This is a genomic window from Cellulosilyticum sp. WCF-2 (assembly GCF_003990395.1).
GTDB lineage: Bacteria > Bacillota > Clostridia > Lachnospirales > Cellulosilyticaceae > Cellulosilyticum > Cellulosilyticum lentocellum.
The window spans coordinates 2,924,012-3,154,697 of the sequence record NZ_CP034675.1 but is presented as its reverse complement, the minus strand read 5'-3'; the positions used below and the strand labels follow the sequence as shown (position 1 = coordinate 3,154,697).

Genomic DNA, 230,686 nt, shown 5'->3' with positions numbered 1-230,686 from the left:
TGCCTATTAAAATACAATATCAAAAAGAGGATAATAACTATATACGACAAGATATTACTAATAGTAATAATGTACAAGTCAATAATGTTTTAGTGGATCCCCAATCGGGAAGTTCCTATGAAGTAACAGAGATAGAAACAAAACAAGGTGTTTATGTTATTAATGGGAAAATTGCTCAGTTTAAGACTATAGAAATCGAATTAGTAAGTGGAGAATATGCTATTGTTAAGTATGACGGAAATACACAACTTAAAGAAATGGATAAAATGATTTCAAATCCTAAAAGTATAAAGATTGATCAATTACTAGAAGATATGAATGTTCAAAATGAATAATAAAGGTGAGGATGAAATGAAAGAAAAACTGGAAATGATAAAGAAAGAAATGGAAGAATCAGCAATAAAAAGCGGGAGAAAAGTAGAGGATATTACATTAATTGCTGTTTCAAAAACGTATCCTTTGGCGTCTATACAAGAAGCAATAACTTTAGGATGTAAAGATTTTGGTGAAAATCACGTACAAGAATTAGTACAAAAAATGGATGAATTAAATGAATCTGTTCATTGGCATTTAATAGGTCATCTCCAAACTAATAAAGTTAAATACATTATTGGAAGAACAACTCTTATTCATTCTGTAGACCGTTTAAAACTGGCTGAAGAAATAGAAAAACAATCAGCCCAAAAAGGGTATATAACAGATATTTTGATAGAAGTTAATGTAGCAAAAGAAGCTTCAAAGCATGGTTTCTTAGTAGAAGAGGTAATACCTATTATGGCAGAATTAGCAAAAATGAAACATATCAGAGTGAGAGGATTAATGACGGTAGCCCCTTTTGTAGCTAATCCTGAAGAAAATAGACCCATATTTAGGAAACTTTACGATTTATCGGTTGACATACAAAAGCAAAAGTTTGATAATATAAGTAGCGATATATTATCAATGGGGATGAGTAATGACTATAAAATAGCAATAGAAGAAGGTGCTACCATGGTACGTATCGGCACGGCTATTTTTGGAAATAGAGATTACACTAAATAAATTTTTTTGGGAGGAATACAAATGAGCGGCTTTATGTCAAAATTTAAGAATATTTTTATACCAGAAGATGAATTTGATGAAGATGAGTTAGAGGAAATGGAACAAGAAGTTGAGCAAGTTAATAGAAATGTTATGCATCAAACTCATATACCACCAATGAATACACCTAAGGTTGTTTCTCTTAATCAGCCTAATCGTATGGAATTACTTAATTTTACCATGTTAAGTTATGATATGACAGGTGAGATTTGTGGCTACATTAAAAATAGAAAACCTATCATTGTTAATATGGAAAAACTAGCTGCTCATGAGATGCAACGTGCAGTGGATTATTTAACAGGAGCTTGTTGTGCACTTAATGGAACAGTTGAAAAAGTAACGGACTGTATTTTTATTTTTGCACCAGAGCATGTTAATATTAATCCAGAAAAATTAAAACAACGTAGTGTGTTTCCGCCTACAATCTAATACTGATGAAGCTATCGTTAAATCATATAAATGATCCAGATGAAAAACGCTTTGTAAAAATGATGCTTGAATATAGCAAACGATCAGAGCAGCAATTTAGACCCATTTTTACGGATTTTTATAATAAAGAATGGTTGTTAAGTATGATAGATCGTTATATAGAGGAATCTACAAAACAAATGTGTTATTTTTACGGTGGTTTTGAAGAAGCAGAAAGACAAGTATTAGGTATTGCTCCTTATGAAATTCAAGAGGAAGATTTTCCTATTATGGCCTTAGAACTAAAGGTTAAGACTGGGATTGGAAAGGTACTTACACATAGAGATTACCTAGGTGCTTTATTAGGTCTAGGAATTGAAAGAGAGACAATAGGAGACATTGTAATAAAACCATTTGGGGCATACATCATTGCTAATGAGTCTATGGTTTCCTATATTAATAGTAATTTACTAAGTATTGGGAAATATCAAAATATTGAACAGCAAGTAATCCCTTTTTCACAATTGCAGATTAATCCTCCTCAGATTAAAAGTTATGAAACAACTGTAGCTTCTTTACGATTAGATGTTATAGTGGCAGCGGGTTTTGGATTATCTAGGGGTGTCTGTACAAAACTTATTCAAGCAGACCGTGTAAAATGTAATGGTGTGACGAGTACAAATAAGCAGCTTATAAAAGAAGGGGACCATATTACTGTTAGAGGATATGGTAAAATTAAGCTTAAGCAAATAAGTGGATTAACAAAAAAGGATAGGATTCATATTACAATAGAAAAATATGTATAGGGGGAAACAACATGTTATCACCAGTGGACATTCAAAACAAGGAATTTAGAAAAAGTAAAATAGGTGGCTATCATATTGAAGAAGTCAATGACTTTCTTGATGAAATATTAAAAAGTTATCAAGAGGTAATTAATGAAAACTATGCCCTAAAGGATAAGATCAATGCTTTAAATGAAAGTGTACAATATTATCGTACTATGGAATCTACGATACAGAATGTACTTGTTTTAGCAGATAAAACAGCACAAGATACAAAAAGTGCAGCTTATGAAAAAGCAGAAGAAATTAAAAAAGAAGCTGAACAAAGAGCTGAAAAGATGACTAGTCTGGCTGAGGAACGCGTTGCCAGAATTGTGGAGCAAGGTAGGCAAGAAGCTTTTGAATTAAGTCAAAAAGTTGAAGATATTAAGAGGCAATACTTATCTTATAAAGCACAGTTTAAACAACTACTTCAATCACAGATGGAATTATTGGAACAAGGTGATGCTAGAGCAACTATTGCTCAAGATGATTTAGTACAAGCTTTTGCTGCTATTGAAAAAGAGACCGTAGCAAGTGTAGAAGTACCTCAAACAGAGGCAACAGAAGAAGAGTATTTTACGAAGGAATATATTCCTGTGTCAGATGAAGAAATATCCTCTTTACTGAATAAATAAGTATGATTATTGTAAAGAGTGATATACTAAATAGATGAATGCTGTATATTTAAATGACTACATAAAAACGTGCTTGATGAGCACGTTTTTTTCTAGTAGGCTAAGGAGGAAAGTATGATAGTTGCAATAACACTTATTATAATAGCCCTAGTGGGAATAGATCAGTTAACAAAGATTTGGGCTGTGTCTACATTAATGAATCAAGAAGACATTAAAATATGGGAAAATGTATTTCATTTCCATTATGTGAAAAATGAAGGAGCAGCTTGGGGAATATTAAGTGGTAAACAGGGATTTCTTATTATCATAACAAGTATTATTATTATAGGGATGCTCATATATATCAGACAGCTCCCAAAATCAAAATGGGGAAATTGGGGAAGAGTTGCCTTTGTTTTAATTATTAGTGGTGCAATTGGGAATTTGATTGATAGATTGTTTTTAGGTTATGTGCGTGATTTTATATATTTTATTCTTATTAATTTTCCCGTTTTTAATGTGGCAGATATGTTTGTAGTAGTAGGAGTAGCCCTACTAATGATTGTTCTGTTGTTTGGAGACTTAGAAGAAAAAAAGGCAAATATAGAGAAGGAAAATGTTGAAGAGGAAATAAATTAATGGCAGAAAAGATTGAGCATATTGTAAATAGTGAAACAAAAGGAAGAGTAGATAAATATTTAGCAGAAGTGTTTCCTGAATATACGCGTTCCTTTATACAAAAACAAATAGAAAAAGGTGGTATTCTAGTTAATCAAAAAGTGATTAATAGCAAGTATCAAGTTAAAGCAGATGATCATATTATAATGACTATACCAGATCCTATAGAGGTAGATATTATACCAGAGCCAATTGATATTGAAATTGTTTATGAAGATGATGATTTAATGATTGTCAATAAGCCTCAGGATATGGTTGTTCATCCAGCTCCAGGTAACTATTCTGGTACGTTAGTTAATGGTTTACTTTACCACTGTAAAGATAAATTGTCTGGAATAAATGGAGAAATTAGACCAGGTATTGTACATCGTATCGATAAGGATACTTCTGGATTACTGATGATTGCAAAAAATGATAAGGCCCATTTAGGATTGTCAGAATTACTAAAAGACCATCACATTACTAGAAAGTATCATGCTATTGTTTATGGTGGTTTTAAAGAGGATGAGGGAACAATTGAAGAACCTATTGGACGTTCAACGCAAGATCGAAAAAAAATGGCCATAGTACGTGATGGACGGTATGCCAAGACGGATTATAAAGTACTTGAACGGTTTAAACAATTTACTTATATTGAGCTTACACTTCATACGGGTAGGACTCATCAAATACGTGTTCATATGAAGCATATAGGTCACCCACTCTTGGGAGATCCTGTATATGGCCCTACAAAAATGAGCTTTGGTATTAATAAGCAGATGCTTCATGCAAAAGTAATAGGGTTTACGCACCCTATTACTCATAAAGAAATGTATTTTGAAAGTGAGTTACCAGACTACTTTGTACGAGTAATTGACAAACTAAGAAAATTATGAGAAAATAAGTCAAATCATATTCCTTTAAAGTAGCACGTGAGGCTAATAAGGATACACAAAAGAAATAAGGCCATATTAGATGGGCAATTCATGTGTAATACTCAGAGACCTTTCGATAAAAGGTCTCTTTATTATTTATCTAGAAATGTGAATGCTTTAGTTTAAGCGACCAAAGATACAGGAATAATGAGATTATTTTATTGAAATAATAACGGATAAAAGGATGGATTTTTATATGGATGAAATAAAAGTTTTAATGGATGAGGCAGCAATGAATCGTGCTGTAACACGAATTGCTCATGAAATTATAGAAGCCAATAAAGGTGCTAAAGACTTGATTTTAATAGGTATAGAAACAAGAGGAGTACCTCTTGCCAGAATCTTGTCAAATAAGATTAAATCTATTGAAAATAGTGAAGTGCCTGTGGAGAGTATTAATATTACTTTTTATAGAGATGATTTAGAAAAGAAATTTGACCAACCGTTTACTGAAGCACATTCAATTACTTCAGATATTAATGGAAAAGGGGTCATTTTAGTAGATGACGTTATTTTTACTGGAAGAACTGTACGTGCAGCAATGGATGCTTTGATGGATATAGGAAGACCAAGCTTTATTAAATTAGCTACACTCATTGATCGTGGACATAGGGAGCTTCCTATTAGACCTGATTTTGTTGGAAAAAACATTCCGACTTCCAAAAAGGAAATTGTCCAAGTACGTTTAAAAGAAGTGGACTCAGAAAGTGTTGTACGTTTAGTAAGTAAAGGTTAAGAAGGGAAAGAGGCATGCGAAGATGAAGGAGCGGTAAAAAAATCTTTTAGCCTTGTTTTGAGATGATTTAGCAGTTGTAGTAGCAGGTTTACTTGGTGGACTAGCTATTACAACTTATGGAGAAAATACAGGAGGACTGCTGCTACAGAAGTTTATAGCCCAGGAATTTTACATATTGCAGCACTTTTTAGGGTTGTTCCTAATAAGATTTCTCAACAGATATTTAATACGTATACAACTGCATGATAAAGGACTTATACTTTCTATTTAAAAAAGGTATAAGCCTTTTTGTTTTAGGAGAAAATAAAAAAAAGGTGAATAAAATCTTTTAATTAAGGCATTATTATCTGGTATAATTATTTTAGAAAGTACAAAATTATACATAAAAATGAAATAATATAGACATCAAATGTCATTTTGGTTATAATGGAATAAAATACTATAAGCATGAGAATATGTTGTGTTAAAGGGGAATTGCTATGGAGGAGTATATTACATCATTTTTGTATTATTTAAAGCATATTAAGCGTGCTTCAGATAATACGGTGCAATCTTATGAAAGAGATTTGAGATATTTTGAACGTTATGTTGAAGAACAGGGGAAAATAGAGATTCAGTCTTTGACAGATCAGCAAATTAAAGTCTATTTAGAGCATATGAAAGATAAAGAGAAATCAACTGCAACTATTTCCCGTACTCTTGCATCTATTCGTGCCTTTTGCCAATATCTTGTAAAAGAACAAGTGCTAAATGAGAATCCAGCTAGATTAATAGCTTTACCTAAGATAGAGAAAAAAGCGCCTCGTATTTTATCGCAGGAGCAAATTAGCTCTTTATTAGAACAACCTAATAAAAAAGATACTAAAGGAATACGTGATCGAGCCATGCTTGAACTGCTATATGCTACAGGGATCCGTGTATCAGAGCTCATTTCACTTAAAACAACAGATATTAATTTGCAACAAGGGTATATTATATGTAGGGATGCTCAAAAAGAACGAACCATTCCTATTGGTAAATCTGCCATTTCAGCGTTAAATATGTATTTGGGGGAAGTAAGACACATTTTAATCCGTAGTGCAAATGATAAAACGTTATTTGTTAACTGCAATGGCTATCCTATGACAAGACAAGGTTTTTGGAAGATTTTAAAGACCTATGCTAATGCTGCACATATTCAAGGTGAGATTACTCCCCATATGTTAAGACATTCTTTTGCAGCACATTTAGTGCAAAATGGTGCTAATTTAAAATCCGTGCAGCAAATGCTAGGGCACTCAGATATTTCAACTACACAAGTTTATATGCATCTGAATAAAGAAACAGAGGAGTTAATGGATGTGTATAATAAAACACATCCAAGAGCATGAAACTAGGAGGTAATCTCCTAGTTTTTTTGTGCAATTTTTTTGCAGAATGTGGTACAATAAAGGTTAATCAATATGAAGCTAAGTGATAATAGTGGAAAGTTTAAGTAATCACTTAAGAATTAGGAGGTAAGAGATGAAAAGAGCAATATGGATAGTCTTAGACAGCGTAGGAATGGGAGCAATGCCTGATTCAAAACAATATGGTGATGGAGATGTAAATACAATTGCACATGTGTATGAGCATTGTAATGGACTAGAATTAAATCATATGATAAGTTATGGATTAGGGAATATAGAAGGGATGAAAGCACTCCCTAAATATGAATCACCAAAAGGCAGTTTTGCAAGAATGAGTGAATTATCTAAAGGAAAAGATACAACGACAGGTCATTGGGAAATGGTGGGTATTTATACAGAAGTACCATTTCCAACTTATCCAAATGGTTTTCCAGAAGAAATTATGAAAGCCTTTGAAGAAAAAATCGGTAGAAGAACTTTGGGGAATTGTACAGCATCAGGTACAGCTATTATTGAAGAATTAGGTGAAGAACATGTAAAAACAGGATATCCTATTGTTTATACATCAGCAGATAGTGTTTTTCAAATTGCAGCTCATGAATCTGTTATTTCATTAGAAAAGCTATATGAAATGTGTGAAATTGCACGTAATTTATTAAAAGGTAAGCATGAAGTTGCGCGTGTTATTGCAAGACCATTTACAGGAGAAGAGGGCCATTTTACACGTACAGCTAACAGACGAGACTATGCTATTTGTCCACCAAAACCTAACCTTTTATCTTACTGTGAAGAAGGTGGTGTGCCAGTGGTAGCAGTTGGAAAGATTGAAGATATTTTTAATAGTCAAGGCATCACCGAAGCTATTCATACAAAGGATAATAATGATGGTATTGCTGTTACATTAGAATGCATGACAAAACATCAAGAAGGCCTTATTTTCGCTAATTTGGTTGATTTTGATATGAAATGGGGACATCGTAATGATCCAGCAAGTTATGGTAAAGGTTTAGAAGCCTTTGATAAAGCATTACCACAAATAGTGGAAGCTTTAAAGGAAGAGGATATACTTATTATTACAGCAGATCATGGTTGTGACCCGACGGCACCAGGAACTGACCATACAAGAGAATATGTCCCACTTTTAGTAATTGGTAAACAAATAAAAGAAGGTATTAATTTAGGAACAAGAAAGAGTTTTGCGGATATTGGGCAAACTTTATGTGAGTTATTTAATCTTCCACAACTTAAGATAGGTGAAAGTTTCTTGAAAGAAGTTTATAAGTAATAGAATGGGAGGAAAGTAAGAAAATGAGAATGTATGACATTATTGATTGCAAAAAAAGAGGGCTGGCTTTAACAAAAGAAGAAATAGATTTTGTAGTACAAGGTTATACAAAAGGTGATATTCCAGATTACCAGGTATCAGCTTTATTAATGGCTATTTATTTTCAAGGCATGTCTTTAGAAGAAACAGCGTGTTTAACTATGGCTATGGCTAGTAGTGGAGATCAAATAGATTTATCTCCTATTCAGGGCATTAAGGTAGATAAACATAGTACAGGTGGTGTAGGTGATAAAACAACGATAGTATTAGCACCTCTTGTAGCAGCTGCAGGAGCAAAGGTAGCTAAGATGTCGGGACGTGGTCTTGGGCATACAGGAGGGACCATTGATAAACTGGAATCATTTGAAGGCTTTAAAGTAGAGTTAACAGAAGAACAGTTTTTCGAGAATGTGAATGCACACCATATTGCTGTAGTTGGTCAAAGTGGAGATTTAGCGCCTGCAGACAAGAAACTTTATGCGCTTAGAGATGTAACAGCAACTGTAGACAATATGTCACTTATAGCCAGCTCTATTATGTCAAAGAAGATTGCTTCTGGAGCAGATGCCATCTGTTTAGATGTTAAGTGTGGTACAGGGGCATTTATGAAAAAATTAGAGGATGCAAAAGCATTAGGAAAAGCTATGGTAGATATAGGCAATCATGTAGGGCGCCAAACCATGGCTGTTGTATCTGATATGAATCAGCCATTAGGATATGCAGTAGGTAATGCCTTAGAAGTAATGGAGGCGATTAATACATTAAGAGGTAAAGGACCTGAAGATTTGACCTTATTAACGATTACCTTAGCTAGCCATATGCTTATGCTAGCCGGTTTGGCAAAAGATGTGGAAGCTGCTAAAAATCAGATTCAAGACCTATTATCTACAGGAGCTGCTATCGATAAGTTAAAGGAATGGATTAAGTTACAAGGGGGAGATGAGCGAGCAGTAGACGATTTTAGCTACTTACCACAAGCACCATACCATAGAGATTTTTATTTGAATCAAATAGGTTATGTAGAAGCTATCAATGCAGAAGCAGTAGGAAAAGCTGCGCTTGTATTAGGTGCAGGTAGAGAAACAAAAGAAAGTAGTATTGATTTAGCAGTAGGCATTGTTATTCATAAAAAAATAGGTGATAAAATAAATGTCGATGAACCAGTTGCAACCATCTATTATAATAATGAACAAAAATATAATTTAGCAACTTCAATCTTAGAAAAAGCTTATAAAATAAGTGATCAACAAATAGAGAAACCGGATTTAATTTACGATATTATTCATTAAAGATAACAATACTGTTCTCTTGTATAAGTCTATAGGTATAAATTGTATGGAATTACAAATACTACAGACAAAAGATAATAAGGAGGACAGTTATGAAAAGTAAACGTGTAGGAGTTATCTTTTTATTACTTATCGTCATGTGTTGTTCTCAGGTTTTTGCAGCTGCAACACCTAAGAAGAATACCAATCAAACTTTAGCAGCAACAGCTAGAAGTTATATACTCATGGAGGAATCGAGTGGTAAAATTTTATTAGAGCGAAATGCAGATGAGCCTTTACCACCGGCGAGCATTACAAAAGTAATGACCTTGTTACTCATTAATGAAGCAGTAGATACCGGAAAAATTAACTGGGAAGATAAAGTAACTATTAGTGAGCATGCAGCACATATGGGTGGCTCTCAAGTCTTTATGGAACCTGGAGAAGAACAGACTGTGCGTGATTTAGTAAAATGTATTTGTATTGCTTCAGCTAATGATGCTGCTGTTGCTATGAGTGAATATATTGCTGGAAGTGAAGAGCAGTTTGTGGAGATTATGAATAAACGTGCCGCAGAATTAGGAATGACCCATACCGTTTTTAAGAATGCTTGTGGTCTTCATACTGAAGGACATGTATCAACGGCAAGGGATATTGCCTTAATGTCAAGAGCGTTAGTAAATGGGCATCCTGAAATCACCAAAACGCTAACAACTTGGATGGATACAATTACTCATAGAACAAGAAGAGGAGAGTCGGAGTTTGGTTTATCCAATACCAATAAAATGCTTAAATGGTATAAAGGGATTACAGGGTTAAAAACGGGTTATACCCCAGAAGCAAAACATTGTGTAAGTGCTACTGCAACAAGAGATAATATGGGATTAATCGCAGTTATTATGGGTGCTGCAGATGGTAAAACACGTTTTCAAGAAGCAGGGCAGCTTTTAGACTATGGTTTTGCTAATTACAAAGTAAAAGTTGGGCCAACTATTGGTACAATTATAGGTGAGACACCTATTAAAAAAGGCGATGTTTCTAAAATAAATGTAGCTACTAAAGAAACGAAAGCTTTTGTCGTACCTAAAAGTAATACAAATAGTGAACTCACTTATGAAGCTCATTATAGAGAGCCACTGATAGCACCTATTTCTAAAGGGGCTATAGTAGGAGAAATGACCTATTATTTAGATGGAAATGAAGTGGGAAAGGGACAGCTTATATCTGCAACAGATGTTAAGAAGGCTACACTTAAACAGATGGTTCCTTATATGTGTAAACGCTTTTTTAAATTATCCAAGTGAGAAAAAGCATAATAAGAGAGTAACTCTTATTATGCTTTTTCTGACGCTATATTTAATGCTTGCATAAATAGTGACAAGCGACTACACTTAGTATATAACAAAAGTTGACAGGAGGCTCCTTAAGTGGCTGTATTGTTTAAGTTACAGGATTTTGAAGGTCCATTAGATTTATTACTTTATTTAATAGATAAAAATAAAATGAATATTTATGATATAGAAATATCTTCTATTACAGATCAGTATATGACCTATTTAGATGAAGCGGAAGAAGTTGAATTGGATCAAATGAGTGATTTTATTGTGATGGCTGCTACATTGCTTTATATTAAATCACGCATGCTTTTACCAAAACATCCAAAACCAGGAGAAGAAGTAGAAGAAGACCCAAGAGAAGAACTCGTACGAAAATTATTAGAATATAAGAAGGTAAAATATGTATCGGAAAAATTAAATGCATGTCAAGGAGAGAGTAGTCAGTATTGTTTTAGAAATAAGCCAGCAGAAATTGATATTCCAGAGAGTACAATTGATTACGATGCCATTCTAGAAAATGTTAGTTTAAAATTATTGTATGACACTTTTGAGCAACTCATGAAGCAAAAGGAATGGGAACAACATACAAAAGAAGAACGTAAAATTGATCATAACATTTTAAAGAAGGATACTTACACCATCGAGCAAAAAAGTATCTACATACGTAATCTTATTGCTTTAGAGGGAAAGACGACCTTTTTTACCATTTGTAAAAAGGAAATGCCTAAAATAGAACTTATTGTTACTTTTATGGCTTTATTAGAGCTAATTCATAAGAAAGAAGTAACTGTTTTACAAGAAGAACCCACAGGTGATATTGTTATAAAAGGAGGAATAGTGGATGAAGAAGACAGAGCTTGAAAGTAGTATTGAAGCCCTGCTTTTTTATGCAGGAGACATTATCTCACAAAAAAGATTGTGTGAAATTTGTAATACAGAAGCTTTTTCGGTCCACATGGCCATTAATCACTTAAATGATTATTATGGACAAACGAATAGTGGGATTGAAATTATAGAAGTTGATGATGGCTATCAAATGTGTACATCACCTAAGCACACAGAAATCATTCAACTTTATAGACAGAAGCCGGTTAAAAATCTTTTAACACAAGCATTGATTGAGACACTAGCTATTATTGCTTATTCGCAGCCTATTACAAGAACACAGATTGAGGATATAAGAGGTGTACGATGTGAGCATGCTATGAGTAAGTTGATGGAATATGGACTTATTGAAGAGGTTGGAAGATTAAATGTTATAGGGAGACCGATTTTATTTGGTACAACTAATGAATTCCTACGTCATTTTGGATTTAGAAATTTAGAAGAACTACCTAAAATTAAAGAAGAGCTTTTAGAGAAGTTTAAAGAAGAAGTAAGAGAAGAAATGAGTTATTATGAAGATCATGAGGCTATGAAAGAAGAAGTAAATTTGGCTTTAGATGTTGAGGAATAGCACTATTTAAAAAATGCATAAAGTCTATAATATAAGGGAAGATTTAGAATGAGACAACATTGAGTGCTTAAATGAAACTAGAGGAGTGAAAGCATGAAAAAGAAAATCATCTTATCTTTTATATTAATAGGCAGTATGTTAGTAAGCTCACTATGCTATGCAAATAGCGAACTGCCAAAAGTGCGTGCTAAGGGTGCTGTTTTAATCGAACAAGAAAGTGGACGTGTCTTATATGAAAAAAACGGTTATGAACCCTTAGCTATGGCAAGCACTACAAAGATAATGACTTGTATCCTTGCTATAGAAAAAGGTAATCTCTTAGATGTTGTAACAATATCCAAGAGAGCAAGTAGTGCCCCACCAGTTAAGCTACATTTAAAGGTAGGAGAAAAACAAAGATTAGGAGATTTGCTCTATGCTTTGATGCTACAATCTGATAATGATGCAGCAGTAGCAGTAGCAGAACATATTGCAGGATCGGTAGAAGCATTCTGTGAACAAATGACCGAGAAAGCTAAAGAGATAGGAGCTGAACATACTTCTTTTAAAACACCTAATGGTTTAGATGCTGAAGGACATTATGCAAGCGCTTATGATATGACTTTAATTGGAGCTTATGCACTAAAAAATCCAGAATTCGTTAAGTTTATAACAACGGCTACCATTCAAATTCCTACTATTCCTACAGAAGGAAGCCATACTTATGGGTTACAAAATAAGAATCGTTTTTTTTATTCTTATGAGGGAGCTAACGGTATTAAAACAGGCTTTACTAATAAAGCAGGTCATTGTTTTGTAGGTGCAGCTTATAAAAATGACATGCAACTCATAGGAGCTGCTTTAGGATCTGGTTGGGGAAAAGCTGGTAAAACACAAAAGTATACAGATGTCATTAACATGATGAACTATGGCTTTAAGTATTATAAAAAATATACGCTTGTTGAGCCACAAAGAAATATAGCCAAGGTTGCAATTGAAAAGGCACTGATAGAAAGTTTGTCTTTAGATTGTGATGAGACGATTATACTTCCCTTAACAGAGGTAGAAAAAGCAAATGTTTATATAAAAAAAGTAGTACCAACGCAATTAGTAGCACCCGTTCATAAAAGGGATATAATAGGAGAAGTACAAGTCATATGTGAAGGGGTTACTTTAGCTAAAGTACCACTTCTAGCAAGTGAGGAAGTACCAAAGGCGACACTACTTGATTATATTAAAAAATGGATTAAAGGAAATGACTAAATAAAGAAGGGGTATTATGAGATTACAAAAATATTTAGCAAGCTGTGGCATTGCATCTAGAAGAAAATGTGAAGAACTTATTTTAGAAGGGAAAGTATCGGTTAACGGACAAATCATACAGACTTTAGGAACACAAGTAGAAGAAGATGATGAAGTCTACTATAATCATAAGCGTGTGCAATTAGAAGAAAAGCATGTTTATTATATGTTAAATAAGCCGGCAGGATATGTAACAACAGTGCAAGATGAAAAACAAAGAGCAACGGTTTTGGATTTAATGAAAGGTGTTAAAACAAGAATTTTTCCGGTGGGGAGACTGGATTATAATACCTCAGGTCTATTATTATTGACCAGTGATGGTGCTTTAACTTATGGACTCACCCATCCAAAGCATCACGTTAATAAAACTTATGAAGTTAAGCTTAGTGGAAAAGTTACTGAACGTAGCTTGGATATGTTAAGAAAGGGGGTTATGATTGACCACCGAAAAACTTATCCGGCTGAGGTAGAAGTAGTAAAACAAAATGCAAAGCATACATGGCTTAAGATAACTATTCATGAAGGTCGTAATCGTCAAATTAGAAAAATGTGTGAAGCAGTAGGCTATCCGGTAGTACAACTAAAAAGGCTGTCAGTGGGAAGTATTCAGCTAGGTTCACTTAAAGTGGGAGAATATAGAGCTTTAACAAAAGAAGAAGTAGATTATTTAAAAAGTATTGCAATAATAGAAGAAGTATAACTAAAACACCAGTATCAGTAGATTGTTTCTCTGCTAATACTGGTGTTTTAGTTATAAAATTATTGAGTAGTAAAATCTAAAAAAGATATAGGAGTAAATAATCAGAGAAATTTGTTAAGGATGCGTAAAGATTACAAAAAATCGATCAAAAATATAGTTTTTGATTGAAAATTGCTATTGATAAAAAATATAATATTACATTATTTTAGTAAAAACTTATAAAATTCTATATTTAGCTTGAATGTTGATTGTCAGTTTAGTAAAATAAAGATGGCGATTTTTACACTTTGTTTTAAAAATTTTTCAATGGAGGGTACCAGATGAGCACTTTAGAAAAATTATCTGAATTAGAATCTCGTAGGGCCGCTATAATCACAAAAAGCAATGACGTAGCTAAAAAAGTAGCACTTGCACAGGGAAAATTAGCTGCAAGAGAACGTATTAGTATATTGCTAGATGAAAATAGCTTTGTGGAAGTAGGTACTTTCATAACAAGTAGAAGTACTGCTTTTAACATGAGAAATAATGAAACACCTGCTGATGGTGTTGTAACAGGTTATGGGACAGTTAATGGTAATCCTGTTTATGTGTACAGCCAAGATGCAAGCGTTTTAGGTGGTGCACTAGGTGAAATGCATGCAAAAAAAATAGTTAGAATTTACGAAGAAGCCCTAAAAGTAGGTGCGCCAGTAGTAGGATTCTTAGACACAGTAGGTGTCAGATTACAAGAAAGTGTAGATGCTTTAGAAGGTTATGGCATGATTTATGAAAAAATGGTAGAAGCATCAGAAATTATTCCACAAATAGCAGTTATTGCAGGTGATTGTGCTGGCGGTGCAGCTTTTATTGCGGGTTTATCTGATTTTGTATTTATGAGCAGTAAATCAGCTCGTGTCTTTTTAAATAGTCCTAATACTTTAGATGATAAAACAGCTAGTTTTGATGCTATTGCAACAGCTAAAGTACATTTTGAAGAAAGTGGACTTGCTACCATTATCGAAGAGCAAGAAGAAGTTTTAATTGAAGATGTTATACGCTTACTTTCTTACTTACCTCAAAACAGTGGGGAAGAAGGGCCATTTTATGAAGTGATAGATGATATTAACCGCGTAGATGCAAGTCTTAATGGTTTTAATTTTGAAACACAAGAAGTAAAAGATATTGTTACTTCTATTGTAGATGGAGGAGAGCTATTCGTATTAAATGAAGCTTATGGAAAAACAGCATTAACAGCTTTTGCACGTATGGATGGTGGAACGGTTGGTATTATAGCCAATACAGATACTCGTATGGATTATTCGGGGGTAAAGAAAATAGTTCATTTTGTTAGAGTATGTGACACCTATAATATACCGATTATAACACTTACAGATATAGAGGGTTTTACTTCTACTGTTGCAACAGAAAAGTTAGGAATCATTAAAGCATGTAGTGAGATGACGAAGGCGTTCGCAGAGGCAAGTGTGCCAAAAGTAAATGTTATTCTTAATCATGCTTTTGGAAGTGGTTATTTAGCTATGAATAGTAAGTCATTAGGGTGTGATATGACTTATGCATGGCCAACTGCAACAGTAGCAAGTTTAAATACAGAAAGTGCTATGAAGATTATGTATGCAAAAGAATTAGCAGAAGGTACATTATCCAATGAAGCATTTGCTGAAAAAGCTGCAGAATATGATGAAATACAAGCAAGTGCCTACGCAGCGGCAGCTAGAGGATTAGTAGATGATATTATTGAGCCAGCAGCAACGCGTAAACGTATTATTGCTGCTTTGGAAGTTCTTGCAACTAAAGAACGTTAAAGGTATGCAAAGCACCCAACATAAAGGTAGGTGAAAAAAGATGAATCAAAGTATCAGCGCTTTTTTAGAAGGGATTCCTACATTTATACTTAGTATTGTAATTGTATTTACAATGCTTGCACTGCTTATCGGTGCCATCGTCTTATTAGGGAAAATGGTAGGAATGTTTGCGAATAAGTCTAACAATGTAAAAGTAGTTGAATCTGAAGCTAGTGTTATAGAAGAAGTAGTTGTAGCTATAGAAGAAAACAGCCAAGATGAACTTGAATTAATAGCAGTTATTACTGCCGCTATTGCTGCAAGTATGGGAACAACTAGTGACCAACTTCAAGTAAGATCATTAAGAAAAGTTCAAAGAAAAGCACTTTAATTTAAGGAGGCCGTTAATGATGAGAAAATTTCAAGTAACTGTAAATGGTAATACATATGAAGTAGAAGTAGAAGAATTAGGAGGAAGCTTTACACCAGTAGCAACACCAGTAACTCCAGTAGCAGCAACACCAGTAGCTGCAGTAACACCTAAAATGGTAGCACCTAAGGCAACTGTAGTGCCTGCTAATGCAACTAAGATTGTTGCACCAATGCCAGGTAAAATTGTAGATGTTAAAGTTTCAATAGGACAAAGTGTAAAAGAAGGAGATTTAGTAGCTATTCTTGAAGCTATGAAAATGGAGAACGAAATATTTGCACCAAGTGCAGGAACTGTAGCTTCTGTTAACGTATCAGCAGGTACAGCAGTTGAAACTAACGATGTCATTGTTACACTCAATTAGTTCCAAACGACTCAAAAAGAAGGAGGAACGTTTCTATGTTTAGTGAATTTGCAACAGCTATACAAAAGTTCATTAGTGAGATGGGGATTACCACTATTGTAACAACGAATGATGGCTGGAAATATATTGTAATGATTGGCGTAGCTTGCGTGTTACTTTATCTAGCTATTGCTAAAGGTTTTGAACCTTTATTATTAGTTCCTATTGCATTTGGTATGTTGCTAGTTAATCTTCCTAACACGGGGATTCATATGTACAATGGGCATGGGGGAGTTAAAGAACTCTTTGAATTTCTAGGTGAGGGTAATGGTGGATTACTAGATTACCTTGGACTCGGAAAAGAATTAGGTATTTTTCCACCACTTATTTTTGTTGGTATTGGTGCTATGACAGACTTTGGTCCACTTATTGCGAACCCTAAAAGTTTATTACTTGGTGGTGCCGCACAATTAGGTATTTTCTTTGCATTCTTGGGAGCACTCCTTCTAGGATTTGATCCTAGTGAAGCCTCTTCAATTGGTATTATTGGTGGTGCAGATGGTCCAACAGCTATTTATTTAACAACTAAATTGGCACCACATCTATTAGGATCTGTGGCTGTAGCGGCCTATTCCTATATGGCACTTGTACCAGTTATTCAACCACCTATTATGAAAGCATTAACAACTAAAGAGCAACGTATGGTTAAAATGGAACAACTTAGGCAAGTATCTCGATTGGAAAAAATTGTATTTCCTGTTGCGGTGACTGTTATTGTTTCTTTACTTTTACCTTCAGCAGGAACCTTGGTAGGTATGTTAATGTTTGGTAATTTATTAAAAGAAGCAGGTTGTACCAATCGTCTAGCTGAAGTAGCTAGCAATGGGCTTATGTCTGTTATTACAATTATGTTAGGACTTGTAGTAGGCGCAACAACTTCTGGAGATACCTTTATTACATGGGATACTATTAAAGTTGTTATTCTTGGACTTACCGCATTCTGTGTAGGAACTGCAGGTGGTGTTTTATTTGGGAAAATCATGTATTATACAAGTGGTAAGAAAATCAATCCACTTATTGGAGCAGCTGGTGTATCTGCAGTTCCAATGGCAGCACGTGTAGCTCAGAAGGTCGGACAAGAAGAATGCCCAAGCAACTTCCTTTTAATGCATGCTATGGGACCAAACGTAGCAGGTGTTATTGGTTCAGCCATTGCAGCCGGCATTTTATTATCTATTTATGGTAATTGATTGAATGAGAAAATAGCATATGAGCATATACATATATAGGAGGTTATAAGATGGCTAATATTAATCCAAGACCAGTTAAAATCATGGACACAACACTTCGTGATGCCCATCAATCCTTAATTGCAACGAGAATGACAACAGAGCAGATTTTACCTATTGTATCTAAAATGGATAAAGTAGGATTCCATGCACTTGAAGTATGGGGCGGTGCAACCTTTGATGCTTGTCTTCGCTTTTTAAAAGAAGATCCATGGGAAAGACTTCGTAAAATTAAAGACCAGGCACCTAACACACCACTTCAAATGTTATTTAGAGGTCAGAATATTTTAGGTTATCGTCACTATGCCGATGATGTTGTAGAATACTTTGTACAAAAAAGTGTAGCTAATGGTATTAATATCATTCGTATTTTTGATGCACTTAATGACATGCGTAACTTACAAACTGCTGTAAAAGCAGCTAATAAAGAAAAAGCCCATGCACAAGTTGCGATTTCTTACACGATTAGTGATGTACATACCATTGATTATTATGTTGGATTAGCAAAAGAAATAGAAGAAATGGGTGCTAATTCTATCTGTATTAAAGATATGGCAGGATTATTAGTACCTTATCGTGCAGCAGAGCTAGTAAGTGCTCTTAAAGAAGCGGTCCCAACATTGCCTATTCAACTTCATACACACTATACAAGTGGGGTTGCAGCAATGACTTATATGAAAGCGATTGAAGCAGGGTGTGATATTATTGATACAGCTATGTCTCCACTTGCTATGGGAACCTCACAACCAGCAACAGAAGTACTTGTTAAAACTTTTGAAGGTACACCTTATGATACAGGGATTAATTCAGAAGCGCTTAGTGAAATTACTGAATACTTTAGACCTATACGTCAAGAAGCTCTTGCTAGTGGGTTAATGAGTACAAAGGTATTAGAAGTAGATATTAATACATTACGTTATCAAGTACCAGGAGGCATGCTTTCTAATCTTGTATCACAATTAAAAGAGCAAAATGCTGAAGATAAATATTATGAAGTATTAAAAGAGATTCCAAGAGTACGTGCAGATTTTGGCTATTTACCACTTGTTACCCCAACAAGTCAAATTGTTGGTACGCAAGCTGTACTAAATGTACTTGCTGGCGAGCGCTATAAAATGGTTTCAAAAGAGTCTAAAGGTATTGTAAGAGGTGAATATGGTCAAACACCTGTACCTATTTCAGATGAAATTGTTAAGAAGATTATTGGAGACGAAAAACGCATTACTTGTAGACCAGCCGATCTTCTCGAACCAGAATTAGATAAGCTTGAAAAAGAGATGGCTATGTATAAACAACAAGACGAGGATGTTTTATCATATGCTTTATTCCCACAAGTAGCTACTGACTTCTTCAAGTACAGAGAAGCACAACAAACAAAGGTAGATATGCAAGTTGCAGATACAAAAAATGCGGCTTATCCAGTATAAATAAGATACTTTATTATTAAAAGGGGTAACCGAAAGTTTATAAACTTTCAGTTACCCCTTTGCTATGGGCGCAAAACTATGTAAAATAAAGAGGGTATTAATTTATTTTGTAATCAAGATATGATATAATAGATTAAAAATATTATTTAGGCGAGAAGGCTAAGGAAGGGCTTATAAAATGAGTAAGAATGATTTAATCCATAGGATTAGAAAGAATATGCCAAAGTTAAGTAAAGGTCAAAAATTAATTGCCAATTATATATTAGAACATTATGAAAAGGCTGTGTTTTTAACAGCAGCTAAATTAGGTTCAATTGTAGGCGTAAGTGAATCAACCGTTGTAAGATTTGCTAATGAATTAGGTTATGATGGTTACCCAAAATTTCAAGATGCATTAGAAGAATTAGTAAAAAGTAAGTTAACGGCTATGCAACGTTTAGAAGTGACTACAGACCGTATTAATACTAATGAAGTACTGAAAAGCGTTCTTCAAATGGATGAGGAGAAAATTCGTTATACGAGAGAACAAATAGACAATGAAGCGTTTAATCAAGCCGTTGAAAAAATAATAGGTGCAAAAACGATCTATGTATTAGGAGTAAGAAGTTGTGCTGGACTTGCTAGCTTTTTAGGTTTTTATCTTAACATTATATTTGATAATATTAAAGTGATTAATACAAATAGTATTAGTGAAATGTTTGAAGGCATTCACCGTATAGATGAAAAAGATGTTGTGATTGGGATTAGTTTTCCAAGATATTCAAAGCGTGTTATGAAGTGTTTAGAGTTCGCACAAAGCAAAAAAGCAACTGTTATTGCTATTACAGATAGTTATATTTCTCCTATTGCCAGCTATTCTGATTATGCACTTATAGGATGTAGTGAGATGGTTTCCTTTGTAGATTCTTTAGTAGCACCTCTAAGTATTATTAATGCTATTATTGTAGCTATTAGTTTACGTAAAAAAGATGAAATATCAGTTAATCTTGAAAAACTGGAAAATATATGGGTAGAATATGAAGTATATGACGATACCGAACGGGATTTGTGGACTGTACCTCAAGAAGAACAAAAAGAAAAATTTGATTAATGAATTAAAGTGAGGGGATATAATGAGCTTGGTAAGCATACGTGGTGCGATTACAGTAGAAGAAAATACAAGAGAAGCTATTTTGGAAGCAACTCATGAGATGTTAGAAGCTATTTTAAAGAATAATGAGCTTAGATTAGATGAACTTATCCAATTGCATTTTAGTTGTACTAAAGATTTGGATGCAGCATATCCAGCAGTAGCTGCTAGAGTACTAGGAATTACAGAAGCATCACTTATGTGTTTTCAGGAGATGTATGTAGTTAATTCGCTTAACCAATGTATACGTGTAGATGTTTTAGTAGATGCAGCACATTTGAGCAAAAAGACTGTAAAACATCAATATTTAAGAAAAGCGACTAATTTAAGGCCGGATTTAGTGAATAAGGAGTAGAAATAAGATGAGTACATTTTCAATTGCCATAGATGGACCTGCAGGCGCAGGGAAAAGTAGTATTGCAAAGGAGTTAGCAAACCAACTGCAGTGTATTTATATTGATACAGGAGCTATGTATCGTTCAGTTGGTTACTATTGTATTAGTCAAGGGATTGACTATACTAATGAAGAGCAGGTAGAACAGGCCTTAAGTGAATTGCATTTAAAACTTACTTTAGAAGAAGAGGGACAACAAATTTTTCTAAATGAAAAAAATATAAGTTTACTTATTCGAAATAATCAAGTAGCGGCTGCTGCATCTAAAGTAGCTACTTATGCCGCAGTACGTAAGGCTCTTGTTAAAATGCAACAAGAGATGTCTAAGAGCACATCAGTTGTAATGGATGGACGTGATATAGGAACAGTTGTATTACCTCATGCAACATTAAAAATCTTTTTAACCGCATCTGTAGAAGAAAGGGCTCAAAGACGATATAAGGAGTATGTACAAAAAGGTGAAAAGCCTTGTTTAGAAACATTAAAAGTTGAAATTAAAGAAAGAGATTATCAAGATTCTCATCGTAAGATTTCGCCTTTGAAAAAAGCCGAAGATGCAATAGAAGTAGATACAACTTATATGACAATTGATGAAATTGTAAAACAAATTATAGATTTATTAAAGAGACGTTTATAGGAGGGTAGATAGTTGGAAATTATTATTGCAAAAACAGCTGGATTTTGTTTTGGTGTAAAGCGGGCTGTTGATATGGCATTTGAATATGCAAGTAGTCAAGGGACATATACGTATGGGCCTATTATTCATAATGAGGTAGTTATTAAGTCATTAGAAGATAAAGGGATAAAGCCAATTGAGACCATAGGAGATGAACCAGTTAAGAATTTGATTATTCGTTCTCATGGTGTTAGTCCTAAAGTTTATATAGAAGGCAAAGAAAAGGGGATAGCAATTGTAGATGCAACTTGCCCTTATGTAAAAAAGATTCACCGTTATGTACAACAGTATTTTGAAAAGGGCTATGGGATTATTATAGCAGGAAATAAAGATCATCCTGAAATTCAAGGGATTAATGGATGGGCTAATGAAAGTTGTTTTATCGTAAAAGATAAAGAAGCTTTAAATGAGCTTCAGTTAGAACATACAAATAAAAAATACCTTTTAGTGGCTCAAACTACTTATAAAAAGCAGGTAGTAGATGAGATAGTAGGTGTATTAAAGGAAAAAGGCATTGATTTTGAATACATTAATACTATATGTAATGCTACTAAAGAAAGACAAGAAGAAGTGATAGAAATTGCTAAACAGGTAGATGTGATGCTTGTTTTAGGAAGTAAAAAGAGTTCTAATTCTTTGAAGCTTTTTGAATTGAGTCAAAGGCACTGTGATAAAAGTTATTTTATAGGAGATGTAAGTGAGCTAATGTCAGAACTATTTAGTGACTGTGAAAAAATAGGAATTACAGCAGGGGCATCTACGCCTGCCTCTGTCATTCAAGAAGTGATTAGTTTTTTAGAAAAAATAACACACTAAAGGGGTAGAATGATGAACTATGAGGGGTTTAAAGAACAGGTTTTAATTTTAACAGGAATTGACCTGTCAGCTTATAAAGAGAATCAAATGAAGAGGCGAATAGATGCGCTTATTAGAAAGCATTTATGTTCAGGTTATGATGAATACTTACATGTGTTAAAGAAAGACCGCAAGGTACTTGAAGATTTTGTGGCTTATTTAACTATTAATGTAACGGAGTTTTTTAGAAATCCTTCACAATGGGACATTTTAGAGAAACATATTTTTCCACTTTTATTAGAAAAGAAGCGAACACTAAAAATATGGAGTGCGGCTTGTTCTACAGGAGATGAACCGTACTCTTTAGCTATGGTACTTTCTAAAATAGTGCCACTTAATCAGATTCAAATTCTGGCTACAGATATTGATAAAGAAGTATTGGCTAAAGCACAAGAGGGATTTTATACCAATCGTAATATGACTAATATGCCCAAAACATTTAGGGACTTATATATAAAAGAAGAAAATGGCGGTTATCGTATTTCTGATCAGATAAAAAAGTGTATCACTTTTAAGCAACATAATTTGTTAAAAGACCCTTATCCGATAGGAATGGACCTTATTGTTTGCCGTAATGTACTTATTTATTTTACAGAAGAAGCTAAAAAAGAGATTTATCATAAATTCAATGAAGCTTTAGTGGATGAAGGAATTTTATTTGTAGGAAGTACAGAACAAATTATTATGTGTCAAGATTATGGATTTGAACCTAATAAAATTTTTTTCTATCAAAAAAGCAAATCAAAAAAGTAGGAATGATTAAAAGGAGTAAATCAAGTGAGTGAGGACAATCAATTAGACAAAAAGCCTAAAACATGGGATGAAGCAATTAAAGAATTAGGTGCATTCATTAAGGCTTCAAAGGAACAAGAACAACAGCAAGAAAGTAAATCTGAATAAAATTAAAAACTTCTTAAGAAAGGAAATGCCCCTATACTTAAGAAGTTTTTTTGTTGGAAAAAAGTAAGTAAAAGACTTGAGCTGCTAAAATAGAGGCAGAAAAATCATTTACTCTTAGATAAGGGCTATTAGCTGAATCATACCAAATAGGAATATCAAGCTTATAAGTTGTATAAAGAGGAATGTAATCATCTTCTTTGTATATAGTACATTCTTCTTTAGTAGCTTTTCTCTTATCTGATGAAGCTACAAAATGCGCAAGTGTACGATGAAGTAGCTGTCCTTGAGAAGGAATATAATAGTAGTCCTTATAAGGCGTAAGATACTGCTTTAGTTTAAGATAGGAAAATGCTACTTTAATACCTAGTATTTGTGTTCCTGATTCCCAACATAAGGTTATATTCTTATAGCAACCTTGGAAGTTCGTAGTAAAGAGGTAGGGCACCTTGGCAGAAAAATCCAAAGAGACAGATGATTTTAGCGTATCAATGAAGTGAAAATGCTTTAGATGATAGAGTGTTTGATAAAGTTCATAAAAACTTAATAGAGCAGAGAGTTCATCTTTGTTATGAGCCAAAATAATCGTTTTATAAATAGTTTCACCACAGGCTTGATAAGTCCTATAAACTTTAACTAAAGCTTTTCCAGAAGTAGTAGAATGACGTATAACACCTAAAGCATCTTCTAAGTTAATCCTAGTAGCACCAAAGTGTTGTAAACTTTTTTTCATATCAATAAGGTGAAGACTTTGGAGCATAGATGGGTTAAGTTGGTGAAAAGTACATCTGGCTAATAGAAAGGGCCAATCGAAATGCTTACCACCGTAGGTATAAACGTGAGAAAACCTTTGAGTAAATTCTAAAAAACAGCTTAAAATTTCCTTTTCTTCTTCTGGTAATTGAAGCATCCATTGATGGTGAGTTAGTTCATCAGTTTCATTGAGAAAGGTAACGCCAATACAAACAATGTAATCTATGTGCTTATTCAAACCACTTGTTTCTATATCAAGTAAAAAATGTTTTTTATGAAGTAGGGGGGGAATCATTATTTTACACCTCTTTATCTAGAAGGTCATTTAGCATATTAGCAAGGCTTAAGTCTAGATGAAGCATATGTGAGGCATTTTGATAGTCTTTATAAGCAGTAGAATCAAACTGGTAGTTTTTCTTTAGAATAGCTTTGATTAAAATATTCTTAGGTGTATGTGCCATATCGATGAATTCAATCATATTTACTTTATAACCAACAGTTTCCAAAATTTGTGCACGAAGTCCATCTGTTACAAGGGCTGCAATTCGCTCCTTTAAAATCCCATGCTTTAAAATAGGATTTAAGTCATCATTCTGAATTTGTGTATAGGCTTCATGATGGCAACAAGGAACGGCGAGAATAATCTTACTTCCCCAACGAATAGCTTTTTCAAGAGCTGCATCTGTTGCTATGTTACAAGCATGAAGGGAAACTACCATATCTATGGGTTGATTGGTTGTATATTTTCCAATATCACCTACTTGAAAGTAAAGTTTTGTATAACCAAGCTTTTTGGCTAAGTCATTACAGAAGGCAATAACATCTGCTTTTAAATCAAGCCCAATCACTTCTACTTCCTTTTCTAAAAGAACAGTTAAATAATGATATAAGGCAAAGGTCAAATAAGATTTTCCACAACCAAAATCAATAATACGTAGCTTTTTTTCAGGTACTTCGGTAATACTATCAGCTACTATTTCTAGGTAACGATTAATTTGTTTATATTTATCATATTTTGAAGGCTTAATTTGCCCCTGGTCATCCATGAGTCCCAGTTCTTTTAAAAAAGGCATAGAAGAGGGCGTGTCTAAAATATATTTTTTTTGTCTATTATGAGAAAGAGAAGCAGGAAGAGTTAAGCTAGGTGGAGATTTTTTTATCGTGGCTTTTCCCTTCTTATTAATTAAAGCATGGTAGTCTTCAGTTGTAGTGAAGAGTTGAAACTGTTTGAAAATGTGACAGTTTTCGGAAATCCAAATTTGGAGTTCAGCTAAAGAAAGATTTTGATGATATTCTTTGGTACCTATTGTTTTGGATATTTGATAAAATAAAGTTTCTTTAATCAGTATAGGTCGCATAACAATTTTTTTACAGTCAGACGTTTGACGTGGATTACTCCAGATGCAACGAATAAAAGTCTGATTTTCTGTTACCTGTGAAATAAGGTCTATTAATGTATTCATAAATTTCTCCGTTATCTTTGTAAAATATTAGAATTTTATGGTGCAAATTATAGCACAAATTCATAGTGATAGCAATAATTAGCTACAGCTAAATAGCTGTGCTATAATACTAAGGAAAAGAGGTGAAAGTATGTTTGATGCAGACTATAGAGCATTAAATAATGAACAAAAGCAAGTAGTGGATACATTAGATCAAAACCTATTAGTTCTGGCACCAGCAGGAACAGGTAAAACAAAAGTAATTGCCTTACGTACAGCTTATTTAGTACAGCATCAACAAGAACCGGAAAAAATTCTGTGTTTAACCTTTACCAATAAAGCAGCTAAGGAAATGAAAGAGCGTATTCAGCTTTACATACCCGAACAAATAAAAAAAATGACGATTAAAACTTTTCATTCGTTTTGTTATCATCTTATTAACCATGAAAAAGAGAACTCTCACTTTTCCTTTCCATGTACGCTAATTGATGAAGCGGATAGCTTAGCGATTATAGAAAAGATTATACAAACTAATAAGCTTAATGATGACTCTGTATATTATCAACAAATCATAAGTTTTTTTGAAGATATAAAAAGGCATAGTTTAACTTTTCCACTAGAAGAACGCTATCATTATAAGATGATTGTAGAAGATTATTTTAAGTCTCAAGACCAGTTAGGACAATTAGGGAGAAGAAGAGAAGATTCATTTTTAAGACGTTTTGGTTTAAAGCTCTTAAATACGTATAGACGTTATTTGTTAGAAAATAATTGTATTGACTTTATGGATCTTATTGTGGAGGCGAAATACTTATTAGAACAGCCGGAAATATTAGCTAAATGGAGAAAACAATACGATGTGATTCAGGTTGATGAAATGCAGGATACTAGTAGTAGAGAGTATGATATCTTAAAATTATTAGCTGGCAGACAGCTTTCTTTATTTGGAGATTTTAATCAAACCATTTATGAATGGCGAGGTTCTAATCCTCATCAAATGACGGCAGAATACAGACGGGACTTTAGTCCATTAGAAATTCATCTAAAGATTAATTATCGTTCTACTAAAAATCTCTTAGAAGCTGCTAATGGCTATATTTCTAGTAGTAGGTTATATCCTATGCAATGTATTGCTAAGGCAAGTAATGAAGGAGAAAAGATTACAATTCTAGAGGCAGGAACAAAAGAAGAAGAAATCAGTTTATTAGAAATAGCTATTAAGGAAAGTATGGAAAATACCAATAGTATAGCAGTACTTACTAGAACCAACGAATATGCAAAGAAAATTGCCTATTCCTTTAATAAAAGAGGGATTGAATGTACAGTTATAGAAGATACTAAGTTTTTCAGAAAGAAAGAAGTCAAGGAGCTATTAGCTTTTTATGATTATAGTATAAATGACAGAAATGGCCATGCTTTATTGAAGTTAGGACAACATCCTTATTTAAATATGCCTAATTGGTTATTAGGAGAGTTAAGAAACTCAAAATCATGTTATATGTATCTTCATGATTGGTTTAAAAGTGATTCAAAAGATCCTTATGCTATTTTATTTGAGGCATATACTCATAATAACATTGTTGTACTAGATGTAGAATCTACGGGGTTATCAACAATTAAAGATGATGTTATTCAAATTGCAGCCATTCGTTATGGTAAAGAAGGTGTAGTAGATCAGCTTGATATTTTATTAAAACCGACAAAGTCGGTTGGAGAGTCGTATTATGTTCATGGGTTCTCTGATGATCTATTACAAAAAGAAGGAATGGAACCGAAGGAAGCCTTAAAGCAGTTCGTTCATTTTATTCAAGGTGCAGTTCTTGTAGGGCATAATGTGAATTATGATTTGCAGATTATCAAAAGTATGATGAGTCGTTATAAGTTAGAGCCTATAGGAGAATATCAAGTATATGATACTTTAGATTTGGCTTATAAGGTTTATCCTAAGTTAAGTAATCACAAATTAGAAACACTCTCAAAATTGATTGTAACAGAAACAATACCTACACATAATGCCATGCAAGATATTTTGGCTACCAGTGAAGTGCTTAGCCATCTTTTAAAGCATATCGAAGAGAAAAAGCAGGAACGCTTAGAAAAGATAGAAGCTTATGGCTGTTATGTCAATGAATACAGAGAAAAGCTAGCTACTATCAAAAGTTATTTATTAACACACAATTTAACTGATGGATTAACCTTCTTAATGAATGAGTGTGATTTTAAAGGTTATTATCATTCATCTCAGATTGAAACCATCAGAAATTTATATCGCATCATCAATGAACTAGAGGACCAAACACTTTCTTATGAAGATAACATTATTAATCTATTAGCTTTTTCAGCATTACATTATAGTGAAATAGAACAAAGTGATTTATTTAAAGGGCGTATTCCTATTATTACAGTACATCAAGCCAAAGGCTTAGAATTTGATGAAGTGTATATTGCAGGATGTAATGATAAAACTTTTCCTTCTTACAGGAGTCTTAAGGAACACCAATTAGGAGAAGAAATGAGGCTTTTTTATGTAGCGCTTACAAGAGCCAAAAAGAAACTCTATATTTCTTATCATCAAGAAGCACCAAAAAGCATTTTTATTGATCAGATTAGTGAGGACTATAAAACGCTGAAAAGATATGGAGGAATATCGAAAAATACGATATAATGTAAATAGTAAAAAAATGAAGCAAATAGAAGGAAATGAATAAGGAGAAGAAAAGTGGATAAAGACTATAAGATTGTAAAAATGGAAAAACAAAAAAGCATAGCACTTATTGCTCATGACAATAGAAAAAGAGATATTATCGAATGGGTACAAAATAATAAGGATAAATTGAGTAGGCATTTTCTATGTGGGACTGGTACCACAGCTAAGCTTATTGCTGCAGAAACAGATTTACCTGTTACTGCATTTAATAGTGGTCCACTAGGCGGAGATCAACAAATAGGTTGTCGTATTGTAGAGTGCAAAATAGATTTTATGATCTTCTTTTGGGATCCTCTTGCATCACAACCACATGATCCTGATGTAAAAGCCTTGCTTCGTATTGCTGCACTTTATGATATCCCTGTAGCAACTAATCAATCAACAGCAGACTTTTTAATCCAATCTCCATTAATGGTAGAAACTTATGATCGCAAGATTATTGACTACGCAAAGCGCATTCATTCGCGTACACAAGCCTATGCAAACAAGGAAGAATTAAAGTAAATAATAGATGATTCTATTAATTTAAAATTATTGTTAATTAGTACTTTCTATTGCACAAATAATGCCTTCTATGATAACATAAGTATAGATAATTTATGTATACAGTATACAAAAATTATCTATACTTAATTAATTGACATTATAAATTACTTCAAAGGGGGTGAAGTAGAAGAGGTCAGTCAATCGGCTAATCACTTCTACAGTGCATATGACATACTGGAGAAATTTCAAATCAGGTGCATGGGAAAACGAAATTAATGTAAGAGATTTCATCGTTAACAACTATACAGAATATACAGGTGACGATAGTTTCTTAGCTGGTCCTACACAAGACACATTAGATCTTTGGAATGAACTTAGTGAACTTATGGTAAAAGAAAGAGAAAGAGGTTGTTTTGCAGATACTAAAACAGTAGCAACAATCACTTCTCATGCAGCAGGTTATATTAATAAAGACAAAGAAAAAATCGTTGGTCTTCAAACAGATGCACCACTTGTAAGAAGCTGTCATCCATTTGGTGGGATGAGAGTTGTAGAAAATGCTTTAAAAGCATACGACTATGAAGTAGATCCAGAAATGAAAGAAATCTTTACAAAATACAGAAAAACACATAACCAAGGTGTATTCGATGTTTACAATAAAGATATTCGTACAGCACGTAAAGTAGGTGTTGTTACTGGTCTTCCAGATGCTTACGGTCGTGGACGTATTATTGGTGATTACAGAAGAGTTGCTCTTTACGGAATCGATAAATTAATCGAATTCAAAATGAAAGATAAAGAAGAACGTTCTAAAGTATTTACAGCAGAAACAATGAGAGATTGTGAAGAATTAGCAGAACAAATCAAAGCCTTAAATGAACTTAAAGAATTAGGCCAAATGTACGGATTTGATTTATCTAGACCAGCTGAAAACTTTAGAGAAGCGACTCAATGGTTATACTTAGCTTATCTTGCGGCAACTAAAGAGCAAGATGGTGCAGCTATGTCAATTGGACGTACATCTACATTCCTTGACATTTATGCAGAAAGAGACTTACAAGAAGGTAAACTTACAGAACAAGAAGTTCAAGAAATCATTGACCAATTTATTATGAAACTTCGTATCATCAGATTCCTTAGAACGCCAGAATACAATGAACTCTTCTCAGGAGATCCAACATGGGTAACAGAATCACTTGGTGGTATGTTAGAAGATATGAGTGCCTCACTTGTAACTAAAAATAGTTTCCGTTACCTTCACACACTTTACAACATTGGACCAGCTCCAGAACCAAACTTAACAGTACTTTGGAGTGAACATTTCCCACAAGGTTACAAAAACTTCTGTGCAAAAGTATCTATTGATACATCAGCTATCCAATATGAAAGCGATGATTTGATGAGACCACAATTTGGTGATGACTACGGTATTGCTTGTTGTGTATCTCCAATGAGAATTGGTAAACAAATGCAATTCTTTGGAGCTCGTGCTAACCTTGCTAAAGCTGTACTTTATGCAATTAATGGTGGGGTAGATGAAAAAACTGGTATCAAAGTAGTACCAGGTATCGAGCCAATGACAGGTGATGAATACTTAGATTACGATAAAGTAATGAAAAACTACCAAATTACTAAAGCATGGGTTGCTAAAGTTTACACAGATGCCCTTAACATCATTCACTTCATGCATGATAAATATGCTTATGAAAGAATTGAAATGGCACTTCATGATACAGACATTTTAAGAACAATGGCATGTGGTATTGCAGGTCTTGCAGTAGCAGCTGACTCATTATCAGCTATTAAACATGCTAAAGTTAAACCTATCAGAAACGAAGAAGGTATTGCAATTGACTTCGAAATCGAAGGGGAATACCCAGCATACGGAAACAATGACGACCGTGCTGACTCAATTGCTGTATCATTAGTAGAAGACTTCATGCAAGAAATCAGAAAACACACACCATACAGAGACTCTGTATACACACAATCTGTTCTTACAATTACATCAAACGTAGTATATGGTAAGAAAACAGGATCTACTCCAGATGGACGTAAAGCTGGCGTGCCATTCTCACCAGGTGCAAACCCAATGAATGGTAGAGAAACAAAAGGTGTTCTTGCAGCCTGTGCATCAGTAGCAAAATTACCATTCGAACATGCTAATGATGGTATTTCATACACATTCTCATTAGTACCATCAACACTTGGTAATAATGAAGCAGACCGTATTACAAATATGGTAGGTATCTTAGATGGTTACTTTGGCCAAACAGGACAACACATCAACGTAAACGTTCTTAATAAAGAAGTATTACTTGATGCAATGGATCACCCAGAAAAGTATCCACAACTTACAATTCGTGTATCAGGATACGCTGTAAACTTTATTAAGCTTACAAGAGAACAACAATTAGATGTTCTTAGCCGTACTTTCCACGAAAAAATGTAAGGTTAAAAATGAAGTAATTTCAAAAGCGCTAGTAGATAATCTGCTAGCGCTTTTAGTATGCAGGATATTTAGAGGGATCTATAAGTTGATTGACAAAAATCTAGAAGAAACGTATGATTTAAAGCAGAAGTAATTTAAAGTTACTAAGCGTAAGAGAGGAACTAAAATGATTTATTTAGATTATGCAGCAGATACACCTGTACGAGAGGAAGTATTGAAAACCTTCTGTGAAGCAACAAAAACTTATGTAGCTAATCCTAATGCAGGCCATAAGTTGGGAAAAGAAGCAAAATTAGCTATTACAGAAGCAACAGAAAAGATAGCTAGCTATCTAAAGGTTAAACCAGAAGAAATTATATACACTTCTGGAGCAACAGAAGCCAATAATTTGGCTATTAAAGGAATAGCTAATGAATATAAACGTTATGGAAAGCATATGATTACTACTTATTTAGAACATTCATCTGTAACTGGGCCTATGCTTTATTTGGAGCAGCAAGGTTATGAAATTGATTATGTTGATCTGTTACCTAATGGTAAAGTAGATACAGACCACTTAAAGGAGCTATTAAGACCTGATACTATTTTAGTTTCTATTGGTGCTGTTGATAGTGAGTTAGGTGTTTGTCAAGATATATCAGACTTAGGGGAAATGATTTCAGAGTATCCTAATTGTCATTTTCATGTAGATGCAACGCAAGCTATAGGAAAAATACAAGTAGATTTAGAAAAGGTTGATTTAATAACACTAGCACCTCACAAGTTTTTTGGATTACATGGTATAGGTATTCTTATTAAAAAGGAAACAATTCATATAGAGCCATTGATTCACGGCGGTATTAGTACAACAACCTATCGTAGCGGAACACCTACAGCTGCTCTTATTTTATCAGCTGAAAAGGCAATACATTTAATAAAAGAAGATCAAAAGATATATTATAATAAGGTAATGATGTTAAATCAGTTGATAAGAAAAAAGCTAAAAGGATATAATGATGTTATGATTAATAGTCCTGAAGCAGCCTCACCTTTTATTTTGAATTTGAGTATTAAAGGCATTAAACCTTATGTGTTTCAACAGAAACTAGCGGATAGAGAGGTTTTTGTTTCAACAAAATCTGCTTGTTCTACAGCTAATACACCTTCACGTCCAGTTTATGCTTTAACAAAAGACCGTAAACGAGCACTGGCTACATTAAGGATTAGTTTAAGCTACTTGACAACAGAGGAAGAAGTAGAAGCTTTTATTCAGATTTTTGAACAATGCTATAATGAACTTAAAAAGTAAGGATGAAATAATGGAAAAATATAAAGAAATAGAAAAAAGTATTATAAAAAAATATCGTAAAGAGATTTGGAAGCGTTTTGTAAATGGTATTAATGATTATAACCTTATTCAGAATGGAGATAAAATAGCTGTATGTATTTCCGGTGGTAAGGATTCAATGCTCCTAGCTAAGTGCATGCAGGAACTTCAGAGGCATTGGCAAGTTAAGTTTGAGTTAGTGTTCTTGGTTATGGATCCTGGTTATAATCCTTATAATAGAAAAGTAATAGAAGATAATGCAAAGCTGTTAAATATTCCTATTACTATTTTCGAATCACCTATATTTGATGTGGTAGCTGAAGTTGAGGATACACCTTGCTATTTATGTGCCAGAATGAGAAGAGGTTACTTATATAAAGAAGCTAAAGACTTGGGATGTAATAAGATTGCATTAGGGCATCATTTTGATGATGTAATAGAAACTATTTTGATGAGTATGCTTTATAGTGGGCAAATTAAAACGATGATGCCAAAACTTCATAGTACTAATTATGAAGGGATGGAACTTATTAGACCACTTTACTTAGTTAAAGAAGCAGATATTGTTGCATGGGTGCGATACAATGAGTTAAGTTTTATTCAATGTGCTTGTCGCTTAACTGAACACTGCAGTGTAAGTGGGCAAGGAGGAGGATCTAAGCGTCAAGAAATGAAAAATTTAATTAAGAAATTTAGGCAAATTAATCCTCATATTGAAATGAATATTTTTAGAAGTGTACATGACATTAATTTAGAAACTGTTATTGGATATCATAAAAAAGAAAAATCCTACCAATTCTTAGATGATTATGAGAAAATACTAAATGAAAATGATTAATAAAATAGACATATATTGCTACCTATAGGCAATATATGTCTATTTTTGTTTTATATAAAGTGGATTTTAAATAGAAAAACTTAAATTTATTGAAGTTTAATTTTGAAAAGTATAAAATAAATGTAAGATTGAATCTATACATCGTGAATGGGGAGGAAAATATGCAGATTAGAAAGATACCTATACACTATGCCAGAGCCAATATGACGATAGCAGAAAATATCTATGATAGTATGGGACTTTTGCTTGTTACTGAAGATACCGCATTGACTCCTAGAATCATTATAAAATTAAAGCTTCATGGTGTTAATCAAATAGGTGTTTATGATTATAGAAAAGAAATAGACACATTTGTTGATGAACAAATGACTTATTTAGATCGTGTTCGACAGACTAAAACATTTAAGAGCTTTCAGGTTGATTTTTCTAAATCAGTTGATGAATTCAGAAAGGATATTAATGAAGTTGTTACTAATAATAAAGAAATTGATATTCCTAAATTGACACATGAACTAGATCGATTACTAGCTCAAAATGTAACGGGATCAAGTATGTTTGAAATGCTACAGTGTATGCGAGAGTATGATGATTTAACGTATGTACACTCCCTGAATGTAGGATTGATTTGTCATGTTATTGGAGGGTGGCTCAATTTCTCGAAGGAAGATAACTATCTATTAAGTTTATGTGGACTGCTACATGATGTTGGGAAGTTATGCATTCCTAAGAAATTGATTACAAAGCCTGGTAAACTAACAGCAGAAGAATTTACTACTGTTAAAGCTCATGCCTATAGGGGATATGAAATTTTAAAGAAACAAAATATTGATGAACGTATTAAGTTGGCTGCACTAATGCATCACGAAAAATGTGACGGTACAGGATATCCAGATGGTTTGAAAAGTGAGCAAATCATTGATTTTGCTAAGATTGTAGCAGTAGCTGATGTATACGATGCAATGACAGCTAACAGGGTCTATAGAGCAGGGCTTTGTCCATTTGATGTTATAGAACTTTTCGAATCCGATGGATTGCAAAAATTCGATCCTAAATTTTTGCTTCCTTTTTTAGAGCGTACATCTGAATCCTATATTAATCATGATGTGTATCTGAGTAATGGACAAAAAGCGAGAGTGATTATGATTAACAAAGCGGCGCTATCAAAACCAGTCGTACAAGTCTCACAGCAATTTATAGATTTGTCACAACGTCCAGGTCTTCATATTAGAGCTATTTTATAAGTAGTTAGACAATTAATAAAAGGGTATCAGTTAGATATCCTTTTATTAATTGTCTAATAATTGTGTTTCGCGAACAGTTTAAGGAGATATAAATAAATCAAACACAAGGATTTTCTCTCCTCAATTTATATAAAACTTATAAATAATTGATTTAAAACCAACATCAAGAAAATGTTAAGGATAAATTCGTTCTATTGAGACATTCAAAAACATATGATATAATTCCATGAAAATTGATAATATAATAAATTATTACAACAAGAAGGATGAAAAGATGAGAAAAACGAAAATAGTTTGTACACTAGGACCTGCTACAGATGATGAACAAATATTAAGAGAGTTAATTCTTGAAGGTATGAATGTTGCGCGTATTAATTTTTCACATGGTACTTACGAAAAACATCAACAAACTATTTCATTAGTGAAAAAGTTAAGACAAGAACTGAATTTACCAGTTGCTTTATTATTAGATACAAAAGGGCCTGAAATTCGTATTGGTGATTTTGAGGAAAGAGAAGTAGAGCTTAAAAAGGATCAAGTTTTTACATTGACAACAGAAGCACTTAAAGGAAATGAAACAAAAGTATCAATTTCCTATAACGAACTTATTAAGGATGTTTCAGAAGGCATGACGATTTTATTAGATGATGGACTTATTGAACTTAAAGTAACCAGTAAAACAAATAAAGATATTATTTGTCATGTTGAAAATGGGGGAATTTTATCTAGTCATAAGGGAGTTAATATTCCAGGGGCTCATTTATCTATGCCTTTTATCAGCAAGCAAGATTACTCAGATATTGTATTTGGAATTGAGCAAGGTGTAGACTTTATAGCAGCTTCTTTCACAAGAACAGCTGAGGATATTATACAGATTCGGAAAATACTAAGTGATTATCAATGTAATACCATTAATATTATTGCTAAGATAGAAAATAGACAAGGTATTGAAAATATAGATGATATTATTCGTGTATCAGATGGTATTATGGTAGCCAGAGGAGATTTAGGGGTAGAAGTACCTATTGAAGAAATTCCAGTTATTCAGAAGAAAATTATTAGCAAGGTATGTAATGCAGAGAAACCTGTTATTACTGCTACACAGATGTTAGATTCTATGATGAAAAATCCTAGACCTACACGTGCAGAAGTTACAGATGTTGCCAATGCTATTTATGATGGAACCAGTGCTATTATGTTATCAGGCGAAACAGCGGCAGGTAAATATCCAGTTGAAGCATTACAAACAATGATTAAAATTACAGAAAGAGCAGAACAAGATATTAATTATAGACAGCGTTTTAAAAATAGAGATTGTTTGACTAATCCGGATGTAACTAACGCTATTTCTCATGCTACTTGCACAACTGCACATGACATTAATGCAGCAGCTATTATTACAGTAACAAAATCTGGTAAGACTGCTCGAATGATTGCAAAGTATAAACCGGATTGTCCCATTATTGGTTGTAGCACATATGAATATGTTTGTAGACAAATTAATTTATCATGGGGTGTCATGCCATTACTTATAAAAGAAGAAAAGAATACAGATGACTTATTTGAGCATGCTGCTGAAGCGGTTGAAAGAGTAGGCTATGTAAAGCCAGGAGAAATTGCGGTATTAACAGCCGGAGTACCTTTAGGTATAGCTGGAACGACCAATCTTATTAAGGTACAAGTCATAGGACATATTCTTTTAAAGGGGAGAGGAATGATTCATAAGACTGTTTGTGCCAGCTTATGTGTTTGTAAAGATGAAGAAGAAGTGAAAAGTGATTTTAAACCGGGAGATATTTTAGTAATGCCTAAAACAAGTAATCATATTATAGAAGAACTTAAACAAGCTGCTGGCTTAATTATAGAAGAAGATGGCATGAATTCACACGCGGCTATTGTTAGTTTAAGCTTAGATATTCCTATTATTTTGGGGGCACAGGGAGCAACTGAAATATTAAAATCTGGAGCAATTGTCACATTAGATGGAGAAACGGGCGTAGTTTCATGTAATTAATTGATAGAAGAAGAAGGAGAAAGCACTATTTTAATGTGTGCTTTCTCCTTCTTCTTCTATCATACGGTAACCAATACCTACTTCTGTAAAAATGTACTTAGGATCGCCTGGATTTTGTTCAATTTTCCTTCGAATATTAGCCATATTAACACGTAGGATTTGATTATTACTACCAGCATATGGACCCCAGATTTTTTTTATCATATAGTCATAAGTAAGTACTTTACCTGCGTGTTGTGCTAAAAGAGAAATGAGCTTGAATTCAATTTGGGTGAGGTGAACTTTTTCATCTCCAACTAAGAGCATATGCTTATCATAATCAATGGTTAAATCACTAGCTTTGAAAATATTAGCGCCTTGATTGGTTTTACTGATCTTTAAGCTATGGCGAATAGCTGTACGAATTCTTGCTAAAAGTTCAGAAGTGCCAAAGGGTTTGGTAATATAGTCATCTGCCCCTAAATCAAGGGCTTGAACTTTTTCTGCTTCCTGTGATCTAGCTGAAATGACTATAATAGGCGTAGAAGACCATTCGCGTACAGAAGTTAATACCTCTAGCCCATCCATATCAGGTAGACCTAGATCTAGCAAAATAAGATCTGGACAGTGTGAAGGGATAATAGCCAGTGCTTCCTTACCTGTTTGACATCTTAATGTTTTATATTCATGGGCATTAAGAGTTGTAGCAATGAAATTACAAATATTTTGTTCATCTTCAACAATGAGTATAGACGTTTTGTTCATGAATACTTCCTCCTTGGCTTGGTAGTGTAAAGATGAATTCAGCACCACCAGCAATATGATTTTGAGCAGAAATTCTTCCACCATGAGCGCAAACTATAGTTTTACAAATAGATAAGCCTATTCCCATACCTTTAGAAGAATCACTTTGAGCTTTTGGATTAAGAGCATTTCCATCAAAAATACCTTCTAACTGTTCTTCAGCTAATCCTATGCCATGATCAATAATTCTAAAGGTTACATGAGTAGTATCATCCGTTACAATAAGCTCAATAGGTTTTTTACTATGAGCATATTTAAGGGCATTTTCTAACAAGTTGAGAATCACTTGTTCAATAAGTGTAGCATCCATAGGAATCATTAAAAAAGTATCAGGGACTTTAACATTAACATTACTTTTAGGATAACGCTTTTTTAATCTTAAAATAGCCTCAGAGACCACTTCTTCTAATGGTTCAGGTGTTTTATTCACTTTAACTTGACCTTCTTTAATACGAGTGATGGATAGTAAATTTTCAACCATATGAAGAAGCCAATTAGCATCTTCAAGAATATGTTTAACTAAGTCGTCTTGTTCTTCATCATTTAAGTAAGTCTTATTTTCCAAATAAGTTGCTCCAGCACCAATAATACTTGTTAAAGGAGTACGCAAATCATGAGATACAGCACGAAGTAAATTGGCTCTCATTTTTTCTTTTTCTGTCTCCAATGCTAGTTGATGATGTTCATCCACTAAATGCTGACGTTCAATAGCCATAGCTACTTGTGTAAGCATGAGCTTTAATAAAGTCAATGTATTATTTTTATAGAGAGTAGTAGGAAAATGATAAATACCAATAACTCCCCAAATGTGTTCATGAGAAATCAGTGGAAGATAAAGACCGCTGCCATAGGCAATATCTGATGATGAAAAGTCTGAATTTTGTACCTTAGAAAAGGCCCAATGTGCCCTTTCTAGTTCATGGGGTGTTGTTAACATCTCACGATCTTCATCAGAATAAAGTTTTTCTATATAATTTATTTTTTTTAAAGGATCAGTTTTATGAAAAATAACTGAGCTTTTAGTAAAATCGATTACTGTATTTAAAGTAAGTTCTATAATCTGATCCACACGATCACTTATCAATAGCTGATTATTAATATCATTAAGTTTATGTGTCATTTCTTCACGTTCGGAAATAATTTTATTACGTTCTGTAACATGAGCTGTCATACCACTTGTAATGAATGCAATAGTTAGTAGACCTAAGAATGTAACGGGATAGCCATTAATTGTAAAATCAATTTGTAAAAAAGGATATGTAAAAAAATAATTGACTCCAACAACTCCAATAATAGAAGCTAATATTCCCCAAAAGTATCCCGATGTGAAACGTGCTGTTAAAAAAATAGCTAGTATATAAATAATAGCTACATTTGTATGATTTGCAGTTACCTTAGTATAAAGGTAAGCTAGAAGTGTAGCACCCACTAAGAGACTAAATGTTTTGATACTATTACGCAGGACACTCATATGAAATCCTTTCTCTGCATGTAATCTACAGTTCTTATAATATTGTTTTTAATTGATGCAAATATTATGTTTTATTATACTATATCTTTTATAAAAATGCCAAAACTAATCAATAAATATAACGTTAAGAATAGGCAAATCTTGTTTTCTATCTCCAAAGGCTTTATAATAAGTTTTAGCAATAGATGTTTGAAAAATCCAATAGTTTATTAAATTGGGGGGATAGTCATGAAACACTTTGTTATAACAATCGCTAGAGGCTATGGTAGTGGTGGGCGTGCCATAGGTAAATTATTAGCTGATGAACTGGGGATTAGTTTTTATGATCGTCAATTATTAAGATTAGCATCAGATGAAAGTGGTATTAACGAAGCCCTTTTTGCTAATGCAGACGAAAAGGTTAAGAATAACCTATTATTTAATGTGGCTAAAAATGTGTATAAAGGAGAAATTATTCCACCAGATCGCGATGATTTTATCTCTAATGAGAATTTGTTTAATTATCAAGCTAAGATGATTAAGCAGTTAGCAGAAAAAGAATCTTGTGTTATTATTGGACGTTGTGCAGATTATATTTTAAAAGATATGAATAATGTCATTAGAATATACGTACATGCACCTTTAGAAGATTGTATTCGGACAGTAGAACAAATGAAGGTCTGTTCGAAGAAGAATGTTAAGAATTTTATTCAAACAACGGATAAAAGAAGAGCAGCATATTATCGTTACTTTACGGGTAAAGAATGGAATGATGCTGCTAATTATGATTTGTGTATTAATAGTAGTAGCTTAAGCAGAGAACAGTGTGTCGCCTTAGTAAAAGCTTATATCGATATAAAATGTCCAGATGAGTAAAAGTAAAATTTAGAACATACAAAAAGAAGCAGTATAAGAATATTTCCTTAGCTGCTTCTTTTTGTATGTTTTTCGATAAAAATAGATAAAACGAGTAAGGTTTTCAACAAAAGTTGATATTAGTTAGGTGAGCTACTTCAATACAAATTGTTTTTCAGTTACAATAGGTTTCAGTATAACAAAATGATGACTTGAAAGAAGGGAACAAGATGGGAGAATCAAAACTATCTACTAAAGACAAAAAGTTTAGAGAGTTTGCTTTAACAGGAAATATGTGGCGTGTTATTTTTCATGTTTGTATACCATTAGCACTTTATCAAAGTTTAAATCAAATTTTCAAGATTTTAGACTCTATGATGGCTTCTCATATTAGCGGCGAATCTGTTTCTGCTGTTGCTTATTTATCTCAAATTAATTTAATGCTAACAGCTGTTGGTGGTGGGTTAGCTGTAGGTGCAAGTCTCAAAATAAGTGAAGCTTATGGGGCAGGTGACTATGACCTAGTTAAGGCAAGAGTGAGTAGTTTATTTGGCTTATGCGGTATACTAGGGTTAGGCGTTTTATTTTTTATTTTGCCGTTTACAACACCTCTTTTAAAGCTAGCCAACACACCAAATGAGCTTATTAATTTAGGGAGCCAGTATTTTAAAATTGAGTTAATGGGAATGGTTGTTAGTTTCTTTAATAATGTTTACATAGCTATTGAAAGAGCCCGAGGTAATTCAAAACGTATTTTATATTTAAATTTTGGAGTTATCGTTATTAAATTATCACTAACGGCATTTTTTATTTATGTGCTTAAGTCAGGCATTACAATGATTGCAGTGGCTACTTTAATATCACAACTAGCAATGTTTGGAAGTGCCATCTATCACATGTTAGACCGTCACAGTATTTTTAGTTTTTCTTTTAAAAATATTACTTTAAAAGGCAAGGTGACAAAACCTATGATAAGACTATCCATACCGGTTATTATTGAAAAGGTTGCATTTCAATTTGGAAAAGTCGTTATTAACTCTATGAGTACGGCTTATGGTGTTTTAACAGTAGGGGCATTAGGTATTTCGAATAATATGGGAGGCTTAACTACTATGCCTCAAAATGGTTTTCAAGAAGGGGGCGCAGCTGTTATTAGTCAGAATATAGGTGCGCATCAATTAGACCGTGCTTTAGATGCCTTTAAAAAGTTATTTGTCATTAATACGATTATTGGATGCATTGGTTATGGTTTAACTACTGGTTTTCTTCATGTTTTAAGTGGTCTATTTGCAGGTAATGATCTTGTATTTAGGCAGCTTATTGAAGAAGTTTATAGTTTTGAAGCATTTGGTGCCATTCCTTTAGGAATGAATGCAGCTGTTATGGCTCTGCTATATGGTTTTGGTTATACTAAACTAACATTACTGATTAATTTTTGTAGGGTATTTGTGTTTCGTATTCCAATTTTATGGGGGTTACAACAATTTACTCAAATTGGCAGCAAAAGTGTAGGAATTGTTATGATGGTTAGTAATATTTTAGTAGGGATAATGGCGGTAGTTGTAGCCAGCATAGTGATTCGAGATATTTGTAAGCGATATCAACTTTGTTTTTGGAGAATAAACAAGGAAATAGAAGGAGTTTAAATTAGATACGATAATGGGAGAGGCAAAGTAAATGCTTTTCTAATCAAGGCATAATGGATGATAAATAGTTCATAAAATAAATAGAGTACTTATAGAAATGGTGAAATAAAATGCATAAGCTATTGGCTTGCTATATGAAAAAGAAATTAGGAAGATGCCCTTATGAAATACTGATGCAAATAAGTGATGACATTGAGCGTTTAAAAAAGGCGAGGAACTATTTAAATCAGCAATACGTAGTATTAATAAATCAGATGGAACAGATGCAATTTTTTAAGCCTTATGATAAAGGAATGCTCTACTTAGATGGTTATTCTTGGGGAAATGACCAAGAGAATCTAGGAGTACCTACTTATTTACAAAGATTCAGTATAGGTGAAAGAGGTTGGCATAGTAAAGTATGTTCTTTTTGTAATCAAAATTGTGAGGCACAACTTTTGGCTAAAAAGAGTATGAAGTCTTTTTTATCTGGTAAATTAACGGTAGAATTGCATAATTATAATGATATTTTATATCTTTATGAATCCATCATGTATTATCATCAGCAGCAAAGGAATATATCTTCCTTTTTTGTACGTTTTTCTTTTGAATTACATCATAATATGGCATTTTATTATCCGTTTTATTCAAAGCAATTAGATGGCAAAGAAATTAACGATATGGTAATTTTTGAAAAAAGCCAACAAAAAAATGACTATCAAAGGTATCAACTCCGAATAAAAAAGGAAAATGCTTATACGGCACTTGAAAAGACAGGAGAACTTTATTTAGATAAGAGAGGAGAATTGATTCAGTTATGCCAATTAATAAGTTGGATGGATGAAAATAGTGGATTTAAGCTAAAGTGCTTGTATGAATTATTAAAAGAAATAAAGGAAGATGTTCCTAAAGTAATAAGTATATATGGAAAATTAGATGAACTTTCTGAGCAAGAAAAAAAGGTAAGCATACAGTATTTTAGAAAAGAAGGCTTCAAAATTTTAGGTGCATTTCAAAATGAGACTCAGTATGAAAGTGAGAATTTTATTTATCGCGTAATAGAAGTATAGAGGGGGAAGGGGGAATGTGTTCAGTATATTTCTATACTGCTATTCCTTTACCAATTGGGTTATCTTTTTCTCTTAGATCAGTTCATCTCGTATTAATTTTTGTTTTTATATGTCACAAGTACCCGGTAGACATTGAAAGATGATGTTTTATCATGTAAAATGAGAAAGAAACAACGATTAGATGAAACGCGCTAGGAGGAAAACGACATGAGCGAGAGAAAAGTCATTAATGTCTCAACAAAGGAAGCACAACGCCAAAATGAGATTATCAATATACTTGCACAACACATAAGCGGGAAAGGTCTTCAGTATTGTATTTCAACCTTTGGATGTCAAATGAATGCAAGAGACTCAGAAAAGATTGAAGGTATGTTAGAGCAAATTGGTTACACTAAAACAGAAAATGAAGAAGAAGCTGATTTTATTATTTACAATACTTGTTGTGTACGTGAAAATGCAGAACTAAAAATTTATGGCCGTTTAGGAGCTCTTAAGGGAAGAAGAAAAAAAAATCCAAACTTTATGATTGCCCTATGTGGTTGTATGATGCAGCAAGACATAGTATTGGATACGCTTAAAAAGAAATTTAATTTTATTGATATTATTTTTGGAACGTATAATATTTATAAATTACCAGAACTTTTACAAACACGTTTAGAAACGAAGCAAAATGTTATAGATATTTGGGATTCTTATCAAGATATTGTAGAAGACCTTCCAGATTCTAGAAAGTATGACTTTAAAGCTTGCGTTAATATTATGTATGGCTGTAATAACTTCTGTACTTACTGTATTGTTCCTTATGTAAGAGGGAGAGAGCGTAGTAGAAAGCCAGAAGATATTGTTACAGAAATCAAGGCATTAGTATCTGAAGGTGTTAAAGAGATTATGCTTTTAGGACAAAATGTCAATTCTTATGGAAAGACATTAGATGAACCAATAAGCTTTGCTGAACTTTTAAAACAAATTAACGCTATTGAGGGATTAAAACGTATTCGTTTTATGACATCTCACCCAAAAGATTTAAGTGATGAACTGATTGAAGTAATGGCTAGCTGTGATAAGATTTGTCCAAGCGTTCATTTACCTTTCCAATCAGGAAGTACTAAATTATTAAAGAAAATGAATCGTCATTATACAAAAGAAAGCTATTTAGAATTAGTAAGGAAAATTAAAGAAGCTATTCCCAGAGTCGAACTAACGACAGATATTATTGTAGGTTTCCCTGGTGAAACAGAAGAAGACTTTTTAGATACCATGGAAGTTGTAGAAAAAGTACATTATGCAAGTGCCTTTACTTTTATTTATTCAAAACGTACAGGAACACCAGCAGCTACTATGGAAGACCAAGTGCCAGAAGATGTGACAAAAGAACGTTTTAATAGATTATTAGCACTTGTAAATAAACAGTCTGCTGCTACCCTTCATAAGTATGTTGGACAAACTGTAGAAGTACTCTTTGAAGAAGTAAGTAAACAAGATGACAATGTTTTAAGTGGACGTACAGATACAGGACTTTTAGTAAACACACCGGCACCTAAAGAATATGTTGGTAAATTTGTTAAAGTTCATATTGTGGATAATAAAACCCACTATTTAATTGGAGAGTTGGCGAGATAAATATGTTAAAAACACAAGTAACGCCTATGATGGCGCAGTATTTAACTATAAAAGAAGAAAACCCAGACTGCTTACTTTTTTTCAGACTAGGGGATTTTTATGAAATGTTCTTTGAAGATGCTAAAACTTGTTCAAGAGAATTAGAAATTACTTTAACAGGAAAAGATTGTGGCTTAGAGGAAAGGGCACCTATGTGTGGTGTACCTTTTCATTCAGCAGAAACGTATATTTCACGTTTAGTAGAAAAAGGTTATAAAGTAGCTATATGTGAGCAAATTGAAGATCCTAAGCAAGCCAAGGGCTTAGTAAAACGCGGCGTTATTCGTATTGTAACACCTGGGACTATATTAGAAGGTGCCACAGTAAGTGAGGGTAAAAACAACTATATCACTAGCATTGTTGGTATGGCAGGAAGCTATGGATTAAGTGTTTGTGATGTGACAACAGGTGAGTGGCTTACGACGACTATTATAGGAGATCAAAGTAAGCGAAAATTACTAGATGAATTAGCGAAATTTGCACCTGTAGAATGCTTATTATCAGAAACTCTCTATCAAGATGATGAGATTCGTGAATTTATGCGTACACGTTTTAATTGCTTAACTGAGCAAATACCAGCCCATACTTTAGATACTACTTTAGCACAACGTATTTTACTGAAACATTTTAATATTTTATCTTTAGGTGGAATTGGCTTAAGTGAAGACGGTGTGGAAACTTTAGCTACAGCTAGTTTGCTTGCTTATTTACAAGAAACGCAAAAAACGGATTTATCTCACTTGATGACGTTATCTATTTATAATGTGGATGCTTTTATGTTATTAGATATCGCCACAAGGCGTAATCTTGAATTAACAGAAACGTTGCGTGAAAAAAGAAGAAAAGGTTCCCTTTTGTGGGTACTTGATCATACCAAAACAGCTATGGGTTCTCGTTATATTCGAAAATGTATAGAGCAGCCTCTTATTAATGCAGAAGAAATTAATCATCGTCTAGATGCCACAAAGGAACTTAAGGAAGCTCCTTTATTACGTGCGGATTTATTTGAGGCATTAGATCATATTTATGATATTGAACGTTTAATGAGTAAAGTTTCTTTTGGAACGTGTAATGCTAAAGATATGATTGCTTTAAAACAATCTTTAGAGGTACTGCCAACTATTAAGGGTTTATTAGTAGACTGCCAGGCGCCAGGGTTAATCTCCCTTAACCGTCAGTTAGATGACATGAGTGATCTTTACCAGCTAGTTGACAAGGCACTTATAGAGGAAGCACCTATTTCTGTGAGAGAAGGAAACATGATTAAAACCGGCTATAATGAAGAAGTCGATCATTTACGTCAAGTCAAGACCGAAGGTGCTTCTTGGCTTATGGAAATAGAAGCTAGAGAAAAAGAAAAAACAGGTATTAAGAATCTTAAAATAAAATACAATAAAGTTTTTGGATACTTTTTAGAAGTGACACAGTCCTATAATCATTTAGTACCTGATTACTTTATTCGCAAACAAACCCTTTCTAACTGTGAACGCTATATCACAGAAGAGCTGAAAAAAGTAGAAGAAGAAGTATTAGGTGCAGATGATAAACTTAATTTATTAGAGTATCAGTTATTTACAGAAATAAGAGATGCAGTTTTAAAAGAGATGCCACGTTTATTAACGACTTCGGCTCAAATTGCAGCTTTAGATATGTTTTGTTCTTTAGCGGATGTAGCAGATACTTATGGATATGTAAAGCCAGAGATGACAACTGGCTATAATCTTTGTATTGAAAAAGGGCGTCATCCAGTTGTAGAAAAAATGTTAGGAGAACAACACTTTATTGCCAATGACGTCATTTTAGAAGAAGAGCATGCCGAGATGATGCTATTAACAGGGCCTAATATGGCTGGTAAATCCACTTATATGCGTCAAGTAGCTCTGATTGTTTTAATGGCTCAAATAGGAAGCTTTGTGCCAGCGGATTCAGCAACTATTGGTGTTGTTGATCGTATTTTCACACGTGTAGGTGCTTCAGATGATTTGGCATCAGGACAAAGTACCTTTATGGTGGAAATGATGGAGGTGGCAAATATTTTGCATCATGCAACAAAGAATAGCTTACTCATCTTAGACGAGATTGGAAGAGGAACAAGTACATTAGATGGTTTAAGTATTGCTTGGTCTATTATAGAACATATTACGACTGAAATAGGTGCAAAAACTTTATTTGCCACCCATTATCATGAGCTCACTGTTTTAGAAGAAACTATGCCAAATCTTAAGAACTATTGTATTGCAGTTAAAGAAATAGGAGAAGATATTATTTTCCTTCACCAAATCGTAAAAGGTAGTGTTGACCATAGCTATGGGATTCAAGTGGCTAAGTTAGCGGGTGTACCTGGTGCTGTTTTAGAGCGTGCAAAAGCTATTTTAAAGCAACTGGATAGTGGTGAGAAGCAAGTGATTATACCACCTAGTGTTCAAGGGACTTTGGGGCAGCTATCTGAAAAGGTAGATAAGATCAAGGATGTAGTAAAAGAACAGGTAATAACGACAGAGGCTTATCAGATCAATGAAACAGAAGTTACATCTAAAAAAGCTTCTAAAGACCATAAAGAAAAACAAAATGGTTTTGGCCAACTTAATTTATTTGATCAAGGTGAACACGAGGTCATTACTGCTTTAAAAGAAGCGGATTTAATGAATACAACACCATTTAAAGCTTTAGAACTTTTATATGAATTACAAAGGAAGGTTAAATCTCTTTAAGAGGTTTGCCTTCCTCCTTATTATATGGCGAAGAAAGGAGGATACAAATGAGAGCAATTAAAATACTAGATACACATACCATTAATAAAATTGCGGCAGGAGAAGTAGTGGAAAGACCTTGTTCTGTTGTTAAAGAATTAGTAGAAAATAGTATTGATGCCAAAGCTAGTTCCATTACAGTAGAAATAAAAAATGGTGGTGTTGACTTAATTCGTGTGACAGATAATGGGGTAGGTATTCCAAAAGATCAAGTAGAAGTAGCTTTTTTACGTCATGCAACAAGTAAGATTACTTCGGCAGAAGATTTGTATGAAGTGATGAGTTTAGGGTTTAGAGGTGAAGCGTTAGCAAGTATTGCAGCTGTTTCCAATGTAGAACTTTTAACCAAGGAAGAGCAAGAGTTAACCGGTAAGCGTATAGAGATAAGTGGAGGGAAGATGTCAGCTGCAGAAGAAGTTGCCTGTCCTAATGGGACTACCTTCATTATGCGTCACTTGTTTTTTAATGTTCCTGCTAGAAAAGCTTTTTTAAGTAGTAGTAGTTCAGAGGGAGCAAAAATTTCAGATTATATGTATAAATTAGCATTAGCACATCCGGAGGTAAGTTTTAAATATATTCAAAATGGAAAAACTATATTTACGACTTCAGGAGACCATGAGTTAAAGCATGCTATTTTAAATATTTATGGAAAAGAATATGCTAGAAATACGCTAGAGTGCTACTATAAAAGCGATACTATAGAATGTATGGGGTTAATTGGAAAGCCAGTTTTAAATAGGGGAAATCGTAATTATGAGCATTTTTTCATTAATGGCCGCTATATTAAAAGTCAATTATTACAAGGTGCTGTAGAAGATGCTTATAAAACTTTAGTGATGGTAGGTAAATTTCCTTTTTCAGTGCTTCACTTGTATTTGGACCCTTCTTTAGTAGACGTTAATGTTCATCCTACTAAATTGCAAGTCCGTTTTAAAAACCCAGATACTATTTATAAAGCGGTTTATGAAGGGGTTAGCCATGCGTTAAGGGAAGCTTATTTAGTACCACAAGTGGCTACTGAGCCAGGGCCAAAGGAAGCTAAAGTTGAACCGGTTATTGAGCAAGGTATCATAGATACTTTTTTTGCACCACGTAAAGAAAAGGAAGAAGTAACACCTCAAAGTCTTTTAAAACATAATCCTACTGATTTTCAAAGAGAAGATGTAAATCCCCCTTCTATTAGTCGGTTATTTGGCAATAGAGATAGTCAGCATGTTTCTCCTCAAGCCATTGATACTTATGAGAAACAGCTGAGTCAAGTTTTTAAAGAAGAAATGATTCATCAAAGTACTACAGAACCGACTGATGAAATGATTCACGAACTGGAGAAGCCTAATAAAGAATATGGTATTAGTCGTTTTGAAGATGTACCTTTACCACCTAAGATTCAAGTTGAAGAAAAACCTACTTCACCAGCCATTTTACCTACAGATTATCGTATTGTAGGACAAGTATTTAAAACCTATTGGTTAATCGAATATCATGAGAAGGTATTTATTATTGACCAACATGCAGCTCATGAAAGAGTATTATATGAGCAATTTATGGCAGAGTTTAAAGCAAATGAGGTCGCAACGCAGCTGCTTTTAATGCCTGAGACTTTAATGGTAACACCGGTAGAAATGACTCTTTTAAATGAACATGAAGAACTTTTTAAAAAATTAGGATTTCAATTTGAAGCTTTTGGAGAAAATGCTGTTGCCATTAGAGAAGTACCTTTTATTTTGAATGAGCCATTATCACCGGCTGTATTCAAAGAAGTATTAGATCGTTTAACTCATGATAAGCTTCAGGATATTGCGGAGCTTAAAGCAGAAGCCATTATTCGTATGTCATGTCGTAGCGCTATTAAAGCTCATGACCAAATATCTGATCGTGAGTGTCGTAAGCTAATCGAGTTATTATTAGCTTTAGATAATCCTTTTACTTGCCCTCATGGTAGACCAACATTGGTTGCACTCACTCAAGTTGATATTGAGAAAATGTTTAAGAGAATTTAATGTAATCTAAGAAAGGTAGATTTATGAAACGACCACTTATTTTAATTGCAGGGCCTACTGCTTCAGGTAAAACACAAACGAGTGTTCTGTTGGCAAAGGCAATTAATGGGGAAATTATATCAGCTGATTCCATGCAAATTTATAAAGGAATGGATATCGGAACGGCTAAAGTAAAGCCAGAAGAAATGCAAGGTATTCCTCATTATATGATTGATGAATGGGAAGCGAATTTTCCTTGTAGCGTGGCTACTTTTAAAGAGCGTGTCAAAAGTTATTTAGAAAAGATTTATCAAAAGGGGAAAATACCTATTTTAGTAGGAGGTACAGGTTTTTATATAAATGCTATTTTATTTGATACTCAATTTGAAGAAACTTCACCAGATGAAGACTATAGAGAAGAGCTTCAGCATTTTGTAAATGAAAATGGTGTAGATAAGCTTCATGAGATGCTGAGAGAAGTAGACCCGATTAGTGCTGAAAATATTCATGCTAACAACATTAAACGTGTAATTCGTGCTTTAGAATATTATAAAGAAACGGGACATCCTATTTCAGCCCATAATGAGGAGGAAAAGGAAAAGCGTAAGGGGAATGAATCACCTTATGCCTATACTTTCTTTGCATTAACTATGGAACGTAGCAAGTTATATGAAAGAATTAACTTGCGCATTGACCAAATGGTAGAAGAAGGTTTAGTTGAAGAAGTCAGACACTTTTTTGAAGCAGGTTATAGTGAAGACTTACCTTCTATGAAAGCCATTGGTTATAAAGAATTCTTTCCTTATTTTAAAGGAGAGGAGACCCTAGAAGCCTCTATTGAACAGCTTAAGCAAAATACAAGACGCTATGCTAAAAGACAGCTGACTTGGTTTAAACACCAAGCTAATCCTATTTTCTTATCAGTTGATCAGCTAGGATTTAATCCCGAGACAATTGTGTCAGAAATGTTATCAAAAATTAATCTAAATAATAAGGATTTGGAAGTATAATCCTTTAAAAGATAGGCCATAATTACAATATATTATTGCAAAATTATGTAATTTACTGGACAAGCAATAAAATATAATATACAATGAAATCAATTCATTCAAGCCTTTAGGAGGGGAACACCGACTATGAGTAAAGTTATTAATTTACAAGACGTCTTATTAAATCAATTAAGAAAAGATAAAATATCAATTATTGTATTCCTTACTAATGGATTCCAACTTAAAGGAATCATTAAAGGATTTGATAATTTTGTTGTGATTCTAGAAAGTGAAGGCAAACAACAAATGATCTATAAGCATGCCATTTCTACTTTGGTACCATCAAAACCAGTTAATTTAAATGCAGCAGAGTAATGAAACGTTGAGTATCAATGGGTATAGTTATTAGTAGACTGCATATTTTAGTGTGAAAGTTTGCCTATGCATATAATGGCAACAAATGATTTTTGGTCGAAAAAAACCGAGTCACTTGTTGTCATTTTTAGTTTTTGGAGGCAAATTACGTGAAAAAGAATAGAATCCAATATGACAGTATTGAATTAAGACAAGGTATAACATAAGGTAGTAAAAGCTAAACCGACGTAAATGTAAGTCATTACCACTACCAAGATGAACCCCTCAGCAGAAATGTTGGGGGTATAATTTTTGTATATATTATTTTCTTGACCATGCATTTAGTTTATCCCAAATATCTTTCATTCCAAAACCCAAAATGATTTCAAACAACAACAAAAACAAGATATAGATTGGAAGAACAAGTAATCTTTTTAATTTTAGATTATTCATAGTTCACCTCTTTTAAGGAATAGGGTACATAAAATATATTGGAGTTTATAGCTAGGTCTTAAGCTAATAACTATTATATCATTATGTGTATTTAAAATATACTAAATATTATATACGATTATAAGTAGAAGGGTACATAACGAAAAAGATTTGGAATAAATGTGGTGAGACAATCGAATATAACATAACTTCTACCTGTAGAATAAACACTTCATATAACAGAAATATTTCACCCGAGAAACGTAAATTTTACTCATCATATGTTAAGGAAACAATTAGATAGTTATAGGCTTATAAATTTGAATTTGTCGTTGCATTTGAGAAAGGACATATTATGAATAAAAACATTGATATTAGTAATGTAATTTTGAAAACTCAGCGTATGATATTGCGTCCTTGGAAAGATACTGATTTGAATGATTTTTACGAATATGCCAAAGTAGATGGAGTAGGGCAGTTAGCAGGTTGGACACCTCATAAAAATATTGAAGAATCAAAGGTGATACTTGATATATTTATTGAAGGTAAGAAAACTTTTGCTATTGAATATCAAAACAAGGTAATTGGTTCTTTGGGGATAGAGTGCTATAACGAAGAAAATTACCCTAAATTTAATTCTTTTCAAGGGAGAGAAATTGGTTATGTCCTTTCCAAAGATTTTTGGGGACAGGATATTATGCCAGAAGCAGTAAAGGCTGTTATTCAATATCTGTTTGAAGTCGAAAACTTGGATTTTATCCTTGTGTGTCATTCTGACAGAAATAAACAGTCTGCAAGAGTTGTTCAGAAATGTGGATTTAAGTACATTAAAACCATAAAATATGATGCTATAGAAAACTCTATTCACAGCATTCTATACAATCCTAGTAGAAAGTAGAAAGGTAGCAAAAAATTTCAGTTTATCCATGGGTCTATTATCTAAAACTTATCTAGATGGGTAATATTTTAATACTTTGTAGAGTGTGTAATTTACTGGTTGGTGATAGCAGTGTGAGGGATTGGTAGGAGGTGCATTCTATATGGATTATGAAAATTATATGGAACTATATGAGGCAATATATTTTTTTAGTAGATTGGATTGTTGTATTGATAATAGGCTACCAAAACAATTAATTGAAGATAAAATGAAAAAATTGGGATTAAATGAAAGCATATATAAAGCAATTATTAGAATATTGATGGTAAACAATTTACTTGATTATGATGGAAGATGTTTTGTGTTAACTAATGAAAATAAGGCAAAGTACTTGCATATTCTTAATAACATAATTAGCAAAAATCAAGATGACCACTATTCAGCATTATTTAATAAAGGAATTAATGAATCCCAGTTTTTTTTCGATAGTATTACTGATGCAGAGTACGAGATTTATTCAAGGTACAATTATCACATAACATTCAAAATAGGAAAAGAATTAGCCAAACATGTAAATTTGGCTAATATGAAAATACTAGAATTGGGTGGAAACAGTGGTGGTCTAGGAGGGGCTCTTTTATTAATGAATAAAGACTGTTCTTATACAATTGTTGATACTAAAATCCCTTGTATGCTAGGAAATGAATTTAAGAAATTAAATAATGTTGACATTACATATATAGAAGGTAATATTTTTAAATTAATGTTAACAAGTGCATCATATGATTATATTATACTAATGAATTTGCTTCATGATTTTGATGATAGAAGATGTTTAGATATTTTGAACAATTGCATGAAGTATTCTGATGGTAATACAAAGATTTTGGTAATTGAGGATATCTTGAGAGAAGAATTTGAACCCAAAGAGGTAGTTATGCATGGCTTGAGGTTATCAGTTGAATGTAGAGGCGGTAAACAACGAATTATAAGAGAATTAGTAGGCTTATTTTCAAATATAAACTACAAACTTGAAAAAATGATACAACTAGATACCATTCATACGATGCTAGTTATGGGACTTTGTGATAATTGAAAAATCACTTATGGAGAGAATATATGCCCCTACTAGTTAAACTAAGATAAAAACTTATACTAAAGACCACGACCCACCAATAAGAGGTACAAAATGCCTAAAATGAAAAAATTTTCATTAAGTATTAAAATCAGAACATCACTATTGATAATGAAATTAAAAAGTAGTAAAGCGAATACAACGCTAGGAGATGATGAGTACGTGAAAGGTGAAAAAATTATTTTTAAAGGAAATACATTTAAAGTAATAGGATATATTGTATTCAATTTTTTCTTAGCATAGTTTGTTTTTTATGCATCATTGTAGAGAGGGTACGCTAAAGAGATATTTTACATATAATATAAAAGGTAGGTGATATCATGGCTCGGCCAATAGAGAGCATAACATTTTGGTACCATCAAAACCAGTTAATTTAAATGCAACAGAGTAATAATTTTTGAAAGCAAAGGCTTTCAAAAGCATATTATTTATGCCATGATCTTTTGATTTTAAGAATAAGATAGATGCGTAACAAATGATTTTAGTGAAAACTACCTTTAGTCATTAGTTACGTTTTTTTATTGAATAATATCTTGTATTAAAGCTGAAATATCTCTATAATTGATACGGAATAAGTAATGAAAGGTGTGGAATTTTGGAGCTTGATCAATTGTATTGTGTTAAAAAAACAGATTTTCCAGTACTAGAAAATCTGTTGACAGCTTGTTTTGAGAATGACCCGTTATATACGCTTCTTATTCCTGATGAAGAAATAAGAAAGAAGTTATTACCTGAACTATTTAAGTGTGATTTAGATGAATTTTTTAATACTTGTAAGGTTTATGCTGATAGTGAAGATATGAATGGTATTATTATTGTATCTGATGAGACGGAGCCATTTCATATTTTAAGATATTTGATAAGTACTTATTATGCTACTTTTAAAACAGACTGTTACTTAATTAAAGAGGATCCTTCTCTAAGAGTACTTTGGCATTTCTTAAAAGGAAAAGATTATTTAAATTCTAGGTGGACAGAACATATTAAACAAAAAGAACGTTTACATATTATTTATTTAGCAGTACATCCATTAAAACAACATTGTGGTATTTCAAAACTCTTGCTTACAGAAGTTTTAGATTATGCAGATGCACATAGTTTATTAGTTTCTTTAGAAACACATAATGATAAAAATGTAGCTTTTTATCAGCACTTCGGGTTTAAACTTTTTGAGGTGGTAGAAAAATCTATTCATTTAAAGCAATACTGTATGATTCGATAGAAATATTAATGAAAAAGATACCAATACTTTAAAAGTCTATACAAGAACGTATAGATTTTTTTAGATTGAGGCAATACTTAGCATAAGAAAAATCCTCAAAATGAAAGGATTAACTTATGTCCTTGGAATATATTCTTAAACGTGTTATTCGTGAGAAAGGTAGTCGTAGTGATTGTAGTATTTATTTATCTATTAGTTTAGCTTATATGGAAAAAGAAAATTGGATAGAAGCTGGTATTTTTTTGAAATTAGCACGCCAGACAAAAGAAAGCTATGAAGAACAGGTTGCAGTAGAATTAATAGATGGTGTTTTGAAAACTGAAAGTACAGAAGCAAGTATGAGGTTATTGGAATCTATTAAGGACGAGGGTTAACAAAAACTTGAACTCATACAAAAAGATGTTATAATGAAATTACATTTAAAATCAGACAAAATTCGCTGATTAAGCCCTCTCTATAGAGGGCTTAATTGATGAATACATATAAAGGAGATACTATGGGTATTTTAGAGGATTTATTAGGTATATCACCAGAAACAGAAGCATTTTGCAAAGTTTGTGAACAAGAGTTGCAATCTATATATGCGGAAATTGATGAGATAATGCATTTAAATGGTGCTAAAGTATTACATGCGATGCAAAAAAATAAGTTAAGTGATATTCATTTTGCAGCGACAACGGGTTATGGCTACAATGATTTAGGTCGTGATACAGTAGAACAAATTTATGCAGATATCTTTAAGGCAGAGGCAGGACTTGTAAGACCTCAGCTTATGTCAGGTACACATGCTTTAACTGTAGCTTTATTTGGTAACTTAAGACCAGGTGATGAATTACTATCACCAGTAGGAAGACCTTATGATACTTTAGAAGGTGTTATTGGTATACGTGAAACACCAGGAAGTTTAGCCGAATATGGTATTACTTATAAACAAGTAGATTTAAGAGAGGATTTTAGTTTTGATTATGAAGGTATTAAAGCAGCAATAACTGAAAAAACAAAACTAGTAACCATTCAGCGTTCAAAAGGGTATAGTTATAGACCAACTTTTTCAGTAGCACAAATAGGAGAGCTTATTACTTTTATTAAAGACATTAAACCAGACGTTATTTGTATGGTAGATAATTGTTATGGTGAATTTGTGGAAACTATTGAACCAACAGAAGTAGGGGCTGATTTATGTGTAGGCTCACTCATTAAAAATCCAGGTGGTGGACTTGCTCCTATAGGTGGCTATATCGTAGGAAAAGAGCAATATGTAGAAAATGCTGCTATGAGACTAACAGCACCTGGACTGGGAAAAGAAGTAGGCGCTACATTAGGATTGAATCAGCCTGTTCTTCAAGGACTTTTTTTAGCACCAGAAGTGGTAGCAAATGCTTTAAAGGGAGCCATTTTAGCAGCGGCTATGTTTGAAAAATTAGGTTTTGATGTTATGCCTAGTTCAAAGGAAACCAGACATGACATTATTCAAGCTATTAATATGCAAACGCCTGAGAAGGTTATTAGCTTTTGTCAAGGAATTCAAAAAGGTGCACCAGTGGATAGCTTTGTAACACCTGAGCCATGGGATATGCCAGGTTATGATGCACCGGTTATTATGGCAGCAGGTGCTTTTATTCAAGGTGCTTCTATTGAAATGAGTGCAGATGCACCTATTAAGCCACCTTATACAGCTTTTTTCCAAGGAGGATTAACTTTTTATCACGCCAGATTAGGAATGATGAAAGCCTTACAGACCATGATTGATCACGGACATATTCAACTTTCCTAAGACATGTGTATTTTAAAATATAAATATATAAATATCATATAAAGTTAAAAGGTGCCATAGTTGATAGACTATTATGGCACCTTTTTAGTAGATTAAAAGGCGAAAGATATAAGTTAAGGATTTATTACTTAAGAGACTCAATCTCAGCTAACCAAAGAGCACTACTTGCATCTGATGGCATGCGCCAATCACCACGAGGTGATAAACCAATAGAGCCAACTTTAGGTCCGTCTGGTAAACAAGAGCGTTTAAACTGCTGAGCAAAGAAACGCTTATAAAAGACTTTTAACCATTTAAGTAAAGTTTCATTACTATACTGATTGTTAAATGCCATTTGTGCGAGATGATAGATTTTAGAAGGCGCATAGCCAAAGCGAAGCATGTAATAAATGAAGAAGTCATGGAGTTCATAGGGACCTACTAGATCTTCAGTTTTTTGAGTAATATCTCCTCTATCACTTGTAGGAAGTAATTCAGGACTAACAGGTGTGGCAAGTACATCAAATAAAATTTCTTGAACTAAAGGTTCACTTTCATAGTAAGCTACATATTCAATTAGATAGCGCATTAATGTCTTAGGGACAGAAGCATTAACACCGTACATAGACATATGGTCGCCATTATAAGTTGCCCAACCTAAAGCGAGTTCAGAAAGGTCACCTGTTCCAACGACGAGACCATTATATTGATTAGATAAATCCATCAAGATTTGAGTACGTTCTCTGGCTTGAGCATTTTCATAGGTAGTATCATGGATACTAGCATCATGTTCAATATCTTTAAGATGTTGTAAAGTAGAAGGTACAATAGAAATCTCCTTTTGAGTGATACCAAGTAATTTCATTAAGCTAATAGCATTATGATAAGTACGGTCAGAAGTACCAAAACCAGGCATTGTTACCCCTATAATGCTACAAGATGGCATATTAAGAAGTTTAATAGCTTTTACGCAAACTAAAAGGGCTAAAGTAGAATCTAAACCTCCAGAAACCCCAATAACAAGATGCTCTGCATGGGTATGTTCCATTCGCCTAGCTAACCCATGAGCTTGAATGGCAAAGATACTTTTACAACGCTGCGTACGTGTTTTTTCTTCTTTAGGAATAAAGGGATGAGGATTAATGTTTTTGTCAGGTTCCTTAACCTTTAAAGCTAAATCAAATTCAATCATTTGATAATTGATTTCTTTAAATGGTAGAGGCGAAGTTGCATAGTTAAAACGTAAACGTTGATTATAAAGGTGTTCAAGATCTAAAGTGGCATAAGTGATTAAATTCTCTCTTGAAAAGAGCTCGGACTCAGCTAGTAAGGAGCCGCCTTCATATATCAATTGATGACCACTAAAAACAAGGTCACTGGTAGACTCATAAATGCCAGAAGATGTATATAAATAACCACACATTGTTTTTGAAGAATGTTGTGCTACTAGTGCTTTACGCTGATTCATCTTACCAACAGTTTCGTTACTCGCAGATAGATTAGCTATAATGGTAGCACCATAAATAGTATGACAGGTACTAGGTGATAAAGGAGACCATAAATCTTCGCATATATCAATACCTAAACAAAAATAGGGAATGCGTTTGGCTTTAAAAAGTAAATGAGAAGAAATAGTAACGGTCTGCCCAGCATAAACCATTTCGGAATGTAGAATTTCATGGGCGGCACTAAACCAACGCTTTTCATTAAACTCATTGTAATTAGGTAGAAAACTTTTAGGTACAATACCTAATAATTTTCCCTTAAATAAGACACAGGCTGTATTAAATAAATGACCTTCATGGGCAATTGGGGCACCTACAAGAATAAGCTGCTCACTAGTAGCAGTTGCATCTAAAAGCTGTTTTATATTTTTTTCAGTTTCAGCTAGTAAATTACTTTGATAAAAGAGATCACCGCAGGTATATCCTGTTAAACATAATTCGGGAAATACAGCAATAGAAGCACCTGCAGTTTCACTTTCTTTTATACAGTTGTATATTTGTTTCAGATTGTAGTTGCAGTCACCGACAGATAATTTAGGTGTAATTGTACAAACTTTAATAAAGTGATTTGTCATTAAAAAACCTCCATTTAATGCGATAGAAAAGTAACATCAATAGTCTTAATATGCCACAAATAAGAAGAATATATCCAGTTACAAAGAGGATAGCTAAACGGTATCACTCTAACAGAGGATTTAGTTCAAAAAAATACACCATACCTATCTAAAATTAGATAGGTATGGTGTATCATATTAGAATAACGCTTAAGACATTAAAACTCTCTAAAAAGTCCAATAACTTTACCAAGAATTTTAACATCCTGACAATAGATCGGATCCATCGTGTCATTTTCCGGTTGAAGTCTGAAGCAATCTTTTTCCTTGAAAAAACGTTTAACAGTAACCTCATCCTCAATTAAGGCGACAACAATTTCACCGTTACGAGCAGAATCCTGATGACGAACGATGATTTGATCTCCATCTAAAATCCCTGCATTAATCATACTGGTTCCTTTGACATTAAGCATGAAAGTTTCTTCATGGCGAGTAAGGTGTTTAGGGAGAGGAAAGTATTCTTCAATGTTTTCAACAGCTAAAATAGGTGCACCAGCTGTTACTTTACCTACAATAGGAACAGCACTAACATGATCCTCTAGCCAATTCATTTCTTCGTCTAAGATTTCAATGGTACGAGGTTTACTAGGGTCGCGTTTAATAAATCCTTTTTTTTCTAAGGTATTTAAATGGCTATGAACAGTAGAGGTGGAACTTAAACCTACTGCAATACAAAGTTCACGTACTGATGGTGGATAGCCTTTTTCCTTTAAGTTTTGTTTAATACATGACAAAATCTGTTGTTGTTTGGCTGTTAATGTTTGATCCATACGTATCCCTCATCTTTACTAAAATATAGTTCATTATAGCATATTTTCTATAGGATAGCAAACATACGTTCTAATAGGGGAGAAAAGAGTTACATATTGTCTAATTTCCGTATAGTATGCACTAGCCGTCTTGTATATTAGATGAGGAACTATCTGTTATTTCTAATTAAGAAGTAGAAGCAAATTATAAATAAAAGGAAGGATAGTGAAATAAGATAACTCATTTCACCATCCTTCCTTTTACTATTTTTTATTAAAAGTAGTTATACGGTAAAATATTTCTGATTAAGCCATACACTAGCAAAATAACAATAGAAATAATTAATCCTATGTTTTCAATTTGAGTAAATGAAATTTTGCCTATTTTGATATAGAGTAGTATGTACTTAATGCCTATTAGAATATAAAAAGGCAATAGGATAAAGATGGCTTTATTATAATAAAAAGCTGTATCAAAATCTAGTGAGAGTATAGCCAAACACATCCTAGTCACACCACATCCTGGGCAATACCAGCCTGTAATATGATGAAAAAGACACGGAATATGTAAAGCACTAAAATGACACCATATAGCATATAGTAAGCCTAAAGCCACTATACAGATAGCAAACTGTAAAACATTTATAGCTCTTTTCTTTTTAGAGGTCATTTTAAACAGCTAGCTTATTAAGTTCATATTGAATAAGTGCATAAGTGATAATGCCACCAAAGAGGAATAAGATTAAGTAAAGAATACCACCATTACTAGCTGGAATGCCGCGTTTTTGTTTAGCAATGTCTAATCTATCCCCCATTTTAAATGCCCAAAATAAACCGTAAATGCCACATGTTACGATAGTAAGTATAAGAGCCATTACACCAGAAGTAGAATATTCACCAGAAGCGGTACTTACATCATCTGTTAAACATACAAACCAGTATAAACCATAAATCCCACAAGTAACAATTGATAAAATAATACATATTGCGATGTTCTTCTCTTTAATCATTGAAAACCTCCTTGGATTTTAATATATTAAAATGATACTATATTTAAACAAATCAGTCAATTATATATGTTCTACATATTTTAGGCGTATAATTTATTCCTCGCGGAGTTTAATAATAGAAGCAGCATAACGTTTGCGGGCATCATCCATTTGGGCATAATGTTTTTTAGTGGTATTCACATCCTTATGTCCTAGGACATCAGCAACTAAATAAATATCACCAGTTTCTTGATAAAGTTGGGTACCATAGGTAGAACGAAGTTTATGAGGTGTTATTTTCTTTAACTGAGTTACTAAACTACTATATTTTTTAACTAGTAACTGTACACTACGTACAGAAATACGTTTATTTTGCAAAGAAAGAAATAGAGGATGATCAATATCCTTACAAGTTTTAGTACGCCTATCGGTTAAATAGTCTCTTAAAATCTTTTCTACTTCTTTACTAAAGTAAATAATAGTTTCATTACCACCCTTGCGAGTGATTTTAATACCATTATAGTTGAAGTCAATATCTTCTATATTAATACCTACACATTCTGAAACACGAATGCCTGTTCCAAGAAGAACGGCTACAATAGCTAAATCTCTTTTTCGAGTAAACTCATGATAAATCTTTTGCTTATCGGTTAATTGTTCACCAGATTCAACCACGTCTAATAACTTTGCGATTTCATCTACATCGAGTTTAATAATGGGTTTTTCATAGATTTTAGGCATATCTACTAAGGAAGTTGGATTATGTAGAATACGTTGCTGTTTGTAAAAGTAATTGTATAGCGTTTTAATGGATGCCAATTTTCTTGCTTTTCCTGTTTGCCCATTTTGATGATATTGTCCATTATTCAAATTCTCCTGAGCTGCAGCAGGTGAAAGTGGTGCATGATGCGTATGTTCTTTATTACTTATTTCGTAGTATGATAAGTATTCTAAATAACGTTCGATATCTCTTGGTGTAATAGATTCTAATTGTTCTAGTGTAATAGCAGCAATAGAAGGTAAGTCTTTTAAACCAGGAATAGATTCATGTAGGAAGTTTAAATAAACTCTAATGTCATAAGCATAAGCGAGCCTTGTATTAGCGCTACTAGTATGTTCTATTCCTCTAAAAAAGTCAAAAATATAGGGGGGAAGCGTTTGGAGTAATTCCCTTGTTTTAAGTGTTACATATTTTTGACGACGTTCTTGATAACTAGCCATTTATTTTCCCTCCTTAGTTTTCCAGCCTTCAATAGTGCTCCTTTGAATAGCACCGAACAAATGTTCTGATAGCCTTGGAATATCTCTTTGCAAACTTGAAATAAGTTCTTTTGTTGTTTCTCTTTTAGTCTGACCGTCAGCAGGACAAGGACTTTTAACGACTGGAAGGCTCTCTTTTTTTACAAATCCTCTAATATCTTTTTCTGGTGCATAAATCAGAGGACGAATAATGTGCAAATCGACTTGATCCATGTAAGTAACAGGTGCCATTGTATGAATACGTCCCTCATAAAAAAGAGACATTAATAAGGTCTCATTAATATCATCCTTGTTATGACCTAGAGCAATTTTAGTACACCCCATCTTTTTTGCTTCTTCATATAAGGCACCCTTACGCATTTTCGAACACAAGGAGCAAGGATTAGACTCTTTACGTTCTTCAAAGATAATTTGTGCAATTTGAGTATTACATACATAAAAAGGGACTTGTATCGTATCAAAAAAAGAGCTTACTTCAGATAAATCGAAGTTATCAAAGCCTAAAGACACCGTTATTCCCATGATCTCAAAAGACTTTGGATAAAATCGTTTAAGATGACTAAGTGCTAGAGCTAATATCAAGCTATCTTTTCCACCAGAAATACCAATAGCAATTCGGTCACCTTCCGCTATCATATTATAATCTTGAACGGCACGTCTTACGTAGCTGAGTAAATGTTGTAATTGCATTGTGTATCCTCCATCAACTATGCGTTAAAGTTTTTATTAGTATAGCACAGATTGCTTATAACTTAAACGGATGTTAGCTCATTGGTTTTTGTGGTATGATACAAGTAATATAAGCTAATTAAAAGGATGTATTAAATATAGAAAAATAATTCAATGGTTAAGTAGTAAAGGAGATATGCCATGAGAATAGATATGCACGTTCATGTAACACCACCAGATATCATTAAGCAGTATCAAAAATTTGGAGAAAAGGAACCTTACTTTACGCTTCTATCTAATAGCCCTCAAAATCGATTTGTAACAGCAGAAGAAGTACTTACACATATGCAGGAAGCAAAGATTGACCATTCTGTTATTTTTGGCTTTAGTTTTCAAGATATGGGACTTTGTCAATATGTGAATGATTATGTAATGGAAGTAACTCGAAAATATAAAGATAAGCTAGTAGGATTTGCGGCTGTTGTGCCACAACATCCACATGTAGAACGAGAGATTGAGAGATGCTATCAGGGTGGCCTTAGAGGGATAGGAGAACTTTTCCCAGCGGGACAAAATTTTCAAATAGATGATGCCAACCAAACAGCAGCAATGGCAAATTGTAGTAAGCATTATCACATGCCTATTATAGTACATACCAATGAACCAATTGGACATGACTATATAGGAAAGACTTCAACTTCTTTAAGAGAAATAGATGCATTTATCAAGCATCATCCAGATCAACCTATTATTTTAGCTCATTGGGGTGGGGGAATTTTTATTTATGAACATATGAAAGAAATTAAGGAGAAATTCAAAAATGTTTATTATGATACAGCAGCAATGATCTTTTTGTATGAACCGGCTATTTATGACACTGCCAAGACAATGGGAATATTAGATAAAGTACTATTTGGAAGTGATTACCCTTTAGTGTCACCTAAGCGCTATGATAAAGGTTTAAAAGAAACTACTTTAACAGAGCAGGAACAAAATGCTATTTATGGAGGTAATGCAAAACGCCTACTAGAAGTATGTGGTATACGACTTTAAGCGTTTTTGAATGATAGGAGAAGAGATGACTTTTGAAGAACTAAAGGAACAAGCAAAAAATTTGTCACTTACACCGGGTGTTTATTTAATGAAAGATCGAGAAGGCTATGTCATTTATGTTGGGAAATCTAAACACTTAAAAAATCGTGTAAGTTCTTATTTTGGAAGCTTAAAGCATGTAAAACCTAGAATTAAACGAATGGTAGCTGCTATAGATACTTTTGAGTGTAAGTATACAGATACAGAGTTAGATGCACTTATTTTAGAAAGTGTACTTATTAAGCAATATAAACCGTTGTATAATCGTCTTTTAAAAAACGAAAAGAAGTATCGCTATATTCATGTAGGAATTGAAGAATCATTAGGTTCTATCACAGCTGTTTATGAAAAGGGTAATACGGGACTTTATTTTGGTCCCTATGACCAAAGTGCTGATTTGTTAACGGCAGTAGAAGCTTTAAGGAATTATTTTGGGCTTCAGTCTTGTAAGCAAGGGGAAGGGGTAGAAGGATGTCTAACTTATAAACTAAAAAGATGTGTAGGACCTTGTCAGGATTCTAATAGAGAAGAGCATCAAAAGGCATTAAAAAGCTTGGTGCTTTTTTTAGAAGGAGAAAATCAATTACCATTGGTGTTCTATGAAACAGCCATGAAAGAAGCTAGTGAGCAGCTAGATTTTAATAAAGCCATTATATATAGACAGAATTGGTATGCCCTAAAACGTTTAGGTTATAGACAGGAAGCCATAGCATTAAGTCTAGCACAAACCAGAGGAATGGCTGTATTACCATGTCCAATGGGAGGATGTAAGCTATACTTACTTAAAGGAACAACTATATTGCAAAGCTTTTATTGGAACATAGAAGATAGAAACCAATTATTAAAAAATTTTATTGAACAGGGCAATAGTTATCTAAGCAAACCCTTTAAGAAGAGCTACGACTTAGATAAAACAAAAATAGATCGAAGCTTAATTATCTATTCGTACTTAATGAATCAGCAAGTAGCTTTTTATGAAACAATTGAAGATAGGAGAGCTATTGAAAAAGTAAGCAATCGCCTTTTAAAGGCATATTTAAGTCAGAGAGAGTAATAAAGAATAAAATTTACTGATACGGAAAAACTAAAGCTTATTGAGTGGTAATCATGTACAGGTTTATTAAATTGGTTAAAATAGGATGGTGACACAATGAATTGGCTTATTCAGGCATTAAGAGATTATCCTGAATTAGCACTTTTCTTGTTATTATTGCAGGAAAGATTTTAGGGTATAATGCAGGACAAGCAGCAGGGCTTACAGTAGTCGTCTTAACCCAATCAGCTGTTATTGGTGTAGGGCAAGGGGCTATTGCAAGTTTAAAGGTGCCACCAGCAGATATCAAGCTTATGTCAGACTTTGTACCTATTGGTTATGCCGTTACTTATATTTTTAGGACCATTGGTAGCGCTTTTTTTTCTTTCAACAATTGCACCCAAGTTATTAGGTATAAACCTTCCAGAAGAATGTAAGAAGATTGATGAAAAATCACAAAAAGTAATTGAAGGCTATGGTATTTATTCTGGTGCTTCTGTTGTAGAATACCGTAGCTTTATTATTGCAGAAAATCATGTAGGGCAAACATGGAATGGCGCACTTATTTGGGAATCAATAGTCGTATTATTTTTCTCATAGACATCAGGATTATTACAGAAGAAGAGAGGATAAACTAGTGATTTTAAAAGGAACAGAAGAAATAAAAGAACTTGTAAAAGAATATAAAAATTTAAGCCCTTTTGAACTAAAAAATAAACTTATTGCTATGGCAAAAAGCACAGAAAAGAAAGGCGTGGCTACTTTTTTAAATGCTGGAAGAGGAAATCCCAATTGGACTGCATCTACACCGCGTCAGGCTTTTTTTACACTAGGTTTATTTGCAGTAGAAGAAACGAAGCGTGATGTAGAAAAAAATGATTTAGCAGGAATGCCTTATGTAAAAGATATTGATATGCACTTTGATGAGTTTGTAGCTAATAATAAGCATTTACCTGGTTTAGATCTACTTTCTGGTGTGATTGAATACGGTGTTAAGGTACATGGTTTTAATAAAAATCGTTGGATTTATGAATTAGTGGATGCTATTATAGGCGATCATTATCCTATGCCAGGCCGTATGCTTCGTTGTATAGAGAAAGTAGTATATGATTATTTAATGCAAGAAATGGGAAGAGTCATTCCTAAAGAAGTAACACATGACCTATTTGCTGTAGAAGGTGGAACGGCTGCAATGTGCTATATCTTTGATAGTATGATGGCTAATCATCTTTTGGAAAAAGGGGATCATATTGCTCTAATGGTTCCTATTTTTACGCCTTATTTAGAAATTCCTCATTTAAGCCGCTATGCACTTAAAGTAACTAATATTCATGCCAGTGAAATTAATGAGGAAGGAAGACACAACTGGCAATATCCAAAAGAAGAACTAGATAAAATAGCAGATAAAACTGTTAAAGCACTTTTTTTAGTTAATCCAAGTAATCCTCCTTCAGTGGCTATCAATGACGAATCAATTATTTATATGAAGCAGATTATCAAAGAAAAAAATCCTAAATTAATGATTATTACAGATGATGTTTATGGTACGTTTACCAATAACTTTAAATCACTAATGACAGAAATTCCAGAACAAACAATAGGTGTGTATTCATATTCTAAGTATTTTGGGGTAACAGGTTGGAGACTAGGTCTTATTGCTATTAGCAAAAAAAATATATTTGATCAGCTTATTAGAGAGTTACCACCAGAAGTCATCTCTGATTTAGATCATCGTTATGGTGCATTAACTAATAATCCAAGAGATATTACTTTTATTGATCGTATTGTAGCAGATAGTAGGCAAGTAGCTTTAAATCATACAGCTGGTTTGTCCACACCACAGCAAGCACAAATGGCAATTTTCTCTGTCTTTGCCTTACTTGACAAAGAAAATTGCTATAAAAAACAAACGCAAGAAATTTGCCATAGACGCCTTAAACTCTTATATGATCACTTAGATTTACCACTTTATTTGCAACCTCATAATACAGCTTATTATAGTGAAATTGATTTACTTGTGTGGGCTCGAGTTAAATACAATGAAGAGTTTGTTAATTATTTAGAAATACATTATGCACCGGAGGATATTCTTTTTCGTCTCGCTCAAGAATATGCCATTGTGTTATTAAATGGTAATGGTTTTAAAGGTCCTGATTGGTCAATCCGTGTTTCATTGGCTAATTTACCAGATGAAGCTTATGCACAAATTGGTGATGCTATTAATGCAATTTTTAATCAGTATGTAGAAGCTTGGAAGCAAACAAAATAAGTGCTTAAAAATCTTGGTATTTATTAGATTTGTAAAACCTAGTTATCTATGCCTAAATCTATAGAAGCATTGATATTAATAGAGTTATCTATATTAAATCTATACAGTATAGATAACTTTATTGATATTGATTTGATATTATGATATATTTTGGTAAATATCAATTTACTTTCAAGTATAGAGGCATTTAGGAGGAGTAAGCAAATGATATCTGCTACAACGGCAAAAATAATAAATATTTTACCTAATAAATTTGTCACATACATATCTAAAAAAATGGTTAATAAATACCTGAAAAAATATGCTAGTATAAACATACAGGGAAGTGAAAACTTAAAAGGATTAAAAACACCAACTATTTTTATATGTAATCATTTAAGCAATTCTGATGGATTAGTTTTAGATAAGGCTTTAAAAGAGATTGATCCAACTTTTGTAGCAGGTATAAAGCTATCAAACAATGCTATTACAAGTATAGGGGTTAATGTAGTAAAGACGACAAATATAAAACCTAATACTGTTGATAAAGATGGTCTTAAAAAAATCGTGAGCCTTGTTAAGCAAGGTGAAAGTTTATTGATTTTCCCAGAAGGAACTAGAAGTAGAGTTGGTAGCTTGATAGAAGCAAAGAGAGGAGTCCTTCTTATAGCAAGAATGACAGGAGCTCCTATTGTACCTATTGGATTATATGGGACAGAAAAACTGTTACCTATAAATAAAGAAGGAGATATGAGTGCAGAAACCTTTAATTATGCAGATGTTCATATCAACATTGGAAAACAATTTGAATTTCCCAAGAGAGCAAAAGAGCAAGATAAAAAGGAATATGAAGATTTTGCCATAAGATATATAATGAAAAAAATAGCAGAATTATTACCTGAGAATTATAGAGGCGTATATAAATGAATCAGTTGATTTGTATTTTAAAAGTATAAAAGTTGCTTAATCAATGGCTTGATAACTGATTTTGCTGAAACTCCAATACTAGTCGAGAAATTTGAAGTATATCCGTATAAAGATGTTACGGCATTTATTGAATTAAGTAATTAAAAAGTATAGATAAAATAAATACTCTTAGAATGAATAAGCTATTAAGTAATCCAAAAGGATTTTATGTTGGTCAGTAAACATGCTAAATATTAATCGTATACAAATCCAATTATAAAGTAGCTTGTTTAACGGTAGAACTATAAGCCTTAAGAGTAGGTTTAATCTTTATCCGCATTACTATTCGTAAAACCGGTGTTTCGCGAAGAGTTAATACTATAGGTAAATCGCTCTTCTAACAAATAACAAAAAAATTCTTTTCTTATATTTTGTCGTTTTTATATCACTATTCTATTATATATGAAAAACAAAAATTTATAGTTTTGTCGTTTTTGATTTATAATGTCTCATTCCTTTGCATTTTAAACATGAAATTTGTTTTTTTATATTACACATATTCCTATAAGTTATAAGGCTTATAATCTATTTATTTGCTTAATTTCTTTAATAAGATGACTTAAGGCATATAAATTTACATACTTTTCACTAGAAATGTTTCTGTATTCCTCAATCAACTTTATTCTTAGTTTATTTTTAATACAATCAGTTTCACATATATTAATGAGTTCGTGTCGCATTAAGACTTTTTAACACATATACGTCTTTCAGCCTATATATTAATACATATGTGTCTGATATTGCGACACAAATCAGTGTACAGGTTTCTTTTCTCTTGCCATAATAAAAGGTCTCCTATAATTTTGATTTTATCATAGAAGACCTAAGATATCTTAATTTACAGAAAAACTTTCAGAGTCTCTAAGTAATAGCTTAATACAGTACTATAAGTATTATCATTAATTACTTTACGTTGAGTAGGTAGACCATATATTTTATACTTATCATCAAAATTCCAGCAAATATAATAATCTGTATCTATTTTATTGCATACCTGAATAGCCTTGCAGCCAGCTTTCAATTTTTGTAGTGCTTTATCAGGATTATTTGATTCCCTATAGTAAATTGATAAAGAAGCCTTTGAGACATATTCAGATAGGCTACCAACAAATTTTGGGTTATATGCCCACTCATCAAGATTATAGACATATAATTCAATTTTCTTTGTTTCTTTTGCTATGTAAGGGATTATTTCATTCTGCTCTTCATAATTTAATTGCCTTGATGAAAGAATATCTGTAACTGCCTTAGTATAATCTATTTCGCTTTTATTCCTGCTAAAGTGAAGAAATCTTAGTTTTTGTGATAAATCTCCAATAGGAGGATAAATTACACCATCATATGAATCATTGAGCTTTCTATATTTAAAATAACTCTTACATATGTGTTTCTTTACTATCTGCGCAATTATTACATCTTTATAGGTTACTAATAGATTAGCAAGCTTTGGCTTGGCAGCAATAATATCAATATCAACTCCATTATTACTGTGATATGCATAGATAGGAATTCTTATAAATTCTACGTAGATATTATCTATTTTATCAATTGTAAGTAATTCTTCATCTACAGGACTAATACCAACTGAATAGACAACTTTTTTCTCACTATCAAAGATATCTGAAATAGCACTATATTGTTTAGTATAAAAGGTTACATCATTTATAGGCACTATTGGTTTTAACTTGCAATTATCATTATAAATACGGTCCACTAATTGGTAATTTGAAATATCAGTTAAGACATTACCTAAAATTCCATCCATATAAACATACTTAAGTAGATCCTGCTTCTTTTCAGTACGACTTAGATTACGTAGCGCATCAATTCCTTGAGACATTAGCCTACAAGAATTTGCAGAGGCTTCAATAAGATCTTTGGTGTATAAATCTGCAATGGTAATATCCAGCAATCTACGTTCTAGGCCTAAAATCTTTGCCATCTCGTCAATTTCGTAAACTTCAGCTTCTAAAAGTTGTAAAACCTTTTCTTCAACTAAGCTTATTGGCAATACACTTCTCTTGGTTATCAATAAAGATGATTTATATACTGGCAGATATACATCATCTGCAAATAAGAATTCATATCCCTCATTTATAGGAACAATATTTTTATATAACTTATCTATAAAGTTTTTCAAAATAATTTTCCTCCTGTGCATGGTATAATTAGACATTCATCATGTTCCTTGATATAGTCTATAATTTCTATAAATTTATTATTTGGATCATCATAATAGTAAAAGAAATCTAGGTCTCCACAGATGATTAATAGCTTCTTTGCTCTTGAAAAAGCTACATTCACTCTTTCTTTTTCCTTTTGAAATCCTATAGAATCCTTAGTACGCACCGTACTATAAATAATAACATCATTTTCTCTTCCTTGAAAAGCATCCAGAGTATTAATATCGATCTTTGCAATTTTATCATATTCATTAGATTTAACTGCTTTTCTAAGTAAGTCTTTTTGTCCGCTATAACCAGTAATGATACCAACATCTAGCCCTTTTAACTCACCAGATTTATTTAGGTCATCCATAACTTCTAGGATTATCCTCTTCTCCTCTTCATTGATATATGAGCCGCCCTTTATCTTCCTTTGCCCTTTATCTGTGTTTGCAGACGTATCGAACCAAATAATGGACTTATCTTTATATCGTGATAATCCATGTAATTTATCTATTTTGTCGCATCCAGTATCAATAGTACCTCCATAAAAAACTAAACTAATCAGATTTCCTATATTTTCAATCATTCTATACTGAGTAGTCAGTATTTGTTTATGTGTCTTGGGCAAACTATCGAACAAGATATCAAAAATTCTATACTCAGGCTTTTTAGTTAATTTTGCAATAGTAGGTGAAACACTATCATCAGCATAAGCAGGTAATTGGTTTTGATCACCTACTAAAATTATTTTCTTCGCTTTAATAATTGAGACAAGGAGTTCTGGTGTAGTTGCCTTTGCTGCCTCATCAATAATTACATAATCAAATTCCATATCTTTTATAAAACCATTAGATAAGAATCCAATACATGTACCAGCTATAACGGTAGCACTTCTTATCATCTGATAATCTATGCAATCTTTTTCAGCAGAACGTTGAATCCAATCTTCTTGAATACTCTTTATCTTATCCCAGCGTGTCTGTTCATGGACATTTGAATTTCCCATTAACATAGTCTGCTTATCTTGAATATGCTTCTTAACATTTGTTTCAATGATGCTGAATAATGCCTCTCTATGAGCAGATATTGTATATTTATTTGATATTTCTGGAGAAATATTTTTCTCTGAACCTATTCTTATTATCTGCATATTATTAGAAATCACCTTATCTAGTCCTTCTAGGATATTATCAACTGCAGTATGTGACTGAGATACAATCAGTATTTTAGGGCTATCATTGGTTTGAACTTCTCTGCGTATAATTTGGCCAATTAGTTCTTTAATTACCTTAGTTTTGCCTGTTCCAGGAGGCCCTTGAATTAAACTTATATTCTCAGAATTTAATGCTTTTACTACAGCCTGTTTCTGTGATTCATTTAGGTTCTTAGCAATAAATATTGGTGGAGTTAGTGTTGGTATTTCTTCTGGCTCTTCTATATTTAATATAATATCTTTTAAGTTGCGTGAGGAATATTCCTCAGTTCTAAGAGCATGAACAGCCTTAAGCTGACGCCTATATGAGCTTGTATTTGCAAGAAAGCTCTCCATTACAGGTGCTTTCTTATCTAGTAAAGCCTTTACGTTCCCTCTGAGTATCTTTTTTGGTAAGGAAAAGATCATTCTTAAACAGTCATCGTTGCATATGATTTCATCGAATACACCTAAGTCAAAGTATACTGATTGACCTCTATCATCAGTACCTTCTATTACATATGAAACATTGGACTGTATTTCATCTATAGATTTACTCTTACAATCGTCTACCTCTAGAATAATATGATTTTCGCTTACTTCATATTCAGAGTAGATGATTTTTGCAACTTTTTCTTTTTCATTTACAATGGACTCATCTAGCCCTTCCTGCCATTTGCCAAAAAGGTTTTCAAACTTATCTTCTTTCATTCTAAACAATTCATTTTCATTTCTTCTATTTTTAAACATAACAAGCAGCTTACCATTATCCTTACCTATTGCCACTTGATTTTTATGCCTAGAATCAACAAAAGTCAGCTTACCTTCGATCTTAAAGCTTCGCTTTATATTGATATTACGTCTGTCTACTGGGATATCACTTATCCTCATTACACTTATCATGCCATTGCTTTCATCTACCGTACATTCCAAAACAAGCTCCAATCCTGTTATTATGTACTTATCATATCGTTCATCATAGTAACCATAGCGTTCAGTAAATTGCTTTTTTAAATATGAATTAACGAAAACAGCCATATTTAACGAATTATCAATGATATAGTTCATTTTTAAATACTGTAATTTGCTGCTATCAATTACGATATTATACTCAAATGCTGTAGTGTTTAATTCGCCAATAAGTTCATTAAAAATATCCATTATATCAAGAATTGATTGAGGGCGAAATGATGGATCATTTTGTAACATGGAACAGATTATGTCTTTTAAATTAGCTTTATATGACAGCTTACTTATTTCATCTATTAGGCTTACTGAATCTTTTGCGCTAAGTAAAAATAATATCTCGCTAAAGATCACACCCAAAGAATAATAATCACTTCTTTCTGTTACATTATTTCCAGAAACCAGCTCAGGGGCTGAATAGTTTTCAGAATACATAGGCATAGTTGTTTCTTTTTCAATAATAGTTTTAATTTTGCTTGAACCAAAATCAATAATGGTAATTTCATGATTTATGTCATTATATATGATGTTTGCAGGCTTCAAGTCTCTGTGAATGACATTATTAGAGTGTGCATTGTTTACTGTTTTTAATATTTTTAAGCAGATTTCGTATTTCTTTAACTGCGAATATTTATTCCAGTCATAACGATCTAGTGTCTTACCTGGGACATAATCCATTAAGATTGCACCGTAATGTCTCTGACCCTTATATTTAATACCAGTGCTAGTATCTCTGATTTTAACTATGCCTTCGCATGAATTGAGGACTTTAAGTGCTTCCATTTCTCTATTAAAAATCAATTTTTGAAAGCTTTCATTAATACCAGCATACAATTTTAAAGCATATGGCTTTTCTTTATTAGCAACTCTAACCTTCAGGACTACGTTCCCAGAATTTGCTGACGTATAAATTTTTTCATCTGCTACATAGTTAAGCATAATTTCCTCCCCAATGTATTAAATAAATAAAGTGCATGATTTTCATACTACATTTTATTATACGACAAATTGCGTGAATATAAAATAAGATAGAACTATTTAGTGTTTAAATATTTTGAAAGTTTTAAGCGTAGTATATGTTATATACAACAAAAGGAAATCAATCTAAATATGCAAAAACACATAGGTTTAAATATAATGTATATATACATTATATTTAAACCTATGTGTTTCAAGGAATTTATAATATTAGATATAGATAACTTAGCTTTCGCGAATAGTAAAATACTATAATAAAATAGCATTTTATAACTATTTTTTTCTGTTCCTTTGTAAGAATAATAATTTATCCTTAAAATGAGAAAATCTTTTTCAAACAGATTCAACTATTTCATTTTTGTTATACATATCTTGCATCTCATTCAATGATACATATTTAACATTTACAACTTCTTAAGGTTGTAAAACAAAATCTTCAATTTGGATATATTAGGTATATAAATAAGTATTTACAATGTAATCTGAATGGAATGTATCTCCTATATATAGTAATTCATTATAATACTAGTATTTTAAATGCTTGTATATAATTATGTGTAATTTGTAAATAGATACTCCTCTCCTCCACTTTTGATTCCTATTTTTGGATAAAGTTCAATTTTGGGATTTACATACAACTATAATTTTGATATACTCAGTAAGAATTAATAACAATTAAACGGTTGAAATTGACTGGAGATATTATGTACTACATAATAACCGAAGAAGCAAAACAGCTATAAGCCAGGTAGATGTTGAAACTCTCAGGTACAATACAGTCAAGGGACGTAAATCTGGAGAGCGTGTCTGCGTAAAATTGACACCACCGACGAGGAAAACCAATAGGTAAGCTTTCAGGTAAAAGGACAGAGGATAAAAGGCAATTATATTTTTTATAATTGCTTTTTATCCTCTTTTTTGTTTGAAAAACTTTAATAATAAGAATGTGAGGTTATAAAATTGTGATTGAAACTCTGATTTTTTCAATAGAAATCATAGGTACCATTGCTTTTGCTCTTTCTGGCGCTTTAAGAGGTATTGAAAAGCAATTAGATTTATTAGGTATTACTATTTTAGGTGTAACGGCTGCTACAGGAGGAGGGTTAATAAGAGATATTTTGCTAGGTTCTCACCCTCCGCTATTATTTGTTAATCCTATTTATGTTATAGTTGCAGCATTAACTGCTGTAATAGCTTTTATCGTAGCATACATAACGCAATATTATCATTATCAATTTAAAAATCATTTGAGTTCAACCTTCGGTTCACTACTCAATTTAGCTGATGCTATAGGCCTAGGCATATTTGCTGTCATCGGTGTTCAAACAGCTATGCAAGGAGGTTTTTTCGAAAATGCTTTTTTAACATTATTTGTAGGAATCATAACAGGTGTTGGTGGTGGTATGCTTAGAGATGTATTAGTTGGAGAAATTCCATTTTTCTTAAAAAAGCATATTTACTTTTTAGCTGCTTTATTAGGAAGTACTTCTTATTATTTTCTTATTAAGTATGATATCAATAATGTTATTGCCATGACTATAGGCAGTTTACTTACCTTCCTTATACGTTTACTAGCTTCTAAATACCGCTGGAATTTACCTAAGATTCCTTCTAAAGCTTGTGCTGATCTAGATCATGTTGAAAATCACTTGTAATTGTTTTAAAGGACTGTATATTATCTACTAAAGAACCAATTTCATGAGAATAGTTAATAACACTAGCACTTACTTCTTCTGAAGAAGCAGAGTTCTCTTCCGCAATAGCAGCTAAAGCTTCTACTGTGGAAGAAGCTGTGCCAATACTATCAGCTTGCTTAGTAAGACTATGGATAAGTTCAATCATGGAACTTGATACAGCTTGTATAGATTGATTAGCCTCGAAACTAATATTTTTTACACCTTCTAGATTTTTGGTTTCATTTTCAAGCTTTAGATATTCTTTTTGTATAGCCTCTATAAATAGCTTTATTTCTGAAATAAATAAAGCTAGATTAGCGTTAACCTCTTGAACAGCTGCTTTAGACTGTTCAGCTAGCTTTCTAATAGATTCAGCTACTACAGAGAAACCACGACCATTTTCTCCTGCTCTAGCAGCTTCAATAGAAGCATTAAGTGCTAGTAGATTTGTTTGCTCTGCAATTTGAGAAACAATAGCAATAATGGCAGTCATATCGTGTACTTTTGTTTCTAGGTAGAGGCCCTTTTCTCTAATTTTATCGAATTCTCCTAAAGTATTAAAAATATGGTCACTGGTATTTTTAACGCCTTGATAGCTATTATTAACTTTAGATAATGCATTTTCTAGCTCATTTTTATTCTGATGCTCACTTTCAACAATTTCCTTAAGTGCCTGAATATTTTGGTTTAACACAAAGGCAGCTTGTTCTGTATTTTTAGCTTGCTCGGTAGCACCATCAGCTACTTGTTCTACTACCTCTGAAATATCATTAGAAGTTCCTTTCATTGAATCAGAGATATTACCTAATGCAGAGGTAAATGAACTCATCTCATCTACCACGCTTTTAATACCTGTAAAATCCTTACGAGTGAGTGCTTTATAGTTATTGATTAATCCATAAAGTTTTTCAAAAGAATCATTCGTTTTAATTTCACCATAAGTACTAAATTCATTATTGCAGAGTAACTCTAATTCTTCTTCTAATATTTTTTGAGGTTTTAAAAGCAAGTGAGTGCTTAAGCCACTTAATACAGCTATTATACCACTTAAAATGAGACTTTTTCCCCATAAACTAGAACCTAATAAAGGAAAAGTAATAGCCAAAGATACGACACCTGTAAAAATAGCATTTTTAATAGGTAAGCTTTTTATAAAACCTAGAGATAAGATGTTATTAAAGAAATAGCGTTTTTTAAAATAGATAGGTGCTTCAAAGGTGATTTTTATCGTTAAGCTATTCTTTGAGCGTTCTAATTCTTCGACTTTTGGTTTTTCACTAAAGTACTGCATAGCACCTTCAAAGAGGCCATAAAAATAATCAAACATAGAACGTTCAGATTCATAGGTTAATAATGCTTCATAATTAGAAATGGCTTTGATTTGTACAAGTGGCGGTTTAGCACCTTTAAATTTCTTTGTCATAATAATATGTACGTCAAAAAGCGCCCTTAAAAAAGAAAACAAATTTTGGGTTTTGAAAAAAGAAGGAAAATCATGATGAAAGGTTTTAATATTTTCATGACCAATAATTTTCCATAGTTCTTTTTCGTTTACTTTTTCCTTTTCAGCAATGGCATGAATTACTTTGAAAATTTGCGTATCATCCACTGTTTCAATAGGGGAAAAAACACGATCCCTCTTCCAATTAACGAGCTCCATAGCTTCGTCAATATGTTGTTCATTATAAAGTTTACGGCAGGTTTTAATCCAAGTCGATACAACGGTTCCTTTCATACTATACACTCCTTCTATCTCATTATGTCATTTTAAATCAGATTTCTATAACACAATTTTAGCATAAATACAATGAATACTAGGGCAGGAAATGAAATCTTTACATAATCTAAACCTAGTATTTAATACATAAAAAGAATTAGTTAGTAAAAAAGTACTATAGTTAACCTATAGTACTTTAAAACATTTATATGTCGGTTCTCCATAAACCATGAAGATTGCAATAAGCAAGGGCTGCAATAACATGATCATCTTCAGTTAAGACAAATTTAGCAATAGGCTCTTGACCTGGTAAAAGGCATTTTCTTTGTCTACCCTTTTCTGTTAGGAGGTAAATCCAATTAATAAGATGTTCTTCTGTCATAGGGTGTGCTATGCTACCTACAGTTACAGTTACTTCATTTCCTGAAATAGTTATAATAGGCAAATGCTTTTCAGTAGTCGCTTCTGTAGTATTAGAGACAAGTTCTGTCATAGCTTCATTACAGCAAATGAGTTTGCCACCACCGTTCTGTATGACACCAATAATATTACCACAGTGCTTACAAATATAAAACTTTTGTTCTCCACACATAAGAACCCCTCCATTATGTATTTTATTACAATAATCCCTAGAATTTTCATTGAATATTTTGAATGATTATTGTAATATAATTCTATTATACAATAACCATTAGTATTGTCAATTTACATATAATATAAAACTTATTTAAAGAAAGGGAGATATTATGAGAAAAATAGCTTTTTTTGATACAAAACCATATGATAAGGAATGGTTTGATACTTTTATAATGAATTATGATTTCGAAATTAAATATTTTGAGAATAAGTTAAATGAGGATACTGTTGCTTTAGCAAAGGGATGTGAAGGCATTGTTGCTTTCGTTAATGATAACTTGAATGAACAGGTCATTAAACAATTAGATGATTTAGGTATATCTATTATTGCTATGCGTTGTGCTGGCTATAATAATATTGATTTTAAAGCAGCGTTTAATAAGATTCATGTTGTTCGTGTACCTGCTTATTCACCTTATGCTATTGCAGAACATGCAATGGCGCTTCTTTTAACACTTAATCGAAAAACACACAAGGCATATAACAGAACCAGAGATTTTAATTTTAGCTTAAGTGGCTTAACAGGTTTTGATTTACATGGAAAAACTATAGGTGTTGTAGGAACAGGAAAGATTGGACAAGTGTTTATCGATATATGCAAGGGCTTTGGCATGAAAGTAGTTGCGTATGATCCCTACCCTATATCTAATGCCGACTTTGAATATGTAGGTTTTGAGCAACTCTGTCAAGTAGCTGATATTATTTCACTTCATTGTCCTCTTACAGAGCAGACTCATCATTTATTAAAGAAAGAAACTTTTGATCAAATGAAAGATGGCGTTGTGATTATTAATACCTCTAGAGGAGCTTTAATTGAAAGTGAGAGTTTGTTAGAAGCCTTAAAGTCACATAAGGTTGGTGCTGCAGGACTAGATGTATATGAAGAAGAATCAGAACTGTTTTTTGAAGATTTTTCTAATGTGATAATACAAGATGATGTTTTGGCTAGATTAGTTTCTTTACCTAATGTTATAGTCACTTCTCATCAAGCCTTTTTAACCCAAGAAGCTTTAAAGCATATAGCAGAAACAACACTAAACAATTTAAAGGCGTACTTTGAAGGTGAACCTCTTCCAAATGAGATATGCTATCAATGTAAAAAATTAAATGGATGCAAAAAAAATCATACAGAACGTTGTTTTTAATCTTTTTTAAGAAATAGGTAATTCTTATAAAGCTAAATCAGAATCTGGAATACAAAAAGTAGCTTATCTTATAATTTAGGATAAGCTACTTTTTGTGCTGATTTATTAAAAGTAAATAGGCCCTTCATTCTGTAAAATATTATTACTAGCATAATAATATTCAGCATTGCTTTAGATTTAGTTAAATTTTTAGAAAGAGAAATAATTGCACTTAAAATCTTTAAAGCAAGCATAGGTACAATTACCTTGATTGCTTGCGTATAGTCCAATTATAACACCGGTAAATCCTCCGGCTATCTCAGAAGATAGATATTTAGTTTGTGCTGTACCAAGATTAATTTTTTCCTTTTCTAGTTGAATAAAAAAACTATACGCCTCGTGATCTGCTTGAATAATAAGTGATACATTATTTATATTTTTTATCTCTAATTGCTCTTCTACAGATTTAATATCACCAATATTTAAGCGTTTGATTACCTCATATCCACCTGTACATTTTCGCAGTGCCAAATCATAATGATGATTTTCATCCATATAGAGAGTAATACCTGCTTCGCCATCTAAAATAGACACATTACAAGAAATAGCTGCTTTAAAATCTTTTTGGCGTAGACCAATAAATGTCGGTGACTCTACCTCATCAAGTGTAATTTTGGTTCCTCTGAGTTTTAATACATTCTCTCCCAATATATAATTTTCATCATTAGGTAATCGAATATAACACCATTCCTTATCCCATTCCGTATTTTCAAAGGTATAACACTTTTTCTCATGTTGAATAAAATTGTCAAAAGTAGAAGGAATATCAAAATATTGTAGGGTTGTTCCTTTGTATCCTGCTGTAAACCAGCCATCTTCTGCAAAGAAAACAGGTGTTAGAAAAACTTCACGTCCTAAATGATGATAAGCTAACCACTGACCTATTTGACGAAATCCAAGATGTATGATCCACCAATTACCTTTATCATCTTGGACCAGGTCTCCATGACCTACACCCTGTATTTCATACCCTCCTAAATTACGATTTGTTAACACGGGATTATATGGGTATGACTTAAAAGGACCATAGGGAGAATCTCCTCGTGCATAAGTTATCATATGACCAAATTCTGTTCCTCCTTCTGCGGCGACAAGGTAATACATCTCATTTATTTTATACATATGTGGGCCTTCAAGAAAACGGCCACCAGTACCTTGCCAAATGGTACGACTAGAAGTGAGCTTTTTCCCTGTAGCAATATCAATTTCACATTGAACGATACCACTTATGCCATTATCGTCTTCGCCATTACTCATAAAGTATGTATTGTTATCTTCAAAATATAAGGACGGATCAATTCCCCCTTGATTCACAAAGAGAGGATCAGACCATTCACCATAAATATCATCTGTCCAGACATAAAAATTCTGTTGAGTCGTAGCATTGGTGGTGGTCATATAAAAGCGTCCATTGTTGTACCTTATTGTAGGAGCAAAAACCCCTCCTGAACTATTTGACTTATCCAGTTTTATTTGACTTTTTCTTGTAAGACAATGTCCAATCTGCTTCCAATTAACAAGATCCTTACTTTCAAAAAGAGGGACACCAGGAAAATACTGCATAGAACTACATACAAGATAGTAAGTATCACCCACCTTACATACACTGGGGTCAGGATAAAAGCCTTTAATGACAGGATTTTTGTATTTCATTTCTCTACCTCCTACTAAGAATATTTAGATACTCAATTAATATAATGCTCCTAAGATAATATGCCAAGCATAGTTTAACATTTTACTGTAAATATTATAAATGTATTTACTGATAATCTTTAGCATAGTACAAGTAAATAGCATTTTATTTGTTTTAAGCTATCTTTATATAAAAGTAAAGGTATAAAAGACACTCACCTAAGTAAGTGTCTTTTATATGAGCCATATTTTTCATTTATCTTTCTTGAAGTGTTACATGAATGGTATCACCTGGTTGCTTATTAATCTGTTGCCTAATATCTTTTCTAATACCAATGATATGGCATGCTGTCTTCATTTTAACTAAGCTTCCCCAATATTCAACACCATCAAAAGTAGCACAGACAGGTACCCTACCTTTTCCAAATTCAGCTTTTACATCAAAAGGTATTTCTATATAGGCACCATTAATATCTGGTACTTTTTTAATTTCTGCATCAAATTCGTATATTTTACTCATATATTGCCTCCATTTTATTACTTGATATTAGTATAAAGGATATGAGGTTATAAGTATACCTTTTCCAAATAGTCTAAGGCATACAGAAGTATCTTTATAAAAAAGGTCTTACTGACTCACAATAAACCGCTTTAGCTTTAACCTCCATAATTTCCTTTTCCGGATATCTAAAAGCAGTTAGTTTACCTCCAAACACACAGCCTGTGTCAATATTAATGGTATGATTCACCATTATTGCTTGAGCTCTTGGTGTATGCCCATAAACAACCAATGCGCGTCCTTTATACTCACTACTCCAATCTATACGCACAGGTAAGCCTAATTCATCTATTTTACCCGTTGTTTCTCCAAACATTGCTAGATCTCGTGTTTTTTTAGATGCTATGCTGTGAAATTGTTCTCTTAATCCTGCATGTGCTACTACTAATCTTCCATTATCAAATACATAGTGTCCCACCAAATGTTCTAGAAACATTTCAACATCTTTTTTAAAAGACTCAGGTTCTTGTCCTAACTGCTCTAAAGTTTCTTTAAGGCCATGAAGGACTTGTACATTAGAACCTTTTAGCTTACGTAGCAACTTATCATCATGATTACCAATGACACAAAATCCCTTCCCACTCTTTACCATTGACATGACTAGTTTTAAAACTTCAGGTGATTTAGGTCCCCTATCTACTAGGTCGCCTAAAAAAACTGCTTTTCTATGTTGAGGAGAATATACTCCTTGTGAGTTGTCTATAATATAACCTAACTTCTCAAGCAATTCACATAGTTCATCATAACAACCATGAATATCACCTATGATATCAAATGGACCATGTATCTCACTTTTATTATTTTCTAGCTGCATGAATTCATAAGATATCTCTTCTAAATCTATTGGCATCTTATATCTTCCTTCTTTCATCTCTTTTAAGCTACGTACAATAACTTTTGTATATTTATAATCTATACCAATTCCTTTTATTTCATTTATGGAATAGCCTACTAAATACTAGCAAAAAATATCAAAAGAAAATAGTTAAAGGAGACTTGCTATGAATTATATTGTTTTCGATTTAGAGTTTAATCAAGATTTCTCAGCACGAAAGGATGTTGTTAACAAAGAAAATCCCTATACTTTTGAAATTATTCAAATTGGAGCTGTTAAGCTAGATGAGAATTTTCATACCATAGATACTTTTAATCGTTTGATTAAACCTACTATTTATGAAGAAATTAATCCTTTTGTTTCTTATCTAACAGGTATTACAATAGAACAATTAGCACAAGAAGAAAGTTTTTCTGAAGTATATAAAGCGTATATAGAATTTATTGGTTCTAGGAAGGCAATTTGTTGTATTTGGGGTACATCTGATATGAAAATTCTATTTAAGAATATCCTATATCATAAATTAGATCCTGCACCCTTTCCAAGAATGTTCATTAATATTCAACCTTACACTTCTATTTACTTAGGCTTGCCTTCAAAAAAATTACTTCGTTTACAAGATGCCGTCAATATGCTTCAAATTCCTACAAGTACGGCTTTTCATCTTGCATTATCAGATGCTTATTATACTGCTGAAATTTTTAAAAAGGTTTATCAACCTTCTATTACACCTAATTGCTATGATCCTTATGAAGCTTCTAAATTATCTAGACCAGCTAAAAAACATATTGATTTTGACGCTTTAATAAAACAATTTGCGAAGATGTATCATAGGCCTATGACAGAAGAAGAACAAGCCATTATTAAAGTGGCTTATCAAATGGGAAAAACAGGACAATTTCTTATAGATTAAATGTATTTTGGGTATATTTCTACCTAATCACATTTTAAATACTTAGATAATTGAACTAAAAAGACTCACCGTGGTTCATTGCAAGCACAAAAATATTCAAGCGCGGTGAGTAATGTTCAATATAATAGATTCATTTTTTACTTACTATTTCAATATTCTCGGTCTCTATTTATAAAATACCTAATCTCTCTTTTGCCTCAGGTAAGACCCTCCAAAATACAGTATAAAAATCTTCTCCTTCGTTTATATGTATACGATAAAAGGTATTTAATACATACTGATTCATTTCTTCTAATTCTGCTTTATCATATACAAATTTCAATCTAAAATGAAGGGCTTTTAATAATTTGTACCATGCCAAGATAAAAGTCTTGTTTTCATTATAATTGGCGATCCCAATCCATTCTTTTACTTTGATCTCTTTTAAGTTAGGCATAACACATGTTCCTACTTGCAAGAAATATTTAAAATCATCATTCTCATAAACTCTGCCAAGTGGAAACAGTCTACAAATATTGGGGCGATGTTCATGTATACCACACCTACCTGTTTCATTCAAAAAACTACAGCGCTCCGTTTCTCCCTCCATCTTGAGATAAGGCAACATCATTTTATTGCTTATTTGGAGTGCAAGTTTATTCCCCAAGAGTTCATCAAAGGATACTTTAGTGTGATTTACTATTTCGTAAACATCAAATGGTGTAAGCTCAACCAAGTCTCCTACTCTATGACAACAAGTATAACACCCATTACATCCAGATGTATCTGCTTTTACATAGTCCTCTATATCATATAATTTACCATCTGAAATACCTTCTAATGTCTTTAGTGTTCTCATAATTTTCCTTTCTTAAATCTTACCTTATAACTATTATGATTTTAACATGTATAGAGTTGTTGTCAATCTATCCTCTAATCAAACTGAAATTCTATTTTATAATGCTAGTACTTTTGTATAAGTGTAACTACAAGTTGTCAAGTTTTCTATCCCACTAGCCATTTATATTTTTCTACACTATATAATGGAATGAATGGTAGAAGAATTGGTGTTTGCTTCACATATGTTTTATATTCAGGATTATCACCATAATTTCTATTTTGTCGTATTTCCAATCTTCTAGCGCCACCAAACATAATATAGACGATACAGATATACCCAAATGATGCCATAGTCCATTGCCATACACCAACATAAACGTTTATGCTTGAAACAAATACACCTGTCCAAAATAATACCTCTCCTAGGTAATTAGGGCAACGCACGATTTTATATAATCCACTATCACAAAAACGTGATGGATTCTTCTTTTTTGCTTTGGATTTTTGTATATCAGCTAAAGACTCTAATAAAATACCACATACCATGATCATAGCACCGACTATGCTAAATACGTCTGTCTTAACTCCGTTTTGTAAACGTAAAAATACCGGGGATATTTGTAGTGCATATAGCAAGGAACAGCTAACCCAAATACTTACTTTTGAAGCTATTTTCATGGTACTACCATCTTTCATTTCTTTTTTCATCGTATGACGATAGGATGCACTTTTTAGTTCTCTAACAAGCAAATATCCACCTAGACGACAACCATAAATCACAAATAGCATACAAGAAACCATAGTTCCTATGCTTAAATCATTGAAAAATAGAATTGGCATAGCAATTCCCATTGCTGCAATAGAAAAACCATATCCCAAAGAAATAAAGTAAACATATTTATAGAATCCAACTGAACTAACCACTAATGCTATAACTATTAATATCAAAAAACTAAGTGTAAATGTACTTGTAAAATTCATAAGAACCTCCACATTTTACTTTATTAATTCTCTCTTATGAAAAAAAGTTTCTTTTATTAAAACCAGCTGTCATAAATCTCCAAGTAGCTTTTTTATTTGTTAACCACTGGATTTTAGCATTATTTTTAGTATTCTTGAGCATTCTATTTACCAAAAATTCAGCTACCACGTGTGGGTAATCTCCCAAGATGTTATAAACTTTCTTTGTCTTTTCCTGCAATTCTATCTTTTCATTGCAAGAAAAAGCATTTGTTAGAAAATCTGTAATCATAATTCCAGGACTTAATCTACCAACAATAACACCTGTCTTAAGTTCTTGCGATTCTTTGGCTAATGCTTCCGTAAAATAAGTAACAGCTCTTTTGCTGGTTCCATAAATAGATAAACCAAGCATTTTAGCATCATTACTTCCATATCCTTCGATATTGTAGATTGCTCCAGAACGTACTTTTGCCATTTCACGCATTACTAGTCGTGATGCATTGATCGTTCCCTTTAAATCAATATCCAGTATGGATGTGATTTCTTTTGCAGATAGCTCCCAAATAGGCTTGTTTGGTTGATTTACACCTGCATTATTGATCCATATATCAATAGAGCCAAATATCTTTTTAGAGTAGTTTATCAGATTTCGTATGTCCTCCTCACTTGTTACATTGCATTTACACACTTCAACTTTAGCGGAGCTTTCAATTTTCTCAAGTTCTTTTTTTGCTTTTTCAAGTACTTCCTGATTGGTTGCACTAAGCATAACATTTAGTCCACTCTTTCTAAAAACCTTAGCCATTTCAAAACCAAGTCCTCTAGAACTTCCTGTAATTACTACTGTTTTCACCTTAATTCACCTCTCTTCCATTAATCTTTTGTGTTATGTATCAATATAAGACGTATTTGATGGACACATTTTTATCCATCTCTAGAACTCTTATTTTGTACTTATAATACTCAAATGTACCATCTTTTCTGTAACTCTTTCTAAATAGTCATACTTCGTCTCTTATATACGATTAACTACGACTCATATTCTCCATATTCACACCCTACATGTGTAGCTACAATATCATCAATGAGCATCAAGCCGTCCCGCGTCTTTTTATAAAGTTTTATGTTTCCTATTCCCGTACCACCATTCCACAACTTCTTATGCCTTTTGCTACCGTCTGGAGCCTCATAGTTAATAAGTAATAAATCAGACTTTAAACAACGTACTTCAGTTTTCATAACAGAGGTTCTATTTTCTTGTCGCACTTTCCACCTCACTTCTGTTGCTGTCTCTTGAAAGGAAAATTGGGTGCGTGGCAATGTCCAAAACTTGGAAAAATTATACTCATACTCATTTCCCTCATACCAAAAAGCTCCCAACAATTTTCGGTTCAGTGGAAAGAAATATATCTTTGGACATCCACCACCGATGTTAAACACACTATTCTTCAACACTTTTCCTGTAACCTTACTCCTCATGCAGTTCGAAGAAAGCCATACCCACGGGCTTGTGAAGTTGCTTCCCCAATTCTTATCCGCATATCCAAAGGATGTTTCTGGTGTCACAATGTAACGTTCTCCGTCTATTTCAACAGTTCCACTATACAAGGTTTTCATTCCCTCTGCATGCCAATACATTTCAAAAGCTTTAATCTTACGAAATAATCTACCTGCTCCATATCCCACATTAAATGCAACTTTCTTATCTAGTTTCAAGTTCCATGTCATGCAACCAGCATCACACATATACTCTGGATGCTCCTTTGCTTCCACTTCGCTTACACCCACACTACCTGTTAATTCCGTATCTGATGCAAAACAGTCCTTTGCCTTTACAGAGAATGGTTTCCTCTTATGAAGTTTTACCTCATCCCATGCAAAAAAACGATGTAGCTGTTTAGGGTTTTTCCCCCAGCTTCCTGCCTTGACCATAAGGTAAGATGGCTTCTTGCCGGCTACTTTATTTTCTGGCAATTGACCTAATACGGCTTTATCACCACCTAATGCAGGATTACATAAAAAATATTCTACAAAAAAAGCTTTTTCTTCACCTGTTTTTTCATGTCTTGCTGTAAAAGAATGCCACCACCAGTCATAGCCATTTTTACAAAAGCACCCATCTAGCATATATTCATTTCTCGATAAGTCATGACGATTAAACATTTCTTCACCTTCTCTTTTTTGTATTCTAATAGTCATCTATAGGTAATGCTTTGAGCACCTTAGCTTCAACCTGATTTTATACTATAGTTAAATGATTTTCAATCAACTCCTAGTTTCTTTTACACTATTTATGCAGTTTTTCTAAAAATACTCATTTATTATCATAAGTTAGGACATGTAGCATACACTGATAGTAATTATTAGTATATGTCTACATACTTTAATGCATGGACATAAAGGAGGAACTAATGCAAATCAATTGGAAACAGCTTTTAATAAGTATAGGCATAAGCCTTGGAATAGGCGCTTTAGCTGGATTTCTCACTCAAAATAGTATGGAAGTTTATAATCAGCTGAAACAGCCTGTTTTATCACCACCAGGATGGGTCTTTCCTATTGTTTGGACTATCCTTTACATTTTAATGGGGATATCTGCTTATCTCATCTATGAATCTAACTCCCCCAACAAGGAAAAAGCTCTTACTATCTATGGCAATGTCATTAAGTTAAGATGACGAAAAAAGATCTCTATACCAATCAAATGGTATAGGGATCTTTTTTTGAAAAAGTAGTTGACAAGACAAAGAAAATGTGTGGCCGCTCTCACTACTGATTGAATAAAGAGGTAGTGAGAGCGGCCCTTGTAATTAAAGGAAACTTAGTTACAAGGAGGACACATATGAAACCCAAACAAATTAAAAAGCTTTTAGTAGATGAAATCCAAAAGTTAGCTGACAATCCGCAAGATTATTGTACCAATCCAGGTAGTGATTTTTTACGCAAAAGAAAATTGCCCATGAATAAAATTTTAGCTGGAATTATTGGAATGGGAAGTGGGAGCCTTACAAACGAATTATTAGATCTATTTGGTGCATCTGCAGATACACCCACTTCTTCTGCGTTTGTTCAGCAGAGGAAAAAGATAAAGCCCGAAGCGTTTAAGAAGATATTTGACGGCTTTTCAAGTAAACTTATAGATAACTTTAATGAAGATATGCCCATACTTGCTGTTGATGGGTCTGATGTACAGATTCCTACCAATCCTGATGATTTAAATTCATTTCATTCTGGAAAAGATGGAAGAAAATCATATAATCTTCTGCATATAAATGCGTTGTATAATATAAATTATTCTATTTATCATGATGTGATAATACAAAAATCTAAAGAAAAGAATGAACATAACGCTCTACAAGAAATGGTTGATCGTTCTGAAATTCCTAAAGCACTCGTGATAGCTGATAGAGGTTATGAATCTTTCAACAGCATGGCTCACATTCAAGAAAAAGGATGGTTCTTTCTTATTCGTGTCAAAGATGGAATTAATGGTATAAAGAATGGATTGGATTTACCCAAAACAGACTGTTTTGATATTGATATTTCTTTAAAACTTACAAGAAAGAAAACGAATGCAGTCAAAGAACTTTTCAAAGACAAAAATCATTATCGAAGTGTTTCTTCAGCCCAACCGTTTGATTATTTACCACTTAAAAACAAGAAATCTGAACCTGCTAAATTCTATGAATTACACTTCCGAATAGTGAGATTTCCTATTTCAGAAACTTCCTATGAAACAATAGTTACAAATCTAAATAGTGAAAAGTATCCTCCTGATGAGGTAAAAAAACTGTATGCTTCTCGTTGGGGGATTGAAACATCTTTTCGAGATTTGAAATATACGATTGGAATGTTAGATTTTCATTCAAAAAAGGTGATGTGTATCCAACAAGAAATCTATGCACATATGATAATGTATAACTTTGCAGAAATGATTACCTCCCACGTAGTCATTGAAAAAAAGCAAAGAAAGCATACATATAAAGCAAATTTCTCAGTTGCAGTGCATATGTGTAGGTTATTCTATCATGGAAAAGCAACATCACCTGATGTAGAAGCCATAATTGCAAAAAATCTCATTCCTATAAGACCTGATAGGCATAGGGAACGAAACTTAATTGTTAAGATTTTTCATGGCTTCCTTTATAGAGTAGCATAAATCTTTGTAAAAGAATATAAATTTTGAGTCAGATGCAAATCTGTCTATTTGTGGTACCTGGAAATAGAAAAAGAAGCTGAAGAAATAAATCTTCAACTTCTTTTCCTAGGGATGCGTTTCTATCACAATGTTAACTTAATGACATTGCTATCTATGGGTGGCAACTTTTCTTTAATTTTCTATGGTCTATCATCTTTTTTAACTTGCAAAATATCCTACTTGCTTTTTTTGTGCTTATTATATTATGGATTCTGATTGTGGTAATGATTAAGTCATTCAAGGAGATTAATCCATTAGCTGCTTGGCTTCAAATTCCCTGTCTGCTCTGGGTTACTTTTGCTGGATACTTAAATCTTATGCTTTATACCCTTAATCAATAATACGACATATAAAAATAGGGTAGCTTCTAATCTATTAGTAGGTACCCTATTTTTATAGTTAGAGAGTTAACAAAAATGACACTAAATAAAGAGTCTATAATTTCCTTTCTATAAATTTTTCAAATTATATTAGGGAAATATTCACGATGTAACATATAGTATGATGTAAAGAGCAAACAAAGAACTCTTTTATGGGTTATTCGTTAATGCTTTACACATAAGTTATACCAAATAAAGTTTCAAACCAGGGTCTTAATGCCTTAGCTTCCTCGTCATAAAGGGTGCACCGGCTAAGACTTTAAGGAGCTCCTCACTCAGCGTTTGAACTTTCATAGCTTATTTTCCTATTCTCTGCAAAGTGCAAGACCTGCTGAGGAGCTTATGTCTATGCCTTTATTGTGACATTGGAAATCAAGCTATAAAAGTAACTAACAAGAGTCTGGGCACAACAAAAAGTCATCATTTTAGATTTTTCTAGAATGGTGGCTTTTTGTTGTGAAGATAAAACAAATATGTATACCTATTGTACTCTAAAGTAATACCAATTACTCTCCAAGTGTTTTCTTTTCCATTTCAATACTCATCAGGTATACATATGTAAGTAGGTTTCTCTCCATTAACTGTATATACAAAAGCATAGTGATTTCCGTCCATACCAAAGAAAATATTATCCTTCTAATGCGAATTTATATTATTTACAAAAAGAGGCTCCAGGTATTGAAACTTATAATAAAACTTCAATTTGACCCGAAACCTCTACTGTTATCCACAGCAAAATTTATTATGGCTGAACAGTTATCTCTTTAAAATATTAAAATATTCTAAAACTTGAATTACAAAATCCTGTCACAAAATCCATCAAATCAAGAAAAACATCCTCCACATCAGAATTACAACTAGAACGTAACTCTATCAGATTATTCATCATACTATTTTTATCCATTCCTGCCTCTTTATATTCTATTAATAGCTCGCGTAAAAATAATATATTACCTTGACTTATACTCATTTTACTTAATAAAGATTGTCTAAAATCCTCATCTATCATCCTTAATTCAGTTCCCATCTTAATACGAGCACTTTCGCTTCTAACCTGATTTTATAGTATAGTTAAAGAATTTTCAATCAACTCCTACTATCTTTTACACTATTTATGCTGTTTTTCCTAAAAATAGGTATAGTTCCCCTTACCCCAATTTTCTCCCACCGTATTCAATTAGGTCATGGCCTTATGTCGTATCAAAAATATACTTCCTAGTATATTTCAATCGATATAGATCTTTCTCTAGCAACCTTACTATTTCTTTTTGTGTTAATAGCTTTACCTCACTTCCACTTAGCCTTCTAAAAATAAATAGTTGTGTAAGATTAGTAGCTATGCTCATTAAATACAAAAGTGCTTCTATCGCGTTTGGGTGATGTATAAAACAATGCTCTAGAGCACTATAAGTTTTAAGTTTATTAAATAAGCTATTTTCTATATCCCACCTCATGTGCATCATCTTGTATAATGTTTGAAGAGGAATATTAAAATCACTTGTAACCAGTAAAACTTGTGAATATTTGTTTGTCTTTGTTTTCTTTCTAAACTTTACAAACCTAAGTGGGTCAGTTACTTCATCCATGTAAAACGATTCTTCATATGCTGTTACTTCACAATCTCTTTTCCCATCTTGCCAAATCTCTTTTATATTACTTTTGTTAATTTTAGTCTTAGCTTCCTTGATACTTATAATATTACTATCCTTTACATGAATAACTGGTATTACCTTATTAGATATACAATGATTAATACAACTGCTATTACAAGCCAAAGCATCATAAACGACTACATCTATCGTGCATTTATGCTCTTTCGTTACTCTGCTCAATAGTCTTTTTGCTACCGTTAGCTCTCCTTCATCCTTTTTACTGCTATCTTCTGAACCTTTATAGAGTTCAAAGTCTATGATCAATCTAGGCTCATTTCCTATTAATGACATAAATGCAGTACTATGAAAATAGTGTGTTTTTTATTTCTTATAGTTGTGGTACAATATTCTTCACAACTTTTCTTATAGCTTCCAAACAATTTAGTACCATCTATAGCTGCAACTGTATAGCCATCTATGGTCCCTTCTTCAAATGTTTTATTTCGCTTGGACTTCTTAATGATTTTACTGTGCATTTTGTATAGTTCTTGATTATCAATAACTTTAAGGGTATCTCTGATAGTATCTATTTGTGGTAATTTCATTTTTCTAGAAATAATATTTATAAAATCATTACTTCTTATTTTATACTTAAGTTCATTAAAACTTTGTATTCTCATTATAAAGCCTAAAAGCACTGGTAGAATAACCTCTCCAGTAGTATATAGAAGGTTTTTTCTTCTATCTGTTAGTGCTTTTAACCCATCTTCTATATGATAAACTTTCTTTACATATTTAATAAATTTCTTTAAGTAATTCTTACTCATCTTTGCCTCGGTTGTCATTTTTTATACACAAGAAATGATTATAGAATATAACTATGCAAAGAGGCAAGAATCTGAAGTCAAAAAGTGCGAATTTACAACTTTTACAAAAAGGGCTTTTAGGTCTTGAAATTTATAATAAAACTTCAAATTGACCCGAAAGCCCTCATTTCCACCCATATTTGTATCTGGATAAATATATGTACCATTCCATTGCCCCCATCAATCAATGTTTTTAAATGCAGGAAGTATTTCAAATTTCATGCCATCACTGAACAAAACTTTTACAACTTGTCCATCAGCTCTAACTTCACTGCGAGGATAAGATGTTAGTATTGCATTTCTTACTGCTTGCAATAAACGTGATTGACCATTGCCCTTTACTAAATCATATCGATTATATTCATTTTGTGGTAATTCAAACAAAACATCAAGATCACTGGAATTAATTGTTGTTCCACGCCCATAAGAACCAACATACAAACTATTTTGTGTCTCACTTTGGCTGTTTCAAAATTCACAATTTATTGCTTTGGTAATAGTATGATAACGCATTGATATAGTATTTCTAGTATCTTGTGGAATAATCTCTCCACGCTTACGTATTGGCAAACTCATCTTATTCCGTCCCCTCCTATTCTTTCATTACCCGAACAAATAAATTCATGTTACTTATAAAAAATCACTATCTTATTTTTGATCTAATCCTTTATATATTTTAGGATAATCAGCAATAAATGTGTATAATATTTTTATTTTTAGTGTTTTTTACGAACAATTCTATAACTCAACAAATTATACTTATCTATACCCGCCACACCTATAAGTACAGATTATCTGTGATACTTCTAATCTATTCTAATTATATTTTATAATATAATTAGATATTGGTATACAATATTATTTATTTTTAATTTTTTTAACTCGTGATATAACTACGAATTACCTGTAGGATACAAAAAATAGGCCAAGCACATATCTATCTCTTCATAGTTTGCTTGCATCTACTCTATTATTACTTTTTCATACTGTATACTTGTCCATATAACAGTCTTACAATCATTTCATATTAACTCAACTATCTTTTTTTATACACATGAAATGATTATAAGACATCTATTGCAAAGAGGCACAAATTTGAGGTGAAAAACTGCGAATTTGACAAAATATATAAAAGACTTTCAGCCATGAAATTTATAATAAAACTTCAAATTAACCGAAAGTCTCCTTAAAACTATTTTTTATAGACAGCATCTTTTGAATCGCTTAAAGTTAAATTTGCTCAAAATAAAGAGATTGTCATTCTACACACTTTATTATTCCTTTGCCCAGTACTCTCCCTCCAATGTTAAGCTTAAACTCATACTCATTTTTTAATTTTCCCTTTATGTGTTCAAATTTATCTCCATATGGAAGTTGAATAATGACTTCATGCCATTGCTCCTTTATAAGAGGTTTATCACACAATATCCTTGAAGCTATCAAGTCTCCATCCATATTAAATGAAGGCATCATTCCAGACCATCCATCTCCTGGCATAGCACCACCATTATCTTTAAATAAATATATATCTGCTATAAATTCTAACAAAACAAAATCAGCTCCATTCTTACTAGTATACCTGTTTTACTTCTAACAATGAATCATTAAAAATTTTCAAAACATCTTCTTGAACAGTTGCATTACCACTCTTCAATATAGCTGTATCTACAGCATTAAAATCTAATTTAATAAATACTTCTTTTGGTATTTTTGCCTTAAAAATTGCAACACTCTCAGGGAAATTATTACTCAGTTTTAATATTTCATCGAATGAGAATCCAAATTGTTTTGAAACAAATCCACTTGGACTGGGTCTAAATATATTTGAGCTCATTATATCTTCAAATTCATCTACACCAACAGCTCTATAGAGTTCTACATACGAATCACTCGTATTAAGCATTTTCGAAACATTTTCAGCAACACTTGAATAGGTTATACCTTTAGCCTGATATTCTGCAGTACTTATTCCATATTTACTTAAAGTAGCAATATCATCACATGAAAAATATTGCATTAGCAATTTTTCTAACCTATCTAAGCCAGCCGCGCCCTCAGATTTTTGTATTGATGTGATTAATCCGTCCGTTGCTCCGAGTTCTTTTAGTTTTGCAACGGTTTTAGGATCTCCCTTTAAAATATATTTTGCAACATCATCTGCATTTTTTCCAAATAATCCAATAGCTTCAGAAACTACACGAGGAACTATTATAGCTCCTGCTAATAACCATCGATTAATTTCTTGCTTTGTTATTATATCTCTTCCTTCAATTAGTTCTATAAAAGTTTTTGCGTCTCCAATTAAGGGCGTTAAATCCAATACTAAGGATAATCCATCTCCTGGAGAAAATGCGCAATTAAATTGTCCAAACTCCTCTGCATCTTCAAATTTAGGTATTAATATTCCATAAGTTCCCTCTTCTAATGTCGCTAAAAATGGATATAACCCTTTATGATTAGCAGCATATACAAGGACATCATCACCTTCTACAAAGCCTGCTTCTTTATACATATCCAATAATTCTATAGTCATTGAATAGTCGCCTATTGAAGTTATAGAACTAAGCTTAATTCTTACTTCATAATAGCCACCTTTTTCAGGTACAAAATCTATTCTATCTTGTATATTATATTTTGTGGTTACTAATTCAGGGTCAGACATTCCAGTAATCCCTATATAATAAACAGATATATCTAAATTAATGTCGCTATTCACATTAATTGTATATGGTCTCGTGACAATATATGGATTAAGAATAAAAGTATGTTCATCCTTACTATGTGCAACTGTTCTTTCGTAAGTATTATAAATATCCACATTTGTTTTATCATAATGCAATGCAGACCATGTATCATGTTCGAAATGATTGGTATGTTCAACATAATCGGTTAATCCATCGGAATCGCTATCTATATCTGTAGGATCAGATAATATCGGTAATACGACTATATCTTGTAATAACTCTGGGAAAGGTATTTGACTTATATCGTACCCATGAGTCTCATAGATTAGAGTCCATATATCTCCTATTTTAGGTAATTCATATCCATCTATTCCATAAGATATTAATTTAGAATCCCAGTATACCTCTTCACTGTCAGTAAGTTGATCCTTGTCAGTATCAGCTGAACCTCCCTTAGCTAAAGGTTCTTTTAATATAATTTCTTTAAGGCTAGTACTTCCTAAAATTTGAAATTCTTTTTGGTCAATAAGATTAGTAATAATAAATTCTTTGAAACCACTTTCGACATCTGCCATAATTCGAAGTGGTACGAAAACACCATTTATTTTTTGTAACCATCTTCTATAAAACGTAGCTGTATTATCTGAAATACTACCTGTTTCTTCCCTTGTTTTATAAGATATTCCTAGGTTAACTCCCGATGTGTTTAACTTTTCTATCATCTCATACACAGTATTAAAACCATGGCAGTTAGCAATACTATATGACTTATCAGTTACTAAAAAGGCAAACTTACTGGCATCTTTTCTAAATGGCAAAGTTGTAACATACCCTAATCCCGCAAGCGGTGTACCTGAAATGTCTGTATCATATCCGCCATAAGCATCAAGCCCATCTATTATCTGCTCTATTTCAGAAAGACTATTGCTAAAGCTTAATACTCTATTTCCTTCTGCTTTTGAAGCCTGTATGCCATTTATTTGGATGGCTGAAGAAGGACTCATATAGTTAATATCTTTAAAGTCAATTATGGATACTTCTACATCTAAATTGTACTCCTCTTTTAATCCTCTAACAATCTCTTTCATACTAGCTTTTAATGATGGCATTATTTTTTGCATTGTATATCCAGTATCTATTACAAAGGCTAGGTCAACTTTTTTTGACTTTGTGTTAGGATATGTAGTGTTAAATAAGTTATTATTTTTCAAATCATATGTTTGAGTATCCACGCTCGCCATTATAGAAGCACTTTGTTTTAGAATATTTACTTCTTGATTAGTTTTAAAAGCTCCTACGTTACTCAACCATTTTTCTAAATTCATAACACAATAGGTACCTTGACCTATCATTTCAGTGCTTATTACATTAGTTTTCACATCAACTATTGTAGGTAGTGGAACTAATATCCCATATTCCTCATTAAAATTAAAAATTTGATATCTTTTTATTCCTGTTACCCTCTGGTCATTTACAATATTGTCTTGTGTAACAAGAGACTCATCTAATTCAAATGATATTTTACCTTCTTCTAATACGCCATCATGATACTTAATGCTAATAGCTTTTCCTACAATTGCATTATTATCTTCTATTGTATGCGCATATTCACTTTGGCCTACTATAGTATTTCCTTTTGCATTTCCAGAAGCTTTTACTTGGATAGATACCTTATAAGGACTATCTTCTGTATTAATAGCTGACAAATTGTCATCAGCTACATCTTGAACAAAAACATATTCTTGATCTGGTGTACCAAAAGTAAAAGGATTTAAAGGATCTAATCCCATACTTATTTCGTCACCATCATTTAAAGTATCTCCATCAGTATCTGCTATTAGCGGGTTAGTATGATAAGTATTTACTTCATCACCATCTATTAATCCATCATTATCACTATCAGGCTTAAAAGAATCTGTCCGAATTGTATATTCTTCAAGATTAGTTAAGCCATCATTATCAAAATCTTCATCTGCATCATTTATTCCATTATTATCAGTATCACTTAATGTAGGATTTGTAATAAAATCAAAGTATTCGTAATTATCAGGTAGTCCATCATTGTCTGTATCTATTTTTGTTAAGTCAGTGGATCTATATTAAATAAGTAGACACGATTTGATATTAGTGATTATATTAAAGTAGACACAAAAGGAGGTGCCCACATGGCAACTAAACAAACTCGTTATGATGAAGATTTTAAAAAATCAATCGTTGCACTTTATCACAATGGCAAAACTCAGACTTCACTCTGCCAAGAATATGATATTTCACAGACTTCTCTCGCTAAATGGATTAAACAATATTCTACTGTTGAGACCGATGATGGCAAAGTCCTAACTGCTAAACAAATTAAAGAAATGCAAAAAAGAATGGCTCAACTTGAGGAGGAAAACCTCATATTTAAAAAAGCGATTGCTATATTCACGCCACACTCTCTGAGCGACTAGATGCTGTTTATAAACTACGCTTTCAGCATGATATCAAAACCCTTTGTCGTGTACTAAACGTAAATCTCAGCACTTACTATAAGCACTTCAACTCTGAATCTGCTCCAAGAGTAAGGGAAAACCTAAATATCAAACGTGTCATTCTTCAGATTTATTCTGACTATGATAAATGTCTTGGTGCTTATAAAATCACATATATCCTCAGTCGTGATTATGGTATAAACATCAGCGTGGGACGAGTGTACCGACTGATGCAATCAATGTCTCTTCCTAAAATGTCTACAGATAAACCTTGTAGAGTAAAACATCACGATCAGGGAGAATGCGATAATCACCTCCATCAGGAATTTAACCAAAAGGCTCCAAATCTTGTCTGGGCTAGTGATTTCACTTACATAAAAGTTAATGGTAAATGGTATTATCTTTGCATTGTCATGGACTTGTTTTCTAGAAAAATCATTGGTTGGCACATAGCTAGCAACCACGATGTCACCTTAACAATGTCAGCTTTTAATAAGGCTTATAAAAGCCGTCATGTTCAGTATGGACTCATATTTCACTCTGACCAGGGATCTGAGGTGCGACAAGAAGTCGCATAATATATTGCATTAATGCTACTCCATCCATTCGGAGTAATCCTATCGTGACTAGCGTGGATGGTAACGTCTGGGTTAGAAAGCTCACGAGACAATGAGGAAGTTCTAGGAGCCTAAATCTGGAATGACTACTAGGATAAGAAAGCTATGGAGAACGTAAAGTGAATCACTGTAGGAATCGTTACGCGGAGAAAGCGAAATAGGCTGTTACGCTTCGACCAAAAGGTACGGAGTCAAGCAAAGGTGTTCTGACTAGCCAATGCGAATGGATAAAGCACTCCCGGTTTAAAGGCGGCTCCTAAGGCTTTCACAATTATGTATTATGCGGAACTTGGTAAACCCTATAAGCTCCCATAAATTACTTATGGGTATCAATCCGCAAGGAAATGAAACGGCTTTGAGGGCAGAAGAAAGAGATAAAAAGCAAATGCCTTTATTGTAATGACAAAGGATAGGGGTTCAAAATTTGCCCCAACTCGAAAGAGTGCAGACTTATCTCATGGTATTTCTTAGCAGGAAAGGAATGTATATCTATGAATTTTAGTTATTCAACGACGGATAAAACCGAGAAGCTAAAAGACACACGCAGATGCTCAGAACAGTGGGAAACCATTGACTGGAAAATAGCAACAAAAGAAGTTAATAGACTACAAGTCAGGATTGCTAAGGCAACAGTTAAAAATGATATTAATAAAGTTAAAAGGTTACAGTATCTTCTTACACACTCATTCTACCCAAAGGCTCTTGCAGTTAAGAAAGTTACCTCTAACAAAGGCAAAAACACCTCTGGTGTGGACAAACAACTTTGGTCTACATCTTCTGCAAAGATGAAGGCAACTCTTTCTCTTACAGATAGGCAATATAAAGCAAAACCACTTAGGTGAGTCTATATTGAAAAGAAAGATAAGAAAAAGAAACGACCTCTGGGCATCCCAACTATGTATGATAGAGCAATTCAAACGCTTTATGCCTTTGCACTAGAACCCATAGCCGAAGTTAAAGGTGACAAGGTATCATTTGGGTTCCGAAAAGGAAGAAGTGCAAAGAATGCTTGTGAACAAATTTTCTGCGTACTTGCAAGAAAATGCTCACCCCAATGGATACTTGAAGGAGATATAAAAGGATGTTTTGACAATATAAACCACGAATGGTTACTAGAAAATATACCTATGGATAAACGTATAATGAAACAATTCTTAAAATCAGGATTCATCTATAAAAGTGTTCTATTTCCTACAGAAACAGGCTCACCACAAGGCGGCTCTATTTCCAGTCTTTATGCTAATATGACACTTGATGGACTTGAAAAACTAATACAAGAACATTACCATCGTAATTCAAAAGGAAAAATAGAAAATCATTATCGAGCCAAAACTCAAAAACAAGAAGACTTAATCAGGAGATTAAATTCAATACTAATAGGATGGACAAACTACCATAAGCATGTCGTCGCAAGTCGTACATTCTCGTATGTAAACAATACACTTTATCTTCTATTAGAACAATGGGCTAAACACAGACATCCCCAGAAGAACAAATGGTGGCGACTTAACAAGTACTGGCACAGTAAAAATGGTAAACCATGGGTATTTATGACTGATAAGAACTATCTTATTAACCTAAGAACAATTGATATCAGACGTCATCCAAAGTTACAAATATCTAGAAATCCTTTTATAGATGAGAAATACTTTATCAAAAGAAGACTAAGACTACAAACTGTTGCCGCCAGAAATGGTTAAGAAATGCTTGAGCCGTATGAGCGGGAAACTCTCACGTACGGTTCTTAGATGAGGCAAAGGGAGCAATCCCTTTTTCTTAATCGATTATACTGCTTTTGCATTTAGAAATCTCTTAGATTCCTATAATGTTGTGCAGTCATTTTCTAAAAAAGGATACCCTTTCGATAATGCTTGTTGTGAGAGTTTTTTCAAATATCTCAAAAAGAATCGCACCAATCGCAGAAACTATCATACCTTAGAGGAACTTCGACTAGATATTTTCGAGTACATTGAAAATCTATATAACAATCGTCTTCCCCACGGTGCGATTGGATATAAAATGCCAAATGAGTTAGACGCAGAATACTGGGATCAGCACGCATAATTGTTGATCTCAACAAATTTTTTCGTTACAAATCGTGTCCAAACTATTGACTATACTCCAATAGTTAGTCTAAACTTCAATGTTATTAATAGGCCTACTATTACCCCTCTACATATCTTTCATTAGTAATCTTACCTTACTTCCTTCACCCTGCCTACCATACCACTCTCAAGCATTACTTTTATACCATGATGATGCTCAGGTGAATTGGTAAGTATCTTTTTCACTATTCCTTCTGTTAGCTTATCAGTACGCTGGTCCTGCTTTTGAACAACTAGAACAGTTGCCCCTACTTTAATATTACTTCTCTTTGTACCATCCATGTTATTAATCCTCCACTACCTTTTCTCTTCTTTCATACACAACATCCATCATGCCATTATAACTTTGTGTACTGACTAATTTCAACCTAAGCTCTTGGTGCACTTTATCAAAAAGGCGAATACCCTCACCCAACAAAGTAGGGATAATCGTAATGTGGTAACGGTCGATTAAATCCTTCTCTATTAACTGATTTGCAATACTAGCCCCGCCACAAATCCAGATAGCCTGTCCTGATTGGTTCTTCAATGCCACTATAACTTCTTCTAAAGGCTGATCTGTAAATACAACCTCTTTTGTTGAAATCTTTTGCTGATGGGTTAGCACATAACTTTTCATCCCTTTATATACCCATTCATCAGGAGATAATTCTGTTACAACTTGATGATACGTCTTCCAACCCATTACTACTGTATCAACTGTTTTAATAAACTCTGGATAACTTCCCATCTCCTTACTACTAACCTCTTGACCACCCAGCCATTCTACACCACCTTTTGCATCTGCAATGTAACCATCTAAGCTCATTGCAATATATAAAATTACTTTTCTCATAATTGCCTTCCTTTATATATTACTTTTTATTAAACCACTCACTAGGTGATTCGTTAAAATAATGAGCTGAAAATTCTACAACTCTATACGTCTGTATTTCGTTAACCCTAAAAGGCTCATTTGACAAATATTCCTCTATCTTTTCAATTGATTCATCTTTCATAACAAATATGCCACCACTCATATCTTTCTTAAGGCCAGACATAAGGATTACACCTTGATCCGTAGCCATTTGGGTATATGCCATATGATCTTTCATAATCGTATCATTTATTAAATGTGCATCTTTCAATGTGCCTTCAACCATAAAATATTTCATCTGTATTCTCCTTTAATACCACTTTAATAGAATTTATTTTAAACCTTTCAACAATATCCTATACTTTTTCGCGTTACTGCTGAATTACGCCAAATAGTTCGTACCCCCGCCCCCTAAAGATATGTTTCCGCAAATACTACTTACCTCTAAAAACACACAAAAAGGCTTAAAGCATAATCACTCTAAGCCTTGGTTTTACTAGGGTTTATTTAGAAAGCTTCACTACAGTCTCAACATGCCTTTGCACAAAGTTAGAAAACTATTTGGCGTTAATAGTAGGAATATACCCCCGGGGTGAATTGAAATCCTCTATTTAATATTATATACCACCATTTTAGGCCAATAAAAACTTGTTCCATCAGTAAATGGATCTGAAGGATTATCAGGAATAAAGTCATATAAGAAAAATAAATAAACAATTTTTTCTATATCCTTAATGTTAATAAGATCATTGCTAACTTCTTTTTCTTCTTCATCAAAATCATCATGACTAACAGTAACTTTTCCATTCTTTTCAAAAACATAAAGAAAACCCTCATATGCTCCATCATTAAGAACCTCTAGTGTTTGATTATTCGAATCAATATTAATGCTAGGTTGCCAAAGCCTTGATACGTCACTAGGATAATAAAAAACATGTATGCTTCTTGGTAGTTGATTAATAGAACTATTAATTTCCATAACTTCTGTCAATTTTTCATCAGCTTTCTTACTTTCTGCCTCATACCTATCAATTTGTTCAGAAATCAATTTAAATTGTTTTTTTGTAAGTCCATTTCTTCCACTCTTATAATCTATTAATGATTTATTTGGGATAAAAATAATATTATTAAGATATTTCTCCTTTAAATTTACAAAAGGAGATAGCATTGTCCCAGGTGGATAATCTTGTGGAATTATTTTATTCTGCTCCTTTATGTGCTTTATGAGCGTTGCTTCTTTACAGACTAAATCCTCCACATTTACTTGTAATCCTTCTTTTTGTTTACGTTCGTTATAAAGAGCTACTAACGTATTATATGCTACCTCATATGTCTCAGGAACATAGATCATTCCTTCTGTTTTAGTAAACCCATCTCTCCACTTTATGTGTTTGGGTCTATCTTCCTCTTGTATTGTTTGTACATCATCCTTGTTCTGCATACTACTCATACCACTTGCTCCATAGATTCCTAATCCAATCAAAGCTATACAACTAATTAAAATAATTTTTTTCACCTATCTCCCTCCAAATTATCATTTATTCCTTGACCGAGTATTCTATATCATCTAAAATCATTTGTACTTCTTCGTCAAGTTCTTGCTCATCTGTACTTATAAGACTATAGCCTACTTGAGAAGGATTACTCTGATACTTCATTATATTGACTGGTATGATTTCATGTGTATTGGGGTCATATTCAAATACTTTCCACAAGGTTCCTTTCCCTGGATTTGTGGGTACCGAAAATACTTTAGGTGTAGAAGAATTACTTGTATATACTTCTACTACTGCGTTTGAAAAAGATAATTCAGAAGAATCACTCGAATGTTTATTGCTATAATCATGTACATAATAAGCATATCTTACTCCTGAAGCAACAGGATTAGTGAGAGTTATTGTCTCTGGTCCATAGCTACTAGTATCATCCACATCTAAATCTACATTTAAGTTGTTATTTGTTGAAGTGTAATTTTTATTTGAATAAAATACATGAAACCTATCTCCGCTGATATTACTTGGGCCTACTAAATGAGCATCTAAATCACTTGGTGTTGCTCCCCAACGCAGTACTATCCTAATTTGATTGCTTTTTAGCCTTCTTGACAGAACCCCATCTTGATTTCTGATTGTTTTATTGCCTAGAACTTTGACATTAATAATTCCCTTAGAATAACGTAACGATTCATCTGGCAGATCTGTACTTATGTCTAATACCTCTAGGGTATAATTTCCTGCTGGTAATACTATTGAATATGCACCATTTTTTGTATTAATTATGTTACTAACTTTATCTCGTGTATTATTAATTCCTTTTCTAACTTTAATTTGCAAATAATGAGATATTGCAGTACCTGTCTGTGCATCTCTTATAGTTCCTTGAACAGTGCCGTTACCCTTACTGTAATTTGATATAAGTTCCAATGCTAAATTATATGTAATCGTATTTTCGCTATCTACAGTAACATATTCTTCTACTTCCATATATCCTGTTTTGGAAATAACCAGCTTATATTCTCCTAATGGTAGGTCTGTAAACATATACATTCCATTAGCATTAGTACTTACTGCTTGAGTAATACCCCAATTCTGTCCTAATCCCCATATTTTTACTGTAACATCAGCAAGTGGAGTATTATTAGACATGTCCATATCATCATCTGCCTTAATAATTTTACCATGTAGTTTAGAACCTGAACATTTAGCTATTTTCAAGTCTAGTGGTACATGGAAATTAGAAGATTTGCTATATTTAGCGGTAATATACCCTGCTTTTTCCACAAAAATTTCATAAGTTCCTGCTATTAGCCCTTGCACTTTAAAAACTCCATTTGCATCTGTCATTACTATCTGTTGTTGACTAATATATTTTTCTTTTGGCACTATTGTTACTTTAGCCTCTGGGACAAGATTATAATTTGTATCTTTTATAGTTCCAGATATATCATATTTTTTTCTATTCATATTTACATATAACTTACGTGTCTCATTACCTATATTTACTTGTATTTTTCTTATACTATATCCATTCTTTAGATAAGTTACAATATATTCTCCTGGTTGCAAATTATTTAATTTATAATTCCCACTTGCATCTGTTTTTGCTTTTAAACTTTTTCCCTTGCCTTCTACTGTAATTTCAACATCTGCTAGTGGTTTTCTATTCTCTAAAATTGCTTGTGGTGTATCCGTAATAGCCTCAGTATCTATTTGTTCTTTCGTTCGGTCGTCATATATTCTACCTGTGATTCCTGCACTTGTCCATTCAAACTCTCTACTATATAAGTTAGTTTTAAATAAGTAATCTTTCCATTCAATTTTTGCATCTCCAATAGTTGTTTTAGCTTTTAACCTTAATGCTAATTCAGCAAAGGCATCAACAGATGTTTTTCCTTTAACACTTCCAACCACATTAAACTTAGGAATAAATTCTATTTTTCCATCCATCTCAGCCGTTGCTCCCATTTCAACGCCTAAACCAAGAGTTGTTGGCATAATTCCTCCTAACATAACTCCAACTTGTCCTTCTAATCCACTTTTTACTGTGGCTTCACCTTTTCCTTCTATATAAAATTCATGTTCTGCAGGTTCTTTTGTTTGACTATAAATTAATTTTTTATCAAATCCCACATCAATTGCATTAGATGTACTTTGCACTTTTTTACTATCAACTACTTCCACTACTGTTTTGTAAGTTTCATTAAACTTATACACGATATCCATCGTGCACTCTATTTTCCCCTCCAAATTCATGGTCAACATAACTACAGCAATAGGGTCAAGTGTATGATCTTGGCTATAACCTTCAATATTAGTTACTGTATATCCAACAGGAAATACAGGTTTCAAATTAATACCCACGCATCCTATCACAAAATTATTACTCATATCTACACCTTGAACTGTGCCTTCTGCTATTGTGTAATCAAATACCGCTAAGCTTAAATCTCTTTTATTTTTAAATTTAGGCAGGCCTTTCGTCAAGTCTTCAATATTAAATTTACCAGCATATGATACGGAAAACTCCGACACATTCCCGCATTCTATAGAATATCGCATCTGTTCTGGTAATATTGTTCCTTTCCACGTATACTCAAACTTAGGTGCCAATTGCCTTAATCCAAATGTTCCTGTAATTTTCATTTGATCATTTTTAGTCTTTAAATCCTTATCATCGTCATAAATCACAGTATCTTTTAATCCAAATAGAAAGTCTATTTTACTATTATTTCCATCAATGATAGGTTTAAATTCATTAGCTATTTGTTTAGCAAAAAATTCACCTCTCGACATATTAGCAGGATTTAAACTCGTCCTTGTTGCAAACGTAACGTTATCTGTATTATTTTCTACAATGCTATTTGAATCTTTTACAACTAAATCCGAATCAAATGTTGAAAAAGCTATAGGGTTTTCCAGGTTAATTTGATCTGCTCTAATACGCATATCAGAATTAAACAAATCCTTTAAACTTGCTTCAGTTGTATAAATGACATAATATAAATCATCATCATATTCTTCTGGTGGATATTTTTCTCTTAAACCACTATCAAAATTATTATAGGTCAAGTCATCTGATAATTTTGCATAGCCTAAAATCACTTTAGCAAATGGCATAGGATTCTCTTCATTGGGTGGAATAAACACAACCTGTCTTTCTGCTAATTCACCCATTTTTAATGCTTCTAAGAGTGGATTGCTATCTTTTACCAATAATACTGTTTGATTCTCAATAGTATCTTCCGATGTATTATTTTCATCTTCCCACACACCTACAATTGTTTCTATTATAGCATCCGCATCTATTCTTGTTGGAATATATAACTCTTCTGCCATTTGAAGTTCAGTACTAACATAGTCAATAACCAATGAGTGGTTTATAGCTACTTGCCCATTAGTAATTGCCTTGATTTGAAGCTGATTTTGTCCTAATGTGATTGGCAAATCAGAAACTTTCCACTCTAATGTTCCTTCAGCAATCCCTGTAACAATCTCATCATCAGAATTAATCAATTCATAATGTATTTCTGTTATTTTTTCCTTTTCCTCTCCTTCGATATATCCATCTATCAATATATCTTCAGTACCAACAATATACTCACCACTATTTTCTTTGTCTTGATTGATTACAATTTTAGAAACATTTTTTTCTATCTGTCCTAATTGGTTTAGCACATAATTAGTAGGCTCACTATCTACATTTCCAGGATTTCCTGAAAAGCCTAATGTAATAGTTTGCTCTGGTGCGATATTAGCATTATATCCCGCATTTTTAATTATGTAATGCTCACCTTCATGCTCTACTATCTCAGCTGTCCAAAATCGTTCTATATTCCTATCAAAGTCAAATTCTAAAGTCCAGTCTTCAATTGCTTCTTCTGTATTATTTGTAATACTAATTTCTCCATTAAAAGCTTGTCCCCAATCACTAATTACTTTAAAGTCAATTGTGTAGTCTGTTTCCCCTACTTCTTGCTTAGCAATTAGTAAATCATAGCTTTCAGGAATATTAATTTCCTCACTACAATTTGCTTGAAAGCCAATATTTACACTACTACCTGGTGTAATATCTTGATTATGCCCCATATTCTTAATAATATAGCTATTAGCTTCATGTGTTACAATCTGAGCATTCCACATATTAGTTATTTCATGCTCAAAGTCAAATTTTAATGTCCAATTTTCTAGTGGTTTATCACTAGTGTTGGTAAGTACAAATTCTCCTTGGAATGCTCCTGGCCATTGATTTACCACTTTAAACTCTACTTCATAGCCATCTCCAACATATTTATTGGGATTAATTTGTATAGCTCCAGGTGTAGTCGTTTGTGTATCTACAAGTGCTGATATAGGTACTGATGCATCTTTTGTTGTTTGTGCAAATAGTTGAACAGGCAATGATGTCATCGTTAGAGCAAATGCAAGTGAAAAGGCTAAAAATCTTTTTCTGGTTTTCAAATAGCAACTCCCCTTTATAATTATTTTCTGTATAATTATAATATTTAAATTAACAAAATTTTGTCCAAAACTGTCGTATGTACTTTTTTCAGTAGAAAGTACTAAATGTATGTAATATTTTGTAGTTGTTATGCTTAATATCAAAATGAACACCATTTTAGGCTTAATTGCCAAGATGGTGCTCACTTCATAGCTATATTAGCTTAAATTTAATTAGTACTTCCTAAACTTTTAATTGTTATTTTTACATTGCATACTTGTACCATCCAATAATGTAATGTACATTTTTCCTTTGCCATCTATTACCTTTATTTGATCTAAAATCTTTAAGCATAAGCTTTCATCAAACTCGCCTGTCATAGATGTTGGTTCCAATATCCGTATAAACATCTTAAACCTGTATTGTTTTAATGCATTACTATCTTCTAACTCAGCTCTCCACTTGTCTAAGAAATGTTGCTTATTTTCTACTAATACATTAACCACCTCCATAAAAGCCTTTTTCAACACTTCTTCATCAACATGCTTACTATCACATCCTTTTACACCTTTAGTCCTATATCTATTACTGCAAATCCAAACCTTTCTTTTATTCTTACCACCATCATTCATCCAAGTCTTTCTACAGTAAACAGTTCCACAAACACCACATATGACTTTGCCCCAAAAAGGTAATCTTGTATCTAACTTCTTTATATTATGTTCTTCACAAAACTTCTTGCGTCTTTCCATCTCTAACTGAACAGCTTCCCATGTTTCAAGTTCTATGATAGCTGGGTGGCTTTCTTCTACATAGTATTTGGGTACTTTACCAGTATTCTTTACACGCTCCTTTGTTAAGAAATCTACTGTATAAGTCTTCTGCAAGATTGCATCACCTTTGTATTTTTCGTTTCTGAGTATGCTCTTTATTGTGCTCTCATACCACTTACTTGTGCCATTCCAGTTTTTAACCTTCTCTTCTTCTAGCTCTCTTGTAATATGGGCTGTACCTTTTCCATCTAGGAAATCCTTATAAATCCTTCTTACAATGACTGCTTGCCTTTCATTGATAATAAGATTGCCTTCACTATCTTTGTCATAACCTAAGAACTTCTTTTCATTAATAGTCACTTTACCTTGTTCAAACCGTCTTCTTACACCCCATGTAGAGTTGAGGCTCAAACTTAAGCTCTCTTCTTGCGCTAAGGAGCTTAGGATTGTGAGGAGCGTCTCACCAGTAGAATCTAAAGTGTTAATACCTTCTTTTTCAAACATAATCCCAATGCCTAACCCCTTAAGCAGCCTTACATAGTTTAAGCAATCAAGGGTATTTCTAGCAAATCGGCTAATGGACTTGGTGATAATCATATCTATTTTATTAGCCTTACAATCATCTATCATTTTATTAAACTGATCCCGATTTTTTGTACTGGTACCTGATATACCTTCATCTGCATAAATACCTGCTAGCTCATATTCTGGATTAGCCTCTATTTTTTCACGATAGAAACGTGTTTGAGCTTCGAAAGAATTTAACTGCATTTCTTGATCCGTAGATACTCTGCAATAAGCCGCTACTCTTTTCTTTATAACTTGGGTCACTTCATTAGTCGTTTCTTCTGTTATTACTGGTATAAGTGTAATGCTTCTTGCCATTCTTCATCCACTCCTTCACAATAGTTTCTCCTTTTATATTAAGCCCATCTAGTATTCGTTCTTCTATAGCAGTCCCTGAGCAGACAGCCTTTCCATTTTTAATATAATTGCTACATTGCCACATGATCTTTTCACATGGCTTTCCACTGTTCCAAACTCTTCGTTGTAGCTTACAGCCACACTTACTGCAAATGAGCAGTCCTGATAATGTGTGTTTCTTGTTATTTACTTTTTTGTTTCTACGTCTTATTTTTAATTCTTTTTGAACCTGTTCCCACATTTCTACCGATACAATAGGTGAATGATTTTCTCTTACATAAAAGCTTTCTCTTTTATTGATATTTCTTTTATTCCTTTTACATAAATGGTCTGGTCTATAATATTTTTGTAGCAAAGCATCACCCTTGTATTTCTCGTTTTTCAATATTTCAAGAATAGTAGTGTCATGCCATTTTGCACCTGTTACTGTTGGAATACCTTGTGCATTTAATTCTTTAGCAATGATAAAGCTTCCTGTACCCACCAAGTAATCCTCATAGATACGCCTTACTATCTGAGCTTCTTTTTGATTAATAACCAAGTCCCCATATTCGTCTTTGTCATATCCTAAAAAGCGCTTTGTACTAATAATGAGCTCTCCTCTTTCAAACTTCTTTCTAATGCGCCATTTAATGTTTTCACTCACGCTTCTACTTTCTTCTTCTGCAAAAGCAGAAAGGGCAGTAAGCATAAGCTCACCACCCATTGATAGAGTATTTAAGTTCTGTTCTTCAAAGTGTACTTCTACACCTAAACTTCTTAACTCTCTTATATATTGCAATACAATAGTCGTATTTCTTGCAAACCTAGAAACTGATTTTACAAGGATTAGATCTATTTTCCCTTGTCTACAAAGTGACATCATCTTTTGAAACTCTGGTCTATTATCCTTAGTACCTGAATAACCTCTGTCTGCAAAAATGCCCGCAAACTCATAGTCTGGGTTAGATTCAATTTTATTTCGATAATGAATGGTTTGGTTTTCTAGTGAATCTGCCTGATCTAAACTATTGGTAGACACCCTAGCATAAGCACAAACCCTCTTTTTAACTATTGGTGTAGCTTCTGGTTCTAGTATAGTAACCTGCATTGTTTTTGCTCCTTTCATTTAAGCTACTACATTCATCACTCTAGTGTTGCTGTAAGTCAAGCATAAAAAATGAGGGTGACCCACTGAGCCACCCCCTTATATCATCAACTATTTAATTGTAACTACAGGCATTTTCTTCTCTTTATCATACCCGATATCTATATGATCATCTGCTAAATCCCGAAGCTTAATGTAATGAGTTTCATCTATATTAATAGTACTCACTTGTTTTTCTTTTCCATTAAGTTGAATGGTTATCTGTGTGATAACTTCTTTTTCTAATCGCTTATTAACATCATTCTTTAACTGTACCCATGCCTCATTGTGCGAAACATAATATTGGGGGCAATTCTTACCTGTCACATCATAATGCCTGATAACATCTGTAAGAGGATTAAGTTTATATCGCTTGCAAATATCAGCTACAAGTTCTATTAAGGCCTCATAAGTAGGTGAAGTAAATTGTCCCTCCCAATCTTTATGGCAAACCTCTATGCCAAGGTGCGTACCATTAGCTGAACTAGCATGATAGGCCATTTCATTTTCAGGTATACAAGCCACAACCTCTCCTTCTAGTCCTACAATGTAATGAGAACTGGCATAGATCATACTACCATTACTATTTTTCTTTCCTACTTTCAGCCCTTCGAAGTAATTACGATTAGCCTGAGCAGAAGAGTTTGGATTGGCCACCCAATGAATTACTACTCCTTTAACAGCTTTTATAGCTATTTTAGGTCTAGAATATTGATTAACCGTTATATAGTTATTCTGGATGTTCATCTTCATCACTATCCTTTTTAAGTTGCTCTAATACTGATTTGATTTTCTTAGGAATAGGAAGCCCCATACGTGTTGCATTTTCTAAAATACTAATACCTTCATTAGAACTATAAAATAATATGATTGCCGTTCTAAGAGCAGTCCCAGTTCCTAATAACTTTGAATCTATAATATGTCCTATTGCTACTAACATAAAGATACTGACTTTTTTAAAAATCCCTTTGAAGCCTATTTCACTAGAAAGTTGACGGTCTACGATAGCAGCCATGACCCCTGTCAAATAGTCTATCAGTACAAAAGCTATTAATGAATAAATGAGTCCATCAAAGCCACCCATTATCCCTCCTATAAAACCGCCTATTGTTACAATGGCTATTCTAATTCCTTCTATTAAATCATTCATCTTCTGAATCCTTTCTATTTTAATCCTAAAACCATGGTTTCACGTAATTGCATCTGCATTCCATCTGACATATTAAGCCTTTTAGCTGACAATTCAAAACTGTATTGGTATTGATAAACTAAAGGTGGATTGATTGTTACATCTTCAAAAATCTCCCATAGCTGTCCTTCAAAGACAACTTGACCATCTACTGTAATTTTCATAGTTGCCTCAGGTGTAGACTCCCAATCATCACCTTCAAAATCATATAGGTCATAGCCACCAATCATGACATAACCTTGACTTGGCATATAAATAAAGCTACTAGATAGCAAAGTTGTATAGCTAAACTCATTAAGGTAAGTAATCACGTTATCATAGTAGCTTAGATTAATAATTTCTAATACTTCAGGTAAAGGAAGCTTATTTCCACTACTACCTCCGCCTATTCCAATACCTGTAGCTAACAAGCCACAAAGTATGCCATTCTTAAATGCTATATCATTCATTTCACTTACCTACCTATATCCAATAATCATAGTTTGATAAAGTTGTAACCCCATACTATCTGTTAGATTCAGCCTCTTGGCTTCTATCTTAAAAGAACTCTGATAGCTAAAACCTCTTACTTTCTCTACAATAGGGTCTGGAAAATATGCAGTTATATCATCTTCAAAGATTACCTTGTTATCAGTAGTAATCTTTAATATAGCCATAGGTGTTTCACCACTATAATCATCTGGATCTTCAAGTTGATAGGCTCCCATCATCACAATGCCACCTTTTTTAGGAATGTAACTAAAATCACTACTGAATATAGGGACATAACTATCAGCACTCAAATAATTAGAGCCTTCTCCTAAATCTCCGCTATAGTAGGCGCAGTTAACAAACATTAATGTATTCATATCTGGTAAGCCGCTACTGGAGGCTCCGCTTGAGATACCAAAGGACATCAGTGTACTTAGAAAGCCTACGTCAAAGTCTTGCATCCATCTTATCCTCCTAACTCCAGCTTACAGGAACAGTTAGGCCTGTTTGAGAATTATAAAGTGTGCTAATTCTTCCTTGGCTATCTTTGGTCCAAGTAAAGGTAGTTTTCGTTTCACCATGTTCTAAGGAAACACCACTTTCACTAAAAGAAGCTTTCGTAAGAGCCACACCAGGTATTTCAACCAGCCCACCCATGTTGATGTTTTGGATAATCGTTTCTCCATCAGCCGCTATGCCTTCTATGCCATTTTCACCTAGTTTAATTTGATGAACAGTTCCTGTACTTGTAATGTATTTGAGTACTAAACCATCTAGCTCTTTATAAATAAAACCTTTGCCTTTATCAGAACTACCGCTTGGATCTGTACCAACACCCCACCTCATAAGAGGATATTGGGTATCACCAATAAGTCCAAAGGTAAAAGTAGCCTTTATGCTTTCACTCAGTACTTTTCTTACTTTAACTTTAAATTTATCAACTTGTGCTTCTGTTAAGCCTTGATAAATGCTAGTAGGAGAGGTGATCGTAAAATATTTATAGGCCTGTACATGGTCATCTATGGCAGTGTAATAAAGCGAATCACCATCCTTATTGTGATAGTCTTGAACTTCTGTTTTACTTAAGCTCTGGGTAACAAACTCCATTTGTTCTTCTTTAATACGAATAAAATTGCGACGACCATCTTCTGGATAGGGCTGTCTTACATCAAGAGCCTCAAAGTTGGTTTCAAGAAACTCTACATTTAAATCTTTAATCCAAGCATTGAGGATATGAGCTGTATTAGCACTAATGACCTCTTGCTTAATAACTTCAACAATAACATTTTGAACTACTTCTTGAACGACCTCTTGGGCCTTCTCATTAAAGAGCTGCTCAATATCTGTGAAGTCCTTCTTGCGTTGGCCTAACTGATAAGTATCTGCAGCGGTAGTAAGACTTTTATTATAACCTACTACTTTATAGATTAGTTCTTGGTCCAATAAGGTGTTATGGAGCTTAACTAATTCACAAAGGCCTAGGTTAAGTTTTTTAACTTTAGGAATGCTTATAGAAATGCTGCAACTAGGTTGATCTACAGTAGCTAAATATTCTTCTGCTAAGGTGTTTAAAGTTCCTAGATCATCTGTATCAAATTCTTGATAGCCTTCTCTAGTAAAACCATATTTTCCGGCATAGGTACTTACTATAAAGCCACTAAGGTCACCTTTTGTATTCTGATAGTGAAGTTTTGTAATAACATCTGATACATCTGTGCTCTCGTCTAAAGTAGTGAAGTCATAGCCTTTAATAAGCGTTTTAATGTTGTCTTGCCAATTGGCTTTCTTAATATTAATTTTTACGTCATTATAAGTGACTTCTGTTTTAGTGGCTTCAAGAAGCTGACTAAGCGCATACTGAGCATTGTTTTTACTAATCTGAAAGTCAAAGCCTGAGATATTATCACAGTCTCCTACTTCTAGAATGGTTGAGTTCACTAGCAGTGATAAAACTTCTACGATAGAGGTACCTGTTAACTCTAGAGTATCCATAAACTTAAACATTAAGATTTGAGTCTGAAGAAGTTCTGCATTATAACTTAGCTCAATCTTTTCTACATCACTATTTCCAGCATCTGTGCACACATAAAAAAGACCATCTACTTGAAAGATGGTTTTAGGGGTAATCGTTATATTATGTTGTTTAAGGTATTTACTTAAGATAGAAAAAGATAACTTGTGATAGCCATTTCTTTCTCCACTTATATTGCCATTTATAACAGGAACGCTGGCATAAGAAGTCACTAGGTTATCCATTGTATAGAGTTTAATCATGTCATCACTCCTAAAGTTCTATTTCTAGTCTTCTTTAAGGCATATAGATATTCAGCAAAGTACTGAGCATTTTCCTTTGAATTGATATTCATGTTCTGGATGATGATATCACCATCTTCATAATAGGAAGTTGTAGATACTAAGCCACTTGTAGAAACTATATTCTGACTAGATACATCTTGTAGCTGTGCTTTTAAAGCAATGCTTGGAATAGCTTGCATAGCTCCTACAATGCTTTCACTCATTTGTTTTGTATTTTTAACTACTTCTGGTATCCCTTTTAAAATACCTTGACCAATACCCTTTTCTACAAAGTCTTTTTGAAACACTCTAATGGCAAGCCTTGATGGCGAGTGCATATCAAAAGCACTAGTAATACTGTTCCAAACACTATTGGCCATATTTTTTGCTGCTTGTACTACAGAACCTACACCATTTGCAATCCCTGTAGCAATTCCTTTCACTAAGTTCAGTCCTACCTCACCCCAGTTAGTATTCTTAAATACATCAATAATTGCTTTAACCAACTTTGGTGTAGCTTCCATTAGTTTAGGAATGGCTTCAATTAATCCCATAGATAATGCAATAACTAATTCAATAGCAGTTTGAACAATCTTATCAATGTTATTTAATATAAACTCCACTAACCCAGTAATAATTTGTATAGCAGCATCAATAAGCATTGGAATAGCAGCAATAATGCTATCTGCCAGTTGTCCTATTAAAATAGGTGCTTGCTCTAGCAAGGTAGGTAGTGCATTAAGTAACCCCTCTACTAACGCTAGAATCATATTAATAGCAGCCTCAATAAAGGCTGGTAAATTATCTAGAATCGCTTGAACTAAATTTAAAATCCCTTCTACCATAACTGGAATTAAAGTAGGCAGGGATTCAGATAAAGCATCTATTAGTGTAATAACTATTTGTAATGTAGCATCTGCTAGTGTTGGCAGTGTTTCCATTAAGAAAGTAATAAAACTAGTTATCAAATCCCCAGCTAAGCTTGCAAAGGCCGGAGCATTCTCCTGAATCACTGAAATCAGCGCATTAATTAGCTGATATGCCCCATCCATGAGCAGAGGTAAAACTGTAGGAATAACATCTGCTAAGGCTGAGGCCAATCCACTAAGTACATCACTTATTATTTTGACTAGATTGGGAAGAATCTCAGTTAACTTATTAACCATGCCTGTAGCAAAGGTATTAATAGAAGTCGTAAAACTTGTTAAAGTATCTCCGCTAAAGCCTTTACTTAGCGCATTAGCAAACTCACTCAGCAAAGGTAGTACTTCTTTGCCTAGTGGAATAAGGAAGTCTGTTTGAAGAATTCTTCCAATGCCACTAATAGCACTACCTAAGTCGTTGTACTTAATCTTATTAATTTTAGCTAAGGTATCAGCGGACTTATCAAACTCTCCATTTACATTAGTTAAAGCAACAATGGCTTCTACGCCAAGATCCTCCCACATGGTGCCGAAAAGTCCTACTCCGGCTGTGTTTTGAACGACCTTATCATCACACTTCATAAGGGCTGAAATAACTTCATCAAAAGCTTTAGAAGCTGTTTCTCCACCTTCTGAAAAACGAGCAGTTAGATTTTCAGTATCTAAACCTAGTGCATCAAAAGCATCTGTAGTTGTTTTACTACCATCCTTAACTCTAATACCAAACTCTTTCACTGCATCTCCTAGTTTATCAATACTAAAAGATCCTGTTTCTGACCCATTTTCAAGCATATTGAACATATCCTCAGCATCTAGACCTAACTGCTGAAAATGTACACTATACTCATTAATAGTATCAAGGAGATCATCATTTGCATTAAGACCTTCTTGAGCACCCTGAGCAATTAAGGTATAAGCTTCTTCTGCTGAAATACCGAACTCTTTCATCATTTGATTAATGGAACGGGTAGTTTCTGATACATCAAAACCAAAGCTATCTCTTAGCATTAAGGCATTGGTAGTGGCAGTTTCTAGCTCTTTGCCTGTCATATTAGTTTGCTGAGCAATGTTAGCCATGGAATTTGCAATATCCTCAAAGTTCTCACCAAAGTTATTACGATAGATTGCCATCATACCTTTTTCAAGGCTTTTCATTTCTGTATCTGTAGCACCCGTTTGTACTTGTAAACTATTAAGTGCTTTCTTGGCATCATCTGCACTTTTTACAGCTGCAACACCAATGCCAGCTGCTGCTGTTCCAATGCCTACTAAGGCAGCAGCAGTTCCTTTGACCGCCATACCACCGATTGATTTAGCTGCACTTCCTGCCATAGAACCCAGTTTGGAGAGCTTACCTTCTGACTTTTCACTAGCTTGCCCCAAATCTTCAATCTCATCAACTGAGTCATTAGCAGCTTCTTCAAGTTGTCTCAGTTGGATACGAGTCTGTTCAATTTCACGATTAAAAGCTCTATACTGTTCATCATTAATCTTACCTTCTCTAAACTGTTTATTAACTTGCTCCTGTGTATCCTCTAATCGTTTCAGTTTCTCGGTGGTGTTAGCTGTTTGTTCTTGGAGTAATTTCATCTTTTGTGCTATAAGCTCTGTGTTACCTGGATCAAGTTTTAGAAGCTTTTCTACTTCTCTTAGCTCTGATTGCAAGTTTCTACTGGTTTTATTAACATCACTTAAGGCCTTTTCTAGTGGTTTAGTATCACCTCCAATTTCAATCGTAATCCCTTTGATTTTACTTGCCATGCCATCACCAACTCTCTATTTTGAGCATAAAGAAAGCACCTACTATTTAAAGTAAGTGCACATTTACCATTTAGTCAATAAATAAACTTTTATCATATACGAAAATGCCATTTTCCCTATCAAGTATGTCATCTCTATCTTCAACTATTTCAAAAAAATGATTTGGATAGAAATAACAATCCATACTCTCATCCATCACAAGATAAGTATACTGTTTATCAGGATTGCGTGAAATACCAATTGCTTTGTATTTTTTATTGTATTTAATATCAAAAAGACTACTATCATACTCATGTGTAATACATCTTACAATTGCCTCTTTATTAGATAAAACTTCATCCACATCCTCAATGATTTCAAAGTCCTCAAAGGGGATAAAATCAACTATTTCATTAGTATTACATGTTACATGAATACTATTTCTTCTCCCTTGCCAATACTCTAAAAAATAAGCATTATAATGTTTGTTAGGTGTAAACTCACACATATTATGTTTCTTTATACAGGTAGGTAATATTTCACAATCCCTACAATATCTTAAACTAGAATCTTCACATGCAAGAATATAACTTTTGGGGTCTCCTATAAATTCAACTACTGCGGGGTACTTTTTCTTCATTAAATCACCTTTATAATTAATTCTACAACCTAAAGACTTATACTCCATTTATCTTGCTTACTTTTTCTTTCTGCAAAACTACCATATGGCATCTTACTTAATTCACCAATTGAGTTATCTAGTTCAAATGCCTGGATCTATATTAAATAAGTAGACACAAAAGGAGGTGCCCACATGGCAACTAAACAAACTCGTTATGATGAAGATTTTAAAAAATCAATCGTTGCACTTTATCATAATGGCAAAACTCAGACTTCTCTCTGCCAAGAATATGATATTTCACAGACTTCTCTCGCTAAATGGATTAAACAATATTCTACTGTTGAAACCGATGATGGCAAAGTCCTAACTGCTAAACAAATTAAAGAAATGCAAAAAAGAATGGCTCAACTTGAGGAAGAGAACCTCATATTAAAAAAAGCGATTGCCATATTCACGCCACACTCTCTGAGCGACTAGATGCTGTTTATAAACTACGTTTTCAGCATGATATTAAAACCCTTTGCCGCGTACTTAACGTAAATCGCAGCACTTACTATAAGCACTTCAACTCCGAACCTGCTCCAAGAGTAAAAGAGAATCTAAATATCAAACGTGTCATTCTTCAGATTTATTCTGACTATGATAAATGTCTTGGTGCTTATAAAATTACATATATCCTCAGTCGTGATTATGGTATAAACATCAGCGTGGGACGAGTGTACCGACTGATGCAATCAATGTCTCTTCCTAAAATGTCTACAGATAAACCTTGTAGAGTAAAACATCACAATCAGGGAGAATGCGATAATCACCTCCATCAGGAATTTAACCAAAAGGCTCCAAATCTTGTCTGGGCTAGTGATTTCACTTACATAAAAGTTAATGGTAAATGGTATTATCTTTGCATTGTCATGGACTTGTTTTCTAGAAAAATCATTGGTTGGCACATAGCTAGCAACCACGATGTCACCTTAACAATGTCAGCTTTTAATAAGGCTTATAAAAGCCGTCATGTTCAGTATGGACTCATATTTCACTCTGACCAGGGATCTGAGTATACTGCTTTTGCATTTAGAAATCTCTTAGATTCCTATAATGTTGTGCAGTCATTTTCTAAAAAAGGATACCCTTTGGATAATGCTTGTTGTGAAAGTTTTTTCAAATATCTCAAAAAGAATCGCACCAATCGCAGAAGCTATCATACCCTAGAGGAACTTCGACTAGATATTTTCGAGTACATTGAAAATCTATATAACAATCGTCTTCCCCACGGTGCGATTGGATATAAAACGCCAAATGAGTTAGAAGCAGAATACTGGGATCAGCACGCATAATTATTGATCTCAACAAATTTTTTCGTTACAAATCGTGTCCAAACTATTGACTATACTCCATTGCTAAATTGCGTACCAATCATTTCAAAATCATCTAGCTCATCCAATGTAAACTCCCACTTTATCTAAATACATTTCTGCTACTCGTATTACTTCTAAAGCATTGTTTATACGTATTTCAATACTTTCTTTAATTATAGTGTTGTTATCTGAAATACTACTAATATTTTTAAGTATTAAATAGAGGTCTGCTTTTAAAATATCAATATTATTGTCAAAAGCATAGATATCATTGTCCTTTAGTGTATGTAATATTTGGCACCCCATATTTCTTACTTTGTCACTCCCCCACACACTCCTTCTCCAATTTTCTAGTCCAAATAAAGAATGGTTATCCGCATCAAATTTCTTTTCTATTCCACTAATATCTGATGAAGGATTTTTAGGACATAAATAAACCATTAAACTCATACCGTATCACCTTTCTCACCAAACAATATTCTTACAATTAAGAATATCACTTTTTATTAATACTATCAAACTATACATATCTTATACCTTCCAGCAATATCCGAACCTTCTCGCAAAATACAAGAATTTTGCCAAATAGTTTGTACCCCCCTCCCCCTAAAGATATGTTCCCACAAACATCACCCTCCACTAAAACACACTAAAAGGCTTCAAGCATAATCGCTCAAAGCCTTGATATTACTAGGGTTTATTTAGATAGCTTGACTACTGTCTCAACGTGCCTTTGGAGTGTAGTAAGGAAACTATTACGCGTAATAGAAGAATGTATCCTAGACCCCCTCTCCTAAATAAGAAGAAACTCCATCAACCAGATGATATTAATGTATCTTCATCTCTGATGTTATTTTTTATACACAAGAAATGATTATAAGACACAACTTACAAAGAATCAAGAATCTGAAGTCAAAAAGTACGAATTTACAAATTTTACAAAAGGGCCTCCAGTTCTTGAAATTTATAATAAAACTTCAAACCGACCCGAAGGCCCTCCCGAAAATCCTCGATTATTTTACTTATCTATGTTCATAAAAAATTCAATTTCTTTAAAAAACAATTCTAACCCTTCTTTTTCACTACTACTATGAAATAAAAGAATATTACACCATGATTTTACAATTAATATATTGTACTTATTTTGAATCCATTCCTGAAAGCCAGGATATACAGTAAAATATTTTTTTTCTGAATCCATATAATGATATGCTTCTGAGAATCCATTAATAAAATGATAAAATTTTGTTAATGACTTTTCTCCTAAATATATTTCTGGCCTTTTTTTTATTTCATTTGTTAGTTCAAGTAAATCTTTTAAAAATACTTCATTTGTTATTTTATTCATAACTAGCTCCTTTAAAAATCTGTAAATTCAATAGTTCTTTCCCCATTTCCCAAAAAGTCTTTTACCCACTTTTCATATTCAATCCCATCGGTATGAATATTATCATATACTTTTCCGTTGAACTCTATTGCTGTATGGAATCCATTCTCACTTATTGTTTTATTTGCTGTATCACTCCAAATAAACCCGTTTTTATCTTTATATGTCAGATTAATTTGACGTCCCTTCATTTTATTTTTCTTTAGTATTCCTTTGATTTTTTTAGCGCAGGGTACACATTCAAAATTTCCGAACTTCTTAGCAGCCTTACTTATTTTTTCCTCTACTTTAGACCTAACCACTTTCTTTAATTTCTCATTATCGCCAGTTGCAATTCCGACTGTCTGTGCTATTAATACAGCTTCTGAAGTTGCATCAGCGATTAATACTACGCCTGTAGCTACCGATAATCCAGATGCAAGTGTTGTTATTCCTCCGCTTGCCCCACTTGAAATTAATCCTTGGGCTATTAACTTGCTACCCATATCAAATCCTATCGTTCCTCTAATTCCATGGGCAACTATCAGTGCAATTTCGGTATAAAACTTTGCACGTAAATAATACTCATTCTTTTCTAAAAGGTACTCACTGTCACCAGCCGTTGCTAATATGGCCTTTTTTAATGCAGTATTTGATGGTAATAAAGAAACTCTAAATACTACATTACCTTTATTGGAATATATAGGAATGCCCCAATTTTCATCATGAAGTAAGGAATCAATAACCCCAGTTATAATACCTGCTGCTTCTGCATGTCGGTCTTCATTCGTCATATCCTCTTCATTTTCCCTTAAAGGATTATAGGGAGATAGCCAAAGGCTTTGTGCTGTATCTATAATAGTATTATAACCAATAATAGCAGTATTTGTAACTCCATTAATAAATACTTTTCCCTCATGAATTTCTGCATCTAATGCATCCTTACTTATTGATATTGTCTCTCCTTCTGCAAGTACCCATTCTTCATTCTCAAATCTATAGATTCTTTGATTATTTGATGTACCCATATCATAAGTAATTCTTCTTAAATTTTCATCACCATTCTTAATAAATCCTATATAATTATCAATACCATTTTTGGTTACCTTTACCCATGAGCTAATAAAATTATTTATAAATGGCATAGTATCCTCGGGATCAGCTATTCCATCATCATCACTATCTATTTCTGTGGGGTCTGATAGTAAAGGTAATACCTTTTGGTCTAATCTATCTGCATATGGGAAGTTTTCACAACTGTAACTATATTTTATGTATATCATACCCCATAGGTCATTAAGGGTAGGAAGTTCATAGCCGTCTGCTGTAATTTTAATTAAGTTAGTACCAGTAAGTTCATTCCCCCAGTTAACCTCTTCACTATCGGTGAGACCATCTTTGTCAGAGTCTGTACTTCCGCCTTTTATAAGAGGATCATCTAAGATTACCTCATCTAAACTATTACTTTTAAGTATCATAAAAGTATCTTGTTCTATTAAATGAGTTAATAAATAGTCAGTAAAAACACTAATATTATCAGTAAAATTCCTTAAGAGTACAAACACACCATCAACTCTAGTGAGCCACCTTTTATAATTTTGAACGGTCATATCTGGTAGGCTACCACTTTCGGTAGGTATAGACATCGTTGAAATACTTAAGCTGATATTTTTCTGTTTCAATACATCTAGTAATTCAAATACAGTTTTGAAACCATGATAATTAGTAGCACTATATGATTTGTCAGTAATAAGTAACGTGAATTTATTTGCATCTGCTCTAAATGGTAATGTAGTTACATAACCTAAACCAGCTAGAGGCGTTGCAGCTATTTGTCTGTCATATCCTCCATATGCATCAAGAGAGTCTATTAATGAGAACATCTCTTCCTTACTATTTGTAAAGCTTAGTTCCCGTTTACCTTCTGCTTCTATGGCTGATATTCCATTTATCATAATGGGATTATAGGAATTAAAATAATTTGCATCCTTTAAATCTATAATGGAAACTTGTAAATCTATATTTTGGCCTTCTAGAGTTTCAATAATCTGTTTTATTCCGGTCTTAACAGATTTCATTATACTTTCCATAGTATACCCTGTTTCTACTACAAACACTAAATCAACTTTATTTTGTTTAGTATTAAAAGTACCTGAAGTTAAACTACGTGCGTTAGCTGAATTCATAGATGCTTGGTCTATAAATGTACTTGTACTATTGAGACTCATTCTTGTACTTTCTGAGTATGTTTGTATGTTTTCATTTAAAACCCCTATATCTAAAAACCACTTTTCAAGGTCAAGGACACAATATGTACCAGTTCCTATCATTTCAGTAACTAAGGTTCCATTATCATCATCATAAGTTGTTGGTACTGGTACTAACATTCCTATTTCTTGATTATAATTAAAGACATAATATCTTTTTAGACCTTCTAAATTGATATCATTAACCTTACTTTCTTCGGATAGAACATCTTCTTTAAGTTGAAAATGAAGCGTTCCCTCTTCTATTATTCCTGAATAATAGTCTATGCTAATAGGGATTCCAACAATAGCATCATTGCTACTTATTGCATGAGCCTGTTGGCTTGTTGAAACAATAATGTTGTCTGCCGCATTACCTGAAGCAATCATATCAATTGATAATTTGTAGGCATTTTCTTCGGTATTAATATACGTAAGTGCTTCCTCTGATGCTGTCTGTTCTATCATGTATTCATTATCAGGAACACCATTAGTACTAGTGGCTAATGGATTAAGGCCTAACTTAATCTCATCCCCATCACCTATGGTGTCACCATCTGTATCATGTAGCAGTGGGTCTGTATAATATTGATTAACTTCATCACCATCACTCAAGTTATCCTTATCTGTATCTGCTACTTGAGGATCTGTTCCTAGTTTCTGTTCTTCTAGGTTACTTAATCCATCTTGATCAAAGTCTTCATCACCATCATTTATACCATTGCTATTTGAATCTACCGCTAACGGATTCGTTCCAATCTTAAAAACTTCATACCCATCTAGAAGGCCATCTCCATCAGTATCAGGGTTATTAAATTCCGTTCCTAATCTCATCTCTAATCCATCAACTAAGCCGTCTTGATCTGTATCTAAATTTTCATCTATCTCATCATAAACGAGTGGATTTGTGTTAAACTTATTAACTTCATCCCCATCTAGCAAACCATCTTCATCTGTATCATTATTATAAGGATCCGTGTCTAATAAGAACTCTTCTTTATTAGTAAGTCCATCCTCATCAAAGTCTTCATCTGCATCACTTATATTGTTTCCATCAGAATCTTGAAGTAATGGGTCTGTCATTAGTTCCCAATACTCATAACCATCAGGAAGGTCATCCCCATCAGTGTCTGCATTTAAAGGATCTGTTCCTAATATATTTTCGTAGTAATCAGGTAAATCATCATTATCAGTGTCTAACTCATAATCAATCTCTTCTTTATCTTTAACTGAGCCAATATAAGATAATTTATAATTACTTGGTTCAATTGTACTATCTTTAAGATTATCTCCACTAAAACCTAAAGTTAGAGTTTGTCCCGGTGCAATATTAGCATTATATCCTTTGTTTTTAATAACATAGTGATTATCAATGTTCTCAACTATAGTAGCAGTCCATAAGTTATTAATATTAGCTTCAAAATCAAAAGCTAAGCTCCAGTCTTCAATAGGTGCTTTAGACTGATTAGTAATACTTATTTCTCCATTAAAGCCATTATTCCAGTTTCCGGTTAGCTTAAATCCAATAGTGTAATCTACATCACTTGCTACTTGTTCTTCCATATCCAGGCTATATTTACTTGGATTATTAATAGTACCATCGCCATTGGCCTGGAAACCGATGGTTACACTACTTCCTGGCTCAATATCTTGATTCCAGCCCATATTTTTAATTACATAGCTGTTATTTTCATGTGTTAAAATTTGAGCATTCCACATATTTGTAATTTCGTGTTCAAAATCAAATTTTAATGTCCAGTTTTCTAGTGGTTTATCAGCCGTGTTAGTAAGTACTAATTCTCCATTAAATGCCCCAGGCCATTGGTTCGTTATTTTAAATTCTACTTGATAACCATCCCCAGTATACTTAGAAGGATTAATTTGTATAGCTCCGGGTGTTGTAGTTTGGGTATCTACAAGTGCTGACATAGGTAGTGGTAAGTCGTTTGTTGTTTGTGCAAATAATTGAATAGGCAATGATGTCATAGCTAGTGTTAAAGTAAGTAAATAGGCTAAAACTCTTTTTTTGGTTTTCAAATAGCAACTCCCCTTTATAATTATTTTCAATATAATTATAATAATTAAAATATTAAAACTTTGTCTGAAACTGTCATATATGTTATTTTCGGTAGAATGTGCTAAAAGCATGTAATATTTTGTGGTTGTTGTGCACAATATGTAAAATAAACACCACTTTAAACTTAATTACAAAAGTGGTGTTTATTTTATGATTCAAATTTAGTCATGCTTTCAAAGTTTTTAATTGTTATTTTCACACTTCATACTCATACCATCCAATAATGTAATGTGCATTGTTCCTTTGTTATCAAACAGTTCAATCTGTTCTAGTATTCTAAGACACAGGCTTTCGTTGAATTGTTCTTGCTTTTCCTCTTGCTCTAATATCCCAATAAACTCATTTAACCTATATTGTTTTAATGCATTACTATCCTCTAACTCACCTTTCCATTTTTCTAAGAAATACTGCTTATTTGTAACTAGTTCATTAAATGCCGCCACAAAAGCTTTTTGTAAAACTTCCTCATTAACATGTTTACTCTCACACCCTTTTACTCCTTTTTCCTTATATCTATTGCTACACATCCACACCTTTCTTTTGGTTCCATCAGGCTGCATCCATGTTTTCCTACTATAAACCGAGCCACAAATGCCACATATAACTTTCCCACCAAAGGGTATTCTTGTGTCTAGATTTTTGATACCATGCTCCATACAAAATTTCTTACGCCTCTCCATTTCTAACTGAACAGCTTGCCAAGTTTCAGGTGCTATGATAGCTGGGTGGCTTTCCTCTACATAGTATTTGGGTACTTTACCGGTATTTTTCACACGCTCCTTTGTTAGGAAATCTACAGTATAAGTTTTCTGTAATATGGCATCACCTTTGTATTTCTCATTTTGCAAGATGCTTTTGATGGTGCTCTCATACCATTTAGTGGTGCCGTTCCAGTTTTTAACTTTCTCCTGCTCTAATTCCCTTGTGATATGAGCTGTGCCTTTCTCATCCAGGAAATCTTTATAAATCCTTCGTACAATGACTGCTTGCGTTTCATTGATGATAAGATTGCCTTCACTATCTTTGTCATAGCCTAAGAACTTCTTCTCATTAATGGTTACTTTACCTTGTTCAAAACGTCTTCTTACACCCCAGGTAGAGTTGAGGCTCAAACTTAAGCTTTCTTCTTGCCTTAGCACGTCAAACTTAATAGTATCTGCACTTTTATGCAATACTATGTATGATTGTACCCCCTGGGGTTGCAAATTATATAGAGGGTGCACTAGAAAATGTAGGGTGAAATCAGTTGCAATATAATAGGAAGAAACTCATACCATAAAAAAGAAGGTGCCCTGATTTTATCAGACTCACCCTTAAACTTGCATCATATTTTTAACCTCTAAGTAATTCTTCAACTAAATTATTAATATATCTAATCCTTTCAGTATAATTACCTTCTATTCTGGATTTGCAAATAATCTCAACAATATCTTTAGATGTTGAAGTAACGATACCATAATTTTTGGCGATATCTAACGCCCCAGATTGATGTCCCAAATTTGAAATATGCCACCCAATAATAGGACCTGTTGATGCCTTAAACCATGATGGTAAAACCTCACCTGCTCTATATGATAAATTATGTACATTATTAAGTGTTTGGACAAACTCTTTCATGTGCCCTACATTGTCTTTGGTTGAATATTTCTTACATTGCCCAATGATTCTAATAGGGCCTTTATTTCCAAATAAAAAATGAGCTTTTACTGGAAATTTTATACTAGCAATAAAATCTATTCCTCCTTCATTCCCAGCAGAGGTTAACTTTACATTTTCAGCTCCTAAAAATTTACATATTACACAGGCTAATGCCTCATATTTTCTATCATCTATACTGTCAATATACTTATATATGTATGGGCGAATAGTATATAAATATCGTCTTGTATCTTTAATTTTAGCACTATTTATACCTATCCATTTTATAGTCTTAGAGTATTCATTAACAATATCAAATAATGGTACTATATTATTAGCTAAATCAAATTCATAATCTTTCTTATACAAAGACCATATTGTATTAAGCTTTTTCTCTACTATACCATCAACTTGAGTCAAATCAGAATCTATTTCATGTATTACTGCCTCTTTTAAAATTTCTCTAAATTCGTATGTATCTGAGCTATATTCCTTCCTATACAAATATCGTATAACATTTGCATTATAATTTATTGGCATATTTCCTTTATTTCTCCTACGGCTTTTTCTAGTGAATTCAATAAGTCTAAGAGTTTCTCACTTTCGTTTTTAATTAACTTAAAGGGAAGATTTTCTAAGGATTTTATACATGCACTTATATTATTAAATGCTTCTTCGCTAGGATTAGAATCTCTAATATATTTTTTGGTATTTGCTAGATTATAGGCTTTTTCTAACTGTCCTTCATTTCTGAAGGCTTCAAATTCAACTGTTGCTTCTCTCAATAAATATGATAACATCCGAATATCATTACTTCTTGCAATTTTTCTTTGACCCCAATCACCATGAACATCTGATCCATCAAGTTGCTCTTCACTTCGAGGATATAGCCAAGATAAAAATTCATTAAAATGTAGGGAGTCCTCAAATTTATACTCTTTATCATTCCATTGTAACCATTCTCTAAAAGGGCCATTACTTCTACTAAAAAGTTCTTGAAAGTATGGATATGCTCTCTCATCCACTTCCCTAGAATAATCAGATTCTTCTGTTGCAATTCTAAAAGCATAATACCCTCTTACCCACTGACCGGCCCCAAAAGCAGTTAATCCGAAACGTTTACCAACTTCTGTTAAATTTAGATCTTCATCTTCCATTAATTTAACTAATAATTTAGCCTTATTAAATGCTGACCAATCATGTATTCCCATAATATGACGTAAACCTTGGAATATCCATGAGGGCTGTTGCTCGGATCCGGTGTATAACAAACAGTTGATTTCTGCTATTGATTCCATCACTTCTCCACTTACAGCTTCAGGATTTTTTTCATGTTTACTCTTAATTAATTTAGTAGCACAAATTCTTCTATTTCCCTCTAATACTACATATTTACCATCTTTAAATTCCTTTACTATCACCCTATCTATAGGTAAAAATCCGTTTGTTTCTATATTTACAATAAGTTTATCAACAGAAAAATCTTGTATTAATTTTTGTTGTGCTATAGTCTGTACATCAACATCATCAATACGATTATCTGAAACTTCATCCCATGTCATGGATGTAAATCTAGGATTATTTGGGTCTAAAAATATATTATCTAAATCTAATATTATGGGTGTTAACTCTTTAAAAATTGTTGTTGTTTCCGTACTCATTCTCTCACCTCTGTATAGTTATTTCTATCGCTTTCATTTTGATAATATATATTTTCTGCTATTTAGAATATTATATCAATTAACTTCTGATAATTCTATGTTTTTCTTAAATTAACTATTCTAACTTATTCAGTCAGATATGTGATGTCTTAGTATGCCAAATTCAAACTAAATAGTTTCTGTACTCTTATGATATATTATGTGTAATTGTACCACGAGGAGGTAAATTTTTATAAGGGACACTGCAACAAGGTTCACCACTAATAATTTTAATGGTGAACCTTATCCTATAATTTATTTAAATCGAATATTTTGACTTAAAATACTTGAAATTGCTTTATTTAATTGGGTATAGGCACTACTGCTATATATATTTTCACATAATTGAAGGTTTGTAAATACATTTGTTGATTCAAGTAAAAAGCCTTTAAACGCGTCTCTATAGTTAAAAGAAGGATATTTATTATCAGATGGTATCAACACATTATCATATACGATATTTTTGACAAATTGCTTGGTATAGTATTTTAAATATCTTGATAATAATTTTTTAAACTGTTCTTCTGCTTTATCATCTAATATTCCTCCTCCAATGACTATTACTTGTGAAACAATACGATCTAACATACTTGGAACAAGTATATAATTCTTTATAATTGCGTACAAATAATTTGGATATTGAATATTAAAAGACTTACAAGTTATAAAATACCACTCGTTAATTGAAGATTCCCATCCTTCACCTTTTTCTAAGTGCCTACGAAGTGCATTATACCCATTGCCATTAGGCGTTATTCCTACATTTTCACTTATATTTTTTAATATTAGGTTATGAACTGTACTCGTATATTTAGGTTCATTATTTAGTAAATCATGCATAATTCCATTTAAATTTTTAATGTCAATGGAAAAAGTAATATCATTTGCATTTGTATCTAATGTTACATACACAAATTCGTTAGGTTTATATACTTGTTCATAAAATGCTTTCAATAATGCTACTGCCTGAAAATAAGGATGATATGTGGATGCAATCTCCTCTGGTAATTGATCATCAGGTTTTAAATATACTGGGAAAACACCACACAATTGCAAACCTTTAGGATTTAATGCTTGTAAAATCTCATCTCTACATATGTTGGATTTATCTTCTATAATTTCTCTAGCTTTAATCCCGTCTAGTTTTACTGGTGTAATATTCGACATAGAAAAAGGATCTTCATTTTGTTCTTGTAAATTTTTACGAATAGAGTCAATTCCTAGATCAACTTTTGGCATAACTACTGCTAATGGTTTGTTCCTCACAAAAGTACTAGCTATTTCATTGAAAAGCTTCTTAATTTTTTTGCTCATCTCAGATTCTATTACTGGATTTATAAATATATAACCCGTACCAGTAAACTCTTTCATATAATCAGATAAGTTTTGGGAAGCATCACTATCACCATCATCATTGTGATATATACCTTTAGTATCTTCAAATGCAAATTCAATGTCACCATTTCGATCTCGCATCTTATTTAATAAATCTTGGTCTGATTCTATAAGGTTTTTAATAGTTGGATCTAATGGAACATATATTGTAATCGTTTCACATAAAACCTCTAGTGAGACTGTATCCTTAGTATCATTAGCTTTAAAAAATAAATCGATGAAATTCTTATGCATGGAAGTTTGCAATGCCTCATCTGTTGGTATTGCAATGTAGTAGAAACTATCATTTTTAGTATAACTATTAAAGCATACCTCAAAATGGGATTTCAATTGTTCGTTTATATCACTACAAATTGTAATCAAATCATTTTTTATACTTGAACATTGATTATCGAGATACATAGTAATTTCTGTGTGTATAGCTGTTCTAATGATATCCGCCCCTGCTTTATCAACACATCCTTGCTGTGCTTCTATTCCAATTTGCTTGATATCTTCAAAATTCAACTTAAAGCACACATCCAATATCCTATTAAAATATTCTTGTCTAATTGCGGTATCTAGTAAGAATATACCTGCAAACATCCCTGAAATGGTGTTCCATATTACCTTTAATCCTGCTTCTAGCTCCTGCTTCATAGCATCAGCAGTATAATTTTTAGGGGTATCAGCCGCTTTTTTTGCAAGCTTAACTAAATTGTTTGCTATATATGCTAGAAACTTAAATTGATTAATTACTAACTTTTTAGGTTCAATGATAAAAATCATATCTTTTTGCAATCTACTAGTATATACGATGACTTTGTTAACAATCGTAGAATTTGCTTCTCCAATTAAACCTTTAAAATATTTCCGTGCCCATGGTGCAATGTAAATGTTTTGATATGAGGTTTTACCAGTACCGCTAACACCTAAAAGTAAAAAGATGTTACCATTAAAAACCCCAAATTTTTCAATACCTTTCATATACATCTTCCTTTCAAAATTAAGAGTAAAGTAAATCCACTGGACAACGCAAAAAAATCGCTTACCTACCAGGCAAACGAATAGAATGAACTTGTATAATTACAATGTTACGTTCAAACCAATTTCCCCAGTGCTAGCTTTCAGGTACTACTCTTGAGCCACCCTACTGACAGTATCCACTTTCTAAAGACAGAATATAATAATTAGTCTTAAATGTCAATAATATTTTTAAATTAATTAATAAATTATTTCTACTCCACACTTAAATTCAAACCTAACTCGCTGATTCTCCAAAGCATATATCCGTTCTACCAATTGGCGTAGCATCTTATCGTCATACTCTGTAATTACCTCCCTCTTACTAGTCATTACTTCCACTAACTCTTTGATCTGCAACTTCCTCATTGCACATTCCTTTTCCTTTGCCAGCATCTCATCTTGCTGCTTAACTAGTTCATTGTACTCATTAGAAATATTAATATACTCCTCTCCAGAGATATTAGTTGAAGGCCTCATCCGAGATTGACTTTCTACTAGGCTTGTCAGAATCTCTGATAACTCTGCAATACGTGTTTCTATTTTATCTTTGTTCTGTAGCTGCTGCTCTAGCACCTTATTAATATTTACTAGCAGTGGTCCAATAAACTCTTCTTGATTTTGGACCAACTCATTCATTACCTTTATAAATGCTGATTGTAGATCAGTTTCATATATTGCTTCTGCTTTGCATTCTTTACCACCGGTTGCTATCCGTTTACCACATCGCCATACCCGTATCTTTTCTCCTGTATATGTCCAAGTACATCTCCTAAAAGTTGTACCGCATTCGCTACATACTATTCGGTGAGCCAAGGCGAACTTGGATTGATAAGTCATGGTTCCACCTTTTGAAGCACCTGGTAGGTTGTTGCGCCTTAATATTTCTTCCTGCACCTTCATGAACACTTCTTTTGTCACAATTCCTGGATGGCTATTTTCTACATAGTATAGTGGAAGTTGACCAGTATTTTTTATTCTCTTTTTTGTAAGGAAATCTTCAGTGTAGCTTTTTTGAAGAATGGCATCACCATAATACTTTTCATTCCGTAAAATACTTAATATCGTTGAATCAAACCACTTTTTTCCTCCACCTGGTGGTGTAACTCTATCCTTAGTAAGTTCTCTAGCTATTTGTTTTGCGCTTTTACCTTCTAGATAATCTTTGTAGATTCGTTTAATAATTTTAGCTTCCTTAGGCACAATAACTAGGTGACCCTGTTCATCTTTGGTATAACCCATGAATTGAGTATAGTTAAGCATTATTTCTCCCTGCTGGAACTTATGGGTTATCCCCCACCGCGTATTCGATGAGACTGATCTGCTCTCTTCTTGTGCCAGGGAAGAAAGTAGCGTGAGGAGAAATTCACCTTTAGAATCCAGTGTATTGACATTCTCCTTTTCAAAAAAGACTGCCACTTTATATTCTTTTAAAATTCTAATATACTTTAAACAATCCAAGGTATTTCTAGCAAATCGAGAAATAGATTTGGTGAGTACCAGATCTATTTTATTGGCCTTACAATCTGCTATCATTTTGTTAAATTGTGCTCGATTTTTAGTACTTGTTCCACTAATACCTTCATCAGCATAAATACCTGCAAAATCCCAACTGGGATTCTGTGCTATAAGGTCAGAATAGTGATTCATTTGTGCTTGATAACTTGTGAGCTGCTCCTCATTATCGGTACTTACTCTACAGTAAGCGCATACTTTAAGTTTAGCTATTTCTTGCCTTCCGGCGATTTCAAACACCGGCCTAGCTGGTATGACTGCTACATTTCTTGTCACAATTCTCATTCCTTCCCACGTTTACTGTAATCCGTATAATTTTTGTGTAGTACAATATTATTTAAAAATACAAAATCCACTTTACCTAATGGGAATAAAGTGACCTGTTTTATAACCTTATTAAATAAATTACTATCAAATTCTTGTGGTACTTCTTTTATTACATATAATAGCTCGCGTAGTTTTGCACTTTCTTCTTCATAATCGTCTAGTACTGTATGGGCCCATACTTCTTTAACTCGTCTATCTAATAAATCCAATATCATCTGTGTATTGGGTGTGCTTTCTTGCAATGCCTCTTTTATTACTAGGTCAACTTTTAATAGCTCATAACTAGTCTTTGTACTTTCTTTTTTAACAGGTACTTTTACAAGACTCTCAAATTTATTGTAAAATTCAGCAAATACTTGTATAAATAATTGCTCAAGTTCTGTATTATCAATGCTTATCCTACAGGATACTTTTCCCTCTGATATATAATTGCCACAACGCCATACTTGTCTTCTATAAGGCTTATTGGGACAAACAATGTGACTTTGACAAGTTTGATTACATTTTCCGCATACTACTATACCAGTAAAGGGATATTTTTTCTTTTTATTATAGGGCGTGTTATTATAATAAGTACTTTTATAACGCCCTTCTTCATATCTATTCTTATTAACTTCCAAATACATATTTTTTGAAATAATAGACGGAAATTCATTTGTTCCTTGATACTTTTTATTTTTAAGAATATATCCTACACTTCTATATTTCCATGTATCTAAAGGTGCTGGAGCATTCTCTTTGATTAACCATTTTGTAATATCTATTTGTGATACACCAGACAAGTACTTTTCAAAAATAGCCTCAACAAAAGGTGCCTCCTTCTCATTCAGTACAATTCTATTTTCTAGATTCAATTTATAACCATAGGGTAGGTGTCTAAACATATCAGTCTCCTATTTTTTCAGGTAACTCTATACCATTTTTTAATTTGAATACGATATTGTTTCTTGAGTAAACTATTATGGTGTCAATGATAGCATCAACTAATTCCTTATCTAAACTAGGAATTACTCCCTGGGTATCTTTTAATCGTGAGATTATCTTATCGGTATCATTTAAATTGCGGATAGTGGAAAAATACTTGTCAGCTAAAACTTGTTTCCTTTTCTTTAATTCATCCATCTTTGCACACAACTCATTGTTTTGAGCAGTATATAGCATAGGTGTTAAATTTCCCTTAGCTGACAAATCAGCAAGTACCCTCATTTGGCTGATTACTTGTTGAATCTGCAGATCATATTCTGCTATCTCTTTATTATCTTTTAATTTTTCAATATTTCTTAGAGTGCTACGATAAGGGACTAATAAATTATCTAGGCTAAAATACAACTTTTTTAGGACTACTATAGTTAATTTTGTAATAGAATCATCGTGAATGGAGCCCCCCTTGCATTTGGTGGTACCGTAGGTCCTTCTCTTACTACTACAATCCCAAGCGACTCTTGGATAAGTGGTACCTGAATTCTGAGTAGTTCTTCTTAATATACAACCACATTTACCACAAATAATTTTACTTGTTAATGGATAGCGATTTTGCATTTTTTTAGCTACATCCTCGGTTAGTCCTTTTGCTAGTCTTCTTTCAATTGATAACTTCTGAGCACGTTCAAAATCTTCTCTCGATATTATAGGTTCATGGTTGTCTTTAATATAATATTGGGGTTGCTCACCTTTATTTCGTTTTCTTTTAAAAGTAATCTCATCTCCTGTAATCGTCTTTTGCATTAACACGTCCCCACAATATTTTTCATTTTTAACCATTCTGTTTATTGTAGAGCCTTGCCATGTTGCATTTGTAATAGTTGGAATACCTTTTTGATTAAGCTCTCTTGCAATAACAGCAGTCCCTTTCCCTGAAAGATATTGCTCAAAAATATATTTTACTAATTTGGCTTCCTCTTGATTTATGACTAATGTCTGTTTTACTGGATCAACGTCATACCCCAAAAATTTCTTGGGAGCAATTTGAAATTTACCTTGACTATATCGCCGCTGATTGGCCCACCGTATATTCTTTGATAAGGAAATCATTTCCTCTTGTGCGATGGAGCTCAATATGGAGAGTACCAATTCGCTTTCCTCTGAAAGTGTATTAATATTTTCTTTCTCGAAAAATACCCCTATTCCTATCTCTTTAAGTTTCCTCACTACCTCAATGCAATCTGCAGTATTCCTTGCAAATCTGGATATGGACTTAGTAATTACTAGATCTATTAGCCCACACTCACAATCATTGATGAGTCTCATAAAATCAGTTCTCTTTTCTTTGCTTGTTCCACTTATCCCCTCATCAGCATATATGCCCACAAAATACCAGTTTTGATTGCTGTTAATATATTGAGTATAGTGTGTAACTTGGTTGGAAAATGAATTTAATTGCTCTTCATGTATAGAACTTACTCTACAATAGGCACAAACTCGAAGTTTACTTTCTTCTATTGTTTCATTTTTTTGAGTAGGTTCAATTACTGTAACCTTCTTCGACATTAGCATTTCCTCCATTTCTTTTAAGGTAGTGACATGTTACCGTACAAAGTAGATAACATCAAGGCTAGATAGAAGCTATTAGTGGTTTCCATTTCTCAATATTTAGAGCATCTATTTTTTTATATTCTGCTTCTGTAATAAGTCCCTGCAGCCAAAACTTGTTTAGAAGGCACACTGTAGCTTGATAATATATCTCATTTTTGTTTATTGAATCCATCAAAATCTCCTTTACAAGCATAAAAAATTAGGGTGACCCAATCGAGCCACCCCCTAAATATCATCAACTATTTAATTGTAACTACAGGCATTTTTTTCTCTTTATCATACCCGATATCTATATGATCATCTGCTAAATCCCGAAGCCTAATGTAATGAGTTTCTTCTATATTAATAGCACTCACTTGTTTCTCTTCTCCATTAAGCTGAATGGTTATCTGTGTGATATCTTCTTTTTCTAATCGCTTATTTACATCGTTCTTTAACTGTATCCATGCCTCATTGTGCGAAACATAATATTTGGGGCAATTCTTACCTGTTACATCATAGTGTCTAATTACATCTGTAAGTGGATTAAGTTTATAGCGCCTACAAATATCAGCAACAAGGTCTACTAACGCATCATAAGTAGGTGAAGTAAATTGTCCTTCCCAATCTTTGTGGCAAACCTCTATCCCCAGGTGCGTACCATTAGCCGAACTAGCATGGTAGGCCATTTCATTTTCGGGAATACAGGCAATAATCTCTCCATCAAGTCCTACAATATAATGAGCACTAGCATAAGTCATCCCACCATTATTATTCTTTTTTCCTACTTTCAGTCCTTCGAAGTAATTGCGATTAGCTTGTGCAGAGGAGTTTGGATTGGCCACCCAGTGAATAACTACTCCTTTAACGGCTTTTATAGCAATCTTAGGTCTAGAATATTGATTAACTGTTAGATAGTTATTCTGGATGTTCATCTTCTTCACTGTCCTTCTTGAGCTGTTCTAATACTGACTTAATCTTCTTAGGAATAGGAAGTCCCATACGTGTTGCATTTTCTAGAATGCTAATTCCTTCATTAGAGCTATAAAATAGTATGATTGCTGTTCTAAGAGCAGTGCCAGTTCCCAGCAGCTTTGAATCTATGATATGTCCTACTGCCACTAGCATAAAGATACTTACCTTTCTAAAAATCCCTTTAAAGCCTATTTCACTAGAAAGCTGATGTTCTACAATAGCAGCCATTACACCTGTTAGATAATCTATAAGAACAAAAGCAACTAATGAATAAATGAGTCCATCAAAGCCCCCCATTATCCCTCCTATAAAACCACCTATTGTTACAATGGCTATTCTAATTCCTTCTATTAAATCATTCATCTTCTGAATCCTTTCTATTTTAGTCCTACAACCATAGTTTCGCGTAGCTGTAACTGCATACCATCTGTTAAATTGTTACGTTTTCCTGCTAGCTCAAAACTTGATTTATACTGAAAGACTTTAGGCGGATTAATGGATAAATTCTCAAAGTAACTGGTAACATCACCTTCATAAGCTATAACACCATCTACTGTTATACGTATATCTGCACTTGGGGAAGCTGACCAATCATCACCTTCAAAGTCATATAAATCAAAGCCACCTATTATGACGTAGCCTTGTCTTGGCATATAACTAAAGCTACTAGATAGCAAAGTGGTATAGCTAAACTCATTAAGGTAAGTAATTACGTTGTCATAGTAGCTTAGATTAATAATTTCTAATACTTCAGGTAAAGGCAGCTTATTTCCACTACTGCCTCCGCCTATACCGATACCTGTAGCTAACAAACCACAAAGTATGCCGTTCTTAAATGCTATATCACTCATTTTATTTACCTACTTATATCCAATAATCATAGTTTGATAAAGCTGTAATCCCATACTATCTGTTAGATTCAGCCTCTTGGCTTCTATCTTAAAAGAGTTCTGATAGCTAAAACCTCTTACTTTCTCTACAATGGGGTCTGGAAAGTATGCAGTTATATCATCTTCAAAGATTACCTTATCATCCACAGTAATCTTTAACATGGCCATAGGGGTTTCACCACTATAATCATCGGGATCTTCTAGTTGATAGGAGCCCATCATCACAATGCCACCCTTTTTAGGAATGTAGCTAAAACCACTACTGAATATAGGAACGTAGCTATCAGCATACAGGTAATTAGAGCCTTCTCCTAAATCACCACTATAGTAGGCACAGTTAACAAACAGTAATGTACTCATATCTGGTAAGCCACCGCTTGATTCTCCATTTGAGATACCAAAGGACATTAGTGTACTTAGAAATCCCATATCAAAGTCTTGCATACTCATGATTGCCTCCTAACTCCAACTTACTGGAACAGTTAAACCAGTTTGAGAATTATAGAGTGTGGTGATTCTACCCGCACTATCTTTTGTCCAAGTAAAAGTGGTCTTTATTTCACCATGTTCTAGGGAAACACCACTTTCACTAAAAGATGCTTTTGTAAGAGCTACGCCAGGTATTTCTATGAGTCCTCCCATGTTGATATTCTGGATAATCGTTTCTCCACCGCTAGCCTCTATACCTTCTATCCCATTCTCACCTAATTTAATTTGATGAGTAGTCCCTGTACTTGTAACATACTTTAGGACAAGTCCGTCCAGTTCCTTATAGATAAAACCCTTTCCTTTATCAGAACTACCACTTGAATCTGTACCAACACCCCACCTCATAAGAGGATATTGTGTATCACCAATAAGTCCAAAGGTAAAAGTAGCCTTTATACTTTCACTTAAAACCTTTCTTACTTTAACTTTAAACTTATTAACTTGTGCTTCTGTTAAGTCTTGATAAATACTAGTAGGAGAGGTAATCGTAAAATACTTATAGGCCTGCACATGGTCATCTATGGCAGTGTAATAAAGCTGATCACCATCCTTATTGTGATAGTCTTGAACTTCTGTTTCACTTAAGCTTTGGGTAACAAACTCCATTTGTTCTTCTTTAATACGAATAAAGTTACGAAGACCATCTTCTGGATAAGGCTGCCTTACATCAAGGGCCTCAAAGTTCGTTTCAAGAAACTCTACATTTAAATCTCTAATCCAAGCATTGAGTATGTGAGCAGTATTGGCACTAATGACCTCTTGCTCAATGACTTCAACAATAACATTTTGAACCACTTCTTGAACGACCTCTTGGGCTTTCTCGTTAAAGAGCTGCTCAATATCTGTGAAGTCCTTCTTGCGTTGACCTAGCTGATAAGTATCTGCTGATGTAGTCAAACTCTTGCTATAACCTACTACTTTGTAAATGAGTTCTTCGTCCAATAAGGTGTTATGAAGCTTAACTAATTCACACAGGCTTAAGTTAAGTTTTCTAACTTTAGGAATACTTATAGAAATGCTACAACTAGGTTGATCTACGGTAGCTAAATACTCTGTGGCTAAGGTGCTTAGGGTTCCTAAATCATCTGTATCAAATTCTTGATAGCCTTCTCTAGTGAAACCATACTTACTAGCAGAACTACTTACTATAAAACCGCTCAGATCACCTTTGGTATTCTTATAGTGAAGTTTTGTAATAACATCTGATACATCTGTGCTTTCGTCTAATGTAGAGAAGTCATAGCCTTTTGTAAGGGTTTTAATGTTCTCTTGCCAATTGGCTTTCTTAATATTAATTCTTAAGCCGCTATAAGTTACTTCAGTTTTAGTGATTTCAAGAAGCTGACTAAGTGCATATTGAGCATTATTTTTACTGATTTTAATATCGAAGCCTGATATATTATCACAGTCTCCTATTTCTAAAATAGTTGAGTTCACAAGTATTGATAAAACTTCTATAATAGATGTACCTGTTAATTCTAGATTATCGATAAACTTAAACATTAAGATTTGCATCTGAAGAAGCTCTGCATTATAACTTAACTCAATCTTTTCTGTGTCACTATTTCCAGCATCTGTGCACACATAAAAAAGGCCATCTACTTGAAAGATGGTTTTAGGGGTAATCGTTATATTGTGTTGTTTGAGATACTTACTTAAGATAGAAAAAGATAACTTATGATAGCCATTTCTCTCTCCACTTATATTGCCATTTATAATAGGAACACTGGCATAAGGTGTAACCAGATTATCCATTGTATAGAGTTTAATCATGTCATCACTCCTAATGTTCTATTTCTAGTCTTCTTTAAGGTATATAGATATTCAGCAAAGTATTGAGCATTTTCCTTTGAGTTGATATTCATAGTCTGAATAATGATATCACCATCTTCATAATGGGAAGTTGTAGATGCTAAGCCACTGGTAGAAACTATATTCTGACTAGATACATCTTGTAACTGTGTTTTTAAAGCAATGCTTGGAATAGCTTGCATAGCTCCTACAATACTTTCACTCATTTGCTTTGTATCTCTTACCACTTTAGGTATACCTTTTAAAATACCTTGTCCAACACCCTTTTCTACAAAGTCCTTTTGAAATACTCTAATGGCAAGTCTTGATGGTGAATGCATATCAAAAGCACTCGTAATACTGCTCCAAACACTATTGGCCATATCTTTAGCGGCTTTAACTACAGAACCTACTCCATTTGCAATACCTCTAGCAATTCCTTTAACTAGATTAAGACCTACTTCAGCCCAGTTGGTATTCGTAAATACTCCTATAATAGCTTGAATTAATTTAGGTGTAGCTTCCATAAGTTTTGGGATGGCCTGAATAAGGCCCATGGCTAAAGCAATAACTACTTCAATGGCTGCTTGGATAATTGTATCTAGGTTATTGATGATAAACTCTGACAAGCTAGTAATAAGACTTGTAGCTGCATCAATAAGCATCGGGATAGCTGCAATAAGGCTATCTACTAGCTTACCTACAATTACAGGTGCTTGTTCTAATAGGCGAGGTAGTGCATTTAGAATACCCTCTACTAAAGCTAGAATCATGTTAATAGCAGCATCAATAAATGAAGGCAAATTATCTAAGATTGATTGAACTAAATTTAAAATCCCTTCTACCATAACCGGAGTTAAGGTAGGAAGGGATTCAGATAATGCATTCATTAAGGTAATAACTATTTGCAAAGCAGCATCAGCCAGTGTTGGGAATGTTTCCATAAGAAATGTTATAAAACCTGTTAGTAAATCACCAGCTAAGCTTGCAAAGGCCGGAGCATTTTCTTGAATCACTGTAATCAGTGCATTAATGAGCTGATATGCTCCATCCATAAGTAATGGCAAAACAGTAGGGATAACATCTGCTAAGGCTGTAGCTAATCCACTAAGCACATCACTGATGACCTTGATTAGATTAGGTAGTATATCATTTAACTTATTAACCATTCCTGTAGCAAAGGTATTAATAGAAGTCGTAAAACTTGTTAAAGTATCTCCGCTAAAGCCTTTACTTAGAGCATTAGCAAATTCACTAAGTAAAGGCAATACGTCTTTTCCTAATGGAATAAGAAAGTCTGTTTGAAGAATCCTTCCTATACCACTAATAGCACTTCCTAAGTCATTGTATTTAATCTTATTAATCTTAGTTAAGGTATCAGCTGACTTATCAAATTCACCATTTACATTCGTTAAAGCACCAATGGCTTCTACGCCAAGATCCTCCCACATAGTACCGAAAAGTCCTACCCCAGCTGTATTTTGAACAACTTTATCATCACATTTCATAAGTGCTGAAATAACTTCATCAAAAGCTTTAGAAGCTGTTTCTCCACCTTCTGAAAAACGAGCAGTTAGATCTTCACTATCTAAGCCAAGTGCATCAAAGGCATCTGTAGTTGTTTTACTACCATCCTTTACACGGATACCAAACTCTTTGACGGCATCTCCAAGTTTATCAATACTAAAAGATCCTGTTTCTGACCCATTTTCAAGCATATTGAACATGTCTTCAGCATCTAAACCTAACTGCTGAAAGTGCACACTATACTCGTTAATAGTATCAAGGAGATCATCATTTGCATTAAGACCTTCTTGAGCACCCTGAGCAATTAAGGTATAGGCTTCATCTGCTGAAATACCGAACTCTTTCATCATTTGATTAATGGAACGGGTAGTTTCTGATACATCAAAACCAAAGCTGTCTCGTAGCATTAAGGCATTGGTGGTAGCAGCTTCTAACTCTTTACCGGTCATATTGGTTTGCTGAGCAATGTTAGCCATTGAGTTTGCAATATCCTCAAAGTTCTCACCGAAGTTATTACGGTAGATATTCATCATACCTTCTTCGAGACTTTTCATCTCTGAGTCTGTAGCACCCGTTTGAACTTGCAAACTATTAAGAGCCTTCTGAGCATCATCTGCACTCTTAACAGCTGCAACACCGATGCCAGCAGCTGCCGTTCCAATGCCAACTAAGGCGGTAGCAGTTCCTTTGACTGCCATACCACCGATTGATTTAGCTGCACTTCCAGCCATAGAACCTAATTTAGATAGCTTACCTTCTGATTTTTCACTAGCTTCTCCGAGTTTTTCAATTTCATCAACTGATTCATTGGCTGATTCTCCTAAGTGCTTAAGTTGAATGCGAGTCTGCTCTATCTCACGATTAAAGGCTCTGTACTGCTCATCGTTAATTTTACCTTCTCTAAATTGCCTGTTAACTTGCTCTTGGGCATTTTCTAATCGTTTAAGTTTCTCGGTGGTATTGGTGGTTTGCTCCTGTAGGAGTTTCATTTTTTGAGCAACTAATTCTGTGTTTCCTGGATCAAGTTTTAGGAGCTTTTCTACATCTCTTAGTTCTGCCTGTAAGCTTCTACTAGTTTTGTTTACATCACTAAGAGCCTTCTCAAGTGGCTTAGTATCTCCACCAATTTCAATAGTAATACCTTTGATTTTACTAGCCATCTTACCACCTCCTCTCTGTTTTAGAGCAAAATAATAGCACCTACTATTCAAAGTAAGTGCTTATTAGTTCTAGTAATTTAATTTAATTTAATTTAATTTTACTTCTAAATTCATCTCTTACTAATGCATACTCGATCAGGTTGTGGATTAAATCTACTAGTTGATTATCATCCATATATAAAAGATTGTCATTTTTAATATTGCCTAAAAAGATTCGGCTATTTTTTTACTAACCACGGAGTTCTTTCATTCATTAATTCTTTTAAGTCATTAATCTTACCCGCACCCCTATTTCCTATAGTAATACGCCCACTATGCCAAACTTGAAAGATATTATTACTGCATATAATATTGTCATCTAATACTAATTGTAAAGCATGATGCGTTTTCTTTTCATCATCAATTGCAACCACTAAAACAGTCTTTTCTGGTGATTCTTCACCATTAGCTCTTTTTTCAGTTCGGGTATATGTGCTAATTGCAAAACTAATAATTTGATGGTCTCCGTTAATATCTTTAATTAATATTGAACGGTATGGTCCTGCAAATATTCCTCCGCCTGCATTTCCATAACTTAATACTCTTACACCATAATCTTTAACTATTTCATAGTTCTTTAGTTTAACTACTGGAAGAGTATGTGTTACATCTAGAAGACATTCCCAGATATTAATTATAAAAGGGATTAACTGTTCAGGTGTATCACTACCTATGCACCAATCCATATATTCCTGAATTATTTCTGGTGTATGCAATTGTGCGTAAGCAGTGCGTTGAGGTAATTCTACATTATTAATTACTTGGTATGCTCCTTGCAACATAACATCATATGTTGGCAATACTCCCAGTTCTAAATAGTCTTTTTGTATATCACAATATTTATAGCCAAGTATTTCAATACCATTTGTTATAAATACATAGTCACATACTAGCTGATCTGCATATTTAAAACCTTGTTGAATGCATATTTCAGTTAATAATACAGTACTTGCTTTACACTCAATTACGGCTAATGGTATTTCTAAATTCTTTTGCAAATCTATTTTATGAATTATAATGTCTGCTCTATCTTTAGTTTTAATCTGATACTCAGATAAAGGAACTTCAAGTGCTATCATTTTTTCTGGAACATTTAGCATATTACACAAGTACCTAGCTATTCGCTGTCGAACACTTTCTTCAGGTGTAACCATAATTAATTTTTTTCTAAAGGGATCTAAATAACAGTTGTGTCCTTTGCGTTGGTATATAGGAGGTAATGGTATTAATGCTAATTCGGCTTGTATATTTACTGACATAGGATTGTCCTTTATAATTTTTATTTTATTATACAATAACAAAAATATATTGAAAAGTAATTTTATTATTTGGAATTGTATTAATGTAAATAACAAGCTATATATTGTTGTTTCATCTATTAACACTAATGTGAGTGCTTTATTCTGCATAGTCTAGAATGAATCAAATATACTTTGTGTTGCATCTACAGTATCTTCATCTAAAATCCTACTATTTGACGCATCATATCTTCTAATGTACTCAAGTATCATTCCAATACTCATCTCATGAAAATCTGCAATGCACAGGCCTCTTTTGATAGCATGAACTATTAATCCTTCTGTGGTAATAGGCTCACTATTTTTATCTTCTACTTCTGTAGCTTTTTTTTCGCTGTTCCAATCAGGTTTGAAAGCATTTCAATAACCTTAGGTAAAATCTCAAGTACAGGAAACTCTTCAAATTCATCTAGCCATTCTACTGGAGGCTTAATGTCTGGATTAGCTGTCTTAGCCATGATCCATAAAATATTAAAGAAGAGTTCAAAGTCAATTTTATCTGTCTTGAACTCTCCCTTCTTATAAGCATCTTCTAACTTAATCAGTTCTGTTAAAAGGTCTTTACCAAATTGCATTTTATATCGTAATAAAGTGGCACCTGTTGTTTTAAGTGCCACAATTTTATCGGCAATCTTAATGCATTTTTCCATTATCCTTCACCTACCTCACTTGCTTTTTGATAAACTGCACCATACCATGCCTCATAAATAGTAGAGGTTGTATCACTTGTTGTTTTTGCTTTGATCAGTGTGCTTCCTGGCAAAGTTCGGCAAGTTAAATTGAGTGTTTCTGTTTTAGGCTCAATACTTTGCCCCTTTGTAGAGCTTTCAATATTAGGTCTGGTTGCTTTACAGTTATACATGACATGCCTGGTTGAACTACTATCTCCATCGAACTCAAATAAAAGTGCAAAAGCAGCAGGTTGTTTGTCATTTTCTTCAAACTGTACTTTGTTGGTGTCAAGTACTTCTTTTAAAATAGTAACCTTAAAGCTGTCTGGAATAAGAGCCATTTCTAATGAACCATCATAACCATTGTTAGCGATAGCCGTAAAATACTCCATATTATCAGCGTAAAAAGGGGTTGTATCTCCAACTGGTGATAAGGTTAAATTGACTGCACCTGGAATAGCAATAGGTGTAGCAAAGGTAACGGTTGTCTTGCCAGCTACTGTTGTCTCTGTAATAGGGCTATAGTGAACATTCTTCAAGCCGTATTTAATTTTGTTACTCATGTTGTTCCTCCTTAAAGTTCGTATCGTACTTCATATAATCTTTCACTCTCTATATAAGTCTCTATCTTTTCATAGAAAAGCTCTTTTTCATTAAGAAGTGTTTCGAGGTGCTTCTCTAATGCAATATCTTTCTTTGCTGTATAGAGCTCAATCACTAAATTCTCAATCTGATGATAAACCCTATTATCAGCACCAAAATTTTGTGTATCCTCTACCAGGTAAACTAGGTAGGGTGGCTCCATGGGTGATTTAAAATGACTATAGGCTATAGGTAAATTCAGTTGTTGTAAGATTTCATAGAGTTCTTGTAATGTCATTCGAGATATTCCCTCACCTTCTCCTCAAAAGCTTGAATGGTTTGTTCTTCAACAGGACCAATATGCTTAATACCAGCCACTCTTCCACCATCACGTTTAGCATGGCCATTTTCAAGTAAGTGGGTTAAATAGTATCGCTTATTATGAAGGACATAGCCTTCGGGTGTTTTCTTTCTTACCCAACTCTTAGCATATTTCTTTTTATGCTTTGGACTAGTGGCCTTAAGCTTTTCTAAGGCTTCCTTAGTTACTTCATCAGCTGATTGCTCTAGGCCTTCTTTTACTTCTTCTGTATAAGCGGCTAATCTATTAGCAAGTTCTAAACTAATATCAATCATTAGTTTCACCTACTTTCTCAGAGCATAGGAGCTGAAGATATTTATTTCTTTCTTCAAAGTTAATGATGGCTTCAATATTAAAAATGCGGTGTCCGAACTGGACAACCCAGTGGGGAAGTAAAGATTCTACATACCGAATAGTGATTTTAATAGTCGCCTCACTATTCACTTGCTTAGCTGAAAAGTATTCCTTGCCTGACAAGGGTTCAATACTTGCCCAGACTGAATGTTGTACTTCCCAACTTTCAATCTCTTGTCCAAGGGTATCCTTGGAAATAACAGGTTTAAGAATTTCAACTTGGTGTCTTAGCTTGCCAATCATTTTTACCATTCCTCCTGTCTGTAACTAAAAAGCACACTCTTAAGGAAAACTAAAATGGCCTTGATATCAGCAATTTCTCGTTGTTCATATAGGCAACCAACTCCATATAAAATAGCTTGTTTAATCGTTTCAGGAACAATCGCAAATTCAGTAAGTGGGCGTCTTAAAACACCTTCGCATAGTTCTTCAATAGTAAAAATAAAAGAGGTGATAAGCTCATCCTCTTCATTGCTGTCTACTCTTAAGTAGAGTTTAACTTCCTCTAATGAAACAGTCATGCCTTATCACCTTCCTTTGCTTAAGCGCCTGTTGTACCTTTCATTTGTAGTACTTGAATAGCTTCAGGCAAGATTAACTTACCATCCACTCTTTGGGTAGCCATAAAGCCTACTTGACCTGTAGCGGCATAAAGCTCGTTAAGTCGCTTGAAGGCTCTGCCTTGGCGATCAGCTACCCAATAATAACTAAAATCACCAAAGGCAATGGCTTTAGCACCGGCTGCCAAAGTTGGGACATAAGCTGATGTTTTAATAGGTCTATTTAAAATAGTATCTGGTGTACCAGCAGTAATGGATGGCTGCCATAAATACTGACCATTATTATCTTTGAGCTTTCTGATAGCTTTAATTGTGGCATCATTCATAAGGAAAGTGGCATTCTTACGATAAGGAGATTTCAAGGCATAGAATAAATCTAAAACTTCATCTACTGTAATAGCTGTAGAACTAGCCGCTGTAAGCCCCACATTCGCCCCACCAGTGCCATTAAAAATGCCAGTAGGTTTACCTGTGCCATCTCCAATGAAGAAGGCTTCCTCTTCCTTAGAACCGATACGTCTAGCAAACTCTCTGGCAATATACTGCTCTAAATTAAAAACTGAATCATTAAGGAGTTCTTCTGAAACCTTAATCATGGTGCCTAGCTTATAAGCACCAATAGCTACTTGTCCGAAGCTATCATCACTCTCTGGAATTTGTCCTTCTTCATCTACCCAAGAAGCCGTTCCTTTAGTAGCTACGACAGGAATTTTTCTATCGCCACTTGATGTGGTAATCACTTTAGCTAATTGACGGAAGATGTTTTCTTCCTCAAGAGCTTGAACAAGGGTGGCCTCAAATTCATCTGGCACTAGGTAGCCACCTTCTCCATCTGTTCCAACTTGTAAGGCATTCTGAATCTCAAAGCTAGATTTGTTTCTCATCGCATTCCAGAAGGAGTGCTTATACTCATCTGTGGCTCTGCCTGTTTTATTTTCATTACCCATATGAGAAGGGGTGTTTTTAATAGGGGTGTTAACAGGTCTTGAAAGTTCTGCATCTAATGCTGACTGTCTTTCCAAACGATCAATCTCTTTTCCAAGGCTAACTACATCTGCTTCCATCTTCTCATAGGTAGCTGTGTCTTCTGCTGATAAAAGCCCATCATCTTTTCTCTTACTATCTAGGAATGCTTTAGTACTTTCCCATAATTTTGCTCGTTTTTCTCTTAGTTCTAATACTTTACTCACGCTATAATCCTCCATTGATGTCTATTTCTAGTTAAGTTCTAGTTTTATGGTTTTAATAGTTCTAAACGCTTATCAAATTGTGCGATAGGCATTTGATTGTTTGGTGGTATTTCTATAGGTTTAGCTATTTTTTCAGCTTCCGGTATTACCCTAGCTTTAGGCATTTTTTTGACCCAAGCGTTAATAATCGTAAGCTTGTCAAACATGAAATCCTTTAAAACATTTTCCTCATGCTCATTGTGATAAAGCACTTCATCTGCAAAACCTAGTTCAACAGCTTTATTTGCACTAAACCATGTTTCTGCATCCATCATGTGTGCAATCTTTGTGCGGCTAAGCTGTGTTTTTTGTTCGTAAGCATTGATGATACTTTCTTTAATCTCACCAAGCATTTCAATAGCTCCTTGTAAATCTGCTGCTTCACCAAACACTGCAGTTGCTGGATTATGAATCATTAGGACTGCTGTAGGCGACATTTGAACATGATCTCCAGCCATAGCAATAACTGAAGCTGCACTAGCTGCAATGCCGTCAATTTTGATAGTAACTTGCCCTGAATACTCCTTGAGCATGGTATAAATCTGAGAGGCGGCAATGACATCACCACCAGGTGAGTTAATCCATACTGCAATGTCTCCTTCATTCTCAAAGAGCTCTGATTTAAACTGCTTAGGTGTAATTTCATCACCGAACCAACTTTCTTCAGCAATACAGCCATCAAAATATAAGGTTCTTTCGTTTTCGCTTTTTACCCAGTTCCAAAACTTTTTCATTTAGCATCTATCCTTTCTGTATTTTTCTTAGCATAGGCACCTACATCCTTGAGCTTCAGCATATTGCCATTAACCATGTAGATGTCACCGCCTTCCTCTGGTGAGATGAGATTCATATTTTCAAGTTCACGGATATCATTGGCGGACATCCAACCATTTTGTCTTGCAATGGCATAACCATTCATACGGCTTTGGTAGTCTCCACGAAGAAGGCCATCTACATTGAACTTGATAGAATACTGACTCTTTTCACCTGGTAGGAGTAACGCTTTCTGCATGGCTTGTTCCCATCTAGTTACCCAGGGGTCTAAGGTATATTTCACAAATTCAAGAGATTGTTGTTCTATATTAGAAAAGCTCGACTTTTCAAGATCACCTACCATGTGGGGAGGTACTCTGAAAATTCGAGCTATCTCATTGATTTGAAATTTACGTGTTTCTAAAAACTGTGCTTGTTCAGGGGAGATACCTATACTTTGATACTTCATGCCTTCTTCGAGCACAGCTACCTTATGAGCATTTTTGGTTCCCTGATAAACACTGTTCCAGCTTTCTCTTATTCGCTGTGGATCTTTAACAATTCCAGGGTGCTCAAGTACACCACCTGGAGTGGCTCCATTTGCAAAAAATGAGGCCCCATATTCCTCTGTAGCTAGGGACATTCCTATAGAATTTTTAGCCATAGCAATAGGCGAATAGCCTATGAGTCCATCAAAGCCTAACCCAGGAATATGCAGTACCTCATAATCTGATAAATAAAAATCTCCATAACCTGCTAAAGAGGGTGTCTCATCACTATCTCTTGTATAAACATAGTAGATGTTGCCTTTACTATCACGATTGACGCTCATCTTATTAGGGAGTAATGGATATAAAGCTAATACCTTACCACTCTGGTCCCTTATAATCTGAGAATAAGCATTGCCCCATAATAAAAGATGACTCATAAGTGTTTCTCTAAACACAAATGAAGTCATCTCTGAGTTCGGCTCATCATGGAGCAAATGATATAGGTTATGGTTTGTTGCTTTTTCTTTTCCTAGTCCAGTGGTTTGGTAAACACTAAGTGGTAAACTTGCTATTGCTTCTGCTAATATTCTTACACAAGCATAGACTGCAGTGGTCTGCATAGCAGTTCTTTCATTAACTGTCTTACCACTTGTAGTGGGGCCAAACAAAAAGGAATATGCATTACTAAATACATTGATTGGTTTATTTCTTAATTTGAATAAATTAGAAAATATATTCATTATAACTCCATATTTTTTAGAATTTTATTTACAAATAAATGAACCTGTGCTACATTATATTTACAAGGTAACATACGTTCATTGAACGAAATAATATATGTTACATTGAAAGGAGATTTTATTATGATTAATGAACCTATTTCTTTTATTGACTTCATCCAGGACTTTACTACAAACAACTGCGTTGCATACAGTAAAACAGCACAATATATATATGAGAACATAATATGCAGAGAAGATGTTCGTATACAAATGGCAGCATTATCTGATGTTGGAATCACAGCATTAAGTGCATGTGCAATTGAAATCGAAAAAACATGTTCTGAACCAACATCTGACCTTAATTTAAGTACTAAAGTCATTAGACAAACAATTGGAAGGATGGTAGCTGCATCACTTAAACCTCTTGGATATGTTCCATATAAACGTGGTAGAGTAAATGCTGGCGAAAATTCCTTTTTTTCAACTGCTAAAGTATATGCATGTACTGGCAAAGCTACACAGAAGATTATTAAATCAATTGTCACGCTAGAAGACTAATATTCCCCTATTATCATACACACTTCCACCATCGTCTTTATGCCTTATAGCTCTATCAAGAGCCATAATCAAAGCCACAGCACCGTCTATTTTTTCGGTGCTTTTTTCTTTATCTGGTTTGATATTACCTGCTGGATCACTCTTGATGAAAATATTGTCCATCATCCATCTTAGGACCGGATTACCACCATGAGCAAGCTTCTTCTCTAAAACAAGTTTCATGAGTTCCTTAGAAGGTGGTGACATATCCTTATACCCTTGCCCAAATGGAACTACAGTGAATCCCATGCCTTCTAAGTTCTGTACCATTTGAACAGCTCCCCATCTATCAAAGGCAATTTCCTTGATGTTATACCTAGTACCTAGTTCCTCAATAAAAGTTTCTATAAAGCCATAATGAACAACGTTGCCTTCTGTTGTTTTTACATACCCTTGTTGCTCCCAAACATCATAGGGAACATGATCTCGCCGTACTCTTAAAGAAAGGGTTTCCTCTGGTAGCCAGAAGAATGGAAGTATTTCATACCTTTCAGTTTCATCTCTTGGTGGAAATACGAGTACAAAAGCTGTGATATCTGTAGTTGATGATAAGTCTAATCCACCATAGCATTCTCTATCCTGAAGATTATCAAGTGAGACAGGAAAAGCACACTCATCCCATTTATTCATTGGCATCCAACGAATAGATTGTTTTACCCACTGGTTAAGACGAAGTTGGCGAAATACATTTTCTTCTGCCGGGTTCTCCTTGGCGGAATTAAAAGCTATTCTTACTTTTTCTATATCAATTGTAATCCCTAAAGAAGGATTGGCTTTATACCAATTTGCCTCGTCAGTCCAGTCATCCTCATCTGATATACCATAAAGTACAGGATAAAATGTAGGATCTATCTTTCTATTCTCTAGAAGGTCATTAGATTTTTGGTGTAATTCATAGCATATGGAATTTCTATCGGTTCCTGCTGTTGTAATAATAAAAAAAAGTGGTTGAGTTCTAGCATCTCCTGAACCTTTGGTCATAACATCATAGAGCTTACGATTAGGTTGTATATGAATCTCGTCAAAGATAAGTCCAGAAACATTGTATCCATGCTTAGTTGAGGTCTCAGCTGAAAGTACCTGATAATAACTAGCTTGGTTTGGATAAACAATACGTTTAGTTGAACCTACTATTTTTGCACGTCTACTTAATGCTGATGATTGTTTAAGCATTTGAGTGGCCACATCAAATACAATAGACGCCTGTTGTCTATCAGCTGCACAACCATAGACCTCTGCTGAAGGTTCCTTATCTGCAAAAAGTAAATATAAAGCAATAGCAGCTGCAAGTTCACTTTTACCTTGTTTCTTAGGCAATTCAATATAGGCTGTTAAGAACTGTCTTGTGCCGTCCGCTTTAACAATGCCAAACAAATCCCTAATAATTTGCTCTTGCCAAGCTATTAGTTCAAAAGGCTTACCTGCCCAACGCCCTTTAGTGTGCTTTAAGCACTGAATAAAGTTTACAGCTCTATCAGCTTTGGTTTCATCATAATGAGAGGTTTGTAGCATAAAGGGTGAAGGTGTGTAGTCTATTAATTTATATCTCTGGTCCATAAGTCTTACCTATGCTTTCAAAATATCTTCCATAACATCAAAGTCATCACCACTCTTATCCGCAACAATCCTACTTCTAGCAGATGGCGTTAAGCCAAATTGCTCACAGCACTTTAGCATAATTTTTAAATAGCTAGAGGCAATATTCACTTGAGGCACTTGTTGCCAATAGCCAGACGGTGTTTTAACGAGACTACCGTGTTTACTGATAAACTCCTCGGCTTCTTTCCAACGAGCATAGGCTTGGCAATATCCTGCTAAAGCCGCCATATCTATTTCAGCCAGTGCCCCTATCTGTTCTAGACCTTTTGCAATTCTTCGCCACTCCTTCTTAGCTTCTGCTTCTAGCCACGATGGACACTTAGGTGCTTTACTAATGGGTTTAGGTTCGTTGATATTTAAAGGTCTTTTACCTGGATTACCTTCCAGAATTTTAAGAGCAGTTGGTTTTGGTTTTCTACCTACTTGAGCCATGGATATCACCTCCTTACCTGTTTGATTTCATAACAAAAGGACCTACCGAAGTAAGTCCCTAATGTGTATCTACTATTTTTTTAGACCTTTATAATTATAGTTGCCCTTTTTGACTTCTTCTAGCTCAGCTTTGACTGCCTCTTCATATAAAGGATCTAACCTTTCTTTCTTTTTACAATCCATACAGATGCATGCTATATTTAGCATACTCATGATTCTGCCTTTGGCTAATGAAGCTCCACATCTATCACAGTGTTTTTGACTAAGAAATTTATCCATAACTATTTCTCCAATGCATTCTGTTTAATATAAATTTCATCCCTAGTGGATATTAAGGCTTCACTAAGTTTTTGTGTAGAAAGTCCATTAGCCTTATAGCCCTCTACAATAACGTGGTAGTATGCCTCACATGGCTCAGAAGGATAGCTTTCATATCGCTTAGCCATAACATAGGCCATAGCTTTTATCTTGGATTTATCCTTGCAAGTAATTTCAACTATCCTTTTGGTATAAAGGCTAGGATAGCCTTCATATCTATCAAGAGCAACTTCACATTCAGAAGTAATCTCCCATAGTACAATAGGTACGCTACTTCCTTTACTCTGTTCAACATTAGCCACTCCACCACGTCCTAAACCTCTAAAGGTAAGCTTATAATCTTTTAAGATGCCAGTTCCTATCACTTTAGCTTTAGGACATCGTATAGCCATTTGTTCTATATTCATATTACTACCATAGGCAGCATAGATTTTAGTTTTCAACTCATTCACCCTTTCATGAAGGGAAGGGCTTAACCCCTCCCAATCTATTCCTCTCAAGCTATTCTTCGCCAAGCTGAATTTCCTGTTAGATTAGCTAGAAAATGATGTCTGCAAGTCTTAAACTCGTCTCCATTTAAGCCAAGTCTTAGCATCCAACATCTGAAGGTGTATTTCTCGTTATCAGTGTAGGTTCTTCTTGCACTGGCAGTCTTTTGAGTCAAGGCTTGGTAGCTGAGGGCTAGGCAAAATTGAATGTAGGCTTTTATCTTGCCTGCGTGGGTGGTGCTATTAAACAGTCTAAACTCTACGGTGCCTTTATTGAAGACGCTGTGCAAGTTAAGTCCGTGATATCTACTTTGGTGGTAATGTCTGTCCCTTTCTTCGAAACCATATCCTTCGTACCAAACATCGGCTAGTTGCTCTAAGGTTTTTGGCTTCTTCTTATTGATGGTTTTAATCAGCTCTTCATTTACCTTTTTGCAATATCTTAATCTCTCAGGATCTATTTGAAGGCTCTTGTAAAGTAGATCTTCTTTGCTTGCCATTAGGTTAATTAAATTCTTAAGGCTTGTTGGTGTATGAGGTGTGGCATCTACATGGATGTGAATGCCGCAACTATTATTAGTGATGGCTCCTGCTTTTCTTAAAGCTCTTACTATTTCTTGTAAAGGCTCGATATCCTTGTAGGTAAGAATAGGGCTAACTAGCTCTACCCTATAATCTGCACTTGCAAAAAAGATTTCTTTGTTTCTTTTCTTCTCCGCATTAATACTTGCGTCTGAAACCACCTTCCAAGTTCTACCTTCGTTATCCATAATGTGGTAGGTATCATAACCGCCCCCGATGTGTTCTAAGCAAAAGCTTTTAAGTTCTTTTTGGATACACTCGGCAGCTTCCTTTCGGGTAATGCCTGTCATTTCAATTTCAATGCCAAACCTTTGTGTTTTCATTGTTTTTCTTCCTTTCAAAGTGTGTTTTCCCTTTCGGTAGTACACATGTTAACTCTGTATGGAAGATAAGTGTAGGCTCTTGTGCCACATACATTTCACAAAAAAACACAGCTTATATTTGTGAGATTTGCTGCTTACCAAACAAGACTTTTGGCCACCGCATAAGCCACTGGAACGGTTACTGCGTTGCCTGCTTGTTTGTAAAGTTGTGCATCCGAAGTAACAGCTTTTGCTTTTTCAAATAATTTATCTGGAAAACCTTGTAATCTGAAGCACTCCTTAGGAGTTAATCGCCGAATACGATAATGTTTATCTAAGGTTCCTTGATTGCATGATGTATCTAAGGTTTGAGCAATCCCTTTTCCAACTCGCCCTCTTCTTGTTTGGCTCTCTGGGAAAGTCATATTAATGCTATCTCCCAGGTTAGCTTCTATATACCCCTTCTTTGTAGCTTCTTTAATTGCAATGCCATGCCTATCCGTTCCTGTTAAAGTAACCATAGGTTCTTCAGTACACTTCATTCTTCTACCGTTCTGTCTTTTATCTATTCTATCTGGTGTGAGGATTGCACTTGCTTCAAGGACTCCACTATTCATAGCAGTTCGATTGACTACTCCTGCAGTATAACGAGAAGTGATACAACGGGAAGTATCGGTTATTTCAACCTTTGTCGTAGACTGATCAATAAAATAAAGGCCAGTTTTAGCACCTTCTCCTCCACCATTTCCCTTTAATGTACATGATAATCCGTTTGGATTATAAACCCTTTCACCTTGATAACCACCTATAATTTGCTTAAGAGCTGCTGCACTTTTTCCTGTGAGAGGTAATATTTTTCGTCTACCTCTGCTTCTAAGACTTGCGATAATAAACACACGTTCTCTATTTTGTGGGACACCAAAGTATTTAGAGTTAAGCAATTGCCACATTGCATCATACCCTGCTTCATCCAATTCAGTGAGAACGGTGGTAAAATCAAATCCTTGATTAATTGAGAGCAAATTCTTAACGTTTTCAATGAGTAGATAGGTAGGTTTATCTTTTTCTTCTTTGCTTTTGATGAGGTCAATAATGTTAAAATAGATGCCACTTCGTTTACCACTGAGTCCTCGTTGCTTTCCTGCAATAGAGATATCTTGGCAAGGGAATCCGAAGCACCAGATATCAGCATAGGGAACTTCTGCTCCAATAAGGTTTGTAACGTCATCTCTATACCACTCTCCTTCTGTATTAAACATAGCTTTATAGGATTTGACTGCAAATTTATCTTTTTCACAAAAACCTTTGCATTGATAACCAGCAAGCTCAAGTCCTAATCGAAAGCCGCCTATTCCAGAGCAAAAATCAAGGAAGGTCCTTATCATTTAAACCTTCCCTTTCTATATCTGCATATTTTATTTTTGCTCCGTTTCTTAACAGATAAACCTCATCAGCAGTTTCTTTGTATTCGATATAGCGCTTCACAATAACATCCACAAACTTTTCATCTAATTCAATCGTATAGCAAATACGATTAATTTCCTCACAAGCAATAAGAGTAGAACCACTTCCACCAAAGGGATCTAGTACAATGCAATTGCTCATGCTACTGTTTTGAATAGGATAGGCAATGAGAGGTACCGGCTTAGTTGTAGGGTGTAACTCACTCTTGCTAGGTCTGTCAAAATTCCAGATTGTTGTTTCCTTTCGTCCAGCATACCATTTATGCTTACCTGATTTTTTCCATCCATAGAGAATAGGCTCATTCTTCCACTGGTATGGGCTTCTGCCAAGAACAAAGGAATGTTTTACCCACTGGCACACACCAGATAAATAGAAACGAGCATCTTGAAAGGCTTTTCTAAAGATAAGGCCTTTTGTATCTGCATGAAATACATAAATAGAAGCATCCTCTTCCATATTTTCTGCCATACGACTAAAAGCAGCTAAGAGAAATTGATAAAACTCTTCATCCTTCATCTTATCATTTTGAATGGTACCAGCTTTACCCTCGTAGTCAACGCCGTAAGGGGGATCTGTTACTACCAGATTAGCTTTTTTACTTTCCATGAGTTTAATATAAGTTTCGGGCGAGGTACTATCACCACATACCAATCGGTGTCTACCTAGTAACCAAACATCACCTTGTTTAGAAATAGGATTTTCAGTGAGCGCCTCATCTATGTTGAAGTTATCCTCCTTGATTTCCTTGTCATGAAGGTTGTTGAATAGTTCTTCTATCTCAGGTGGTTCAAAACCAGTAAAGGAAATATCATAGTCTAACGCTTGTAGGTCTTTGATAAGTTCCGCTAATAGTGCTTCATTCCAGGAACCTGTCACCTTATTAAGAGCAACATTTAGTGCTTTTTCCTTAGTCTTATCTACTTCAACAATTACACAGTCTACTTCACTAAAACCTAAATCTTTCAATACTTTCAATCTCTGATGTCCACCAATAATAGTTAGATCTTTATTGACAATGATGGGTTCCACATATCCAAACTCGATAATACTGCTTTTGATTTTTTCATATTCCTTATCCCCAGGCTTTAAATCCTTTCTAGGATTATAGCCTGCTGGAGTAAGGTATTCTATTTTGAGTTTTTTAAATTCCATGTTGTTCTTCTCCAAATCTATCCTTGATGTAACATTGATGACTACAATACTTTCTCTTGAGATTGCCATATGCACTAAAAGGTTTATTACATTTAGAGCAGATGTAATGATAAGTTGCAGTTTCCTTAAATGTTCTTTCCTCCTGGTGTTCTGCCCACCATTTTCTGCGGCATTCCTCTGAGCAAAACTTACGGGTTCTTCCCTTTCCTTTTTTGCGAATAGGATTACTGCAGTACTGGCAAAGATCATGTTTTTCTTTGATCACTTCTGCATTAAGCTCCACCAACTGGCTAGGACCATTCAAGTGATGCCTAACACAATAAGACTTGATTGAATCACGGCTTAGGTCTAGTTGCTTGGCGATACTTTTATAACCCATCCCCTCGAGTCTTAATTTATAAATGGCTTCCTTTTGCTCGTTTGTCATAAGAAAATCACCTTTTCCATTTTGCGATTTTATTGGCATAATAAAAGCCACAAACCTCTTGAAAATAAAAGGCTCATGGCTTTTAAGTTATATTTAATAATTTGGCATAATTCATAAAGAGTGGCAATCTAGAATTTTCAATATCTAGCAGTCTATTCTGCGACTTTTTTATTAGCCCCTCCCTTTTTATATTGCGAAAATTTGCGTGTGAGGGCACACCGGTCTCCAAGGCATTGAGCCACAGAGGTTTAATGCCCCCTCCCCCTGTATTTAATCACACTTTTAATCCAAAGGGGGTGCAACACATGTCTGGCAAACGATTTATTTATTTTAAATACATCTACGAGAAGGGGGCACGTCTTTATTTTAGTAGTGGTAGGTCTGATACCTATCCTCTGTCAATGTTTTCTTATCATGGCACTGCTTACACAGTGGTTGCCAGTTAGTCTTATCCCAGAACAAAACCTGATCACCTCGGTGAGGAATCATATGATCTACAACTGTAGCTGGTGTAAGTTTATTGTTCTGCTGGCACCGAATGCAGAAGGGATGTTCTTGCAAGAACTGCTTTCTAGAATTTCTCCATCTACTATCATAGCCACGCTCATTGGCTGTAGCCCTTTCATGTAATACTTTGTGTTCATCACAATAATCTGTGCTTGTAAGCTTAGGACAGCCTGAATGCTTACAAGGTTTCAGAGGTTTGTGTGGCATAACTCATAACACTCCTATTTATGAAAAAAACTCATAGTTGAAATCCTATGAGTTAAATTTATATATCTATACTATATCACGGTTATAACGGACAAAACGGACAGGTTTAAAATAATTTCTCAAATAAATCTCTACTATAGTCTTTTATATCTACTACTCCGAGCATATTAAATTTGTTTTTTACATTCTCAAAATAGTTTTCAATATTCTTTTTCTCTATTATTCTATTTGAGGGTTCTGTTTCACTCACACCTTTACGTGCTTCTAACCAAGGAAATTCTGAATGTGTCATTAGTTCTAAAACTTTACCACTATAGCATCCAAAGCCCTTTGCAATCATATCAAGCAGTTCTTTTTCTTCCCACTTTAAATTCAATGATTCTTCATCATACCCCGAGTTATTATCAATGGTGCTACAACCAAAGTCTTTATATTGAACATATACCTCTCTATATACTGGACCGTGTACCCAAGCCTCACAATCATCTTCAAATAAGAATTCTCCATAAAAAGCCCTGTAGAATCCTTGAGTATAATAAAGGAGTTTTTGTAAAGCCAAAGGAGTTATATCTGATAATGATGCAATTAGATACTTCGCTACACATTCAATTCTATTAGACTGCTGGGTAGTATTATTAGAACAGGAATTCAGTCTCTCTATTGCCAATTTACATTTATTATAGGTTCTCTCTGCAATATGGTCCCTATTCTCTTCTAGCACTCTTTCCATGTAATCACTACTTTGTAGAAGCTCTAATAAGGTGTCTGAATATTGTTTCGTGGGAAGCGCTCCTTCTAGATATCTAGTTAATGTTATTTCTCCCCAACCTAATAGTTGTGAAAGTGGTCTTTTACCAATATCATATTTTTCTAAAATTTCGCCTATCTGTTTTTTAGTAATAATGTTTTGACTTACTCTATAGGCTGTATCTAATTGTTCTAGATTAAAATCATGTAATTCTTCTACAAATACCTCTTCGTGGCATTCTGAACAAACTGCTTTTTTACCTACAAACTCAATAAGCTTACCTTTAATTTCTTTGTACATTTTCTCATCTTTGATTTGATAGTCTTTCATATCATAACAAGACTCACAAAAAATCTTCATACTAAATACCTCCTTTGAAATAGAGCTACCTATATCTATTTTCTAAATAAATAGGTTATAGGTTCATTTCGTTTATGAAAAGATATAACAATAGCAAAGTCATCATCCTTGATTTGAATAATATTCGTTTTAATGTATATATCAACATATTCAAGTTCGCCCCAATAATCTAACTCATATTCCTTACAAAAGACATATAATCTTTCATGTTCATAACCAGGGTTATAATTAGCAGCTGCATAGCAAAAGTCATCATATTGTAAATTCAGCAAAATTTCTTTAGCTTTGTATGAATTAATACGATAGTCCATCATAAAGTCAATATTTTCTTGCCTGTTAGCATTTTTGGATATAGTATATCTTCCTTTGGATACTAATTGCTTAAATATATCCAGATAGTCTGTTATCTCTTGCTTAGTAAAGTTAAGATATTTTCCGTTAAGAGGTTTTTTATCCAATTATAAATGCCTCCTTTGTCTTTAGTATATCTAAATTGTATCTCGATTATACCTACATGTCAATTGAAATGTATCAATTGATACATTTTATTACATCGGTATCTTTTTTAAAAATCTATCATGAATCTTACGAACACTATCTGCATTTGCATATGAGCTAATGCTTCGAGCCACTTGTTGCCAACCTAAGCCACTTATATATCTTAGAGAAAGAATCATTCTTAATTCACTATCCTCAATGCTTTGAATATATCTATTTAATCTATTAAACTCATAAAAACATTTCTTTAGATTGAGTTGTAGTAATTCTTTTAGGTCGGCTAGCTCTGCTACATATTTGCCAATATTATCTGAAACACCTGCAACATGAGGCATTCCTGTTATTTGTTTTGTGGTTGAGGTCGCGAGTCCCTCGATTTCTGCAATTCTAGTTTTTAGATGCTCTATTTCACGATTGAGATAATAGAGTTGTGATAGTTCCTGTTTTGTCATTACCTTCACCTCTTATTCTAGCTTTAACTGCTTCCATCAGTGCATTCTGACTTTTATCTTTTGTTCCTAAAGCTTTTATAACATCCTCATCAATAGTTCCTTTAGTTATAATGTGATGGATCACTACCGTTTCGGCTTGTCCTTGTCTCCATAGTCTGGCATTAGCCTGTTGGTATAATTCTAAACTCCAAGGTAAGCTAAACCAGATAATAGTACTACCTCCACTTTGAAGATTAAGACCATGTCCAGTAGCAGCAGGATGTGCAATAGCTATAGGAATATCTCCTTCATTCCATTTAGTAATATCTTCAGAGGTATTAATCTCTTGCACTTTAAAGTGCTTTGAAATTCGCTCTTTATCATGCTGATAGCCATAAAAGATTAGAACGGGCTTTTCATTAGCAGCTTCAATCAAATCCTCTAAGGCCTCTAGCTTTCGATTATGAATTAACTTTACTTGGTGGTTTTCATCATAAACAGCTCCATTGGCCATCTGTAAGAGTTTATTACTTAAAGCTGCTGCATTGACTGCATCGATATCTCCTTCAGAAAAAGATAACAACATATCTTTTTCTAGGGCTTGATAAAGCTTCATCTCAGAGATTGACAAGCTTACTTCAACTCTGTTATCAATACGGTCAGGCATTTTCAAATAATCACAAGCTTTCATGCTTATACAGATATCAGAGAGCTTTTTATAGATTTGCTCTTCTGCTCCTAGTCTTGGCTTATAACTAAAAATGACTTCTCGGCTTCGCTTGTCTGGTTCAAAGTAGATATTTCTGTATTGTCCAATGAACTTACCTAACCTTTCACCCATATCCAGTAAATAGATTTCAGCCCATAAGTCCATTAAACCATTAGGAGCAGGCGTACCTGTTAATCCTATGATTCTTTTAGTGAGTGGCCTGATTTTACGTAAAGCCTTAAACCTTTTAGAGCTGTAGGACTTGAAACTTGAAAGCTCATCAATAACCACCATATCAAAGTCCCACTTATGATTTTTAACAAGCCATTCTACATTTTCACGGTTAATCACATACAGTGCTGTCTTTTCTCCTAAAGCTTTAAGTCTTTCCTTCTCTGATCCTAAAACTTTAGAAATGGTTAAGAGCTTAAGATGTTCCCATTTCTCACATTCTTTACTCCAGGTATCCTGTGCTACTCTTAACGGAGCAATTACTAAAACCTTGTAAACTTTGAAGTAGTTATACATAAGCTCATCCAAAGCTGTTAATGTAATAACACTTTTTCCAAGGCCACAGTCTAAAAACATTCCACAAATCTTATCTTTGATGATTCTACTCGTTGCATAGCTCTGATAGTCATGTGGTACATATTTCATCTAGTACTTCTCCTATCTGTTCTTTTCGGTCAATACAATAAACTAGAAAGCCTAATGCTTCTAGCTGCTGTTTGCGTTTGAGCTGAAGTGGTCTCATTTTCTTGCCTTTAGCTTTCAGTTCAACAAATGCTATATTCCCATGAGGGAGGAGTACCAAACGATCTGGTACTCCATTAACTCCTGGGGATACAAACTTATAAGCTATGCCACCTCTTGCTTTAACAGCTCTAACAAAAGCTTGTTCAGTTTTACTTTCTTCTGCCATCAAGCTTTCTCCAAAGTTTTTTAATAGCTTTTTTGATACGAATCACTAGTTTACCAATCACTCTTAATTTGTTTTCACACCATCTATAAATTCTTTTCATGTCTCATTTCTCCTTTGATTTTTTATCATGCGTTGCCAATGTTTCCATTTAGCCATTAAATCCTTATACGCGTGTATATGCATGTTGCGTGCACTCTTTCTTTATTATATATATATTATTATTAATAGTAATTTTTGAGCAACTAAGCTACAGATAACTGCCATCCTTTGATAGAAGCTAATTTGAATGGTTGCCATAACAAATAATGTAGCAACACTTTTTAGCAACACAGCAACTTTTTTAATTTATTTTAACGGCAACGTAGCAACTTCTATTGCAACATATCTTCAGTTACATAACCATTAACAATTCCGTAAATAGGAAAACGTATCTTGCTATCATATTTCTTCCAATTTTTCATCCTACTCATAATAGCTCGTATCTCATTACCTTCTAGTCGTTTAAGATTGGACTGTTCTTTACCAAAGCATTCACACCAGATTTCCATTACACAAACCCTGGTACGTTTAACAGTTCCTACTTCCTTAGTACCAAATTCACCACCATTTAGAAAGCTTCTACGTTCATAGAGGTCCATAGAAGGCCAGTTCTCAGGCAAGAGTTTATTAAGATATTCTCTTACTAACGCTTCTCTTTCATCGGCTTCCATAGCTTCGGCTTGTTCTTCTATAGCTGCCTCTGATAAGCCATCTTCCAAATGAAGCTGCTCACCCTCCTTATAGAGTTTTAGTGTTTCAGCCCATAGTTGTTTAATTTCATAGTTTGAAATCTCCCAAGGCTTTTTAGCACTTTGTCCTTTTACCCTCACTGGCCAAAATCTACGATTACCCGTGGTGTCTCTTAAATAGCCATTTTCAGCATTAGTGGTTCCAACGAATACACATTGACGTGGATGAGGAGCAGGGCGCCTTCCAAAGCTAGCTCTATAAATATCATTCTGTCTAGATAAAAAACTTCTTAAGGTTTCAACGTCAGCTTTTCTAAGCCCGGCTAATTCTCCTATTTCTAAAATCCAATATCCCTGCAATTTCTCAGCAGCAGTCTTATCATGCGTATCCGCAAGCTGTAAGCTATCAGAGAACCACTCTCCACCTAGCTTAGCAATAAGTGTACTTTTCCCTATTCCTTGTGGACCATTTAAAACTAAGATAGTGTCATACTTACACCCTGGATTGAGTACTCTAGCTACTGCTGCACAAAGCACCTTTTTTGTTACTGCACGGACATATGGGCTGTCTTCTGCTCCTAAATAGTCAACGAGTAAAGTTTCAACACGGTCAATACCATCCCACTCTGGTAAACTCTGCAGGTATCGTCTAATCGGATGATAAGAACGATCATCGGTTACCTTTGTCACTGCTGTTAAATAGTTTTGTTTGCTAAAGGTACCATAGTGCAAATCAACATAACTCATAAGCTGTGCATCATCTGCATCTCTCCAAAAATTACTGGGATGCTTCCAGGGCACTTCACCTATAATCTCCATGCCATCACTAAACTGATTAAAGACGATATGCTTTAAATGCTCATCATGCTGTAAAATCAAAATCAAGTTTTTAAGGTTATTAACCACTTGACCACTTTTACTAACCGTTAGCTTCTCTTGCCACTTATCATCTATCGCATCAAATTCCTCTTCCACTTTTCCCATACGTTCTCGTACTACTTGCCCTTTAACCACATCATCCTTAGTACAAAACTCCACCATAGCTTTATAAGATGGTAGTTTAGAAGGTACTGTGCCTTCTGGTGCCTCCCTATCTAATTCTCTAAAGAGATGAATCCTAACTAAGTCAAAGGCGTTACAAAGTTTGCCACTAGCTGGATCAGTAGCATGATGTGAGTAAGCGAATTTATCATCATAAATCACTACACCAGCTGTACTTTCACCTGCCAGGTAATCATATCTGTCAGGCACTACACTTGGCTTGTAAACATCACCCAAGAACTTTTCTATGGCATCCTGAATAGAATAAGTTCTGCAAAAGGTACCAATAATGCCTTCCTTCTCTAAGGGATCTGATTGCTTAGAGATATGCTTCTTAACAACGATAGTTTGTCTTGAAGAAACAGGCCAAGTTGAGCTATCTCTCCAATTTTCATAACGTGCTAATATCTTATCTGGGTCTAATAAACTACCCTTCTGCTCTTTAAAGAGAAATACTCCATCACATGACGTGCTAGGCCAGTACATCAGCCTTACGGGCTCGTAGGTGGTATCATCAAATTGGTCAATACCAATATCTTTAGCCACCATTCTGCCAATAGCTGAATACTCATCAGCCGTAACTGTTCTTGCAAGAGGAATAACTAGCCTTAATCTTGGATGCTCTGATGTGTGTTTATGAGTAGAATAAATGCAGCAAGTAAAATCATAGAACAGTTCTATCTGCTCCCATATATCTTTTAAGGCATCATCCATATCCAAAGTAAGCATAGTACGGTATTCTACATAACCATTCTTACGCTTACCTTCTTTGAGCCTACCACCTACAAAACCACCAATATCTTTTATAGCATCCTGTTTCACCTTAGAAAGTAGTCTATATTCAGCTACTGACTCACTGGTACGATACGTTTGACTCACACGTTCAGTAAAAGCTTCCCAAGTAAACTCCTGGTGCTTCCATACTTTATCCTTTCTACTATTTCCAATAGCAATTGTGAACTTCATTTTAGTCTCCTTTGCTGCCTAATCTTTCTTGTAATACATACATTCAAAGCCATCTGCTCTAAGGGGTAAATCTTCTGCCCACATAGGTGGAATAGCCATCACTTTGCAAAGTTCTTCTAAAGAGCCTTTTCCCAGTGGTGCTTCAACTATCACCTCATCATGAACGTGCATCACAATCTCATAGCCTCTATCCCTTATGGCAAGCATAGCTTCTGCAAGTAAATCCCTTGCTGTTGCCTGTACAATGTTTTCTACAAGCTTAGGACCATAGGTTTCAATACGACACCAGTGCTTGTTTTCACCTATCCCTTCATAGGTAAGACCTTCTCTACCAAACTTATTGATTTCAATTCTAGGTCTGATATAAGAAAGTCTTCGTCCTGAAGGTAAAGTAATAAAAAGAATACCTCTTTCATAGTGAAAAGTTAACTTACCTACTGCTTGTGGTACTCTTTCCTTGACTGCCTTAAGTGCTGCTTTATCTACTGTCCACCAAAGTTTTGTAATATTAGGATTAGCTTCACGCCAAGTAGTAACAAGTGGTTTTAACTCCTCCTCTTCTATTCCCATTTCCAATGCACACATAGATGTCAAAGCACCTACGCTGCCGCCGTAACCAAGGGCTAGTTCTGCAATCTTCCCTTTCTGCCTTAATGGGCTACCTTTGGTAATTTCATCAATTGGTACCTTAAACATTTGTGAGGCAGAGGCTTCATAAATCTTGCCATGTGTCTTGAAAACCTCTAAGCGCCATGCTTCATTTGCTAGCCAAGCAATCACTCTAGCTTCAATAGCAGAGAAGTCTGCTACAATAAATCGTCTCCCCTTACTAGGAATAAAAGCTGTACGGATAAGTTCTGAAAGGACGTTAGGCACACTATCATAAAGTAGTTCCAATGTTTCTAGGTCACCTTGCTTCACTAAAGTTCTCGCTAATGTTAAGTCCTTTAAATGGTTTTGAGGTAAATTATGAACTTGTACCAACCTTCCTGCCCATCTTCCTGTACGATTGGCACCATAAAACTGCAGTAACCCGCGTACTCTTTTATCAGGGCAAATAGCTCTATCAATGGCTTCATACTTCTTAACAGAGGTCTTTGCAAGTTCTAACCTCATTTCTAGCAATTGTTTAACTTGACCTGTAGTACAAGTTACCAATTCTCCAACTAACTTCTTTGACAAACTTTTTATACTCAAATCATTATCAGATAACCATGTCTTTAACTGAGCAACACTGTTTGGATTATCTAATCCAGTCAAGGCCTGAGCACGTCTAGTTACCTTCTCTTTATATTCACTATCACCTTTAATAGCATTTTTCACAAGCTGGGTATCTACTAAAATACCTCTATCATTAATTTCTTGATCTAATACATAAAGTTTTTGTTCTGTTTCACTAATAGGATAAGAAGCTAGCTTTTTACGAATAGATCTTTCTACCTCTACATCCCGTTTACAGTAATACTTAAACTGCTCCCATTTCTTTAATGCATGACATGGTAAATTTCTTGTTCTGTTTTCATTAGTTCTAGTAGGTTTACAAGGCATACAAAAATATCTAATTAACTCTTTACCTTCTTTGAGTTTCTGCTTTTCTAACCCTAATACTTCTCCTACTGCTTCAAGTGATAAAGGTAAACTTAGCACAGCGGCTTGAACCTCGCTACAACGCCAGTCTTCTGCAGTAAGTTGAATTCCTAAATACCTTGATAAAGCAGTTCGTTCAAAGCTAGCATTAAAAGCTGTCTTAATTACGGTTTTGTCTTGAATAGCGGACAATACTTTATTAGGTACAGTTTCACCCTGGACCAAATCAATGACTTCTACTTCTTCCTCATCAAAGGCATAAGCTAGCAGCAATATCTCAAAGTCTGTAGCAGAGGTATATGCATACACCCCTGCTTTAGTTAAATTAACGCTGCTATAGGTTTCTAGGTCTAAAGCTAACGTTCTCATGATAAGAAGTCATCTTCTCCATAGGCTTCAAAGTCATCCTCAGCTCTTGAATGACCGCTGAGTGGTTCACCATCCTCTAACTTCTGTAGATTACCGAGACCACAAGCAATTCCCTTATTACCATTCTGATTAAAGGCATAAAAGTTAATGCTTGCTCTACCATAGCACCCACTGTATACTTCATTAGGATCTAAAATAGGCTTTACTTTCTTATCTACGATTTGTGGCTTATCTTTACTATTGGCATTGATAAAATAACACCCTTGATAAGCCTCATCATCAGGTCTATCGATATCGCCATCTCTTAGAGGTAGTTTTAGATTGGTTGGAATCTTACCTCCAAACTTAGCAATGCCTTCTTGCTTAGCCTCCTCCATAGCTACTTGAATTTCTTCGATGGTTTTAACATCTGATTTAGGGATAATTAAAGATACACTGTATTTCTCTTCACTTCCATTAATACTCTTTGCCTGCCATATATTTGCATAGCTAAATCTTACTTTACCAGTTACTACTTTGCTCATTATTTTGTCTCCTCTTCAAAGTCATCTTTTACTGTGTTTTTAACATCTTGTCTCTTATCACTTATTGGAACTAAGGTTAATTTACCTTGGGGTTTTTCTACCAATGATCCTAAGAGTTCATTAAATACGTTTTTACCTAAGAGCTTCTCCATCTCACTTAGTCCAAGTAGTGACTGCTTGTAAATATCTTTATAGCCAGCTTCTAAAAGCTTACTAATAACTTCTTGCTCATTCTTATATTTGCGATTACTTCTACCTTCAACTAACTTATAACCTAACCACTCCTTGTTTTCATTTAAAGCTTTATCAGTCGCATAGACATATATATCATTAGCCCAGCTTGCGAGTTTTTCAGCTAGGGGTAATATTTGAATAATCTCTTCATCTTCTAATAACGCAGGAAGTGCAAAGTCATACTGTGCTAGCTCTAAGAAATGCTCAGTTCTAGCCCTACAAGTTTGCTTAGCTCTACAGAAACGACAGTGCTCTCCTGGTAAGAAGTCGCCCTCTCCTTTATAAGCCATGTTAGCTTTAGGTTTTAATTCAGTTTCGACCCACTCAAGGAGCTCACTTGTTTTTATTTCATAACTAGAAATGTTCTCAAGCCTTGGTTGGCAGATGGTCATCCTAACTATCTCAATGTCATAAAGGACATCAAATAAAGTAAGTGCCCCTAATGCATAAAGCTTCATTTGAGGATTATCCTTGGCTGATACTGCCACCCCACGTCCGTATTTAAGATCCACGATATCCAAGGTGCCATCTGCTACAATGATTAAATCTCCTGTTCCAAAACCCTCTGGCACATAACAAGCATAATCTAATCGTTGCTCCACTAAGATAAGTGGGTCAGTACATGCTTCTCTTGCCTTTGCAATAAGCTCTATGGCTAGTGTCAGATAGACATCCGTGTATTCTTCTAGTTCCTCACTGTCATAGTCGCTTATAGGCCTTTCTAAGCTTTCTCCTAAAAAGGTTCTAATCTTATATTCACCTAAAGCGTGAGCAGCTGTTCCCTCCTCTGCAAAGGTACTGGTGGTGTTTTCAAACTGTTCCTCTAATCTTGCTGAAGGTGTACAATGAAGCCATTTATAAGAACTAGATGCACCCAGTAGTGCATGAGCTGACATTACAGAGTTTCCACTTCATTAAGAAGTGCCTCATAGCAAGATGGCTCTAAGTCAGTTAATTTGTCAGCACCATACTTTTCAATAAGAGCTCTAATCTCAGGGCCTTTTCCAACTTGAGACTTCTCAGCAAGTACAGATCTAACTTCTTCTATTGAAACAGTTTTCTTTTTTGATGCAACGTTAAATAAACTATCAATATGCTCAGCTAGTTTGTAAAGATCCTTTGCTACTTGTAAAATCAGTTCATCTTGTTTCATAATTCGTCAGCTCCTCACATTTGTCATTAAAGTACTTAATAGGCATATCCATTTTGCTTGCTGCTTCGATTTCTACACGCATACCTTCGGTCATTTGATTGCCAAACACCCAGAGTGCTTCACAATGAGATAATAGATGAAGCCCCAGTACAATACCTGCTTGGCGTTCTTCATTAATACTCTCATCAAGGAACTGTGTATTATGAAGGTGTGGAGCAAAAGGAACTGCTCCTTTGGTATAAGCAAAGCGGCAATACGCTCGTGCTCTTAAGGTGTTACGTTCAATATCTCCTCTATAAGGAGAACAGATAAAAACTAGCTTCATTGCTGTAGTGCCTCCTTAGGTTGGATAATTCTGAGTAACTTAGTAAGTTTGGTAGCTACTTCTGTTTCTTCAGGCGTACTTTCATTAACCGAAATGTGGCTAGACTGTAATCCAGAAATAGTAATCTTAATGGTTTGCATTTTATTCATCTCCTTGTGATTGGTTTTTAGAGGTCAAAATAAATTCCTCTACTATATAGCCACGAGAATGGCAATTATTAAGGATAAAAACATAATTTCCTTTAATTTCCTGTAGATTGTATTTAACCTTGAGTAAATAGCAGGTATTGTTACCCCTTCCTCTTTTGCTATCTCAGCTATTGATTGTTCACAGAAAAAGACCTTGAAGATGAGCTCCTGCTGCTCTGGCAGTAACTTCTTCAAGGCATTTTGTAATTGTTCGATTTTTCCTGATTCAATAGTTTCAGTTTCAATATCTGTATTTTCCGACACCTGTACTCCTTTTGCTTCTAGTACTGATAATAAGACGTGCCTCCTTGTTTCTCTTCGTTCTTGTTTCTTGGTACTGTCCTCAATTTCAATACATACTTCTGCTACCTCATCGGGTACATCAATTTCCATGATTTCTCCGGTAACACTTTCATATTTAATTTTCATCATTAATGCCTCTCATTCTGTAATGCTAACTTTAAAGTCGCATTTTGAATAATTGACATTTGTAAATCGGTCATAACAGCGAATATCAATGTTAGGGCAAGATTTGTATAAAGCTGTTATAAATGTGTATTTTTATGCAAAACTAGTGGAGACCTAGATAGAAATATAATAAGTTTCCAGACATTAAAATAAGCAGCTACACCACTATGGGTATAACTGCTTACTCTGTTTTGGAGCATATTGGTATTACACTTCCTACGTTATAAAGGCATTGACTGCACATAGCCTTATTTCTATGGATGCATTCAACTGGATGTTCTAGCTGATAGCCTATTTGCTTTAATAACTTATTCATCTGATGCTCTAATCGCACCTCTTGTATTGATTTACTATCCATGCTAAGCCCTTCTTTCTTAGTAGGAGTATTGCCTAAAAAGGGATCAGATAAACAAGAAATGTTTATAAGACATACCTTGCAATCAAAATAAAGATAGAGGACTATTTCCCTAGCTCTCCACATCGGATTCTAATTAATTCCTCCAATAAAAAGACCATACCCCTTTACTGGAATATGGTCAAGCTATTCATTCATTAATCAATCTTGCAATCTAAACATTTATTTACATAAATATTTAATGTACATTTTACTCCCCAACCATTCCATCGCCATCTCTATCATCCATATATTTATATAACCAATGGTCAGAATAAATTGGCATCGAGTATCCAGCCTCTTTAGCTTCACTAATTGTAATTTTTCCATTACCATTTGTATCAACTTTTGCAAGCTCTGTTTTTTCATCCTTAACAGTATTAGATGAGTTATTATTTCCTATAATTTCTGGATTTCCATTTTTAAATTCATCAACAACTTTATTGCCTTTTATAGTATACTCGTATTTGTAACTAGATGGTATTTGCGTTGATGTATTTGGATATGTAATAGTAGCAACAAAGTCAGTACACTCTCCTGCATCTCTAATCACCTTTTCCATATAGGCTTGATCCCCATACCTATTTAAAGTGCTATTTTGGGGGGTAATATTATAAGCATTTGACACACCACCTAATGAATCAGCAATTACATGCCCTTGGTCGAGATCTGCACTTTCTGTTCCTGGCACATTAGCCTCATCATCATAATATCTCCCACTAGAGTTAACCGGTTCTGTTTTATCATCTTGTAATATAATTTTATCTGCTATTACATAAACAAGTTGTCCATACTCATTTGTAAGCCCCCAGTACACTCTATCTCCATATCCAATGTCTACGGCAACATTATTTTGTCTACTTCCTGATCTATCTCCTCCATCTACTTCAATTATCCTATATGATTTCCCTTTATATTGATAATAAGCGTCAGATGTTTGATTGTTTGTTGATGTAACAAATACAGTTCCATTCTTCCACGTAACAGTCGAGCTCAGGTTTTCACTTACAAAACGAATAGGTACCATTGTAGTACCATTTATTGATTTAGGCGCTACTGATAATTGTTTAACCGCACCATTAACAGTTACATTTTTACTACCTAAAACAAGCTTAATATCTGCATTTTCTTTATTGATTGTAATTGTTTGTGTAGGTCCATCCCAACCTACGCTTGCACCTAAATTCTCACTTACAACTCGTAATGGTACGAGTGTTGTTCCATTCTCTTGAACCGGTGCTACTGTAGTTGTAACGTATTGATTATTAATATTAAGCTTAATATCTGTTGCAAACACTGTAGAAACACTTAATATTAAAGTTACTAATATTGAAAGAATCCCTTTGTTTTTCATCATATTCCTCCCTATTTTATATTCTATTATTATAATACCTTAAAATCATTACGCATTAAACATTTTTTCTTGAATAATTAACAACTAACATTGTTATTACTGCTCTCTATAAATATAAGTCAAATAAGTGTGCAAACACTTTTATGAATGGATCCTATTACCTGTTGATCATCAAGCACCACCACCCTTCCCTACACAGAATTCCTTGAACAAGCTAAGATCTATTTCAACCTTGCTAATGAGGAACAGCAAGTGGCTATCTTTCAAGCTCTTAGTGTTATCTATTATGACGCTTACTTAAAAAGTGCGAATTTACAACTTTTACAAAAAGGGCTTCCAGGTCTTGAAATTTATAATAAAACTTCAAACTGACCCGAAAGCCCTCCTTCTTGCTTAGTAGGCGTTTGCATTAATAGAAGACTCGCAAACCTTTTTTACATATTTAAAGTATTCTTAGTCATTTTTATGTTCAATAAAAATTATAAATGAATAGAATAAGTGAAACAATAAAAGTGCAAATTTACTTTCTTTACCAAAAGAGGCTTTTCACAGTTCCATTAGCTATCAGAATAATCCACTATTTTCTTTGCTTCTCCCTTTACTTGATCATAGGTCATATTAAATACCATGTCTGATAACCACTTTTTAAATGACGGGTTATCTTGGAACTGTTTAAACAATTCCATATTGTCAGCCATAATATCAAAAATAACTTGCTGTAACGCACGCTCGCTTTCTATTCGAGCATTCTGGGCATCAGAATTTTTCATAGCATTTTGATACTTATCATCTTTCAACACCATAGCTGGAATTTGAAAGATTTGTCTACGAATATTATCTGCATCATTCCAGTTCACATTGCCAAACATGTCATTAAAGTCATTAAGAATCATTGAAAGCAAATCCATCTCGGGATTTACAATATGACCACCCTTGCCAGTAGGAACCGGTGGAACTTCCACATCTTCATCTTCTAATTTTATTGACATTGCCTCTTGAGCTTCCAATCGGTAACTATCCAAGTCAATAACATCCAAAATACCTTCCGAAAAATCATTATCACCAGGTGATGGCAATTTTGGAATAAGAAGATTTAAGAAGATTGATAAGCGTTCCCATTCTGCATTTCCGTATGGTAGTATCGCACCTAAGAATCCATAAGTACGACAAAATGATTTTGCTGAGCTCTTAAATATAATTTGATCTTCTGTTTCTAAATCTTTGTATACAGCTACACATACATCTAAAATCGGATCTAAACGATCCCTATCTGCACCATTTAAGTATAAATCAACTAATCTCTCGATGTCGTCTTCTGAATATACCTGGTATTCTTCCAGTGTTGTAATCAAATCATATAATTTATTAGGATCTGTTTCACCTGACAGTAAAGTTGTTCTATAATATCTTGAAAATGCCTCCTGAATCATTGCAGGTTTATTTGCAAAATCCAAAACAAAAGTATCGTGTTTTAATGGATGGCATCTATTTAATCGTGATAACGTTTGAACTGCCTTGATATCATAAAGCGGTTTATCTACATACATTGTATGAAGCAATGGTTCATCAAATCCAGTTTGAAACATATCTGCAACTATCAACAGTCTATATGGATCTGTTTTTAGTGTTTTGGGAATTTTTGCATCTGGAAATCCATTCAATCCGGCAGATGTCAACAGAGATTCTTGCCCTTCATATTTGCACTCACCTGAGAATGCTATAATTGTTTTATACGGACTATTCCTATTGGCCAAGCACTTATTAATTGCATAATAGTATTCAATACAGCGTGGAATACTTGATGTAACAACCATTGCACGAGCCTGTCCGCCAATCTTCCCTTTTGATATTACTTGTTCATGAAAATGAGCGACCATCATTTCTGCTTTTTGAGCAACAGTATGGCTATCACTTTCCACAAATGCTCTTAATTTTTTCTGGGCACGCTTCTTATCAAACATTGGATCATCTTGTACTGTTTTCATCAACTTATAGTAACTATTAATTGGAGTATAATATTTTAATACATCCAGAATGAAGCCTTCTTGTATTGCTTGTTTCATAGTATATACATGGAATGGGCGATGTTTTACATTATCGCCATCCTGATAAGGAACTCCGAACGTTTCTAATGTTTTATTTTTTGGTGTAGCAGTGAACGCAAAATAGCTAGCATTTGTTAGAAGCTTTCTTCCCTCCATCATTGCATTTATTTTATCTTCGTTATCCATATTATCTTCTGAAGCTAATCCAGATAACGCAAGATTCATTTGAGCAGAATTACGTCCACTTTGTCCAGAATGTGCCTCATCAATAATAACGGCAAATTTATTCTCTTTATGGCTTGCCCCAATATCTGGAACTACATATGGGAATTTTTCTACCGTTGTAATGATAATTCTTTTTCTATCCTGAATAGCTGTGCGCAAATCACCAGAATGCTCAGCCCAAGTAACTGTATTAGCCACCTGCATAAATTGTCTAATATTATCTCTAATCTGTTTATCTAGAATACGTCTATCTGTTACAACAAGAACAGAATCAACCATTGGACGTCCATCTTTCTCAAGTCCTATCAATTGATGAGCAAGCCATGCAATAGAATTTGACTTTCCGGAACCAGCACTGTGCTGAATTAAATATTTCTTTCCAATTCCATTCTCTTGAACATCTTTAAGCAATTTTTCTACGCAATCCAATTGATGATAACGTGGAAAAATCTGTTTAACAGTTTTCTTCTTGGTTTCGGGATCTTCTTCTGCGACAACTTGTGCATAATTTTCAATAATATGACTAAGCTTTACCTTTTTAAGAATATCCTTCCATAGATAATCTGTCATGATTCCATCTGGATTCGGTGGATTTCCTGCCCCATCATGATAGCCTTTATCAAAGGGTAAAAACCAGCTGCTCTTTCCTGCAAGTTTTGTACAGAATTTAATGCGAACGTCATCAACAGCAAAATGAACCATACAGCGTTTAAATTGGAATAGTAATTCTCTTGCATCTCGATCCTTTTTGTACTGCTCTACTGCATCATCTACATTCTGTTTCGTTAACTGATTTTTTAATTCAAATGTAATCACAGGAAGGCCATTGATAAATATACATATATCAATGGCTAATCTTGTAGCATCCATAGAATACTGAAGCTGTCTTGTTACACTAAATATGTTCTTTTCAAACATTTCTTTTGCTTTGATATTATTCTCTGTTGGCGTTAAATAGAACATTATAAGGTTTGCTGGATATACTTTTATTCCATTGCGCAAAACGTCAATAATTCCACGCTTCGCAATCTCGCCTTGGAGTCTATTCAAAAACTGCTTCTTTTTAATATCTGTTTTAAACACATCTAATCTTTCCATTGCATCAGGCTGTGTTTTGTTCAAAAATTGGAAAAGTCTAGTTTCATCAATAGCATATTCTCGATTATAATCAGCATTTGTTCCTTGTTCATATCCGTTATGCTTTACCAACCATTTAACAATCAAAGCTTCAAGTCCACTTTCTTTTGTATCGGTAAATATCATTTGTTACACCTCCCCATCCACTGACTCATCATCTACTTCTTCATCATTTTCTGATAAATCTTCTATTTCTTCTACGTACTCAAATTCTGGAACTTCAATATCACGAACATCAATCTGCCCAGTGACAACATCCGAAATTAACTTATTGCGAAGCTCGTGAAGAACTTCAATTTCTTCAGTTAGTTTTACTATAGCTGTGTCGTATTTGGCACAAGCTAAGGGAATATAATCAACTATCATTTTCTGTTCTTCAATTGGAGGAACAATAAATGGAATTTCCTTCATTTTGTTGATAGACAAATCCCATTGTCCAACACGTATTCCATCTGAAGCTTGTGCAAAGAAATTCACATACACCTTACTTCTAATAGCATAGTGGAAATACTTCAAATTCTCAAAATTCACATCAAAAATAAAATATGCAGGACTCACAATTCCAGTATAATCAGAAATCCCATACGATCCTTGCCATGCCTTCATTTTATTCATGACAAACTGCCCCTTCTTGACCATCTTGTATCCACTAAGATCATCAGGAATAAAATTATGATTACTTTCCTTATTTTCTACGTCTCTTACAATAACGCCCTGCTCACGTACTACAGAAAGAAGTGGTAACTCTGGATGATTCTTTTCACTAAACGGATGCAAAATTTGTCTTAACTTGATTGTTTTCCAATGAGCAGGTATATCACCAAGCCAATCGATACCACTGAACTTCATCGGAACATTTGAATTTAGACCGCGTGTTACTACCTCATTCACAACCGTCTTTTTAAGTTCAGTGATTCTTCTAATCGCTTTCTTTTTAGAGTCTATTAGTCTGTTAATTTTCGATACTTGCCAATCAAGATAATGTACAATTTGATCTTGCTCTTCACGGGGCGGAATTGGTACAAGAGTTCTTTTGAGCCCTTGCCAATAAATATTTCGTTGAATGGAGCCCACTCCTTTAGAATTTATTACATACTGGCTCACCATCGTTTGGCTTCGAAAGATATAATTTGCATACTTCATTGATAAATTGTTATCTAGTGAAACAATGATATATGCGGGGCTTACAATTCCTTCATAATTCGATACACCGACAGAACCTCTCCAAGCCTGTTGGTTATTTAAAACAAGATCACCACAATCTACTCTCTGGTACTTCGACAAATCTTTACTTGTAGCATTTGTTCTCTTTTCTGCTTTTGCAGAAAATGGGATCACACCAATATCGAGATAAACAGACAGAAGTGGCATATCAATGCAGTCACAAATAGATTTGACTTTTCCTATTCCATATAATGGCTTTATTTGCCAATGTGCTGGAAATGCTGTGTTCCATAAGCGCTTTTCTATAATGTATTCTTCATATTTTTTCATGCTTACAGCCCTCCAAGAATGTCTCTGAGCATTCCATCAGTCTCAGCTTCGAGCGATTCAAGGTCAGCAACTATCGCCTTCATAGAACGTAGCTCAGTAGGCTTATAGAAATACTTTGTAAAACTGATTTCATAGCCGATTTGAGTTTTCTTGTTATCAATATATGCATCTGGTGCAAAAGGTCTAACCTCGTTTTCAATAAATTTCTCGATACCTCCCTCATAGGTAAATGGTACAATTTCCGTATCACGTAGTTCAACATCGGGTTCACCATCGATTGATTTTGCAGTAGCATCTTTCTCCGTAATATAAGGACGTATTTTTTTTAAAAGCGCTGATTTCAACTTTGTGGCTTTTGCAAATGCATTCCAATCATCCAATGCTATTGTAGAAGGCACTGCTTTAATTGCTGCAGTATATGTTTCCATCTCTACTTCCTTTAAAATTCCAGCCGGAATTTTTCTTTCTGGATAGACACGTAAGCGAAGTGGACGTTCCACAGTAACAGCCCAATGACCAAAATCCTCATTATTGAAAATCAAACTTACTTCACTTTGTTCCATTTCAAGAAAGATACGCATTATTTCTTTTCGAAGTTCCGGAGTAAGCTCGCAATTCTTTTTCCCCATATTTTTACGAAGAGGAGATTTCATTGCAGTTGCATCAATTAACTGAATTTTCCCTTTACGACGTTCTTCTTTGCTATTGGATAGAACCCAAATAAACGTGCCTATTCCAGTGTTGTAGAACATATTCTCTGGTAAAGCAATGATTGCTTCCACAAGGTCATTTTCAATTAAATATCTACGTGCATTACTTTCACCACTACCAGCGTCACCTGTAAAAATAGATGAACCATTGTGTACTTCTGCAATACGGCTACCAAGTGGAGTGTCTTTTTTCATCTTTGCTACATTATTTAGTAAGAACATTAACTGACCATCACTCGTTCTTGGAATCATTTGAAGCTGAGTTCCATCATCAAGATACGCATTAAATCGGCTGTCCAGTATATCTTTCTTACCACCCATCTTCTCAGCATCCGTTTTCCAACTTTTACCATAAGGTGGATTTGCCAACATAAAGTCAAACTGACGAGTAGCATTTCCATCAGCAGAAAGCGTAGATCCATATGAAATATGTTCTGCCTGATCTCCGTCCCCCTTCAAAAGCATATCTGCTTTGCAGATAGCATAAGTTTCCGGCTGTAGTTCCTGTCCAAAAAGGTGAATGGATACTTCTTTACCACGTTTTTTAGCAACATTCATTAATCTTTCTTGTGCTACCGTAAGCATACCGCCTGTTCCGCAGGCACCATCATAACAAGAATATGTTGCATCCATAATTTTGTCTGCAATTGGCATAATAACTAAATCAGCCATTAGATCTACAACATCACGTGGTGTCCAGTGCTCTCCGGCTTCTTCATTATTTTCTTCGTTAAATTTTCTAATCAACTCTTCAAAGACTGTACCCATACCATGATTATCCAACGCTGGCAACTTAACCGTCTGCTTTGAATCATCTGTATATATTGTTTTAGGACTCAAGTTGATTGTAGGAGAAATGAATTTCTCAATAACAGAACCTAAAATATCTGCATCAATCATCGTATCAATCTGATTACGAAACTTAAATTTCTCCAATATTTCTTGAACATTAGGAGAAAAACCGTCTAAATATGCTTCAAAATCTACTTTTAATGTCTGCTTTTTTGCACGACTGGTTAAGTCTTTTAACAAAAATGGAGATGCGTTACAAAATGCTTGTCCTGCAGCATTACAAAGCGCAGGCCATTGATTTGTAATTCCGGCTGCATCCATCTTTTTTTTCATATCTAATACCGCTGGTTTTGTATCCTCAAGCATCGCATCTAATCTTCTAATTACTGTCATTGGCAAAATAACATCTCTGTATTTACCACGAACGTATACATCTCTTAAACAGTCATCAGCGATTCCCCATATAAAACTTACTATTGCATTATGCACTTGATTATCCATTAATTTCATTTTCCTTCCATGTTAAACTGTAATAGTCTGATTACTTATTCATTCTTCTTGGGTCTTCTGGTTTGTTAACTCTACTGGGAATTAGCCAGATTTTCCCTTTTTTTACTGCACCTTCAACCCTGCCTTGACTACAAAGCAAAGATATTCTTCGTGGTGAAATATTCCATATTTTAGACATTTCATTTGTTGTTGAAAATTCCATATTTGCCTCCATTTTTCAATTAACAATCTTCTATCTAATTATATTCCTTTATCGGAATACTTTCAATAACTTGACGTGAGTATTCAACCATTTTTTGAATCAACCTTCAAATATACATCCTCTCACTACTTTAACTAACTTATCAACTCACGAAGCACTTCTAGATATGTTTCTAAGAAGTATAAATTCGTCAAACAAAAGAGGCCTTTCTGAAATTATCACTACCTATTAACGACAAACTCTGCAAAAGCTTTTATATACTTTAAGTCAAGTAACTCCTATTTATGTGCCCTTGACATCAATACTATAGTCTCAACATGGAATAGTTAGCTTAAACTTGAATGTTAATAGTAAACCTATTTTTTCTACTACTGTACTATATCCTTCACACTATAATGTGTGTCTTTTATTTTCGCTTTACCAGTCACTATATTAATATTACTTCTTCTCTTAATCTTTCCTTGCACTTTTTCAAACAGCTCATTAGAAATAAGTGGTCTATATCCTTCCTCCATTAAAAAACGCACAGTCCACCCACATTAATCTTTTGCTTATTATTCGGGAACTCCCTGGTCCAATTTTTTCCTAGCAGCACATTTCCAATATACTTTTCATAAGGTAATGCTGACCAAGTTTAATATTTTTGCTTATATCTTGGTTTTTCTCCTGGGCAAAGATACTTTTAATCTCCATCATAAGACTCTGCTTAGGAACAGTGTTTTTTAATGTTTTCCTTATCAAATTTCACTTCAATCTGTAATGCATTTTGTCTTACTATCTCAGTTAATCCTTTTACTTGATTATCTAGACTATCTTCTTGTGTTTCATTGGGTGTACTAACCGTGCAATAAATGGCAACATTCCTATGATTAGGTGAAACAATAGCAGGAATAAATTCTACTCTGCGATTTCTTCTTTACATAATCACTTCTTTCCAAATATAACTATTTAGAAGAAGTCTTACCAAGATATTCCCTACCTATACAAATCTCTTAATCATATGGCTCATTGGCCTTGCTATCACACGATAACAGAGCTAACATGTAGTACTACCTAAAAGGAGGTGCTACTTATGCACAAGAAAACTATATTATGGGTAAATATTATTTGTGAAACACCGATTAATGCTGAAGCCCATCAAGAAATCCTTCGATACTTCTTTCCTTATCATGAAGCCATTCGTCTTAAAATTGGTCAAATAAATAGAAAAATAACAGTCATTTATCCAACAGGTTATGCGCCTGTTGCAGACCTATCACTAAGCTATTTCATAAGGTCAAAGAAGCAATTATATGAAACATTAGCAAGTTTTATCGATTTAGCCATACAACATTCAAATGAAACCCATTACTACAAAGCAGGCGTTGTCCTCACCATCACCGTTCCGAAAATGAGACGCTATCATCGATTTTATAAATTTGGCTGGAAGTTATGCTATTAAAAAGCAGGCTACTTATCATTAACCTAGTGATAAGTAGCCTAACTGGTTTGCTTGAAGGTATAAGTATTAATTTTAGTACATATTATTTTTTCAATTCCTTATGTATCAAGGTCTCATATACTTTTGCGCGAATACTTCGAATTGTACTAAACTGCTAGCGCAGTGGCTTTTCAAGGCTTTAGTCCTCGAATCACTTTAGCCATTGGTATAGCAGTTTTTTTGTTCTTCTAAGTTTATACTCCTTCTATAAAGTTAAGCATCTAATAGGGCTTAGCCCTAAATAACCTTTTAAGGAGTTGTTGTCTTATGAACTATGAACAAACTAAAGAACTACTCATTTCAGCTATGCAAGACCAAAATTATGCATCTGATACACAAAACTACGTATATTAAAAAAAGCCTAGATTCCTCTAAGTTCTTATCTCTTTTACTCTACCTACAATGCCACTTTCCACCATTACTTTTATATCATGGTGATGCTCCGGTGAGTTGGTAAGTATCTTTTTTACAATTCCTTCTCTCAACTTGCCTGTTCGCTGATCCTATTTTTGAACAACTAAAACTGTTGCTCCTATTTTAATATTACTTCTCTTTGTTCCGTCCATGTTATTTACCTCTATTCTGTATTCTTTTAAATACTATGAAGATTATAAAGGTGATAAACAATAGAATAGAAATACCTACAACTGGTATATTGATTCCTTGATTATTTACGGAATCTTTAACTATTACATTGGTCTCTAAAACTTGTTCAGTCTCTATAGCATTTGTTGTGTTATTTTTATTTAACTTTTGTTGTGCTTTAAAATATTCCCCATCATTAATGTATTTCTCATATCGTTCTACCATATTATAACGCTCACTAACAAGTTTTAATGTCTTATAGTCCTCAGATGTACATTTAAATACCCAACTATCATCTATTTGATGATCATTTATCAGCACAGCTACTATTATATCTCCATCTAAAGGTTTATCTGCTGTACCATAATAGGAATCAAACTTATCAACTGTAATTTCTTCAGCTAGTACTTCTCCCATCATGATAGTAGAAGGCGTTATAGTATACATATCTGCTTGAATAGAGAGCTTACCAATAAGCAAAGCCTTATACTCTCCTAGCATAATTGATTCAGGTATATCTCCAGCCAAAACAAGAGAACTAAAGCAAATAAATACTAAGATTATTACCAGGTACTTTTTCTTCATATAAATCACCCTTCACATTTCAATTCATTTATTATTATTGTATAGGTAGTATGGACTAATTACAAACCTTTTCGCGTTGACTTATACTTTTACGCGTAAACTACCGATTTACGCGCTTTAGTACCCCCCCTATCGTTTGGGAACATACATTCACTTTAAAATTGCTCCAAAAACACACTAAAAGGCTTAAAGCATAATCGCTCTAAGCCTTGATGTACCTAGGTTTTACTTACTAAGCTTCACTACCGTCTCAACGTGTGGTGTCTGTGGAAACATATCCACGCAAAGCACTTTATCAATGTGATATCCAGCTTCTTTTAAAATTGGTAAGTCTCTTGTCAATGAAGTTGGTTTACATGAAATATAAAGTAGTTCTTTAGCACCAAAGTTAATAATCTTTTGAATTGCTTTTGGATGAATACCGTCTCTTGGTGGATCTAATACGATGATATCTGGTGTTTCTTTTAATTGATCCACTTCTACCATAACATCACCTGCAATAAAATGACAGTTGGTTAAATGATTAAAAATAGCATTTTCTTTGGCCTTATCAATCGCTTCTTCTACAATCTCGATGCCATAGACTTTCTTTGCGCGAGTAGCCATAATTTGAGTGATGGTACCTGTACCACAGTATAAGTCAAATACAGTTTTATTATCCATATCATCAATAAGGGAAAGCGCATTTTTATAAAGGAGTTCTGCTCCCTTTGTATTCGTCTGGAAGAAAGAAAATGGTGATATATTAAACTGCAACCCTAGAATCTGCTCTCTAATTGTATCTTGTCCATAAATGACAGATACTTTTTCTGGCTTAATTGCATCAGCCAAATTATCTGTAATGGTATGGATTACACCTGTTAGTTCTCCATTAAGAGGAAGCTGTGCTAATAGTGTTGCTAAAGGTATGAAAGAAAAATCTTTTTGAGATGAAGTAACAATATTAACCAATATTTCACCAAATGTAATAGACTTACGAATAACAACATAACGCATGAATCCAGTATGCTGCATTTTCTTATAGTAATTTAAATCGTTATCCTTACAGTAGTCTAAAATAGTTCGTAGTATTGTACTAAAGTCCTCATCTACTAAGAGGCAACCATCTACTGTAATCACATCATAGGTACTATGTTTACGGTGCATACCTAAAGTCATAGGACCATCTTTGACTTCATCTCCAAAGCTAAACTCCATTTTATTTCTATACGCTAAAGCTTCAGGACTTCCAATAACACCTAAATCTTCATAGTCAGAGATACCTGCTTTGGTAAGTAGTTCTTTGACTTGTTCATGTTTTAAATGAATTTGCTCATCATAATCAAGGTTTTGAGCGCTACAACCACCACACATCCCAAAATAAGAGCAAGGCGCTTCGACAAAATAAGTCGGATTCTCAAGGACTTCTAGAAGCTGTGCTTCCCAAGTTCCTTTTTTGCGCTTAAATAAACGTGCTTTAATATGTTGGCCTTTAAAAGCACCTGTAACGTAAATAGGCTGTTCTTCATAATAAACAACCCCTTTATTAGGGAATATACTATGAGACACAATGCCTTCAATTATTTGATTTTTTTTAGCCATCGTATGACTCCTTTAATTCGTACTTATTCTAAGTCTTCGTATCAAGCAATATTGTGACATATTATACAAAGATTTTCAAGTGGGGCTTAGAATAATCCAAAACACTTACAACAATTTAACTTTAAGTTGAAAAGTAAACTTATAATAAAGTATAATAAATTTAAGAGAGCAGAATAAGGAGAGAATAGTGTGAGATATAATCAGGAGAATAAGAATCAAAGTGCCGCCATTGAAGAAAGCGTAAAAATGTATCAGAAAAATTTAATGGACGATATGAATTTGACTTTACGCCTATCTTATCTACATAATACCCATGTGACTAAGCCTATTGAATGGGTAGAACGACTACTTATCTTTGAGGCGCCTATATCTAAATTAGACTGGGTCATCTATCCACAAGATGCTATTATTGACATGGTATTTGTATCTAAATTAGCTTTATTTCATTCACGAATACGTATTGTGAAGAGTTATCGTAAGGGAAATAGTTTGTTTTATGTAGGTGAAGTTGTTTCACCTATCGTTAAGAAGCAGCAAAGAGAACATTTTCGATTAGATGTTACCTTCGATGTAAAATTTCAACTACTTCCAGCGGAAGAAAATGAAGAAATAGATTTCTTAGAACTTCCTTATGAAAAAGGTATTTGTGTGAATATCAGTACGGGTGGTATGTGCTTAAATACTAATTTGCAACTTAAGTCGTCACAAAATATAATGCTAGAGTTTTATTTTGTGAATATGGAATTTAATTTAAAGGGCAAAATTTTGGGCTTAGGAGAAATGAATAGTGCAGGTTATTATTCACACCGTGTTCAATTTCAAAATTTAGATATAGCTGATACTAATTTATTAACACGATTAATTTTTGAAAAACAACGTTCTTTACTTAAAAAGACCAATTAATATAAAAAAGTTCTAGGGAACATTCCTAGAACTTTTTTATATAATATTTATTAGAGTTTATTCTTCATCCCATGAATGGTAAACATTCTGCACGTGGACTGCGGTGCTTTTTTGATACACCTATAACATAAATATAATTTTAGTATATTCTTACTATTTAAGCAATATTAACCGCCTCATATCTCATTAGATATTTTACTGGACTGACATATCCCAAATAAGAATGACGACGTTTTCTGTTATAAAATATTTCTATGTATCTAAACATATCACGCTTAAAATCTTCCAATCCAACATAACTTTTCCTATAGATTCTTTCCTTTTTAAGTGTTGCAAAGAAACTCTCTGAACATGCATTATCATACGGGCACCCTGGCCTACTCATGCTTCCACTTATTCCATTATCCTTAAGCATTTGTTGATAAGTCTTACTAGCATAATCGATTAAGAAAAAGGGATTGCTCCCTTTCCCTCATCTAAGAACCGTACGTGAGAGTTTCCCGCTCATACGGCTCAAGCATTTCTTAACCATTTCTGGCGGCAACAGTTTGTAGTCTTAGTCTTCTTTTGATAAAGTATTTCTCATCTATAAAAGGATTTCTAGATATTTGTAACTTTGGATGACGTCTGATATCAATTGTTCTTAGGTTAATAAGATAGTTCTTATCAGTCATAAATACCCATGGTTTACCATTTTTACTGTGCCAGTACTTGTTAAGTCGCCACCATTTGTTCTTCTGGGGATGTCTGTGTTTAGCCCATTGTTCTAATAGAAGATAAAGTGTATTGTTTACATACGAGAATGTACGACTTGCGACGACATGCTTATGGTAGTTTGTCCATCCTATTAGTATTGAATTTAATCTCCTGATTAAGTCTTCTTGTTTTTGAGTTTTGGCTCGATAATGATTTTCTATTTTTCCTTTTGAATTACGATGGTAATGTTCTTGTATTAGTTTTTCAAGTCCATCAAGTGTCATATTAGCATAAAGACTGGAAATAGAGCCGCCTTGTGGTGAGCCTGTTTCTGTAGGAAATAGAACACTTTTATAGATGAATCCTGATTTTAAGAATTGTTTCATTATACGTTTATCCATAGGTATATTTTCTAGTAACCATTCGTGGTTTATATTGTCAAAACATCCTTTTATATCTCCTTCAAGTATCCATTGGGGTGAGCATTTTCTTGCAAGTACGCAGAAAATTTGTTCACAAGCATTCTTTGCACTTCTTCCTTTTCGGAACCCAAATGATACCTTGTCACCTTTAACTTCGGCTATGGGTTCTAGTGCAAAGGCATAAAGCGTTTGAATTGCTCTATCATACATAGTTGGGATGCCCAGAGGTCGTTTCTTTTTCTTATCTTTCTTTTCAATATAGACTCACCTAAGTGGTTTTGCTTTATATTGCCTATCTGTAAGAGAAAGAGTTGCCTTCATCTTTGCAGAAGATGTAGACCAAAGTTGTTTGTCCACACCAGAGGTGTTTTTGCCTTTGTTAGAGGTAACTTTCTTAACTGCAAGAGCCTTTGGGTAGAATGAGTGTGTAAGAAGATACTGTAACCTTTTAACTTTATTAATATCATTTTTAACTGTTGCCTTAGCAATCCTGACTTGTAGTCTATTAACTTCTTTTGTTGCTATTTTCCAGTCAATGGTTTCCCACTGTTCTGAGCATCTGCGTGTGTCTTTTAGCTTCTCGGTTTTATCCGTCGTTGAATAACTAAAATTCATAGATATACATTCCTTTCCTGCTAAGAAATACCATGAGATAAGTCTGCACTCTTTCGAGTTGGGGCAAATTTTGAACCCCTATCCTTTGTCATTACAATAAAGGCATTTGCTTTTTATCTCTTTCTTCTGCCCTCAAAGCCGTTTCATTTCCTTGCGGATTGATACCCATAAGTAATTTATGGGAGCTTATAGGGTTTACCAAGTTCCGCATAATACATAATTGTGAAAGCCTTAGGAGCCGCCTTTAAACCGGGAGTGCTTTATCCATTCGCATTGGCTAGTCAGAACACCTTTGCTTGACTCCGTACCTTTTGGTCGAAGCGTAACAGCCTATTTCGCTTCCTCCGCGTAACGATTCCTACAGTGATTCACTTTACGTTCTCCATAGCTTTCTTATCCTAGTAGTCATTCCAGATTTAGGCTCCTAGAACTTCCTCATTGTCTCGTGAGCTTTCTAACCCAGACGTTACCATCCACGCTAGTCACGATAGGATTACTCCGAATGGATGGAGTAGCATTAATGCAATATATTATGCGACTTCTTGTCGCACCTGGCAGCCCCTATCACTATGAAAAATTAAGTCCTTCTCCGTTCCTCTCCTTGCTATTGCATTAGCCAGTGCCTGCTTTACCAGCTCCCCATTAATCTTTTTGCTTACCCCATATCCTATAACTTCTCTGTTAAATAAGTCAATGACTACAGCTAAATAAACCCATCCTATGCTTGTTCTAATATATGTAATGTCTCCTGCCCAGGCTTGGTTAGGCTTGTTCGTCTTGAATTTCTGTTTAAGCCTATTGTCATAGTATTTTCCATCTGTTTTTCCATTATGGATAGGTTTATATTTCTTAGATGTTTGAGGATAAAAACCATTCGCTCTCATTATTTTTCGGATTTTATACTCACTTAAATAAATGCCTTTTTCTTCAATTTCCTTCTTTATTGCCCTGTATCCATAGGTCTGATCACTGTCATTAAAAATCTCTTCAACCCTATTTATTATTGATAGTTCTTTTACATGTTTCTCTTTATTCTTCCTTTCTTGCTGAATCCACCTATAATAATTCTGTGGTTTAACCCCTAGAGCTCTACACATCTTTACCACCGAAAATTCTTTTATAAGCTTTGATATAGCTTCATATTTCATGCGTGGGGTTCCATAAAGATGCGCAGGGATTTTTTTAATATTTCTACCTTTTCCTGCTCATTTTCTAATTGTTTCTTATGATAAGCAAGCTCCCTATCTCTAGTTTTAAGCTGCTTCTCTAAATCTTTGATTTTATTCTGCATTTCGTCAGATGAAGCTGGCTTATTTTCATTACTAATGATCCCATGCTTATTTTTATATTTATTAATCCATCTACAAGCCGTATTAACATTAATCCCTAGTTCTTTAGATGCAGCTGTAATAGATTTACCTGATTCTAAAATATAGATTGCAGTTTCTTCTTTCATTTCTTCTGAATACTTGTTATACATTCGTATCTCCTCCATATGATGATATCATCATATCATAGGTGTCTCACTTTTTCACCGCACTCCAAACACGACTTGCTATTTTTTCTGGCTATCCATAACAGACATACCTCATATCTACGCTTAATAGGATTATCTTTTCTCTTCCAGCAAAACATATTTAACACAAAAAAATACTGATATCCTACACAAGCCTCATATAAAGATTGACCTGCTACAGCACCAGTAGCAAAGTTAATTAACTTCATGATATTGATTATCTTATCTGCTACATCATAATCAAAATAATAAAGAAGCTCCTCTTGATGGTCTATTTCATAAAGGAACTTCTTGCATATGGCTTTGATATATTTATTTGTTGGGAACCTGCCATCTAGTACATCTACTGCATACTGATAGGCTCTTGATTCTTTGAAGCTGTTATAATCTATTATCCACCACCTCCCTGAATGATTCTAAGTAATGGATCTTGTTTCTCTTTTTCCACACCAATATTAATATTGGCAAGTTTAGCTCTTGACTGAGGGCTGAGGCTTAGCTCGTTGCAGAGTCTAAAGAACTCTTTCATGTAATTAGATTTCATCTTTAGATAGGCACTTGGCTTTCCTTCGTCATCTAATAAGCCATTCTCATTAAGTTGCCTTTCACATTCATTAATTCGGTCTATTGTAATTGCAGTGTGTGTCAGCACATGAACATCAATATTACCAAGAATGCCTGATGGCATAAGGTAATCAACTATGCCTTTAAATAGTCTCTTCTGCTCTTTAGATAAAAAAGAAGGTGGCCTGATTCTATCAGACTCACCCCTTAGTTTTGCTTCATATTCTAACCGTACATCTATTTCATTTTTACTCATATGTCCTGTTCTTATTGTTATGCTCTTTGTTGGGCGAGCCATGATTGTCACCTTCTTTCTTCTGTATTAAAATCAAAAATATATACATCCTACGGACGTTTTATAAAATTCCCAAAATTCACCTTGCTAATATCTAGGTCTTTAAAAAATGCTTCAACAGCAAAATCCAATCTTTCAATATAATAATTGTACTTACTTCTAGGAAAAAACTTAATCCTATATATATCGTTAGGTGCAAAATGATAAAGTATGCATTTCAATATAAACTCATATGTATGTGTTACTTCAACTAACATTTGCTGTTCAAATTTTTCACTATGAGATTTCTTACCTAATTCACAAATACAATCATAATATTCCCAGAAGCTTTTCTTATCAAATTTAGCTTCTTCATAAAGGTAATATATGAAGCTACCTTCTTCACATTTATAGTTTCTCTTTAAAATATTTCTAGCATCAAACTCTATTATTAGGCAAACCATGATATTATTACCTTCCTTATAATTGTAGTTGCTTCTTTATAAAAATAACCGTACCAGAATACATAAAACACCCGTTATACTAAGCGGCAGTGCAGCACAATAAATTATTCTTTTATTATCTATATGCATACTAATTAATAAAGAGGTACCTATTGTTAAGTGTTCAACAACATATAACCAATCATATCTGAAGCTAAAAATATTTGTTATCAATTCAATAACTCCTACAATGAATAATACATATCCAATAACCTTCCATATCTTGCTACTTACAACAACATTTTTATTCCCTATATAGAGTTGTTACCTACTTTCATATAATTTATTAATTTCACCACTTATTATAAGAGTCTAATAAATATCTATTTCCTATAAAATTTTTCATTCTAGACATTTTGTATCTCTTCGTTGGGTGAGCTATGATATCACTTTCTTTACTAATATTATGTATTCATTTGTTAATATAATAATTGGGAAGTTATCGTTTTTTCATTTTTATTCTCAAACAAATTAACACAATCTCTAACCCTGCAAATAAAATAACTAATGTTGATGTCACTTCTTTAATGCCTTCTTCCCGTTCTGGGGTTGGATACATTTCTAGTGAACCATTAACAAAATACATATAGAAAACAATAATAAATAATGCGACAATAACGATACTTATATTCAACAATATTCTTTTCATATTCTCCCCCTACAAAATAATCCTCAGATTTTAAATAATACAATCCTACTGCTTATAAAAAATTTTCATTTTAGGCACTTTGTGTCTCTAGTTGGGGGAAGGTGGTCTTTAGTATAAGTTTTTATTTTAGTTTAATTATTAGGGGGCATCTAAATATCATTATTTACTACATCTAAATTTGATCGTTGTATCAACCACTTCTCATATTCAATGCTGTCATCTATATCCTTTGTGTTATATTCTTTCAAGTCCTTGCTTAACGGAAACGCTTTCCTAAACTTTTTTACAAGTTCTTCCTTACTGCTTATTAATAATGTTAAGCTACTATCAAATGCTACAATTTCAACAGATGCAAGAGGATGCTGGATTGAGATATTCTCTTGCCAAAAAGCCTTGTTACAATCTGCATATGGTAAATCATATTTTAATACTTCTTGTAACGTATAACACTTGTCAAATCCCGATAAAACCGCCCAATTCCATTGAAAATCATTTTTATTAATTATTCCTGTTAGTTCTTCTCCACTTATCCATGCATAGTTTCCTGACTGAAAAATGCGTTCCAAATGACCATCCGAAAAAGGAAAAGATTCATAACCTGTTATCAACCAATTATAAGACCTTTGAAAATTATCCAGTGATTTGAATATTTTTTTTAGATATGTATAGGCAACTTCACCTTTCTCTAAAATGGCTCCCTTTATCATCTTAACACCACCAATTCATACTAGACTTAGATATAATTATTCAACTTTACCAATCCACAACACTACTATCACCAATCTGCAAGTTACACACCCTACATAGCACAGCCACATTATCCGATAAGATAAGTTTTAACTAATAGATAAACTGGAATTTGTATCACATATCACTTGTAAAAACTTCGGGAACACCTTGTTCAATTAAAGGTTTTCTTTTAGCATCTGATAGCAGAATACTATGATTATTGCCATCTGGTTGATATTTTCCCTCTACAATATCATTGTATAATTCACTAATATAATCTAACCAGTTAGTAGCGTATTTCTCTGGCCGAATCACCTTAAAGAAATCGTATCCACCTGCTGTATAAAAAACATTTATTGCTTCATGTAATTTACTATTTTCATTAAGTTGATATTCATCAGGAATAATGAAACCATTTTCATCCCATTCTTCATAACCAATTTTATCAGATGTTTCTAACACAAATATTTCCTCCATAAATCCTAATTTACCAATCTTTTACGCTTTTATCACCCACCTGCAAATTACACACCCTACAAAGTACTGCAACATTATCCTCATCTAACCTCAACTCAGGATAATCTTTAAATGACTTTATAGCATACTTTAATACTATAACCGTTCTCGATCATAAAGTAGAAATATAGCAAGCAATAACGTAGTTAATCACACTTGTATGCAAGTTTTGTAGGTAAATCATTCCAAAGTTGTGAACGCGTTTTATTTCTCTGAAATATAGCTAGAACATTTCTATCAGGCTCAGGATATACAATTGGGTTATCTTCTTCCCCTTTTTCAGCTCGTACTGGGAAAGCAAGCTTTTCTGTCTCTATTGAAAACTGCGCTTCTACACCAGGCTTATTCCCTCTTGCATCTAATCTAATCCATTTATGATATTCCTCAATATAAATACCATTAAGCCCATGGTAAACAAGAATAGGTGCTGTATCATCATCTAAAATCAACCTCTGATAACAAAATCCTGTAGGTATTGATTTATAACGCAGTAATGCAGCTAATAGATGTGATTTTGCAAAACAAATTCCATGCCCTGACTTTAAAACTTCTGAAGCTTTACAAGTAAGTATATCATTATTGATATCTGCTGAATGAAAAATATAATCTCTAACATATTCATATGCTTTTTCTATATATTCAATATTGCTATTGGAACCATTTGCAATTTCATTTGCTACTCGCGAAATATTATTGTTGTTATAATCAATAATATCACTCTCACATGTATATAAACTCAATTGATTTGTATAAGGCATTATCTCCATAATATTCTTCTCCTCATTTTATAGTTTACCAATCTACCACACTACTATCTCCAACTTGCAAGTTACACACCCTACAAAGCACCACAATATTATCTTCAGCTAACCTCAACTCAGGATAATCTTTAAATGACTTTATATGATGTCCTTGAAGATGTTCTGTAGTAAGTAATTTATACTTCTTCCAGCATCTCTCACAATAAGGATGTTCTTTTACTTTTCTATTGCGTAATTTCTGCCAAGCATATGATGAGTAAAATTTGCGTTTCTCAGGTGAAATATTTCTGTTGTATGTGATGCCTATCCTACAAGTACAATTTGTGTTATATTCGATTGTCTTGCCACATTTACTGCATATTTTTTTCATATGTAATCCTTGATGTAAATATTATAATAATCTATTCTTTTATTTTGCTAACGAAAACCAAATACCCTTTGTAATAGTATTTGAATCACTTGTCCATAAACCTAATTTTGGATTCATATCATCTTTTTTAACCTCAAGATAAATATAGCCTTCAGTACTTCCACCCTTCGTCAAGGTTGCTGAAAGTTGATTTGGAATTCTATAAATAGGTGCCATTGAATAAGATGCATTATTTCCACTATATGCCATAAAATTATTTGTATTAAATAGTATTGTTCCATCTTTTTCCATAGTAAGTATTTTAGCAGAAATTTTAGCTATTAGATATTCTTCATTATCACCTATAAGTGTACCATATTTATTGTTAGCTTTTAAAATCTCTAAAGCCTCATTTCCTCTGATGACTTCTGTTATTCTTATTTCAGCAGTATACTTACCTGTTTTATAATCACTAGAATACCCTATTTGAGGAGTGCCTATAGGTGCTGGATTATTATAGTTATAAGAAGCTATAGATGGTGTATTTGTATCATCACCTAGATATATATTTCCATCTTTATAATTAATATTTACACCTACTAAGTTAGCAAACTCCCTGAGCGGTACATATGTAGTTCCTTTATAGGCTACCACTTCCTTACTCATAGTTTTTCCAGCTTGAATGATATTTTGTTGCTTTAATTCAGCTGTAATCTTAACACCTGTTGCAGCTCCCAAACTAAAGCTTGCACCTAAACTAATAACTACTACCCAAAACATCTTTCTCTTCATATCCATCTCCCCTTTTACATTATATGAACAAATTTTAAGTCATATAAAGAATAACGTCAACTTTCGTAATTATTTATACATATTTAAATACCCCCAACCATTTCATTTTGGCTGAGGGTTCATCTTGGGAGTGTTAATGATTTACATCTACGTCGTATTAACTTTTACTACCTTACAATAATAACACTCATTACCTATACTTTTTAACCGACTTTTACAATACAAAAACAATAAAAAAACAATACTTTTACAATACATTTATGAGAATAGTGGAATAAGTCTTTCTTTAATCAACTTTTTCTTCCTTTTATTAAAACCATCTTCTGTAATTTCTAATATCTCACATATCCTACCTACTGAATACCTTTTAAAATATCGCATCTCAATTAATCGCATTTCATATTCTGTTAAGGTGCTTAGGATGTTTTCTATCTTCTTAAGCTGCCTTTCTTTACTTTGAATTGAGCTTGTGAGTGCATCTATTCTCTTCACTAAATTCTTCTCTCTTTCAAGTACCTCATTTTCTACCACACTACCAAAAGCATTTGTGCTACTTCCAGCTTTCTCATTCCCACTAGCACCTCTTATACCCATTATTTCATTTGCTTCTTCAAGGTCTAGTTTTAGGTTATCTATCTCTACTCGTAGCTTAGGTAAATTATATAAAATGCCTTCTACCGCTCTATAGTTGTTATCTCGCATGCTGTCCCTCCTTGGTGCCTATATTAATTGAAAGATTGGCTTATATACTTTATCTCGATTCTCTGATAGTCTGTTTGTTTTATTAACCACACCCATCAATATATCCTTCAAGTCTTCTATATCCTTAATGCCTTGAATCATTTCAACCACTCTTAATTGATCTCTTATCTGCCACACATAAACCGTTGCTTGGATTGATATTTTCCGTGTTCCACGCAAATTGACTTCTATATCATAGCCATTACCTAAATCACGATATAAGCACCAGTCTCCATCAATACGCATTAGGGTGTATTGCTTGCCTAAAGCATCTACTACCTTTTTAATAGGTTCTCTTAGTTTTTCCATTAGCTTACACCATACGCATGATCTATTACTTTTACGATGCGCTCCTCAAATAGCTTTCTTGGATAAGCCTTTTCTCTATCTTTATTAGTTATGCCACATGAGATGTAGCGACCTAGTTCAAGAATGGCTGCTTCAACTACCTTATCCTTATTGAGATATACTGTCTGTTTTGCAAACTCATGGCCTTCCTCATACCATTTTGTCAGCATGCCTTTTTCTGCCTTTGTCTGATCAAGATTGATTTCTCCATTTTTATATTGGCTGTATAATCCTCTAACTGCTATATAGTAAAGTTGATCGTTTATATTTAATTCTTTGTCTACTGGTAAATTATCTTTTGCTACTCTGTCTAATCTTTTGATGTCCATTCTAAATCCCTATCCTCTCTAATTGTTAAAATGGTAATTCTTCTTCAGCCTCCATTTTGTTAATGCAAGCACAATAACTATTAACCCATAGATTTGTCTTTTTATCTTGATAACTTGTTTCTGACATTTCAGCTGTAATCGTAACAACTTGTCCTGTATTTTCTTCTACCTGTTCATAAATGTGTTTTGTAGTTTGATTATTAAACACAGTCCCTGTGATTTTCTTATTCTTTTCATTTATAAGAATGAATTTAATTACTTTTTCATTCTTTATGGTAATTCTATCAATGCGTCCTTCAAATCTTAATTCGTTCATTTAATTAGTCTCCTTTTTTATAACCACACCCTCCTATTAATCTGCATATCAAGTCCTCGCTTTTCCTCCGAATCCTCCAAACAGAAATTGTCAGATAATTAATCAATCCTTTGTCACTCAATGCATATGACGCTCTTGGTGCCTCAGGTGACTTTTTTGTGAATTTCTTATATATATGTTTTTATTAATATATATTTATTATCTATATAGAGTCTCCAAAGACACCAAAGTGAAGAGAAGACTTGACTATCAATGGGTGGGTGTGGTTGATTTTTGGTAAATTGGTTTCTCCGACCATCACCAAAGTTCTGCTACATACTTCAGTCCTCTGTAATATGGATACCCTTCATACAACACACATGGTATTCCATTTTTCTCGGCTCTTACCTTGATGTTTTTCTTATCAAGAGGCGTAATATCATTCTCAGTACAATATTTGTTATATCTTGCCTCAAACTCAGTTTTACGTATCTTATCAGATCTATCGCCTGTAACGATACAATTCTCCTTGATAAATCTAAACAGAGAATCATTGTGGGATCTATAATCTGCATTAGCTGATTTGCTCATTTTACTTTCTGTCAGTACAAACCCATTCTGCATAAGTCTTTTTAAGCCTTGTAAGGCCCAAATAATAATTCCCTCAATTTCACCTTCCATTTTTTCGAATAATTTATTATCCCTTTTTTCAGGTGGGATGACATTGTTGCATGGAATAATTAGGAACCTCTCAAACATATGAGTCCCCTTATCATCTTTAATATATGACATCTCATTGCAAGTAAAGGTAATACCACCCTTAAAGGTAATTGCAAATGGATCTTTACCTTTTAATTCTGCTTCAATCACTCCATCACCTGTTATGGCTTTAAATGTGCTGCCATCCTCAATATTGGCTGCCTTTTGGTCATCAATTAAAACACACTTTTTACCATATAATGCACCTGCTCCAAAGCGTGCTGATAAATCTTGGATGGATTTACTACAAATATTATTAAGACCTATAATTAAGCCTAACATCTTAAGGAATTTTGACTTACCTGTATTCCCTACTACTCCACATAGTGCAAGTGACTTCTTGCAAAGGTTAACATTGTAATTTGAAATATTAACCCCAAACCATTCTTGTAATGTATATTCTGTATCAATATCTCCCGATACAAGTGTTTCAATAAACGTCTTCCAATTTTTAGGCACTGGTGCATTTTCGTTATAGTTAAACTGGATTTGATGCGTTAAATTGTATTGTGGATCGTGATCTATCAGCTTCCATTCTTTCGTACCTAAAATGCCATTCTTAAAATTAATAAAATGGTCATGACTGTTTAACTGTTCAAAACTAATAAAGTTTTTCGTAGATATTAAATCCTTGTAGGTATCTTCCCATACTGTTGGCCTACGCAATTCCATTGGAATAAATTCTTTAATCATGGCCTTAACTTCACCTGCTGACATTTGCTTGTAATAACCACCGTCATACCAATAGATAAAGAATGTTTCACTTCCTTGTTTTTTCACAATGTAATAATGGCTATTTGCTCTTATATATTCTGCTAATAAACTTGTATTAACAGTTGCATTTCCCTTCTGATTTGTAATGATATAATCTCTTTGATATAATTTGCTATTTTCTTCTTTTGTCATCGCTATTTCTCCTTCTAGTTGTAATAATTGTGTCTATAATAGCTTCCTCTATATGTCCTAAGACATTTGTTAATTGTCATCTGTCCATAAGTCGATCCACTTTGTCTCCTATCCCATTTAGGCCTCATTAATGCACTGCTCCTATAAAGTCTATCTATCTGAGCTACATTTCCTCCAGTCCAAAATATAAGCATATTAATAAGTGTCATATCATTCCTAGAAGCATCCCCTGAATCATTGCCATAGTGATAGAGCTGACTAAACTTGTCACTTCTACTTGCCTTCTCAATGACTTCCCTATCAGTCAAGGACTCGCCTCCTCCTAAATGGGTAGGTGTGGTTAAAAAGGTCTTTTCTTGCCTAGCCAAATACTTAGCGTATAAGGGTTTAATGGACTCTGTACAATAACTAAGTGTTCTATAGGGTTCAATTACATTTCCTGTAACTGTGAAGAATCTTCTCTTGTCGTAACATTCAAAGTTAGCCTTTCTACAAGCTCCCTTTGGTTTCTTACCTAAGCAAATCACATGAATCCCTTTCCCACTAGGAGACACCTCAGCATAGCTATTTAACGTGGTTAATACTTCCCTAACAACTGGATCGTTAAGCTCTACTCCGTCAATATCCACTCCAAAGATGCCATCACCTAGCATAAAGCCTAACCCATCATATAGGTCAACTACACCTAAAGCCATTTCATAATCACACCAAGTATTAGGATTATTGCTTTGAGCAAAACCTCCTGTCCTAGCGTTAAATGGTTTTTATCATACTTGCCTCTGCTACTATCCCAGGTGAGCCTGTAAAGCACCCACCTGTTTAGTTCTCTAAGTTCTATTGGTATATTGTTGTAGTTCATCCCTGCCTCCTCATTAAAATGGAAGTGAGTCATCGGCCCCCCACTCCATTGATGCAGGTGTGGTTAAATTACTTTGACCAGGTCTATTTAATAGTTGCTATTTTGGCACTGGTGCGTTCTCTATGCCTTTTACTTCACCTGTATATCTAATGGTGGTATAAAACCCTGTATTTCCATCCACTTCATATTGCTTCTCCCCAAATATGCCACCAAAGTACTTACCTCTAAGACCTTCTTTATTCCAATCCCATTTATAGCCTTCATTGCTATTTTCAATATGATAGATAAACGTCTTAAATGCCTTTTTCAACCTCTCATCCTTTTCAGTTCCATCATCTTTAGGCACACTTAAATGATATACACCCTTCCACTTTTTATCCTTCGTTTGCTTCTCATATTGATCTCTGTAAAAGTTTTTATATTCTCCTTCTGCTATATCAAAAAGGAGTAACAACACACTTCCCCATCCATATTCCTTTTCCTCTACCTCCATAATTCTACATACATAACCACCTGCAGGTAGTTTTCTCTTTGTTCCCATTACTTCTGTTGTTTCGTATCCATTCCATTTTTTCATTCCTATATTTCTCCTTTAACTAGTAATTCTCTTAAGTTGTAAATTAATGTCTTATAAATATAATCACCGCTGAAATTGATATTCTTTTGATAATGAATGTGCAAATTATATCTACTTTCAAATGCCTTAAGGGTAGCCATAAAAGCTTTTGGGTTATAGCCTGTGTTATAATTATGCAGTTCTATATCCTCATAATTTGCATTCTCAATTAAGAGGTATAAATTACCCTTTGACCTCATAAATTCCTTTTCTATACGTTCTCTACCTTGTGTAAAATTGCCACTTAGTTCATTTAAATTAGCTTTTCTTTCAATAGCACATTTGTTTTGCAAGTAGTATTCTCTGGTGCTATTAGGCATTTGTACCTTTATGGTATAGTCACCAAACTCTAATTTCTCATAGCAATAATTAATCTTATACTTATCAAAATAAGCTGTAATATGGCTACATTTTTGCTCTCTTGTATCAATGACCACAACGGCTTCTTTTAAGATATTTTTAATCTCTGCTTCCGTGTATTTAAACATCCTAGTAATCCTCAAGCACCTTTAATACTGGCACAATATCGTTTTCTATCTCATCCTCTTCAAAGGCATCTAGTGGCGTTTTAGCTGTTGAATTATTACTATGGGTTTCAAAAATGTATCTACCATCCTTGCATTTAGCCAGTAATACTACATTAAATTTTGATTCAGGAACTAACTTATTTAGCTTCTTCCCTGTAGTTTTCATCCTAGTCCACATATAACCATCTTCTGTTCGCTCTGTTTCACTATGAGCTGTATAAATGATAGTTAGGTCTTCTCTTAACTCACTAACAATATCTAAGATGCTATAAATATAAACTACTAAATCAGCCCATTTATCAAAGCCTTTCTCCTTAGAACGTCTTATTTCTTCTCCAACCATCACACCATTTAAGGGGTCTATTACGATATACTTAAGCTGTGTTTTCTCGCTAATCCCTTTCATAAGTGCTAGTATCTTATTTGGATCATCCATAGCTATATAATTTTTGTTTTCAGCATTATACTGCTGCCTAAAGCCTCTCCACGCACTTCCCTTTTTATCTGCATCTATAAAGTAGGGCTCCTCAGGATTTAGATTTCTGAGTGATGTGGTTTTGCCTGCCCCTGATTCTCCAATAATACAAATTGCCTTTGCCATGCCGCTCGCCTCCTCTAATACTTGATTTCTAGCTTTTCTTCTGTCTTAATCACTTCAAGGCCTGGAATATCCAATAGCTCCCCTGTTGCGACCTCCACAATCCCATTTGGTGTGGTTAATAAGTCTTTCTTAAAGTCCGCCCATTTGAAACTTAAAGTCTCTTTTCGGCTAATTAAATCATCCCTTTGATTGACTTTAGCCCACTCTAATAACTTGTCATTATCTTTTTCAAAGTCTAGCTTAGATTTCTTAACTACTACATCACCGCATAATAACTTGACTTTACGCTGAGTTTTAGTTTCATTTTGTGGCACTTGCTCAAAAAGTTCTCTAAGATAACCTTGTTGCTTGTCCTTTTTCTGTTCTAATTCATACTTCTTTTCTTCGTACCGCTCTTTTAAAAATTCTGATCGCATCTTAAATAATTCATCTAATTCTACTATTGCCACATCTAACTCTTTAATCTTTTCTACCAGTTGATCCATCTCAACTTTTATCTGCAATATTCTTTTATCTAGCACTACTTCTTTATTTGTCATTTTTTTCTCTCTCCCTTCTTATCCTTAATAAGTTGTTATAACGGCTCACATATTGCCTTCCTAGCACATCCTCTTGGCATAAATAAGCCATTAGCTCATTAATAAGTGATTCATATTGCTCTATTTGCCAATTTAGTATGACATTTTTCCCTGTCAGCTCGGCGTGTTCGGATAGTATCTTAAAAATATAACTCACACCTTATCTCCCTTCTTTAAATAGATACTGAAGCTCTAAATCAGGAAAATAACTTTTTTGGATTCTCTGAGCTTCATCAAAGGTAAACTGACTTTTACATCCTATCTTTAAAGATATGGTTGCAGGTCTTACTCCTAACAGATTAGCTAGGTCAATGCACTTTACTGAACGTCTTGCCATTTCGGCTTTTAAATTCCATAACATTTTTCACATCTCCTTTTATTTTGTTTGTTGTGCTTTCGCTACAAGAGATATGATAAATATGAAATATTAAATAAGAATGAGGCCTTTTTAAGGCTTTTATGAGGCCTTTATGACTAATTGGTTAATAAGGTGTTAAGGAAGAAAAATGGAAAAAAAAATAGACCCAGCTTGAGCTGAGCCAAAAAAATTACCGCCCATTCATTAATGGGCTAGTTTTAACAGCCATTGTTAATACATCTTCATCCTGGATAGATTGTAAATATCGTTTTGTAATACTAATGTTTTCATGTCCAAGTAAACGACTTACTGAATAAACATCTAAACCATTCCTTAACTGAGCTTGTGCATAATAATGCCTACATGTATGAGGGGAGCATCTAATATCTTTTCTTATATTGGCTTGTTTACCACATGCCTTTACTATGCGTTCAATAGTTTCTGGTGTTAATTTTTTCCCCTTTTGTGATAAGAAGTAATACTGATGCTCATAGTGTTCTTTTACAAATAATCTTCTTTTCTGTTCATGGCGTAGCATAATCTTGGCTAAGAATGGTGTGATAGGTACCAATCTCTCTTTCTTCCCTTTTCCAAATATAAGAATAGCATTTTCTTTGATATCACATATTTTGATATGACATAACTCACTGTTTCGAATGCCAGTATCAAGTAACATGGCTATAATACACGCATTTCTAGCATTAACATGATTCGAGAAGTTGTATACTTTAAGCATTGCAGATACTTCTTTATCATTAAAAGTTTTAATGATGACTTTTTCTTCTTTTTGCAATTTAACTTTTTTTGCATAGTTGGTAGAGATATACTCCTCTTCTAGTAAGTAGCTAAAAAACATACTTAGATTTTTGAGTATAGAATTAATATATGTAGCTTTTAATCCTAAACATTGTTTATGCTTAATATATGCCTTGATGTGAATATGGGATAACCTCTCTAATGTGGTAATATTGAACTCTGTTTCCAAAAATGAAAAGAAAAGTGAGGTATTATTTTTAACAGATTTAAGTGTTCTATCAGAATAATTTTTTAATCTGATGTCTAATAAATATTCATTAAGTAAATTTTCTAGTAAAAGTCCTTTAGACATAAAAAAAGCCTCCAATGATGATATACTTAGCACGTTTGTACATCATCATTAGAAGTCTCATGTACGCCATCACTGACGCTAATTTTTATAACTAAATTTCAACTAATCCCTTGACTATCAATGCCTATTCTTCATCCCATGAATGGTAAACATTCTGCACGTCATCATCGTCTTCAAGAAGGTCAAGCATACGATTCATTGCTTTAATGTCAGCTTCTGAAGTAAGTGTCGTCCAAGTTTGTGGTACCATAGTAACTTCTGCTTCAGCCATTTCAATGCCTGCTGCTTCTAGAGCTGCATGTACATCTGAAAAGCTCTCAGGTGAAGTTGTAATTGTATAGCCTTCTTCTTCTGCTTCAAAATCATCTGCACCAGCTTCAATAGCCATCATCATTAGTTCATCTTCATCCATATCAGTTGCTTCTTTTTCAATAACAATTTGACCTTTTTTATCAAACATGAAAGAAACACACCCTGTTGTTCCCATATTTCCATTCCCTTTTGTAAAGTAAGAACGTACATTGGCAGCTGAACGATTTTTATTATCTGTTAAGGTCTCAACAATAACGGCTACCCCACTTGGACCATAACCTTCATAAGTAATGTATTCATAATGAACGTTATCTCCATCACCAGCTGCTTTTTTGATGCTTCGTTGGATTGTATCGTTTGGCATATTATTTGATTTTGCTTTGGCAATAACATCACTTAATTTTCTATTAAGAGAAGGATCTGCACCACCTTCTTTAACGGCTACGGCAATTTCACGCCCTATTTTTGTAAATACTTTTCCTTTTTGCGCATCATTTTTAGCTTTTTTATGCTTAATGTTGGCAAACTTTGAATGTCCAGACATAAATCTTTATTCCTCCTTGGATTTAAACCCCATGGGGTTAGGTTTGATAAAACATATGCTTTATTTTACCATAAGCTACTTATTTTTAGCAATAAGTCCTTATAGTTTCACTTCAATCCAATCATATGCTCCTGGTAAAATGTCAATACCTGCATTTGTGCTTTCTTCTAACCATTTGATAAAGGCTTTCTCCTCATGAACTTGTACTTCTACAATAAAGGTTACATCCTCTAGGTAAATACTTTCCCTAATAACATAGTTCCTCTCACCTAAAAGATATTGAACTTTCCCTGATAGTGTATAAGGCATTTTTAAAGTAAAAAGACGAATACGTCTTTTCTCAATAATCCCAACAGTAAGTAAGCCTTCTTTAGCTGCTCTACCATAAGCTCTTACAAGCCCACCTGTTCCTAAAAGCGTTCCACCAAAATATCTTGTGACACAAATAAGTATATTTTTTACTTGCTCTCCTTTTAAGACTTCTAATATGGGTTTTCCAGCAGTACCTTGGGGTTCGCCATCATCACTTGAACGTTGAAATTCATCATTCTCTCCTATTTGATAAGCAAAGCAGTTATGCGTGGCATCGTAATACTTTTTTCGAAGCTGTTGCATGTATAAATCTGCTTCTTCTACTGTTTGCACTTGATAAACAGTTGCAATGAACTTTGATTTCTTCTCAATGATGAGTGCTTCACCATTTTGAGCTATTGTTTTAAAAGAATCCATTATCATATCACCTTGTTGTTAAAATTAATTTAATACTATCATAAAAAATAAATGAATAGCAACAAAAAACTACTAGGAAGCTGTTCCTAGTAGTCTTGATAGCTATTAGCCAATCCAGTCATCAATAATATCTGTTAAAGTAACGTTTGTTACATTATTCTTAAAAAGTTTTTCAGCAAGAGATAAAGCTACTTCGGCTACCTCTGATATCAATTCTGACATACAAATAAGTTTATCTCGTTGTTCTTCGACTAGTTCAACTCCGTAGTAAGTACCTTGTTTAATCATGTAGTAGCGAATGGTCATATTTGGGATTTCGCATTGTCCAATATATTGCTTTTCCATTAACATAAACTTCCTCCAAGATAAAGAATTTTATTTCTTGCCTCTGCTCATGGATTTATTATACTATTATTTGCTGAAATTTCACACAATAATATATCGTGTTTATTCCGTGGAAAGCTACCCTATTCTACAGATAACTTACAAATAATGGTAAAAACAAAACGCAAAGATAAAAAAATCTTTTAAAAAGTAAGGATAATGGCAGATATTGCGATATTTAATTTGTCCCACTTATCTATAATCTAATAATTCACATGATTACGACAAAATATATGCTTCAATTTTATAAAATTTATCTTTTGGCATGTAGCCTTTTACTTTTACACCTTCATTTGTATACTCCTCTTCTAAGCGTTCTCCGTATTCATGACAATATCTTACAATATCTTGGTTAGTATAAGGAACATCTATATCAAAAGCTTGCATGTTACTATATAAAATTTCTTCTAAAACAGATAATAAATGCTCACAGCCAATGCCTTCTTTAGCAGATATATACGTTTCATAGGTAGCATGTTCATCTTTAGGATAGTCTTCGGCATGAGTATCTATTTTATTGTAAACAGCAACAATTGGTATATCTGATATTTGTAAGCGCGATAAAGTTTCATAAACGACTTGTTGATGTGTTTCTAAATGAGGTGAACTGACATCCATAACATGGAGAATAATATCTGCATATTTAGCTTCTTCTAATGTCGAATAAAAGGCTTTTACTAGGTGATGTGGTAATTTACGAATAAAGCCTACTGTATCTGTTAATAGAATCTCAGAGCCACTAGGCAAAGTGATACCACGTGTAGTAGGATCTAGTGTTGCAAAAAGCTGATTCTGTACATAAACATCGCTACCACTGAGCTGATTAAGTAAGGTAGATTTGCCTGCATTAGTATAACCTACTATAGCTACTACAGGTGTATTATTTTTATCTCTTCTTGAACGAATAAGCTGACGATGCTTCTCAACTTCTGCCAGTTCTGCTTGTAAGATTTCCATACGCACTTTTAAATGACGTTTGTCTAGTTCAAGTTTCTTTTCACCAGGTCCACGGCTACCAATACCACCAGCTTGTCTAGAAAGCATTGTCCCAAAGCCTATTAAACGTGATGATTGATATTTAAGCTGAGCCATTTCTACTTGTAGCTTACCTTCTTTAGAAAGTGCTCTAGAAGCAAAGATATCTAGAATAACCATTGTACGATCCATTACTTTAATTTGAAGTGCTTCTGCTAAGTTACGCATTTGAATAGGGGACAGCTCATCATCAAATACAATCCCTGTAGCCCCATGAAGCTGAGCCATTTCTTTGATTTCTTCGACTTTTCCTGAGCCAATATAAAAGCCAGGATTAATGTGGTCAAGACGTTGTAAGACTTGTGTTATGACTTCTCCACCGGCAGTTTTTACAAGTTCAGCAAGTTCATCTAAGCTTTCCCATGCCTCTTCTTCTTTATATTGTTTCTTCTGTGCTGCCACAAGAATTAATCTTTCTATCTGTTCTTTATGTGTAATCATAGTATTCCTTTCTTAATTAGCGGATAAGTTGTTTGATTTTAGTTTTTTTCAAACGACTCTCTACATCTTTTCTTGTACAGATTTGATAATTAACATTTGAATTAGCTGCTGAAGCAGCACATAAGCAAAGTTTAGAGAATCTTTCTAATTCATACTTCCGATTAATACCAATGGCAAAGGCCCCTAAAAAAGCACCGCTAGCAGCAGTATTATTCTTATTAATAGGTAAAAAAGGTGATTCAACTAAGCAGTATTTATGCTTAGAAAGCATGAGAGCTCCTTTTTCCTTTAAGTAAACACCAATATAGTGAATGCCGTGTTCAAACAAGGGAAGTAATTGATCTAAAATAGTCTCTATATTAGAAATATCATACCCTAATTCTTTTAGTTGACTGAGTGTAAACATAAGTGCATAAGGTTTTTCTTCTAAAACAAAGTCAAGCACTTCTTTTTGGCCTGTTGACACAAGGGTTTTAACATTATGGGCTTTAGCTTCCTTTACCCATTCCTTATATATTTGAGGATTTTGGCCATGAGGTAATCTCCCAGATAAAACCAAGGTTGACACTTTTTTGATATGCGTTTTAAGTTTATAACTTAATTTAAGGATCTCTTTTTCAATAGCAAAATCTTCTTCACTACAAATAGCATAATAGTCGGAACTGGTAGAGAGAGTGATTTTAACCTGATGAGGTGTTTCATAGTCTGTCCAAACAATATCCGATTTAACCTTAGCTTTATCTAAATAGTGTTTAATACTTTTTCCCGCAAATCCTCCAAAGCTACTTAATAAAATAGGTTCTTCTTGAAGTACCTTCATCATTTGAGCACTATAAACCCCTTTTGATAAGACATTGAGAGATACATTTTTAGAAGAAATTTGGCAATTAGGAGTGAATTCTTCAATACCATATATGTATTCAATTGATGGAAAGGGGGTTATTGTAATAATCATTTTTTTCACCAACCTTTATGTTAGTCTACTTATATAGTTATAGCATATTCCTTATAAAATTATCCATAAAGAATTTAAAAAAGTGCTTTATAGACCTAAAAGTCTACAAAACACTTTTGAGATGTTTGATTAAGCTCTAAATAAAAGTTCACCATAAGTTGGAATTGGCCATGCTTTTTCATCGATTAGTAATTCTAATTCATCTGCAACCTGACGTAAAGCTTCCATGTCTACTAAAATATGCTCTTTAAAGAACACGGCTTTATCATAAGCCTCTTCAATATGAGTGCTTTGTTCAAGCTCTTGGTGAAGCTGATCAGTACATTGTTTTAAAGTATTAATAGCAGTTGTTAAACTTTGTAGAAGTTCTGTTTGGGCATTAACTTCAAATACCCCTACTTTATTTAACGCAATAATATGTTCTGCAATTTGAGTTGTGTATTGAAGTGTAGCAGGCATAATTTGTTTTTGGACCATATCAAGCATTGTTCTTGCTTCAATATTAAGGGTTTTATAGTACTCTTCTAATAAGATTTCATAACGTGCGAAAAGTTCACTACGATGGAAAATTTGATTTCTTTCAAATAAAGCAATAGAGTCTTCTTTAATGAAGCAAGGTAGTACATCTACTGTTGTTTTATAATTAGATAAACCACGACGTGCTGCTTCTTCTACCCATTCATTTGAATAGCCGTTGCCGTTGAAAATAATACGTTTATGGTTTAAATACGTTTCTTTAACGATAGCTTCCATTTCTTTTTGAGTATCCTCTGCTGTTTCTAAGCGGTTTGCAAATTCGTTAAGTACATCTGCTACCATAACGTTTAAAAAAGTATTTGCTTCAGCAATAGATTCTGAGGATGGGAACATTCTAAACTCAAACTTATTACCAGTAAAAGCAAAAGGTGATGTTCTATTACGATCGGATGCTTCTTTTTTGAGTTGTGGTAATGTGGCAACACCCATCTCCATCATTTGTTTGCCTTTTTCAATGACCTCTTCACCTTGAGAAATTTGCTCAAATAAGTGAGTGATTTCATCGCCAAGGAAAATAGAGATAATAGCAGGAGGTGCTTCATTACCTCCTAAACGATGGTCATTACCTGCTGTAGCAGCACAGAGCCTTAATAAATCCGCATGAACATCTACAGCTTTAATAACTGCTGATGTAAAAAGAAGGAATTCTTTGTTTTCGTGAGGATGCTTTCCTGGTGAGAACAAGTTTTTACCTGTATCGGTTACTAATGACCAGTTAACATGCTTTCCAGAACCATTAACATAAGCAAAAGGTTTCTCGTGGAGTAAACAAGCTAATTCATGTCTATTGGCTACTTTTTGAAGTGTTTCCATAATAAGTTGATTTTGATCACAGGCTACGTTAGCAGTTGTAAAGATAGGAGCTAACTCATGTTGTGCAGGTGCTACTTCATTATGTTTGGTTTTTGAAGGTACACCTAATTTCCAAAGTTCTACATCTATGTCACGCATATATTTAGCAATTTTTTCTTTAATACTACCATAGTAATGGTCTTCCATTTCTTGACCTTTAGGAGGCATTGCTCCGAAGAGTGTACGACCTGCAAAAATTAAATCTTTACGTTGTTGATATTGTCTTTTATCAACTAAGAAATATTCTTGTTCTGCACCAACGGTAGCTGTTACTTTTGTAGTGGCTTCATCCCCAATGGCTCTTAATACACGAATCCCTGCGCTTTGAATACATTCCATTGAATGTAATAAAGGAGATTTCTTGTCTAATGCTTCACCAGTATGAGAATAAAAAGCAGTTGGAATGCAAAGTGCTACCCCACTTGCATCTTCTTTTAAAAAAGCTGGAGAAGTACAGTCCCAGACGGTATAGCCTCTAGCTTCAAAAGTTTGTCTTAAACCGCCAGATGGGAAGGATGAACCATCAGCTTCTCCTCTAATAAGCTCTTTACCAGAAAACTCCATAATCATGCGACCGTCAGAAGTTGGTGATAAGAAAGAATCATATTTTTCTGCTGTTTTGCCGGTCATAGGTTGGAACCAGTGTGTGAAATGAGTGGCTCCTTTTTCAATTGCCCAATCTTTCATAGCATTAGCAACTACATCAGCCACTGCAGGATCAAGTGGCAATCCTTTGTCAATGGTATTATGTAATTTTTTGTAAATCGCTTTGGGTAATCGCTCGCGCATTAAATTGTCATCAAAAACATTTACTCCAAATAAATCAGAAAGCTTTAAATCGTTCATCACATCGATACCTCTTTACTATTAATTTCGTCTTCATAAATATAACATGGTGTTTTGAGGAATGACAACCTTAATTTACGTATTTTTTTATCTTATAGAGTATTATGCTGAATAATATAATTTTAATTCTTCGAAATATAAAGCCGAAACATTAGTCTCATAGATTTTAAGGACAATAGAGAGTGAACTATTCATAGCTTTAGTAACATGAAAGGTTACTTCTATTTTGTACCACTTATAATAGGAGGAATAATTTTGGTACCTCATTGAATATAAATAATGGAAATAATGGCAATAATAATACTTAGAGTTAATAGAAATAGTAATAATGTGTGGAATTTGTTTCCTCCTAAAACCTACTTTACACAAAATATATTCCTGTTTTTTCCATTTATACGAAAACTTAATGTGTTTGTTATATATTTAAACCTAAAATTGTTATATAATAGGTGGGTAATGCCTAACACTTATTTTGCTTAAAACTGATATTTTTGATATAATATAGCGTTGAGGAGGAGGAAATTATGAATTACTCAAAAGATTCTCGAGACAAAATAGAGAAAAAGAACAAAAGTAAAACTAAGCAAATGAAAAAGAAAGGAAAAGTAACAGCTTTTCGTATTATTATTATATCCCTTATTATTGGTATGTTTGCCCTAGTAGGCGGAGGTTTAGGCATTTTTATTGGTATTATAAAAAGTACCCCAGACCCATCTACATTGGATATTAGCCCTCAGGGAAATTACACTTCCTTTGTATATGATTCAGAGGGAAAGCCTATCGATAGCTTTGAACCAGCGGAAAACAGAGAATATGTAGAACTTAAAGATATCCCTCTTAATTTGCAACATGCCGTTGTTGCTACGGAAGATGAACGTTTTTACGAGCATAATGGTATTGATATCAGAGGTATTTTTAGAGCAATTGTAACCAATTTAAAAAGTGGTTCCTTAAGTGAAGGAGCAAGTACCATTACCCAACAGCTTATCAAAAATAATATTTTAAGTTCTGATAAAGCGTTTACACGTAAGATTCAAGAACAATATTTAGCAATCGAGTTTGAGAAGCTTTATTCAAAGGATACTATTTTAGAGTATTATTTAAACACGATTGGACTAGGACAAGGTGTTTCAGGTGTTAGAGCAGCTTCTAAGCGTTACTTTGGCAAAGATGTAAAAGATCTTAGTTTAACAGAATGTGTAGTTATTGCTGTTATTACTCAAAGGCCAACTTACTACAATCCTATTTCTAATCCAGAGAATAACTGGGAGAAGGTTAAGGTTGTACTTCAAAAAATGGAAGATCAAGGGTATATTACGCCAGAAGAACATGCAGCAGCTTTAAAAGAAAATCCATATGAAAATATTTATGAGGTACATCAAGAATATCTTGAAAAAGAACCACATAGCTATTTTATAGATGCACTCTTTAACCAACTTGTATCAGATTTGAAAGACCAAGGTTATACAGAAGCCAATGCCAAAAAAATGATTTATGGTGGTGGCTTAAAGATTTATAGTACAATGGATACTAAAATGCAAGAAATTGCAGATAAATACATCCAAGATGACAGCTTATACCCTGCTCACCTTTATAAAATTCAATTAGATTATAGTATTTCTGGTAAAAAAGCAGATGGTACACCTATTGAAGAGCAGGTTTATAATATTATTGTTAATAATGAAGATGAAGTTGAAAGTTTTAAACAAAAACAACTTGAAGAATGGGGTATTACATCAGAGGATACTTATACTGAAAACCTGATTAAACAACCTCAGCCACAAGCTTCTTTTGTACTCATGGATTACGCAACAGGTCAAGTAAAAGCCTTATCTGGTGGTCGTGGTGAAAAATCTAACTTAAGCTTTAATTATGCAACTCAAGCCAAGAGACAACCAGGTTCTACTTTTAAAGTATTAGCAGCGTATGCACCTGCACTGGATATGGGTAAACTTTCACCAGGTTCTGAAATTATTAATGAGCATATTACCTATAAATTAGGTGATGGTAAACCTTGGTCACCTAAAAACTGGGATGGGAATTATACAGGGACTTATACAGTACGTCAAGCTATTGCTAACTCAATGAATGTTATTGCCGTTAAAACAGCAGTTGACTATGTTGGTATTGAAAATGCATTTGATTACTTGAAAAGTTTTGGATTTACAACTTTATCAGATTCAGATAAAGTACACTCGCTTCCACTAGGCGGTCTTACTCAAGGTGTTACACCACTTGAGCTTAACGCTGCTTATGGTGCTATTGCTAATGATGGCGTTTATGTCAAACCTGTTTTCTATACTCAAGTAAAAGATAGTGAGGACCGTATTATTATAGATAATACAAATGAAGCCATTACACTTCATTCTCATACTGTTCTTAAACAATCTACAGCACGTATGTTAACGAATATGATGCAGGAGGTTGTGGATGGCCCAAGTCCTCATACAGGAGCGAGGGTAAGAGCTAACTTTAAAGGGATGCCTATTGCTGGTAAAACAGGTACAACAACTGATAATAAAGACTTTGTATTTGCGGGTTATACTCCCTATTATGTAGCAACTATATGGTCCGGCTATTCTCAGCCTGCACCAATTAATAATGGTGGTAACTATCACCTTGTTATTTGGGGTAAAATTATGAGTGAAATACATGAAGATTTAGAGTACAAATCATTCCCAAAAGTTACTATTGATAATAGTGGTGTTTCTGAGATTAAGATTTGTACAGTTTCTGGAAAACGTGCTACTGCTCTTTGTGAAGCTGATCCAAATCATGTTGTTAAAAATGAATTCTTTACATCAGCTAATAAGCCTACTGAATACTGTGATTTACACGTAGAAGTTGAAATTTGTACAGAATCACATAAAGTAGCCAACGAATACTGCCCAGCTGATAAACGTGTTAAAGAAACTCGTGTAAGAAAGGTAGTAGACGGTGTTATTGTTCAAGATGAGATTTGTGATATTCATGGACCAGATAATACAGAAAACCCTGAAAATCCAGGTGATATTCCAGGAGTTTCTCCATCACCAGATATACCTGATGATGGCTCAGAAGGTGCATATCCTTCACCAACACCAACCCCTACACCTACCATACCAGAGCCAAGTTTGCCACCAACAGTAGATCCAAATCCTACTCCAGGTGTTGATGATGATGATGGCTTCTTCTTTCCACAAGGATAAAAATAAATAAGAAAAAAGGGGCTGTAAAAAAACAGCCTCGAAACAAGGAGCAGGTCGCCTGTAGCGACCTGCTCCTTGTTTTTTATAGATTTATTGTCATTATCACAAAATTAGAAGTCACTTATTAAGCCTATGGTTTTATAGGCTTTAAATGATGATATTATATCCGTTTTTTATGCAGCTATGGATGTCCGATGTTTCTTGTTATGATACTTATAGAGGTTGTATCCACAAGAAATTAACGTGAATTCTAAAATGACAGCTTTTTCACCTCGCCGAAATAATCTTTTATAAGATCTATCCCACTTAATTATCCCAAATGTCCCCTCTGATTGAATACTTCTGTTCATACACAATAAGGCACCATGAATTGATTCTAGATTATTTATTACTTCCTTATGTATTTCTGTTAATTCTCGATTAAGGCGTATTGTTCTATTTCCATGTGCTCTTTTGCAACATTCACTACGATATAGATATCCTGCACAGTCTTCACATTCATATATTTCTTCTGTTCTACCATATTGATTTTTATATATATGCCTATCACATTTATATATAAACTTTTTATTATTAGGACAGATCAGGTTTCCGTGTTCATCTCTTTTGAAATTTACTGCACGATATGGATCATAATGATATTTTTGATTCTTAGTTTCCCTCTCAAACATAGTAAATTTCATATATTTTTCCATGCCATGTTCCTCACAATAAAGATAATTGTTATAAGAACCATATCCTGCGTCAGCAACAGGATACGTTGGATAATGACCATAAGTAGCATTAAACTTTTCCATTAAGGGTTGAAAACATTCCATGTCTGAAGCATAAGGTTTTGCGTCTATTACAGCTATATATTCATCACATATGGCAGCCTGCATATTGTAAGCAGGAAGGAGCTGGTCATTTCCCATATAATCACGTTTGATTCTCATAAAAGTTGCATCGTAATCAGTTTTTGAATAACTATTTCTTCGCTCTCCACATACTTCGATGTGCTTTGCATATTTCTTGAGGCGTTCTAGATACCCCTGCATTTCCTGATACTGTTTTTGATGGATACTTTTCTTATGCCCAGCTCCGGAAACAAATTTTGAAACCTCTAGATTTATTGCCTTCTGATAACTTTCAAGCAATGCCTCAACGTAATCAATCGCATATTCATCTCTTTTTTCTAACTTCACATTAAGAAAACTAAGAATCTCTGAATTCATTGTATCAATGAGTAATGAGATCTTTTCGAACACTTTGTTTCTATTTTTGATGCAAGATTTCTTCCATACCCAGGTATAGCGATTAGCATTAGCTTCGATCTTTGTTCCATCGATGTAAGTATAATGTAAATCCACATGCTCTTGATCAAAAATATAAGAATTGATATCAATGAAGATTTGTTCAATTGAAGTCGTTAATTCATTACGAATAAAGTTGCTGAAAGTAGCAAAAGATGGAGCTTTCATTCCGTCAAGAAGATACATATATCTGATGTCTGTACGGCAGAGTTTTTCAATATTTCTTAAAGAACTAATGCCATGCTCCATAAAAGTGAAAAGTATAATCTTAAGCATTTTATCTGAATCACATCTTGGACGACCTATTTTGCAGTCCTTCTCTACAAAATATCGTGTTAGGTCAATGTGATCCATTACTTCGCATAAAGTATATACTGGATCTGAAATATCAATTATTTTTTCGATATCCAATGGTAATTTTAGCTGTCTTGGTGTAAAATTATCATTGGTATTTTTGTTTAGTAGCATAAATAAATTATACCAAAAAAATCGCTGAAGTCTTACGACCTCAGCGATTTTTTCGTTAGGGGAGTTTTTTTACATCCCCTTTTTTCTATTGTTGTATAACTTCAAAGTTATTTAAATCATCTGGATTAACTGATGGAGGGATATCATCTATTGGTATAGAGGCCTCGTTTCCAGTAGGATTTGTTTCTGTTTCTTCAGGAACTGTCGTAGGAGGCGTAGTAGCTTGTGGCGTAGTTGGTGTAGCAGGTGTATGATTGGTTACCACTTCTTTAGTGCCACGTTTGATAACAGCAGCTCTTGGTTTATAATAGCTTGTATCTACTAATTCTTTCTTCTCTAATACACCATTTTTGTAATATAACTTATAAAGCTTCACACGTTTACCATCTAAAGCTTTTACCTCTACTACTTCTTTACCTTTTTCAAGTGTTGAATCATCTTCATATTTAGTCGCCGGAGCAGGAATAACCTCTGTTACTACAGAATCAAATTTGATATCATATTCAGGTATAGCGTCTTTATGACCATAAATATTAACATATACCTTATTGTTCTCACAATAGCCTTCGATAAATAGAGGATATCCAGTATTATTTTTAAATTTAAAATCTATAACACCTGTTGCATAAGTGGCATCTCGTCCTAGTGGCACGTAGGCTACAGGTAAGGAATGATTTTGTCTAGAAACAATTTCTATATCTGTTAAAAGAACAGCATTGTAAAGTGTAGATGCAACTTGACAAACACCGCCACCTAAGCCATCTTCTATTTTACCATTAACGATAACACCAGCATTTTTATATCCAGCTGCTTCAGTAAATGGTTCCAATTGGTTAGATAAGTAGAAAATCTCATCAGGTAAAAGCATGCGACTGATTTTTTGTGCTGCCACCTTTAGATTTTCATTACGATTGGCACTGGCATTATTATAGGAAGTAGAAAAGCTTGAAATAAGTGTCTGGACATCTGCAAAAGAAGCTTCTGTATATTCAGGTATAACAGTTTTAGTAACTGCTTCTACTTCTATAAGTTCATTAAGTTCATTATTTGGTTCCTTTAATGCTTCAGCCATTTTTTCAAAGGTAGCTTCTTCATCAAGAGCTTCACCTTCTACTTCCTTTGTAACAAAAAATTGTCTATTTTTTCGTTCAATACTGGCATTGACAGGCTCTTTATAAAAGAATGTGGCATTTTCTTTTATAAAATTATGGATAGGTTCATCACTAAAGGTTTTTGTAAGTTCGAATTTCTGTGCATTTGCTAATCCTTCTTTTGAAATACGATATTTTTCAAAAAATGATTCCTGATGACCTAACTCAAAAGCCTTGTTTATAGTCTCATCAATATTATAGGTTATACCAAGTTCATTACATGCAATCTGTTTTTTAATTTCATTTTTATATAAAACGATTGATTGCTGTTTTAGTTCAGATTCTTTCATGTTTTCTAGCTTAAGCTTAGCTTCTTCTTTTGTTAAACCTCCAACAGATAAATCTTCTATATATACATTTTGGGCAAATACTTGTTCAAATTCAGTTACCTTAGTGTATATGTAACCTATAGTACCAAGAGATATACCAATAATGACAACAGCCCCAATAATGGCACTCCATTTTAAGAGACTTTTGGATTTCATATTGCACCTCCTAGTTATTGATCACTTTGATAAGAGTGGTCTATTAAAATTGTAATATACTTAGTATCATAGAAACAGCAAGAATGACACATATAGCACCAGCAAAAGTCTTTTTATACTTTTGCCCCCATTCAAACATGTTAAGGGATTGTTTGTGTTTTTTATTTTTACTCTTTTTTTGATTTGTGTGGTTTTTCATCTATTTCATCCTCCCAAACTATTATAGCATTTTTTATAGCGTAATGACTATCTATTTTTCGTACTTGTCCATTGTTAAATTTAACAAGCATCACAGCATTTTCCAATATTTCCATTATTAATCCTTTCCCTAGGCTTTTATGGTAAAGTGATTGGCCTACTTTGAGTTTTGATTGTACTAATTGCACCTGAATCTCACTGATAAATGGAGAAATATCTACATTTTTCCCATGTCGTTCTTCTGGAGAATAAATGAATAAGTTTTCTTTGGCACGTGTCATAGCTACATAAAATAAACGCCTTTCTTCTTCTAGTTCAGCAGGCAAATGACTTTTATGATGAGGAATTGTCCCATTTACAACACCAATAATAAAAACAGTATTAAATTCTAGACCTTTTGAACCATGCATAGTCATCAAGTTAAGTGCTTCTTGCTTGATATTTTTATGATTAGTTTGTGTCTTTACTTCTTCGGACATCGTTTTAAGCATATTTTCCCATTCCTTAAATGAAACATAGCCTTCGGTTGAATCTTCAATATCATATAGTACTTCTAATAGACTAGAAGCAGGCATCTTTCGAAAACTTGCATAGTCCATTACATATTGATCATAACCGATATTTCTTCGAATATAAGCTATTGCATTTTTCAAATCCTTTTCTTTTAAAACCTGTAGGTCAAATAAAAGCTGCTGAATATAGTTTTTTTGCCACTCAGTTAAGGTTTCTAGCCCTAATAAGTTCATAAAAAGATGCTCACCCATCTGTTTAGCTTGCTGCATAGCAGCGTTGCTAATATAGCGTTTAGGTTTGTTAATAATGCGGGCTGCTAGCTCAGGTTGATTAATATTTTCTGCTAGATATAAGTAGGCAAATAAATCTTGTGTAATCCACTGATCATATAAGCTGACCATACCGTCACGTAGACAAAAAGGAATATTAGCTGCTAATAAAGTTTCTACAATAGGTCTTGCTTGTAAATTAGTACGATAAATAATAGCCATTTCTGTTAAAGGAAGTCCTTCATTCTTGCGTTTTATAATTTCATTCACAATTAAAAGAGCTTCTTCCTTAGCATCCTTACAAGGAATAAACAAAGGAGCACTCCCCTTGGCATTAGGCGTTGTTAATGCCTTAAGATAACGTTTAGTATTGTGCTCAATAAGAGCTAGGCTATAGTTAAGAATCATTTGTGTTGAACGATAATTAACATCTAAATAAATCTCTTCTACTTCTGGAAAATGCTTTTTAAAATCTAGTAAAAACTCAGGCTTGGCACCTCTAAACTGATAAATACTTTGATCATCATCACCTACAACAAAAATTTGACGTTTTGCTTCTGCTATTTTTTTAATAATACGAAACTGTACTTCATTAATATCCTGAAACTCATCAATTAAGATATATTGATACTGCGCTCTGACAACTTTTAAAATAGCATCATCGTTATCTAACAAGTAATAACAAGCTACTAGCATATCATCAAAATCAAAGGCTTGATGACGCTCTTTAAAGGCTTCGTAATGTTTTAAAAGCTTAATAAACGCTTCTCTAGAGATCCCTTCAGGATAATAGTTTTTGGATTCTATAAGTTGGTTTTGCATAAGTGATAGATGCTTTGTAAAGTTTTCTATAAAATCTTCTTCTTCATCAAGCTCTAATTCTTTTATAAGGTTTTGCAAGATACTTTTCTTTTTATCTTCTAAAAGTAAATGTTCAATGGCATAACGTCTTGGGTCTGAGCGTCTTAAAATGCGATAAAATACACTATGTAATGTACCAAATGTTACACCTGTTACACCATGAATTTTTTCATAACGTTGTTTCATTTCTTCCGCAGCTAATTTACTAAAGGTCACGACAAGTATATGCTGTGGTGCACAGTTTAATTGCTCAATCATATAATGAACACGATTAATAATGACATGTGTCTTTCCTGAGCCTGGTCCGGCAATGACCAAGGTAGGTTTAAGTAAACAGGTCACAGCTTGTTTCTGGCTCTTATTTAAATCCATGATATTTTCCCTCTATTCCAGTCAAATTAAGAGATGAAACAATCATCCCTTTAAATTATAGACAAATTATATTATAATAAACATAATGTTTTTATGAAAGGGGTTAATTAATGGATTTAAGTTGGTTGCCATCATTTGCGTGCTTTGTCATGGGAATATTCATATTAGGACTAACCTTTAAACAAAGAGTAGAAAAGACGAATAAACAGAAAAAAGGGGATTGGCGAGAGGCATTAGAAAAAGAACATACCATGCAGTTTGTACGTGCAAAAACTATTCCAGAGAATTTATTTTTATCAGTTGATTTTGAGAAATATCCTGTGGTTAACAATTCTAGTTGCCAAGAAATTTACTTGAAACTTCTAAATTGTGCTAAAACTCCTATGGTTAATTTAAAACAAATGTCTAACTTAGAAATTAAACAGCAATTTGGACCTAGTGGATTAGACATGTTAACAAGTTATGAAAGAAATTATTTTAACTTTATGGATATATCTTATGAATATGGTAGTATATTATATGATAATGGCTTCGTTAAAGAAGCTAGAAAAGTTCTAGAAATGAGTATATTATATGGATGTGATGCATCTAAGTGTTACTTGTTACTGATTCAAATTTATAAGTTAATGAATGACTCTGAGGCACTCAATCAGATTAAAGAAACTGCCATGAAAAATATGAAGAACTCTCCACTCTTAGAAAAAGTTCTTAGTCAGTTATCTTAAAGATAACGTCTTAATGAAAGTGAGATGATAAAATGAATATTGGTATTTTTTCAGATACCTATTCTCCACAAGTTAATGGAGTTGTAAGCTCTATTTTAACCTTGGAGAAGAAATTACGCGAACAAGGCCATAATGTCTATATTTTTACGATTAGCCATCCTGATGCAGATGATCATTCACCTTATGTACATCGTATAGCGAGTTTGCCCTTTATATTTTTAAAGGATCATCGTGTAGGGATTATTTATTCTAATAAGGCAGTTCATAAAATTAAACGATTAAAGTTAGACATTATTCTTTCTCAAACAGAATTTTCAGTAGGTATTTTTGCAAAATTAGTAGCTAAGAAGTTAGATATTCCTATTGTGCATACGTATCATACAGTTTATGAAGATTATATGCACTATGTTTCTAAAGGAATCGAGTTTTCACCTAAAATCGCACGTAAATACAGTAAATCTTTTTGTAATGGTGTAGATGGTGTTGTTGCTCCTACTAAAAAAACAGAAAAGCTTTTAAGAAGTTATGGTGTAAAAAAACCTATTAGTATTATACCTACAGGCATTGATTTTTCACCTTTTAATTGTGAAAAATATGCTGCTGAAGAAATTCTCCGTTTAAAGGAGACATTTCAAATCCCAACAACTGACCCTGTTATCTTATTTGTAGGGCGTGTTGCAAAAGAAAAAAGTATAGATGTACTTATAGAAGCTATGCCACTTGTTCTTAAAAAGCTACCTACTGCTAAATTAGTTATAGTCGGGGATGGGCCTTCTCGTTTAGAACTAGAGGAATTAGCTACAAAGTTAGGTGTCAGAGATTCGGTTATTTTTACAGGAATGCAACCATGGAGTGGTATTGGAAAAATGTATCAATTAGGTGATGTTTTTGTCAGTGCTTCTGTTACAGAGACACAAGGGTTAACTTTTGCAGAAGCTATGGCTGCAAAATTGCCTATCGTTGCACAAGAGGATGAGAGTATTGCAGGCCTCATTAGAGATGGCTATAATGGCCTACTTTTCCATAATCAAGAAGAATTATCAGAAGCTTTAGTCACTATTTTATCAGATTCTAGTTATAGAGAAAATTTAGCAAATAATGCCCTCTACTCTGTTAAACCTTTATCTGCTGAAACTTTTGGTTTAAATGCTGAGGCATTTTACCATGAAATATTAGATCAATTTTATGAAGCTAACCCTCATAAGAAACCTCGCCTTCGTTTAAAGAAGCTACTTGCTAAGAAGAAACAAACTTTAAATGACAATATTAAAAATACATCTAAAGACCGCATAGAAGATGAGCAATAAAAAAGTTCCTAGTGTAATCTAGGAACTTTTTTGATTAATACATATGACCTTGTGCTAATGCTTCTTGTGCTTCTATAGGAAGCTGTTTTTGAGAGTGTACTAGACCATAAGGGCAGTGGCTTAAAAACATACAGTTCAAGCATTTAGGACTACGTGCTGTGCAAATGCTACGTCCATGTGCGATCACTTGTGTATTATACCGAATCCAATGGGAATCTGGCAATTTAGTCATAAGATCTTTTTCTATTTGAACAGGGTCTTCATAAGGTGTAATCCCCCATCTAATGCTAATGCGCTTAACATGTGTGTCTACTACAATGCTAGGAATATGAAAGATATTTCCCCTAATAACATTGGCTGTTTTTCTACCTACACCAGCTAAAGTCACAAGTGACTCAATATCTGAAGGTACTTCACCATTAAAGCACTCTACTAGCCGTCTTGAACAAGCAATAATGTTTTTAGCTTTATTTTTATAAAACCCTGTACTTTTAATGGCCTCTTCTACATCCTTGAGTTCAGCTGTAGCAAAAGCTTCTACATTTGGAAATTGTTTAAATAGCTCAGGTGTTACTTGATTAACACGGTCATCTGTACACTGGGCACTTAATATTGTAGCAATTAAAAGTTCAAAGGGCGTGCGATGATGCAGGTAGCAAATAACTTCTTTAGGGTAATACGTATCTAATGTATCTAATAAAAAAGCAATTTGTTGTTTTTGTTTCATAGTTCTACTCCTTTTCTATTAAAATACCTTTTATCGGTGAAGAGGAATAATCAAATAATATCCCCATAGGAATCTGTAATAACTCTGCTGAATCATAGGTTTGACTTAAATAATTTTCCCATACATTATAACGGAAGTACTCTAAATGAGTTTCTTTATAGCGTTGTCTAGGAACCAAATCACTTAAATTCGGTAGATAGTTCATAATAAACAAATCATCTTTAAGTAGGTCATTATAATATACTTTATAGCTTGCACGATTTAAGGTTTCAAATGCTTCTGGCATTTCACGAATAGGTTCGTGAAGAATATAATCTAGTCGAATATATTCCTTGAGAAGTTCAGAGTTAACAGTAGTCTGCTGGGCTGCAAAAGTAATGAGATGAAGATAATAAGCTAGCTTGTTGTGTTGGATCAAATCATAGTCTTGTTCTTCCCAAAATACCATTAGAGCTTCAAAAAAGTCAAAAGGTGATTTAAAGCAGGTGAATAAATACTCTAGACTGTTATGAAAGCGACCGCTATTATAATATCTCTCTAAAAGCTCTTCTATGCTATGCAACTTCAGCATTTCATCAAAATTCATTTCTTTTGTATAAAGGATTTCATAAGGAGGCTCATCTTTATAAATAAGACCATAAGTTTCTGCTGATTTTCTTAATCCAGATCCTTTTAAAAGTTTTAGAAAGCCTAATTGAAATTGCTCAGGACGTAGGGCAATTACATCATTAAAGGAATTTCTAAAAGAAGCATAATCTTCATAAGGAAGACCAGCAATTAAATCTAAGTGTTGATGAATATTACCTAGTGCTTTTATTTTTCTTGTTATTTCTTTAATATCTTCATAGGGCATTTTACGAGAAATGGCTTCTAGTACTTTCATATTAGTAGATTGGACACCTATTTCAAATTGAATAAGACCATTTCTAGCACCTTTTAGAAGTTCTAGCATATCATCATCAATTAATTCTGCTGCGATTTCAAAGTGAAAGTTAGTAGAGCCATTATCATTTGCTATAATATGCTCCCAAATGGCCATCGCATAGGCCTTTTTAGTATTAAAGGTACGATCTACAAACTTAACTTGCTTGACGCGCTGTTTTAGGAAGTAAGTAAGATGCATTTTTACGCGTTCTAAAGGAACAAAGCGTACGCCTTTATGCGTGGATGAAAGGCAGTATTGGCAATTAAAAGGGCAACCTCTAGAAGCCTCATAATAAATGATTTTATGTTCTAAACCCTCTAAAGAGTCATATACAAAAGGCAAATGCTTTAAATCAAGTGGCTGACGAGGTGCATTTTTAATAATAACATTTCCCTTCTTATAAATAATACCATTTATATCGTGTAAAGAGCCTTTACCTTGGATACGATAGTCTAAGTATTGTTTCCAAGTCTCTTCCCCTTCACCTTCCATCACTAAGTCAATATCTAATGCTTCAAATAAGTGATCTCCTTCATAAGAAACTTCCGGTCCACCTAAAACTAGCGTTGTATGAGGTAAAAGCTTTCTTAATGTAGGAATCAAGGTTTTTACAAAAGACATATTCCAAATATAACAAGAGATACCGATAATATCTGGTTTTTCCTTATAGATGGCTTTAATCATTTCAGTTTCATTGTTATTAATAGTTGTTTCTAAAATAGTTATATGGGATTCATAGTCTTTACAGTAGCTTTTTATATAACGCAAAGCTAATGAAGTATGAATATATTTGGCATTAAGTGCTAATAATAATACTTTCAAATTAACAGTCCTTTCTATATATTGCTTGCCTCATTATAGCATATTTTAAAAACTTATCCTAACACAAAATAAAAGCAAAGGTATCACCCTTGCTTTTATATAAATCAATTACTTATTTAGTAGTTGTTTTAGTGGTTGTTTTATTAGTAGTGTTATTGTTAGTAGTAGTACCATCATTAACCACACCATTTTTTTCATTAACCACACCATTAGTTGCATTACCTGTAGGACTTGTGGTAGGAATTACTGTAGGGCTTACTGTAGGACTTACAGTAGAACTTGGCATTGTGCTTTCAATCGGTGGATTAGTTGCTGTAGTACCATTATTAGTTGCTGTGCAACCTACAAAAGCAAAACTCATCACAACAAGTGCTGATAAAAATATTAATTTTTTCATATGAATGCTATACTCCTTTTCATGAAATGAAATATTCTACGAAGTTAGTATGAGCACTAATTATGATTTTATGCATAAGCTTTTTAAATCAAGTAAGTTCAATAATATGAATAGAATGATCCGTATAGAGATCAATATACTTATCTTGTACTTTGATAATAGGTCTATAAACGCAGGCTGGATTAATGGCAACTACTTCTCCTATTTGACCATTGCTTAATTGAACGTAAGTTCCTATGTAATAAGTAGCAATATTAGTTAAAAATGTTAATAGAATTTTTGTATCAAGCTTTCCAAATACACCTTCTTGCATTAATTGCATCACATCAAAAGGTGAATGTTTTTTTTGATACGGCCTTTCTGAGAGCATAGCGTCATAAACATCTGCTACTGCTAATACTTTAGCGATATCATTAATATTTTCACTATAAACCCCATAAGGATAACCTGAACCATCCATTTTTTCATGGTGCATTAAGATTCCTATTTTAATATCTAAACTTATACTTTTATTATCTTGAAGTAGTTCATAAGAATAGCGAGAATGCTGCTTAATTTCTTCAAACTCACTTTCTGTTAGTTTATCTGGTTTATTTAAGATTTTAGGATCTATTTTCATCTTACCAATATCGTGTAATAGTCCAGCAATTAATAAGGATTCTATCATTTGTTCCCCATATTTCATCCATTTCCCAATCAGCATGCTTAATAAAGCAACATTAATACTATGTGTATATGTATAGCTATCAGCATATTTAAAAAGGTTAATACAACCAATTATTTTATAGTTATCGTTAAAGGCATCTTGCATTTGTAGCTTAACATTTTTAAAGGCTTCATAATCAACTACATTATCAGTTGTAACTTGATTAAGAAGTACTTGAACGGTATCTGTACATTTTTTATAGCTTTCTCTTGTTTCTTTAGTGATTTTCCATACATCATCCCATGTATTAACAAAAATAGTAACCTCATCAAAACTGAGTTCCTTTAAGGTTTCAATAGTTTCTGCTGTTAATTCTTGATTTTCACCCACATAGACTAAACCATTATCTAAATTTCTAACAGCTTCAGCAACTAGCATTCCTGGCATACATTCATTTAATGGAATTGTTAACTTTGGCATAGCTTTCCCCCTACATTATATTCTGTTATTACAAATTGTCTTATAACTAAATTTTATACTAATTCCATTTATTATACAATATAAACTAAAAAAAAGCTTTTGGTATTGAGGGTAAAAAATATCCCTCTCATATATCATGAGAGGGATATTTTTTAGTAAGCAACACCTTGCATATACATAGCATCAGCTACTTTTAAGAAGCCTGCAATATTAGCACCAAGCACATAATTATCTGGTTCACCATATTGTGTAGCTGCCTCACGAGAAACAGTGTGAATATGTTTCATAATACCTTTTAATTTTTCATCTACTTCTTCAAATGTCCAGCTATATCTCATACTATTTTGAGACATTTCAAGACCAGAAGTTGCTACACCACCTGCATTAGCTGCTTTACCAGGAGCAAATAGAACGCTTGCTGCTTGGAATACTTCTACTGCTTCAGGAGTAGAAGGCATATTAGCGCCTTCTGCAACAGCCATAACACCATTTGCTACAAGCGCTTTAGCTGCTTCTTCATCTAATTCATTTTGTGTAGCACATGGAAGTGCAATATCACATTTAATAGTCCAAATACCACGGAAACCGTCTGTATAGGTTGCATCTTTATGTATATTAACGTATTCTTTGATTCTCTTACGCTCTACTTCTTTAATTTGTTTAACAGCATCTAGATCAATACCATTTGGATCATAGATATAGCCATTTGAATCACTAAGTGCTACAACTTTAGCACCAAGTTCTATAGCTTTTTCAGCAGCGTAAATAGCTACGTTACCAGAACCAGATACAACTACTGTTTTGCCTTCAAAGCTTTCACCTCTGGTAGCAAGCATTTCTTGTGTAAAGTAGCAACAGCCATAACCTGTAGCTTGTGTTCTTACAAGAGAACCACCATAGTTAAGTCCTTTACCTGTGAGCACGCCAGTAAACTCATTACGTAGACGTTTGTATTGACCAAACATAAAGCCAATTTCACGAGCACCTACACCAATATCACCGGCAGGAACATCTGTGTCAGCACCAATATGTTTGCTAAGCTCAGTCATAAAGCTTTGACAAAATCTCATAATTTCTTGGTCTGATTTACCTTTTGGATCAAAATCACTACCACCTTTACCTCCGCCCATTGGTAGACCTGTTAAGGAATTTTTAAAGATTTGCTCAAAACCTAAGAATTTAATAATACCTAAGTTTACAGATGGATGGAAACGAAGTCCCCCTTTATATGGTCCAATAGCACTATTGAATTGTACACGGTAACCACGGTTAACCTGTACATTACCGTTATCATCTACCCATGATACACGGAACATAATAGCACGTTCTGGTTCTACAATACGTTCAAAGATTCCTGATTTAACATATTGTGGGTTGCGCTCAGCAACTGGCTCCATACATAATAATACTTCTTTTACTGCTTGATGAAACTCTGGTTGTGCAGGATGATTTTTTTCTACTCTACTCATTAAGTCCTGCATGTACTCCGTACGAAAACTCATAGATACGCCTCCTATAAATTAAGTTCCTGCGGCTCATCTTCCGCTAAAAACATTTTATCATAATACGAAATTTTTTCAACAAAATAATTCATTTTTATTGAATTTTATTGAATTATAAATAAAGATGTATTAATCAATTTCTGATTATAATCATAGTATTATCAGGCAAGTTTTCATAAAGCCATTTAGCATCCTCATCACTTAAAATGATGTTTCTTCTTTTAGTTCTTGCACCCAGAGATTTACTAGCGCTGGTAAGTATATTCCAGTAAGCATCTCTTATGTAACCTTGAAAGCCATATTCATCACTAATTTTTATCCAAAAATTAGCACCCTCTTTATGCACAGCATCTTCATAAACATCTGCTTTACCTTGTAAATAATATGTGCCAAGAGGAGGTGCATATTTTCCTTCGCCTAATGAGCAAACCATGGTCTTAATCTTTTTTTCGCCTTGATAACAGTAAACTACTGTATTTTGACTACAAACTACTTCTAACCATAGACGATTTTGCTTTAAAGTAGTTGTGGTAAATTGAACCGTTTCAGGTTCACTTATTTCACCACTTGCCACCTGTGTTTGAAAAATAGCTTCATATGTTGTTTCTGGTTTTAATCGATCTTGCAAAATAAAATAGGCATGATGAGCATCTGTTAGTATGCCATTAATTTTATCATTCGCAATCATAACAGTAGCTTTAACAATAGGCTCTTTACTTTCTAAAGTTAAACGTGGATAAAGACCAATCCATTTATCTTGTTTAGCGGGATAAGTCTTAGTAATAGATGGTTTTTGGTCTACCTGTAACACAAATACTTGATCTTCATCTAGTAGGGTTCCCGTATGTGAAGGCATGCCTGTCTTGAAAGAAAGAACGTAACGTTTACCATTTTCTAAAGGTGATTTAGGAGTAAAAACAAAACGCGTTAAATCTGTATATTGTTTACCATTAGTAGCTGTTACCATATAAGGCTTGATATAAAAAGTTGCGTCGCATTGCAAAAATTTATTGATTTGAGTAGCGTTCATAGGTGTACTAAATTGAACTTCAAATGAATTACTACTAGAAATAAGAAAATCATTTTGTGGACTTAGTATATGAATTGGAGCTTTAAAAGCAATATGTACTTCTTCAGATTTACAAATTCCTTGCCATTTTGTAGGGGCATTTTCAATAAGCATCTTTACTTTTTTCCCTTTAATTAAACTGGTTTCTTTGACTTTTATAGATACAACTTCTGGTTTAATCCAAGTAACTGAATAGTCTACATTATTTTCATAAGGCACTTCACCTAACCATTTAATGTACTGTTCGAAGCCGGCTTGTTCCATTGGTAGTAGAAAATTGATTGTAATTTCCGCATAATCTTTTTTCACTTCTACCCAAGATAAATTAAATCCTTTAATTAACCATAATAAAACGAGTATTACTACAATAGTAAATGATAAAATTGTTAATTTTTGACGATATCTATTCATATTACATCCCTCCAACTTGTCTACAACATATCATATGATAGAAAAGGGACAAACATGATAAATTTTACTGTTAAAAGCAAAAAAGGTACTATTGAAAAAATAGTACCCTTTTAGTCTTTTGTTAGTGTACGGTTTTAGATCCTATAAAAATGCCTAAAGCCGGAATCGAATTAGGAGGATTTTTAGCCCTATGTTTAATTTACGGTTTTAAACATAAAAAAGTGCCCAGAGCCGGAATCGAACCAGCGACACGAGGATTTTCAGTCCTCTGCTCTACCGACTGAGCTATCTGGGCATCTGGAGGGAGAAGGATTCGAACCTTCGAAGCTATCGCAACAGATTTACAGTCTGCCCCCTTTGGCCGCTCGGGAATCCCTCCATACGATATGTTTTCTTAACACTTGTACATCATAACAAATACAACGTATACTGTCAATATTTTTTGTATATAAAACAATTATTTTTTATGGTATGAAATTTTATGACATTATAGTATAATAGATAACATACAAAAGCTAAAGGACGGTCAATTTATGAAAATTTTAGTTGTTTCTGATGTAGAAAGTAATTATATCTGGGACTTCTTTGATAAATCAAACTTTCAAGATATAGCTTGTGTGATTTCTTGTGGTGACTTAAAAGCATCATATTTATCCTTTTTAGTTACTATGCTGGCAGTTCCAGTGTTTTATGTTCATGGTAATCATGATAAGGGCTATCTCACACAGCCTCCTGAAGGTTGTGATTGTATCGAGGATAAGGTTGTTACTTTTAATGGTTTACGCATTGCTGGATTAGGTGGTTCTATTGAATATAAAGGTGGTCCATTTCAATTTACTGAAGAAAAAATGCAAAAACGCGTTAAAAAACTTGTTAGAACTTGTAAAAAACCCATTGATATTTTAGTTACTCATTCTCCTACCTTTGGAATAGGGGACAATCCCAATAGTCAGTGTCATATAGGATTTAAAAGTTTTTATACGCTTTATGAGCAGCTTTTACCTAAATATCATTTGTATGGACACAATCACTTTACTTATTCATCTAATGCTAAACGTATTTTAGTACATAATAATATTCAAGTTATTAACGGATATAATTATTATATTTTAGAAATCTAAAAATAGGGAGTAAGGTTAATAACCTTACTCCCTATTTATTTACCCGTAATACCTTGCATATAAGAAAATGGATCTACAGGTGTTAGTGTTTTAATATCTGGAATTTCTCCTTCTACTCCCTCTACTAACCAATCCATATGAATGATATCCTCATAATCTAAGTTTTCGCCAGCTTTGGCTTTTATCACATGATTTTGATCATAGATAGGTCCTTTAAATACATCAAATTCATTTCTAATAATCGCTTGCTTAACATTCTCAATCAAATGTTTCATTGGAGCTGTCATATTACGGTTAGAATATAATAAATCTACGATGCCATTATTCATGCCTTGCCAAAAGTTAACAGGCATATCTGAACGATTGTTATCTTCTTGTATGCTCTTCCAAGTACCATTTAATATATTTTGAATAACTTGTTCATAAAATACACCCCAATTCCAGATAGCCATAGCATAGTGGGTTTTTTGATGTGTATTTTGATTAATACTATAAACACCATAGCCTTTGGAAATATCTCCTGGAATAGGGAGATCTTCATTTGAAATAATATCTGCACCAGCATTAAATAAGGTTTCTGCTACAGCTTTACCGCCCTCTGGATTATCCCACCTATTAGTCCAAAGTGCCTTGACCTTAACTCTAGGATTAACGGCTTGTGCCCCTAAAGTAAAGGCATTAATACTACTTACTACCTCTGAAATAGGATAAGGTGCAACATAACCAATCACATTAGTTTCTGTCATTGATCCTGCAATCATTCCTAATAAATAACGTGGTTCATGGATGCGTCCATAATACAAGGTAAGAGATTTATAAGAATGGGTTGCTGCACAATTAAAAAATTTAACATTTGGAAATTCCATGGCAGCTTTTAATGCTGGAGCTAAATAAGTAGGGCTAGTTGCAAATACGATGTCATAGTGATCATTTGCTAAGGTCTTAAAAGCATCAAAAGCTTTATCGTTTTCAGGAACTCCTTCTATTTTAGTGGTTACGATTTGATCTTTAAATACATTATCGATATGTAATCGACCTAATTCGTGGGCATATGCCCAACCTGATGTAGAAACAGGTTTAGCATATACAAAAGCTATTTTTAATACTTTTTTTGAAGTTACTAAATCAGATAGAGATGAGAATACACTTTTCTTTTTAGGAGGTTGAATAACCTCTGTTTGAACATGAGTTGTTTCGGCTTCTATTACCTTTAACTCATCAATAATATTTTTGACTTTTACTTTATAGGCTTCTGGTGTAATCTCTTTAGAAAGTCCATAAATCTTTAAAAAGGTTAAAAAGGCATCACCAGTTGTAATATCTAGTTGATCACCGCCTTGCTCTAAATAAAGCTGTCTAAAGGGACGATAACAATTAGCTAAAAAGATTTTATCTGCCTCATCTTCTGTAGTCATAGTTCGATATTGTTTAACATAAGAAAGAAGCTCTGTAAAACGTCCGATTTCTGAAAACCAAATGGTATTGATGTGAGTTTCTTTGTAAAAATTCATAAACTCATAATAAATAGTATTTAGCTTATTATTAGGGTCACGTTTAGGAATGAGGCGAATGACTTGACCATTAATGGTGGTTCCTTCAACAAATTTCAAAACACTTACCCTTTTATTTCCCTCAATAACAAAGAAACGATTAAGATACTCATAAACTTTAATTGGATCTGCAATACCTGTTTGAATGTGGTAATCGTAAAGATACATCCACTTTGAAGCAAATTCAGTTTTGATATTCATAATAGGCATATAATTATCAGCAAAAGAAATACTTCTAGCATGAGTGTATGTTCCTACAATCTTATTAATAGGAATCTCCACTAGCCCTAAAGGAAATTCAGCTGCAATATCACCTGGTTGAATCATACTATCTAGGGCACGTAAGTAACCAGATTCGCCTTTTAAAAGTTTTTGATTCCAAGCTTGTTTACCGCTCTTATAAGCCTGCTCATAAGCATGTTGTAATTCTGTATGATTCATTTTTTTCACCTTAGCTTTCTACATCTATTTAAAGAATTATTTTCAAAATAAGCAGTGAAACTTATTTAAATTATTTGGGTGAAAAGATTTCCAAATGTTCTTGGTCTATCCCCCAATGAAGTTTATTATCTTCTATAGTATAAATCATCTGAAAACTCATATTCCCAACGGTATATTCTATAGTGTTTGGTGAAATAATACGATAAACACCCTCGGGTAAATTATTTTTAAAGGTAACCTTGCCATCTTTTGTAAAGGTTAGAACTTCCCCAGTTTCTTCTGATTGCCAAGTATGAACCAAGGTAATAGCCTCCTTTTGCTTAAGAAAAGCTAAACAAAAGAAACTTATAACAAGTAATCCTATAATCATTAAAACGGCTATAGTGCCTCTATAATGAGGCTTCCTTTTTTTCTTTAGCACATATTTTGGTTGATACATGATTCCCCCTAGTTTTTTCTTTATATTTTACACTAAAATAGACTTATTGACAATTCTATTTCATATAAGGTAATAGCTTTGTCATATCTAAGGGGATTTCTATTACTCCTGCTGCATATGGTGCTATTTCATATACATTAAAAACGATGACAATTAAGCCATCTTGATTAATATAAAAATTTTGCTCATCTTTAATACCTACAAAGCCACCATCGCCTACAAAAAAAACTTCACCTTGTTGTATTCTACGACTTATTTGTTCATTGATTCCGGCATTAATTAAGGCTTTATAATCCACTGTAGGTTTGAATAGATCTTTTAACGAAATAATTTTATTTTTTATTAAATCAATGGTAATATAACGTAGTTCACCTAAGCCATGAGCTCCTCCACTATATTGATATTTAAAAAACTCCAATGTATAGTAAGGGTATGGAGAAGGAATAGCCGTATAGCTTTCTAAGTATTCAAATTTCAGCGGCTTTAATCCATCGCGAATCATTTCTTTATTATATTGCAATGCTTCTGAAATGGCATTTTTTTTTCTGGCTTTTGCTTCTTTTAAAAGATTTTGATTGAATTGCCTTTGAAAGGTGCGATCTGTAAGGCCTTGGAGTTGTGGTATCTTCATGTCTAATGAAATCACTTCGGACTGATAATGATAAGACTTAGGACAAGCTGTTACAGAATTTTGTGTTGCCATTACGAAAATAGCTGCTCCAGGTTTTTCTTTAGCCGGTTGTGTTTTGGCATAAAGTGTTGTAAATAGCATGCAGTAAATCAAACCTAAAGCGCACATTGCTTGAATCATTCTTTTTTTATTCATTTTATGCCCCCTATATAATTTATTTATACTCTTATTGTACCCTTATAAAAAAACCATATGTTAGATAAACATTTGTAAATCTGCAAAGTATTTCATCTTGAAAAATATGTCATAGCTTTGTTTAAAAATTTTTCTAAAGAGGTGTCATAATGTCTTCTATTTCACAATGTGTTCAAGATATGAATCATTATTTTTATACCCGAAAAACTTATGATTTAAAACTTCGTATGTATTACTTAAAAAAATTAAAAAGTGCTATTTTGAATCATCAAAAAGAAATTGAAAAAGCGCTTCATAAAGATTTTAAAAAGCCAGCTTTTGAAACTTACTTAACTGAAATTTATACAACAATTTCAGAAATCAATCATACACTTAAGAATCTTAAAAACTGGTCAAAGCCTTTACAGTATAAAGGAGTACTTCCGGTTATAGGTGGCAATACAAAAGTATTGAAAGAACCCTATGGTATATGTCTTATTTTTTCACCTTTTAACTACCCTTTTCAATTAGCAATGATGCCTCTTATTGGAGCTATTGCAGCAGGCAATTGTGCCATTGTTAAGCCTTCAGAATATACACCAGCTACGAATAAAGTACTTCGTATGATTTTAAATGAAGTTTTTCCACCCTACTATGTAACACTTGTGGAAGGTGATAGCATGGTGTGTACTGAACTTCTTAACGAACCACTAGATTATGTTTTTTTCACCGGTGGCATAGAAACGGGTAAAAAGGTAATGAAACAGGCATCTGAACATTTAATCCCTGTAACTTTAGAATTAGGTGGGAAAAGCCCTGTTATTGTAGATCATACAGCTGATTTACGTTTAGCAGCTACTCGTATTGTATGGGGTAAATTTTTAAATGCAGGACAAACCTGCGTAGCTCCAGACTATGTTCTTGTTCATGAAAGTGTAGCAGATCGCTTGTTATGTTATATAGGTTTTGTATTACAACATTTTTACAGAGAAAAAAAGCATATGGCACATATTATTAATGAAGCACATTATGTTCGTTTACTTCAACTTATAAATGAAGATAAAATACATTTTGGTGGACATTTTAATACAGATGAATTATATATTGAACCAACAGTTCTGTACCCTATCGCACCTTCTGACTTATGTATGCAAGAAGAAATTTTTGGCCCTATTTTGCCTATTATACCTTATAAGCGTTTAGAAGAAGCTATTCATTATGTCCAACGTTATCCTAAGCCACTAGCATGCTATCTTTTTAGTAAAGACCAAAAACGTATTGACTATTTACTTAAACATCTTTCTTTTGGAGGTGGTTGTATTAATGATACAATATTACATGTTACTCACCCACAAGCTCCTTTTGGTGGGGTAGGTTATAGTGGAATGGGGGCATATCATGGTTACAATAGTTTTAAAACCTTTACTCATGAGAAAACCGTTCTTTATAGTACTCCTAGGGAGCTTCCTTTTCGTTATCCCCCTTATGATAAACAATTAAAATGGATTAAAAAAATGATTCGATAAACAAATAAAAGTGACTTCTACGATAAAGAAGCCACTTTTATTTGTTTATAAATCATGACAATCATGCCCTTTTTTCTTCTTAATTTGATTAAGTGTATCTAAGAAGCTTTCAATTTCACCAATTTCCATGTCACTCTTAATGTTCATGGTGTGAATTTTTTCTTCTCTAAAGTTTTTTAGGTGCATGGTCAACCCTTCATTAGAATCTTTCTCTGTATAAATACAGCGATAACCTTCGTTATATTTTTGCTTAAGTTCATTTAAATCACCCACAACTTACACTCTCCTTTCAGATTACACGTCTTAGTATAAGTCGTTTTTTGATTTTCATACGAGATTAATAAAAACTTAGTTTTTTAATCTGTTCTTGCTTATTGTGCGCATCTATTTCGTGAGTATAGATGGACAAAGTAATAGAAGGATTGCTGTGAGAGATTAAAGAAGAGATTGTAGAAATATCCATATTAGCTGCAATACAATAAGAAGCGAATGTATGTCTAAAAAGATGCGCATGAATATGACGACCCGTTGCAGCAGAAAGTTTTTTCATTAAATCATGTAATGTACGTGTTGGCATATAATTGTTAGAATCCGTTTTGCTCGGGAACAGATAATGACTTTCTTGAAGCAGATTTTGAAGTCCCAGAGATAAAGTGCTGATAGATTCATTGTAATTATCTAAGGCTTTCCTTAACTCATCATGTATAGGTACTTGATTATATTTACCTCCTTTTGTAAAAAGTGTAATGGTATTTTGTAATAAATTAATATCTTGTTTTTTTAAAGCAACTACTTCGTGGGCACGACATCCCGTATAAAGAAGAATACTAATAAGAAGCTGATTACGCAGTGAACAATAATAAAGATAGTCATAATAAGTGTTATTTACCTTTAATTTATATTGCTTCTCTTCTTTTTTTAAAAAATCAAAAATAAGAGAGATTTCTTCTCGGCTTAAAACTTCTTTAGGAACAACATTTTTCTTTGAACGTATAGGATCAATGTATTCATGAAGCTTTTCTGTACAAAGTTTTTTACGGTAACAAAATTTAAAAAAGCGATGCATAACTACTCTTTTACGTTTAATAGATGTCATTTTTAATTTAGAAATTTCTATAAAATAATCTTGAAAATCCTCAAAATTTAGGTCATCCACTTCCTTCTTTTGTGTCCATTTCTTAAATTGATTTAAATCTTGTAAGTAAGCCTTAATCGTGTGAGAAGATAACTGTTCAGCTTCTAACGACGATATAAAATATTGAACGGCTTTTTCAATAAGCATCTACAAATCCTCCTCATTAAAATAGATATAATAAAAGCCGCAGTATTAAACTGCGACTATGCTATTTTATTGTTGTGATGGTTTGGTGAGTTTTTTGTAAATAAGGAAATACATTCCTCCAATAAATACACCACCAATAATATTACCAAGAGTTACGGGAATTGCATTATTAATAAGGAATTTCCCCCAACTTAGCTGATCAGCTGTTGCATGAGCCAGTTCCATATATTCAGCATTATTCTTCACAAAAAGTGCTACAGGAATATAAAACATATTAGCTACAATATGCTCTGCCCCGCTGATTGCAAAAGCAAAAATAGAGAAGAAACCAGCCATTACTTTTCCTGTAATATCTTTAGCTGCATAAATCATCCAAATACCAGCACATACATAAATGTTACAAATAATCGCTAAACAAAGAGCTTGCGTAAATTGAAGGTTTGATTTAGATACGGCTGTTTTAATCGCATAAGCACCAAAACGACCATCACTCATATTAAGAATGCCGCTATTTGCTACTAAAAATGCGATTGCTACTGCTCCAATAAAATTACCTACTAATACAATAATTAAATTTTTAAAAAATCCACCCCATGTTGTGCGTTTTTCTAAAGTTGAAATGACGATTAAGCAGTTTCCAGTGAATAAATCTGCACCATTGATAACTACAAACATAAGTCCAATAGGGAATACTGCACCCGTTACTAATTTAGCTAAACCTTTATTTGCAACATCATGAGCTGCTACTGAGGAAGCAAAGCCACCTAATGCAATGTAAACACCTGCCATGATAGCCATTACTAGTACTAATAATGCACTACGATTAACTTTGTTGACACCGCCATCGCTAGTATAATTTGTGATTTCCTGTGGTGATAAATAATTTGCCATTTGTATACACTCCTTTTTCAGTATTAGAGTATACCATTATCACCTTGAGAATTCAATAAGCTTCTTGCCTTTTTATGTGTATTTCTACTTCTGTTTATACATATCTTGTAGTTTTTGGGTATAATCACGTTCTAGCTGGTGATAGGCTTCTTTCTCTTTAGTGATTTGTTCTTTTAGATGAGATATTTCTTCTTTAAAGCTTAACTTTTGTTCTAATAATTCATTGCGAAGTTGAAGCTCTTGTTTATCTTTTAATTGAGTTAACTCCTGTTGTTGCTTCGTTTCTAGCTGATTTTTTTCTTCTTTTAACTTTTCTACCTCTCGTTGCAAAAACCAAATTTCAGAAGCTAATTCATCATTTCTATTTTTAAGTTTACCATTCTCATTATTACGTTCTTCGATTTCCAACTCTAAGCGCTTATATCCTGTTACTTGTTCTTTTAATAATGTAATCTCTTCCTCGAATTTGGTATGCAATAAAAGATGGTTATTCAATTGCTGTTGTACTTGCTCCTTCTCTTTTACCACATCTGATAACTTACTTTTTAAAGCTTCTATTTCCTGAAGTTGACTAAATTCTTTTTTTTCAGCATCTTCTAGTATTTCTTTTGTCTTTTTATGTTCCAACAAAATCTCTTCTTTTTCAGCTACTTGCTCTTCTATTTTTTTCTCTATCTCCTTCAACTGTTCCTGATAGCCTAGCTGACTTTTTTCTATCATATGGGTATAAATACCCTGTACTCTTTTTAATAAAGTCTGCAATTCTTTTAAATCACCTTCAAAAAGTGAGTTTTCTTCTTTTGCTTTTTCTAGCTTATAACTAGCTAATAACATCCCCATAAACTCTTTGCCACTTAGCGTACTGTCTTTCATTAATTCACTTAATTCATTTTTCAATTCTTCTGGTACTTTTACACCAAATGTTACATCTGCCATTACTTCTCTCCTTATATGTAAACTTACATTATAAATAGTTAACCTTTATTATATATAGAGTTAACTAAAGTTAACTATATATATAAGTTAACATATTTTCAAAATTAAAATCAAGCCACCACAGATAATTTTATATTATCTGTGGTGGCTTGATAAAAAAGTAAGAAAAGGTATTAGATTATTAAACTAATATTCTGTAAATTATATAAAGATTACCATTTAAATATAGAGACTTCAAAAAAATGCTATTTAAACGGGTATTAAAGATATCGTATTTCTAAAATAGAATTCAAAATAAAATGAATGACATTAAGGAGTTAATACTATAGAGAGATATAACAAGGTAATAAATCAGACGAAATAAAATGATTTGGCAACCAGTGAACTGGCTCATTTGGAGAATTGAAGATGAAAATAAAAAATTAGCAAGGAATGCAAAAAGGACGTCCTTCTGGACGTCCTCATTAAGCATTGCACTGATTAATTGGATAAACATTGTTTAACAATGCTGCTCACTTTTTGGTTATCAGCTCTGCCACTCACCTTAGGTTTAATGGCAGCCATAACTTTACCCATATCTTTCATAGATGTTGCTTCAACTTCTTCGATCACTTGATGAATAAGTGAAGTTAGCTCTTCATCACTTAACTGCTTAGGCAAGTAACCTTGTAAAACAGTAACTTCTGCATTAGTATCTGCTACTAAATCTGGGCGATTTCCCTTTTCAAAATCAGCGAGAGCATCTTTGCGTTTCTTGATTTCTTGTACAATAATATCAAGAATTTGTTCTTCACTAACCTCCTGCAGAGTGTCTTTCTCTTTTTGAAGAATGGCACCACGAATGCTTTGGATGGTATTTTTGCGAAGGACATCTTTTTCTTTCATGGCTTCTTTCATATCTGAAAGAAGTTTTTCTTTTAAAGACATCTGCATCATCCCTTGTACAAAAAGCTTATGCTTTTGTATTCATATGGTAAACAACAAACAATTAATATTGTTTATTTTTTTTACGTGCTGCTTCTGATTTCTTTTTACGTTTTACACTTGGTTTTTCATAGTGTTCTCTTTTGCGGATTTCTTGCATGATACCTGCTTTTGCACAGTTTCTTTTAAATCTACGAAGAGCGCTATCTAATGATTCATTTTCGCGAACAGTAACCTCTGACATTTCTTTCCCTCCCTCCGGTGCAATGTTGTGCTTTATGCATTTGTACGGAGAAAAGATTAAAGCACTACGTTAAATTATAAAGTAATTTACGTGATACGTCAAGTATTCCACGTATATTTAATAGGATATCCTTAAGTTTTTATTACTTTTGATTCATATAAAATACATCATATATTATAAAAACTAGGCATTAAGCTGTGCGTTGATTGTTGTTTCAGCAACAGTAATAGCTTCTTTAATCTTAGAAGCATCTTTACCACCAGCTTGTGCCATATTAGGTCTACCGCCACCTTTTCCACCAACAACACCTGCTACAGCAGAAATGATTTGACCACAGTGTACCCCTTTTTCTACAGCACTTGGAGTAGCCATAGCTACAAGGTTTACTTTATCTGCAACATGGCTCATTAATAAAACAACCCCATCTTGAAGTTGATCTTTTAATGAATCACCCATGTTTTTAAGATCATTCATATCAAGTTCATCTATTTGACTTACTAACACTTTTATACCATTAATCGTTTTTGCTTGCTCAGTAAGGGCTCCTGCCTTACTAGCTGCAATTTCAGCTTTAAGTTTTTCATTTTCTTTTTCAAGATTTTTAAGCTCAATAGTCATACTTTCCACTTTTTTTACTACTTCTGTTTTTTTAGCTTTAACGAGAGCACTTACCTCATTTAAGCTATTTTCCATTGTTTGATAGAAATGAAGAGCACCTCTACCTGTTACTGCCTCAATACGTCTTACGCCAGCAGCAACACCTGTTTCAGAAATAATTTTGAAAGTACCA

Annotated in this window: 225 protein-coding genes, 2 tRNA genes, 3 pseudogenes and 2 riboswitches (2 of these 232 cut by a window edge); of the genes and pseudogenes, 74 read left to right on the top strand and 156 right to left on the bottom strand. The window is 33.7% G+C overall.

Annotated features, from left to right (window positions below; all coding sequences use genetic code 11):
• The 27 genes from EKH84_RS14115 to EKH84_RS22645 all read left to right on the top strand — a co-directional run.
• On the top strand, window positions 1–335 hold the end of the coding sequence (locus EKH84_RS14115; RefSeq protein ID WP_127066800.1) for an HlyD family efflux transporter periplasmic adaptor subunit. Its footprint begins 1,630 nt before the window's first position; the window shows 335 of its 1,965 coding nt (coding positions 1,631–1,965); its start codon lies beyond the left edge, outside the window; its stop codon occupies window positions 333–335.
• A 16-nt stretch (window positions 336–351) separates the two neighbouring features.
• Window positions 352–1,041: a YggS family pyridoxal phosphate-dependent enzyme gene (locus tag EKH84_RS14110; protein ID WP_127066799.1), complete on the top strand. Its 690-nt coding sequence runs from the start codon at window positions 352–354 to the stop codon at window positions 1,039–1,041.
• Window positions 1,042–1,062: 21 nt separating this feature from the next.
• Window positions 1,063–1,509: a cell division protein SepF gene (locus tag EKH84_RS14105; protein WP_127066798.1), complete on the top strand. Its 447-nt coding sequence runs from the start codon at window positions 1,063–1,065 to the stop codon at window positions 1,507–1,509.
• A 5-nt stretch (window positions 1,510–1,514) separates the two neighbouring features.
• On the top strand, window positions 1,515–2,294 hold the full coding sequence (locus tag EKH84_RS14100) for a YlmH family RNA-binding protein (protein ID WP_127066797.1): 780 nt from the start codon (window positions 1,515–1,517) through the stop codon (window positions 2,292–2,294).
• 11 nt (window positions 2,295–2,305) lie between these two features.
• Entirely contained in the window at window positions 2,306–2,950 is a 645-nt protein-coding gene (locus tag EKH84_RS14095; protein ID WP_127066796.1) for a DivIVA domain-containing protein, read from the top strand.
• A gap of 114 nt (window positions 2,951–3,064) precedes the next feature.
• Window positions 3,065–3,568: a signal peptidase II gene (gene lspA / locus EKH84_RS14090; protein WP_127066795.1), complete on the top strand. Its 504-nt coding sequence runs from the start codon at window positions 3,065–3,067 to the stop codon at window positions 3,566–3,568.
• Window positions 3,568–4,482, top strand: a complete 915-nt coding sequence (locus EKH84_RS14085) for an RluA family pseudouridine synthase (RefSeq protein WP_127066794.1) — start codon at window positions 3,568–3,570, stop codon at window positions 4,480–4,482. Before lspA ends, EKH84_RS14085 begins: the two co-directional genes overlap by 1 nt.
• Before the next feature lie 235 nt (window positions 4,483–4,717).
• Window positions 4,718–5,257 (top strand): bifunctional pyr operon transcriptional regulator/uracil phosphoribosyltransferase PyrR, encoded by a 540-nt coding sequence (pyrR, locus tag EKH84_RS14080; RefSeq protein WP_127066793.1) that lies wholly within the window; start codon window positions 4,718–4,720, stop codon window positions 5,255–5,257.
• 479 nt (window positions 5,258–5,736) lie between these two features.
• Entirely contained in the window at window positions 5,737–6,627 is an 891-nt protein-coding gene (gene xerD / locus EKH84_RS14075; protein WP_127066792.1) for a site-specific tyrosine recombinase XerD, read from the top strand.
• Between the two features lie 133 nt (window positions 6,628–6,760).
• Window positions 6,761–7,930, top strand: coding sequence for a phosphopentomutase (locus EKH84_RS14070; protein WP_127066791.1), 1,170 nt, complete (start codon window positions 6,761–6,763; stop codon window positions 7,928–7,930).
• 23 nt (window positions 7,931–7,953) lie between these two features.
• Window positions 7,954–9,258 (top strand): pyrimidine-nucleoside phosphorylase, encoded by a 1,305-nt coding sequence (locus EKH84_RS14065; RefSeq protein WP_127066790.1) that lies wholly within the window; start codon window positions 7,954–7,956, stop codon window positions 9,256–9,258.
• 92 nt (window positions 9,259–9,350) lie between these two features.
• Complete coding sequence (locus tag EKH84_RS14060) at window positions 9,351–10,541, top strand: D-alanyl-D-alanine carboxypeptidase family protein (RefSeq protein ID WP_127066789.1); 1,191 nt, start codon at window positions 9,351–9,353, stop codon at window positions 10,539–10,541.
• A gap of 123 nt (window positions 10,542–10,664) precedes the next feature.
• Window positions 10,665–11,435 carry a segregation and condensation protein A gene (locus EKH84_RS14055; RefSeq protein WP_127066788.1) on the top strand — a complete coding sequence of 257 codons (771 nt, stop codon included), beginning with the start codon at window positions 10,665–10,667 and terminating at the stop codon, window positions 11,433–11,435.
• Window positions 11,416–12,030, top strand: coding sequence for an SMC-Scp complex subunit ScpB (gene scpB / locus EKH84_RS14050; protein WP_013657276.1), 615 nt, complete (start codon window positions 11,416–11,418; stop codon window positions 12,028–12,030). Before EKH84_RS14055 ends, scpB begins: the two co-directional genes overlap by 20 nt.
• 93 nt (window positions 12,031–12,123) lie before the next feature.
• Window positions 12,124–13,272, top strand: a complete 1,149-nt coding sequence (locus tag EKH84_RS14045; protein WP_127066787.1) for a D-alanyl-D-alanine carboxypeptidase family protein — start codon at window positions 12,124–12,126, stop codon at window positions 13,270–13,272.
• A 16-nt stretch (window positions 13,273–13,288) separates the two neighbouring features.
• Window positions 13,289–14,011: a pseudouridine synthase gene (locus EKH84_RS14040; RefSeq protein ID WP_013657274.1), complete on the top strand. Its 723-nt coding sequence runs from the start codon at window positions 13,289–13,291 to the stop codon at window positions 14,009–14,011.
• A gap of 320 nt (window positions 14,012–14,331) precedes the next feature.
• The gene (locus EKH84_RS14035) at window positions 14,332–15,813 is read left to right on the top strand and encodes an acyl-CoA carboxylase subunit beta (protein WP_127066786.1); all 1,482 of its coding nucleotides are present in this window, start codon (window positions 14,332–14,334) and stop codon (window positions 15,811–15,813) included.
• Between the two features lie 40 nt (window positions 15,814–15,853).
• Entirely contained in the window at window positions 15,854–16,183 is a 330-nt protein-coding gene (locus EKH84_RS14030; protein ID WP_013657272.1) for an OadG family protein, read from the top strand.
• A 16-nt stretch (window positions 16,184–16,199) separates the two neighbouring features.
• Window positions 16,200–16,586, top strand: a complete 387-nt coding sequence (locus EKH84_RS14025) for a biotin/lipoyl-containing protein (protein ID WP_013657271.1) — start codon at window positions 16,200–16,202, stop codon at window positions 16,584–16,586.
• 80 nt (window positions 16,587–16,666) lie between these two features.
• Window positions 16,667–17,815, top strand: coding sequence for a sodium ion-translocating decarboxylase subunit beta (locus EKH84_RS14020; protein ID WP_190283587.1), 1,149 nt, complete (start codon window positions 16,667–16,669; stop codon window positions 17,813–17,815).
• Between the two features lie 50 nt (window positions 17,816–17,865).
• Entirely contained in the window at window positions 17,866–19,281 is a 1,416-nt protein-coding gene (locus tag EKH84_RS14015) for an oxaloacetate decarboxylase subunit alpha (RefSeq protein WP_013657269.1), read from the top strand.
• Between the two features lie 178 nt (window positions 19,282–19,459).
• Window positions 19,460–20,371: a MurR/RpiR family transcriptional regulator gene (locus EKH84_RS14010; protein WP_013657268.1), complete on the top strand. Its 912-nt coding sequence runs from the start codon at window positions 19,460–19,462 to the stop codon at window positions 20,369–20,371.
• 22 nt (window positions 20,372–20,393) lie between these two features.
• Window positions 20,394–20,765, top strand: coding sequence for a chorismate mutase (aroH, locus tag EKH84_RS14005; RefSeq protein WP_013657267.1), 372 nt, complete (start codon window positions 20,394–20,396; stop codon window positions 20,763–20,765).
• A 7-nt stretch (window positions 20,766–20,772) separates the two neighbouring features.
• Window positions 20,773–21,441, top strand: a complete 669-nt coding sequence (cmk, locus tag EKH84_RS14000; protein WP_127066784.1) for a (d)CMP kinase — start codon at window positions 20,773–20,775, stop codon at window positions 21,439–21,441.
• A gap of 12 nt (window positions 21,442–21,453) precedes the next feature.
• The gene (ispH, locus tag EKH84_RS13995; protein WP_127066783.1) at window positions 21,454–22,296 is read left to right on the top strand and encodes a 4-hydroxy-3-methylbut-2-enyl diphosphate reductase; all 843 of its coding nucleotides are present in this window, start codon (window positions 21,454–21,456) and stop codon (window positions 22,294–22,296) included.
• A 9-nt stretch (window positions 22,297–22,305) separates the two neighbouring features.
• A complete protein-coding gene (locus EKH84_RS13990) occupies window positions 22,306–23,088 on the top strand; it encodes a CheR family methyltransferase (RefSeq protein WP_013657264.1) in 783 nt (260 codons plus the stop codon).
• 24 nt (window positions 23,089–23,112) lie between these two features.
• Window positions 23,113–23,235: a hypothetical protein gene (locus EKH84_RS22645; protein WP_256372377.1), complete on the top strand. Its 123-nt coding sequence runs from the start codon at window positions 23,113–23,115 to the stop codon at window positions 23,233–23,235.
• A gap of 37 nt (window positions 23,236–23,272) precedes the next feature.
• Here the strand turns inward: EKH84_RS22645 and EKH84_RS13985 are convergent, their stop codons facing one another.
• Together EKH84_RS13985 and EKH84_RS13980 are read right to left on the bottom strand one after the other, a co-directional pair.
• On the bottom strand, window positions 23,273–24,280 hold the full coding sequence (locus EKH84_RS13985; RefSeq protein WP_127066781.1) for a ribonuclease H-like domain-containing protein: 1,008 nt from the start codon (window positions 24,278–24,280) through the stop codon (window positions 23,273–23,275).
• A 4-nt stretch (window positions 24,281–24,284) separates the two neighbouring features.
• Window positions 24,285–25,448 (bottom strand): class I SAM-dependent methyltransferase, encoded by a 1,164-nt coding sequence (locus EKH84_RS13980; protein WP_127066780.1) that lies wholly within the window; start codon window positions 25,446–25,448, stop codon window positions 24,285–24,287.
• Between the two features lie 130 nt (window positions 25,449–25,578).
• Between EKH84_RS13980 and EKH84_RS13975 the strand changes: the two genes are divergently transcribed.
• The 7 genes from EKH84_RS13975 to pyk all read left to right on the top strand — a co-directional run bounded on the left by EKH84_RS13975 (window position 25,579) and on the right by pyk (window position 36,471).
• Window positions 25,579–28,092, top strand: coding sequence for a 3'-5' exonuclease (locus EKH84_RS13975; RefSeq protein ID WP_127066779.1), 2,514 nt, complete (start codon window positions 25,579–25,581; stop codon window positions 28,090–28,092).
• Between the two features lie 81 nt (window positions 28,093–28,173).
• Window positions 28,174–28,638: a methylglyoxal synthase gene (locus EKH84_RS13970; protein ID WP_041713699.1), complete on the top strand. Its 465-nt coding sequence runs from the start codon at window positions 28,174–28,176 to the stop codon at window positions 28,636–28,638.
• 208 nt (window positions 28,639–28,846) lie between these two features.
• The gene (gene pflB, locus EKH84_RS13965; RefSeq protein ID WP_013657258.1) at window positions 28,847–31,072 is read left to right on the top strand and encodes a formate C-acetyltransferase; all 2,226 of its coding nucleotides are present in this window, start codon (window positions 28,847–28,849) and stop codon (window positions 31,070–31,072) included.
• Window positions 31,073–31,238: 166 nt separating this feature from the next.
• Window positions 31,239–32,360 (top strand): cysteine desulfurase family protein, encoded by a 1,122-nt coding sequence (locus EKH84_RS13960; RefSeq protein ID WP_127066778.1) that lies wholly within the window; start codon window positions 31,239–31,241, stop codon window positions 32,358–32,360.
• Between the two features lie 10 nt (window positions 32,361–32,370).
• Window positions 32,371–33,216, top strand: coding sequence for a tRNA 2-thiocytidine biosynthesis TtcA family protein (locus EKH84_RS13955; RefSeq protein ID WP_013657256.1), 846 nt, complete (start codon window positions 32,371–32,373; stop codon window positions 33,214–33,216).
• Between the two features lie 161 nt (window positions 33,217–33,377).
• Window positions 33,378–34,457 (top strand): HD-GYP domain-containing protein, encoded by a 1,080-nt coding sequence (locus tag EKH84_RS13950; RefSeq protein ID WP_127066777.1) that lies wholly within the window; start codon window positions 33,378–33,380, stop codon window positions 34,455–34,457.
• 274 nt (window positions 34,458–34,731) lie between these two features.
• Window positions 34,732–36,471 carry a pyruvate kinase gene (gene pyk / locus EKH84_RS13945; RefSeq protein WP_127066776.1) on the top strand — a complete coding sequence of 580 codons (1,740 nt, stop codon included), beginning with the start codon at window positions 34,732–34,734 and terminating at the stop codon, window positions 36,469–36,471.
• A gap of 30 nt (window positions 36,472–36,501) precedes the next feature.
• Here the strand turns inward: pyk and EKH84_RS13940 are convergent, their stop codons facing one another.
• The gene (locus tag EKH84_RS13940; RefSeq protein WP_013657253.1) at window positions 36,502–37,215 is read right to left on the bottom strand and encodes a response regulator; all 714 of its coding nucleotides are present in this window, start codon (window positions 37,213–37,215) and stop codon (window positions 36,502–36,504) included.
• Window positions 37,187–38,725 (bottom strand): ATP-binding protein, encoded by a 1,539-nt coding sequence (locus EKH84_RS13935; RefSeq protein WP_127066775.1) that lies wholly within the window; start codon window positions 38,723–38,725, stop codon window positions 37,187–37,189. Before EKH84_RS13935 ends, EKH84_RS13940 begins: the two co-directional genes overlap by 29 nt.
• A gap of 228 nt (window positions 38,726–38,953) precedes the next feature.
• On the opposite strand from EKH84_RS13935, the gene EKH84_RS13930 reads away from it, so the two are divergent.
• From EKH84_RS13930 to EKH84_RS13865, 14 genes are all read left to right on the top strand, one after another.
• Window positions 38,954–39,580, top strand: a complete 627-nt coding sequence (locus EKH84_RS13930) for a cytidylate kinase-like family protein (RefSeq protein ID WP_127066774.1) — start codon at window positions 38,954–38,956, stop codon at window positions 39,578–39,580.
• Between the two features lie 209 nt (window positions 39,581–39,789).
• The gene (locus tag EKH84_RS13925; protein ID WP_127066773.1) at window positions 39,790–41,205 is read left to right on the top strand and encodes an MATE family efflux transporter; all 1,416 of its coding nucleotides are present in this window, start codon (window positions 39,790–39,792) and stop codon (window positions 41,203–41,205) included.
• 110 nt (window positions 41,206–41,315) lie between these two features.
• Window positions 41,316–42,254 carry a hypothetical protein gene (locus EKH84_RS13920; RefSeq protein ID WP_127066772.1) on the top strand — a complete coding sequence of 313 codons (939 nt, stop codon included), beginning with the start codon at window positions 41,316–41,318 and terminating at the stop codon, window positions 42,252–42,254.
• A 207-nt stretch (window positions 42,255–42,461) separates the two neighbouring features.
• Entirely contained in the window at window positions 42,462–43,874 is a 1,413-nt protein-coding gene (gene miaB, locus EKH84_RS13915; RefSeq protein ID WP_127066771.1) for a tRNA (N6-isopentenyl adenosine(37)-C2)-methylthiotransferase MiaB, read from the top strand.
• A gap of 2 nt (window positions 43,875–43,876) precedes the next feature.
• Window positions 43,877–46,624, top strand: coding sequence for a DNA mismatch repair protein MutS (mutS, locus tag EKH84_RS13910; RefSeq protein ID WP_127066770.1), 2,748 nt, complete (start codon window positions 43,877–43,879; stop codon window positions 46,622–46,624).
• A 47-nt stretch (window positions 46,625–46,671) separates the two neighbouring features.
• A complete protein-coding gene (mutL, locus tag EKH84_RS13905) occupies window positions 46,672–48,663 on the top strand; it encodes a DNA mismatch repair endonuclease MutL (RefSeq protein WP_127066769.1) in 1,992 nt (663 codons plus the stop codon).
• 23 nt (window positions 48,664–48,686) lie between these two features.
• Entirely contained in the window at window positions 48,687–49,652 is a 966-nt protein-coding gene (gene miaA, locus EKH84_RS13900; protein ID WP_127066768.1) for a tRNA (adenosine(37)-N6)-dimethylallyltransferase MiaA, read from the top strand.
• A gap of 126 nt (window positions 49,653–49,778) precedes the next feature.
• Window positions 49,779–50,006 (top strand): RNA chaperone Hfq, encoded by a 228-nt coding sequence (hfq, locus tag EKH84_RS13895; RefSeq protein WP_013657244.1) that lies wholly within the window; start codon window positions 49,779–49,781, stop codon window positions 50,004–50,006.
• Between the two features lie 766 nt (window positions 50,007–50,772).
• Window positions 50,773–51,315: a GNAT family N-acetyltransferase gene (locus tag EKH84_RS13890; RefSeq protein ID WP_127066767.1), complete on the top strand. Its 543-nt coding sequence runs from the start codon at window positions 50,773–50,775 to the stop codon at window positions 51,313–51,315.
• Between the two features lie 142 nt (window positions 51,316–51,457).
• Window positions 51,458–52,390 (top strand): methyltransferase, encoded by a 933-nt coding sequence (locus EKH84_RS13885; protein WP_127066766.1) that lies wholly within the window; start codon window positions 51,458–51,460, stop codon window positions 52,388–52,390.
• 93 nt (window positions 52,391–52,483) lie between these two features.
• Window positions 52,484–52,672 (top strand): hypothetical protein, encoded by a 189-nt coding sequence (locus EKH84_RS13880; protein WP_127066765.1) that lies wholly within the window; start codon window positions 52,484–52,486, stop codon window positions 52,670–52,672.
• A 352-nt stretch (window positions 52,673–53,024) separates the two neighbouring features.
• Window positions 53,025–53,651: a GNAT family N-acetyltransferase gene (locus EKH84_RS13875; protein ID WP_041712971.1), complete on the top strand. Its 627-nt coding sequence runs from the start codon at window positions 53,025–53,027 to the stop codon at window positions 53,649–53,651.
• 116 nt (window positions 53,652–53,767) lie between these two features.
• A complete protein-coding gene (locus EKH84_RS13870; protein WP_127066764.1) occupies window positions 53,768–54,025 on the top strand; it encodes a hypothetical protein in 258 nt (85 codons plus the stop codon).
• Between the two features lie 98 nt (window positions 54,026–54,123).
• Window positions 54,124–55,425 (top strand): methionine gamma-lyase family protein, encoded by a 1,302-nt coding sequence (locus EKH84_RS13865; RefSeq protein WP_330547545.1) that lies wholly within the window; start codon window positions 54,124–54,126, stop codon window positions 55,423–55,425.
• Window positions 55,426–55,549: 124 nt separating this feature from the next.
• On the opposite strand, the gene EKH84_RS13860 is transcribed toward EKH84_RS13865, so the two are convergent.
• The 6 genes from EKH84_RS13860 to EKH84_RS13835 form a co-directional block, all read right to left on the bottom strand.
• Window positions 55,550–57,484, bottom strand: a complete 1,935-nt coding sequence (locus EKH84_RS13860; RefSeq protein WP_127066763.1) for an NAD(+) synthase — start codon at window positions 57,482–57,484, stop codon at window positions 55,550–55,552.
• Window positions 57,485–57,681: 197 nt separating this feature from the next.
• A complete protein-coding gene (gene lexA / locus EKH84_RS13855; protein WP_013657239.1) occupies window positions 57,682–58,293 on the bottom strand; it encodes a transcriptional repressor LexA in 612 nt (203 codons plus the stop codon).
• A 253-nt stretch (window positions 58,294–58,546) separates the two neighbouring features.
• Window positions 58,547–58,942 carry a DUF2752 domain-containing protein gene (locus EKH84_RS22965; RefSeq protein ID WP_127066762.1) on the bottom strand — a complete coding sequence of 132 codons (396 nt, stop codon included), beginning with the start codon at window positions 58,940–58,942 and terminating at the stop codon, window positions 58,547–58,549.
• Window position 58,943: 1 nt separating this feature from the next.
• Entirely contained in the window at window positions 58,944–59,282 is a 339-nt protein-coding gene (locus EKH84_RS13845) for a DUF4234 domain-containing protein (RefSeq protein WP_127066761.1), read from the bottom strand.
• A 93-nt stretch (window positions 59,283–59,375) separates the two neighbouring features.
• Window positions 59,376–60,482, bottom strand: a complete 1,107-nt coding sequence (locus tag EKH84_RS13840; RefSeq protein ID WP_127066760.1) for a tyrosine-type recombinase/integrase — start codon at window positions 60,480–60,482, stop codon at window positions 59,376–59,378.
• Window positions 60,483–61,211 (bottom strand): tRNA 2-thiocytidine biosynthesis TtcA family protein, encoded by a 729-nt coding sequence (locus EKH84_RS13835; RefSeq protein ID WP_127066759.1) that lies wholly within the window; start codon window positions 61,209–61,211, stop codon window positions 60,483–60,485.
• A gap of 180 nt (window positions 61,212–61,391) precedes the next feature.
• Between EKH84_RS13835 and EKH84_RS13830 the strand changes: the two genes are divergently transcribed.
• The 6 genes from EKH84_RS13830 to EKH84_RS13805 all read left to right on the top strand — a co-directional run bounded on the left by EKH84_RS13830 (window position 61,392) and on the right by EKH84_RS13805 (window position 66,490).
• Window positions 61,392–62,243, top strand: coding sequence for an amidohydrolase family protein (locus EKH84_RS13830; RefSeq protein ID WP_127066758.1), 852 nt, complete (start codon window positions 61,392–61,394; stop codon window positions 62,241–62,243).
• A 25-nt stretch (window positions 62,244–62,268) separates the two neighbouring features.
• On the top strand, window positions 62,269–63,336 hold the full coding sequence (locus EKH84_RS13825; protein ID WP_190283335.1) for a GIY-YIG nuclease family protein: 1,068 nt from the start codon (window positions 62,269–62,271) through the stop codon (window positions 63,334–63,336).
• Between the two features lie 134 nt (window positions 63,337–63,470).
• Window positions 63,471–63,752, top strand: coding sequence for a hypothetical protein (locus EKH84_RS22960; RefSeq protein WP_127068090.1), 282 nt, complete (start codon window positions 63,471–63,473; stop codon window positions 63,750–63,752).
• Entirely contained in the window at window positions 63,655–63,915 is a 261-nt protein-coding gene (locus EKH84_RS13815; RefSeq protein ID WP_127066756.1) for a hypothetical protein, read from the top strand. The genes EKH84_RS22960 and EKH84_RS13815 overlap by 98 nt, the downstream gene beginning before the upstream one ends.
• A gap of 37 nt (window positions 63,916–63,952) precedes the next feature.
• Entirely contained in the window at window positions 63,953–65,584 is a 1,632-nt protein-coding gene (aspD, locus tag EKH84_RS13810) for an aspartate 4-decarboxylase (protein WP_127066755.1), read from the top strand.
• A 204-nt stretch (window positions 65,585–65,788) separates the two neighbouring features.
• Window positions 65,789–66,490, top strand: coding sequence for a lysophospholipid acyltransferase family protein (locus tag EKH84_RS13805; RefSeq protein ID WP_127066754.1), 702 nt, complete (start codon window positions 65,789–65,791; stop codon window positions 66,488–66,490).
• An 877-nt stretch (window positions 66,491–67,367) separates the two neighbouring features.
• On the opposite strand, the gene EKH84_RS13800 is transcribed toward EKH84_RS13805, so the two are convergent.
• Window positions 67,368–68,669, bottom strand: a complete 1,302-nt coding sequence (locus EKH84_RS13800) for a hypothetical protein (RefSeq protein WP_127066753.1) — start codon at window positions 68,667–68,669, stop codon at window positions 67,368–67,370.
• Window positions 68,666–71,794, bottom strand: a complete 3,129-nt coding sequence (locus EKH84_RS13795) for an AAA domain-containing protein (RefSeq protein WP_127066752.1) — start codon at window positions 71,792–71,794, stop codon at window positions 68,666–68,668. Before EKH84_RS13795 ends, EKH84_RS13800 begins: the two co-directional genes overlap by 4 nt.
• Before the next feature lie 722 nt (window positions 71,795–72,516).
• A riboswitch (glycine riboswitch) is annotated at window positions 72,517–72,622 on the top strand.
• Between the two features lie 4 nt (window positions 72,623–72,626).
• A riboswitch (glycine riboswitch) is annotated at window positions 72,627–72,704 on the top strand.
• A 91-nt stretch (window positions 72,705–72,795) separates the two neighbouring features.
• On the opposite strand from EKH84_RS13795, the gene EKH84_RS13790 reads away from it, so the two are divergent.
• Window positions 72,796–73,488: a trimeric intracellular cation channel family protein gene (locus EKH84_RS13790; protein ID WP_127066751.1), complete on the top strand. Its 693-nt coding sequence runs from the start codon at window positions 72,796–72,798 to the stop codon at window positions 73,486–73,488.
• Here the strand turns inward: EKH84_RS13790 and EKH84_RS13785 are convergent.
• Both EKH84_RS13785 and EKH84_RS13780 read right to left on the bottom strand, forming a co-directional pair.
• Window positions 73,445–75,244, bottom strand: a complete 1,800-nt coding sequence (locus EKH84_RS13785; RefSeq protein WP_127066750.1) for a heme NO-binding domain-containing protein — start codon at window positions 75,242–75,244, stop codon at window positions 73,445–73,447. The genes EKH84_RS13790 and EKH84_RS13785 overlap by 44 nt on opposite strands.
• 187 nt (window positions 75,245–75,431) lie before the next feature.
• Window positions 75,432–75,818 carry a desulfoferrodoxin family protein gene (locus tag EKH84_RS13780; RefSeq protein ID WP_127066749.1) on the bottom strand — a complete coding sequence of 129 codons (387 nt, stop codon included), beginning with the start codon at window positions 75,816–75,818 and terminating at the stop codon, window positions 75,432–75,434.
• A 154-nt stretch (window positions 75,819–75,972) separates the two neighbouring features.
• Here EKH84_RS13780 and EKH84_RS13775 point away from each other — a divergent pair, with 154 nt between their 5' ends.
• Window positions 75,973–77,007: a 2-hydroxyacid dehydrogenase gene (locus EKH84_RS13775; RefSeq protein WP_127066748.1), complete on the top strand. Its 1,035-nt coding sequence runs from the start codon at window positions 75,973–75,975 to the stop codon at window positions 77,005–77,007.
• Between the two features lie 189 nt (window positions 77,008–77,196).
• On the opposite strand, the gene EKH84_RS13770 is transcribed toward EKH84_RS13775, so the two are convergent.
• From EKH84_RS13770 to EKH84_RS13760, 3 genes are all read right to left on the bottom strand, one after another.
• Window positions 77,197–78,699: a glycoside hydrolase family 43 protein gene (locus EKH84_RS13770; RefSeq protein WP_127066747.1), complete on the bottom strand. Its 1,503-nt coding sequence runs from the start codon at window positions 78,697–78,699 to the stop codon at window positions 77,197–77,199.
• 235 nt (window positions 78,700–78,934) lie between these two features.
• On the bottom strand, window positions 78,935–79,198 hold the full coding sequence (locus tag EKH84_RS13765) for a DUF1905 domain-containing protein (RefSeq protein WP_127066746.1): 264 nt from the start codon (window positions 79,196–79,198) through the stop codon (window positions 78,935–78,937).
• A 94-nt stretch (window positions 79,199–79,292) separates the two neighbouring features.
• Window positions 79,293–80,087 (bottom strand): metallophosphoesterase, encoded by a 795-nt coding sequence (locus EKH84_RS13760; protein WP_127066745.1) that lies wholly within the window; start codon window positions 80,085–80,087, stop codon window positions 79,293–79,295.
• 151 nt (window positions 80,088–80,238) lie between these two features.
• Here EKH84_RS13760 and EKH84_RS13755 point away from each other — a divergent pair, with 151 nt between their 5' ends.
• Window positions 80,239–80,985 (top strand): 3'-5' exonuclease, encoded by a 747-nt coding sequence (locus EKH84_RS13755; RefSeq protein ID WP_127066744.1) that lies wholly within the window; start codon window positions 80,239–80,241, stop codon window positions 80,983–80,985.
• 169 nt (window positions 80,986–81,154) lie between these two features.
• Here the strand turns inward: EKH84_RS13755 and EKH84_RS13750 are convergent, their stop codons facing one another.
• From EKH84_RS13750 to EKH84_RS22100, 4 genes are all read right to left on the bottom strand, one after another.
• Window positions 81,155–81,823 carry a YkgJ family cysteine cluster protein gene (locus EKH84_RS13750; protein WP_127066743.1) on the bottom strand — a complete coding sequence of 223 codons (669 nt, stop codon included), beginning with the start codon at window positions 81,821–81,823 and terminating at the stop codon, window positions 81,155–81,157.
• 146 nt (window positions 81,824–81,969) lie between these two features.
• Complete coding sequence (locus EKH84_RS13745) at window positions 81,970–82,785, bottom strand: DUF1295 domain-containing protein (RefSeq protein ID WP_013657223.1); 816 nt, start codon at window positions 82,783–82,785, stop codon at window positions 81,970–81,972.
• A gap of 34 nt (window positions 82,786–82,819) precedes the next feature.
• Entirely contained in the window at window positions 82,820–83,620 is an 801-nt protein-coding gene (locus tag EKH84_RS13740) for an SDR family NAD(P)-dependent oxidoreductase (RefSeq protein ID WP_013657222.1), read from the bottom strand.
• A gap of 176 nt (window positions 83,621–83,796) precedes the next feature.
• Window positions 83,797–84,930, bottom strand: coding sequence for a tocopherol cyclase family protein (locus EKH84_RS22100; RefSeq protein WP_190283334.1), 1,134 nt, complete (start codon window positions 84,928–84,930; stop codon window positions 83,797–83,799).
• 248 nt (window positions 84,931–85,178) lie between these two features.
• Here EKH84_RS22100 and EKH84_RS13725 point away from each other — a divergent pair, with 248 nt between their 5' ends.
• From EKH84_RS13725 to EKH84_RS22845, 3 genes are all read left to right on the top strand, one after another.
• Window positions 85,179–85,445 carry a TspO/MBR family protein gene (locus EKH84_RS13725; protein ID WP_127066742.1) on the top strand — a complete coding sequence of 89 codons (267 nt, stop codon included), beginning with the start codon at window positions 85,179–85,181 and terminating at the stop codon, window positions 85,443–85,445.
• A gap of 164 nt (window positions 85,446–85,609) precedes the next feature.
• Window positions 85,610–86,926: an IS4 family transposase gene (locus EKH84_RS13720; protein WP_127065015.1), complete on the top strand. Its 1,317-nt coding sequence runs from the start codon at window positions 85,610–85,612 to the stop codon at window positions 86,924–86,926.
• Window positions 86,927–87,069: 143 nt separating this feature from the next.
• Window positions 87,070–87,306, top strand: a complete 237-nt coding sequence (locus tag EKH84_RS22845) for a TspO/MBR family protein (RefSeq protein ID WP_127068086.1) — start codon at window positions 87,070–87,072, stop codon at window positions 87,304–87,306.
• A gap of 811 nt (window positions 87,307–88,117) precedes the next feature.
• Here EKH84_RS22845 and EKH84_RS13710 read toward each other — a convergent pair.
• The 7 genes and pseudogenes from EKH84_RS13710 to EKH84_RS22955 all read right to left on the bottom strand — a co-directional run.
• Complete coding sequence (locus EKH84_RS13710) at window positions 88,118–88,372, bottom strand: hypothetical protein (protein WP_207669740.1); 255 nt, start codon at window positions 88,370–88,372, stop codon at window positions 88,118–88,120.
• Between the two features lie 163 nt (window positions 88,373–88,535).
• Window positions 88,536–89,261: a transposase gene (locus tag EKH84_RS13705; RefSeq protein WP_243118600.1), complete on the bottom strand. Its 726-nt coding sequence runs from the start codon at window positions 89,259–89,261 to the stop codon at window positions 88,536–88,538.
• A gap of 17 nt (window positions 89,262–89,278) precedes the next feature.
• Window positions 89,279–89,764 (bottom strand): hypothetical protein, encoded by a 486-nt coding sequence (locus tag EKH84_RS13700; RefSeq protein WP_127066740.1) that lies wholly within the window; start codon window positions 89,762–89,764, stop codon window positions 89,279–89,281.
• 219 nt (window positions 89,765–89,983) lie between these two features.
• Window positions 89,984–90,256 (bottom strand): annotated as a pseudogene (locus EKH84_RS22345) (SMODS domain-containing nucleotidyltransferase); the annotation flags it as partial.
• 804 nt (window positions 90,257–91,060) lie between these two features.
• On the bottom strand, window positions 91,061–91,351 hold the full coding sequence (locus tag EKH84_RS13690; protein WP_127066739.1) for a hypothetical protein: 291 nt from the start codon (window positions 91,349–91,351) through the stop codon (window positions 91,061–91,063).
• A gap of 22 nt (window positions 91,352–91,373) precedes the next feature.
• Window positions 91,374–94,277: a pre-toxin TG domain-containing protein gene (locus EKH84_RS13685; RefSeq protein ID WP_127066738.1), complete on the bottom strand. Its 2,904-nt coding sequence runs from the start codon at window positions 94,275–94,277 to the stop codon at window positions 91,374–91,376.
• A 51-nt stretch (window positions 94,278–94,328) separates the two neighbouring features.
• Window positions 94,329–94,412 (bottom strand): annotated as a pseudogene (locus EKH84_RS22955) (hypothetical protein); the annotation flags it as partial.
• Between the two features lie 240 nt (window positions 94,413–94,652).
• Here EKH84_RS22955 and EKH84_RS22520 point away from each other — a divergent pair.
• The 5 genes from EKH84_RS22520 (at window position 94,653) to EKH84_RS22835 (ending at window position 97,639) form a co-directional block, all read left to right on the top strand.
• The gene (locus tag EKH84_RS22520; RefSeq protein WP_127066737.1) at window positions 94,653–94,937 is read left to right on the top strand and encodes a transposase; all 285 of its coding nucleotides are present in this window, start codon (window positions 94,653–94,655) and stop codon (window positions 94,935–94,937) included.
• Window positions 94,910–95,536, top strand: a complete 627-nt coding sequence (locus EKH84_RS22840; RefSeq protein ID WP_127068082.1) for an IS3 family transposase — start codon at window positions 94,910–94,912, stop codon at window positions 95,534–95,536. The genes EKH84_RS22520 and EKH84_RS22840 overlap by 28 nt, the downstream gene beginning before the upstream one ends.
• 530 nt (window positions 95,537–96,066) lie before the next feature.
• The gene (locus EKH84_RS22510; protein WP_243118592.1) at window positions 96,067–96,417 is read left to right on the top strand and encodes a reverse transcriptase N-terminal domain-containing protein; all 351 of its coding nucleotides are present in this window, start codon (window positions 96,067–96,069) and stop codon (window positions 96,415–96,417) included.
• Window positions 96,418–96,423: 6 nt separating this feature from the next.
• On the top strand, window positions 96,424–97,275 hold the full coding sequence (locus EKH84_RS13670; RefSeq protein WP_330547617.1) for a reverse transcriptase domain-containing protein: 852 nt from the start codon (window positions 96,424–96,426) through the stop codon (window positions 97,273–97,275).
• 130 nt (window positions 97,276–97,405) lie between these two features.
• Window positions 97,406–97,639, top strand: a complete 234-nt coding sequence (locus tag EKH84_RS22835; RefSeq protein ID WP_243118599.1) for an integrase core domain-containing protein — start codon at window positions 97,406–97,408, stop codon at window positions 97,637–97,639.
• A 131-nt stretch (window positions 97,640–97,770) separates the two neighbouring features.
• On the opposite strand, the gene EKH84_RS13660 is transcribed toward EKH84_RS22835, so the two are convergent.
• The 14 genes from EKH84_RS13660 to EKH84_RS13595 form a co-directional block, all read right to left on the bottom strand.
• Entirely contained in the window at window positions 97,771–97,962 is a 192-nt protein-coding gene (locus EKH84_RS13660) for a YwbE family protein (protein ID WP_127066736.1), read from the bottom strand.
• Between the two features lie 4 nt (window positions 97,963–97,966).
• The gene (locus tag EKH84_RS13655) at window positions 97,967–98,515 is read right to left on the bottom strand and encodes a dihydrofolate reductase family protein (protein ID WP_127066735.1); all 549 of its coding nucleotides are present in this window, start codon (window positions 98,513–98,515) and stop codon (window positions 97,967–97,969) included.
• Between the two features lie 19 nt (window positions 98,516–98,534).
• Complete coding sequence (locus tag EKH84_RS13650) at window positions 98,535–98,834, bottom strand: YciI family protein (protein WP_127066734.1); 300 nt, start codon at window positions 98,832–98,834, stop codon at window positions 98,535–98,537.
• A gap of 309 nt (window positions 98,835–99,143) precedes the next feature.
• Window positions 99,144–100,052: a hypothetical protein gene (locus EKH84_RS13645; protein WP_127066733.1), complete on the bottom strand. Its 909-nt coding sequence runs from the start codon at window positions 100,050–100,052 to the stop codon at window positions 99,144–99,146.
• A gap of 22 nt (window positions 100,053–100,074) precedes the next feature.
• Window positions 100,075–104,493: a cellulose binding domain-containing protein gene (locus tag EKH84_RS13640; protein WP_190283333.1), complete on the bottom strand. Its 4,419-nt coding sequence runs from the start codon at window positions 104,491–104,493 to the stop codon at window positions 100,075–100,077.
• A 231-nt stretch (window positions 104,494–104,724) separates the two neighbouring features.
• Window positions 104,725–106,131, bottom strand: coding sequence for a recombinase family protein (locus EKH84_RS13635; RefSeq protein ID WP_127066731.1), 1,407 nt, complete (start codon window positions 106,129–106,131; stop codon window positions 104,725–104,727).
• Window positions 106,082–107,260 carry a recombinase family protein gene (locus EKH84_RS13630; protein WP_127066730.1) on the bottom strand — a complete coding sequence of 393 codons (1,179 nt, stop codon included), beginning with the start codon at window positions 107,258–107,260 and terminating at the stop codon, window positions 106,082–106,084. The genes EKH84_RS13635 and EKH84_RS13630 overlap by 50 nt, the downstream gene beginning before the upstream one ends.
• Window positions 107,261–107,368: 108 nt before the next feature.
• Complete coding sequence (locus EKH84_RS13625; protein ID WP_243118598.1) at window positions 107,369–108,049, bottom strand: peptidoglycan recognition protein family protein; 681 nt, start codon at window positions 108,047–108,049, stop codon at window positions 107,369–107,371.
• Window positions 108,027–108,446: a phage holin family protein gene (locus EKH84_RS13620; RefSeq protein WP_127066729.1), complete on the bottom strand. Its 420-nt coding sequence runs from the start codon at window positions 108,444–108,446 to the stop codon at window positions 108,027–108,029. The genes EKH84_RS13625 and EKH84_RS13620 overlap by 23 nt, the downstream gene beginning before the upstream one ends.
• A gap of 14 nt (window positions 108,447–108,460) precedes the next feature.
• Window positions 108,461–108,934: a hypothetical protein gene (locus EKH84_RS13615; protein WP_127066728.1), complete on the bottom strand. Its 474-nt coding sequence runs from the start codon at window positions 108,932–108,934 to the stop codon at window positions 108,461–108,463.
• A 9-nt stretch (window positions 108,935–108,943) separates the two neighbouring features.
• A complete protein-coding gene (locus EKH84_RS13610; RefSeq protein WP_127066727.1) occupies window positions 108,944–109,417 on the bottom strand; it encodes a hypothetical protein in 474 nt (157 codons plus the stop codon).
• A 13-nt stretch (window positions 109,418–109,430) separates the two neighbouring features.
• Window positions 109,431–111,230 carry a hypothetical protein gene (locus EKH84_RS13605; protein WP_127066726.1) on the bottom strand — a complete coding sequence of 600 codons (1,800 nt, stop codon included), beginning with the start codon at window positions 111,228–111,230 and terminating at the stop codon, window positions 109,431–109,433.
• Window positions 111,227–113,935 carry a phage tail tape measure protein gene (locus tag EKH84_RS13600; RefSeq protein ID WP_127066725.1) on the bottom strand — a complete coding sequence of 903 codons (2,709 nt, stop codon included), beginning with the start codon at window positions 113,933–113,935 and terminating at the stop codon, window positions 111,227–111,229. Before EKH84_RS13600 ends, EKH84_RS13605 begins: the two co-directional genes overlap by 4 nt.
• A 70-nt stretch (window positions 113,936–114,005) precedes the next feature.
• A complete protein-coding gene (locus tag EKH84_RS13595; RefSeq protein ID WP_127066724.1) occupies window positions 114,006–114,554 on the bottom strand; it encodes a hypothetical protein in 549 nt (182 codons plus the stop codon).
• Window positions 114,555–114,728: 174 nt separating this feature from the next.
• On the opposite strand from EKH84_RS13595, the gene EKH84_RS13590 reads away from it, so the two are divergent.
• Window positions 114,729–115,870 (top strand): IS3 family transposase gene (locus tag EKH84_RS13590; protein WP_243118597.1). Its coding sequence is split into 2 segments (ribosomal slippage): window positions 114,729–114,978 and window positions 114,978–115,870, totalling 1,143 coding nucleotides; the frame shifts between segments, so codons are not numbered across the junction.
• 99 nt (window positions 115,871–115,969) lie between these two features.
• Here the strand turns inward: EKH84_RS13590 and EKH84_RS13585 are convergent.
• From EKH84_RS13585 to EKH84_RS13460, 27 genes are all read right to left on the bottom strand, one after another.
• The gene (locus EKH84_RS13585) at window positions 115,970–116,341 is read right to left on the bottom strand and encodes a hypothetical protein (protein WP_127066723.1); all 372 of its coding nucleotides are present in this window, start codon (window positions 116,339–116,341) and stop codon (window positions 115,970–115,972) included.
• Window positions 116,342–116,909: 568 nt separating this feature from the next.
• Window positions 116,910–117,239, bottom strand: coding sequence for a hypothetical protein (locus EKH84_RS13580; RefSeq protein ID WP_127066722.1), 330 nt, complete (start codon window positions 117,237–117,239; stop codon window positions 116,910–116,912).
• 11 nt (window positions 117,240–117,250) lie between these two features.
• Complete coding sequence (locus EKH84_RS13575) at window positions 117,251–121,540, bottom strand: cellulose binding domain-containing protein (RefSeq protein ID WP_190283332.1); 4,290 nt, start codon at window positions 121,538–121,540, stop codon at window positions 117,251–117,253.
• Window positions 121,541–121,762: 222 nt separating this feature from the next.
• The gene (locus tag EKH84_RS13570; protein WP_243118596.1) at window positions 121,763–122,692 is read right to left on the bottom strand and encodes a recombinase family protein; all 930 of its coding nucleotides are present in this window, start codon (window positions 122,690–122,692) and stop codon (window positions 121,763–121,765) included.
• A gap of 220 nt (window positions 122,693–122,912) precedes the next feature.
• Window positions 122,913–123,758 carry a restriction endonuclease gene (locus EKH84_RS13565; RefSeq protein ID WP_127066720.1) on the bottom strand — a complete coding sequence of 282 codons (846 nt, stop codon included), beginning with the start codon at window positions 123,756–123,758 and terminating at the stop codon, window positions 122,913–122,915.
• A complete protein-coding gene (locus EKH84_RS13560) occupies window positions 123,749–124,879 on the bottom strand; it encodes a hypothetical protein (protein WP_127066719.1) in 1,131 nt (376 codons plus the stop codon). Before EKH84_RS13560 ends, EKH84_RS13565 begins: the two co-directional genes overlap by 10 nt.
• A 294-nt stretch (window positions 124,880–125,173) precedes the next feature.
• On the bottom strand, window positions 125,174–127,279 hold the full coding sequence (locus EKH84_RS13555; RefSeq protein WP_127066718.1) for a hypothetical protein: 2,106 nt from the start codon (window positions 127,277–127,279) through the stop codon (window positions 125,174–125,176).
• Window positions 127,280–127,516: 237 nt separating this feature from the next.
• Window positions 127,517–129,115, bottom strand: a complete 1,599-nt coding sequence (locus tag EKH84_RS13550; RefSeq protein ID WP_127066717.1) for a recombinase family protein — start codon at window positions 129,113–129,115, stop codon at window positions 127,517–127,519.
• On the bottom strand, window positions 129,112–130,041 hold the full coding sequence (locus tag EKH84_RS13545; protein WP_127066716.1) for a recombinase family protein: 930 nt from the start codon (window positions 130,039–130,041) through the stop codon (window positions 129,112–129,114). Before EKH84_RS13545 ends, EKH84_RS13550 begins: the two co-directional genes overlap by 4 nt.
• A 1-nt stretch (window position 130,042) precedes the next feature.
• A complete protein-coding gene (locus EKH84_RS13540; protein WP_190283331.1) occupies window positions 130,043–131,644 on the bottom strand; it encodes a recombinase family protein in 1,602 nt (533 codons plus the stop codon).
• A gap of 64 nt (window positions 131,645–131,708) precedes the next feature.
• A complete protein-coding gene (locus EKH84_RS22095) occupies window positions 131,709–131,861 on the bottom strand; it encodes an SHOCT domain-containing protein (protein ID WP_190283330.1) in 153 nt (50 codons plus the stop codon).
• Between the two features lie 67 nt (window positions 131,862–131,928).
• Window positions 131,929–132,603: a peptidoglycan recognition protein family protein gene (locus tag EKH84_RS13535; RefSeq protein WP_127066714.1), complete on the bottom strand. Its 675-nt coding sequence runs from the start codon at window positions 132,601–132,603 to the stop codon at window positions 131,929–131,931.
• The gene (locus EKH84_RS13530; protein ID WP_127066713.1) at window positions 132,587–133,006 is read right to left on the bottom strand and encodes a phage holin family protein; all 420 of its coding nucleotides are present in this window, start codon (window positions 133,004–133,006) and stop codon (window positions 132,587–132,589) included. Before EKH84_RS13530 ends, EKH84_RS13535 begins: the two co-directional genes overlap by 17 nt.
• Before the next feature lie 14 nt (window positions 133,007–133,020).
• A complete protein-coding gene (locus EKH84_RS13525; RefSeq protein WP_127066712.1) occupies window positions 133,021–133,494 on the bottom strand; it encodes a hypothetical protein in 474 nt (157 codons plus the stop codon).
• A gap of 9 nt (window positions 133,495–133,503) precedes the next feature.
• A complete protein-coding gene (locus EKH84_RS13520; RefSeq protein ID WP_127066711.1) occupies window positions 133,504–133,983 on the bottom strand; it encodes a hypothetical protein in 480 nt (159 codons plus the stop codon).
• A 9-nt stretch (window positions 133,984–133,992) separates the two neighbouring features.
• Window positions 133,993–135,795, bottom strand: coding sequence for a hypothetical protein (locus tag EKH84_RS13515; RefSeq protein WP_127066710.1), 1,803 nt, complete (start codon window positions 135,793–135,795; stop codon window positions 133,993–133,995).
• A complete protein-coding gene (locus tag EKH84_RS13510) occupies window positions 135,792–138,500 on the bottom strand; it encodes a phage tail tape measure protein (RefSeq protein ID WP_127066709.1) in 2,709 nt (902 codons plus the stop codon). The genes EKH84_RS13515 and EKH84_RS13510 overlap by 4 nt, the downstream gene beginning before the upstream one ends.
• A gap of 218 nt (window positions 138,501–138,718) precedes the next feature.
• Complete coding sequence (locus EKH84_RS13505; protein WP_190283329.1) at window positions 138,719–139,798, bottom strand: type I restriction enzyme HsdR N-terminal domain-containing protein; 1,080 nt, start codon at window positions 139,796–139,798, stop codon at window positions 138,719–138,721.
• 350 nt (window positions 139,799–140,148) lie between these two features.
• Complete coding sequence (locus EKH84_RS13500) at window positions 140,149–140,487, bottom strand: hypothetical protein (RefSeq protein WP_127066707.1); 339 nt, start codon at window positions 140,485–140,487, stop codon at window positions 140,149–140,151.
• Window positions 140,487–141,071, bottom strand: coding sequence for a major tail protein (locus tag EKH84_RS13495; RefSeq protein ID WP_127066706.1), 585 nt, complete (start codon window positions 141,069–141,071; stop codon window positions 140,487–140,489). Before EKH84_RS13495 ends, EKH84_RS13500 begins: the two co-directional genes overlap by 1 nt.
• Before the next feature lie 11 nt (window positions 141,072–141,082).
• Window positions 141,083–141,388, bottom strand: coding sequence for a hypothetical protein (locus EKH84_RS13490; protein WP_127066705.1), 306 nt, complete (start codon window positions 141,386–141,388; stop codon window positions 141,083–141,085).
• Window positions 141,385–141,726 carry an HK97 gp10 family phage protein gene (locus EKH84_RS13485; protein ID WP_127066704.1) on the bottom strand — a complete coding sequence of 114 codons (342 nt, stop codon included), beginning with the start codon at window positions 141,724–141,726 and terminating at the stop codon, window positions 141,385–141,387. The genes EKH84_RS13490 and EKH84_RS13485 overlap by 4 nt, the downstream gene beginning before the upstream one ends.
• Window positions 141,719–142,048 (bottom strand): phage head closure protein, encoded by a 330-nt coding sequence (locus tag EKH84_RS13480; RefSeq protein WP_190283328.1) that lies wholly within the window; start codon window positions 142,046–142,048, stop codon window positions 141,719–141,721. The genes EKH84_RS13485 and EKH84_RS13480 overlap by 8 nt, the downstream gene beginning before the upstream one ends.
• A gap of 2 nt (window positions 142,049–142,050) precedes the next feature.
• Window positions 142,051–142,326: a head-tail connector protein gene (locus EKH84_RS13475; RefSeq protein ID WP_127066702.1), complete on the bottom strand. Its 276-nt coding sequence runs from the start codon at window positions 142,324–142,326 to the stop codon at window positions 142,051–142,053.
• Between the two features lie 20 nt (window positions 142,327–142,346).
• Entirely contained in the window at window positions 142,347–143,570 is a 1,224-nt protein-coding gene (locus EKH84_RS13470; RefSeq protein WP_442861329.1) for a phage major capsid protein, read from the bottom strand.
• A gap of 29 nt (window positions 143,571–143,599) precedes the next feature.
• Window positions 143,600–144,328, bottom strand: a complete 729-nt coding sequence (locus EKH84_RS13465) for a head maturation protease, ClpP-related (RefSeq protein ID WP_127066700.1) — start codon at window positions 144,326–144,328, stop codon at window positions 143,600–143,602.
• The gene (locus EKH84_RS13460) at window positions 144,325–145,578 is read right to left on the bottom strand and encodes a phage portal protein (RefSeq protein WP_127066699.1); all 1,254 of its coding nucleotides are present in this window, start codon (window positions 145,576–145,578) and stop codon (window positions 144,325–144,327) included. Before EKH84_RS13460 ends, EKH84_RS13465 begins: the two co-directional genes overlap by 4 nt.
• Window positions 145,579–145,701: 123 nt before the next feature.
• On the opposite strand from EKH84_RS13460, the gene EKH84_RS13455 reads away from it, so the two are divergent.
• Window positions 145,702–146,118 (top strand): hypothetical protein, encoded by a 417-nt coding sequence (locus EKH84_RS13455; RefSeq protein WP_127066698.1) that lies wholly within the window; start codon window positions 145,702–145,704, stop codon window positions 146,116–146,118.
• Here EKH84_RS13455 and EKH84_RS13450 read toward each other — a convergent pair.
• From EKH84_RS13450 to EKH84_RS22080, 29 genes are all read right to left on the bottom strand, one after another.
• Window positions 146,107–147,669: a terminase TerL endonuclease subunit gene (locus EKH84_RS13450; protein WP_243118676.1), complete on the bottom strand. Its 1,563-nt coding sequence runs from the start codon at window positions 147,667–147,669 to the stop codon at window positions 146,107–146,109. The two genes, EKH84_RS13455 and EKH84_RS13450, sit on opposite strands and share 12 nt — an antisense overlap.
• 54 nt (window positions 147,670–147,723) lie before the next feature.
• Entirely contained in the window at window positions 147,724–148,188 is a 465-nt protein-coding gene (locus EKH84_RS13445; protein ID WP_127066696.1) for a phage terminase small subunit P27 family, read from the bottom strand.
• 72 nt (window positions 148,189–148,260) lie between these two features.
• Window positions 148,261–148,467, bottom strand: coding sequence for a gamma-glutamylcyclotransferase (locus EKH84_RS13440; protein WP_127066695.1), 207 nt, complete (start codon window positions 148,465–148,467; stop codon window positions 148,261–148,263).
• Window positions 148,468–148,469: 2 nt separating this feature from the next.
• Window positions 148,470–148,949, bottom strand: coding sequence for a gamma-glutamylcyclotransferase family protein (locus tag EKH84_RS13435; RefSeq protein ID WP_243118595.1), 480 nt, complete (start codon window positions 148,947–148,949; stop codon window positions 148,470–148,472).
• 53 nt (window positions 148,950–149,002) lie between these two features.
• Window positions 149,003–149,899, bottom strand: a complete 897-nt coding sequence (locus EKH84_RS13430) for an amidoligase family protein (RefSeq protein WP_127066694.1) — start codon at window positions 149,897–149,899, stop codon at window positions 149,003–149,005.
• A gap of 134 nt (window positions 149,900–150,033) precedes the next feature.
• Window positions 150,034–151,263: a DNA cytosine methyltransferase gene (locus tag EKH84_RS13425; protein ID WP_127066693.1), complete on the bottom strand. Its 1,230-nt coding sequence runs from the start codon at window positions 151,261–151,263 to the stop codon at window positions 150,034–150,036.
• Window positions 151,244–152,494, bottom strand: coding sequence for a site-specific DNA-methyltransferase (locus tag EKH84_RS13420; protein ID WP_127066692.1), 1,251 nt, complete (start codon window positions 152,492–152,494; stop codon window positions 151,244–151,246). Before EKH84_RS13420 ends, EKH84_RS13425 begins: the two co-directional genes overlap by 20 nt.
• Window positions 152,484–152,921, bottom strand: coding sequence for a sigma-70 region 4 domain-containing protein (locus tag EKH84_RS13415; protein WP_127066691.1), 438 nt, complete (start codon window positions 152,919–152,921; stop codon window positions 152,484–152,486). Before EKH84_RS13415 ends, EKH84_RS13420 begins: the two co-directional genes overlap by 11 nt.
• Before the next feature lie 366 nt (window positions 152,922–153,287).
• The gene (locus EKH84_RS13410; protein WP_127066690.1) at window positions 153,288–153,635 is read right to left on the bottom strand and encodes an HNH endonuclease signature motif containing protein; all 348 of its coding nucleotides are present in this window, start codon (window positions 153,633–153,635) and stop codon (window positions 153,288–153,290) included.
• Window positions 153,636–153,741: 106 nt separating this feature from the next.
• Window positions 153,742–154,743, bottom strand: a complete 1,002-nt coding sequence (locus EKH84_RS13405; protein ID WP_127066689.1) for a type II toxin-antitoxin system antitoxin SocA domain-containing protein — start codon at window positions 154,741–154,743, stop codon at window positions 153,742–153,744.
• Between the two features lie 35 nt (window positions 154,744–154,778).
• Window positions 154,779–155,201 (bottom strand): hypothetical protein, encoded by a 423-nt coding sequence (locus EKH84_RS13400; RefSeq protein ID WP_127066688.1) that lies wholly within the window; start codon window positions 155,199–155,201, stop codon window positions 154,779–154,781.
• 90 nt (window positions 155,202–155,291) lie between these two features.
• Entirely contained in the window at window positions 155,292–155,693 is a 402-nt protein-coding gene (locus EKH84_RS13395; RefSeq protein ID WP_127066687.1) for a hypothetical protein, read from the bottom strand.
• Complete coding sequence (locus EKH84_RS13390) at window positions 155,650–157,038, bottom strand: DEAD/DEAH box helicase (protein ID WP_127066686.1); 1,389 nt, start codon at window positions 157,036–157,038, stop codon at window positions 155,650–155,652. The genes EKH84_RS13395 and EKH84_RS13390 overlap by 44 nt, the downstream gene beginning before the upstream one ends.
• The gene (locus EKH84_RS13385) at window positions 157,019–157,303 is read right to left on the bottom strand and encodes a VRR-NUC domain-containing protein (RefSeq protein ID WP_127066685.1); all 285 of its coding nucleotides are present in this window, start codon (window positions 157,301–157,303) and stop codon (window positions 157,019–157,021) included. The genes EKH84_RS13390 and EKH84_RS13385 overlap by 20 nt, the downstream gene beginning before the upstream one ends.
• 371 nt (window positions 157,304–157,674) lie before the next feature.
• Window positions 157,675–160,038 (bottom strand): virulence-associated E family protein, encoded by a 2,364-nt coding sequence (locus EKH84_RS13380; protein WP_127066684.1) that lies wholly within the window; start codon window positions 160,036–160,038, stop codon window positions 157,675–157,677.
• A gap of 18 nt (window positions 160,039–160,056) precedes the next feature.
• The gene (locus tag EKH84_RS13375) at window positions 160,057–161,994 is read right to left on the bottom strand and encodes a DNA polymerase (RefSeq protein ID WP_127066683.1); all 1,938 of its coding nucleotides are present in this window, start codon (window positions 161,992–161,994) and stop codon (window positions 160,057–160,059) included.
• The gene (locus EKH84_RS13370) at window positions 161,991–162,518 is read right to left on the bottom strand and encodes a DUF2815 family protein (RefSeq protein WP_127066682.1); all 528 of its coding nucleotides are present in this window, start codon (window positions 162,516–162,518) and stop codon (window positions 161,991–161,993) included. The genes EKH84_RS13375 and EKH84_RS13370 overlap by 4 nt, the downstream gene beginning before the upstream one ends.
• Window positions 162,518–163,648: a DUF2800 domain-containing protein gene (locus tag EKH84_RS13365; protein ID WP_127066681.1), complete on the bottom strand. Its 1,131-nt coding sequence runs from the start codon at window positions 163,646–163,648 to the stop codon at window positions 162,518–162,520. Before EKH84_RS13365 ends, EKH84_RS13370 begins: the two co-directional genes overlap by 1 nt.
• Window positions 163,648–163,905 (bottom strand): hypothetical protein, encoded by a 258-nt coding sequence (locus tag EKH84_RS13360; protein WP_127066680.1) that lies wholly within the window; start codon window positions 163,903–163,905, stop codon window positions 163,648–163,650. Before EKH84_RS13360 ends, EKH84_RS13365 begins: the two co-directional genes overlap by 1 nt.
• Window positions 163,892–164,230, bottom strand: a complete 339-nt coding sequence (locus EKH84_RS13355; protein WP_127066679.1) for a DUF7768 domain-containing protein — start codon at window positions 164,228–164,230, stop codon at window positions 163,892–163,894. Before EKH84_RS13355 ends, EKH84_RS13360 begins: the two co-directional genes overlap by 14 nt.
• Window positions 164,227–164,370, bottom strand: coding sequence for a hypothetical protein (locus EKH84_RS22090; protein WP_190283327.1), 144 nt, complete (start codon window positions 164,368–164,370; stop codon window positions 164,227–164,229). The genes EKH84_RS13355 and EKH84_RS22090 overlap by 4 nt, the downstream gene beginning before the upstream one ends.
• Before the next feature lie 51 nt (window positions 164,371–164,421).
• Complete coding sequence (locus EKH84_RS13350; protein ID WP_127066678.1) at window positions 164,422–164,850, bottom strand: RNA polymerase sigma factor; 429 nt, start codon at window positions 164,848–164,850, stop codon at window positions 164,422–164,424.
• 217 nt (window positions 164,851–165,067) lie between these two features.
• A complete protein-coding gene (locus EKH84_RS22085) occupies window positions 165,068–165,244 on the bottom strand; it encodes a hypothetical protein (protein WP_190283326.1) in 177 nt (58 codons plus the stop codon).
• Window positions 165,245–165,491: 247 nt separating this feature from the next.
• Window positions 165,492–166,634 carry a stalk domain-containing protein gene (locus EKH84_RS13345; protein ID WP_243118594.1) on the bottom strand — a complete coding sequence of 381 codons (1,143 nt, stop codon included), beginning with the start codon at window positions 166,632–166,634 and terminating at the stop codon, window positions 165,492–165,494.
• A gap of 557 nt (window positions 166,635–167,191) precedes the next feature.
• Window positions 167,192–170,167 (bottom strand): type I restriction endonuclease subunit R, encoded by a 2,976-nt coding sequence (locus tag EKH84_RS13340; protein WP_127066676.1) that lies wholly within the window; start codon window positions 170,165–170,167, stop codon window positions 167,192–167,194.
• Between the two features lie 3 nt (window positions 170,168–170,170).
• Window positions 170,171–171,535 (bottom strand): restriction endonuclease subunit S, encoded by a 1,365-nt coding sequence (locus EKH84_RS13335; protein WP_127066675.1) that lies wholly within the window; start codon window positions 171,533–171,535, stop codon window positions 170,171–170,173.
• Window positions 171,536–171,537: 2 nt separating this feature from the next.
• On the bottom strand, window positions 171,538–173,547 hold the full coding sequence (locus EKH84_RS13330) for a type I restriction-modification system subunit M (protein ID WP_330547544.1): 2,010 nt from the start codon (window positions 173,545–173,547) through the stop codon (window positions 171,538–171,540).
• 31 nt (window positions 173,548–173,578) lie between these two features.
• Complete coding sequence (locus EKH84_RS13325; protein ID WP_127066674.1) at window positions 173,579–173,749, bottom strand: DNA-binding protein; 171 nt, start codon at window positions 173,747–173,749, stop codon at window positions 173,579–173,581.
• Window positions 173,750–174,117: 368 nt separating this feature from the next.
• Window positions 174,118–174,276, bottom strand: coding sequence for a hypothetical protein (locus EKH84_RS22080; protein WP_190283325.1), 159 nt, complete (start codon window positions 174,274–174,276; stop codon window positions 174,118–174,120).
• Window positions 174,277–174,821: 545 nt separating this feature from the next.
• On the opposite strand from EKH84_RS22080, the gene EKH84_RS13320 reads away from it, so the two are divergent.
• Entirely contained in the window at window positions 174,822–175,190 is a 369-nt protein-coding gene (locus tag EKH84_RS13320) for a hypothetical protein (RefSeq protein ID WP_127066673.1), read from the top strand.
• 410 nt (window positions 175,191–175,600) lie between these two features.
• Here EKH84_RS13320 and EKH84_RS22830 read toward each other — a convergent pair.
• The 3 genes and pseudogenes from EKH84_RS22830 to rlmD form a co-directional block, all read right to left on the bottom strand.
• Window positions 175,601–175,720, bottom strand: a pseudogene (locus EKH84_RS22830) (DUF2196 domain-containing protein); the annotation flags it as partial.
• Window positions 175,721–175,796: 76 nt separating this feature from the next.
• Window positions 175,797–176,399 (bottom strand): hypothetical protein, encoded by a 603-nt coding sequence (locus EKH84_RS13310; protein ID WP_127066672.1) that lies wholly within the window; start codon window positions 176,397–176,399, stop codon window positions 175,797–175,799.
• A 225-nt stretch (window positions 176,400–176,624) separates the two neighbouring features.
• A complete protein-coding gene (gene rlmD, locus EKH84_RS13305; protein ID WP_127066671.1) occupies window positions 176,625–177,980 on the bottom strand; it encodes a 23S rRNA (uracil(1939)-C(5))-methyltransferase RlmD in 1,356 nt (451 codons plus the stop codon).
• A 189-nt stretch (window positions 177,981–178,169) separates the two neighbouring features.
• Between rlmD and EKH84_RS13300 the strand changes: the two genes are divergently transcribed.
• Complete coding sequence (locus EKH84_RS13300; protein WP_127066670.1) at window positions 178,170–178,883, top strand: flagellar brake protein; 714 nt, start codon at window positions 178,170–178,172, stop codon at window positions 178,881–178,883.
• A gap of 157 nt (window positions 178,884–179,040) precedes the next feature.
• Here the strand turns inward: EKH84_RS13300 and EKH84_RS13295 are convergent, their stop codons facing one another.
• The 34 genes from EKH84_RS13295 to EKH84_RS13140 all read right to left on the bottom strand — a co-directional run bounded on the left by EKH84_RS13295 (window position 179,041) and on the right by EKH84_RS13140 (window position 201,929).
• Window positions 179,041–179,298: an IS3 family transposase gene (locus tag EKH84_RS13295; protein ID WP_127066669.1), complete on the bottom strand. Its 258-nt coding sequence runs from the start codon at window positions 179,296–179,298 to the stop codon at window positions 179,041–179,043.
• 109 nt (window positions 179,299–179,407) lie between these two features.
• On the bottom strand, window positions 179,408–180,259 hold the full coding sequence (locus EKH84_RS13290; RefSeq protein WP_330547617.1) for a reverse transcriptase domain-containing protein: 852 nt from the start codon (window positions 180,257–180,259) through the stop codon (window positions 179,408–179,410).
• A gap of 6 nt (window positions 180,260–180,265) precedes the next feature.
• The gene (locus EKH84_RS22505; protein WP_243118592.1) at window positions 180,266–180,616 is read right to left on the bottom strand and encodes a reverse transcriptase N-terminal domain-containing protein; all 351 of its coding nucleotides are present in this window, start codon (window positions 180,614–180,616) and stop codon (window positions 180,266–180,268) included.
• Between the two features lie 530 nt (window positions 180,617–181,146).
• A complete protein-coding gene (locus tag EKH84_RS13285; RefSeq protein ID WP_127066668.1) occupies window positions 181,147–181,764 on the bottom strand; it encodes an IS3 family transposase in 618 nt (205 codons plus the stop codon).
• Complete coding sequence (locus EKH84_RS13280) at window positions 181,761–182,096, bottom strand: transposase (protein ID WP_190283323.1); 336 nt, start codon at window positions 182,094–182,096, stop codon at window positions 181,761–181,763. The genes EKH84_RS13285 and EKH84_RS13280 overlap by 4 nt, the downstream gene beginning before the upstream one ends.
• 32 nt (window positions 182,097–182,128) lie before the next feature.
• On the bottom strand, window positions 182,129–182,341 hold the full coding sequence (locus EKH84_RS22075; protein ID WP_127066666.1) for a hypothetical protein: 213 nt from the start codon (window positions 182,339–182,341) through the stop codon (window positions 182,129–182,131).
• A 182-nt stretch (window positions 182,342–182,523) separates the two neighbouring features.
• Complete coding sequence (locus EKH84_RS13270; protein WP_127066665.1) at window positions 182,524–182,994, bottom strand: phage terminase small subunit P27 family; 471 nt, start codon at window positions 182,992–182,994, stop codon at window positions 182,524–182,526.
• Between the two features lie 47 nt (window positions 182,995–183,041).
• Window positions 183,042–183,434 (bottom strand): Imm41 family immunity protein, encoded by a 393-nt coding sequence (locus tag EKH84_RS13265; protein WP_127066664.1) that lies wholly within the window; start codon window positions 183,432–183,434, stop codon window positions 183,042–183,044.
• A gap of 478 nt (window positions 183,435–183,912) precedes the next feature.
• Window positions 183,913–184,122 (bottom strand): hypothetical protein, encoded by a 210-nt coding sequence (locus EKH84_RS13260; protein WP_127066663.1) that lies wholly within the window; start codon window positions 184,120–184,122, stop codon window positions 183,913–183,915.
• A 149-nt stretch (window positions 184,123–184,271) separates the two neighbouring features.
• Entirely contained in the window at window positions 184,272–184,829 is a 558-nt protein-coding gene (locus tag EKH84_RS13255; protein WP_243118591.1) for a hypothetical protein, read from the bottom strand.
• A gap of 157 nt (window positions 184,830–184,986) precedes the next feature.
• On the bottom strand, window positions 184,987–185,313 hold the full coding sequence (locus EKH84_RS13250; protein ID WP_127066662.1) for a hypothetical protein: 327 nt from the start codon (window positions 185,311–185,313) through the stop codon (window positions 184,987–184,989).
• A gap of 200 nt (window positions 185,314–185,513) precedes the next feature.
• Window positions 185,514–186,134 carry a transglutaminase-like domain-containing protein gene (locus tag EKH84_RS13245; RefSeq protein WP_127066661.1) on the bottom strand — a complete coding sequence of 207 codons (621 nt, stop codon included), beginning with the start codon at window positions 186,132–186,134 and terminating at the stop codon, window positions 185,514–185,516.
• 25 nt (window positions 186,135–186,159) lie between these two features.
• The gene (locus EKH84_RS13240) at window positions 186,160–186,498 is read right to left on the bottom strand and encodes an HNH endonuclease (RefSeq protein WP_127066660.1); all 339 of its coding nucleotides are present in this window, start codon (window positions 186,496–186,498) and stop codon (window positions 186,160–186,162) included.
• 39 nt (window positions 186,499–186,537) lie between these two features.
• Window positions 186,538–187,269, bottom strand: a complete 732-nt coding sequence (locus tag EKH84_RS13235; RefSeq protein WP_127066659.1) for a hypothetical protein — start codon at window positions 187,267–187,269, stop codon at window positions 186,538–186,540.
• Window positions 187,270–187,527: 258 nt separating this feature from the next.
• Window positions 187,528–187,971, bottom strand: a complete 444-nt coding sequence (locus EKH84_RS13230; RefSeq protein WP_127066658.1) for a sigma-70 family RNA polymerase sigma factor — start codon at window positions 187,969–187,971, stop codon at window positions 187,528–187,530.
• A gap of 18 nt (window positions 187,972–187,989) precedes the next feature.
• Window positions 187,990–188,319, bottom strand: a complete 330-nt coding sequence (locus EKH84_RS13225) for a hypothetical protein (protein WP_127066657.1) — start codon at window positions 188,317–188,319, stop codon at window positions 187,990–187,992.
• Window positions 188,319–188,687 carry a hypothetical protein gene (locus EKH84_RS13220; RefSeq protein WP_127066656.1) on the bottom strand — a complete coding sequence of 123 codons (369 nt, stop codon included), beginning with the start codon at window positions 188,685–188,687 and terminating at the stop codon, window positions 188,319–188,321. The genes EKH84_RS13225 and EKH84_RS13220 overlap by 1 nt, the downstream gene beginning before the upstream one ends.
• A gap of 25 nt (window positions 188,688–188,712) precedes the next feature.
• Complete coding sequence (locus tag EKH84_RS13215; RefSeq protein WP_127066655.1) at window positions 188,713–189,003, bottom strand: hypothetical protein; 291 nt, start codon at window positions 189,001–189,003, stop codon at window positions 188,713–188,715.
• A gap of 297 nt (window positions 189,004–189,300) precedes the next feature.
• On the bottom strand, window positions 189,301–190,647 hold the full coding sequence (locus EKH84_RS13210; RefSeq protein WP_127066654.1) for a DNA primase family protein: 1,347 nt from the start codon (window positions 190,645–190,647) through the stop codon (window positions 189,301–189,303).
• Between the two features lie 14 nt (window positions 190,648–190,661).
• Window positions 190,662–191,342 (bottom strand): phage NrS-1 polymerase family protein, encoded by a 681-nt coding sequence (locus EKH84_RS13205; RefSeq protein ID WP_127066653.1) that lies wholly within the window; start codon window positions 191,340–191,342, stop codon window positions 190,662–190,664.
• Complete coding sequence (locus EKH84_RS22070) at window positions 191,333–191,506, bottom strand: hypothetical protein (RefSeq protein WP_190283322.1); 174 nt, start codon at window positions 191,504–191,506, stop codon at window positions 191,333–191,335. Before EKH84_RS22070 ends, EKH84_RS13205 begins: the two co-directional genes overlap by 10 nt.
• Before the next feature lie 97 nt (window positions 191,507–191,603).
• Window positions 191,604–192,083 carry a hypothetical protein gene (locus tag EKH84_RS13200; protein ID WP_127066652.1) on the bottom strand — a complete coding sequence of 160 codons (480 nt, stop codon included), beginning with the start codon at window positions 192,081–192,083 and terminating at the stop codon, window positions 191,604–191,606.
• 2 nt (window positions 192,084–192,085) lie between these two features.
• Window positions 192,086–192,610, bottom strand: a complete 525-nt coding sequence (locus EKH84_RS13195) for an ERCC4 domain-containing protein (protein ID WP_243118590.1) — start codon at window positions 192,608–192,610, stop codon at window positions 192,086–192,088.
• A 1-nt stretch (window position 192,611) separates the two neighbouring features.
• The gene (locus tag EKH84_RS13190) at window positions 192,612–193,250 is read right to left on the bottom strand and encodes an AAA family ATPase (RefSeq protein ID WP_127066651.1); all 639 of its coding nucleotides are present in this window, start codon (window positions 193,248–193,250) and stop codon (window positions 192,612–192,614) included.
• Window positions 193,251–193,264: 14 nt separating this feature from the next.
• A complete protein-coding gene (locus tag EKH84_RS13185; RefSeq protein WP_127066650.1) occupies window positions 193,265–193,789 on the bottom strand; it encodes a host-nuclease inhibitor Gam family protein in 525 nt (174 codons plus the stop codon).
• Window positions 193,779–193,985, bottom strand: a complete 207-nt coding sequence (locus EKH84_RS13180; RefSeq protein ID WP_127066649.1) for a hypothetical protein — start codon at window positions 193,983–193,985, stop codon at window positions 193,779–193,781. Before EKH84_RS13180 ends, EKH84_RS13185 begins: the two co-directional genes overlap by 11 nt.
• Window positions 193,986–193,988: 3 nt before the next feature.
• Window positions 193,989–194,189, bottom strand: a complete 201-nt coding sequence (locus EKH84_RS13175) for an XRE family transcriptional regulator (RefSeq protein ID WP_127066648.1) — start codon at window positions 194,187–194,189, stop codon at window positions 193,989–193,991.
• A 187-nt stretch (window positions 194,190–194,376) separates the two neighbouring features.
• On the bottom strand, window positions 194,377–195,294 hold the full coding sequence (locus EKH84_RS13170) for a tyrosine-type recombinase/integrase (RefSeq protein WP_127066647.1): 918 nt from the start codon (window positions 195,292–195,294) through the stop codon (window positions 194,377–194,379).
• Between the two features lie 124 nt (window positions 195,295–195,418).
• Window positions 195,419–196,150: a YebC/PmpR family DNA-binding transcriptional regulator gene (locus EKH84_RS13165; protein WP_013657206.1), complete on the bottom strand. Its 732-nt coding sequence runs from the start codon at window positions 196,148–196,150 to the stop codon at window positions 195,419–195,421.
• Window positions 196,151–196,249: 99 nt separating this feature from the next.
• Entirely contained in the window at window positions 196,250–196,879 is a 630-nt protein-coding gene (locus EKH84_RS13160) for a YigZ family protein (protein WP_127066646.1), read from the bottom strand.
• A 105-nt stretch (window positions 196,880–196,984) separates the two neighbouring features.
• Window positions 196,985–197,230, bottom strand: a complete 246-nt coding sequence (locus tag EKH84_RS13155; RefSeq protein ID WP_127066645.1) for a DUF6514 family protein — start codon at window positions 197,228–197,230, stop codon at window positions 196,985–196,987.
• A 252-nt stretch (window positions 197,231–197,482) separates the two neighbouring features.
• Window positions 197,483–198,739: a GTPase HflX gene (hflX, locus tag EKH84_RS13150; protein ID WP_127066644.1), complete on the bottom strand. Its 1,257-nt coding sequence runs from the start codon at window positions 198,737–198,739 to the stop codon at window positions 197,483–197,485.
• A 16-nt stretch (window positions 198,740–198,755) separates the two neighbouring features.
• Window positions 198,756–199,694, bottom strand: a complete 939-nt coding sequence (locus EKH84_RS13145) for a 1-phosphofructokinase family hexose kinase (protein WP_127066643.1) — start codon at window positions 199,692–199,694, stop codon at window positions 198,756–198,758.
• 129 nt (window positions 199,695–199,823) lie between these two features.
• Window positions 199,824–201,929 carry a glutamine synthetase III family protein gene (locus tag EKH84_RS13140; RefSeq protein ID WP_127068068.1) on the bottom strand — a complete coding sequence of 702 codons (2,106 nt, stop codon included), beginning with the start codon at window positions 201,927–201,929 and terminating at the stop codon, window positions 199,824–199,826.
• A 524-nt stretch (window positions 201,930–202,453) separates the two neighbouring features.
• Between EKH84_RS13140 and EKH84_RS13135 the strand changes: the two genes are divergently transcribed.
• A complete protein-coding gene (locus EKH84_RS13135) occupies window positions 202,454–205,117 on the top strand; it encodes a transglycosylase domain-containing protein (protein ID WP_127066642.1) in 2,664 nt (887 codons plus the stop codon).
• A gap of 173 nt (window positions 205,118–205,290) precedes the next feature.
• Here EKH84_RS13135 and EKH84_RS13130 read toward each other — a convergent pair whose 3' ends face one another.
• The 3 genes from EKH84_RS13130 to EKH84_RS13120 form a co-directional block, all read right to left on the bottom strand.
• Window positions 205,291–206,877, bottom strand: coding sequence for a transposase (locus EKH84_RS13130; RefSeq protein ID WP_127066641.1), 1,587 nt, complete (start codon window positions 206,875–206,877; stop codon window positions 205,291–205,293).
• A gap of 85 nt (window positions 206,878–206,962) precedes the next feature.
• Window positions 206,963–208,513 (bottom strand): VanW family protein, encoded by a 1,551-nt coding sequence (locus EKH84_RS13125; protein ID WP_127066640.1) that lies wholly within the window; start codon window positions 208,511–208,513, stop codon window positions 206,963–206,965.
• A gap of 167 nt (window positions 208,514–208,680) precedes the next feature.
• Window positions 208,681–210,726 (bottom strand): ATP-dependent helicase, encoded by a 2,046-nt coding sequence (locus EKH84_RS13120; protein WP_127066639.1) that lies wholly within the window; start codon window positions 210,724–210,726, stop codon window positions 208,681–208,683.
• 110 nt (window positions 210,727–210,836) lie between these two features.
• On the opposite strand from EKH84_RS13120, the gene EKH84_RS13115 reads away from it, so the two are divergent.
• Entirely contained in the window at window positions 210,837–211,451 is a 615-nt protein-coding gene (locus EKH84_RS13115; RefSeq protein ID WP_013657195.1) for a hypothetical protein, read from the top strand.
• 32 nt (window positions 211,452–211,483) lie between these two features.
• Window positions 211,484–212,758, top strand: coding sequence for a glycosyltransferase family 4 protein (locus EKH84_RS13110; RefSeq protein WP_127066638.1), 1,275 nt, complete (start codon window positions 211,484–211,486; stop codon window positions 212,756–212,758).
• Between the two features lie 34 nt (window positions 212,759–212,792).
• On the opposite strand, the gene nth is transcribed toward EKH84_RS13110, so the two are convergent.
• From nth to EKH84_RS13070, 8 genes are all read right to left on the bottom strand, one after another.
• Window positions 212,793–213,485 (bottom strand): endonuclease III, encoded by a 693-nt coding sequence (gene nth / locus EKH84_RS13105; RefSeq protein WP_127066637.1) that lies wholly within the window; start codon window positions 213,483–213,485, stop codon window positions 212,793–212,795.
• Window positions 213,486–213,489: 4 nt separating this feature from the next.
• Window positions 213,490–215,232, bottom strand: a complete 1,743-nt coding sequence (locus EKH84_RS13100; RefSeq protein ID WP_127066636.1) for a B12-binding domain-containing radical SAM protein — start codon at window positions 215,230–215,232, stop codon at window positions 213,490–213,492.
• A gap of 112 nt (window positions 215,233–215,344) precedes the next feature.
• Window positions 215,345–215,629, bottom strand: a complete 285-nt coding sequence (locus EKH84_RS13095) for a hypothetical protein (RefSeq protein ID WP_127066635.1) — start codon at window positions 215,627–215,629, stop codon at window positions 215,345–215,347.
• Window positions 215,630–215,717: 88 nt separating this feature from the next.
• Window positions 215,718–216,755, bottom strand: coding sequence for an HD-GYP domain-containing protein (locus EKH84_RS13090; protein ID WP_127066634.1), 1,038 nt, complete (start codon window positions 216,753–216,755; stop codon window positions 215,718–215,720).
• A 152-nt stretch (window positions 216,756–216,907) separates the two neighbouring features.
• Window positions 216,908–218,257, bottom strand: coding sequence for an NADP-specific glutamate dehydrogenase (gene gdhA / locus EKH84_RS13085; RefSeq protein WP_127066633.1), 1,350 nt, complete (start codon window positions 218,255–218,257; stop codon window positions 216,908–216,910).
• A gap of 133 nt (window positions 218,258–218,390) precedes the next feature.
• Entirely contained in the window at window positions 218,391–219,737 is a 1,347-nt protein-coding gene (locus EKH84_RS13080) for a L,D-transpeptidase family protein (RefSeq protein ID WP_127066632.1), read from the bottom strand.
• Between the two features lie 222 nt (window positions 219,738–219,959).
• Window positions 219,960–220,032 (bottom strand) — tRNA-Phe (locus EKH84_RS13075).
• A gap of 3 nt (window positions 220,033–220,035) precedes the next feature.
• Window positions 220,036–220,116, bottom strand: a tRNA-Tyr gene (locus EKH84_RS13070).
• A gap of 154 nt (window positions 220,117–220,270) precedes the next feature.
• Between EKH84_RS13070 and EKH84_RS13065 the strand changes: the two genes are divergently transcribed.
• A complete protein-coding gene (locus tag EKH84_RS13065; protein ID WP_013657187.1) occupies window positions 220,271–220,858 on the top strand; it encodes a metallophosphoesterase family protein in 588 nt (195 codons plus the stop codon).
• Between the two features lie 35 nt (window positions 220,859–220,893).
• On the opposite strand, the gene EKH84_RS13060 is transcribed toward EKH84_RS13065, so the two are convergent.
• The 3 genes from EKH84_RS13060 to EKH84_RS13050 form a co-directional block, all read right to left on the bottom strand.
• Window positions 220,894–222,849 (bottom strand): BMP family ABC transporter substrate-binding protein, encoded by a 1,956-nt coding sequence (locus EKH84_RS13060; protein ID WP_127066631.1) that lies wholly within the window; start codon window positions 222,847–222,849, stop codon window positions 220,894–220,896.
• A gap of 70 nt (window positions 222,850–222,919) precedes the next feature.
• Window positions 222,920–223,288, bottom strand: a complete 369-nt coding sequence (locus EKH84_RS13055) for a hypothetical protein (RefSeq protein ID WP_127066630.1) — start codon at window positions 223,286–223,288, stop codon at window positions 222,920–222,922.
• Between the two features lie 55 nt (window positions 223,289–223,343).
• Window positions 223,344–224,114, bottom strand: coding sequence for a DUF3298 and DUF4163 domain-containing protein (locus EKH84_RS13050; protein WP_013657184.1), 771 nt, complete (start codon window positions 224,112–224,114; stop codon window positions 223,344–223,346).
• A 149-nt stretch (window positions 224,115–224,263) separates the two neighbouring features.
• Between EKH84_RS13050 and EKH84_RS13045 the strand changes: the two genes are divergently transcribed.
• Window positions 224,264–225,619: an aldehyde dehydrogenase gene (locus tag EKH84_RS13045; RefSeq protein ID WP_127066629.1), complete on the top strand. Its 1,356-nt coding sequence runs from the start codon at window positions 224,264–224,266 to the stop codon at window positions 225,617–225,619.
• Between the two features lie 45 nt (window positions 225,620–225,664).
• Here the strand turns inward: EKH84_RS13045 and EKH84_RS13040 are convergent, their stop codons facing one another.
• From EKH84_RS13040 to alaS, 7 genes are all read right to left on the bottom strand, one after another.
• Entirely contained in the window at window positions 225,665–225,892 is a 228-nt protein-coding gene (locus EKH84_RS13040) for a hypothetical protein (protein ID WP_127066628.1), read from the bottom strand.
• Window positions 225,893–225,956: 64 nt separating this feature from the next.
• Complete coding sequence (locus EKH84_RS13035) at window positions 225,957–226,901, bottom strand: tyrosine-type recombinase/integrase (protein WP_127066627.1); 945 nt, start codon at window positions 226,899–226,901, stop codon at window positions 225,957–225,959.
• Between the two features lie 66 nt (window positions 226,902–226,967).
• Window positions 226,968–227,792: a formate/nitrite transporter family protein gene (locus EKH84_RS13030; protein WP_127066626.1), complete on the bottom strand. Its 825-nt coding sequence runs from the start codon at window positions 227,790–227,792 to the stop codon at window positions 226,968–226,970.
• Window positions 227,793–227,876: 84 nt separating this feature from the next.
• Window positions 227,877–228,728, bottom strand: a complete 852-nt coding sequence (locus EKH84_RS13025; RefSeq protein WP_127066625.1) for a hypothetical protein — start codon at window positions 228,726–228,728, stop codon at window positions 227,877–227,879.
• Window positions 228,729–229,208: 480 nt separating this feature from the next.
• On the bottom strand, window positions 229,209–229,655 hold the full coding sequence (locus tag EKH84_RS13020; RefSeq protein ID WP_013657176.1) for a GatB/YqeY domain-containing protein: 447 nt from the start codon (window positions 229,653–229,655) through the stop codon (window positions 229,209–229,211).
• Window positions 229,656–229,716: 61 nt separating this feature from the next.
• Window positions 229,717–229,896 carry a 30S ribosomal protein S21 gene (gene rpsU / locus EKH84_RS13015; RefSeq protein ID WP_013657175.1) on the bottom strand — a complete coding sequence of 60 codons (180 nt, stop codon included), beginning with the start codon at window positions 229,894–229,896 and terminating at the stop codon, window positions 229,717–229,719.
• A gap of 183 nt (window positions 229,897–230,079) precedes the next feature.
• Window positions 230,080–230,686 carry the end of an alanine--tRNA ligase gene (gene alaS, locus EKH84_RS13010; RefSeq protein WP_127066624.1) on the bottom strand. It continues 2,039 nt past the right edge of the window, so the window shows 607 of its 2,646 coding nt (coding positions 2,040–2,646); its start codon lies off the right edge, out of view; it ends in the stop codon at window positions 230,080–230,082.

Coding starts and splice junctions, on each gene's coding strand:
- EKH84_RS13650 (WP_127066734.1), bottom strand. CDS start 98,834: ATGAAATATTTTATGGTTGAAGGCACATTGAAAGATGCACATTTAATA.
- EKH84_RS13360 (WP_127066680.1), bottom strand. CDS start 163,905: ATGAAACAAGATGAACTGATTTTACAAGTAGCAAAGGATCTTTACAAA.
- EKH84_RS13060 (WP_127066631.1), bottom strand. CDS start 222,849: ATGAATCATACAGAATTACAACATGCTTATGAGCAGGCTTATAAGAGC.
- EKH84_RS13560 (WP_127066719.1), bottom strand. CDS start 124,879: ATGAGTACGGAAACAACAACAATTTTTAAAGAGTTAACACCCATAATA.
- EKH84_RS13635 (WP_127066731.1), bottom strand. CDS start 106,131: ATGGCAAGAAGCATTACACTTATACCAGTAATAACAGAAGAAACGACT.
- EKH84_RS13365 (WP_127066681.1), bottom strand. CDS start 163,648: ATGTCAGCTCATGCACTACTGGGTGCATCTAGTTCTTATAAATGGCTT.
- EKH84_RS13340 (WP_127066676.1), bottom strand. CDS start 170,167: ATGATATTTACCGATACAAAAGAAAGTGGACTTGAAGCTTTGATTGTT.
- pyk (WP_127066776.1), top strand. CDS start 34,732: ATGAGAAAAACGAAAATAGTTTGTACACTAGGACCTGCTACAGATGAT.
- EKH84_RS13795 (WP_127066752.1), bottom strand. CDS start 71,794: ATGCTTAACTATGTAGCAGATGAAAAAATTTATACGTCAGCAAATTCT.
- EKH84_RS13770 (WP_127066747.1), bottom strand. CDS start 78,699: ATGAAATACAAAAATCCTGTCATTAAAGGCTTTTATCCTGACCCCAGT.
- EKH84_RS14040 (WP_013657274.1), top strand. CDS start 13,289: ATGAGATTACAAAAATATTTAGCAAGCTGTGGCATTGCATCTAGAAGA.
- lexA (WP_013657239.1), bottom strand. CDS start 58,293: ATGGATCAAACATTAACAGCCAAACAACAACAGATTTTGTCATGTATT.
- EKH84_RS13080 (WP_127066632.1), bottom strand. CDS start 219,737: ATGAATAGATATCGTCAAAAATTAACAATTTTATCATTTACTATTGTA.
- EKH84_RS13565 (WP_127066720.1), bottom strand. CDS start 123,758: ATGCCAATAAATTATAATGCAAATGTTATACGATATTTGTATAGGAAG.
- EKH84_RS13330 (WP_330547544.1), bottom strand. CDS start 173,547: ATGAAATTAATGGATAATCAAGTGCATAATGCAATAGTAAGTTTTATA.
- EKH84_RS13270 (WP_127066665.1), bottom strand. CDS start 182,994: ATGGCTCGCCCAACAAAGAGCATAACAATAAGAACAGGACATATGAGT.
- EKH84_RS13045 (WP_127066629.1), top strand. CDS start 224,264: ATGTCTTCTATTTCACAATGTGTTCAAGATATGAATCATTATTTTTAT.
- EKH84_RS13335 (WP_127066675.1), bottom strand. CDS start 171,535: ATGAAAAAATATGAAGAATACATTATAGAAAAGCGCTTATGGAACACA.
- EKH84_RS13750 (WP_127066743.1), bottom strand. CDS start 81,823: ATGAGAACACTAAAGACATTAGAAGGTATTTCAGATGGTAAATTATAT.
- EKH84_RS22085 (WP_190283326.1), bottom strand. CDS start 165,244: ATGGATAGTAAATCAATACAAGAGGTGCGATTAGAGCATCAGATGAAT.
- EKH84_RS13415 (WP_127066691.1), bottom strand. CDS start 152,921: ATGACAAACGAGCAAAAGGAAGCCATTTATAAATTAAGACTCGAGGGG.
- EKH84_RS14015 (WP_013657269.1), top strand. CDS start 17,866: ATGGCTAATATTAATCCAAGACCAGTTAAAATCATGGACACAACACTT.
- EKH84_RS13155 (WP_127066645.1), bottom strand. CDS start 197,230: ATGTTAATGGAAAAGCAATATATTGGACAATGCGAAATCCCAAATATG.
- miaB (WP_127066771.1), top strand. CDS start 42,462: ATGAGCGAGAGAAAAGTCATTAATGTCTCAACAAAGGAAGCACAACGC.
- EKH84_RS13745 (WP_013657223.1), bottom strand. CDS start 82,785: ATGAATTTTACAAGTACATTTACACTTAGTTTTTTGATATTAATAGTT.
- EKH84_RS13295 (WP_127066669.1), bottom strand. CDS start 179,298: ATGCTTAAGGATAATGGAATAAGTGGAAGCATGAGTAGGCCAGGGTGC.
- EKH84_RS13280 (WP_190283323.1), bottom strand. CDS start 182,096: ATGTATAACAAGTATTCAGAAGAAATGAAAGAAGAAACTGCAATCTAT.
- EKH84_RS13225 (WP_127066657.1), bottom strand. CDS start 188,319: ATGGAAAAACTAAGAGAACCTATTAAAAAGGTAGTAGATGCTTTAGGC.
- EKH84_RS13345 (WP_243118594.1), bottom strand. CDS start 166,634: ATGAAAAACAAAGGGATTCTTTCAATATTAGTAACTTTAATATTAAGT.
- EKH84_RS22075 (WP_127066666.1), bottom strand. CDS start 182,341: ATGAAGTTAATTAACTTTGCTACTGGTGCTGTAGCAGGTCAATCTTTA.
- EKH84_RS13140 (WP_127068068.1), bottom strand. CDS start 201,929: ATGAACGATTTAAAGCTTTCTGATTTATTTGGAGTAAATGTTTTTGAT.
- EKH84_RS14105 (WP_127066798.1), top strand. CDS start 1,063: ATGAGCGGCTTTATGTCAAAATTTAAGAATATTTTTATACCAGAAGAT.
- EKH84_RS13240 (WP_127066660.1), bottom strand. CDS start 186,498: ATGAAAAAAATATGCAGTAAATGTGGCAAGACAATCGAATATAACACA.
- EKH84_RS13685 (WP_127066738.1), bottom strand. CDS start 94,277: ATGGGATTAGATCCTTTAAATCCTTTTACTTTTGGTACACCAGATCAA.
- EKH84_RS13030 (WP_127066626.1), bottom strand. CDS start 227,792: ATGGCAAATTATTTATCACCACAGGAAATCACAAATTATACTAGCGAT.
- EKH84_RS22965 (WP_127066762.1), bottom strand. CDS start 58,942: ATGACCTCTAAAAAGAAAAGAGCTATAAATGTTTTACAGTTTGCTATC.
- EKH84_RS13890 (WP_127066767.1), top strand. CDS start 50,773: ATGAATAAAAACATTGATATTAGTAATGTAATTTTGAAAACTCAGCGT.
- EKH84_RS13215 (WP_127066655.1), bottom strand. CDS start 189,003: ATGAACGAATTAAGATTTGAAGGACGCATTGATAGAATTACCATAAAG.
- EKH84_RS22095 (WP_190283330.1), bottom strand. CDS start 131,861: ATGGATTCAATAAACAAAAATGAGATATATTATCAAGCTACAGTGTGC.
- EKH84_RS13475 (WP_127066702.1), bottom strand. CDS start 142,326: ATGACTGTTTCATTAGAGGAAGTTAAACTCTACTTAAGAGTAGACAGC.
- EKH84_RS13825 (WP_190283335.1), top strand. CDS start 62,269: ATGACTTTTGAAGAACTAAAGGAACAAGCAAAAAATTTGTCACTTACA.
- EKH84_RS22070 (WP_190283322.1), bottom strand. CDS start 191,506: ATGAACTACAACAATATACCAATAGAACTTAGAGAACTAAACAGGTGG.
- EKH84_RS13710 (WP_207669740.1), bottom strand. CDS start 88,372: ATGGGAACTGAATTAAGGATGATAGATGAGGATTTTAGACAATCTTTA.
- EKH84_RS13485 (WP_127066704.1), bottom strand. CDS start 141,726: ATGATTGATATTAGTTTAGAACTTGCTAATAGATTAGCCGCTTATACA.
- EKH84_RS13245 (WP_127066661.1), bottom strand. CDS start 186,134: ATGGAGATAATGCCTTATACAAATCAATTGAGTTTATATACATGTGAG.
- EKH84_RS13145 (WP_127066643.1), bottom strand. CDS start 199,694: ATGATTATTACAATAACCCCCTTTCCATCAATTGAATACATATATGGT.
- EKH84_RS13920 (WP_127066772.1), top strand. CDS start 41,316: ATGCATAAGCTATTGGCTTGCTATATGAAAAAGAAATTAGGAAGATGC.
- EKH84_RS13655 (WP_127066735.1), bottom strand. CDS start 98,515: ATGAGAAAAGTAATTTTATATATTGCAATGAGCTTAGATGGTTACATT.
- hfq (WP_013657244.1), top strand. CDS start 49,779: ATGAGTAAAGTTATTAATTTACAAGACGTCTTATTAAATCAATTAAGA.
- aroH (WP_013657267.1), top strand. CDS start 20,394: ATGAGCTTGGTAAGCATACGTGGTGCGATTACAGTAGAAGAAAATACA.
- EKH84_RS13120 (WP_127066639.1), bottom strand. CDS start 210,726: ATGGATTTAAATAAGAGCCAGAAACAAGCTGTGACCTGTTTACTTAAA.
- EKH84_RS14020 (WP_190283587.1), top strand. CDS start 16,667: ATGGGGATTACCACTATTGTAACAACGAATGATGGCTGGAAATATATT.
- EKH84_RS13520 (WP_127066711.1), bottom strand. CDS start 133,983: ATGAGTATGCAAGACTTTGATATGGGATTTCTAAGTACACTAATGTCC.
- EKH84_RS13970 (WP_041713699.1), top strand. CDS start 28,174: ATGGAAAAACAAAAAAGCATAGCACTTATTGCTCATGACAATAGAAAA.
- EKH84_RS13285 (WP_127066668.1), bottom strand. CDS start 181,764: ATGAAATATGAAGCTATATCAAAGCTTATAAAAGAATTTTCGGTGGTA.
- EKH84_RS13550 (WP_127066717.1), bottom strand. CDS start 129,115: ATGAGAATTGTGACAAGAAATGTAGCAGTCATACCAGCTAGGCCGGTG.
- EKH84_RS13115 (WP_013657195.1), top strand. CDS start 210,837: ATGGATTTAAGTTGGTTGCCATCATTTGCGTGCTTTGTCATGGGAATA.
- EKH84_RS13165 (WP_013657206.1), bottom strand. CDS start 196,150: ATGTCTGGACATTCAAAGTTTGCCAACATTAAGCATAAAAAAGCTAAA.
- EKH84_RS13500 (WP_127066707.1), bottom strand. CDS start 140,487: ATGGAAAAATGCATTAAGATTGCCGATAAAATTGTGGCACTTAAAACA.
- EKH84_RS13220 (WP_127066656.1), bottom strand. CDS start 188,687: ATGGACATCAAAAGATTAGACAGAGTAGCAAAAGATAATTTACCAGTA.
- EKH84_RS13925 (WP_127066773.1), top strand. CDS start 39,790: ATGGGAGAATCAAAACTATCTACTAAAGACAAAAAGTTTAGAGAGTTT.
- EKH84_RS13265 (WP_127066664.1), bottom strand. CDS start 183,434: ATGGTTTGCCTAATAATAGAGTTTGATGCTAGAAATATTTTAAAGAGA.
- EKH84_RS13035 (WP_127066627.1), bottom strand. CDS start 226,901: ATGCTTATTGAAAAAGCCGTTCAATATTTTATATCGTCGTTAGAAGCT.
- EKH84_RS13405 (WP_127066689.1), bottom strand. CDS start 154,743: ATGAAGATTTTTTGTGAGTCTTGTTATGATATGAAAGACTATCAAATC.
- EKH84_RS13135 (WP_127066642.1), top strand. CDS start 202,454: ATGAATTACTCAAAAGATTCTCGAGACAAAATAGAGAAAAAGAACAAA.
- EKH84_RS13865 (WP_330547545.1), top strand. CDS start 54,124: ATGAATACATATAAAGGAGATACTATGGGTATTTTAGAGGATTTATTA.
- EKH84_RS13700 (WP_127066740.1), bottom strand. CDS start 89,764: ATGAGTAAGAATTACTTAAAGAAATTTATTAAATATGTAAAGAAAGTT.
- EKH84_RS13490 (WP_127066705.1), bottom strand. CDS start 141,388: ATGACATTACAAGAACTCTATGAAATCTTACAACAACTGAATTTACCT.
- EKH84_RS13385 (WP_127066685.1), bottom strand. CDS start 157,303: ATGGCAGAAGAAAGTAAAACTGAACAAGCTTTTGTTAGAGCTGTTAAA.
- EKH84_RS14060 (WP_127066789.1), top strand. CDS start 9,351: ATGAAAAGTAAACGTGTAGGAGTTATCTTTTTATTACTTATCGTCATG.
- EKH84_RS13845 (WP_127066761.1), bottom strand. CDS start 59,282: ATGATTAAAGAGAAGAACATCGCAATATGTATTATTTTATCAATTGTT.
- EKH84_RS13190 (WP_127066651.1), bottom strand. CDS start 193,250: ATGGCAAAGGCAATTTGTATTATTGGAGAATCAGGGGCAGGCAAAACC.
- EKH84_RS13870 (WP_127066764.1), top strand. CDS start 53,768: ATGTCCTTGGAATATATTCTTAAACGTGTTATTCGTGAGAAAGGTAGT.
- EKH84_RS13460 (WP_127066699.1), bottom strand. CDS start 145,578: ATGAATATATTTTCTAATTTATTCAAATTAAGAAATAAACCAATCAAT.
- nth (WP_127066637.1), bottom strand. CDS start 213,485: ATGAAACAAAAACAACAAATTGCTTTTTTATTAGATACATTAGATACG.
- EKH84_RS14065 (WP_127066790.1), top strand. CDS start 7,954: ATGAGAATGTATGACATTATTGATTGCAAAAAAAGAGGGCTGGCTTTA.
- EKH84_RS13020 (WP_013657176.1), bottom strand. CDS start 229,655: ATGTCTTTAAAAGAAAAACTTCTTTCAGATATGAAAGAAGCCATGAAA.
- EKH84_RS13940 (WP_013657253.1), bottom strand. CDS start 37,215: ATGAACAAAACGTCTATACTCATTGTTGAAGATGAACAAAATATTTGT.
- EKH84_RS13555 (WP_127066718.1), bottom strand. CDS start 127,279: ATGAAAGGTATTGAAAAATTTGGGGTTTTTAATGGTAACATCTTTTTA.
- EKH84_RS13510 (WP_127066709.1), bottom strand. CDS start 138,500: ATGGCTAGTAAAATCAAAGGTATTACTATTGAAATTGGTGGAGATACT.
- EKH84_RS13785 (WP_127066750.1), bottom strand. CDS start 75,244: ATGAAAGGAACCGTTGTATCGACTTGGATTAAAACCTGCCGTAAACTT.
- EKH84_RS14085 (WP_127066794.1), top strand. CDS start 3,568: ATGGCAGAAAAGATTGAGCATATTGTAAATAGTGAAACAAAAGGAAGA.
- EKH84_RS13630 (WP_127066730.1), bottom strand. CDS start 107,260: ATGCAGGTTACTATACTAGAACCAGAAGCTACACCAATAGTTAAAAAG.
- EKH84_RS13950 (WP_127066777.1), top strand. CDS start 33,378: ATGCAGATTAGAAAGATACCTATACACTATGCCAGAGCCAATATGACG.
- EKH84_RS13860 (WP_127066763.1), bottom strand. CDS start 57,484: ATGACAAATCACTTTATTAAAGTTTGTACAATTACACCTAAATTATCT.
- EKH84_RS13595 (WP_127066724.1), bottom strand. CDS start 114,554: ATGAAGAAAAAGTACCCCGCAGTAGTTGAATTTATAGGAGACCCCAAA.
- EKH84_RS13840 (WP_127066760.1), bottom strand. CDS start 60,482: ATGGCTAGTTATCAAGAACGTCGTCAAAAATATGTAACACTTAAAACA.
- scpB (WP_013657276.1), top strand. CDS start 11,416: ATGAAGAAGACAGAGCTTGAAAGTAGTATTGAAGCCCTGCTTTTTTAT.
- miaA (WP_127066768.1), top strand. CDS start 48,687: ATGAAACGACCACTTATTTTAATTGCAGGGCCTACTGCTTCAGGTAAA.
- EKH84_RS13780 (WP_127066749.1), bottom strand. CDS start 75,818: ATGTGTGGAGAACAAAAGTTTTATATTTGTAAGCACTGTGGTAATATT.
- EKH84_RS13525 (WP_127066712.1), bottom strand. CDS start 133,494: ATGAGTGATATAGCATTTAAGAACGGCATACTTTGTGGTTTGTTAGCT.
- EKH84_RS13390 (WP_127066686.1), bottom strand. CDS start 157,038: ATGAAATATGTACCACATGACTATCAGAGCTATGCAACGAGTAGAATC.
- EKH84_RS13230 (WP_127066658.1), bottom strand. CDS start 187,971: ATGCGAGATAACAACTATAGAGCGGTAGAAGGCATTTTATATAATTTA.
- pyrR (WP_127066793.1), top strand. CDS start 4,718: ATGGATGAAATAAAAGTTTTAATGGATGAGGCAGCAATGAATCGTGCT.
- EKH84_RS13235 (WP_127066659.1), bottom strand. CDS start 187,269: ATGAAGAGAAAGATGTTTTGGGTAGTAGTTATTAGTTTAGGTGCAAGC.
- EKH84_RS13580 (WP_127066722.1), bottom strand. CDS start 117,239: ATGAATAAAATAACAAATGAAGTATTTTTAAAAGATTTACTTGAACTA.
- EKH84_RS13975 (WP_127066779.1), top strand. CDS start 25,579: ATGTTTGATGCAGACTATAGAGCATTAAATAATGAACAAAAGCAAGTA.
- xerD (WP_127066792.1), top strand. CDS start 5,737: ATGGAGGAGTATATTACATCATTTTTGTATTATTTAAAGCATATTAAG.
- EKH84_RS13310 (WP_127066672.1), bottom strand. CDS start 176,399: ATGAAGAAAAAGTACCTGGTAATAATCTTAGTATTTATTTGCTTTAGT.
- EKH84_RS13955 (WP_013657256.1), top strand. CDS start 32,371: ATGGAAAAATATAAAGAAATAGAAAAAAGTATTATAAAAAAATATCGT.
- EKH84_RS13660 (WP_127066736.1), bottom strand. CDS start 97,962: ATGGATGGTACAAAGAGAAGTAATATTAAAGTAGGGGCAACTGTTCTA.
- EKH84_RS22510 (WP_243118592.1), top strand. CDS start 96,067: ATGAATTTTAGTTATTCAACGACGGATAAAACCGAGAAGCTAAAAGAC.
- EKH84_RS14100 (WP_127066797.1), top strand. CDS start 1,515: ATGAAGCTATCGTTAAATCATATAAATGATCCAGATGAAAAACGCTTT.
- EKH84_RS13425 (WP_127066693.1), bottom strand. CDS start 151,263: ATGATAAGGACCTTCCTTGATTTTTGCTCTGGAATAGGCGGCTTTCGA.
- EKH84_RS13515 (WP_127066710.1), bottom strand. CDS start 135,795: ATGATTAAACTCTATACAATGGATAATCTGGTTACACCTTATGCCAGT.
- EKH84_RS13990 (WP_013657264.1), top strand. CDS start 22,306: ATGATGAACTATGAGGGGTTTAAAGAACAGGTTTTAATTTTAACAGGA.
- EKH84_RS13505 (WP_190283329.1), bottom strand. CDS start 139,798: ATGTCAGTAAATATACAAGCCGAATTAGCATTAATACCATTACCTCCT.
- EKH84_RS13610 (WP_127066727.1), bottom strand. CDS start 109,417: ATGCAAGACTTTGACGTAGGCTTTCTAAGTACACTGATGTCCTTTGGT.
- EKH84_RS13210 (WP_127066654.1), bottom strand. CDS start 190,647: ATGACAAAAGAAGAAAATAGCAAATTATATCAAAGAGATTATATCATT.
- EKH84_RS13375 (WP_127066683.1), bottom strand. CDS start 161,994: ATGAGAACGTTAGCTTTAGACCTAGAAACCTATAGCAGCGTTAATTTA.
- EKH84_RS13255 (WP_243118591.1), bottom strand. CDS start 184,829: ATGATAAAGGGAGCCATTTTAGAGAAAGGTGAAGTTGCCTATACATAT.
- EKH84_RS13625 (WP_243118598.1), bottom strand. CDS start 108,049: ATGAAGATGAACATCCAGAATAACTATATAACGGTTAATCAATATTCT.
- EKH84_RS13355 (WP_127066679.1), bottom strand. CDS start 164,230: ATGAAGCTAGTTTTTATCTGTTCTCCTTATAGAGGAGATATTGAACGT.
- EKH84_RS13885 (WP_127066766.1), top strand. CDS start 51,458: ATGGATTATGAAAATTATATGGAACTATATGAGGCAATATATTTTTTT.
- EKH84_RS13960 (WP_127066778.1), top strand. CDS start 31,239: ATGATTTATTTAGATTATGCAGCAGATACACCTGTACGAGAGGAAGTA.
- EKH84_RS13125 (WP_127066640.1), bottom strand. CDS start 208,513: ATGAAATCCAAAAGTCTCTTAAAATGGAGTGCCATTATTGGGGCTGTT.
- cmk (WP_127066784.1), top strand. CDS start 20,773: ATGAGTACATTTTCAATTGCCATAGATGGACCTGCAGGCGCAGGGAAA.
- EKH84_RS13025 (WP_127066625.1), bottom strand. CDS start 228,728: ATGGCAGATGTAACATTTGGTGTAAAAGTACCAGAAGAATTGAAAAAT.
- EKH84_RS14110 (WP_127066799.1), top strand. CDS start 352: ATGAAAGAAAAACTGGAAATGATAAAGAAAGAAATGGAAGAATCAGCA.
- EKH84_RS13880 (WP_127066765.1), top strand. CDS start 52,484: ATGCCTAAAATGAAAAAATTTTCATTAAGTATTAAAATCAGAACATCA.
- EKH84_RS13585 (WP_127066723.1), bottom strand. CDS start 116,341: ATGAGTTTAATGGTTTATTTATGTCCTAAAAATCCTTCATCAGATATT.
- EKH84_RS13410 (WP_127066690.1), bottom strand. CDS start 153,635: ATGCCACACAAACCTCTGAAACCTTGTAAGCATTCAGGCTGTCCTAAG.
- EKH84_RS13455 (WP_127066698.1), top strand. CDS start 145,702: ATGATTAATGAACCTATTTCTTTTATTGACTTCATCCAGGACTTTACT.
- EKH84_RS22505 (WP_243118592.1), bottom strand. CDS start 180,616: ATGAATTTTAGTTATTCAACGACGGATAAAACCGAGAAGCTAAAAGAC.
- EKH84_RS13370 (WP_127066682.1), bottom strand. CDS start 162,518: ATGAGCAAAGTAGTAACTGGTAAAGTAAGATTTAGCTATGCAAATATA.
- EKH84_RS13205 (WP_127066653.1), bottom strand. CDS start 191,342: ATGGCTTTAGGTGTAGTTGACCTATATGATGGGTTAGGCTTTATGCTA.
- EKH84_RS13600 (WP_127066725.1), bottom strand. CDS start 113,935: ATGGCAAGTAAAATCAAAGGGATTACGATTGAAATTGGAGGTGATACT.
- EKH84_RS13450 (WP_243118676.1), bottom strand. CDS start 147,669: ATGCTACAAACCTCTCATTATGATGAAACCAAAGCTGATAGAGCTGTA.
- EKH84_RS13095 (WP_127066635.1), bottom strand. CDS start 215,629: ATGAAAAAATTAATATTTTTATCAGCACTTGTTGTGATGAGTTTTGCT.
- EKH84_RS13530 (WP_127066713.1), bottom strand. CDS start 133,006: ATGAATGATTTAATAGAAGGAATTAGAATAGCCATTGTAACAATAGGT.
- EKH84_RS13175 (WP_127066648.1), bottom strand. CDS start 194,189: ATGTTATGGAATTTAAAAGCCGAAATGGCAAGACGTTCAGTAAAGTGC.
- EKH84_RS14045 (WP_127066787.1), top strand. CDS start 12,124: ATGAAAAAGAAAATCATCTTATCTTTTATATTAATAGGCAGTATGTTA.
- EKH84_RS13605 (WP_127066726.1), bottom strand. CDS start 111,230: ATGATTAAACTCTATACAATGGATAACCTAGTGACTTCTTATGCCAGC.
- EKH84_RS13395 (WP_127066687.1), bottom strand. CDS start 155,693: ATGACAAAACAGGAACTATCACAACTCTATTATCTCAATCGTGAAATA.
- EKH84_RS13720 (WP_127065015.1), top strand. CDS start 85,610: ATGAAACCCAAACAAATTAAAAAGCTTTTAGTAGATGAAATCCAAAAG.
- EKH84_RS13420 (WP_127066692.1), bottom strand. CDS start 152,494: ATGGAATTTAAAAAACTCAAAATAGAATACCTTACTCCAGCAGGCTAT.
- EKH84_RS13620 (WP_127066729.1), bottom strand. CDS start 108,446: ATGAATGATTTAATAGAAGGAATTAGAATAGCCATTGTAACAATAGGC.
- EKH84_RS13775 (WP_127066748.1), top strand. CDS start 75,973: ATGAGAAAAATAGCTTTTTTTGATACAAAACCATATGATAAGGAATGG.
- EKH84_RS13170 (WP_127066647.1), bottom strand. CDS start 195,294: ATGTCTAAAGGACTTTTACTAGAAAATTTACTTAATGAATATTTATTA.
- EKH84_RS14095 (WP_127066796.1), top strand. CDS start 2,306: ATGTTATCACCAGTGGACATTCAAAACAAGGAATTTAGAAAAAGTAAA.
- EKH84_RS13830 (WP_127066758.1), top strand. CDS start 61,392: ATGAGAATAGATATGCACGTTCATGTAACACCACCAGATATCATTAAG.
- EKH84_RS13985 (WP_127066781.1), bottom strand. CDS start 24,280: ATGATTCCCCCCCTACTTCATAAAAAACATTTTTTACTTGATATAGAA.
- EKH84_RS13110 (WP_127066638.1), top strand. CDS start 211,484: ATGAATATTGGTATTTTTTCAGATACCTATTCTCCACAAGTTAATGGA.
- EKH84_RS13765 (WP_127066746.1), bottom strand. CDS start 79,198: ATGAGTAAAATATACGAATTTGATGCAGAAATTAAAAAAGTACCAGAT.
- EKH84_RS13755 (WP_127066744.1), top strand. CDS start 80,239: ATGAATTATATTGTTTTCGATTTAGAGTTTAATCAAGATTTCTCAGCA.
- EKH84_RS13545 (WP_127066716.1), bottom strand. CDS start 130,041: ATGTTTAGACACCTACCCTATGGTTATAAATTGAATCTAGAAAATAGA.
- EKH84_RS14070 (WP_127066791.1), top strand. CDS start 6,761: ATGAAAAGAGCAATATGGATAGTCTTAGACAGCGTAGGAATGGGAGCA.
- EKH84_RS13540 (WP_190283331.1), bottom strand. CDS start 131,644: ATGTCGAAGAAGGTTACAGTAATTGAACCTACTCAAAAAAATGAAACA.
- EKH84_RS13380 (WP_127066684.1), bottom strand. CDS start 160,038: ATGAAGTTCACAATTGCTATTGGAAATAGTAGAAAGGATAAAGTATGG.
- EKH84_RS13260 (WP_127066663.1), bottom strand. CDS start 184,122: ATGAAAAGAATATTGTTGAATATAAGTATCGTTATTGTCGCATTATTT.
- EKH84_RS13835 (WP_127066759.1), bottom strand. CDS start 61,211: ATGCAATTACAACATTTACTCAGCTACGTAAGACGTGCCGTTCAAGAT.
- rlmD (WP_127066671.1), bottom strand. CDS start 177,980: ATGGCTAAAAAAAATCAAATAATTGAAGGCATTGTGTCTCATAGTATA.
- EKH84_RS13350 (WP_127066678.1), bottom strand. CDS start 164,850: ATGATGAAAATTAAATATGAAAGTGTTACCGGAGAAATCATGGAAATT.
- mutS (WP_127066770.1), top strand. CDS start 43,877: ATGTTAAAAACACAAGTAACGCCTATGATGGCGCAGTATTTAACTATA.
- hflX (WP_127066644.1), bottom strand. CDS start 198,739: ATGATTACACATAAAGAACAGATAGAAAGATTAATTCTTGTGGCAGCA.
- mutL (WP_127066769.1), top strand. CDS start 46,672: ATGAGAGCAATTAAAATACTAGATACACATACCATTAATAAAATTGCG.
- EKH84_RS22090 (WP_190283327.1), bottom strand. CDS start 164,370: ATGCAAACCATTAAGATTACTATTTCTGGATTACAGTCTAGCCACATT.
- EKH84_RS13805 (WP_127066754.1), top strand. CDS start 65,789: ATGATATCTGCTACAACGGCAAAAATAATAAATATTTTACCTAATAAA.
- EKH84_RS13615 (WP_127066728.1), bottom strand. CDS start 108,934: ATGAATGATATAGCATTTAAGAATGGCATACTTTGTGGCTTGTTAGCT.
- EKH84_RS14035 (WP_127066786.1), top strand. CDS start 14,332: ATGAGCACTTTAGAAAAATTATCTGAATTAGAATCTCGTAGGGCCGCT.
- EKH84_RS14010 (WP_013657268.1), top strand. CDS start 19,460: ATGAGTAAGAATGATTTAATCCATAGGATTAGAAAGAATATGCCAAAG.
- EKH84_RS13325 (WP_127066674.1), bottom strand. CDS start 173,749: ATGGAATTTTCAACAACAAATGAAATGTCTAAAATATGGAATATTTCA.
- EKH84_RS13055 (WP_127066630.1), bottom strand. CDS start 223,288: ATGTATCAACCAAAATATGTGCTAAAGAAAAAAAGGAAGCCTCATTAT.
- EKH84_RS13935 (WP_127066775.1), bottom strand. CDS start 38,725: ATGAGTGTCCTGCGTAATAGTATCAAAACATTTAGTCTCTTAGTGGGT.
- EKH84_RS14025 (WP_013657271.1), top strand. CDS start 16,200: ATGATGAGAAAATTTCAAGTAACTGTAAATGGTAATACATATGAAGTA.
- EKH84_RS13445 (WP_127066696.1), bottom strand. CDS start 148,188: ATGGCTCAAGTAGGTAGAAAACCAAAACCAACTGCTCTTAAAATTCTG.
- EKH84_RS13980 (WP_127066780.1), bottom strand. CDS start 25,448: ATGAATACATTAATAGACCTTATTTCACAGGTAACAGAAAATCAGACT.
- EKH84_RS13065 (WP_013657187.1), top strand. CDS start 220,271: ATGAAAATTTTAGTTGTTTCTGATGTAGAAAGTAATTATATCTGGGAC.
- EKH84_RS22100 (WP_190283334.1), bottom strand. CDS start 84,930: ATGTTTAATCGTCATGACTTATCGAGAAATGAATATATGCTAGATGGG.
- EKH84_RS13760 (WP_127066745.1), bottom strand. CDS start 80,087: ATGCCAATAGATTTAGAAGAGATATCTTATGAATTCATGCAGCTAGAA.
- EKH84_RS13930 (WP_127066774.1), top strand. CDS start 38,954: ATGAAACACTTTGTTATAACAATCGCTAGAGGCTATGGTAGTGGTGGG.
- EKH84_RS13470 (WP_442861329.1), bottom strand. CDS start 143,570: ATGGAGGATTATAGCGTGAGTAAAGTATTAGAACTAAGAGAAAAACGA.
- EKH84_RS14030 (WP_013657272.1), top strand. CDS start 15,854: ATGAATCAAAGTATCAGCGCTTTTTTAGAAGGGATTCCTACATTTATA.
- EKH84_RS13130 (WP_127066641.1), bottom strand. CDS start 206,877: ATGCTACTAAACAAAAATACCAATGATAATTTTACACCAAGACAGCTA.
- EKH84_RS13430 (WP_127066694.1), bottom strand. CDS start 149,899: ATGAAAACACAAAGGTTTGGCATTGAAATTGAAATGACAGGCATTACC.
- EKH84_RS13465 (WP_127066700.1), bottom strand. CDS start 144,328: ATGAAAAAGTTTTGGAACTGGGTAAAAAGCGAAAACGAAAGAACCTTA.
- EKH84_RS13185 (WP_127066650.1), bottom strand. CDS start 193,789: ATGACAAATAAAGAAGTAGTGCTAGATAAAAGAATATTGCAGATAAAA.
- EKH84_RS13195 (WP_243118590.1), bottom strand. CDS start 192,610: ATGTTTAAATACACGGAAGCAGAGATTAAAAATATCTTAAAAGAAGCC.
- EKH84_RS13200 (WP_127066652.1), bottom strand. CDS start 192,083: ATGAAAAAATGGAATGGATACGAAACAACAGAAGTAATGGGAACAAAG.
- EKH84_RS13815 (WP_127066756.1), top strand. CDS start 63,655: ATGCCGTTACTTATATTTTTAGGACCATTGGTAGCGCTTTTTTTTCTT.
- EKH84_RS13480 (WP_190283328.1), bottom strand. CDS start 142,048: ATGATTGGCAAGCTAAGACACCAAGTTGAAATTCTTAAACCTGTTATT.
- rpsU (WP_013657175.1), bottom strand. CDS start 229,896: ATGTCAGAGGTTACTGTTCGCGAAAATGAATCATTAGATAGCGCTCTT.
- EKH84_RS13535 (WP_127066714.1), bottom strand. CDS start 132,603: ATGAACATCCAGAATAACTATCTAACAGTTAATCAATATTCTAGACCT.
- EKH84_RS13440 (WP_127066695.1), bottom strand. CDS start 148,467: ATGGATAAATTTCTTAGTCAAAAACACTGTGATAGATGTGGAGCTTCA.
- EKH84_RS13090 (WP_127066634.1), bottom strand. CDS start 216,755: ATGCCAAAGTTAACAATTCCATTAAATGAATGTATGCCAGGAATGCTA.
- EKH84_RS22520 (WP_127066737.1), top strand. CDS start 94,653: ATGGCAACTAAACAAACTCGTTATGATGAAGATTTTAAAAAATCAATC.
- EKH84_RS13495 (WP_127066706.1), bottom strand. CDS start 141,071: ATGAGTAACAAAATTAAATACGGCTTGAAGAATGTTCACTATAGCCCT.
- pflB (WP_013657258.1), top strand. CDS start 28,847: ATGACATACTGGAGAAATTTCAAATCAGGTGCATGGGAAAACGAAATT.
- EKH84_RS13725 (WP_127066742.1), top strand. CDS start 85,179: ATGCAAATCAATTGGAAACAGCTTTTAATAAGTATAGGCATAAGCCTT.
- EKH84_RS13320 (WP_127066673.1), top strand. CDS start 174,822: ATGCACAAGAAAACTATATTATGGGTAAATATTATTTGTGAAACACCG.
- lspA (WP_127066795.1), top strand. CDS start 3,065: ATGATAGTTGCAATAACACTTATTATAATAGCCCTAGTGGGAATAGAT.
- EKH84_RS13160 (WP_127066646.1), bottom strand. CDS start 196,879: ATGGATTCTTTTAAAACAATAGCTCAAAATGGTGAAGCACTCATCATT.
- gdhA (WP_127066633.1), bottom strand. CDS start 218,257: ATGAGTTTTCGTACGGAGTACATGCAGGACTTAATGAGTAGAGTAGAA.
- EKH84_RS13050 (WP_013657184.1), bottom strand. CDS start 224,114: ATGAATAAAAAAAGAATGATTCAAGCAATGTGCGCTTTAGGTTTGATT.